The organism is Microbacter margulisiae (assembly GCF_014192515.1).
Lineage (GTDB): Bacteria > Bacteroidota > Bacteroidia > Bacteroidales > Paludibacteraceae > Microbacter > Microbacter margulisiae.
In genome coordinates this window covers 230,686-461,371 of sequence record NZ_JACHYB010000001.1, presented here as the reverse complement: position 1 = coordinate 461,371, position 230,686 = coordinate 230,686, and the positions used below count along the sequence as shown (strand labels likewise).

Genomic DNA, 230,686 nt, shown 5'->3' with positions numbered 1-230,686 from the left:
GCCAGGGAGTTACTACCCTTATGCAATTCCCTATAGCCTTACTCCTTTTGCACCCCGTAGGCGATATCGGCACCTCACTCCTCCCATCGTACAGGAAGTCCCTGCTCCATCCAGTCGCGGATGCCGCCTTTCATGTTAAAGACATTATTAAAGTTCTGGTTCATCAGAAAACGAGTCATGCTGAGGCTTCTGTTCCCGCTGTGGCACCCTACAATAATCTCCTTGTCAGTAGGCAGTTCCGAATGTCTCAGAGATAACTCACTCACAGGTATCACGATTTGATTTTCTACGTCGAAGGCAAGCATTTCAATTTCTTCCAATTCACGAATATCGAGCAATATAGCGCCATTTTTTATCTTTTCGTGGGCGGTTGCCACACTGACTTCCATTATTTCCTGATTCATTTTGTTTACATCTGGTGAATACGAGATTGTTCTGGCTAAGCATCAAAGTAAACAGCAAAATCTTTTTTTTTCATACATCTAAACAAGGTAATCTTCCTTTTTTGCCGGAACAAATCTCTATGCTGATTTTGGCTGCAAAGGTAGCTATTAACAAAACAGGTTGGTTATTCTATTTTGTTATCTGCAACAACTTTTGGTTGCGGGACAAATGGCCGCCAGCGATATGCTCAAATTGTGTACAGATTTTTTTGTCTTCCAGGGGTTGTAATCAGGTGACAGTATGGAGTATAGCGATTGGTAATCCATGCCTGCAAAACCGAGGCCCGGTTTACTCGTTTCCTGACACACCTGATTGAATAGGCTCTCGTTTCATACAGCTCCGTCACCGTTTAGTTTCAACCTATCATATGCAGTAGCGGGTATGCATCGTTCCTATTGCATTCCGAATATAAAGGGGAAGCCGAAGGTGACAAAGATTGCCCAAACCATGTATAGGGGTAAATATCTTGCAGTGGTCAACGCAACCGTCTGAATCCCTTTCCCTTTGAATCCAACTTTATACAAATCAAACATGATCAAAACAAGGTTTCCCAAAATCAGGAGATTTGAACCTAACACAGCCGTCCGGTTTGGCGTAAGGCCAAATTCTCCTAACCGGTACAGGATAGCAGATAAGGCAACCAAATCCACGATCAACGTTATGACTGACAGGGCAAACAGTGTCAGTTCGTTAAATCTTTGCTTTTTATGAACGGATGTCTCTGAAACGGAGAACACAATGATGGCCATTACGCCTAAGAGCATAAGGTTGAACACAATCAGGAAGTCCCGGTCGTTATATGGATCTTTCCCTGTTATGGCAATAGTGACCAGGTAGATGACCAGCGTAATCAGCACCAAGGGACTGAAAATGCCGGCAATGATGGGGGCAATCCTGTTGGTTACCGAAGGAAAGTTCTTTACGATATAGGTTGCCACAATCGGTGACACAACCAATCCGGAAATTACAATATAATTGAAATAGAAATGCTCAATATGCAGGTCAATGGCTGAGAACAACCGGATTGTTACGCCTGCTAAGATGCCTCCGGCAATGAAGATGATCGCAGTAAGGATAGCTATATCTCCGTTGTATTTGATGTACTCAATCCGTTTCAGTTTGTCTTTCGTGTCAAAGTCTATAAAAATCAGGCCGTACAAGCACCATAAAAAGATAGGCTGATGGATATAGGCCAAATTGATCACATCGCTGTTTCTCTCCGATGGCAATAAATTGATGTAAGTAGCAGAAAGAAGAAAGACGGCAAAGGAAATGACCAGGTGTTTATATTGCACCTGATTTTTAGTCAGGAAGGTATAGACCGACAATCCAAACAGGATTATGATGCCAACATTTCTTTCGTAGTAAGTGTAGTCGTGCTGGTTATGATCAAACAACTGAGGTATTTCAGCTAAAAACGCGGTTATCAAACAGATAATTATCAGGAAATAAACATCTGTTTTTTGAACTCCCGGTTTCGATTCGCCATGAGCATCCGGTTCAAGCCTGGCTTTCCAGAAACCAGCCATTTGGGAATCGGCAATCCCGGGATAAATCGCAAAGAATGCCTTTTCGAAATTCTTTTTATCTGCCCGGTACAATTTCTCAAGCTGTTCCGGATTGTCAATATTTGCTTTGATTTTTGTTTCCATCATGACAGGTTTGTTTGTAGGTTCACCACACTCCGGGTTTGCCGGTCCTGTTGCCTGAGCAACTGTCTGAATCCCAATTTACCCGGACTAAAGGATTCAGCAGCAAAGATAAGGTATCGTTTGGAATTCCGGTTTTTCTGATGCATCTGCTGAGTACGGGTGCAGTCATTGTGTCATGCCTTATACGGAAAGATTCGCGCGGTGGTGGCAGTGTGCAACTTTCACGCAGTTACAAAAGGCGCTACACAACATGATCCGTATTGTTTTAATTCATAAGTTTAATACGAATCATCTCCAATATGTTATCCAAATCAGCATCCGTTCTCGCTTCTATCCGGATAGTCTGTCCTTCAGCATATTTTTTTGCCTCAGATAGATCCTTTTTTATGGAATCAGGTAAGTTGCTATTAAAAATAAGAGCAGCCGCCTTGTCGCCAAAAGTAAATACTGTCTCGAAATAATTAGGGCAAGGAACAATAAATAAAACGTTTCGTGTTTTTGCTCCCATTTTTAAGATCCAACCTGATTTCTTATTATAGAAGTGCCACTCAGGGCTACAATCGCCATATTCCCTTTCAATGAAGGCTGCAATTTTATCAAGGTATGGTTTGGTTCCTGACAAATCATAAGCCAACATTGCATCATCCGGCTTAACTGATTTCTCTGTGTATATGCTTGCAGGCATCACTCTATGATTTGAAATTAGATGTATGAAAATGAATTACAGTCCATTTTTCATTTATGGTTGAATAGGCGGCATTGCCACTTTTACGGTGCAACCCTTTTCCTTCTCTGCTTAACCATAGTAGCTTTCGAGCTTTCTAATAAATGAAAGGTATCAGCATCGTGGCCTTTTTAGCATACTCATCATATTGCTTACCATATTTTTCCTTTAAATGCTTGTCCAGTTTCGGTGCATTATAAAACGCAAAAAAACAGAACAGAAAAACAGGAATGGTGATGGCCCAAACATTTTTCGTCACAAGGGCGTAAGCGCTTACCCACAGTATATCTCCGAAATAGTTGATATGGCGCGAATATTTAAAGAAGCCTTCCGTATATAGCTTCCCTTTATTTTCGGGGTTCTTTTTCCATTTATCCCGTAAAATTTCTCCTCCGCTGTTTAGTAGGCAACCTACCATGAACAGTGCTATTGCAAAATAATCCAGGTCACCGATAGGTTGGGAAAATGGCAAGACGAATAAGGAATATCCAATGAAGTAAAGTGCAAATGCGAAGGGCACGCTTATGCTCTCTTCCCACGGTATTTTTCGCTTGAGCAAAAAAATCATCATATAGGCAAGCCGCAAGAAGATCACGATGTTGAATATGAAAATAATCACTCTTCTTTCCCTGCCTCCGCCAGCATTATGTATATATAGATGGTTTTCAATCCAGTTTCCACCGCTTTGAAACAATATCCAATAAGAGAGCCATAGCAATAGAATCTCTGTCAAATGGATAACTACTTTTTGAGGAATGCTTTTACTTGCTTGTCCGTACAAATCCATCGTTTTACTGTTTTAGGGTTACTTCTTATTTAAGGTATGCCTGCTGCTTATCGGTTACAAAGTTATCCCATTGGGTGTCAAATTCTTCTCCTCGCACTCCGGGTCTGCATGTCACCAGAGCAACTGCCGGGACTACGGTTTAGCAGCATACGCAGAAATGCGATTCATAATGTCAATCGTTCATCACACCGGATGCTTTATATTTATCCCCATTCCACAAAAAAATAATTTGAATTCCAGGGCAGTTTAACAACATGGATGCTCCAGGGCAAAGATATTAATAAAATATCCAATGCCATTCTTTTCACGATTAACTTGTAGCCGGTATCATTTTTTGTAAGCATTGCATTTCGACGCAAAAACACCTCTCTCAAGCCTTCAATACTTACCTTTCCGGCTTGAAGCCAATGCGCCATTAACCGTTCCAGCATTTCTGTGGCCATGTGTTGCTCCTCTGCCGATAGCACCACTTCATTCTGAATAGGATGATCCATGGGCATTCCACAAAAGATTTTGGGAAAAGCCAACTCTGCGTCATTCCTTTCAGTGATCGCTCCTGTGGCAATAAACTGCATCAGCAAAACAGCGCGGAGTGTGGCATCAGCATCTTTAAACTGTCTGCTCTCATTCAAATAGTTGAGATTTGAAAACAACTGTGGCAAAAATGGATGGCATATCATTAAGCCGGCATTTTTACAAAGGTAATTCGAAACATCATTTTCCATCATCATAAATCATTTAGGCACATATAAATCAGGTTATTGTGGACGGTGTTTATTTGCTGTCCTCACCGATGCCCTATACAAATGTGGTGAGTAACTTTTCAAAGCAGTAATATAATTCAATTTGCGCACGTTTCCATTAACCCGGTTAAGTTTGGCTTTTGAGATTTAACCTTATTTTGGAAGTAACTAAACCTTAGTAGCAATAGATCGTATTAAGATCAGGCAAACCTTATTCCCTTATTACACGAAATGAGCCAGCAACCAGGAGTCAACAAAAGATCTAATGTCGAATGTCAATCTGTTATGGGAATGGAGATGGTTCCTATTGCTTTTTCACTTGAAATAAAAAAGCCGTTTATCCCTGTGACAGTATTACGGTAAATGAATCAGGACTACCACGGAATTTCTCCGGCATCTTCAAAATACCCGCCACTGCTGCCTGTCTCATCTAATAATGCAAGCCTGACAATAACCGTAGAAGCCTCCTGCACCGTTCTGTTCCCTTTACCCCCGTTCATGTCGGTAATGGTATAACCCGGTGCCGCAGCATTGATCTTTATGGGTGTCTCCCTTAATTCTTTTGCAAATTGAATGGTCAATGCATTAACCGCAGCTTTCGAACTGTTATATGCAAGTTGCAGCCTTGTGGCATCGGGACTGCTGCTTCTCGTAAGCGAACCTTGTCCGCTCGAAACATTGACGATTCTGCCTGCAGCAGATTTTTTCAGTAAAGGAAGCAGCGCGGTGGTCACGGCGAAAACACCGAAAAAATTCACTTCGAATGTTTCTCTTAACGTCGCCATGGTAAGTTGGCTTGGCAGCACTCCTTTTTCCAAAAAGATCCCGGCATTGTTAATGAGAATATCCAGGTATCCGTATTTGTCCTCAATGAATCTGACAGCATGATCAATCGTAGCCTGGTTTGTAACATCAAGCACCAATAACTGAGCATCAATACCTTCTTCCATTAAAGATTCCACCGCTTTGTTACCTCGCTCCCCATCCCTTGCTCCAAGAAGTACCCTATACCCTAATTTCCCGAATTGCCTTGCTGTTTCAAAGCCAATCCCTTTGTTTGCCCCTGTTATCAGGACTATTTTACCATGATCCATATGCATAAATTTTTTGTTTTGCTGAATTACCCACAACGGTTCGGCGTCGAGTAGGCAAGGGGAATTTCACTCTAAGCCTCTCACAGAACCGTACGTGATAGTCTCCCATCATACGGCTCTTGTTATACAAATCTATGCTCTATTTAAATAAAATCCAACGCGCCATTGGTAAAACAGATACGGAAATTGCTCCCGGATGCGTTTTAACCAGTCGTAAGCCTTGTTGATACTTGTTTTATAACGCTTATACCTTTTACGTGCCCACTGTACTAGATGTCTGCGTAGTAGCTGAAAGACGGGGTTCAACATCGAAATCCTGAATTTACCGTAGTACCTTATCCATCCCCGTATATACGGATCAAGATATTGCGCCACACCCATTATACTCTTGTGGGTCAGGTGTGGAATGTCTAATTCTCTCATCTTCTCTGCTATACGCTTCTTTGAAGCAATGCTGATTGCACAGTCATAGCCCAGAAAAAGCTGGCCTTTCCCGCCTGCGGCTGTACTCCGGGGCTGAAAACTGTAGCCCAGAAAATCGAATTTCACAACCTCGTGTGAACCTTGTCGCCTGTAATCCTTACAGTAAACAATTTTCGTCTTATCCGGGTGAAGTTCCAAACCTACCGATTGCATCCTTCTGTGCAGATTAGCGAAAACGTAATCTTCCTGTACTTTGCTATTACAGTGAAGAATAGCGTCATCGGCATAACACACATACTTTACTGTAGGATGGGTTTGTTCCAGCCATTTGTCCATGGTATAGTGGAGAAACAAGTTTGCCTGCAATGGGCTGATTACACCGCCTTGTGGTGTGCCTTTGCCGTGCTTTTCAATCAGTTCTCCCGATTTTGTCTGCACCGGTGCTTGCAACCACCGTTTGATATACATTGCGCACCATTGTTCGGGTACATGTTTCTCTATGGCTTTCAGCAACTTTTCATGGTCTATGTTGTCAAAGAACCCTTTGATGTCAAGGTCTATTACCCAATCGGCCGTCCTACAGTTTGTCCGAACCGCTGCTAATGCCTGATGGGCATTTTTGTCGGGTCGGTAACCGTAAGAGTGTGGACTGAATATCTTCTCGAACCTCGGCTCTAAATAATCTTTGACCACCATCTGCCCTACCCTGTCGCTAATAGTTGGTACACCAAGTTTGCGGACTTTCCCGTCTTTCTTGAGTATCTCTACTTCTTTTACAGGCAGGGAAAAATAGCTCCCTGATGCCATCCTGTTCCATAGCTTGTACAGGTGTTTTGACCGGTTTGCATCGTATTCGTCCATACTGACCTGGTCAATCCCTGCGCTTCCATGGTTGGAACGCACTTTCTTGTAAGCAAGCCATACTTGTTCCTTGCTCACCGGTACCGATTTTGTCTCATTCCATAAAGTCATCCTCTTGCGAGTTGTTAAATGTTATGATACTGTATAACTTGCCCCTTTGCTCCATTCCCATTACAGGAACTTCATCACTACTACGGGACAATCCGTCCCTGCACTTTACTTCGGTTTTAAACCTCTGGGGTGTTCCCATTGCGTTGCTCCCTTAACATTAAAGCGCAGGTTCCAGGGTTCCTTAAATAAGCCCGGATATAGTTCTTGCTGCCTGTATGACGCCTCTCGCATGGCCGGTAATCAGATTTCTGCCATACTTCTTCACTCCGTCTCATACTCCGTAGCTTGTGACAGGATGTTCCCACTTCTCGTCACCTCATAGACAATGTACTTGCGTTCAACTCCTATATCCATACCTGTTATACTCATGGTATAACTTTTCCAAATCGCTCAGCACCAAGGCTCTTTACCTTAGCACCATTTGGTGGTTTAATGCCTCCGCCTGAACAGCGACACTGGTGGTTCATCAGCCTGGGGCTATTTCCACCATCTTATTTACAGCATGCAGAACACTACTTCTACCGATGTTCTGCTTCCAGGCGCACCATGAAACGTGGCAGATTGCGTGGCACTTTCCTGTCAAACCGCTACGCAATTTGAGCGGGCTACAAACCTTGAAATTAAGCACTTTGCCTGCCATTACTTATACAAAATGTTGGGCACTGCTATTCATATTCCTGTTAACTCATGCTATTAATTATTTTTGTCTGATGAATTGTCAACAAGGATTCAAATCTGACGGAATCTAACTTGAATAAGCAATACCTGATTTTTGTATATGGATTAAGCCTCTGTTTTATCTTTTGTTCTATTTTATCAGCAAAAGAAAGATGTTTTTCTAATGCATCATTTAATTCTCCCTCAGTGAAATTTTGCTTTAATGAAAGAATCTCATCAACAAATCCATCAACCTTATACTCAATAAAATTATACTCTGGAAAATATTTTAGAACCACAAATAAAAACCTAAAGACATCTATGTTCTTTGTTTTTTCGATTCTACCGCCCTTTTTTATTCTATCATGGATTCTTATTTCTTCTTGGCTTATCTCTTTTTGAATATTAAAAAATTCATCATCTGCTATTTCAAACAATGCTGATAAGCGATTTATTCTTCGTTTTAAATTCTGGGGGATGCTTTTTTTATACTTTATTTTATGGTCAAGAATACTCCATGCATCTTGTATGATTGTCCTTATTTGAAGTTCGAATTGAAGTTTTCGGAATCTCTTATAATCAGGAACGTCATTGAGCCTATTCTTTAGCACTAATTGAAGATGAAGACTTTTATATCCAAATTTATCTTCTGTCTTTTCTAATTGACCTGATTTATCAGTAATATCTACCTCGTGAAAATATTTTTTTAAATCTCTTCTTATTTGATTGACATCATTTGAGTAAAGACAAATTGCTCTAATTCCAATCAAATCTGTAATATATGTCTTTATCTCATAATTGGTTTCTTTAGTATCTATTATTGGCATATATTTTCGTTTAAACTTACTGATACACTCATTTTTATCTTTTACTCTTCCTCTTACTGATTCAACTTTCTGAAAAGAACTAATTAGAGAAACGAAAAAACGAATAGCTTCATCATGAAATTCCGATTGCTTCAAATACCAATCAGTAAAGTCCTCTGTTTTTTTTTCAAAAATATCCATTTGTCTTATATTTATTTCTGTCAATAAAATCATTATGTAAACTTTAATTATGCGGTTGCTTTAGTTGTGCCTAACGAGAGTCTGCGCAAAAACGCCTCTAATTCCCGTTATTATCTGTTTTTATATCATTTCAGGCTTCGATAGCTTTCGTTTGCGGAAGCCAATTTGAAGCCGTTGATTTTCCAATTCATTTTTATTAAGTGCTCAAATAGTCTTTAAACAAGCCCGTTTCGGGTAAAGCAAAGCCATCATTTGCATAATGAATTCTTTCAGGGCATTTATCCCTCCTTCAATCTTCTCCAATCGGCTCAGGTTGTAGCCAATAAACACCAAACCAACCTCACCCAAAACTTTTTTCTTTCCCCGTGTCAACACATAATCAAATCCCCGTTGCCGTTTAAGCGTTCCCCATGGATGCTCGGCCAGGTTCTGTTTTACCCTGCGGTTGTTTTGTTCCATTTCGGCGGAAAACTCACTGCGGTCAATGTTCCGTCCGTTTGTTTTGCTTTTAGTACATTGACCATGCAACCCACATGTTCTGCATTGCCCCGGATTATTATATACGAGTGTTCGGAAGATTGATATATTGCTGTGATAAGCGTTCTTTGATATATATTTTTTTGATTGATACTGATTGCAGTCTTTTTTTAACGGAATACCAGCGATGGATCACCGCCACAAAAACGGACAATCAAGGCTATAATCAATTCATCCAGTTCAATGCCAAATCGTCTTTTGGCTGTTTTATAACCGACATTATTCAATCGCTTGTAAATCAACAACAACATGGATAGAATTAAAGTCATATAGAGAATAATCTTTATTCCGTTTTCATTGGTTGACATAAAGTGGCTGAAGTTCAATTCTTGTTTTATAAAACGGAAGAATACTTCAATATCCCAGCGTTTGCGGTATAAAGCAGTTATATTCTCAGCTGTTTCCCCTTTCAGATTGGTCAGAAACAAGAGGGTTTCTCCATCCTTGTTTTCGGTAGTTATCAGTCTGAAGGTTTCCCTGGTCAATTCTCTGGTTTTTCTATTATTGACCCGAGTATACAGATAAACGATTTCATCTTTAAGTAATTTCAAATCTCCGATTAATCTGTCGCCTTGTTCAAGAACTTCTACACTTTGATACGAAGCACCTGGATTCAAACGGGTAACAAAATCAATAGTATCACTTTGGAGTTCATCGAAAACACTTCGTTTATTGACTCCACGGTCAAATACATAAACCTGTTGCTTGTATTTGTGTGCATGATCTTTTATAACCTGTGGAATAGTAAGGCATTCATTGAGTTGACTTTGATCTAAAAACAGTTCCACATTACAGGGAAGTATGCCCTCAAATGCAACTGTAAACTTGGCTTGTTTTTTTGTAACTTTCTTGTTCCCGATTTTACCAACTCTCATTCCTTGTGACAGACGGGATGAAGTTTCAGCAACCATTGTTGAATCAACCCGGACAAGATTATATTTATCAAGTTCTTGCTGAGAATATAATTGACTAAGCTGATTATAAAAATGCTCGAACAGTTTTTCAAAGAAGCTAACGTCCATTATTGATAATCGCTCCGAGATAGAACTATAACGGACGGTTTTGCTTTGATCCAGATTGAATAAAAATTTAAATTTTACGCTATTAAAGATATCCTCCATTGTACGCAAACTGGTACGATCAGACTCTAATAAGGAATAGAGGATCATGTAAAACATGGAACGTCCATACAAAACCTTTGTGCAATAATCCACGTGGGTATTGGCGGCCAACGTACTTATTTTCTCATCAGGGATAACACTCAACAGTTCTTTTACTGTTATGTTTTTAATTGACTTATTTGGGTGCATCTAAACTCGTTTAATTTCGATGCAAAAATACCAAATAATTATATGTCAAAAACGATGTTATACATATTATTTATCAACAACTTACAGTGAATTATGTTGATAAATCAGGGTTATTTTCCGTTTTTGAAATTCCAGAGATAAAACAGTCTGTTTTTCCCCCTTTATTGCAACTGAAATTACTAATTTTGAATACTTAATAATCTTCCGAACACTCGTAATTATTATACCGCTGAAACTTGTAAGCCGATTTATAACCTTTGCTGCTATGCGCATGCCAGGTTCCGTTGCTTGTGAGCGTTATACCGGCCGGACAGGTGTAACAATCCTTTTCCAGGTCGTAGACAAAAGTAGTTACCGGAAAAATATCCGGATCGTTCGATGCCGGTTCTTTGGGCGATACATAAGTGGTGATATTGTTTTGTTCACATTGCTGTATCTGTTGTCCGGTATGATATCCTTTGTCAGCCAACACATCCATTTTATCTACTTTCAACAGCTCTTTGGCATCTATGACTACCAAGCTAATGCATTGGTATCTTTTACACTGCCGGTTTCAAAATTAGTAATCAACTTGTTTTTGGCATCCACCGATGCCTGTATATTGTACCCTACTACGGTTATTCCCCGTTGCAGCACCACCGACTGCGCATCTTCGCCCGTAGTACTGATCTGGTCTTTACCTGTTTCTTTCAGCTCCGTTTCTATGGCCTGGCATTTTTGCTTCCGGCCTTCCTGTACGGCTATTTTATCCTTCAACGCCGTTTTTTGTTCCTGCGAATCAGCCGCATCCAGTGCATTGGTAAACTCGGCAATGCGACCATCAATATATTCCAGTTGTCGCTCTATCTTTTTCTGGTTGTAATTGTTCTTAAGCGAGTTCTGCGCCCACACCTTAAACGAATCAATGGCAATGGTTTTTCCTTCCACCAATCCTAGTTGCTTGAGCAGGAATACAAACTTACGGAAGATTGCCTGAAACCCTTCAGCGTACTCTTTCCGGAATAAACAAATGGTACGTGCCGAAGGCGTTTGTTCACACAACAACCAGCGCACTTCCAGGTTGAGTTTGGCCTCCCGTTCGAGCTTTCGTGATGAACGTATCCCGTATCTGTAACCGTAAAGATATAATTTCATCAAAACGGCAGGATGATAGGGCGGACGTCCTTCTTCGCAAAGAACTACATGCCGGAACCCAAAACTGGACAGATCAATGCTGTCCACAAAGAAATCAATTACCGCTTTCGGCCTCCACCAGTTGCTTCAGACACATTATCTGTAACTGATTTTGTTCTTCTCCCTGTACGTGTTGCATAACGCTGTAATGTATTGGTTTACTCTGTAAATATACATATTATTTGTCAGATATACAACACTTTAAACCACTTGTTTTACAATAAGCCAAATTTTCTTTCTTCTTCTGTTACAAAACACATCCGCTGATGTTTTTGCGCAGTCTGACGGATGCGCTATGTTTGCGTTGCCGATTGCGGGCTGCTTTCCTGTCGTGCCGCACCACCAATGTCATTAAGTTAAGGCCATCAGAAAGTATTTTTATTGTTTTTCAGCAACTTCGGTTTACCTCTTTTTCTGTATTTGTCAGTATCTCTTTCAAATCTTCTATTTGGTCGTATTGGTATTGTGTGTTTTTTAAACAACGCTTTGAGTTCTGATACTATTTCGTCCATATCCTTTTCCGAGAAAAACAATAAAATTATCCTGTCTTTGAGAAAGCCGTATGATAAATTGCTATTGACTTTGTATTGATATTGATATTGATATTTGGTTGACTCTTTGGCTAATTCATCATTTATGTCTCCAACGATTAAACTCTGAACGTTTGACACAAATAAGGCTGCATAAAAATCCTGCAATATACAATGCTCTGAATAGCCTGAAAAATGTTCTATTTTTATCTTGTTCTTCAATTCATCATAAAATGTTTCTACTCCCCACCTTAAAAAATACAGTTCTTTAAATAAAGAGACTGGATATTTTTTTGAATCAAACAAAGAAGTTATTAGTATTTCTATTTCTCCATCAGGTAGTTCAACCCGAACCAACCGAACTTCTTTGAATGCATTCTTCGAATACGGTTTATCCGACAGTTTTATGTTCTTTCCAGGTTGCATTCGAGCAATAGCTGACTGTAGTCCACTCTGGTAAAATTCCCGGGTGAGGTTACTAAAATCAGCTTTAACCCGAATGAGAAAATCTACTCCTTTTTCAAAATGCTCATAAATCAAATTGAAAGAAGGATAACCTCTATCGTAAATAATCAAGTCGTTAGCTTTTGCAAAAACCAAATGATTCAACGCCAAAACACTCTCTCCAGTTGACAGTGGAGCTAAAACACCATCTATGGCAAACCGATTCAAAACATCGTACAATACCGATATTCTGGCCTGTACCACCCCGGTTTCAGATTGATTTCTGGTCTTACCATAAATGCTTTCTAACTCCTGTGTATCGGGCAAAACCAATCTTGACCCATCAATAGCCAACAACCTAAATCCATTCCAGAGCTTTATCGATGCATCATTGTCTGTATAAAACTCCTCAATCAAACTATCTGAAAGTGACTTAAATACTTCAGGTTTTATTTTTTTTCGATACTGTACAAAAGCACTTTTTGTAATACCATTTATCGAAGCACCAGGCATATTGTACTTTATGAAACTAATAAAGTTAGTTATCTCAACCGAAAGACTTTTAGTGAGAAAATTTATCATAAAGACAATAGCACTATGAAATGATTGCTTCCTGTTTCTTGTAAAATCTGTCTCTAACATTTTGAACTGTAAAACTATTTCTTGCGAAAATACTCTTTTCCTTATCAGTTCCAATATACTTTCCGGCGTTTTTTTTCATGATAATAACTATTTGATTCTGAAACAAATATACAAAAAATAACTCATATACACAAGCGTTTATTGTTGATAATCAGATAATTATATCGCTAACTTAATGACATTGCCCGCGCGGGAGCAGAGGTGTTGGGTGTAGTTGATTATTAATCTGCACTTTCACTTATATCCTTCCATTGATTATCTAAAGGTTCAAAACTCTGAATCAGCTTATACTTGTAAATTCTTCCGCCATTCAGAGAAGAGTAATTAATATAAATCATTCTAGTTAAGTTTCTTTTATCAGCATCTGAACGATTCATTATCTTCTGAAATTCTTCTTGGTCAATGGAGAAATTCCATTCGGAAGTTTCATCTGGGAATCGGACTATATTTTCAATGAGATAAGAGAATAACTTTTCAGTATTATATTTTATCTCAATGTCAACACGAATAATTCTTGCAGGATTATTTTTTACACGAAAAGCAAATCGAGAAGGAATCGCTATAATAGTCTTTCGTTCAGAATCAATAACTCTATAATTAGAAGCCCAGACATAAGGTCGACTACTCTTTATAAATTCTTTTCGAGTCCAATAAAGAGAGACTATTGAAGTTATCAGAGCTATAACTGCAATTAAGATTGGAATCCAATCTTTAAGCCAAGGACTATTTGGCCAATTTTCAATCAATACCTTAGTAGTTTCTGTGTTCATAATTTATATTAATTAAATTTGTCCGAAGTTTTTTTCAATTACCTCCAACATCTATATATCACTGATAAAATCATCCTTTAGCATCCTCTTTTGAGCACAAGTTACAAATCTGTGACAGCGAGGGAATCATTTCTCACAGCACACTCCGTGCAAGCGGAGAAGTTTCACTCTGTCATTGTATATAGCTTATGTTAGCAACAGGACATTTCTATATAGTTATAACTTGGATATACTCGTTATTTTCTTTATAGTTGTCATTCCAAATAAACCTGACTTTCAATGTTGGAGCGTGTCCTTCTGTAAGTAAGAAACTGGTTTCCGTTTTTTCTTGAGGATTCAACATTTCGTAAGGAGTAAATTCTAGACCAATTATGCCAATAGGTTCACTTAGTGTTTCTAATCTAATATTATGAGCAGTAGATTTGCCTGCATTAAAAATTCTTAGAGATCTATTGCCGGCTCCTATTTTAATAATATCTCCCTTAATTTGAGCTTTGTTATTTTCAATATCATCTAATTCAAATCTCTTTAATTGGTAATCATTTAGCCGCTTTTCTTGATTTTTAATTTTTCTATCATGATATAAATAGGTAAAAATAGAACCTATAATTGCAATAATTGAGACTATTAAGCTTGCAGTTTCCATACTATTCTATTCTAATGTTCTTGTTGTTTTTGAATACATCTTTTAAGTGTTCGATAATTTCCTTTTTAGCTGTTTGGCCAATTTGTTGTTTTACTTTTTCTATTGTTTCTTGGTTTAGGCTTAGTAATTCTTCATATCCACCTAAATATTCTCTATTACAGTTAATGCATTTTACATAAGATCTATCTTCATTGAATTCAAAATGAGAATCACTACCACATGTAGCACAAGTAAGTTTCTCTGTGTAATTCGTTTTCATAATAATATGTATTTTATTTTTTCGGATTGTTGCTGCTGGCACAGGTCTGTCACCTATTTCATTCTTTTATTGTTATGTTATTGGCACGAATTACAAATTCTCACTAGCGGGGAGGTCGTCAGGTATATAGCAAAGCCTTGTCGTTGCATAAAGTTTTTCAGTCAGTTTACCTGAGTGAGAAAGTTCCTTTAATTCAGATATATCACTATCAGAATAGTCCCAAATTGAGTTATCTTGTATTTTAAAATTTCTTTCTTCAAGTTTATTTAGAATTCTTTCTTTTGTCATGTCCATATTGAAATTTTCATAAGCTAAATCAAAAGCAAGTCTGGAAAATATATTTGATTTATTGATTTTTGCTGCTTTATCCGCAAAAATATCTTTGGGAAATAAGTCTTCGCCTCCATGAAACATTTTCCAAATTTGTTCAGAAATGATTTTGTCATGCATGAAACGAAACGCAAGAACGCCATCCATTTTATTAAAATCTTTATTATTTGACAGGCTTATACCAAAGGCTCTTTGTTCTCCCGGTCGTTTAAAAACCTGCCAACCAACAGGATGTATTTCAGGTTGATTATCAGTCAATCGTGGTATAAATTCCATTGCTGGGAGAACAAAATAAAGCACTCCTGGGTATTCTGATTTTTCAATCGGAAAATATTTGCCATTGATTTGTCGTGTTACAGCGAAAAAAGCTGCAACTGGTAAATTATTTGTAACATCAAGCATTTCTGTTTTAAATTCATAATGTTGAGCCAAAGCAATGTAATCATAATATATTCCATTATTTAGCTCTTCTTCTATTATTGGATGCTTGGCGGTTACAATCCTAAATTCTTCTATTCTCAATTTTTGAATAAATTGTGTAAGTTTATCTGGCTGTGATCTATAAAATGATGATATACAAGGTTCATGAAATTCATTTTGCCCTCTAAATAAAGGGGCTCCTATAGGCAGAGGATAATAGACAAGTCTTCCATTACCATAATCAATAACTTCAAATGGAGCATTTCCTATATATGTTTGAGTTAAAGTCCAGCCTTGGTTATTAAGATAGTCTACAACCTTATCTATATTTTCAAATATTGTATCGTGTATCATAAGTTATCTTTTTTACACTGCTCCCCGCTGCCACAGATTCGCCCCCTATCTCCACATATTATTTATTTTCAATGTTTCTATCCCCAGTACCATTTAATCACTACTATATTAACGCTCTTGCTTTTCAGGTCTGTGACCAGCCTCACCTCAACCGGAAAAAGATCCTACTTATTACATCCCTATCTCTTTTGTCACAAATTACAAATCCCCGCCAGTGAGCTAAATATCATTGTCAGAATCAGAATTTTCAGAATTCAATAATTCACAGAATCAACAGCCGGTAACTCCCAGTTCAATGCGAAGGAGCTGTTGGATGGAATATAAGTTTGTACTGTAAGCTTGTTGCTCCGAAATTTATCAATAAACCTTTTTCGAAGTTATATGCTACCACATAATTCTTTGCCTGAGCCAAATGGACATCTTCAAGTGTTGTCAGCGCTTTTAATTCCACTATGACTTTGTTTTCCACCACAAAATCGGCTCTGCGGGTACCTACATTTATTCCCTGGTAATAAATGGTCTGTTCCGCCTCCCTCTCAAACGCAATATTAGCCCGTTCCAATTCTATAGCCAGACAACGTTGGTAAATTACTTCCTGAAACCCATTCCCCAGCATATTATGCACTTTCATTGCACAACCAATTATATCGTATGTCAACTTGTCCTTTTCCATCCGCTACTGTTTCATTTGCTGTATCTGATTCTATCTCTCTGTATTCTATGATTCCGTAAATTCTGTAATTCTGTAAATTCTGATTCAGACATTATTTTCCTCCGCTCGCGCCGATTTGTAATCGATGTGTTGTTCGTCAAAACAAGAAAATGCTTGCTTTCCCAAAGCAACACACAAGTTGTAAGCTTGCGCGAGATGATCTGACAAAAATCAATGCTTTCAACAATGATGTCTTTATATTCATTTCTTGTAAAAACATCTACCCAGCCAAAAACAGCAAAACTTACAAAATATACTCCTTCAGGATTGTGGAACTTATCATTTCTATTCCTATTCTATATGTTTCTATTGCTCTTGCAGACCAAGCCACAAATTACAAATTTGCGCCAGCGGGAAGATGTTGGCAGCTGTTCTTCTTTGTCAATATGTGCTTGTTCCAATTGCTTCATCCGCAAAATCTATCAAATTGTCATAATGGAAAACTTGAAGTTTCCGTTGTTCTAGATTACGTCTTTGCAACCGATATGTTCTTTTATTATAATCAGTTCGTCTGCCTGCCACAACAACATAATGCATTCTTGTTTTATCAAATACGGTGAACTCTTTTGGAAGTTTTTCCGTTTTATTTACAGTTTGTTCAAAAACCAGTCGTAAATTAGAAAAATTCTGCTCTAACCAAATTTCCCAATCGTCAATTTGTTTTATTCCTTTTCTAATTGTCTCTCCATATGAACCGTCACTTATCGTTATTTGTCCATATGGATTTTCTAACTCAACAAAAACAAAGTGGTGACCGTCTGAATTTTCTCCAACAAGTAAATAGTCCACTTGAAAATTTGGTGGCAACTTAAACTCTGGAAAAATAAATAAAGAATGGTGCCCAAACCTATAATTACTTTTTAAGATTGAGCCAATTAGAAAAAAGGCTTTCTTTTCTTTGATGAAATTCAATATTTGTCTTTCTGTTGTTTGGAAATTGTCAAGTAAAATACTAAAATCTTGCAGTTTACTTTTTAAAGATACGCTCTCACTTTTCAACTCAACAGAATCCAAAAAATTATTTGGGAACAAACTAAGAAAGTGTCTAACAGCAACAGGATATTTTGCATAAAGCGATTTCCTGATATTGTCGCTTGGCCTGCCATTTATAACAACTTTTTCTTGCTCTTTCAATTGTTCCCAAAGCAAATTTTCCTCAATAGTAATAGTATTAAAATCTCTATCGTAAAGTGTCATACTGTGTCATTTTAGAATGGCTGCCAACGGTCACTTGCAAGTTGTCGTTGCGGATTTCGAAGAGCGTCAGTGTCCGATAGGACATGACGGTCAAGAAAGGAGCAGAGACAATGCACACCACTGCACCCGCAATGCAATTTGCAATTTGTTGTGCGTAGTTTTTTATTTGAATCCAGTCGGCAGTTTCCTGTTTATTTTCTTACTAATCTCATTTACAAAATTTTTCATATTAGCTGGTGCTGCGCCATTCATATAATTTTCTTCCTTGTATCCATAATTGGTTGTAATAACTTTTAATCCTTCTTCCGACCTCCAATTCCGTACAAATTTCCAGTTTTTATCATTTGCAGGATTTACTTTTTCAGGGAATGCTTCAATTACATCTTTTATTAAATCAAGATTCATAACAGGACAAAAGCGATATTGATAAATATTTTTTCCCAAATTATGACTAATCCTTTCTTTGTCAAATTTCCAATCCGCTTTATTGTTTAGCCATTCTCCGTAAGTAAATAATTCTGAATTTTCATTGAATCCCAATCTTGATTGAATACAGCCCCATAGGTTAAATTCATAATCATTCTCATATCCAAAGCAATAATATTCAGGTTTATAGCTTTTCTTTCTTTGGTCATAACACCATTTGTAACTAAATATGGAATCCCAAAGAACTTTTTCTCCGTTGTGATAAACACGTCGGTTTCTCCAACCTTTCATGTTTTCTACTAAGTCGTCTAATAATTCAATTTGGTCTTCAGCAATTGTAACTCGGTAGATAACTTTCTTTCCTTCACCAAATTCGACGAAAGAATCAAACTTTCTAGCTTCTGCAACTGCAAATTCAAATGTTTGAGACGATGAATAATTAAATTCTATAGTTATTCCAAAATCAGGGATTGGGTCAATTATTATTTCGACCTCTGGTTCCGTATTTTTTGCTTTTGGTTTAGTTTCTTTTTGGACACTTAAATTTGTTCCGCATTCTTGACAAAACTTAGAGTTTGGTTCATTGGGGTAGTTGCAATTTGGGCAAGCAATTTCAGACTGATTTGCACCACAATGGGGACAGAATTTAAAGTCATCCTGAATGTCTGAACTACATTTGTAACAAATTCTCATATCTATTCATTTAGTCGGTTTTGTTAAAATTACGCACAACATCTATATATACGCCCCTCAGTTGTATATACGCCATAATATGGCGCATATATTTGTCTTATAAGTTTGCTACATTTGTTGTAATTAAGCTCATTATATCTATCTGGTTATTTCTGTTTATGGCGTATATCCTTTTGTTGTAATATGCGCAATATATCTCAGTTGTCCTGCTACTCGAATGTCCAGGTAAACTTTCTATGCAACCTTTTCCATCGGCTACTGTTTCAATGCTGTATCTGATTCTATCTCTCTGTATTCTATTATTCCGTAAATTCTATAATTCTGTAAATTCTGATCCAGACACTATTCTGTAAATTCTGATCCAGATGTTATTTTGTGCCAGCGGAGGTTAACATGGCAAAGGTCAACATTCTTTTTTTAAAATCCAACTTTATATGTCACTTTTTTTATGTTGCTAAGCATTTTTTGAGCAAGAAAGTTCAAGAAAGGCAAAGAAAGGTTTGTGGCCAATCCACAAGGTTACCTGCGGTGAACAGGTAAATGGCATTACATATAAGCCTCAGTATCCTTAAACAATGAAAGGCCTGCGTCATATTTTTGGATTTTGTTCTGGACAAAATAGTCTGGTGGTGGCTGTGGACGGTTTTTTTGCTGATAAACAACTGCTCGGCAGCTATATGCGCCCCTTTCCCGTCAACTGTCATTTCCAACACCTTTATCTGTCGCCCGGAAACAAGATCGAATTCCTTGTTTTTGTGTATGTCTCCTTTCGCCAGCCTCATTTTCTTGTTCGTGGTATTAAAAATCCACGCCTGCGGCTTTTCCTGGCTTGCCACAAACTCCAACTGGTCGACGATGATGTGTATCAGCCACAATTTATCATCATTATCATACTCAAACGGTATCATACGCCGCAACACCCTTATGTATTTGCCCGAAGCACTGCGCATTCTGAAATTGCTCACCATCTCGAAATGGGCCTGTTCGCTAACCGGAAGTGACATAAAAAAATGATATGCCTGCTGGTCGGCTGTAAGCACGCAAGCAAGGTCGTCGGGATGAATCAGATCCATAAACAGGCATTTGGGCTTCTTGTCCGTATCATTCGCCATTGCCCGGCCCGAAAAAGGATAAAAACGGGGATCGACAAGGGCATAACTGCCTTTGTGCAAATCGAAACAGAAATTCAGCGAATGATTTCCCCTGGCTATTTTCAGTAAACGGGGAAGTTCCTGCTCCAACATGGCATATCTCTTTTTCCCTACTTTGCACAAATGATAATGAATTAAGTCAGCATGCTCTTTACAAACAGATGAGTTCATACACAGGCAATTTAATGATTAAATTCCACTTTCGTCAGTTGTTTTTGACTTGAAAATCAAGGATATAAAATTAGTTACACATAATCATCACACAGGTATGGCCAATTTCACCAACAGGGAGTCCAGCCTCCAAAGCCCCGGACTGCGCCAGTGGGCGCCTTCATCCTGCAAACAGGACGGTTGCTACGCCAACTTCCCTTATTATAATGATGCTTTCTGACAGAATGAGAAGACGAATACAAAGAGGATGACGCGATGGAACCAGACATATAAATGAGGCACAAATATAGAATATAATTTTTACTTATTTATCCTTTATCCTGTTTATGCGTTATTCTTTATCATTATAATCTAAAAGATAACTGTTAATAAAATGTGCTTTTTTGGGGTGTGTTTTTTCATAAATCACCATATATCTATGGTTTATACTTTTAGTCCTTGCTGATTTTGCCTCAAACTGGTCAAAAAAAAATAGTGAATATTACCTATATGTATTTTAATATTGACAAAGTACATTTGCAGTGCACAAACGATCATTGAAAAAGTAAAATCAGTTTTTTCACGATAATGATTATTGGCCATCGCGTAATTTTCTGCAGCGCTCTCTAATAAAATAGAATGTTGCAACATTTGAAAAATCAATTTTTCGGTCGGAATGGAGATAATCACGATACTGAACGGAACATTCAGGGTACTGAATGGAGCATTCAGGGTACTGAATGGAGCATTCAGGATACTGAACGGAGCATTCAGGATACTGAACGGAGCATTCAGGGTACTGAACGGAGCATTCAGGGTACTGAATGGAGCATTCAGGATACTGAACGGAGCATTCAGGGTACTGATTGGAGCATTCAGTGTACTGAACGGAGCATTCAGGATACTGATTGGAGCATTCAGGATACTGATTGGAGCCATTTATTGAAGGATGAAGAATGAATTTACTTCGTTAAAAAAACGGGAGTGACTTCAGTATGTATCTATATATCAACACAAAAAAAAGTTATTTATGAACACAACAAGAGTAGCAAAAGAGGTTTCACGTAACAAGTATTCGGATGAAGGCATCGTTACTTATGCGCAAAGTATTAAAAATGCTTTAACAGATAATGAGAATTTTCCGGGTCCGAATCCACAATTGACCGAACTTCAAAAGTGTATCGATGAGATGAAGGTAGCCATCGTGAACAGTAAAAATGGGAACAAAGAAGACACGGCAATTAAAAGGAATAAACGGGCTAACTTAGAGGCAATTATGAAAAAATTAGCCAATTATGTGCAGGACACAAGCAATGGCGACGAAGCCATCATCCTCAGTTCGGGCTTTGAAATTATCAGGAAAGCATCACCGGTAGGCCCGTTACCACGGGTAACCGGCATAGAAATAACTCCGGGGACAAGCCGTGGCAGCCTCAACCTGAAATGGGACGTGGTGGAAAGCGCCTATGCATACAATGTAGAATATATCGAAATGCCAGGCAGTGAAACCAGTAGCAAAACACGCTTATCGACAAGCAAAAGCAGCATTATTATTCCCAACCTCAAGCGTGGGCAGCAATATGCATTCCAGGTTGTAGCAGTAGGCAGCGACCCAACACAAAACTGGAGTGACGAAGTAAGCAGCTTCGTGATGTAAAAACCGGAAATAATTGTACGGGCACCCTGCAAAGCGATAGTCTCTTTGAGAAAGAGACTATCGCTTTATGTTGTGAGGGAGGCCGGAGAATAATGTTCAAGAGCTGTCCCCTTTGGTGAAAGGGGACGAGCGGAGCGGAGGGGTTGGAAGAATCACATAGCTGAATAAGTAACAAAACAGCCAGAAGTTAAAGAAGATGCAGGAAGATCTAACCCTACCCCCTTCGGGTACTTCCCTTCATCAGAAGGGCAGAACAATCTGACAATCAAGCAATGCTACCATGGTTACCAAAACATGATGTTCAAGAGCTGTCCCCTTTGGTGAAAGGGGACGAGCGGAGCGGAGGGGTTGGAAAATTAAACAACGGTAGCGTAAAATAAACTGTGTCAGTTTCAATTCTTATCAAATTTCAGATACTCAATTAATCCGATTTTTTATAATGGATAATGAAGATCCTGAGTTTTGTTGGGCAAAAACGGTTAGGGGTCGACCCCCTAATCGTTTTTTATTACAATGGCACAAAGTTTCACCATCGTTTTGTTGGGTGGAAGCAAAACTAAGAAAAATGCCTGGATATTTATTTGATGTTGTGATTTTATTCAAATAAATTAAACCTTTCAGGAAATTTAATCGCCAGTTGTTGTGCAGTTAACCCCCAGTTTGACAGAGGCATAGTCCATTTTTTCCGGATATTGCGATAGGCCAAATACACCAATTTTTCCAATGCTGTATCATTGGTAAAAACACCTTTGTTTTTGGTAACTTTCCTTATCTGACGGTGATAGCCTTCTACGGTATTGGTGGTATATATGATTCTTCGGATAGCATCAGAAAACTCAAAATAAGCGGTTAGTTTTTCCCAATTATCACGCCATGATTTAATGACAATTGGATAATCCTTTCCCCACTTTGAATCAAGATTATCGAGTTCGATTGCTGCCTGCTCTTTGCTTACTGCTTGATAAACAAGCTTCAAATCTTTCATGAACGTTTTCTGATTTTTACTTGCAACATATTTAATTGAATTGCGGATTTGATGCACCACACAAGTTTGAACTACTGTGTGTGGAAATACGCTTTTTATAGCATCTGAAAAGCCACTAAGATTGTCCGTAGAGGCTATTAGAATGTCATTTACTCCTCTTGATTGAAGATCGGTGAGCACCGATAACCAAAAGTTAGCTCCTTCGCTTTTGGAAATATACATGCCAAGCAAATCTTTGTAACCGTTACGGTCAACACCCAATACGTTGTATATGGCTCGTGTTACAGGGCGATTCTTTTCGTCCATCACTTTGTAGTGAATGGCATCCATCCAAACAATTGGATAAACACTATCCAATGACCTGCTACGCCAGGACTGAATCTCTGGCAGAACCCGGTTTGTTATGGAACTGATTGTGTCAGCAGAAACCCTGTTTCCAAGGTTTTCCTCCATCCAATCGCTTATTTCCCGAGTACTGTTCCCCAAGGCATAAAGACCAATTATACGGTCTGCAACACCTTCTGCAAGTATTGTTTCACGTTTCTTTATAAACTCAGGTTCAAAACTGGAATGGCGGTCACGGGGTGTATGAACGGTGACTTCACCCAATTGGGTTTGAACTTGTTTGGACATACGTCCATTGCGCCGATTGCCTAAACTACGCTCATCTTCATCTAAATGAGCATCCATTTCTCCCTCTAAAGCTGCATTTAGAATATTTTCTAACAAGGGCGCAAAGGCACCATCTTTGCCTAAAAGGGGTTTGCCAGATTTTATCTGTTCTAAAACTTTGGCTTGAAAAGCCTTGTAATCAAATTCTTCCATAAAAATAAACTGTATTGTAAAGTTATAAAATTATTTTATTCTTTACTGACACAGTTTAATTTACAGTCTCTAAACAACTGCATAACTGACAAAAAACAGTCAATTGAATACGTCTTCCCGTTCCTCTATCTTTAAACCATCGTTTCCGTTATGCTGCCATAACGATGATACTCAAACGCAATGCTTTGTTCCTTTACATAATGAAGCAACTCCACCCTGCCTTCCACCAGCGGTGCGGCCATGGCGACATATTTGCCCAAATCAGCCGCCTTTTTATAGAAAGCCTCAGAAAGATCACTGCTACAGGTACGAACCCTTTCATACCGGTCCATTTCTGCCAGGAATTGCTCTTCTGCCTGAGTAACAATGGAGAAATAATGACCTGCTATCCGCTGCAACACAGCCAGGTGAGGATGATCCTGATCGATGCTTATCAGCAATGGCGTCTTAACAGTCGTGGCAGCCACAACGATCATCAGGATGTTGGATAATGTATCGTTTTTCTGTACCCGTAGCGCCATACGTTTCAACGGCAGGTAACGAAAGGTATTCCGTTCCCCGACAATATGGTGAATATCTTTTTCCTGCGAAAATTCCTCCTCACGGTTTCTCCGGTAACTTTCGACAGCAACCCTGAACCGCGGCTTCTCCGCTTCGGTGATTTCGTCCAGAAACTGTTGAAACTCCCTGATATCCCCTTTTGCCGGTTGAAGCGTTTCCACCTCCCGGATGTTGACAAAGTTGGAGACATAGTTACGTCCCCCGGCTTTTAACCCGCCCCCAAAGGCAGACCGTTTCATACCTCCAAAAGGTTGCCGGTTGACAATAGCGCCTGTGATACCCCGGTTGATATACAAATTGCCGGCTTCGATATGTTCCTTCCAGAAGCTTTGTTCATTTTCATCCAGGCTTTGAAGGCCCGAAGTCAACCCATATTCGGATGAATTCACCAACGCAACGGCATGATGCAAATCGTCGGCACAAACCACAGCCAATAGAGGTCCGAACAATTCCGTCCTGAAGGTGTAACTATCCGGTTTCACACCCCATTTCACACAAGGTTTTACCATGTAATGCTTCTCATCGGCAAAAACAGGAGGAACCAGCCACGACTCCCCTTCTTCCAGATGCCCGATGGCATAAAGCAACTTCTCGTTTTTGTCGGTAATCACCGGCCCGACAATGTTACCGCCATCCCATACGCTGCCTGTGTGCAGACTGGTGACAGCATCTACCAGTTTTGCCTTAAATTCAGGATCGTCATACACCTGTTTTTCGAGCACAAGCAAGGAGCAGGCGGAACATTTCTGTCCGGCATTGCTGAACGCCGAAGTGACGATGTTTTGTATGGCATGATCCCTGTCGCCGCTGGCAGTCAGTATAATGGCATCTTTTCCGCCGGTCTCGGCAGAAAGCGGACAAGTGGGGTTATTTTCCAACAACCGGAAAGCGGTATCCGTTCCACCGGTCATGATGATATGTTTGATAGCCGGATGTGCAGTAAGATAGTTCACCGGTTCGCGCCCATCAGCACATACCAGTTGCAATGCATCCTTTGGAACACCCGCATCCCAGAAACATTTGGCAAACTCCCAGGCAACAGGAAATGCTACGGTGGCAGGTTTCAGAATGACGCTATTGCCGCCGGAAAGGGCAGCCACTACCCCACCCACTGGAATAGCCAAAGGAAAGTTCCAGGGCGGGATAACGAGGACAATGCCTTTCGGAGTCACTGAAATAGTCTCCAGTTCGGCAAAACGTTTCATTGAGATGGGATAGAAACGGCAAAAGTCGGTCGCCTCGGAAACTTCAACATCACCTTCCGTAAATGTCTTTCCGGTAATAGCAGCCATGCAGCCAATCAGGTTGCCCCTGCTGTCGCCAAGGTTCAACGCCACCTGGTGCAGGATGTTGTTGCGTTCATCCAGCGTAGTCTTACGCCAGCCGGAAGCATCTTTCTCAGCCACACCGATGATCTCTTTCACCTGGTCAAGATTCGACAAGCTGACCTCACATACCGTTACTTTCTCTGACTGGCTCCTGTCGTAATAGGGATATTTCTTTGCAGAAATCATAGTTTGCTCCCCTATCTGAACCGGGATTTGATAAGGCTCTGTGGTGGACGACTTCATCCAGGTCTCCCTGATCGACTCTGCCCAAAGGCGGTTGGAGCGTAAATAGAAATCCGTGTCGGGCTCATTGACAAAATGATCTAAATCGCCCACCGGCTTTGATGGCTGGCGCCTGTCCTGTGTGCGGAACGAAGCAGCCGCCATCTTATCTTTCAGGCTGAAAGCTTCCTGAAACTGTTGTTCAAGGAAATGCCATTGATCGCTTCCGTACTTCAGGTTGAATGAATAGCTCAGGAAATTATCTTTCCCTGTGTTTTCATCCAAACGGCGAACCAGATAGGAAACGGCATTCAGGAAATGTTCATTCTTCACCACGGGCGTGTACAAAATAATCTGTTTTTGCATGCTCCGCATGACGCGCGGAAGATGGTTGGCCATCCCCTCCAGCATTTCGAAAGTAACGAACTCCGATACATTGTTTTTCCTGCTCAACAAATCGGCATACCCCAAAGAAAAGAAATTATGGGAAGCCACGCCTATATGCAATGCCCGGGCATTGTCAGGTTCCAGCGCCCGATCCAGTATGTGCAAATAATTGGCATCCACTTCCACTTTCGATTTCAAAACCGGATTCTCCCACCCTCTCAAAGAAGAGATCACTGTTTCCATCTGCAGGTTTGCTCCTTTTACCAAACGCATTTTAAGCGGGGCACCTCCTTCGGCAACCCTTTTGCGGGCAAACTCCAGCAGTTCGGTCTGAAAATTCCACGCATCAGGCAAGTAAGCCTGAACCACAATACCCGCCGTATAATTTTTAAATTCCGGATAAGACAACACCGTCTTGAATACATCCAGCGTCAATTCCGTATCCTTGTATTCCTCCATATCCAGGTTCACAAACTTCGGGGACAGGTTACCATCCGCATCCCGATAGGGATAATCAACAGACTGACGGTAAATTGTAGCCAGACGTTCGCAAAGATCCGTTTTGTTCTTTTCGTAATTCAACGGATTGATTTGCGCGTAAATACCCGAAATCTTAATGGAGATATAATTTATTCCGGGATCTTTCAATGCTTCCAGATAACCTTTGTAGCGGTGGTCAGCTTCGCCATCACCCAACACCACTTCTCCCAGGAGGTTTACATTCTGACCTATTTTCTGCTGGTGACGCTCATCCAGATGGTGATTCAACACATTGGGTTGCGCGTCGATAATCACTTTCGAGGTATCCGACCGGAGTCTTTTCTTGAAAATCGGCACCGAAATAAAATCAAACCAGTAACCAAAGGCCGTAAACAACCGAATCAGAAAAGCATCCGACGAACTAAAAAACGCAGGCACGCCATATTGCTCGATCAACAACTTCATGCGGCGGGCCAGTTTCCTGTCGTCCCTGATCTGGGATGACTCATCCAATAACTTGGAAAGCAATATCTTATCGTTTGGATTCTGTATCAGGACAGCATACTTCTTCTGTTCCCGCACTTCGTCGGCAGTAAGCGCTTTCTCCGAATTCGAAAGAAACTCTTTTGCCCAATTGATAACTTCGGCTGATGTAATCTTTTCCATACGTATAGTTTTAAATGTAAATAATCTCAACGCTCCAGAATGGCACTAATAAAACATTCATATTCAATCACATGATTCACAACGAACACAGGTAAGGCATCCAAATGAATCCATGCGAAAGATAGAAATTTTTTGATGAAAAAATCAAGATTACCATAATTTCAGTGTAACTATACAGAAAAAATTCAGGACACGGGTAATGAAGCATGTAAAAAAAACAACTGCCACTCTGCAAACAGAATGGCAGTTGATGAAGTAAACTACACTAATCTTTTTATATTGCAGTCATCTTGGCTTTTACAAGATTTATCAGGTATAGATGAAAAAACTCTGCGGATACACAAATCGCAAAGCTTCTCCATAAAATATCATCTACGTTCTTTGTGTTTCTCTTTTTTTATTTGTTTTGAAAGATATACCATCAGAACATCATGGGAAGGAACTGTGCCTTTTAATGCTTTCTGGGTTGTTCCCATCGCTTTGTTGGTCCATAAATCCACAATAGCATACCGTTGTGTATTGGCATTTAGTTCCCGGTTGGATAACGTGTCTTTTACTACATTTGCTTTCCAGTCAAAATCGATAGCTTTGGGTTCAGCCGCCCGGTTCAGGAAACAGATAGCCCAGTCTCCACCTTCCAACGGTTTCATCCATGTTTCCACGCTGTCTTTAACTTCATAGCGCAATGCCTGTATCCCCAATGAATCCTGGTCGACGGCAATGACACCCCGGTTGGTTAAGATCTCACGGGTCTCTTCGCTCATGTGGCGCAGGTCATTTCCTGCGATAAGGGGAGCGGCAAGCATAGCCCACATGGAAAAATGGGCACGGTCTTCATTAACCGGCATACCATTGCCCACTTCGAGCATGTCCGGGTCATTCCAATGCCCCGGTCCTGCATATTGGCGCAAGTTGACTTCTTTGTCGATGATTTGAGTCACTCCAAGTGGAGTCCATCCATTGGGATTGGGCTTAATATACCATCCACAACCAATATCTCCGGTAGTACGCCATAGTTCGGCAATGGGAGCTCCCCATAGCCAGGGCTGGTTGGTTCCCCATTCACACATGCTGAATACAATCGGACGGTGTGTGGCAGCCAATGCTTTGCTCATCGTGGTGTAGGCTTCCCTGGCATTGATTCCTTCCGTGTTGCACCAGTCGTATTTTAAATAATCTACTCCCCATGAAGCATACGTAAGTGCATCCTGGTATTCATGCCCCCGGGTTCCAGGATATCCGGCACAGGTTTTTGTACCGGCACAGTTGTAAATACCAAACTTTAATCCTTTGGAGTGAATATAATCGCCGAGGGCTTTCATCCCATCGGGAAACTTTTTTGGATCTGCCTGTAAATTCTGGAGTGAATCACGTGTTGGAGAGAGCCAGCAATCATCAAGTACCAGATACTTGTATCCTGCATCGCGCATACCGGAAGAGACCATGGCATCGGCCATTTCCTTGATCATCTTTTCGTTGATGTTACAAGCAAATGTATTCCAACTGTTCCAACCCATGGGCGGCGTCAGGGCGAGCCCGGGATATTTCTGTGCCAAAGCTGCTGAGGTAACTGCTGCAAAAAATAAAAATGTAAATGTGAGTTTTTTCATAATTGATAACATTGCTGTCCCATTAAAATCCAAAAGAGGTCTTTGAAATATTTGAAATTTAGTTAGTTATATCTGTTTTTCGAGCGCGACGATTTCAATTTCTAATTTTGCAGTCTAATAAATAGGCTGCAATGAATAAAGAGAAATATGTGTTTGCCCAACTGATATCATTTCTGAACGAACATAAGTTTCGTCGTATCGTTGATAAGTACCAAGGTAATCGATATGTAAAGCATTTCACGTGCTGGAATCAATTACTTGCTCTGATGTTCGGACAACTTTCCAACCGAGAAAGTCTGAGAGATTTGATTGTCGCACTTGATGCTCATCACTCCAAATCTTATCATTTGGGTTTTGGCAAAAATGTTTCAAAATCATCTCTGGCAAGAGCCAATCAAGACAGAGATTATCACATTTTTGAAGAGTATGCTTACTACCTGATAACACAAGCCAGAGAGAAACGAGTTTCTGATATCTTCCAACTTGGTGGTAATGTCTACGCTTTCGATTCAACAACGATTGACTTATGTCTTTCAGCCTTCTGGTGGGTGAAGTTCCGTAAGAAGAAAGGTGGGATCAAAGTACATACATTATACGATGTAGAAACACAGATACCAGCATTTTTCCATATCACTGAAGCGTCAGTACATGACTCAAAGGCAATGAAAGAAATTCCGTATGAATCAGGATCATATTATATATTTGACAGAGAATACAACAGCTTCAAAATGCTGTATAAGATTCATCAGATAGAAGCTTTCTTTGTTGTTAGAGCCAAGAAGAACCTGCAATACAAATCCATCAAATGGAGACGCAGATTACCGAAAAATGTGCTTTCAGATGTGATGATTGAATTGACGGGATTTTATCCAAGTCAATACTATCCGGGAACTCTTCGTTTGGTCAGATACTGGAATGAAGAACAAGAACGTGAGTTTGTCTTCTTAACCAATGCGATGCATATTTCGGCACTTCAAGTTGCCGAACTTTACAAGAACCGCTGGCAAATCGAGCTGTTCTTCAAATGGTTGAAACAACATCTGAAAATAAAGACATTCTGGGGTACAACTGAAAACGCTGTTCGGATTCAAATCTACGTAGCTATATGCACATATTGTCTGGTGGCAATAATCCAAAAGGACATGCAGCTTGACAGAAGTACATATGAGATTTTGCAGATCCTGAGTATATCTTTAACTGATAAAACTCATCTTCGGGACCTCTTCGAGAGAACTAAATTTCAAAATGACAAAGATCGTTTTAGGCTTAATGAGCCAAGTTTATTTGATTTTTAAAATGATTATCCGCAAAGCGACCTGTTGAAAAAGAGGCTAAAATTACGGTTGAGTTTGTAATAAAAAGTTCTCAATATATTTGTATAATTCATTGAAATTCATTATATTTACAGCGTATTCGATAGTAAAAATACACACTATGAATCTCTTGAATTTCATTCTAAATTTTCCCGATGAGGAATCCTGTATTGTGCATTTTAAGGCGCAAGGGGATCAAATCGGTGTTTTTTGTCCAAAATGCGGCAGCACAAAACATATTTGGCTTAAAAACAAGGTACGTTACGAGTGTGCGCATTGTCATCATCGCCAGTCCATACGAAGGGATACAGTATTAGAATTTTCTAAACTCCCTTTTCGTTGCTGGTATGTTGCCATGCACCTTTTGACCAGTACAAAAAAATCTTTTTCAGCTTCCGAGTTGCAACAGCAACTGGGACATAAACGCTATCAACCCATTTGGGAAATGCACAAGAAATTGAGCGACATAATGGGTAAACGCGACAATGAATATCAGCTTTCGGGACAAATAGAACTTGACAATGCTTTTATTACCAATCTGATAAGTGATGACTGTAAGCACCAGGACTTAAAACATGGTGCAGGCAGTCAGAATAAGTCTAAAGTCATTGTAATGACAGAAAGCATTGTGGTTGAAAATCCCAAACCGGGTAAAAAGCCAAAAAAGATAAACCACATTAAAATGCAGGTAGTGCCTGATTTAAGAGCTGATACTGCCGTTGAAATTGTCAAAGAACAAATTGATTCAAAGGCGGAATTAACCACCGATGATTCAAAAACATTTTTTAAGCTACACAAGCTGTGGAGTCTCACAAGGCTCAGGTTATAGAACCAGAAGACCTTCAGAAGATACTTCCATGGGTTCATATCAGTATTGCAAACGTGAAACGTTTACTACTTGATATGCACCACCAGCTAAAAAAGAGTATTTACAATATTATCTCAATGAGTACTGCTATAAGTTCAACCGAAGATATTTCGGGGAAAAGATGTTCGATAGATTAGTGTTTGCCGCTGCAAATTACAATACCGATTTCAAATCCAGAATTTATAACAGGTCGCTTTTCGGATAATAATAATTTTTAATTTCGCCCAAATTTTAATGGGACACTAGTGTATTAAACTGTATTCTAAATCCAAGTACTTTCCATGCAGGGAGTACTGCCGGTTTGTCGATCACCAAGGCATCGTCTTGCTGATGCCATCCCAAATGTTCCTTGCTGCCTAGCATTGTAATGGAAGCAATGGCCTTCTTTTCGTATGGATTGTTTTTACGCAATGACACAATACGGATAGCCCCCGTTGGCTGGCCAAGACAAAAGGCATAGAGAGTCTTCCCCTTTGTGGTAAAGCGTATGTCCTGTGCGCTGTATTGCAGCTTGCTTTCGTTAAACATCGCACTTTTCACTTCTTTGGCGTTGGCCGGGTTTTCCCCATATATTTTCCAGGGACGTGATCCATAGATGCCTTCTCCGTTGGCCGCCGTCCATTGGGCAATGCCATGCAAAATGTGCAGCATATCCGGTTCCAGGTTCCCTTCGGGTGTCTGGACAACATTTATCAACAGGTTCCCGTTTTTACTGACGATATCCACCAGCATCTGGATAATCTCTGTTGCGCTTTTATATTGTTGGCCGGTCCGGTAAAACCAATCCCCTATGGAGGTGTCCGTTTGCCACGGATATTGGCTGATGGTGTCCATCACCCCGCGTTCCATGTCCTGGACAAAGCGCCCCTGCGAGGGTTCCTTGCAGGTATACACGGCTTCCAGTTGCCCATCGTGTTGTGCCATATTGTCATTATAAAAATGGGCAATGAGGCTTCGCCCGATATTGCCAAAAGGAAGGGCGCTGTCAGAGTACAAAAAATCGGGATGGTATTTATCGATTAACTCCCGTATGCTATAGTACCATTCATGCTGCCATTCCGGATTATTCGTCAGCCACCCGTTGTCTCCCGGGGCTGCCTTGCGATGGTATAAATCAAAATATTTCGGGTTATTGGCATCATAGGGCACGCCTTTCATCGGGCCTGTGGTATCCGCGCTGTGGGCTTTCTGGAACCAGGTGTAACTTGCCCCCAGGTGTTCCGATACACCGAAATGGAGGCCTTCTTTCCTGGCTTCTTTTTCCCAGATGCCTACTACGTCTTTGTGTGGCCCGTAGTTGACTGCGTTCCACTTGTGGAGTTTTGAGTTCCACAGAAAGAAATCGTCATGGTGGACTCCCATGCTGACAAAGTATTTGGCGCCTACTTTCTTGTAAAGGGCCATCAGTTTGGCCGGATCCCATTTCTGTGCTTTCCACAGGGGGATGATATCTTTGTAGCCAAACTTCGAGGGATGGCCATACCGTTTTAAATGGTCAATATATTCTGTACTTCCTTCCTGATACATTTTTCGTGCATACCAATCGCCTTGTTCTGGAACGGCCTGTGGTCCCCAATGCGCCCAAATGCCAAATTTGGCATCACGAAACCATTTTGGGTATTTGTACTGCATGAGCGACTGGTCGGTGGGTTTGAACTTTCCTTTTGGATAAGGAATGGTGTCAAAATGTGCCGGATAATGATCCAATTGAGCAAAAGCACCAAAGGAACAAAGCATCAGCAACAAAGTGACGATACTTAATCGAAATAATTGATTGCGTCTCATTTTTTAGTTGTTTTTAATAATGGATATTTAGAACTCATCGTATTTTTATTTGCTTATCTATTATCGGTGTGATTTAGAGTCACACCGATAATAAGTTGTATTCTATTGATTATGGAAAAATAAAATTATTACCTAATTTGATATATGCCTGTAATCAAGAATATTTCGTTCCTGTTTATGGGTCAAATCTTCGTGTCGTTCAAATTGACGCCGAGTACTTTTATAGCTATTTCATTCAACGATTCGAAACTGCCTTTAAAGTGCATGGTGGTATGGTTATGAACAATAGTTTCTCCAGCTTTCAAACGCGCTGCAGGCGAAGAGGTTTCAATTTCATAAAACGGTCCCATAATACTTCCGTCTTCAAGCGGGCCATCATTGTACGAATTGATCACGTCCCCTTTGAAGGGTTCATCCTGATGTTCCCACATGGAATTGACATACACATTGTCTTTTTTCTCAAAGTTAAAATGCACGATGGTCAACGTTTCATTTTCAGCATCATAAGCTCCTGCATAGGGTATGGTCATTTCAGGAGGAATGCCGATCTTTCCCCGTTTGTTTCCGTCGCCTTTGAAAAGAATGGCGTGATCGGTCACCTTCAACCGGTCAGCATCAATCTTTCCAAAATAGCGGTCGTTTATGGTTGCCTGATCCGATTTCTTATACGGAATGATGACGGTATTCTTTTCCGACGGAATAAATTGACCCAAGATCCAGATGGATAACATACCGGTTGATTCACTCCATTCAAACTCACCGGTGTTGGTGAGTTGGTTTTGAGAAGTAAATACGATAGAATCCACTCCTACGGGAATTGCCATTCCTAATTCATTGGAAACTGTTGCTTCATCGAGCAATGCAACGCTCCGGTCAAGACGACAAGATAAAGTTTTCCCTGTCCAGTTTTTTAAAACAGCCGATTTAGTAAACGTTGCTTTTTTTGCATCGGTATAAGTCAGGTTCCATTTGTCGGTATCAATCAACGATGGAGCTTGCCAGTCATCGAATCCAAAATTGCTTCCTTCTTCAAAGAAAATGGAGTATTGTCCGCCTTCCGGGCCGAGCCAGTAACGATCCTCACCACCGAAATTATTGCAATGAGGAAGACATTGCTCCGATGATATTAAATCGTAGTTAATCCATCCGAAGCTATATCCATCTTCTCCGTCGGAACTGCTTGTCAACACTCTGCCTTGAAGATCGGGTGTAAGCAGCAGCCGTTTATTGTCGCTTCGTAATTCTACCAATTGAAAATGATTCGATAGAAATTTTTTGTCGTTTCCGTAGGTTTTGTTTTCCATTAAATTCAACGTTATTTAATTTCCTCGTCAAACACCACAGCCACTTTACCACATTTACCTTCTGCCATCAGAGCAAAAGCGTCCGAAGCATTGTCGAGTGTGTATCGATTGGTCACCAAGTCTTCAGGATGAATTCCCCAACGGACAATGCGCTCCACTAACTCTTCCATACGCCAGATATTCGTTACCCATGAACCATAAATGGTTTTTTGATCGTGAATCAAATCGGGACTTGGATTCAGCTCCATGGTACCTCCTTCGCCGATAAGTACTATCTTTCCCCATTTTCGTGTTGCACGAACTGCTAATTGACGACCTATGGTATGCCCAGAACAATCCACCGATTTTTCAACTCCCATTCCTCCGGTTAACTCTAATATTTTTGCTGCGGCATTTGCATCCGAAAGGAAAGCATGATCGACCAATCCTTTTTCAATGGCAATATCCACGCGTTCCTGAACTGTATCTACCCCGATTACTTTGATTGCACCCATTGCTTTAACCAACATACAAGCGGCAAGTCCTACAGGGCCAAGACCAACTACCAATACAGCATCGTTACCACTGATCCCGATTTTCTCCAATCCTTCGTACACGGTGCCAAATCCACAGGCAACTTGTGCTCCATCGGTATAGGTCAACGAATCAGGAAGAGCAACCAAGTCTTTTTCTTCCGCTAAAAGATATTCGGCCATACCACCGTCACGTTGCCAACCGTAAGCACGACGATACTTGCTGGTGCAACTAATCATGTAACCACGACGGCAATCATTGCAAACACCACATCCTGAGATATGATAAACAATCACTCGGTCGCCTTCTTTGAAACGACGAAGTCCGGGACCGCATTGTACAATCTGTCCTGAAGGTTCGTGACCGCAAACTTTATTTTGATATCCTTCAGGCCCTTTGCCTAAGTGTTCTCTATAAATGGCGCGTATGTCGCTGCCACAAATGGTTGAAGACTTCATTTTGATTAAAACTTCTCCATGCCCTGGAACCGGAATCTCTACATCTTTCAGTACCACCGTACTATTTCCCGGCAAATATGCCGCTTGCATTTTCTTACTCATTGTGTCTATTCTTTTGATTGTTCTTATATAAGGTGAGTTTCAATTTGTTTTTATTTTGCCGTCCTCATCCCAAAGATCTTCCCATGTTGCTCCTTTCCATGTGAAAACCTGACCTTTGATAAATCGACAGTTTTTGTCAATGTTTTTAATGGCTGCCATTTCGGCATCCGTCAGCGGATCTTCGGTAACGCAACGCAAATTGCTCATGTACTTTTCTTGTTTGACGGAAAATGGAATGGGTATTTGTCCGTTTTGTACGCCCCATTTAATGCAAATCACTGCTGGATGAACACCATGTGCTTTTGCTATTTCAAGGATGACCGGATCTGCAATGGGTGTTGTGTCATCGGGTGTTTTATCACGTTCTGGACGATTGGGTGATCCTACAGGAGAAAAACCAATTGGCTGAATATCGTGTTGAAGCAAGTAACTGAACAGTGCCGGTTGTTGAAAATGCGGATGAAGTTCCATCTCATTGCATGCCGGTTTTATGTTGCAATCGCGCAACAGTAATTCCATTTTCGGAATGGTCATGTTGGATGTGCCGATGTTTTTCACCAAGCCCATTTCTACCAACTTTTCCATGTCGCGCCATGTTTTCATATAATCGGTATGGATATAAGGTCTGGCATTGGCATCGCGCGATTCGACGGAAACCCCTTTAGCATGTGAATTCGGGAATGGCCAATGCACCAAGTACAAATCTAAGTAGTCGAGTTGCAAATCAGCGAGCGATTTTTTACATGCCCCGATCACATCATGGTGCATATCGTTCCACACTTTGGAAGTAATCCACAACTCTTCCCGTTTCACTTTGCCTTCTGCAATGAGTTGAGCGATTACTTCGCCGATCTCTTTTTCATTTCCATAAACCGATGCACAGTCAATATGGCGATAGCCCAGACATATAGCATCACGAACCGCATTGGCAATGGTTTGATTGTCATAATTATCCGAACCAAACGTTCCGAGACCTACTACGGGCATCTCCGCTCCCGTGTTTAACTTCTTCTTTGGTACGCTGTTCGGATCAACAGCGTTTGAATTTAATTGATTTGTAAGCATGTTGTTTGTATTTAATTTTACGGCAATAGGGAACTTCATAGGTAATAGATAATAGGCAATAGAACAGAACTGCAAGGTTAATATCTTTGCATTTTAATAGTCAAAAAAAAATTACTACTCTTGTAACGCTTTGAGCGATTCGCGTACACCGCCCTGACGTGCATCAATCGTGGGACGAATGCCTACTTTTGGATGATTTGAGAGAGGGCTCATAGAAAATTATACATTTAGGATATTATGTTTGTGTAATTTGTAATTTTGCTAAATCTGAGAATGGTTTTTTTAATGAGACGCAATAACAGGCTCGTCCGTCTCGAACAATGGACCGGAGGGTTTGTACCCGATGTAAGCATAGTAGATTATATAGAGGTATGCTATTAACGGGACAATCATTGCCAATGCCATACTTCCCGTATTATCGGAGATAAGACCCATAACAGGTGTCCAAACCGCACCTCCGATAATACCCATAATAATGATCGAACCGCCAATCTTAGTATTCGGTCCCAATCCTTTTACGCCTAAAGCAAAAATGGTGGGAAACATCAGCGACATAAAGAAACTGGAGAGTACCAATGCACTAGCGCCTAAAAGACCAGGTTGCACAACAGCTAAAGTCATCAACAAAGTATTGAGTATGGCGTAAAGACCCATGAGTTTGTTGGGCGATACTTTACTCATCAAAGCGGCGGAGACAAACCTTCCAATGCCGAATGCCACCAAAGCGGCAAAAAGAAAAACGCCAGCTTCTTTATCCGTGCGTTGCAAATAATCTTTCACATATTGAATCATAAAACTCCAGGTACCGACTTGAGCGCCTATGTAAAAGAATTGTGCTACAACGCCTTTTATAAAATGAGGATATTGGTGTAATTTAGAAAAATGTCCGTGACTTTCTTTTTTACTCCCATTCAATTCATTATGCGTTGCCGTTTCAATCCCGGTCGGGAACTTGGTGCGAGCAATCAACACTACCCAAATCAAAATGATAGTTCCAATCACCATGTAAGGCGGAATTACACGTAAAATCTCATGATGCAAATATCCCTGATACGTTCCTGCAGCTTTCATGGCAGTAACTTGACTATCCGTATAATGTATGCCTGAAAAGATGAAAATATTACCGATAAGCACAGCTGTCATAGAGCCGAGAGGATTAAAAGCTTGAGAAAAATTCAATCGTTGTGCCGATGATGCAGGATCACCCAGTACCGCGATAAAGGAATTGGAACCCGTTTCGAGAAAAGCCAAACCGCTGGCGATTACAAATAATGCTCCCAAAAACAACCCATAGGTTCCTAATATTGCTGCCGGATAAAAAAGGAAAGCCCCTGTGGCAAAAAGTAAAAGTCCGATAATAAGGCCTGTCTTGTAGTTATATCGATCCATTACATACGCTGCAGGAAGAGCTAAAAGGAAATAACCCATGTAGAAAGCCGACTGCACCAAGCCTGCCTGTAATCGGTTTAACTGAAACGATTTCATAAACTGGGGAATAAGAATATCATTCAGGTTATTGGGAATAGCCCACAGGTAGAAAAGTGCGGTCACCAGAATAAATGGAACCAAATAGGCTTTGTCGATGATTTTGTGTCTTTGCATAATGTCGTTCTTAAAATAAAAGAGGCTTCTTGTAAAAATGATTTTTTTAATTTAAAACATAGATGATTGGGGTGCTATGATTATCTCCGCCTATTTCTTTATAACAACCTTAATAACTGAGGCAATGGAATCAGGAGCATTTGTAGGTACACTAATGACGAGTCCATTAACTGTGACTCTAGATTGTAATTTGATTCCATTTGCTAATAAGGAAGAAGAAACAACTTTATTTGTCAGATTCGGAACAATCAATTTTCCATCAGTAGGCCAATTGAATACAGTTAGATAAAGAATAGTGTTATTTTTCGATTCTTTTTTAGTGCAACGTCCCCACTGCAATTGCTCTTTAAAAGGGCTGGCCATGGTGCCATAAATAGCTTGTCCGTTGATTTTAAGCCATGCCCCCATCTCTTTGAGCCGTTGTACTTCGGGTTGAGGAATGACTCCGGTTGCATCCGGCCCAACATTGAGGAGATAATTGCCGCCTTTGCTGGCAATGTCAATCAGGTTACGTAGTAATACCTTCGTGGATTTCCAATTATGGTCATCTTGTTTGAACCCCCATGTATTATTAATCGTCATACACGTTTCCCAGTCATGACCGGGTAATCCATTAGGTGGAATTTGCTGTTCGGGAGTTTCATAATCGCCAGGAAACCCGCCGCCAAGTCGATTGTTAGTGATGATGTTGGGTTTAAGTTTCAACAACGCATTAATTTTAGCAGCACGTTCTTGATTCATGTCGCATGGAGTGTCCCACCACAATACTGCCGGAAACTCGCCATAATGAGTTAACAATTCCTTCACTTGTGGCACCGCAATGCTATCAATATAATCGTCCATGTTCCTCTTTTGTGCAGGATCCCAAGCCCCTTTACACTCAGATCCTCCATTGTTCCAATCCTGAGCTTGCGAATAATAAAACCCTAATTGAACACCATGTTTTCTACAAGCTGCTGCTAATGGTTTCAAAATATCTTTACCGTAAGGAGAAGCCTGTACAATGTTCCATTTGCTTACCTTAGTTTTAAACATAGCGAATCCATCATGATGTTTAGCTGTGATAACAATGTATTTCATACCCGCTTCTTTCGCCAGACGCACCCATTCGTCAGGATTATATTTCACCGGATTAAACTCTTTTGCATAGGCTTGATACTTAGCCATCGGAATTTTTGCGTTACACATTATCCATTCACCAAGACCAGGAATTTGTTTGCCATCATACATTCCTGCAGGAACAGAATACACACCCCAATGAATGAACATGCCAAATCGAGCTTCACGCCACCATGCCATTCGTGCATCCTTATTTTTCTGAAAGGCATCGGTATTCGTTTTGCCGACGGATTTGTTTACTTGTTGTGCTGCATTGACTGCAACCAACCCTATGGCGCTCAGTAATATTACGGTGAATAAAATCTGACCATAATAGGTCATCCTTGAATGAATTGAATTTGTTTGTTTCATAATTTGTTAAATAAAAGATTTATGTTTTATGCTTATTTATAATAGATACTATTTTTTGGATAGTAAAACCATAATAATACCATTAAAACTTATATTCGACAGGCTTTACAATAATCCGTCTCAACTTAAATAACTCCTTGCCTTCATTAACCGGTGATATTTTTATAGTCTGTAAACCAGCCTTCCGAACTGTAATCATTGCCACCGACTGTTGAATAAACATCAGGGGGCGAGAAACATCATAATTTCCTGTACTTAAAGTTTCAAAATAGAATTTTTGACCTCCTACCTGCAATAACCCTTCTTGTTTACTGTTTTCAATGGGACAGCTATATTCTAAAATAATTTTATAATCACCAGGTTCGGCAAATTCAACATTGTAGATAAGACTATCAGAAGGTGATTGCATCATTGTAGCACATGTGGTGTGTTTCCATACACCAAAATAGAAGCTATAGGTGATTGGTTCAATCTTTGTATTTCCAGTTGGTTTGGCTTTAATCACATCCAAATTACATTCATTAAACTGTGGGGAGATAACAGACGGAGCATCAATATATGAATCACTAATTTTGCCAGTATATTCAACCACAATCACTGAGTTGGCATCATCCGGTAGTACTAAAGGAAGCTTAACTTTCAACATTTGCTGATTTTGTTTCCAATTCAGGCTTTTCATATTGCTCAAGAACCAAACTTTCTTAACTTTTACATTGACTCCTGGTACAATCAAATCTCCATTTTTTGGTCTTAACATCACATGCAAAAAAAGTTTATCTGGTTTTAATGTTGTAACACCCCATGGTTGAGGAGCAATTGGCCCGTAAGTCGTACCATAAATTGCTTTCCCATTTATTTTTAGCCATTTACCTACAGACAATAAACATTTTATTGATTCTTCAGGTATTGTTCCGTCAGCCTTTGGCCCAACATTGAGCATCAGGTTACCACCTTTAGAAACTATATTTGTCAATAACCTAATGATTTCACTAGGGGTTTTGAAGTTAAAATCAAATTTCAAATAACCCCATGAATCGTTGTGCGTGAAAATAGCTTCCCAAGGTTCTTTTATCACAGTAGCAGGCACCTCGCTATCTCCAAAGTCAAGAAAATCGCCCAGCCCATGTCCAACACGGCTACTAAATAAACAGTTAGGTTGTAATCTTCTTGCTGTATCAATCAACGCTTGGGTTTCCTCTTTGGAAAGCCCCCCGGGCATATCGAACCAAATTAAACCAAGAGGGCCATAATTGGATAAAAGTTCTTTGATCTGTGGTATTGATTTACTTTGGTAATAGGATTTATAATCTTTGTTTTTCTCAACAAAGTCCCAATCATTTCCACCACCATTGGGTTCGTGCCAATCAAGGAACTGTGAATAATAAAATCCTAATTTTATGTTGTTTTTCTGGCAAGCTACCGACAGCTCTTTTAACGGATCGCGATGAAAAGGAGTATGCATAATATTAAAATCAGATACTTTTGAATCAAACATGGCAAACCCATCATGATGTTTAGCTGTGATAACAATGTATTTCATACCCGCTTCTTTCGCTATTTTTACCCATTCAGCAGCATTGAATTTAACAGGATTAAACTGCTGTGCCAGTTTGCTATATTCTACTACAGGTATTTTTGCTCGATTCATTATCCATTCGCTTGAACCATAATAGCGTTTCCCATTCCATTCTCCACCAAGAATGGAATATAATCCCCAGTGTATAAAAAGTCCAAATTTAGCATTTTGAAACCATTGTGTTTTGGGAGTTTCTTGTTGTTTTGAAGTGGTCTTATCAATTATTCCTTTAGCTTTATATTGGGCATTTATATATGTTCCAATAGGAAAAAGAATAGCTAGAATTAAAAATAGTTGTTTGAGATTTTTCATAACAATGTTGGTATTTATATTGAAGTCATCTTGACTTTTTCTGTTTAGTAATTTTCTTAAGTAGTATCACGATAAAAGCGATAAGGTTAAAGCTTTGCCAGCTGGAGCAAGTAACATCAAATCTGTTCAATAGAGATCTGAAACTATCCATCCATGCATTGGTTCTTTCTATTCAATAGCGTTGCCGATAGAGCAATTCATCGAAAAATATATCATCCGTATGTGCTGCGATATGCCATTTAATAGCGATGTTGGGTATTATTTCATGGGAAGAACAGAATTATCTGAACTCCGCAGAGTCAAAACCTGCATCGGCATTAAGAAAAAGGCCATCAACTCTTATATCGGAGTTATTCAGTGAATCAATAATGTCGGTAAAACGTTCTTTAATTTGATGTATATCATTGTGTTTCCCTTCTATCGGGTCTGATATGGCCAATGGGATACCTTGTCTGTCTGTAAGATAAAGAGCATTGGTAGTCTTCCTTTTCTTCCGACCCTGATAAGCAACCTGTTCTCCTCCACGTAAAGCGGGGGGTATGGCTGCCATCCAAATCAACACTGGACATATCCAATGAGGATCTGTATTTATTCAATAAACCAAACCAGATTTGTTGTAACACTCCTGATTTACACCATGTGCGAAAATAACCGAAAACAGTCTTATAATGCAATATGACATTAGAAAATAAACTTTTAATTGGCAACATATGCCATTGACAACCTGTTTTTAATTTGTACAATATGCGGTTATCAATCTCGGCGATATCACACTTTGTCCTGAACCCTCTCTTGGGTACAGGGATGAATGGCACTATTTCTTTATTTATTGTATCTTTGTCGAGTACTAAGTACATGGGGAAGAGAGGTGTTTTATGGTTTTGCTTTTCATAAAACGGCTCTTCCCTTTTTTTAGTATTTAAAGCTTGTAAAAGTCAAGACGAATTCATTATGTATTGAGTATGTTTATTTAAAAAAACTTTGTTTTACCAACTCAATCATTTCATCTTCTGTGGCAACTCTGGGATTTCCTTTATAATCAGGTAACACCATGCACTGCCTAGCCAATAGGTTTATCTCATTCTCGGGCATTCCTTTGTCTTTAAGGCTTATCCATAAGCCGATCTTTTTTAAGAACTTGTCCATTTCCTCCACAGACTTTTCAGCAGCTTGTTCGTCAGTTATCTTTTTCAATTCAGGGTTTAATATTCTGGCAAGTTTTGAGAACTGGGGAACAGCCCATTTCCATGTAAACTTAATAAAAGCAGGATATACAATAGCAAGCGATTCGCCGTGGGCAACATTCGGGTACATTCCTCCAATAGCCATACCCATTCCATGAGGGAGAGTTACTCCGGCATTAGCAATGCACAAACCTCCCAAGGTATCGGCCCAGGCCATATTCTCCCTGCAATTAATATCATCTAGGTTCACAAGTAGGGCAGAAAGATTTTCAACTACTAATGAAATAGCTTCCCAAGCCAGTAAATTGACATAAGCACCAGTGCCGGGATTGATGGTACTTTCAAAAGCATGGCAAAGCACATCAAACCCGGTTGTGGCAGTTACAAATTTAGGGACCGAGATCATCAATTCAGGATCGATAATAGTTACCTGGGGGTACAAAATATTGTTATACAAGGCTGATTTATCACGAACCTCCGGATTTGTGACAACAGCCACTTGTGTTACCTGTGAGCCGGTTCCCGATGTAGTAGAAATAGCAATTACTGGCAATAATTTCTTTGCGTCGGGTTGAGGTGTTTTATAAAATAAATAGTCCCAACTTGTGCCTGGATGAGTGGCTTCCACCGAGATAGCTTTGGCAGAATCCATGCTTGAACCGCCCCCGAGGCCAATAATCACTTCCGCCCCAAATTCACGTGCCATTTTTGCCCCTTTACTAATTGTTTCGACAGTTGGATTTGGAATAACTCCATCGAAATGAGCTACCAAAATTTCAGAAGCTTCCAATATCTGAATCACTTTTTTATATTGCTGAGCTAAGGCTGGAACAGCTGCCGGTGTAGTTACCAGTAAAACTTTTGTACCATATTGGGCGACGATTTGTCCTAATTCCTGAACTCTGCCAATGCCAAATTTAATTTCTGTAGTTTGATGAAAATTAAAGTTTTTCATAGGTGTTGTATTTTTTTGTTTTTAAAATTTCAATAAAGATTTAGGCAATTTCGGGGTTGCTCCTTTTTGCGTGCAAACGAAAGCTGCAATCTGCGTGGCTGTTTTATGTATTCTTTTCAATTCCTCGTTTCGAAGTAGTCCTGCAACTAAAATCGCGGTAAACGAATCGCCTGCACCGACAGTATCGGCAATTTTAACTTTTGGTACTTCCATAAATGATTTCTCTTTGCTGGTCATCAAAATACTTCCTTTGTCACCTTTAGTTACGGCAACCAGTTTCAGACTGAACTTTTGCATCAACTGCGACATCAGTTCATCATCTGTACCCTGAAGCCCCAGAAGACCTGCTACAACAAGAAGTTCATCGTCATTCAGCTTGAGAATATTCGCAAATTCAAGGGATCGGATGATGGTAACGCGATTGTAAAACGACTGGCGCAAATTGATGTCTAAAACCTTTAGGCAGTCGGGCCGTGTTGTCTCTAAAAATTTTAGAATTGTTTGTCGGGAAACTGAATTTCGTTGGGCCAGACTGCCAAAACATACCGCATCTACACTTTTAGCCAGTGCTTCGAGTGAATTATTCCAGATCATATTATCCCATGCTACGTTTTCTTGAATAATATAAGAAGGGATTCCATTAACGTCCAACGAGATAGTTACTGTTCCTGTAGAAAAACCTTGAGTAAGTTGCACAAAGCTTTTATCCAGTTCCAATTCATCAAAACGCGTCAATATTTCATCTCCTGAAGCATCGGGTCCAAGAGAACTGATTACAAATGGCTGGCATTCTGCCTGATAGACGTGATAAGCAAAATTGCATGGTGCACCCCCAAGCTGTTTCCCCTGTGGAAGAATATCCCAAAGTAATTCACCTATTCCAGCAACTTTAAATTGTTTTGTCATTTTTAGAATTGGTTTTTATAAATCAACCATCACTTTCATCACTTTATCACCACTTTCACCAATGTAATTGTATGCATCAAGATATTGATCAAACGGAAAGTGTTTCGAAATCAACGGCTCAAGAATAATCATGCCGTTCGAAATTAACGAAGTGGCTTCCTGATAATCCTCGTGGCGGTACATCATTGAGCCGAACAGGTTTAGTTCATGTTCGCCCACGAAATACATATTCACCGTTGGATTTTTAGCATAAACTCCAAGAATGATCACTTCTCCACCCTTTTCTACATTGGCAATTAATACATCGAGTGAAGCCTGAACTCCGGCAGATTCGAAACCAACCTGATAGCCCTCACTTTCAAAGGCATCCTTGATACCTTCAGCGAAAGGAGTTTTCAGAATATTCAAGGTGTTTTCAATGCCACATTCGTGGGCTTTGCTCAACTTGAAATCGCTTATATCAGTAATTAAAACCTTTTTTGCCCCGCGCGCTTTAGCAAACTGAGCAACCAGATTGCCAATGGTTCCGGCACCGGAAACCACCACATTTTTTCCGGCTAAGCCTCTTGATATGCTGGTAGAATGTGCCCCAACAGCAGCAGGTTCTATCATAGCGCCATGCTCAAAACTCATTGAATCCGGAAACACGATCAGACGATCTTCCGGAACAATGAAATATTCCTGTGCCACACCCGGTGCCTGAAATCCCTGCACTTTTAATTCCTCACAGGCATTGTATTGTCCGCGCAAGCATGGCCCACATTTTCCGCAAACTAACTGAGGACGCGCAGTTGCACGTTGTCCAACTTTGGCTGTTTTCACTGCTTCGCCAACCGCTTCGATTGTCGCTGAATACTCATGACCCTGAACTACAGGATAAGAAGTTGCAGGATGTTCACCATGAAATACATGGATGTCTGATCCGCAAATGCCGATTCGCTTAATTTTTAGCAATATTTCATTGGGTGCCAATTTACAGGGAGCTTCAACATCGCGAAATTCGATGCTGCCCGGCTTAATCATTATTGCTTGTTTCATCCGGATATTTACATTTTTAATTTATTATTTATTTAAATAAATTTGCTATTCAAAAATTATATATAGAATAACCATCACCAGCAGCAAATAACCTGCAAGCAAACGATTATCAAAAATGCCCGTAAGCTTACCTTTTGTAATCACTGCAAGCGGGCTTTCCCATGTACATTCTGCAATTGCTTTAGGATCGGGTTTTGGAGTCATATAACTGACAGTATAATATATGACACAGTTTACACAGAATAACCACCATGCTTGCATCATAAATGGTATTCCAAGGCCATCAGTTAAATACATATGACCGCTAATTGGTACGAAATCGAGACAGAACGAGATTACACCAAGCAAAAAACCAACCCAAAGCGTAACAATAGCAGCTTCTTTTGTTCCTCGTTTGCTAAATACTCCAAGCAGAAATACAGTTGTAATAGGTGGAGCCATAGCCGCTGCTATCTTGTTGATGGCTTCGAAAATACTGGTAAATTTCCCTCCCTGAGTAGACCAAAACATCGCTAAAATCATAATCACGACTGCAGCAATACGTCCATATAATACCTGTTGTTTATCGGTTGTTGATGGTTTCAGTCTTTTGACAATGTCCACAGACACGAGTGTAGCTGAACTATTCAAAGCAGCGGCAAGCACACTCATTAAAGCAGCCAGTAATGCAGCTGCAACGATACCTTTTAAACCTATTGGCAACAATTCTTTTATAAGTATAGGAAAAGTCTGGTTTGCATCTGTTCCAATGTTGTCTTTAAACAAAACATACCCAATAACACCTGGAAGAACCAGAATAAACACAGGAAGAATTTTTAATGCACCTGCAAACAAAGAACCTTTTTGAGCATCATCCAACGAACGGGCACCTAATACGCGCTGTACATGGGTCTGGTCGGTACACCAATACCAAATTCCCATAACAGGATAACCTAAAAGTACTGCATACCAGGTTAATCCTGTGCTTGCTGCAGTCGCACTAATTGCTTTTAAGGAACTTGAAGTATGCAACATACTTAGTTGTCCTTCTTTCGCTGCTGCTTTAAATGCCACGAATGTAGTAATACCATGCTCCGACAAGGCAAGAATACCAAAAACTGTAATCGATATGGCACCGATAATGAGAATTATTGTTTGTATCGACTCGGTTACCATTACTGCTTTTAGCCCACCAACAACAGTATAAATTGTTGTTATAACTGAAATTAAAATAATGGAATTTATCATACTAATGCCGAAAAAAGATTCGAACACCACAGCTCCGGCATAAAGGCTCATCCCCATATGTATAAATAATGCAGCAAGTATCCCCATAATTGCAACGAAAGTACGGGATGAGGGTCCATAGCGTTTTTCAAGGAATTCCGGCAGGGTTGAAATTCTAGTTTTAATATAAAATGGTGCAAAAATCAATCCTAACAAAATAAGTGTAAAAACTGCCATCCACTCAAAATTTCCCCAAACCAACCCATCGTTATAGCCCGAAGCTGCCAGACCTACCATATGAATGGTGGAAATGTTTGAAGCAAATAGCGCTGCCCCCACAACAACCCATTTTAAACCACGGCCTGCTAAAAAATAATTCTCGCTTGTCATTTTACTTTTCCGGACAGACCACAATCCGATAAAAAGAATTCCAATTATATATACAATAATTATGACAAGGTCAATTGTATCAATTTTTATATCATTCATAGTCAAGGACAAAGGATAAAAGCTCAATATTTATCTGTTTAGGTAGAAAGACGGATACTTATATAAAATAATATTCCTGATTGGATAAGAATAATTAAACTAATGGCAATTTATCATTTTTCATTGTATTTAAATTATGCAAAAGTAAGGACGACTTCAATACGAATCAACCAATGGTATCTTTTCCCTATTTGCAAATCCAGCAACAGCCTTGTTGAGATCAATTGCTTGTATATTCAACTTATCGAATCTGGATAAGTTATCTGGAATCCTTCGCACAATTGTATTAACCCAAATTAATTTTACATCTGGATTATTCTTCCCCAAAAGACTGTAAACAATTGGCAAAATCCGATCATACTGATTATCTAAGTAATTCTCACCGTTTAGTTCACTATTGAAACAAATTATGTTAAATTTAAAAGCATTTAAAAACGGCTTTTAATTGTTCAATCAAAACCGTGTCACTCAGACTTCGTGAAGTGGTAACCTTGCTGCAATAATCAATATCATTCAATTTCTCAGCAATTATCGGATAATAAGCTTCTACATGCGAATCGCCGATAAACAAAACTTTTGGTAAATCGTGTTTATTGGTTGATTTCACTTAAGTGTGGCTCAATTCAATATCTTCATTGATAGAAATGTTTTTTTTGATTCCTATTCTTGCCAATAGTATGATAACTGGATTTGCAAACAAAATACAAAACAATGATTAAAATTGCAGTCAAACACTTTTTTAAAGTTCCATTTTTTATAATAGTGTAAATCTATTTAATATCAAATTCAATGGTTTGCTCTGTACCCTGTCTTTCATTAATTTCAACTTTCCAAACATTAGGTGATATCTGAGTTATCTCCTTTACTTTTAAATTTCTAAAAGCACTTAAACTTAAGATTCTATGGCTATAGATTAAAATGCTTCCACATTTTGCACCGGATGAATTAAGAGATATTTTAATTACAGAGGAAGTTGCGACAATATTTTCAATTTCTGTATTACCACATGAAATATGGAGGTTAGATCCAATAACAACTGGAATACCTTCCTTTTCCTTGCTTATATCTGTAAATCTCAATAATTGAGAAGCTGATGGTCTCAAAATTTTTGAATTCCAATTTTTTCGGGCAATTCCATCGAATTTGTTATCCCAGAAGGAATAAACAGCATATTCTTTATTTGGATCCAACCCGATCTCATTGAAAGAAATGGAAATAGTTGAATCTTTTGTTGATGGATTCCATAGTAAATAGACTCCATTGTTAATTCCATTTTGAATATTGTTGAATCCAAATTTCGTAAAATTAATAGTAGTTCCAAATCCAATTGTTTTACTTTTTTCTTTGATTTGAGGCACAAGAATATCGAAATTTCTAAAATATGCACTTGCTCCCAGAGCATCAACCGGATCAGAAATAAAGGCTTGTCCACCACTTAGGCCCACTGCGGAAATCCATGTTTTAACTAAATCCATTCCTCCCTGAACTAGATCAGCACCTTTTATCGAATCGGCCAAATAAAACACATCAGGATCATTTGCAGACCAAACACCGTTAAATTGTTGTAAACGTAAAAGATAATCCATAGCCCGTCTCACTCCACCCCTATAAGCATCCGGACCAATACGGTTTGCATTTGCAAGTCCCGCTGTAGCTCTTTCAGGATTAACAGTACAACCCATAATATAAATGCTGTCACCAGCGGCTTGTCTGTATATCTTAAAAAGATTTCTGTAAGCTTGAAAACTGGTCATCTTTGGATTATAAAAAGGCGGAGTTATTAAATCACAAAAATCAAGTTTGAGATAACGAAATCCTTCATCAACCTTTTGCTTTATTATACCCGAAATAAAATCACGAGCTTTGGGACTTGTTGCATCTATGGTTAACTTCCCATCTGGGTGGAACATATTTGGCTCCTCAAGACTTAGGCTTCCATCATACTCATGCTTGAGAGAACTCAGGTTTGCTTTTGCCCATTGATTTGCCGGATTGATCTTTATAGGACTTAGCCATATTCCAGGTACAGAGCCCGATTCTTTTATAATCTTTACTAACGAAGTTAATCCACCATTAAACTTGGAATTCGGATTCCAATCGCCATCCATTACCTGATATCCGTCATCGATCTGAATTACTCTAAAAGGAAGTTGATCTCTGTTTTTGCGGAAACAATCAATAACGTCCTTGATACTCTCTTCTGTAATATTTGTCGTTTTATCATACCAACTGCACCAACCATTCATGGGTAATAAAGAGATTGACGATTGCAGTTTTTCAACTGCAGCATGAGCCCAATTATTTATTGCATTCTCTGGACGATCAAAAATAAATAGCACTTCCTGACTCAAACGTTCTTCATCCGGATCAAGCCTTATCCCGCTCATGTCGGATTCAATATCTAAAGACAATTGCCCATTTAAGGATGGCAACATTCGAATCGAAATATCAGCTAACCCATTACCTGAAGGACCAGCAACGAATCCATTTCCATCTTTATCAAATAATGAAATAGCTTCACCAAACTGTTTGACTGAATCTATATCACTAATATGCAAAATAGGGAAATAACCAGTTGCCAAAGGAGTTGCCACCCAATTATTCAGGTTATTTAATTTGTTTCTCTTTGCAGGCTTAAGAGCATTAATCAAATCGATTGAATACAGATTTATCGGTTTCAGACTATTATTTTTTAATTTTATCTGGACGGAAAAACCTTTCATTGCTTTGTAATTCCTAATGATTAAATCAAATTCTAAAGCATGAGTAGAGTCAACTCCTGAGTATATATCCATTGCAGATGTATCAGCCAATGAATTTCCAATTTGTATGTGTTTAATAAAGTCTTTTAATGATAAATCTTGAATTCCGTTTTTTCCTGCAAATTTAACCATAAAACAGCCGCTGGAGTGAATCATACTAGTTGAGAACTTAAGCACACCTGTTTTCTTATTGAAATCAGATTTATAAGGCAAGCTGTTTTTTGCTTTGAGACTTATAAATGAATTACTACAACACAAGATGCAATATATAACCAATATATGTATTTTATTCATAACTGTATTATTTATATTACTTTTAATTATATTTACTATATCATTCCAAATTAAAAGCAAGTGAGAATCGCAATGTTTGATCCAATGGATTACTTTGCGAAGTGGCAATCAGATAAGCAACATCTAAACGAAATACATTAAGCATAAAGCCGGCGCCCAAAGTAAAGTACTTCCGGTTGCCGTTAAATTGCGATTCGTAGAAATAGCCGCCACGCACAAAAAACTGTTTGTTGTAAGCATATTCTGCTCCTACAGAGGCTTGTATGCGTTGGATGAAGTTGGGGTCGCTGAATGATTTGAAAATACTGGATATAGGAGAGATTTGCGAGTATTCTTGTTGGGTCATGGTGTCCTGAGCTTGAACCAACAGTTTGTTTATGTCGGCGTTGATGGAGATGGTGTTGTAATCATCTAACGGATATTCATAAGAGACTCCAAGCCTTAAATTTGTTGGTAGAAAAAGGCTTGTGTTACCTTTGTCGTATGATATTTTTGATCCGATATTTGAAATGTCGGCGCCAAAGCCAAAGTGAGCGTCACCGTTTGCAGCTTGCATCGTTGTGTGGTAATATGTGGCTACATCGGCAGCAAATGCTGAACCGGGGTACATGTCCTGAATCTGTCCCCCGCTTAAATCGGAATAGATGAAACGTAACGCTACGGCGGCTGACCATTTTTCGGAGAGCTGGCGCGAATAGGCTGCATCAATGGAATATTCTGCAGGATTAATGCTATTCAGCGGATTGCCATTGGCATCCGTTAAATCGACTGATCCCAACGAAAAATAACGCAATGAAGCACTGATTGCTTGTTGATCGCCAATTTTGTAGTAACCGGCAAAATAAGATAAACTCATGTCACTTACTAATTTACGTAGCCAAGGTGTGTAAGATAATGATAATCCTGCACCGCTTTCCATAAAGGCATATTTTGCCGGATTCCAATATTGAGAGTTTACATCCGGCGAGGTGGCTGCTCCAAGATCACCCATACCACCTCCACGTGCATCCGGTGCAATGGATAGTGATGGAACGCCTGTAATCAAAGGATTTAAGGAATTATCGACTGTGCTTTGAGCCCATATAATGGACGTTGTAAAGAATATAAACAATAATGAACATTTAATTTTTTTCATTAGATAATTTTTTTTCTGTACAAATAAATAATTTATATTGTTATATATTTAGCTTGTTGAACTTCAAATTTAACGAATGAGCTACACAAGATATTTAATAAGCATAAATAATATAAAGGTGAGCATGTATGTATTATTGAGAATTGTTGAAAGCTAGTATGAGACAGTTCCAATTTCATCCTTGATGTTATTGGATATCTTCATGTTTACTTAAAATATGTTAATTTATAAATTGTTATTCCAACATCTTTGATACCTATATATATATATATTAAATCAATCACATATATTTATATAATATTATTATATTGTATAATTTACTTCAATAGAGTCTTTGCAATTGCAACTAAATAGGATGATTTATCCTGTCAGAAATTATTATTTTAAAATCATACTCTTTTTTTATTTTGTTTTTTATATTTTATTTATAGTTTAATTGTTATATTTAGTATATTAATTAATTATTTATTTTTATTTACATATTCTATTATCAATAAATATATTAATAATAGATTTCAAATGACTGTCTTTTTTCTGTAGATATTTTTAGCCAGATTAATTTTTTCACACTACCATCTATCGCGATTGTACAGCCCTGACGAAAATCTGGACCTTGTAACTGTTTTTTGCCATCTATTTTAAGTTTTGCCTCAATTTTATTATCATCCCAGTTTTTAATTACTAAACACAAATTGTCAATTGGGTGTTTAGCTGATGCATTAATAAAAAATGATATTTTTCGATTATTAGCTGAAAATATATATGCTCTTTGCTCCATATCATAACCAAAACTCATACACCCCTTTACTTCACTCACCATTGGGGCATATAACCACGATTTTGCTAACAAAGCCAAAGCACTATCTGATAATTTAGACATTCCTTCCATCAAAGAAGTCTCTCGATATTGAATATCTCCCTTCTTTACAAAAGTATTTTTCCAATACACATGGGAAAGAGATACTGAAACAGGTCTATCAGAAGCAATAGCATTTCTTCCACTTGAAATAATCTGAGAAATGGGCCAATGATTAAAAGTCGGAAAAATTGAATACCAATTTATTTCCCCATTATATATATTACCATCTTTAAATTTCTGTATTGTAAATGGATTATATCCACTGCAAAAATGAATTTTCTGAATAATATTCCCTTTATATTTTACATTTTTAGGGGGGTGTGAAACCCAATCATATGATGAAGTATGTCCAGAAGAATCAATTAAACACATAAAAGGTGATTTGCAAATGACATTTTCGGGATGAACGTTCTCCCCAAAAACAGGGATGGATTCCTGCCATTCAGGATTATCGGAGGAAGAAGTCCAAATCCGTAAACGCTTTGTCGATACCCCGTCTGGATAAATATAATATATCATTTCACTTACATCTCCCCAGCCTGTTTTAGAATCATAATTAGACCACTTCTGCCATGGCGTTATTAGTCTATATCTCCATTGAACCACAACTCTGGCATCTGTATTTTCAATGATTCTAACATGTGATGAAAAACATGGCTTATCGGACATAGGCTCATAATCAGCATCTGTATAAAATTCATTGAATTCATTCGTATACCAATGATTGTTATTATCAGAAATCATAGGGATATAACTCATCCCATGCCAAAATATATATCGAATAGGAGAATCATCAAAGCCGACAACAACATCAGCATATTTCCCAAACCGGAATAAATTATCCCAAGTATCAATATAATGTAGATTTGTATAGTCTGCCTTAAATTCGCCATGAGTATTAAATTTAGGAAGCTCTCTTTTCTCAAGATTTGGTGAACTTACAATTGCATTTCCAGGATTCATTGCTTGAAATGATTGAAAAATTTGATACTGCGATAATGCCTTATTGAAAATTGAAATTTCATCAATTAAACCATCAAAACCAAAATCAGATGGATAAGTGTCATGGAGAGCAGCTATAGGCATAAGCGGTTTATTAGACTTACCAATTAAAAGATCACTATGAGAGGCTTCCAGTCCCTGATTGCCAACATCTTTACGTGAAGCTACTTTTTGCCCATTAATATAAAGAGAAATTTCCCCTCTCTTTTTATTATACACTCCTGTTAAACAATACCATTTAAATATTTTTAATTTATTTTTAAATGGCATATCCCCTTTAAGATTAACTTCAGCCCATCCCTCTTTTGTTTTAATTTTAAATGCCGGATATCCATATCCATCAATACCCAAGAAAAAACCTGCATCATCGTCACACTGTTGTATAATTGGAACTTGGTTGAATGGATATGCCCCTATCGCGAACCATGTCTGAACAGTCAGACTTCTCCCATTAATTTTATTTAAAATATTTTTATCTAAATCAATTTGAGATTTATAACCATCAAATGCCAAAGCTGTTCCAGAAATTCCACTTCTCCAATACGCCTTCTCCCCTTTTATAAAAACCATTTTTTGACTTACAGATTCTTTTGTTGAATCACCTATCCCCTCATCAAAATGCCAACACAACAAAGGAGATAATATAGTATTATGAAGAACAGGGTTTCCAAGGCATTTATTATGTATTATTAGCTTATTTACATTATATGTTCTAATATATTTAACTTCATTTTTATTTAATTTAATATATTGAATTATTTTATTCCTAGAATCAATTCTTGTTGAATACTGATCAATTTCTCTCACAACATAGCCATTAGAGAAAATCGTGAAATATTCATCAACAAAATTATTACTTTTAACACCAATAAATGGATTGCCTGCTGAAAAAACCGGCAAATATCGCCAATGAATGATTATTTTTTTAGGAGTATTGATAATAATTTCTACATTTGAAAAGGTATTCGTACGATCGGGCATCAGAGCACTTCCATCTCCTTTACGGGGGACGATTTCTTCGAACGGCCATTTTCCATTTGATGTTTTCCAAACTGGCAAATAACTTGTTCCACGCCAAAAAACTAATTGCCCTTTTCTAAGATGAACCACCACATCTGCAAATTCGCTGGTTCGACTATATTTCTCCCATGTCTCGCCACAACCAAGTTTGGTATAATAAGCGTAAAATCTTTTATTGCTGCAATTTGCAAATGTGGTTCCTATAGCTGAAACAGCTATCAAACTAAGGATTATTTTCAGGAAATAATATTTAACATTCATATATTATTTAGTTAATTTGAAATTGGCAAATTCGATTTTAGAAAAATGTTTAGACGTTTCAGTTGTTCTAAGGTCTGATTACTAATGTAACCTTCCTGATAAATCCCAACATTGATTGTGAATGTACCCCCAACTTTCAGCACATTCAGCACGGCAGAAAATAACTCATCGTCAGTATATGAAGGGGGAGGCATTGGACCTGGTGTTTGATTTGACCACGATTTGTTACAGTCTATAGGCACCTGAACATGAAACTGACACTGTGTGCCAGGGATAAAACGACTGGTTGGGAGATAGAGCCATTCATTCGTACCAACACAAATTTCGCCATTTTCTAAATTCCAACATTCGCCTGAAAGGTAATCCTGATATGTGGTTACAGGAGTTGTATAACCACTATAGAATGAGCCATTATTAAAAGAAACTACGGCATTTGGATTTCCTGCACGAGCCGCATTGATCCATAAAGGCCAGTGATGGGATGCAATTGGGAACTGACTCCATTCGTATACTCCATCAAACCACCATCCATCAAGATTATTCCCGAATTTCTCTGAATAATCTTTGATAAAAGATGTATAACGATTTTCAAATTCTTCCTGATTGCCTCCAGGATTCCAGGCAAAAGGTATATGCAAATCAGTTGGAGCATTAACTTCTGCTGGTAGATAGGCAATAAATTTTTTCCCTAAATTATGAACACCAACAGCCAACTCTAATGCTAAATCACGATTAGAACAATGACCTGAGCCTGCAAGACTGTCCATAATATGATTTGGACTACAATACATGGATGAATTCTGTCCAATTGTAAACATTAAGTAGTCTGCACCACAAGAATCAAATTGAGCTAAGAATTTGTTTATTTCAAAGTTATTAACTGCTGTATTTAAATCACTAATCCAAGGGCCTTCTGCCGGAGCAGGACCAGGAGCAATCCAATGAATCATAATTCCCCATTTACCGACCATCCAATCGGTACTGGGATGCGTTACGACGTGAGTCGTTTCTATTGTATTATTTCTACATGAAAAACATGTAAAAATTAAAATGATCGCAATGATTTTGAAGGAATTTATTTGAAAAGTAGTTGTCATTATTTATATAAAGCATTTTTAATATATTTATTTAATCTCTTAAGCTGATCTAAAGTCTGGCTGCTAATATAACCTTCCTGATAAATGCCCACATTAAGCGTGACCGTTCCCCCAACTTTCAACACATTGAGCACGGCCGGAAAAAGCTCGTTGTCGGTATAGGATGGTGGTGGCATTTTGCCGGGAGTGTCGTGCATCCAGTCTTTGTTGCAATCAATTGGTAACATCACATGAAACTGGCATTGAGTCCCTTTCACAAATCGTGAAGATGGTAAAGTTGTGAAAGTAGGTTCTTCATGCCCAACAACAATTTTATTTTGCCAAAATTTCCAGCATTCTCCTGAAAGATAATCTTGATAAGGATATGGAGCAATTGGAAGTAATGACCCAACATAAAAACTACCATCATTGTATGCTACCACTGCATCTGTGTTACCTGCACGCGCTGCACTAGTCCAAAGCTTCCAATCTCGTGGAATATAATATGCTGCCCAGAGATTATAGCAACCGTCAAACCACCATCCATCAAGTAATTTGCCAAATTTAAGTGAATAGCATCTTATAAAATCAGTATATCGGTATTGGAATGTATTCTGATTTTCAGCATTCCATCCAAATCCTTTATGCAAGGATTTAGATTCCATAATTTCACCAGGCAAATAAGCAATAAAACGTTTCCTTTGATGGTGAATTCCTTCTGCGATTTCTAGTACTAAATCACGCTTGGAACAATGACCATATCCTACTAAACTATCAAGGGTAGCATTAGGACTTGTATAATATCCTGTATTTTGTCCGATCGTAAAAACTAAGTAGTCCGCCCCCGACTCTTTAACTTGAGATAGAAACCGATTAAGGTTGAAATTATTTACTGCTGTATTTAAATCTTTAATCCAAGGGCCTTTTGCTGGAGCAGGACCAGGAGCAATCCAATGAACCATAATTCCCCATTTACCGACCATCCAATTTGATCGTAGAGTATCTTTTTGAGCTTTCAGATGAAAACTAAAAGCTAAAAAAACAAATACAATTAAACAGTTTTCTATGATTTGCTTTTTCTTAATCATAATTAATTTTTCCATTTTATTACTTAACATATACTATTTGTAGTTTCAATTTTTGATATTAAGGATAGGCTTTTTTCAATTAAATTCAAATTCTATTTCCATTATCATTACGATGAAACTTATTTGCAACACTTTGAAAATATACATTACACAAGACATTCAAAAATTTAAACATAAGCTTCTGTTATTTTATTTCTCCACGAAAACCCTTGTCTGGATGAAACCGCACTGGAAAGCTAGAAGTTAGTCCTATCCCTTGCAACAATATTGGATTTATGCCCTCTTTGAAAATCGGACTATTATCTGAAATTGAAAAGTTCCAATTACTAGGGTCTTTAAAACCAGGATTCTCATAAATCGAATGCGTGTCTTTTCCAGCAGCGCGTAATAACTTGTTATATTCCTGATTTTTTAAATCTATTCCCTTCATATAATACACATTGTAATCCCAAAATACATACTTATATTCATCGCCAACTGTTTTAGAAGCATAAAACTTTCTATCGTATGTTGGAATATCAGAATAAAAAACATTATGACTCCAATTAGATTTGCCATAACCAAATGATTGGTGGGCATATGCTTCTACATTCCCAAAAACTCCGCCCCACGGTACAGTATATGCAGTAACAAGATTGATAAAATAATTATTTTTAAATATATTTTCACCCTTAACCACTGCCCCAGGAATTTTTGACCGAAAAACAATATTATCTTCAAATACTGAACCTTTTTGATAATCATCAGTACGTAAAGCTGCATCTGCAAAAGTGTTTTTAATATCATAAATCAAATTATGCCTTACAATATTTCTTAGCCCTGCCCCGGAAATATTAATTGCAGCACCATCACCCATCATAGTCAATACATTTCGGATTTCATTATTTTCTATAACGTTGTTTTTCGCATGTAGGAATGGAATATAATACTCATATTTTCGCCCAGTATATTTTACTTCATTCCATCTTATAGTTTTCCAGTATTGACGAGGATCTAATCCCGTTTTAGCAAAAAAATAGCTATAACGTACACCCGAAATCAAAATAGCCTGACGTGGTGCATCGTGAATAAAATTATTAGAAACGATATTATTCCCACTTTGCCACAATATAATCATAGGACTGTCCCAATATATTTGGCCACAATCATGAATATCATTATTAAAAATGAAATTATATTTGTTGACATCTTTCTTTCCAGGGCCATAACCTATACAAACGATAGCAGATTGACCTAGATTATTAAACTCATTATTTTCAATCTTTATATGTTCACAATAATAATCTAATCGTATTCCATCTCCCCCACTATTTATAAATTCGCAATTTAATACTTTACATTTTTCTGCTCCACGAAATCGAATCAATGCATCTCCCTTATCTTCCATTGCCCAATCGTGCTGTATTCCCTTGTCATTTATGTTCCATAAAACACGATCAGCATTCATAAAGCAGAGATTTTTGAACACAATTCCTTTTACTGGAATATCCGTTTTTTTTAGTTTATTAGTAATCCCTGCTACTTTGATTAATGTACTTAATTTTGGAATCCGAATATCATTATCCGGAATTCCAGATTTTGGCCAATACCATATTTTTTTTAGCTTGGTATTAACAACCCATTCACCAGGTTTACCTAAAAAATCAATTGCATTCTCCAACCAAGCATTTGGGTTGATTCTCCTATAATCAACAACACTCCTTAAAGGATACGTCGAAGGTAAAATTGTCGTAGCAGTATGCGTATTCATATCAACAGAAGCTAATTGCAAAATATTTAATGTCCAGGGGAAATTTGGCACAACAATTGCTTCTATATCACTAGGGTTATCCCAGTTTCTCAATAATCCTGGAGGACATACTAATTTATTAAACAAGGCTTTATCGCTTGGTTCATAACTTTCTAAGTGTGGCAAGGGGATTTCAAATCCTTTTGATCTAGCTCTTGGTACCATAATACCGTTATCATACATTGTAAAAATATTTTGAATATCATCTGGAATATCCGTTTCATAAACATGCCCTCTAGCTATTACAGGTAAATAAGGTAAATTTTTAACTAATTTCCAATGAGATAATTTAATACCCGACCCGATAATAGCTTCTTCTCCTGGATAACTGGCATAAGTTATAGTTGAATTCCCATTAGTCCCATCTTTCAAGCCCAGTGTAAATGTTTTGTCTAATTGATAATATCCTTTATGTAAATAAACAATGATGTTAGCACTTGGATGATTTGTTTTAATATGACGAACTTTAATCTTTGCCCCTTCTAATGAAGCTAAAGGGTTCTTCTCTGTCCCTACATTTGAATCATTCCCATTGGTAGAAACATAAATTACATATTCATTAGAATGTTTCTTTACCAATTCCGTTTGATTATAATGCCGTTTAATTGAATTATTGACAGAGTTTATATTTCTTGCTCCCAATTCTCCTATAATAGCAAGATAAATGCTAACTATTATTAATTTCCTATTTATTAAAAGCTTCGCCATAATTAAATTCTTTCTATTTTTTTAAATGAATAATTTTCTTCTTCCCATCATATGGTATCAATATTCCTTGTCCTTGTCCTAATTTCTTATTATTTTGCCCCATTAAATAAATATCAAAAGAGCGATTCAATAGCATCCCGTTGAACTTACCATCCCTTGCACCGAAAGTCAATGTTTTCGTTTTATCATCCCAATTTATTTTAATTGTTGAATAATCTCCTTTTTCATAATTATATGTATCTCCTTCATCCTCGTATAGAATAAACGATGCATCCGCCCCTGGATAAACTAATATTTTCAAAGGAGATGAATATGGTTGCATTGCATATTGCACTTTTGGACCAACAGGAATTATTGATCCTGATTTTATAAAGAGCGGAATTTGATTTAATGGAGCCAAAACATTTACGTTTCTTCCACCGCAAACCTTTTCTCCCGTCCAGAAATTGATCCAACTGCCTGCCGGTAGATATAAATTGCGACCTCTCGCTTTATATTTTATGATAGGGCTTACAAGAATAGATGACCCAAACAAGAACTGGTGCTTAATATTCCATGTGTTTTTATCTTGGGGATAATCATGCACCAATGGTTTCATGATTATTGCACCTTGAGAAGTAACCTGCCACGCTAATGAATAGATATAAGGCATTAATTGATATCGAAGGTCAATAAATTTTCGCGCAATATTTTCAAAAGTTGTTCCATAACGCCATACCTCAGTGTTTGACTTATATCCGTGAATTCTGAAAATGGGGCAGAAAGTACCAAATTCAAACCATCTTGTTAAAAGCTCTTTGTATTCTATATTTGTATATTGGTTATCATATTTCGGATTTAATGATGTACTATCTCGGAAAAAGCCACCAATATCTGTAGTCCAGTAAGGCAATCCTGCCATCGCGTAATTCATACCAGCAGATATTTGTTCAGCAAATTGTTCCCAGGTACCTTTAATATCCCCTGACCAACAAGCAGCAGCATAACGTTGTTGACCGACAAACGCTGATCGCGTAAGACTAAAAACCCGTTGATTAGGAAAATCTTTTCGGAATCCTTCATAAATAGAACGAGTGACAGGAAGCGAATATGTAAGAGCATAATTATCATAAGGACCAATTGCAGTTGTAGCATTTAGAGGATATACCTCAGGTTCTGTACCATCTAACCAAATACTATTTACACCTACTGAAAACATAGAATCTTTTACCATCTTATAAAAATTTTTACGGACTTCTTTATTGTAGAAATCGAGATTCCCGTTTACAGTATCATATTTATATTGAGCACCAAGATTATATTTTTCTTCTAGCTTATGATTTCTTAAACATGGCCAAACTGATACCATCAAATGAAAGTTTAGACCCTTTAATTTCTGGCACATAGTTTGAGGATCGGGATATAACTTTCTATTCCATTCCGGCCCCCAAGTTTTTTCAGGCCAATAATTCCAATCTTGTACTATATTATCCACTGGAATTTTCAACTTACGATATTCCATCGCATTTTCGAGTAATTCTGTCTGTGAATGGTAACGCTCACGACATTGCCAAAACCCATAAGCCCATTTTCCAAATAAAGGAGCCTGCCCTGTTAAATCTCGATAATTAGAAATAACACTTGCTATATCAGGCCCATAAACAAAATAATAATCGATCATGTTGCCCAATTGACTCCGAAAAATCGTTTTATTATAATCGGGCTCGTTGTATAAAACTTTCCCAAGGATTTTAGTATTTGCATTTTCGAAAACAACATTATATGTTTTACCGGCTATCAGTTCTTTTTTGCCACTAAAGAAATCTGGTACCCAAGGGGTGTTGTAATGAATCACGGTATCGCCGTTAATTGTTAACAATACCGGTCCTGAAAAACGATTCTCTTTTGGATTGATACTCTCAACGGCAAAACAATAAATACCTGTTTTTGACGGTATAAATGTTGTTCGCCTTTCGTTTTTCGTAGAATCTATTATATTAGTAAAAAACATCTCTTTCTCAGCCGGATTAAATTTCGTCACTGAGTAATTATCCCAGAGTAATCCATACCCTTTGGTGGAAACAAGGAAGGGTACCATGATTTCCTGATTATATTGCTTTAGTCTCAATGGCACATTTTTCCAATTCATTAACCCATCCTGAAATTGACCCATGCCATAAAGAGCCTCATCACCACAAATAAATCCTTGTTCTGGAGAAAATGATTTCTCCCCTAAAACTGTAGTTGGCGTGAGTTTTCTTCCTCCTGGCAATTCTGATAAAAGCAATTTTCCTTCCTTGTTAAAAAATTGAATTGTTCCTGCAGTATCAATAATTGCTTTAATGTCAATTGTATTAAGGATAATATCACTTTTTCCCGTAATGACATTCCATGATGTTTTCTCTGGCACTTTTACTACTGCCAGTTCCATTTTTGTAAGAATAGAATCTTTTCTTGAAAAAGTGACACGAATGATTTTGGATGAAAAAACAGTTAAGATGAGAGTGCCTGTTTTTTGAGGTATAATAAGCTGGTTTTCTTTCATTATGTATCGGCTGTCTGCATTACAAATAGCAATGTTAATGTATAAAGAAAGAATAAGAAGGAGTTTTATTTTCATAAGTATAGGTTTTTATTTAATAATAAATATGATTATAAATGATTAATAATAAATCTAAATGTTAGATTATGGTTGCTTTTATGTAATGAACCTAAATAAATCCCATTTTCAAGGCTTGTCGTTTGTATTTGACATTTGCCATTCGATATATTATAAGGTACCGTTAATGTTTCTCCTAATATTGAATAGACCATGAGTTGATAATCTGTACCGATGTTCGAGCTTGTAACTATTAAAATCGAGTTAGCCGGATTTGGGAAAACTTTTATATCAGTATTAGTCAAACTATCCGTTGGTTGCGCTTCCGTTCCAAAAGCCCTGAATTCTGCGAAATTCCAACTTCCAACAACTGGTTTCATTATTCGTAAATATCGATAAGCACCTTGATTGGTTGGAAAGGCATACCATATACCATTTTTTGGATAAGGGGTTGAACTCTGGATTCCTAACGCTACAGCGTTAGCCATATTTGGAGAATTCGAACCCCATACTTGAAAATAAATTCGGTTAAATGTAATAGTATCATTTTGCCGAGCGACTAATTGAATTTCAGAAATATTATAAGTTTTCTTTAAATCAACTTGCCACCAGCCCTTACCTGAAATAGAACTTGACCATATCGTTCCAATTTGACCATCATTCCCTTTTGATGAGGTGTAATAACTACTGTATTCTGATGATTCTGTAGAAGGTTTGTTTAATGCAAGATTAATTCCTGTGTTTTGGGCATGAATAATAAACGTCTGCACAGCGATATCAAATAAACCAATCTTATTGGTAACTTTCAATTGAATTCTATAAATTCCGGGGTTGTTAAATTGATATTGAAGTTGAGCACTCGTATCACGGTCTCCAGTTGGAAGAAGCCATTCATAAGTTAATGAATCTTTATGCGTGTCATATGAATTTGAACCATTTAAAATAACCGTTAATGGAGCTATTCCTTCATTTGCAGTTGAAGAAATTACAGCCGTGGGAATATCTTTTTGAAAAGCAATACTAGGACCAGAGGATTGCTTTATTTGAATAGAATAGTTATTGTCATGAACATTATTTGGATCTGTTGAGTTATAATTAAACGTCTGTTCAACGCTATCTATAACATTATTATAAACATTTAAATTCATACTTCCCTGATCTAAATAAATAGCTGCTGTTGGAAAACGTTCAGACCAAGGAGAATGAAATATATTATTAATATAATTCCCATAGATTGCAGTTCCATCCTGCCGCCCTAAAGTATAAATTCCGCCACTATCGTCATGAAGCTCCATAGTTTTGTAAATCCGATTATTCCTGACTGTATCATTGATGCAAGATGTTACACTATTATTCCATGACCATCCTAAACTAATGCCACCATACGGAGAATGAAATATGGTATTGTTTTCAATTACTAAATTAGCAGGCAATTGAGCCAGAATTCCAATTGAACCAGTGTAATCTCTCCCAGTTTGAAAAATGGTGTTTTGACCTATATAATCGCCATAGCTCCCTTGTCCACGAATAACAATTCCATTTGCAGCAATATCATAAATCAAATTTCCTAGTATTCTGTTTCCTGAAGTAAATCCCTGAATAATGATGCCTTGTCCACCGGTATGACAAATAACATTATCTTCAAATGTAATATTTTTTGTATCAGTAAGTGTTATAATACCAGGCATATAAGGCACATCCTGAACATCTATAACTCCAATAGAATCAGGTGCAGTATACCCTGAGTATTCAAATGTAATACCCTTAAAACACACATCATGTGTCCCTGATAATTCTAAAAGTGAATCAAGGCGTGGAGCTTCAATATTTAATTGATTGGGATTGACACCTTGTAAAGGCATATAATAAAGTATTTTTCCATTTCTATCATAAAACCACTCTTCTGGTTTATTAAGGAATGAATATGAATTTTCAAAATAATAGGGTTGATCTGGTTCACGTTGAGGCCATACAGTTGTAAACAAAGACCATTCATTTGGGTTTATCGAAATTTGTGCACTATCACCCATTGTCGTAATCCTAGCAATTTGCACACGTTGTTGATCCCAATGGGTATTAATCACCATTTCTGTAATTCCGTCAGCCGGAATGTTTGCAGCATCATCTTTACTGATATAAATTTTTTGATTTTTAATGTCCCACGATTTTATTCGAAAATAAGGTCCCATATCAGTATCATCTCCACGATCAGGTGTTCTGGAGCGAACTGCTCTTACTCCATTAACATAAAGTTGTCTGAAATTTGGACCCGCAACTGATGATTCCCAAATTCCATTCTCATGCATTGTCCAATTCATAATTTGTTCTCCACCACTTAATATGGGTGTTTCTCCTGAATACGCCTCCCATTTTACTGTATATCCATTTTTCCCCGAATCATCCTGATTAAATTGAAGTGGTGTCGATAATTTATAGACTCCTCCTCGAAGTACAACAATAACATCGTTATCCATATTTATAACCAATTCTTTTACTTTTTGTTTAGCATCAATAAGAGAACCAGGTTGTTGTTTTGTAAACGAAGTCCCTGTACCATCTGGCGATACATACAAATAGGTTTGAGCATTGAAATGCAATGAAAGTAGAAAAAACGCTCCAACTAAATATAATCTTATATCTTTATAACATTTCATCATAATAAAATTATCTCTCTCCTTGAAAGTGAATTTTCAAGGAGAGAAAAATAAATAATAATGCAATCTAATTATTATCAATAACCTGGATTTTCAACAAGTAAAGAGTCGTTTGCAATACGAGCTAAAGTAATAGGCCAATAATAATTACATTGATTAAATAATGGAGTATATGCTCCGTCAGCATCGTAAAATTGCAATTTATATTTCTTGGTTACAGGATCTAAATAATAATCCATACCTGTGTATGAGTGAGATAAAACACTTGTGGAGAGCCTCCATGTTCTCAAATCCCAATAGCGCTTAGCTTCACCATAAAACTCAACTTTCCGCTCATGTCTAATTAGATCCTGACTAATTGAAGTTAAATCGGGAATTCCGGCTCGTTCTCTAACTAAATTTACAGCTTGCAATGCATCACTTGGATCTCCTAATTGAAAGGCAGCTTCGGCATAATTTAGCAATATTTCTGCATATCTGAAAATTATCCAGTCTGTTTTTGATTGTCCAGCTCCTGGAGAAATGAGACTCTCATCGATATATTTTAATGTTCCAAACCCAGTAGCTGCATCTGAAGATGATTTTCCAGTACCTGGGGTTGTTCCAATTGCATTTGTTGTAATTGTTCCATCTGCTTGAACCAAACCTCTATACATGTGAATTGTATCTCCTTGATACGGAGTACCCTCTGTATAAATGGAAGCTGCAAATCGAGGGTCTTTCTTTCCAAAAAGATCATTAAGACTCCATTCTCCATGAGAATAAATGGTAGGATCCAATGTGTGAGGAGAACCGTCCACATTCTCAAATTCATTAACCATTTCCACATATGGAGCCGTATTATTGCCCACTCCCCAGGAATTATAGCCAGCCGGAGATTCAAAACAATCCCATCCATGGCCGACAGTTGACCCATTATATTCCTTTGCAAAAATCACTTCCGAATTACCTTTATCCAAAAAGATATTTTGAAAATTTTTAACTTTATCATTTGGATATTTGTTGTAAAGAGAATATACTCCTAAATTCATGACTGCTTTCGATGCATCAAGAGAAGCTTGCCAAAATTTATTAGCATCTTGCGCTGGAATTCCAACAAGGCCATTTAGTTGTACTGTACCCCACGTTGCAATTCTCGCAGCATAAAGAGATGATTCACTTTTTAAGGCAAGTGCTGCACCTTTAGAAGCACGCCCTGTTTCAGAAGGTACTAAAGGCAAATCAGGAACAATAGCATCCACTTCACTATTGACAAAATTATAAATTGCTTCTTCAGTGTTTCTTGGCATATACAAAGAATCAATAGGAGTCGTTATTGATTGTGCTTCTGTCAACAAAGGAACACCTCCATAACGTTTTACCATCTCAAAGTAGCTTAATGCACGTAAAAATCTAACTTCTGCAATCGCTGATTTAATAAAAGTTGGATCTAAAGTGGATGTTTTCATCTTCTCAATAAAAACATTCATTTTTCGTATGGAACTATATCCCCAAAAATCCATTAACCCCCCTGTTTGTCCTAATTGCTGATAACCGGGTTTCCACCGATAATATGTCCAAAGCCAAGGCATACCACACATGGCCTCATCTGATAGTTCCGTTGAAAGATTAATATCAAACCAATTGTCAGTAGAACTTCCACCACCCATTTGAGAACGGTTATCAGAGCCTTCTGTCATTTCCAAAAATGTCAATCCACTGTATATGTCCGTTATATATGCATTAACCAATGCCTGGTCATTCCATAATACATCATCAGAAATGATGTTTAATGGCTGTTTATTTAATAAGTCATTAACGCATGAATTCACTACTATGAGAAGAAATGCAAGCATTATATATAAAAATATTTTTTTCATAATCGTATTTTCAAAAGATTAGAATGTTAAATTTAATCCAAGAGTAAATGTTCGTTGTTGAGGATAGTACCATCCATTTGTACTTACTGTTTCAGGATCCACATTATATTTTGATAAAGCACTTATTGTAAATACATTCATCCCAGACACAAAAAAACGCAATTGACTTATATCTAAATTATTTAATATCTTTTTAGGAACAGTATACCCTAAACTGAAGGTCTTAATACGAAAATAATCTCCATTCTTCAGCCAATAAGTAGAACCTAACGAATTATTTGTTCCTGGATTCATGGTTTGTCTAGGAATAATGGCATTGGCATTATTGTTTTCCGGTGTCCAACGATTATTAAATATTACATCCGGAGGAGTACGATATGAATTGATTTGAAAAGATAAAGGAACGGAAATCATTAATGCCCCTTGACCCAACATTGAAAAGTCAAAATCATTATATTTGAGCTTTATATTTAAGCCATATATTTGATGGGGTAATGTGCCATAGCCAATTATTTCTTGATCTCTCCAGTCTATTTTGCCATCATGGTTTACATCCTTATATATGATGTCTCCCGGGTGTAAAGTTTTGTTTCCTTGTCCATCCTGATCATATCCTAAGTTATCAATCTGAGCTTGTGATGTAAATAATCCTTCAGCTATGTATCCAAAATAACGGTCAGTCCAATTCCCTGATTGCTTATATAAACGAATTTGATCGGGATCTGTATAGGTTGGTTCCTCGAAATGTTCCCATTTTGCTCTTGAAAAAGAAAAGTTAACACTTACATCCCAAATCAATTTTCCTATATTCCCTTTATTACCTAAAGCGATTTCATAACCGCGGTTATTTTGGCTATTTAAGTTTTCTAATGGCAAATTAGCTCCAAAAGTACTAGGTAATGATGTAAGTCGAGATGCAGGAATGCCCGTCAACTCTCTATAGAAAGCATCAATAGTGGAATATATCTTTCCATTCAAAACAGATAAATCAAGCCCTGCATCATACATAGTTATTTTTTCCCAAGTTAAATTAGGATTTGCTAAGCCTGTAACTCCAAGACCAGATTGAGCTATTTCATTAAAAACATACGGAGTTGTAAATTGATAACCTGACAAATATTGAAAGTTTCCAATATTATCCTCCCCCATTTGGCCATAACTACCACGTAATTTAAAATTATAAATCCAAGGTAATTTATTTTTCACAAAGGGTTCCTCTGAGGCTCTCCATGCTGCTGATAAGCTTGGGAATAATCCCCAACGATGACCAGGAGGAAATTTAGCAGATGCATCGTCACGCAAGGTAGCTTCGAACAAATATTTATCATTATAATCATAATTGATCCTGCCTACCAAACTGGCTCTTCCCATTTCATCAGCACTTCCATTTACACGCTGATTAATCGATCCGGCCCCAAATAAATAATCTATTGCCCCAGTCAGGAAATCCTCCCCATGAGCACTAAACCAATGATCATTTTGTGTTTCTGTTTCAAAAAGGAATAGTGCTTTTAAGTGATGAAGCTTAGCAAAAGTTCTATTGTAATTAAGTGACAACTGAGTAGTTATTAATTGATTTTGATAAAAAGATTGATCCAAGGTGGTAGGCATGTCAGATCCCATCAACGTGTATGCTTTAGTGTCATAATTATAAGTATAAACACTTGATTGTTTCCAAAAATCTTTTGTTTCGGAACTCAATTGATAGTAGTTAGCCATACCCTTCAACGACAAACCTGTAATTTTTGGTATTTCGTAAGTAAAAGATAGTGTTCCTGTCAGAGTTTGATTCGTTGCATCATTATACCCACCAAGTGCCCTACTTGTTTCTGCTAATGGTGTAAGCATATTTGTACCAACATAAGGAAGCTTGGTTGGATCAGGCAATGAAGATGGATAAATAGGTTGAGCATCATAGAAATCCATCCAAATATCGGTCAGATCACGACTTGGTTGATTTGTTATGGCATCAATTGCAGAAACATCAAAAGAAACAGATAAATGATCTGTTACTTTTGCATCGATGTTTGTCATTAAATTATAACGTGAGAATTTGTCATCACCCGTTTTGAACATTCCAACTTGATTAAGATATCCCAAAAATCCGTAATATTTAATTCTTTCATTACCACCTGACAGCGATAAATTATGTTGTTGTTGGGGTGACCAATTGTTCATAATCACGTTCCACCAATTTGTATTTGGATAATTTGGGTCATTCCCAGCATAATACTTTTGTATATCTGCAGATGTGAATCGTGTGTTCTGAGGAGCAATTCCACTGTTTAATTCTGCCTCTGTAATAAGTGTGGCATACTGACCAGCATTTACAGGCTTGGGGAATAATGTCACACCTTGTTCAGTAAACGAACTATTCAGTGTTATAACAGGTTTTCCTGTTTGGCCACGCTTCGTTGTGACCAAAATAACTCCATTCCCGGCACGCGATCCGTAAATAGCGGCTGATGCATCTTTCAAAACAGATATTGATGCAATTTCATTAGGATCAATATTATTAAAATCTTGTTCTACTCCATCCACGATAACTAACGGGCTATCGAACCCACGAATATTCAATTGCAATTCATCATTACCAGGAGCTCCAGTTGTTTGTTTTGTAACCAACCCTGGCATTAAACCAGGTAAAGTGGCAGTGGTGCTTGCAGCTGGAGATACAACAATATCTTGTGTTGTAACTGATGAAATAGCACCAGTAAGGTTTACCTTTTTCTCTGTTCCATAACCAACTACTACCACTTCGTTTAGACCTGTAGCCGTTTCAACCATCTTTACGTTAATCACCGAATGATCTCCTACTAACACACTACTTTTTTGCATTCCAATAAATGAAAATTCTAAAGTTTGTGATGAGCGTATGTTTTGCAAAGTATACATTCCGTTGGTATCTGTAATGGTGCCTTTAGAGGTCCCCTGAACCATGACAGTAACCCCTGGTAACACCTGCCCCTTTGAGTCAGTGACCTTACCAGACACTTTGGGTAAAGTACCAGAATCATCTTGAACTTCTCCCATACTTTTTGCAGAAGCTAACACAATCTGATGGTCTATAACGGTGGAGATTACGTCTGTCCCTTTAAAAATTCTCTTCAGGATGTCACTGATTTTCTCGTTAGTAGCATGAATGTCAACTTTGCGTGTAACGTCAATCAATTTATTATTATATGCAAAATGATAATCAGACTTAGTTTCTATCATTTTTAAAACTTCACGTACCGGCAAATGGTTTGCCTCAATCGATATACGGGTATCCTGGGCACTCACAGATGATGCCAAGATGTTCACCACAAAACCAAATAATAAGAGACTTACATATCTTACAATTTGTATGCGATTTAACGAGAAAGAATGTTGTTTTATCTTCTCTTTAATGGTATTTTTCTTCATAGTTTTTTTCATTAAATCATTATCAATAAACCTCTTTCAAAGTCCACTTCAAAACATATCAATGGCTTTTCATTGTGAAATCACAATAAATTCTGAAAAAATAGAGATAAAAACCTTTGCGATTTTTAGGAGCTACATTCGCATTAGCTTTGGAACAAGAACTAATAGATATCATTCGCTTACGCGCATCATGATTCTATGTAAAATGGAGAAATAAAAAATATTAAGTCGTAATATTCATAATAAAGCTAGTTTTAAGGTTAATAATTCATAGGATGCATGCAATTAACTATGTTGATTTTCATTCAGTCTCGTATCTTTTGTCAGGATCAATGTGCGTTGCCCATAAGTTCCTGTAGAATCAGGTATTCCGTTAATAATCTGAAAAGAAATAGGAGAAGACATCTTGATGATTTTAAGTGCCCGATCTAATGATTCATTGGTAAATGTTGCAGTAAAACGATATGACAATAATTGCTTATCACGAATTTCCACTCGAATGTTATATAGTTTTTCCAGCTTTTCAATCACTGTTTCGATAGGATCATTATCAAACACTAAACGACCCTGAGTCCAGGCAATATATTTAGTCAGATCATCTTTCATGGAGAGTGTAATTCGATGAGTAGTTTTATTTAAAACCGCGACTTCCATTGGCCGTAATGCACTACTCACTTCAAATACATTATGATTTGCCACCTGTTTCCCTAGCAATACAGATCCTTCGATCAATGCTACCGTAACATCGGGTTCATCTTTATAGGATCTCGCATTGAAAACTGTACCTGTAACCCGGATATCCATTCCATTCATCCTGACAATAAATGGGAACCGTTTATCTTTGTGAACTTTAAAGAAGCCTTCTCCGCTCAATGCAACTACACGGCATTTTTGATGGTCAAAAGTAACAGGATAAGTTAACTTGCTACCAGCATTTAGCCAAACATGGGTACCATCGGGAAGCTCAAACTGGCTCATCGCCCCAAGAGGTACACTAACCGTATTCTGAGCTACAGCAAATAAATGTTCGTCCTTATGCATCGCTATAAAAAAAGCGATCAATAACGGTATGATTAAAATGGCGGCAACACGCGATAATCCTGTGTATAACCGTTTAGCAAAAGAAGGCTTTGGAGCTCTTAAATTGATTATATGATGAATTTCATCCAATATTTGCTGAAATCGTTCTTCATCTCCGATAGGATCATTTTTACACTCATCCCAATGCAGATACATTGACACATCAATTGCATCTTCTTCACTTGACACCTGAAGCATATTCAGCAACTCATTCAATTCATTTTTTGAATAATTGCCAGAGCGAAATTTGTCTAATAACTGATTAATTCGTGTCATAATTACATCCATTGTTTGTTGTTAGGTGAGAAATCGCAAAGGATAGCTATCCTCATGTTTTCAATGGTTGTTACATACTATATAACGCATTGCTCATTCAATACCCCTGCTCTGTCTCAATTTTTTTTCAATAAATTTTCATACACTATATCCATCGTTGAAAACCAAACTCAATCAAGCATCGTCATTGTTAGATAAAAAAAAACGGACACCAAAACTGGCGCCCGTCATATACTCAAATATCTAATGTATCACATAAAGATACTTATACTTATGTTTGTTCTGTACAATGTAATAACAACAGTCTGAGCTTATCATTCCACAAAAAGAAAATAGAAAAGAGCTGTCCAAATACCAAAGCTTCCCAGATGTTGTTTAAAGAAAAACAAGGCTTTGGACAAATGATCCTCCACTGTCTTTTCAGTAATTCCCCTCATAGCTGCAATTTCTTTGTTCGATAATCCTTTTTCACGGCTTAATTTGAAAATTTCTTTTCGTTTTGGGGGAAGCTGTTCAATCAATTGTTCGTAACGTTCTTTTAAAAACGTATAATCTGTTTGTTCTTCAGTTCCTACCGTGTTGGAAGTTGCTGCCTGAGACAAATATTCCATATACTTTTGCTCAGTAACCCGCTTGCGAAATAACGAAAGGACACTGTTCTTGGCAACAGTAAAAAGATATGCATCAAAATTTGTATCTTTTCTCAAAACAAGACGATTTTCCCACATTGTCACAAAAACCTCCTGTACAATATCGTACGCATCTTCTTCATTTTTCAGATAAGCCATTGAAAAACGGAATATCCGGTGATGATACAATGCATAGATTTCATCTATTACAGTCCGATCATCTTGTCTTAAACGTTCGGCGAAAGTTTCCTGGTTATAAATCATAAAATTATAAATTGATGAACATACAACTCAACAAAGCTGGTAGAAATAATGACCGCCAATCGATCAATACAACAAAAAAAGTCACACCATAATGTTGTTAACAAAGATAGGCCTAATAGCTATAAACCTTACCTATCCATGATTATACAAGCTATTTCTAAATCAAAGCTGAATATTACTACGTCTGTTTGATAAAGAAGAACTTTTGATCCGCCAAATATAATTAGTTTTTTACAGTAAAACCATACCTTACAGAAAAGTTCAAAGAAATGTTTTTGCAAATTTACAGTAAAAAAGAGATTGACCATCAAGAACATGACAATCAATCTCTTATTTTCGATTGAACCTCTAAAAATTACTCGTCTTTAAAACCTATTTTAGCATGAGTACCATCACAAAAAGGTTTGTTATTGCTATGTCCGCAACGACAAAAAGCAACATTAGACTTGGTTTCTTCACGTCCATCTTTATGGATAATGTGCAATTCACCTGAAATTAAAATAGGTCCATTCGGAAGAATTTTTGCTGAAATTTTTGATTCTGCCATAATCGTAATATATTTAATAAATAAAGCACCTCTTTTTACGTCAGTAATCTGTAATTCAATAAGTAGCAATAAATAAATTGATCATTTTTCTTTCTTTTTGCATGTAGATATTCCCAAAAGCGTATAAAGAGCACAAAAGTTAGTGAAAGCTGTTACAAGCAGAATCAGCGCTATCACCAGGAAAATAATACCCAATGTACCATGTACAGCATTAGTCAAAAACAACACTACCAGCAAAGCTGCTAAAACAATGCGAATCACTTTATCTACTACACCAACATTTTTTTTCATAATCGTGTTCTTTTAATTGTTCAACATATATAAAACTATTTCTCTCTAAGTTATTCATTGGGTATCTGGTCATCAGGTGCAGATTCCGGTTTTTGTTTTGCTGCCTGCTCTTTTTGAATGCCTAAAGTCAGTGCAGCCATTCCAGCCAATCCTCCCAATTGCATAGAGTCCACTGCCGAACTGGGAACAATCACAATTGTAGAGTTTTCTTTCAATCCTTCGTATAACATGTTCATGGCCCTGAGATGCATAGCAACAGGATTATTAGTGTAAGCCATAGCTGCTTCTTCAAATTTTTGGGCAACCTGCTTTTCCGAATCTCCTAAAATAACACGGGCCTGACGTTCACGCTCAGCTTGTGCCTGCATTGACATGGCATCTTCTAAAGCAGAAGGAATCAAGACATCTTTTACCTCTACAGAGTTCACTTTAATACCCCATGGTTCCGTCCGTTCGTCAATAATCTGCTGTAAAATCGCACTGATTTTATCCCGTCCTTCCAACATTTCGGAAAGCACTGTTTTCCCGATCACGTCCCGTAATGCAGTCTGTGCAGCCCATTGTATTGCGCTTCGATATTCAGCCACTTCCAATGCAGCTTTCTTTGCATCAAGCACTTTCCAAAATAAAACAGCGTCCACATCGACCGGAACTGTATCTTTCGTCAATGTTTTTTCCGCTTTAAATGAGGTAGTAATAACACGCATATCAATCCAATATGGAATTGTGTCCACAATGGGAATGATGAAAAAAATTCCAGGCCCTTTCAGCGAATGAAAACTTCCCAGCCGAAGCACAACAGCTCTGTCCCATGGATTTGCCACTTTGATGCCGCTTGCCACAAACCATGCTAATAGAAAGGTTATAACCATCCACCATTCGATCGCAACAACATTTTCCATGCCAATAATGATATAAGCAAGGATGATGCCTATAATAAGAATGGCAAAGAAAACCAAGACAGAAAAAGAACTTTTATACCTCATCGCCTTTACGTTTTAATGTATGACAATCAAAAAAAATTATGAGCTTTGTTGACACAAATATAATGGTTTCAAATACGCTTTTCAGTGACTTTAGTCACCATTATGAGGTAAAATCTCAACAGCATCCGCATGTTGAATCACTTTATTTGCTTTTTGTAATTTGAGAAGTGTCCGGGTAATGACTTCGCGCACAGTGCCCATGTCAGAAGCAATTTCTTTATGGGTAATGGGAATATAATTTTTACCACTAATAGCAGCTCTTTGATGCAAATAGTTCAGCAATCGTATATCCAGGCGATCGAACAGCAGACTCCGGATCGTATCAAGCATCGCCCGTTCATAAGTTTCATATTGATGATAAAACCATTCATGCAAAACAGGATATTCTATAATCCACTTTAGAAGTTTTTCATTGGGAATAAAATAAAGCAACGTATCAGAACCGCTTATCGCACAAATTGAAGTACGTATGTTACGCGATATAGCAGCAAAGGGCATCACACAACACTCATACGGCTTGACATAATGAATCAGGAAACTTCTTCCGTCATGCTGGATAAGAATTTTCGCATACCCTTCAATCACAAAAGGAATGGAATCAACATATTGCCCTTCATGAACAATAATTGTATCTTTTGCAACCTGTTTTGAGACTAAACCCTTCTGGATTTTTTCTGTCAGCTCAACTCCAAACATGCCAATCAAAACCCGACTGATGCTATCATCGTCCATTACCTCTGTGTTTTAAGTATTTTGAATTTGCTTAAATACAAAGATAGTACACTTAAAAAAATATTGAAAATGCTTCAACACTTTTTATCAGAATAACATTCGTGTCAGAATGGAATTGCCTATAACATAAAAAAGCAGGAATTTAAATATCAAACCATTACCTGATCTGAATGATGCAGGTAAGTTTCTAGTTTAGCTCGAATATCGGGTGAAATCGGAATTGATTTTTGTTTCTTAAAATCAAAATGAACTAAAACAGTCTTTCCTTTTGTGCAACGCTGGTCATTTTGCCAGGCTTCCTGATACACTTCCAGCGATGAATTGCCAATATGGGATATATAAGTACGGATTTCAACTTCTTGATTAAAATAGAGTTGCTTAACAAAATCAACTTCAAAACGCGCTAATATTAAATTCCAGTCGGAGAAGTTCAGCTCCGGATTAAAACAACGATAAATCATATTTCGGGCTTGCTCAAACCATCCGGGCATCACTGTATTGTTGACATGTCCGAGTCCATCAATATCGCCAAATTTTGGCGTAATCAACATCGAAAAATACATAATTGCTTTGATTAAATACGCATAAATTTATGAAAGAAGAAAACATAACAAGTTGTTTGTTAGTTTCAAACAAGAACAAACAACCATTTTCTTTTTCTTTGCAAAGTTACTGTAAAACACACGAAGATATGCACAAAAAGCCGACCAAAACGTCAGCTTTTTGTTGATTTATCGATCAAAATAACAATATTTCAATCATTTAGAATTCACAAAAAAAGTATTTACTGCTTTCAATACCCAATCTTCTAAAGTCAATGACGCATCGTTCGTTAACATAAACTTATTTTCAGAATTGGTAAAAACTCCCTGAGAATCATCAAACTGGAGCGATCCCTCAGTAAAATCACGTTCATGGTTTTGATCTCCATTAACCATTGATCTGAAGGTCAATGAAACAAGTGTATGCGCATGCTTGTCTACGAAAAACCATTGGTACTTTTTTAATGAATCGATCGACTCTGGCAAATCCAATCGTTTTACTTCAAAAACAGTTACATCATCATTATTAAGCACGTATAACACATCAACAGAGATGTGAGGCGTGTGATTTCCAATATAAGCCAACAGTTTCTCTACAGCTTCTTCTTCTGGAATATTTTTCTCAACGCATTCATGGCGATGGTATAAGCTGATGCGACCTTTTCCTGCGCCAACGTATCCAAAATCAGAATCGGCCATTTCGCCCGGGCCATTAACCACACATCCCATCACGCCAATTTTCAAACCAACCAGATGTTGGGTGGCATACTTCACACGTGCCAATGTTGATTGCAAATCAAACATTGTACGGCCACAACCCGGACAGGCAATATATTCGGTTTTTGACACACGCACTCTCGAAGCTTGCAAAATTCCAAATGTAGTTTCAATAACTTGTGAAACAGGAAGAAGTGTGTTTTCTAAAAATAACCCATCACCGAATCCATCCAGGAAAAGCACGCCTAAATCTGCAGCAGCCTTAATTTGAAATGTTTCCAAATCACTTTCCTGATAATTTCTATGGATTACCACTGGAATTTTGCATTGATAGCGCAGCAACATATGAAAGAATGCCCGCATTTCTCCAATAGCATTGACATGATCGGAAGACAGCAAGATAACCGTATGTTGTGACGTTTTCAATTGTTCGATAAGTTCTGGTGTAAGTTCTGTATATTGTAATTTTAAGAAAGACAAATCGTCCGAATTCGATTTTTCAAGCCATTGAGATACGGCATAAACAGGAGCATCATTCAATAATAAATCTGGATGTAGAGCTCCTTCCCCTTGTTCTGTACCGATCACAACAGGAGGTTGGTTGTCACCCATCATCTGAATGCGGAACGTTTCACGACGACTATACTCATAAGAATTAAATGTCTCACAAGGTTCAGCCATAATCTTTTTATGGTCAATACGTTGCTCGATGTAATCAATCATTTTCCGTGCGACCAAGACTTCATTTTCCGGGGCTTCACTCAAAGAAACCCTGATTGTATCCCCTATACCATCACTCAATAAAGCACCAATACCAACGGCAGATTTCAGACGACCATCTTCACCATCACCAGCTTCTGTTACACCTAAATGAAGCGGATAATCCATGCCTTCCTGTTTCATTTTACTAACAAACAAACGCACTGCCTGCACCATCATCAAAGTGTTAGACGCTTTGATAGAAATAACCACATCATTAAAATCAACTTCACGACAAATTCTTAAGAATTCCATACATGATTCCACCATACCAGCTGCTGAGTTGCCGTACCGGCTCATAATGCGATCGGACAAAGAACCATGATTGACCCCCAATCGCAATACTGTATGATGTGAACGGCAAATAGATAACAGAGGGAGCAATCGATCCCGTATCTTCTGAATTTCCTGTTGATATTCTTCGTCCGTATATTCCAGCTTGCGGAAAGTGCGTGCGGCATCAACAAAATTTCCGGGATTAATCCGCACTTTTTCAACATATTGAGCAGCTAGCTCAGCTGCATTAGGGTTGAAATGAATATCGGCAGAAATAGGCTGCATATAACCCTTCTCAGACAACGCTTTTCGAATCAATTTCAAATTTTCAGCTTCCCGCACGCCCTGAGCAGTTAAGCGAACCAATTCGCCACCTGCATCAAAAATTCGGGATGCCTGTGCAACCGATGATTCGGTATCCATCGTCGAGGTATTAGTCATGGATTGAATCCGGATGGGCTGGTTGTCCCCCAGCCGTAAAGATCCAATTACAACTTGATGCGTGTGTAATCTATTATAATTAAACAGATTATCACAATATAAAAGATGATTTTCATTTTTCATTGTCAATTGTTTTTATGTTCTTGAAAAAACCGGCACCAGGGACTGATGCCACACTGATCACATTTTGGCTTACGTGCCACACAAACATAACGGCCATGCAGAATAAGCCAATGATGGGCTTTAGGAATTAATTCCGGCGGAAAAAGTTCAGTCAACACCTTTTCTGTTTCAAAAGGAGATTTTGAATTTTCAGTCAGGCCCAAACGTTCTGCTATTCGAAATACATGAGTATCAACTGCCATCACAGGTTGATTATAAATAATGGACGCAACAACGTTGGCTGTTTTTCTACCGACACCTTGCAATAGTTGCAACGTTTCGGCATTCGCAGGAATTTCTCCATGGAAATCTTCTATCACCTGGCGAGCCATAGCGACTAAATGTTTCGCCTTATTATTGGGATAGGAAATACTGCGAATTTCTTCCAACACTTCTTCTTGTGTTGTGTTTGCTAATTTTTCTATCGTTGGAAATTTCTCAAAAAAGGATTTGGTAACAATATTGACGCGCTTATCAGTGCATTGGGCAGAGAGCACAACGGCTACCAACAATTCATACGGAGAATGATAATGAAGCTCGCTTTGGGGGGCAGGCATATTTGCCTCAAACCATTTTATCAATAAATTACAACGTTCTTGTGTAGTCATTATTCAGGATTACGATATAAATCAATCAAATAATACATCCGGGAATCACATGTAAACGGTTCTGCGAAGTAAATCAACAACCTCATCAAAACGTTCCGGCAACAACTGATTCCCATATTCCATTAATTTCAACGAAACTGGTTTTTTCGTTCGATCATATGGCGGTTGAACATATTCTCTCTCACACAATGCAAATCCGGTTTTTTTATAAAATTCTACGCGACGCTGATTTAATAATGTATTAGGCAATTCAACCTCCAGAATGACAGGAGGGTTAACCTGATGCACATAATTGTATAAAATTTGCTGTCCTAATCCTTTGCCACGTAAAGAAGGTATAATGGCAAAATGCTCAATATACCTGAAAAGCAACAAATCCCATGTATTAAAAACGCCAACAGGCAAAGCATCTTTTAAAATTACATGATAAGATATCGGAGAATTGGATAATAATCGAATCATATCCAACGATGAACGACGTTCATCCTCTGGAAAAGCGTCTTCCAAACATGCAATCATAAACGACCAGTTGGAATCTTTAGTTGAAAAAATATGCTTTAAGCTTAAACTCATATAATGCACAAATGCTCGGCTCAATATCCATTTCGATGAATCTTAGATAGAAGTACTTCATCAACATGGCGAGGTTCAAGTTCCTGAGCTTTATAACCAATGGCAATAACATTCAAAATACGCATGTTGTCAGGAATATATAATATATTGCGAAGATAATCCTCCGCGGAGATTCTTTCATTATGCGGACGACGGGTTACCTGTACCCAGCAACTTCCTAAACCTAAAGCCTCTGCCTGCAATTCAATAAATGTTGACGCAATCGATCCATTTTCAATCCAGGCATCATTTTTTTCCGGATCTACAGCAACAATAATAGCTAGCGGTGCATTAGCAACAAAGCCGCTGTAATGTTCTCGACATAAGGAAACTTTTTGCAATAAATCCTGCTGATCGACCACAATAAATTCCCATGAACGACTATTTTTTGATGTTGGTGCCAACAACCCTGCCTGTAATAGCATCTCTACTTTTTCCGGCTCAACCGACCTATTTTCAAAACGGCGAATGCTTCTTCGCTGTTCCATCAAATATAATAAATCACTCATAATATAGCAATTAGAAAACTTCTTTCATTCTATAATGTCTTACTGCATAATTCGTGAATGGCAAAGTAAAACTTCAACAAATATACGTCAAAATAGCCGTTTATCGTACTGAAACGTAACAATGGCATCTCTCCTCATGGCACGCGTCACATTCTTAATTGAAAGAAAATTGACACAGAAGTTATCAACAATGATTGAAAACATGTGAACAACTTTCTGTTCACCTCAGTTCATTTATGATATTTTCTCTTTACTTTTGTGTCGTGGAAAAAATAATTGAACATATTGAAACTCTTCTGAGTGAGCATGATTGTGTAATTGTGCCCGGGCTTGGGGCTTTTATTGTTAACGTTGTTTCTGCATCATGGACAGAAAAAGGCAAGCAACTGGCACCACCATATAGCGTTATATACTTCAATCCATCCCTTCAATACGATGATGGATTATTGACAGAAACGCTACGGATAGCCCATAAAACTACTTATAGAAAAGCTGCCCGGAACATTTCCCAAACAGTTGCCATACTTCATGAACAATTACAGGAAGGCAAAGAAATTACCTTCGGAAGAATTGGTAAATTAATCATGAACAACCAACATAAAATTGAATTTCGACCGGCTGAATCATTCAATTTTTTACCTGAAAACATCGGCCTCTTTTCGGTAAGAGTTTCTTCAAATCACTTTGCAACAAAAGACGAAACGCAATTAGTAGTTCGGCTACCACACGTAAGTAAATATGCTACCACAGCTGCTGCTGTACTTTTACTCATTTTCCTTTTTCCAACACGACAATTCCATACCGAATCTGATTTTGCAAGGTTGAATCCCTTTGAGCTGCTTACAGAACAACCACTGCAACAATCCAATGCTGTTACGCAAGGCAAAGCACAAACAACAACAGTAAATCAACAGATTACCACATCATCCATTACACATAACACAACCATATCACTTAAGCAAACAACGACTAATCCGGTAATTGCAGAAAAAAACTGGCATCTGGTAGTGGCTACCTTCGAAACTGAATCTCAGGCTGAAAATTTTGTTAAATTACTGGCAAACAAAAAAAATATGTCGTTTAGCGTAATAAAATTGCGCAATTTATATCGCATTATAACCCAATCTTTTGCGAACAAAGACACTGCGTTAGCGGCTTTACAAACACTGAGAAAGCACACCGCTTTTGAGACAGCCTGGGTGATGTATGACCGTCAACAACAAGAATAATCATTGATTGTTACAACTCAACGACAGTAATTCCGGCACCTCCAAACTGAACATGTTCGTCGGCAAAATGCTTCACGCCATGAATCGTAGATAAATATTGTCGGATAAGCTGGCGGAGAATGCCGTTTCCAGTACCATGCAATATCCTGATGCGTTCTATTCCAAGCATCAATGCATCATCAACAAAATACTGCACTGCAATCAGCGCTTCCTCACCGCGCATCCCCCGAACATCAATATCAGGGCGAAAATTGAGTTTTCTTTGACGCATAGTTTCGTCAGCAGTAGTTCCTGCATTCAAAGAACTCTTTGTCCACTCTTTCACCTGACTTTTACTAATGCGTTCCAATCGATCCTTCTTAACAGTCGATTTCAAATTTCCAAAAGCAATCGTAATATTATCGCCTTGCACATCAATTATTTCTCCTGAAGAAGCATGCCCTGTTAAACGAACCCAATCTCCAATCTGGAGAGGTTTCTCTTTTGCCACTGACGGTTTTTTATGTTGCGTGACGCTTTTAGAATGACTTTTGTTGACGACTGGAGCTCTCCCCGCCTCTTCGGTTACCACCTTTTGACGAAATGATTCCAGCTCTTTCCTTGCTTCACGCGTTATCTCCTTATCGGCAGCCGATTCTTTAATACGCCGGATTGTATTTTCAATCATAGCATTGGTATCACTTAGAAGTTGGGTTGCTTCTTGTTTAGCCTTCGCTATAAAATCTTTGCGTTGGGCTTTCAGTTCATCCTGTGCCACCTCATGGCGAGCGACAAGTTCCTCAAGACGTTTTTCCTGTTGGTGAATCTTTTGACGTTTATTTTCCCAATAGCGTTTATCCCGCAAAATAGCTTGTACATAACGCTCCAAATCAACAGTTGCAGTGCCTGCTTTCCCTTTTGCTTCCTGAATCACATCCTCCGGCAATCCAATCTTATGTGAAATTTCCAGAGCAAAAGAACTTCCAGGGAAGCCAATTTGCAGTTGATAAAGAGGCTGCAAATGCTGTCGATCGAAAAGCATTGCCCCATTGACAAGGCCTTCGGTAGTATCGGCAAATTGCTTTAAATTCGTATAATGGGTTGTGACAACACCCAAAACACCATTTTTCACCAACCGATGCAATACAGCTTCGGCAATTGCGCCTCCTATTTGCGGTTCGGTACCAGCGCCTAACTCATCAATTAGCACTAGGGTCTGTCCATCACCTTTCCGCAAAAAATAGTTCATATGTTTCAAATGTGAACTATAGGTAGATAAGTCATCTTCAATAGATTGTTCATCTCCAATATCTAAAAAAAGATGATTAAAAAATCCGAACCGGCTGGATTCATGTACGGGTACAGGCAATCCACATTGAAGCATATATTGTAATAGTCCAACGGTTTTCAAACACACCGATTTACCTCCTGCATTAGGGCCTGAAATCAGGATAATTCTTTGTTTTTCATCTAATTTCATGTCCAGAGGCACAATCTGACGGTGCTGTTTCTGAAGCATTTCAGATAAAAGCGGATGAACGGCCAGATGCCATTCAACAATGCAAGCAGCTTCAACATGTGGCACAATAGCCTGTTGATGTAATGCCAACAACGCTTTTGCCCGGAGAAAATCAAAAATTCCCAATATCTGATAAGCCGTTTGTAAAGCAACTAATTGTGGCCTGATAAAATTGGCAAAAACGGTAAGAATACGAATTTTTTCACGTCGTTCTTCCGATTGCAATTCTCGTATCCGGTTGTTAGCTTCAACAACTTCTGCCGGTTCGATAAAAATAGTTTTGCCGGTTGCCGATTCGTCATGCACAATACCTCTCACTTTGCGTTTAAATGCAGGAGAAACCGGAATAACCAAGCGTCCATCCCGCATAGTTGGAGAAGCTTCCTTGTCAACAAAGCCTTCATCCTGAGCCTGCCGAAGAATGGTTGTCAGTTTTCGGGAAATACTATTCTGTACCTGAAACAATTCATGCCGGATACGGGCCAATTCGGTTGAAGCATTATCTTTCAATACTCCATTGATTGTAAGCAATCTATCGAGTTCTTTAAGTATAGCTGGGAAGTGTTCTATATTTACAAGCTCCTTAAGATGATGATAACGTGTCTCCCGATCCTGACGGGCACGAAAAAAACGAATAATTTCGTCAATGGTCTGCAAAGAACGTTGTAAGTCAAATAATTCATTTTCAGTTGGAAAAGTTCCCTCAACACGTATTCTTCCAAGCCAGTGCCTAACATCTATATAATAATTCACCGGCCATTGATCAGCTTCTTCAGACAGAATCACCATCATCTCTGACGTTTCTGTAAGCCGTTTCATCATACTGTCATAATCCACCAGAAAGGACATTGCATCTACCTCTTCTTTTCCAATAGGACAAAGACAGCGTTCCTGGAGTTGTTCCCGAAGAGTAACAAAACCAATCTTTTCTTCAAATGAAGCCGGATAAATCATTGTAAGGCTACTAAAATTTAGGAATGCAAAAATAGCAATTCTATCCGGAAGTTACAGTTTGAGGTGTAATTACCTTTTGCCGTTCAAAAAACAGAAAAAGGATGCAAAATACAAACCTTTACATCCTTTCAAATCTAACAAATCAGTGGCAAATTATTTCTTGGAGTGCACCGGAAATTTTTTGAACAATACTCGGGCAGCCTGTTCTAATTGGGTTGTATCTTTGAGCTGAGTATGCGAAGGATCCAAAACAGCGCTGACTGCGGCCGTGTACAAATGAGACTCATTTTTTGGATCAATCATTTCCATAACTAAAACTCCTTCTTTGTCAATTCTTGCTGTTGTATATGCTCGATATGTTCTGTGCCGCCAATAAGGTGCCCATCCATACCGAAAATATGCAGGAGAATAATATCGAATGCCTCCGTAAGCGGGATAAATATTCGTATTCACAGTTGCATTCCGTAACACTGTCAATCCGACAGCTATCAATAGAGATCCATTGGAAGTTTCGGTATAACCCCGTTTATTCATCTCTGTACGGATGGCATTAATAAACCCATTGTAATCTGATTCCGAAAATCTCAGTCGTCCCGGCTCAGCCATTTTGCCTTGTTGATAATAGGGCACAAAGGAATAAGTTTTGTACGAATTTAGTTGTGCATTATCCATTACTTGACTAGCCAACAAATGATAAGGAGTTGAGCATCCGGTTAATGCACCCATCAAAGTTCCTATGAATAATAAAAACACCGCCTTTTTCATACGATAATAGCTTTTAATTGTGAAGGTTGTGTGAAACTTGTATATCAATATTACATCCTCTTTTGGAAAGTAAAATTTACACGCTTTCATATCAACATTGAAATGAAAATACATTCAAAAATAAGCCATTCCAAAGTAAAATATTCTGCCTGAGTAGCAATTTGATACCATTTAATAATTGATTAATCTGCATTTAAAATAGCTTTTTGCAAGACAAATCAATATGAATGAATTATTTCACGGTCTCCCAGCTTATGTGCACCTGTTTACTGGGGGCAGACGGTGCATTTGTAATGATATTCAATGTTTCAAAACGATCTCCTAATGTAATGCCAGGGGTTAATTCAAAACGGACGGTCTCTTCTTTCTGAGGAGCAATAGCATGTTTTGGCAAAAATGTTTTAATGCAATCACAATCAGAAAACGCTTTTAAAAGTAATAATGGAGATGCTCCACTATTTTTTACGATAAAACTGCCCCGTTTCATTACATTTTGTTTCACATCCTGTAATCGCACCTCTCCAGGAATAATAGAAATAGCCGGAGCGTTTTTACGTTCCGCAGGTGTCAGATGAGTAAAATCTTCTAAACGATTAACGGTCAAAGTCAAAATATTATCATGTGATGCGGCCTTGTCGTGATTGACTATCAAGGGTATTTCGTCAGAATGAATACCCCAATCGTGAAGCATAGCACTATTCAATGAGAAAATAACGGCCGCTTCAGAATTAGGCTGCATAACCGATGGTACAACGATGCCTTTTAAGTATGGCGGCAATTTCTCCAAAGACACTTCAACGGGAGCTTTTGAAACATTCAAAATTAAAATTTGTTCCGTCTTTGTCCCTTGTGTAGTCATATTACCAAAAGAGATAAACCGGGATTTCATACGCAAAGGTCCCATTACCTGAGGATAAGCCTGTTCAATCGAAACCGGTTTTTGAATCACTTCTCCCGTGATATGCAACGAGACAGGATTCTTATTCGAATTATTATAAATCGTAATAGTCTTGTCGAACATACCAGGACGATCAATCGTTGAGTAGGTCACTCGGATTGAAGCATGACCTCCAGGCGGAATTGGCTCTTTTGGCCACACAGGAGTTGTGCAACCGCACGATGCAATAACCTGTTGAATTACCAATGGACCATCTCCCTGATTAGTAAACATAAACTCATGTGTCACCTTACCCGCCTCTTCAGGAATTCTCCCAAAGTTAAAAGACTGCTCGGAAAAGACAGGAACAGGTTTCCCACGTTCTTGTGCAAAACAAATCAATGAAATTAAAACCGAAAACGCTAACAAAGAAAGTTTTTTCATCTTGAGAAATATTTGAAATTACAGAACACACAGAAATTACCAATATAACCGTTGCAAAGCTAAACAAAAGTACTGCTAAATGCCATTAACAGCCTGAAAAATATATTATACAGCCCAAATCTCACAACATGATCATTTTGATTTCGGAAGATAATGAAGTATCTTAGCAAGGAAAATAAGTTCAAGAATTATCACAGAAAACTCATTATCAATTATTTCACAAAGAAAATCACATAAAACATATATCAAGTATGAACAGTCAGATCATTGTTATTTTCGGAGCTTCTGGTGATTTAACAAAAAGAAAATTGATGCCATCGCTTTATTGGCTTTACAAACATAACCGGCTCAATGCTTCATTTGCATTGCTTGGAATAGGGCGTACTCCTTATACAGACGAAACATATCGTGAATTTATTGAGAAACAGCTACCTCTGTTTGCTGCTCCAACAGAATTAGATGCAATCAGTGTCAGTAATTTTTTGCAACATATTTTCTATTACAGCATGGATCCAGCTGATAAAGAGGCATATGCTGAACTAAAAGCTCGACTGAAAATGTTGGATCAACAAATTAGCAATCCTGGAAATTACCTTTATTACCTGGCTACGCCACCATCACTTTACGGAGTGATCCCAAAATATTTGCAAAACGTTGGATTAAACATTGAAATCGGAGAACAAACCCGACGCATTATCGTGGAGAAGCCTTTTGGATATCATCTCTCTTCAGCGCAGGAACTCAATTACATTTACAATTCCGTATTCCGGGAAGATCAGATATACAGGATTGACCATTTTTTAGGGAAGGAAACCGTACAAAACATTTTAGCATTACGTTTTGCCAACGGAATCTTTGAACCATTATGGAACCGAAATTATATTGATCATGTCGAAGTCACCGCTGTCGAAAATCTTGGCATTGAAGAACGGGGAGGATTCTATGATAAATCGGGAGCTTTGCGGGATATGGTTCAAAACCATTTGATTCAACTGGTTGCATTAACAGCAATGGAACCTCCGGCATTATTTAATGCTGATAGCTTTCGGAACGAAGTGGTAAAAGTGTATCAGGCATTAAAACCTTTGACTAACGAGCAGATTAAAAGCCAAGTAATCCGGGGGCAATATACCACAGCACATAGCGAGGCACACATTATCAAAGGATACAGGGAAGAAAAAAATGTAGATCCACTCTCTCGTACCGAAACATTTGTCGCAACAAAATTATACATAGACAATTGGCGCTGGGGAGGCGTTCCATTCTTTATTCGTACAGGGAAACAAATGCCAACCAAAGTAACTGAAATCATTATCCATTTCAAACCGACTCCTCACAGCCTCTTTAAAGGGATGGCGGGAAACTCATCCCTCAACTCAATGATAATACGTATCCAACCAAATGAAGGAATTGTATTGAAATTTGGGTTAAAAGTTCCGGGATCCAATTTTGAGATCAAACAAGTGTCCATGGATTTCACTTATGATCGTTTAGGTGGATCCCCCGTTGGAGATGCCTATGCAAAACTTCTGGAAGATTGCATGTTAGGGGAATCAACACTTTTCACACGAAGTGATGCGGTCGAAGCCAGTTGGAAATATTTCGATCCAATTTTGGCTTTATGGGAAAATGATCCGTGTATGCCCCTCTACGGATATCCTGCTGGAACATGGGGACCATTGGAAGCGGATAATATTATGGGAACAGATTATGCCTGGACAAATCCTTGCAAAAACCTGACAAACACAGATCTTTACTGTGAACTATAAAATGTCATTTTATGATTACACCCTATATTTATCCTTCAGAAAAAGAAGTTGCAATTGCCATTACAGAACGATTAATTCATTCTCTGAAAACAACAGAGCGGCCTTTGTATATTGCTCTCTCCGGAGGTTCAACTCCAAATGTTCTTTTTGCACTATGGGGCAAAGAATATGCAAAAAAAATTCCATGGCAACGTATCCATTTGTTTTGGGTTGATGAGCGGTGTGTGCCGCCATCCGATCCTGAAAGCAATTTTGGCAATATGAAGATCCGATGTTTGGACTATGTCGATATACCAATAGAAAATATTCATCGCATACAGGGAGAAAATAACCCGACAGCGGAAGCAGAACGGTATATCAACGAAGTTCAACAAATTATTCCCGTGGCGAATGGCATTCCTCAATTTGATATTATTTTGGCCGGAATGGGCAACGATGGACATACTTCATCTATTTTTCCAGGACAAACGCACTTGTACACAAAAAAACAAGCTTATGTCGTATCCTTCCACCCTGTAACACATCAGGTACGTATCGCTATGACAGGTCCTGTTATGATGACCGCCAAAGAACTTATCTTTCATGTTATTGGAACAGAAAAGCAACATCTGATCCACGCTATGTTGCATCCTGATCCAGTTACCGAAAACCTACCCGCTATTTTTATTGCCCGCCACGCAAATTACACGTTACTTTTTACAGACAAAGAATAAGATACAATATATATATATCAGACAAGCTATTAAATATCAAAACAATGAAACCAACAGAAGAATTAATTCAGGAACATAACGCCATCAAACTCATGCTTGCTATTATGAATAAAATCGTCGAAAACCTTCGACACAATAAAGCGGTTGAGCTCAAAGACATTGAAGATATTGTCAACTTCTTGAAAACTTTTGCAGACAAATGTCATCACGGGAAGGAAGAAACTGTCTTATTCCCGGAACTGGTTGCAGTCGGAATTCCTTCAGAAAATGGGCCTGTCGGCGTCATGCTTTATGAACACACACAGGGCAGAGCCTATATTCAAGCCATACAAGACGGTACACATAACTGGGAAACAGATCATGACACATCTGCCGAAGCCATTGCCGGAGCCATGTCAAGTTATATTGCTTTAATGCAGAATCATATTCTGAAAGAAGAAAATATTCTCTTTGTCATGGCCAACCAACGGCTCTCACAACAAACACAAAAAGAAATAAGTGAAAAATTCGAACAAATTGAAGAAAATGTAGTGGGTCATGGAGTCCATGAACAATTTCATGAACTCCTTACTAAATTAAAGACCAAATACATGAACTAAGTCTTGTATAGTGATGGAAATAGGACATACGGATTGAAACCCTGTAGAGGCACAAGATAAATCTAATATAAAAAATAGATGGACTCAATGTTTTATCAAATGAATGCTGTCAACATGCAGAAAAGAGAAACCAGCATGGATGAATATAAGGGGAAGGTGGTTTTGGTGGTTAATACAGCCAGCAAGTGTGGATTTACACCGCAATATGAAGGACTTGAACAACTGTATAAAACATACAAAGATCAAGGGCTTGTGATCCTTGGATTTCCTTGCAATCAGTTTGCCAATCAGGAGCCTGGTACTTCAGAACAAATCAAGCAATTCTGTACGATGAAATATGACGTAACCTTTCCGATGTTTGAGAAGATTGAAGTAAATGGGAAAAATGCTCATCCTATATATAAATACCTAAAAAAAGAACTTAAAGGTACGTTGGGGAGTAGAATCAAATGGAATTTCACAAAATTTCTGATCGACAGGAATGGCATTCCATATAAAAGGTATTCACCTGCAACTTCTCCTGAAAGGTTAGTAGAAGACATAGAGTGGTTATTATCAAAATCGTAAATTTTAAAACAAAGAAACAATGAAGACAATGTATATAAAAACAATGATCCCTTTCATGCTGTTATTATCTGTAACTGTTATGAATGGGCAAACAAACCGGGTACAGAATATATACCGGTTTCAAATGAACAATATCAATGGGCAAAAAATTCCTTTAAGCGACTATAAGGGAAAAGTAGTATTAATCGTTAATACAGCCAGTAAGTGTGGATTTACTCCACAGTATGCAGGACTAGAACAACTGTATAAAACATATAAAAATAAAGGGTTTGTAGTGCTTGGATTTCCTTGTAATCAGTTTGCCAACCAGGAGCCAGGTACATCTGAACAAATCAAGCAGTTTTGTATGGTAAAATATGGCGTTACCTTCCCGATGTTTGAGAAAATTGAAGTAAACGGTATGGATACAAATCCGCTGTATGCTTACTTAAAATCAACCCTTCCTCTACAGGGTAAAAATGATATTCGCTGGAATTTTGAAAAATTTCTGATTAATAAAGACGGCGTTCCGGTAAAACGTTTTGCTCCGAACATCAAGCCCAAAGAACTTAATAATGACATAGAAGATCTTTTGAAATAACTGGTAATCAATGCATAAAAGGGATAATATAATCAAATATTTCTTCTCACTTGAGGTTGCATATCACTAGTGTCCACTAAAAAAACGGCACTGTATAAATATTAAAAAGCAAATAAACTTGGTTCACTTGAACCGCATCGTTCATTGAAATTGTTGAAGTTAGATTTGTTGAGCAAATCATTTATGTTGGCTTTGTCCGTTAGTGACATGCTGAGAATCTGAAGCATTTCGTAGATGGAGCATTCCATCTTCAAGTCATGATGCACAATAGCTACCAAGCAGTAGGCGGTAATAGCCGAGTAAATCTGGATCCTGACAGCATTCTCAGTTACGCCCCAAAACTTTTGGATATTGAGGTGTTGCTTCATTCACTTGAAAAACAGCTCGATCTGCCATCTGTTCTTGTAAAGCAGCACGACTTGCAAAGCATCAAGACTAAAAGCATTGGTTAGGAATGTAAACACTCGGTCTTGCTCTTCGTCGTAGAAGACAATTCTTCGTATGGGCTTCGGATAATGCCTTTCGCTCATGTAACCAGTGAATGTCACCACGGAATCTGAAAGGATATTTTTCGGCATCCTTCTCTTCCATCTGACTGCCTTGCACTGTAGATTGTTCTTGGCTCTGACCACAAATAATGACCTGATTTCGTTGATTCTAAACAATCGTTTGAAATCGTTGTACCCGCGGTCAAACACATAAAAAGATCCTGGTTCATAGGGAATCACATCCATCGCGTTTACGTCATTTACCGCAGCAGGAGTGATATGGAAGAACATTGGGATCTGAGTTTCCAGGTCAAACAGGGTATGGATTTTAACTCCACCTTTTGTCTTTCTGAAACGAGCCCATTGATAAATGTTCATACATAAGTCAATGGTCGTTGAATCAAAGGCATAGACTTTACCTCCAAGCTTGAAGATGTTGTCCATACGTTTTGATTGAGCTTTGCCAACCATGTAATAGGCAAACTCTTCAAAAATGCGATAGTCCCGATTGGTATTTGCCTTGGAAAGATTGCTTAGCTTGACATCACTGCCAAAACCCAGATGATATCCTTTACCCCTATGCGCACCGATAGCCATCGCCAAATCTCTCAGACTCCTTCTGTTGCAAAGTTGTCCGAACATGAGAACAAGCAGCTGATTCCAACAGGTAAAAGACTTGATATAGCGGTTTCCTTGGTGCTTGTCTACAATGTGCCTGAATTTATCGGCATTAAGAAACTCGACTAATTGGGCGAAAACGAACTTCTCTTTATGCATATCGTATTGAATATCAATACAAAGATAAATTGAAATCGTCGCACCCTTTAAAGCGCTGTAACTATCTAACTTTCAATATTTTAAAAGATCTTTTGCAATTTTTTAGTGGACACCAATGGTTGCATATAGCTTCTGCCATTCTGATGAAAGAAGAAGTCCACTATGTTTGTAATTAAAAGATGGAGCTAGGAGAGAAGCATAAGTTACAAGAGTATTATATTTTGAGATTCAAACTTAACCATATAAAATAAAGCAACTTATGCAAACACAAAGTAAAGCATCAAATCTTGAAGGACAAAACATTTATGTTGGTTTAGACGTTCACCTAAAGAGTTGGAATGTTTCTGTTTTTACACAAGAATTACATCACAAGACCTTTAATTAACCACCTCAGGCAGAGGTGTTATCCGAGTATCTTATACGTAACTTCCCCAAGGCTACTTATTATTCTGTTTATAAAGCAGGTTTTTGTGGATTATCGGTACACTTTCATTTGGAAAGACTGGGAATAAAAACATTGTGGTAAATCCGGCAGATGTACCTACAACACAAAAAACAAATGCACAAGAGCGATCCCATTGACAGCCATAACTTGGGACGTTCGCTTCGGGTTAACGAAGTCAAAGGAATTTATATTTCTGGGGATCAAACTTTAGGGATAGGACATTGATCAGGGACAAGAGTACTATTGTCAAAGATATAACCCATATACAGCAACGCATTATATCATTGCTTCATTTTTATGGGATTGCCTATCCAAAAGAATTTCAAGAGAGCCAGTCTCATTGGTCGAAACTCTTTATGAACTGGCTAAAATCGATTAAACTTACCTTTGGAAGTGGAACACAAGCCTCAAAGCTTTGGATTGATGAAGCCGAAAAAGAACGGGAGGTTTTATTGGAAGCAACTTGGCAAATAAAAGCCTTATCGCGCAATGAACGTTATGCCAAAAACATGGAATTGATACGGAGTGTCCCCGGTATTGAGCTAATCACAGGGATGTTATTTTTAACAGAAATAGAAGATCTCTATTGAAAGTAAAAAACAATCCATCAGAGCATATAGATTGTCGCATTGAACAACTTTAAATCATAAAGTACACTAAAAAAACACTAAATTACACTGAAAACAATTGAGTTCATTTGATTTTCAGTAAAAACGGCTTATATTTGCAGCGTATTAATATAGTAATACACTAAGACGATTTACTTATGATTCAATTAAACGACATTTCCTTTTGGTATCAACGCAATAAGATGGTGTTGAGCAAAATGACCATGCAACTAGAAGCTGGTAAAATCTATGGCTTATTAGGAGAAAACGGCGTTGGAAAAACTACATTTCTACGAATCGTAGCGGGACTTTTGTTCCCGAAATCCGGTGATATTGATGTAATGGGATTTAAACCCGAGAAACGGACTCCTTCATTCTTGTCGGATATCTTTTACTTGCCTGAAGAATTCGATTCGCCTCATGAAAAAGTTAACGAGTATGCAAAGCTGAATGGAGGATTTTATCCGGCATTTAATGCAGCACAATTTCAATCAAATTTGGAACTATTTGGGATCAGCGGAAATCAACGCTTCACTGAAATGTCCTATGGACAAAAAAAGAAAGCCCTTATTTCGTACGCATTAGCGACAAATACATCGCTGTTGCTGCTTGACGAGCCAACAAACGGACTTGACATTCCGTCTAAAGGAATTTTTCGCCGTTTAGTATCACAGGCTGCGGATGAATCTAAGTGTATTATCATATCAACGCATCAGGTAAGAGACCTCGAACTTATCATTGATCCGATTGTTATTCTGGAGCCCAACCAGGTATTATTGAATGATTCGGTAGAAGCCATCACCCGTAAATTAAAATTCAGTATTGAGCCAACGGTTCCTGAAGGTGCTCTTTATTATGAGCCAACAATGGGTGGTTACAACGTCGTTTCGATCAATACAGAGGGGGTGGAAAGCAAGCTGAATATTGAACTCTTGTTTAATGCAGTGATCTCCAACAGGGCTCACTTCAGAACCTTATATACACAAGCCAAATAAAAATTTATTATCGCCACATAGAATAAAGCACTATGAAACAGTTTTTCAACATGTCCCGATATTCACGTCTCGTGTACACGGAGACGTATACTTTTCGAAAACACTATCTCTTTTTTGCTGCTGCCGTTGTTTTAATTGCTTTGCTCAATCAACGCGTCAGCAGTGATAGCTTCGATTCGGTTCCCGCAGTGATCATGCTAATTGCGCCGTTTATTTTTTACAACAACCTTTATCATTCTATACGAGGCGTCAACTATACCATGTTACCTGCCTCTAATTTTGAAAAATGGCTTGCTTGTTGGACACAATGCGTTGTTATTCTACCGTTGTTTCTTGGCATTTTATGGATTATTCTCCGAATCATTACCAATTTAATTCATCCGGGAGAAGTTACAGAGTTTATCAACATAAAAGATAGTTTGTCAACCTATTGGGACACTATCGCAGGCCAATCTCTCTCCATTCTTGCCGTTATGATGTTTAAACGTCATAAATGGCAAAAATTAATTGGAATCCTTTTTATAATTGCTCTTGTTAGTGCGATTTTAGGAATTAGCTGGTTAAAAGCGATAGATCACATGAACGAAGATGTTGCACTTCAATCATGGTCTGCTGCACCTTGGGTAGTCCGGTATTTTGAAGTAATAAGTGGTTTGATTTTCCCCTTTGGCTTATGGCTGGTTTCATTCTTTAAATTAGAAGAACAGGAATTATGAACTTTTCCCCTCAACTAATACTATTGTCAACACAGAACATCAAAAAGAACATGACTCATGGAATTTAACAACAATAAACCGATTTATTTACAGATTGCCGACTATATATGCGACAAGATTGTGAATTCCGCTTGGAAAGAAGAGGAACGCATTCCTTCTGTTCGTGAATTGGGAGCCGATCTTCAAGTAAATCCGAACACGGCCATGCGTACTTATGAATATCTTCAAAACAAGCAGATTATTTACAACAAACGTGGAATTGGATATTTTGTAGCTGATAATGCTACTCAAAGCGTAGCGCAGTTACAACGTGAAGAGTTCTTTGACGAGCAACTTCCACGAATTTTTAAAAGTATGCACACATTGGATATTCCGTTTGAAGAATTACAAAACCGGTACAACATATTCGTGCAAAATCAAACAAAATAAATCAACGCATCTCACTTGACCATTAAAATATTAGACATATGAAAAAGAGAAGCAATATTACACTACTAATAATTGGCATTTTATTGTTAAGCATTCCGGTGGTTGGATATTGGTCGTTCAAACATCCGCAAAAAAACTATCCCAGCATGTGGGAATATTTCAACAGCATACGCCATCATCCAGATCATTCTTCATTAAAGTATAATATTAAAATCACTTATGATTCAGATACCGGATCATCAAGCCAAATCATTCAGGACTCTATTTCTCACGAATAACTATACTCTAAAACATTCTACACAAGTATTTACCAACTAATTATGAAACATCTTTTTTTAGTGCTGGTCTGTTCAATCATAGTAGCAGTATCTACACAAGCACAAACCACAAAATCAAAGTATCTTATTACAGGACAAGCTATTGACTCCGTATCTGGGCAAACCATTCCTTATGTAACGTGTTCTGTGGTAGAGGCAAAAAACCCCAAAGTAGTCATTGCAAGATTTGCAGGTGATGGAAACGGCGTGTTCACCGGGAACCTTAAAGCACCTGGGAAATACACCATCGTCATATCATTTGTCGGGGAAGCGCCTGCTCAACGCACATTCACTTTAACTCCTGCACATCCTGTCGTCGATTTTGGCAAAGTTGCGATGAGCGACAATAAACATTTGAAAGAAGTAGTTGTGGTGGCAACTAAACCACTTATTAAAGCAGATGTAGACAAAATATCCTACGATGTCCAACAGGATCCAGAGGCTAAAGCTTCAACTGCGCTCGATATGCTACGAAAGGTTCCTATGGTAACTGTTGACGGGCAAGATAACATCCAGTTACAAGGTTCATCCAACTTTAAAATTTATCTAAATGGGAAGCCGTCAAATCTTTTCTCCAACAATCCATCTCAGGTTTTGAAAAGTTTCCCAGCAAGCATGATCAAAAACATTGAAGTTATCACGCAACCGGGAGCAAAATATGACGCTGAAGGAGTAGGCGGAATCATTAATATCGTAACCTACCAGCATGCCAACACGAATGGTTATTCTGTAACTGTAAACGGACAAGTATCCTCTCGTAAATCCTATGGAGGTGGCGTCAATCTCGCATTCCAAAGCGGAAAATTTAGCTTTTCCGGTAACTACAACTATTCCTATTTCATGCAACCTCACGTAACCACTACCTCAACACGCGATGTATTGCCGATCAATGGAGTCATTGTTGGATATGCACATGCAGGGCAGGTAGCAACGGTAAATAATCAAACTCCGGCCCAGTTTGGCAGTGGTCAGTTAAGCTATTCCTTGGACTCATTGAACCTCTTCTCCTTATCATTCGACCGGCAATATGGCAGGCAACAAAGCTCCACCATAGCGCAGACAATCGATCAGGATGCAAACTATTCAACAGTATTCGGCTATGACCAAAATAGCCTTCAGCACTCCACATGGGGATCAACAGATTTTGGTCTGGACTATCAGCACACATTTCGTAAAAAAGGAGAGAATCTTACAGCTTCGTATAAATTCAGCAATACACCAAACAACAGCGATTACACAGCTACCAATGACAATTTGATGTCTCTGGTAATGCCTCAGGCAGGACTAGCCAAGACCAGCAGTAGTGTGAACAGTGCCTATACGCATGAAAATACTTTCCAGGTTGATTTTAGCGATCCACTCAATAAATTTCAAACATTAGATATGGGGGCAAAATTTATCCGGAGAAATAACACCAGTTATACTACCGATCACAATATTTTCTACGTGTATTCTTCCAATCCTCCTACCCTGACTCCAGATAGTATCGACCATACAAGTTTCAACCAAAACCAATCCATTTTGGCCGGATACATCAGCTACAGTGCAAATTGGAAAAAATTCGGGATGAAGATTGGTGCCCGTTATGAATATACATGGCAAAACGGATTCTTCAACAATATTGATACACTAAGTAATTTTGATACCAATTACGGAGTATTGGTTCCTTCCGGCGCTATCACCTACACACTTGCCCCAATGCAAACTTTACGGTTGGGATACAACATGCGGATTCAACGTCCGGGCATTTCATTTCTGAATCCTTATGTTAACCGACGCGACCCGAATTACATCAATTACGGTAATCCGAGCCTTGATCCAGAAAAAAGCAATAACATAACATTCGGATATTCTAACTTTTCTCCGACTTACAATATCAGTGCTGAATTGAGTTATACTTTTGTCAACAATGCTATCGAACAGTACTCAGGTCTACTGCCAAACAGCTCAGTACAATATTCCACCTATGGTAATATTGGCCACAATAACCAATTGTTCCTGAATTTGTTCGGGAGCTATCGGGGACTGCGCTGGCTAAATATTTATATGAATGGTAACATTGAGCATGTGAACATGAAGAGCAGTGATCAAAGCATGCAAAACAGCGGCTATACTGGACATGTATTTTTGGGTGGAACGTTCATGTTCCCTGCTGATTATCGTTTAAGTGTCGGCGGCGGTGCAAACCTTCCTCAGGTTAATCTCCAAGGAAGCCAGTCTTCATTCTTATTCTCATACATGGCATTATCGAAAGACTTGCTAAAAAAACGGCTTACTTTGTCGCTGGTAGGCATCGCATTGCCCAAACAACATATTTACCTAAACACCCATGCCACCTATTTCAACCAATATACAGACGTGCACATATATCCACCATGTGAATTGCGTTTTAATGTTTCCTACCGCATTGGGAGTTTGAATGCTCAGGTAAAAAAACCGAAGGTAACCATCAATAATAATGATTTGAAAAACCAGAATCAAAACCAACAACCGGGTTCTGGAGTTGATTCTACTCCTAGCATATAGTCTTTCCTTTACCTTGTAATGAAAAAAAGAGGCATGCATGTCGTAACTGACATAAATGCCTCTTTTTTTGTTTTCAGAAAATTTCCACGAAAAATAGATACTAAACAAAAGAGGATTGTTCTCCACAAATTATTGTTGACGAAAAATTTGTCAGCATCTTGGAGAACGATTCGCTGTCGGCGAAAGCTCCTCCATGACATTGGTGCAAGTTTTGCACACCGCGAAAGGATCGCCAAGGTTGTAGAGAGAGTTTCGCGCGCTGCGGAAAAGGCACCACAATCCTGGGAAAGAATGCGCAAATGGCGAAGACTTCTCCAAAACTAAGGAGACTTGTTCAACAAAGAAAGCATGAAACTTAAAGCTTATTTTGCAAGCATGGAAGTAATCCGGGTTTCAAGTTTCTGCAAATCTTCAGTAAACTTACGAATACCTTCGGCCAATTTCTCCGTAGCCATTGCATCCTCATTCATCTCCCAACGAAAGATTTTTTCATTAAGAATCACCCGTTCGATATCAGCCAATTTTACATGATTGGCATCCAGTTTTCGCACTAAAATTCCTTGTTTGTTTTGCAATTCATTCAGTAACGATGGCGAAATAGTAAGATAATCACAACCAGCCAGTTCAATAATTTCGCCTATATTTCGGAAACTGGCTCCCATTACTACTGTCGGATAATTAAACTTTTTGTAATAAGTAAAGATATTCGTCACTGACAAAACGCCCGGGTCTTCTGGGGCAGGGATATCACTTACTCCTAGCGATTTTTTGTGCCAATCGAGAATTCGCCCAACAAAAGGTGAAATCAAGGTGACTCCGGCATCAGCACACCGAATTGCCTGCGTCTTCGAAAATAACAGAGTCAGATTACAATGAATACCCTCTTTTTCCAATCGCTCAGCCGCATTGATACCCTCCCATGTAGAGGCAATTTTAATCAGTACGCGTTCCTTTGAAACACCAGCAACTCCATATAAATCAATAATTTTATGGGCTTTGTCAATGGTTCGTTCCGTATCGAAAGAGAGACGTGCATCTACTTCTGTAGAAACTCTTCCAGGAACAATCTCCAGAATTTTTAAGCCAAAGTTCACCGCTAATTTATCCAGAGCAAGTCCCACCTGCTCCTCTTTATCCTGAGTCAACCTTTTAGCATATTGCAAAGCATCATCAATCAACGATTGATACTTCGGGTCGGAGGATGCCGCATAAATCAACGAAGGATTGGTCGTTGCGTCAATAGGTTTATACTGTTCAATTGAAGCAAAATCACCAGTGTCGGCCACTACCTTAGTGAAGGATTTAAGTTGTTCCAATAAATTCATAATAATATATTTACAAATTAATGATACTTTGAAAAGACATGCTCACCTCAAGGATATTAAAACAGTCGAAAATGTTAGTAAATGAAATTGATAACCTGCCTTATACAAAGGTCGGAAGACTAAATATCCAATTGGTCGATAATATTCTTCAGTGCCTTTCCCGAATTTTGCAAAAGGGCAAGCTCCTCATTGTTAATAGGAATGTCAACAATACGTTTAATTCCGTCGCTATTCACAATCGTCGGAACACTTAAGCAAAGATCCCGAAGCCCATATTGGCCATCCAGATAACTGGAAACACTGAGAATGGAACTTTCGTTTCGTACAATGGCCTCCACAATACGTCTTACTGCCAGTGCAACCCCATAATAAGTTGCGCCTTTCTTTTGTATAATCTCGTAAGCAGCATTTTTCACCTGATTGAAAATGTCGTCTTTTGGCAATTCTTTACCTGAATCAGGATGATTTGCCTTAAAATATTCATCCAGCGGCACACCGGAAATATTGGTAACACTCCAGGTAGGAACTTCACTGTCACCATGTTCTCCAATAATATATCCATGAATATTACGGGTGTCGATACCAACATGTTCGCTAATAGCATAACGAAACCGCGCCGAATCAAGCACGGTGCCTGATCCAATGACTTTCTGTTTAGGAAATCCTGAAAGTTTATAGGCAAGATACGTCAAAATATCTACCGGATTTGCTACCACCAGCAAAATACAATGGTTATTGAATTGTGTAACATTTCCAATGATGTCTTTAAAAATCTTTGCGTTTCGGTTCACCAGGTCAAGGCGCGTCTCCCCCTGTTTTTGATTGGCTCCTGCGGTAATAATCACGATATCTGCTTCCTTGCAATCATTATATGTACCTGCATACACTTTTTCAGGCCTGATAAAAGGCATTCCATGATTAAGATCCATCACTTCGCCTTCGGATTTATCCTTATTGATATCAATAAGTACAATTTCAGGAATCAGACCACTCAACATAAGCGTATAAGCTGTGGTTGCCCCGACAAATCCGGCCCCGATAATTGCCACTTTATTAACTGATTTAGCTGTCATATCATCTAATTTTAGAATCTGTTTTTACAAATATAAAGCCTAATCAAGCAAATTCCTATCTAAATAATAAAAAATAAGTCAATTTTACAAACAGTCATCAGTAGGAAAACAACTAAATATATCATAGTTAATCCGTTCCGGAAATATAAAACTCACAAAATTGGCAGGAGGGAACAAAAAAAGCGACTGTCATCCCGAAGTCGCCTTTAATAAACAAAAAACCGAGCAATGTTTTGCTCGTAGATATAACGCAATTATTCTAACGTTTAAATATCATATCTACGCGTCCTATATATATGCCTGATTTGCCGTCCTGAATAATTTGTACCGAATCGCCTGCTGCGTTCGTTACTTTTGTATTGATCACCTGGTGGGAATGGCCACCAGTAATCAAATTGACATATCGGGAATGCTTAGCGACCGTCCAATCCGAAAACTCTGCATTCGGGTCAGTGCCCAAGTGTGAAACGCAAATCACAGCATTACATTTTTTCTCCAATTTCAGATATTTGGAAATTTCATTTGCCCGTTCAATAGGATTCAAAAACTGAATGCCTGTAAAGTTATTCGTTGTTATCAAATGACGAGGGTCGACTCCCATGCCAAATATTCCGATTTTGAGTCCGCCCTTTTTTATAATCACATAAGGCTTCACAATAGAAGCCAAAGGCGTTTTCGACACATCATAATCAGCATTAATAATAGGGAATGTGGCTTTTTTCAAGTGTTTAGCCAAACTATCAACGCCATTATCAAATTCGTGATTCCCCAAGGTACCAGCATCATAACAATCAAGATTCATCCCTGAAATTTCGACATCTCCCTTGAATAAATTGAAAAATACAGTTCCTTGTGAAAAATCACCAGCATCAAGCAAAATCACATTCTTATGGTGTGCCCGAACAGTATCAATAATACCTGCCAATCGTGCATAACCCCCTCTATTCATTTCATTAGGTAAAATCTGACTATGTGTATCATTAGTACACAGGACAATAAGTTCCTTTTGCGAAGCACAAGATGCAAGCAAAAACAATCCTGTTATCAAAATAGTAAATCTATTGATCTTCATAAATTCTTCCGTCTAAAGTTTGATGAATCGGGTGACCTTCAATGGTTTGCTGTTTTATATAATCAATCATTAAACGCCGCAAAGAAATTGGATAAGTGATTGATTTTGCTGCCTGCGTCAAAGCATCAAAATGGTCATTTCCTTTGGCTATGTAATCATTTGCAGCAACCGCATAAATTTTATCCGGATTCAGTGGCACACCCTGAACCATAATGTGGGTGGCACTCTTTTGTGAATTAATACCAAAGCGGATACCTGCAACAGCACCTCCATATTTTGCAATACTATCAGCAAGCTGCTGAACTATATTGCCTTTGAGATAAAGCACAACCAATTCATTCTGAAAAGGCATCAATTCATAAATCTTACCAACTGTAATCGGCCCTTTATAAATTGGATTCCGGAAACCGCCTATATTTGTAACTGCTATCGCCACCGAATCACCTGGATAATGCTGTCTTGAATACGACAGCATAACATCTGCAAAAAAATTGGAAAGTAACCCCTCAGGCCTTTCTACCCGCATTGTCTCATCGGAATAGCCAATAACGGCATTAGCAACTTTTGCCGCTGAATCCACATAAGGCTTAATCAAAGCAACCATGCGTTGATCTTGTATTCCATCTGCTCGTTGATCAACAGGGATATGCGTTGCAGTAATGCTGGCAACTTTATACGAACTACAAGACGTAGCCAGCAATAAAATCCATAAAAAAATAAAAGCCTGTCTCATAAAATATCATTTGTCTTACAACATACTTATTTTAAAGGATGATCTTCTTTAGCATGCATTGAATCCAACACCAAATAAACGACTAAAATAGTGTACATTACCAATGCCAGCCAGTCGGCGACATGTGTTCCTGCCCATTTACAAGTTAAATCAATTCCACCAAATCGTAATGCTGCACTTACAACACCCATTAAAGCTCCACCGGCAATGAAACCGGATGACAATAACGTACCTTTCTCAAAGCGCGCTTTATTGATAGATTCATTTTTAGAACGGGTGGAAACAAACCAGGCAATGACGCCTCCTACCAGCAAAGGAGCATTCAACTCCATGGGTATAAACATTCCCAAAGCAAATGCCAATGCCGAAACATTGAAAACAGACAATAAAATAGCAATCAATGCACCAACTCCATATAAAAACCAGGGTGCTCCGGTGCCTGACATCAAAGGCTCAATAACAGCAGCCATAGCATTAGCCTGCGGAGCCACTAAGGCATTAGGGCCTGTAAAGCCGTATGTTTTATTCAAAATCATCATTACCCCTCCAACAGTAGCCGCAGAAACTAACGTCCCCAGAAATTTCCAACTTTCCTGCTTAGCGGGAGTGCTTCCCAGCCAATAGCCAATTTTTAGATCTGTAATAAAACCACCAGCCATAGATAATGCAGTACATACAACACCACCCATCACCAGTGAAGCAACCATGCCTGCCGTGCCTTTTAAGCCGACTGCAACCAAAACTACTGAAGCCAGAATTAACGTCATTAAAGTCATCCCCGAAACCGGATTGGTACCAACTATAGCAATGGCATTTGCCGCTACGGTGGTAAAGAGAAAGGCTATCAAAGCAATCACAAACAATCCTACCAAAGCGTACAACAGATTATGTACCACGCCAAAAAAGAAAAATACAAATATGGTTATCAACGCAGCAATGACTCCAAAAGCCAGAATCTTCATTGAAAGATCACGCTGAGTACGTAAAATTTTCATTTTTTCTGCATTTCTATTCTTACTGCTAACCTCATTGGCAGCCAATCCTACAGCTCCGACAATAATTTTCCATGAACGAATAATTCCGATTACTCCCGCCATTGCAATACCTCCGATACCTATATGGCGAGCAAAAGTAGTAAAAATAGTTTCTGCACTCATAGACGATATTCCTCCAACCGGAGGAATATAGGTTGGAATTAGCATATGCAATGTGCCGTCTCCAAGCAGCGGTAATCCAGGTACAATAACAAACCATATCAAGGCAGAGCCGGCGCAAATAATCGCAGCATAACGTAATCCGACAATATATCCCAATCCTAACACAGCTGCTCCGACATCGATACTGAAAACAAGCTTTGTTTTTTCTGCAATAGTCTCGCCCAAAGGAATCACCTTCGTCGAAAACACTTCACTCCAAGCTCCGAAGGATGCAACAATAAAATCGTACAGCCCACCTATAATGCCAGCAAAAACTAAAGGTCTTGCCTGATTCCCGTCTTTCTCTCCCGAAACCAAAACCTGAGTAGTAGCGGTTGCTTCAGGAAAAGGAAACTCGCCATGCATCTCAGAAACAAAATATTTACGAAAAGGTATCAAAAACAAAATTCCTAAAATACCTCCCAAAGCAGAACTTAAAAAGATTTGTGTAAAAGAGGCAGTCATGGTAGGGTATTTAGCCTGTAAAATATACAAAGCCGGCAATGTAAAAATTGCTCCTGCAACAATAACTCCCGAATTAGCTCCAATCGACTGAATAATAACATTCTCGCCAAGTGCATTTTTACGCTTTGTCGCTGATGAAAGCCCAACGGCAATAATAGCAATCGGAATAGCTGCTTCAAAAACCTGACCAACTTTCAATCCCAAATAAGCGGCAGCAGCTGAGAAGAGTATTGCCATAAACAATCCCCACCCTACCGAATAAAAAGTAACCTCTTTATATTGCTTATGAGGACTCATCAACGGATGATATTTTTCACCAGACGTCAAAGGACGAAATGCATTTTCGGGTAACCCTGTTATGGGTTCTTGTTGTTGTTCCATAGATCAAAATAGACGAATTAAGTTTAAAAATAGACAAGCAATGCGATACACTCAAATAATTTTACACCATATAAAAACCTCATATTCAACAGTATTCAAACTGATAAATATAAAAAAACACATTGCAATATTGCCTCAAGCATGCACTACAAATATATCTAATTAAAATTATGTTATAGCAAATCATGTGATTCAAAAAGTATTTTTTTATTATCCATTTGGTTCACATAGAATTGTGCGTCATTTCTTTCATACCCAAAAATTAAAAAAGCCGGAACAAGTCCGACTTTTTTGAACATATTAAAGTACTCAGGAATATTATTCTTTGTCTTGCTGAGTTGCTTCGTATTCTTTGAGTAATTTTTCCTGTACATCCATTGGAACAAGTTCATAACTTGCAAATTTCATGGTAAAAGAAGCACGACCACCACTCAACGAACTTAACGCAGTAGAATAACTGGATAATTCCTTAAGAGGTATTTTAACAGACAACTTTTCAAATCCCTTTTCACTATGCATGCCCATAATGACTGCACGACGTCCCTGTAAATCACTCATTACATCTCCCATACGATCGGAAGGTACCAAGACAACTACATCATAAATAGGCTCCAACAGTTTCGGGTTAGCTTGTTTAAATGCCATACTAAAAGCATTCCGACCAGCCAGACGGAATGAAATCTCATTTGAATCAACCGGATGCATCTTCCCATCATAAACAATAACTTGTACATCACGGGCATACGATCCAGTCAAGGGACCTTGTTCCATTTTATCCATCACCCCTTTTAAAATGGCCGGTAAAAAACGGGCATCAATTGCACCTCCGACAATACTATTGATAAAAATCAGTTTTCCTCCCCATTCCAAAGGAATTTCCTGACGATCTCTCACTGAAATTTTGAATTCCTGACCATTAAACTTATAGATTTCCTGGGGTACCATGCCTTCAATGTATGGTTCAATAATAAGGTGAACTTCCCCAAATTGACCAGCACCTCCTGATTGTTTTTTATGACGATAATCTGCACGCATAGCCTTCGTAATGGTTTCCCGATAAGGAATCTTCGGTTCCAAAAAATCAATCATTACTTTTTCATTATTCTCTACACGCCATTTTAGAGTACGCAAGTGAAATTCGCCCTGACCAAAGACAATTGTTTGTTTTAATTCTTTCGACATTTCAATGGTCCAAGTAGGATCTTCATCATGCATCCGTGTCAAAATTTCACTCAGCTTTTCTTCTTCAGCCTCATTTTTAGCTTTAATGGCACGTCTGTATTTTGGATCAGGATATTGAATAGTTGGGAAAATATAGTCACATCCTTTTGCATTCAATGTGTTTCCGGTATGTGTTTCTTTTAATTTTACGGTGGCACCAATATCGCCTGCTACCAATTCATCTACCTTTTCTCTCACTTGGCCTGCTACAGAAAAAAGCTGATTAATCCGCTCTTTCGTTCCCCTGGAAGCATTCAATAAATCATCACCTTCATGCACTTTGCCAGACATCACTTTAAAATAAGACACTTCTCCAATATGAGGCTCTACAGTGGTTTTGAATACAAACAAGCTGGTAGGACCGGTGATATTGGGCTTTACCTCCTTGCCATCTGTGGTTACCGGAGTAGACATTTCATCGACAAAAGGAACTACATTGTTCAGAAATTCCATCAAACGCCGAACTCCCATATCACGGAATGCACTGACACAGAACAATGGGAATATATCGCGATTAACCAGCCCTTTATGAATTCCTAAACGCATTTCATCTTCATTTAAAGAACCTTGTTCAAAATATTTTTCCATCAAAGATTCATCATTTTCGGCTGCCGCTTCAACTAATGTGTTGTGCAATTCCTCTGCTTTATTTTTAAACTCATCGGGGATTTCCAATTCCTCGGGAGCTCCGCCTTCAGGTTTCCAACGATACATCTTCATTCGCAATACATCAATGATAGCATTAAAAGATGTTCCTTCATTGACTGGAAACTGAATCTGAATAACTTTATGCCCAAAGCTTTCCTTTAATTGTTCTACCAACTGGTCATATTCCGACTTTTCATGATCCAAGTGATTGGCCACAAAAATAACGGGTTTAGAAAAATTTTCCGTATACCTAAAGTGATTGTGTGTCTCTACTTCAACCCCATAATGTGTATTCAATAAAATCAATGCTGTATCGGTTACATTTAATGAAGTAATAACGCCCCCAATAAAATCATCAGATCCCGGACAATCTATTAGGTTTAACTTCTTATTGTTCCACTCTACATGCGTTACGGTTGAAAATACAGAATATCCATATTCATGTTCCACCGGGAAATAGTCTGAAACAGTATTTTTATTCTCAATAGTGCCACGCCGTTTAATAATACCACCCTCATAAAGCATGGCTTCTACGAGAGTGGTTTTCCCGCAGCCAGAACTGCCTAACAGTGAGATGTTCTTAATCTCGTTTGATTGGTAGACTTTCATAATCTTATTTTTTAAGATGAATAATTATAAATCAACACAAAAAAACCATGTATCAGAGGATTTTTTTGATCGCCCAATTTAATTACTATTCATTGAAATGTACACAGAAATGATATGTTGTATAACAATGTTATTTGGCATTTTTTTGACTTATTTTATGATTTTACAAAAGCAACAGAGAATAACAGCGGTCGGCCTCTATCAATACAAAAAAAATAAAAATATCACTTTCTTATTCTGCAAACTGGCAAATAGGATAAAAAAGAAGTACCTTTGTAACAATTTAATATTATATTAGTTGGAGACATGAACTTTCTCATTTTAAATGGCCCAAATCTAAATCTATTAGGGGCACGGGAACCAGGAGTGTATGGACACCGTACATTTGATGACTTTTACGCAGAATTGAGAAATCACTTCTCCAACCATTCTTTCCTGTATTTTCAATCCAATCACGAAGGTACATTAATTGACAAACTGCACGAATATGGATTTCAGATAGATGGAATCATTCTTAACGCAGGAGCATTTACACACACATCAATTGCGTTGGCTGATGCCATTCATGCAATTTCTACTCCTGTCATTGAAGTGCACATTTCAAATGTATTTAAACGGGAATCCTTCCGTCATCATTCTTATCTGTCGGAAGCTTGCCTTGGAAGCATTTCCGGATTTGGTCTCGATTCATATCGCTTAGCTGTCGAAGCGCTCATTCAGCACAAACAGAATGATTGAAAAAGCGTTGTAAATATCGTTGCCAGTATCTATTTCACTTTTCGACAAACGTTTTTAATTAGCATAGTATGTTCAAAAAGACAAAAATTGTAGCCACTATTTCAGATCAGCGTTGTGATGAAGATTTTATTCGTGCATTATTCCGTGAAGGTATGAATGTTGTCCGGATTAATACTGCACATTCATCGCCAGAAGGATTAAACAAAATCGTTACAAACGTTCGAAAAGTATCAAAATATATTCCTATTCTTATTGACACGAAAGGGCCAGAGATCCGCACAACCCGTTGTGAAAATGGCAATATTATGCTGAAAACCGGACAAGTAATCCAGATCGTAGGGAAACCGGATCAAATCACGACTGATTCATGTATCGCAGTTTCATATCCCAATTTTGTGCAGGAAATGCAAATTGGAGGAGGTATTTTAATTGACGATGGAGAAATTGAACTGAAAGTAATTAACAAAGAAAATGATGCGCTGATTTGCGAAGCTATGAACGATGGTATCTTAGGTAGCCGGAAAAGCATCAACGTCCCCGGAGTTAAAATCAAACTTCCATCCCTTACAGAACGCGACAGGGTTAATATATTGTATGCTATCGAGCATGATCTTGATTTTATAGCTCATTCTTTTGTTCGTAATAAACAGGATATCATTGATATTCAAAATATTTTGGATGAACATGACAGCCAGATCAAAATAATTGCCAAAATTGAAAATCAAGACGGAGTCGACAATGCAGATGAAATATTGGAACATGCTTATGGAATTATGGTAGCACGCGGTGATTTAGGTATCGAGGTTCCTTTAGAAAAAATTCCATCGATCCAACGTGCATTAATTCGGAAATGTGTTGTAGCAAAAAAACCGGTCATAGTTGCGACTCAAATGCTGAACTCTATGATCGAAAATCCACGCCCCACACGTGCTGAAGTGACAGATGTTGCAAACGCTATTTTTTCACGCGCCGATGCAATCATGTTAAGTGGCGAAACTGCTAATGGAAAATATCCGATAGAGGCTGTCCGAACAATGGCAAAAATTGCTGAAGAAGCCGAAAAAAACAAGTTACCTGAAAACGATATCCCCATTTCTTATTCAAAAGACGAAACTGATGTCACTGCGTTTTTAGCTCATCATGCTGCTGAGTCTGCTTCTGACTTAGGAGTAAAAGCCATTATAACAGATACATACACAGGAAGAACCGCTCGATTTCTAGCTGCTTATAGAAGTCAAAGCCCTGTTTTATCTATTTGTTACGATAAACACCCGATGCGCCAATTAGCTCTCTCTTATGGAGTAATTCCTATTTATCAGGCATATAAAGAAGACCGCAGGGAATATTTCTTTGCAGCACTACGCCTTTTGTTGCGTAGCAAATGGCTAAAAAGAGAAGATCTGGTATCATATCTGAGCGGCAGCTTCGGAATCGGAGGAGGAACTACCTTTCTGGAAATTAATCATGTAGGAAATATCCTTGCTTTTGATCAAACCTACATTCTTCCTAATCTGAGATAAAATTCATCTTTTTTTAAAACTTCATTTTAAACCTTCTAGTCAAAAAATAATCTGACTATATGAGTTTCGAAATAAATCGATGTATATAGTATTGACAAAAAGTTATATTAGATTATTTTATGTTTAGAAAAATGAAAAAAGCAAGTTTCTTAATTGCCATTATGTTGATGGTAGTTAGTTTTGTATCAGCACAGACAGGTGGAATAAAAGGGATTATCATTGATGGAAGCACAAATCAGCCTATGGAATATGTAAATGTAGTTCTAAAAAAAGGGAATCCGTTAACGCTATTCAAAGGCACTATTAGCGACTCCAAAGGAGGCTATGTTTTGGGCAAAATACCAGATGGAAACTATCAACTTGAACTTTCATTTATCGGCTATACTACGTATCAAAAAGCAATTACCATTCAAAACAAAATAGTTAATATAGGTAGCATCACTCTTCAGGTTAACTCAAAAACACTTCATGAAGTACAAGTGGAGGCACAAGCTCCACAAATGCAGCTGGATATTGATAAAAAAGTTTTTACTGTGAATCAGAGCATTGCTTCTGCAGGAGCTTCAGCAGCGGAAATGTTACAAAACATTCCTTCAGTCAGCGTTGATGTCAACGGGAATGTTTCCCTCCGTAACAATTCAAACGTGGAAATATGGATTAACGGCAAACCAGCTGGCATTACATCTGATAACGAAGGTGATATTTTGCAGGAAATGCCAGCAGGTAGCATAGAAAAAGTAGAAGTAATTACAAATCCATCTGCAAAATATAGCGCAGAAGGATCTGCCGGAATACTCAATCTAATTCTAAAAGACAGTGCTAAACCAGGTTACTACGGAAGCATTTCAGGAGGATTCTCTGTGCCCGATCGTGGTAAAGTGGGATATAATGGTGGCTTTAATTTCAATTACACTTCACCGAAAGTAGATGCATACGCCAGTATTGGTCGTCGGGATATGAAATTTTCAGGTGGAGGTTGGAGCAATCGTTACGTCTTAAATCCTGCAAATGGAGATACTTTATCTTCCTTGAAACAAACTTCAACTGCTGATCGCCACTTCTCAGGGACTTTCATGCGTGCAGGTCTTAATTATCACCTGAACAAAATGAACTCTATTGGCTTTTCCGGATTTATGATGTTTGGTAACGGCGTAATGTCGAACATAAACGATAATCAAACCTTTAGTGCAACGAATGATTTAATGGGTCAATACTTTCGAAATACTGCTACAGGAGGTAACCGAAAAATGTACCACATTGATTTGGATTACGAACACAAATTTGACAACAATGGTTCAAATTTAACCAGTTCGTTAAGTTTCTCGAGCCATCCATCAAGCATGGAAAATAACTACTCACAATGGATAACTCCCAACGCGATCACCTCAACGCAGCAAGAAACTACAAAAGGGAAAAGCCCTCAAGCTGAATTCAAATTAGACTATACCAAATTATTTACCCAAAATAGTAAACTACAGGCTGGGTTTGACGGAAACTATCAAGAGCAGTATTCTGATGTAAAAGGAGTTACAAATGGGGTTCCTGATCCTTCTATCACAAACTTATTTGACTATTTTGAACGTGATTATGCGGCTTATACAACATATGGAAACAAATGGGGAAAATTCAGTACACAGATAGGATTACGGGGAGAATACTCTTATATTAATTTTTCGACTGGTCAACAGGATTATACCATCCATTATCTACAACCATTCCCAAGCGTATTTCTTGATTATGCAATCGACCCAAATAATGAATTCCAATTGAATTACACTCGAAGATTAAACCGCCCACGAGGTAGATCAATTAACCCTTTCGTTAATATATCGGACTCAACAAACTGGTCTTTTGGTAATCCAAATCTTGCACCGGAATACATCAACTCATTTGAAATCAACTATTTGAAATCATGGACATCACATACTCTTTCGGCTTCGTTGTTTTACCATTACACAACTAATGGCATACAATCGGTACAGTGGCTACAAAATGGGATTATGATGAATACATACATGAACGGATCCAAAACATTAGCAGGTGGATTAGAAACAATTCTACGGGATAATTTCTTCAGGTTCTTTAATCTGACAACAACGGTCGACTTGTATTATAATAAATTATTTGCGTCTCAATTTGATCAGGATAATCAAATCATTAACATACCTGAACAGAGTAGTTTTACCTGGAATCTGAAATCCATTGCGAATGTCATGTTGCCAGCCAATTTGTCTGCTCAAATTACCGGTTCTTACACAGCGCCTTATTATATTTCACAAGGAAAAAATCTCGGCAGTTATGAAATCGATCTCGGCATCCGCCAAATGCTGTTTCGTAAAAAGCTCATTCTAAATTTAAATATTCGTGACCTCTTTAATTCAGACAGGAGCAAAATAGAGACATGGGGATCAAATTACAAACAGGAATCACTTAACTACTTCAATGGAAGAATGGTAATGTTCAATATTACATACAATTTTGGGAACTCACACCCCAGTCGTAATGGTAAAAAGCCAGAAACAAACAATACCAACAACACCAATAATATGGATAATATGATGGATGGAATGTAAAGATTAACCATCTGTAACTAAAACTTTCTTGCATCGTTGGAATGTCCATGATATATTTGCATCACAAAATGCAATATTAATATCATGGACATTCTTTTTTACATAACTTCTATTATTCTAACACATTAACCATGAATTCAAACTTTTTCGCACGACTCTTTATCCCAAGAGAAAAGAAGTTTTATGATCTTTTCGAACAGGATACCATTAACGTTTGTGCCATTGCCGATAGTCTGATGCTTTTGGTAAACGAAGCTGATGAAGAAAAAAGAAAAGAAATTAAAAATAAAATGCATGATGTTGAACATGCAAATGACCAGCTAACCCACATTGTGATGGAGGAATTAAGCCGTAATTTCATCACGCCATTCGATCGCGAAGACATTCATAGTTTGATCTCATCATTGGATGATGTTACAGATTTTATATATGTTTCCGCTAAAAGCATGTTACTATATAAAATCGATCCAACACAGGATATTGCCATTCAGTCATTAGCCGATCTGATCCGACAAGCTACAAAAGAATTAGATCTGGCTATTAAAGGACTTCGTGACTTTAAAGGAGTAAAACAAAGTTTACAAGCAGTTGTACAAGTAAATAGCATTGAAAATCAAGCAGATGACATACTATACACTGGCATTGAACATCTCTTTGAGCACGAACAAAATGCTATTGAAATTATAAAAAAAAGAGACTTGTATTATCAATTGGAGACTGTAACCGACAAATGTGAAGATGTCTGTGACATCATAGAAAACATTCTTATCAAATACTCCTAGCCAATGAGTTTTACATTATTGATCCTGATTGTTGTCTTCAGTATAATTTTTGACATGATAAATGGATTTCACGATGCTGCAAATTCAATTGCAACAGTGATCTCCACCAAAGTATTAAGTCCTTTTCAGGCAGTTGCCTGGGCAGCGTTTTTTAATTTTCTGGCATTCTGGGTTTTTAATCTCAAAGTAGCAGATACAGTTTCCAAGACCGTCAATAATGCCAGCATTGACTTGGTTGTAATCTTTGCCGGTGTAATAGCTGGAATTATTTGGAATTTGCTTACTTGGCGACTAGGAATTCCATCCAGTTCATCTCATACCCTGATGGGAGGTTTTGCCGGCGCAGGAATTGCTCATGCAATGAGTTTTTCAGTTGTAAATCAAAAAGTTATTTGGGAGACTTCGCTTTTTATTGTGTTAGCTCCGTTTATCGGAATGGTCATAGGCTTGGCAGTTGCTGCTTTAATTACCAATCTCGTAAAAAAAACAAACCCTCAAAAGACGGAAAAAGTATTTCGACGGCTTCAGTTAGTCACATCTGCATCATTAAGTCTTGGACACGGAGGTTCTGATTCTCAAAAAGTTATAGGTATTATCATTGCTACGCTTACTGTTTATAATAATTACTGTCATACTCATGGCATACCTATTCCAACTTGGATTCAACACACTGATTTGCACCATGTTCCACAATGGGTTCCTATCACATGTTATTCGGCTATAGGCATAGGAACATTAATGGGAGGAATGCGAATTATTAAAACTATGGGCACAAGAATCACTAAAGTAACTCCTTTTGAAGGTATTGCAGCCGAAACAGCAGGCTCGATAACTCTTTTTGGCGTCGCCGAAGGCTTAGGAATTCCCGTCAGTACAACACATACTATTGCTGGATCCATTATGGGGGTAGGTATGCTAAAACGCATTTCTGCAGTACGGTGGGGACTTACGCGTCAGCTCATTACAGCATGGATCGTCACCATTCCAGCAAGTGGTGTAATTGCAGCTATCGTATACTGGATATTCAAGTTTGTAGGGTTGCATTGAATCGATCTTTATTCTCAAGGCAGAAATAAATACACATTTGTGATGTTAGTTGATTTAGTGTTTATGCTTTAGTTCAGAGCAATATTTAGCATTCATATCGCTAATTTATTTATTACAATAGCATCTTGACGCCATTTTTTAATCATATATTACGTTTATTTTATTTTTATACTACATTGGTCAAGGCATAAATCATTTTATTCTAAAGCTTCTTCTCCCATGACAAAAAATCATTTTCACTACGGATTGTTTGCCATGATTGTCTTTGTAATTATGCTACAATCATGTGTTCAGAACGACATCTCTTTGAGCAATGTCGATGGTACAATAGGAACGAATGGAGCCTTAATCTTCCCCGTTGCTACTTCAACCGTAACTATCAAGCAATTTTTTGATTACATCCATTCGACTAATCTTTCGTATGACGGATCTGGAAATTTAATCGTAACTTATAATCCAGATACTCCTTACTCTTTCGATATGAATGCTTCCATTCAGGATGTTCCCATACCCCAATCGGTTAATTTTAAAGGACATACAGGATATGCTTCAACTGATCAGATCAATACTATTTTGGCCACTTCCGAAGATTTTTCATTTGATTTAAAATCGCTTTCTTCACAAAACATTACGCAACTCGATAGCATATCAGTTCAGAGCGCACAATTTGCATTTTCGGTAAACAGTAATATTAACTTTAACAACAATCAGTTTCAGCTTACCATTACACCTGACCCAAGTGTATTTACCGGAATACAACCAGCATCCTATAGTCAGACAGGAACACTGGCTTCATTGAACAATACGGCAGTTACCTTTTCAAACTTTATTGCAAAAGCGAATGCCAATGGAAAATTTCCTGTTCAGGTGCGTTTACAAGAATTATCCCCTTCAAATAATGTTTATGTGAACAGTAACAGCACATTTGAAATTACAATAACTCTAAAAAATATGAACTTCAACGCTATTTACGGACAGTTCTCATTTAGCGCAACACAAACAGGAACAATTGATTTGAGTTTCTTAAATAATTATTTATCATCCAGCAGTACCTTGCCATTTTCCAACCCTCAAATTAACCTGGAAATGAAAACTAATACGCGTTTACCTTGGGATTTTAAAGTAAACAGCATTCAAAGTTACGATTCCAGCCAACCGAATAAAAAACTGTCAGCAACATTTGATAATGAATCACCATCCAAGATATTTCCTTTATACCACATGGCTAAAAAAGTGGGAAACTGGGGAAGTAATACTCTGACTTTTAACAAAAGCAACGGCCATATTGATCAACTCTTTACATTGCCCGGTATTAATACCATCTCTTTCAATATTTCTGGGTTTACAAGAACAGATACGGTGGTTAACAATCAATTTATACTACCAAATGACACCTTCGAGGTATATCCTCAGATTACAATTCCACTGGCGTTCAATCCAGGAACTGATATTATTATCCATGATACGCTTGATATCCCATCGTCAATGCATGATTTTCTGAACAAAAACAGCGCACAGGAAACCGAGCTGCTTCTTGCGGCTACCAACAATACCTCTGCCCAAATTGAGGTGACGGCCACCCTGATGGATAATCAAAATCAACAGATTGGAAATGCATATAATGTGGTATTAAAAGTTACGTCGAATGTTGACTCAAACGGGAGGCCTACATCAAGCGACAACGCGGTGCAAAATTTTTCCATTCCTTTTTCATATAGCGATCTGAAAAATGCCAGCTATATCAAATTTACCTACACGATACTGGGAAAGGATATAACATCACCACTTACATTTAATACTGCTGACTTTATAAAAATCCAAGTCAGTGCGTATATCAAAAGATTATCGTTAAATAATTAGCCCGGGTTACATCATAAATATTTCATCACTATGAAATCACTTCTGTTCATAATAGCACTATTGATCATCCTTGGAGTAGGAAGTAACGCCGTGTCAGCGCAAGTAAATACATTGTATTTTATGGAAAACGCACCTTCGCGTACCCTGTTGAACCCGTCATTCATCCCTACTCAGAGTTTTTATATTGAGTTACCCGTTATATCAGGGCTTTCGGGTATGGCAGGGGACAATTCATTTACTTTAGATGATTTATTAATGCCATATAACGGGAAAACCATTACAGCTTTTCATCCGGATGCAAACCCTGATGCTTTTTTGAATTCACTCCATAGCACGACAAGTGCAACGTTTCAAAATCGCATTAATCTTTTGGGATTGGGATTTAGACTTAATCAGAATTATTTTACTTTTGGTTTGAGCGAACATGCTAATTTCAACCTCAATGTTCCGAAAGATTTGTTCAATCTTATTTTAAAAGGAACGCCAGACACCATAAACACCAATAGCTTCAATCTCAAATCACTTGGGAGCGATGAAACTGCCTATCTTGAAACTGCTTTCGGATATGCAAGGCAAGTGACCGACCAATTAAGCGTTGGAGGCAGGGTAAAGCTATTGTTTGGCCAGCTACATGCCGACGCATCATTCAGCCAGTTTGAACTAAATGTCAACAGGCAAATTATCCAGATGACCGGAAATGGGACAGCCCGCATCACAGCGCCTTTTGAAATAGCTCAGAACAGTGATGGAACACCTGATTTCAGTAACACAAATAAACACGGATGGGGGAAAATTGTTGGTTTTGGGATGGGCTTTGATCTTGGAATGAATTATGCTGTGATGGATAATTTCCATATTTCTGCGGCATTGACAGATATCGGATTTATTCATTGGAGAAGGAGTAGCTGGGAAGCGCAAATGATTAATAATGTCTCATTTTCGGGAATGAATGTTACCCTTAATAGCAATAATACTTCATTTGGGCAACAACTGGCAGACTCAGTGAAAAATGCGTTTATCTACACCAAAGATGGTACCGGTTACACTACTGCTCTCGAAGGGCGTTTCCGTCTTGGGGCAGAATATGGCCTCTTTGACAATAAGATGGCATTTGGCATGTTGTGGCAAAACTCTTTCGGAGGTCCGTTGTCATACGACGAACTAACGCTTTCTGCTAATTTCCGCCCGGTCTATTGGTTTAACGGAGCATTGAGTTATTCATTTCTGAATGGCGATATGGGAACCATTGGTTTAGGTCTAAATCTGATAGCCGGTCCACTAAATTTTATTTTAAGCAGTGATTATGTCCCGCTCTATTTTTCGAAAGATGGTTATCCAATCAAGTCGAAATATATGAACTTCCAGCTCGGCATAGCACTTACTTTTGGTCATAAAACCAAAGCCCAATTACATAAAATGAGCCAAAAACAACAGGAAGAGCAACAGAAGGAAGAGGAAAAAGATCAACCGTCAATCAATGCAAGTCCACTTTTAAATTAATTAGCATAGAATGGGGGGATAAAAAAAAGAGTAGCGGGAAACGACTACTCTTTTTTACGGGTGGTAGATGGGACTCGAACCCACGACCAATGGAACCACAATCCACTACTCTAACCAACTGAGCTACAACCACCATTTTTAACGGTGCAAAAGTACGATAAATATTGAAATGAAGCAAGCTTTTTCACAAAAAAATCCCGTACTTTCGTATGTTGAATCCAATCTTGTTTATATATGACATTTTTATCCAGCGTTTTTCCTGCAAATATCGACCATCAATTAGCTCACATTAAAAGAAGTATCTACCTTCATAAAAACGGAGTTGTTTCTGAAAGTATCGAAAGCAAAGGCATCCGTTATGCTAAAAACTACGGAGTTTCAATGCCTGATCTTAAGCAGATGAGTCAGATATTACCGCATGAGGCTGCACTGGCACAACGGTTATGGGAAGAAAAAATTCGCGAAACAATGCTACTGGCGACTATTCTTTACCCGTCGGAAATGATGGACCTGTCGAAAGCCAGGCTTTGGATGAAAGATATTAATAACATTGAGTTGGCGGAACAGGCAGCAAGGAATCTTTTTTCAAAGGCACCGGATGCAGAGGCTATGATTGCTGTATGGATTCAGTCTGATGATTCCTGGCAACAAAGTACTGCGCTTATCACTGCTGCCTATTGCATTGAACAACTCTCTTCTGATGCACTTTCCAGGATCGACGAACAGACTCTTGCAGTAAAAAAAGATACTGCTTACGAAATCTATTGGGCTGTGGCATTGTATTTGAAGAAAAGAGGAGGTATAGACAGGAAATCGGCACAGAGAATCCTTCGGCAAATCGGAAAATTCAAAGACTCCTCACATCTCTCCGAACGATATATCTTTGAAGAAGTCTCAACAATTTTATGTTATCAATTTGATTTGTAGTTGAGATATTTACCCCGGTATATTCAGAAAAACAAATGATACCAGTTCTTTATTCAAAAACACTAAAACTAACATGTATGAAAAAAAATGGATTTTCAGGAGTCATATTATTGACGTGCCTGTTGTTGTCGGGTCTGTCCATGCAGGCAGGAAATGTGGTTTATAAATTGACGCAACGCATTGCAGTTCCGGGATCCGGATGGTGGGATTATCTTGCGGTTGATACACAGCACAGCCGTTTGTTTGTGTCACATGCTGATCAGGTAAATGTTGTGGACTTAAAAACCAACAAAGCTATTGCCATCATTCCAAACACACCAGGTGTGCATGGTATCACGTTCGCCTATGATCTTAACAAAGGGTTTATTTCTGATGGTCAAGATTCATCTGTCACGGTATTTGATCTTTCTACATTAAAAACCATCGGAAAAATTCAGGTAACCGGGAAAAATCCGGATGCCATTCTATATGACCCGTTTTCACATTGTGTTTTGACATTCAACGGAAGAAGTTCAAATGCAACAGTTATCAATGGAAGGACAGGTGCCATCGTCACCACCATTACTTTGCCGGGAAATCCTGAATTTGCCCAAACCGATGCACATGGACATGTTTTTGTGAATATTGAATCCAAAAGCACCCTTGTTAGAATTAATGCAACCAAATGGAGTATCGAAAAAGAATGGTCTATTGCCCCTGGCGAAGAACCTTCCGGGTTGGCCATTGATGTAGCCCATGAAAGATTGTTCTCGGTATGCAGAAATAAAAAGATGATTGTTTCTGATGCTGTTGCCGGTAAAGTGATTGCAACACTTCCTATCGGATCACGCTGTGATGGAGTGGCCTATGATCCTTTGTATAAACGGATCATTTCTTCCAACGGAGAAGGAACAATTACTGTAGTGCAGGAAGAAACCCCAAATCTTTTCAGGGTGTTGAATAATTTTCCAACTCAAACAGGAGCGCGCACGATTGCTGTTAATCCGAAAACAGGACGACTCTACCTGTCTGTTGCTGAATTGGAACCAGGGCAGGGCAGACGACCAGTAAAGCCGGGTACATTTCATGTTTTAGTTGTAGCTCCGTAACACGAAAAAAAAATTAATTGCATCCATATTCATTGTTTATTTTATGCCCCGCAGACGTATTATTATGTCTTCGGGGTAATTTGTGATTATGCCATGCAATGACTGACCATTGCCAAGAACATATTAATATGGCTCCGCGTCATAACGTAAAACTCAGGACGTAATAAAAAGATAAAATCAGAGATAGCTTTATATTCACTACTTTTTTATATTTATACCCTCCACTTGATATACCAACGACTATAAAAGCAATAATAAAAATTAAAATCACCCATTAAAAAACACCCTATATAAAGTTTGTTTTTGTTTTTATGGAACCATTCTTAGCTAGTAATATTTTTCCACTTTCATATTGGTAGTTGTTTCAGAAGTCATGTTTTTATCGGGAACAATGAAAATCCAGTATAGTCTTTCGATAATTAGTGTTTTGATAAACAGTTAATTATATATGAGTGTATTCTTGTAACTGCACTCTTACGGCAACTGTTATGATGAATATTTAAGAAGACTTGCAGGCCTGCTGTGATATCAAATTTACTCTTGTCTATCCTTCAAAAGGCTCAGGAAGAATAATTGTCCATCCTTGCAGGAAATCGTAAAAACCATATTTATATTATAAAACCAACATGTGTTGTTTTGTGGGGCGTTTGCTTTCAAAATGGTATATTTTTCGTGTTGTACCCATAAATAAGTAATGTAAAAATGCAAGAATGATGCATTTTTGATTGTTTTACTGGAAAAATTTATACCTTTGCAGTGACAAAAATCTTTACTTGGACAAAAAGAAAAAAGGTATGTTTGACACAGGACTCACTACGTTTATGGTTTTAGCCACCAGTCTGGTGATGCTAATGACGCCAGGACTTGCATTTTTCTATGGAGGACTTGGCGACAAGAAAAGTATCCTCAATATTATGATGCAAAGTTTCGTTTCAATGGGGGTTACTTCGGTAATCTGGTTTGCGTTTGGCTATTCTTTGTGCTTTAGTGGAAATATGGCACAAGGGAATGATTTTTACGGGATCATAGGAAACTTCAACAAAGTTTTTTATCACGGAGTCACTCCTTCCACGCTTTTCTCTCCCGATAAACGTTTTCCTGAGTATTTGTTTATTGCCTATCAGATGATGTTTGCCATCATTACACCAGCACTGATTACCGGAGCATTCATCAATCGGGTTTCATTCAAGGCCTACATCTACTTTTTGATTTTTTGGCAGATTTTCGTTTATTATCCGTTTGTTCATATGGTTTGGGGCGGAGGACTTCTTGCTCATTGGGGAGTATTTGATTTTGCAGGGGGGATTACGGTACACGCCACGGCAGGATTTGCAGCGTTGGCATCGGTTTATTTTGTTGGGAAACGCCATCAGAAAACTGATCCTAATAATATACCACTGGTTGCTATCGGCACAGCTCTATTATGGTTTGGCTGGTATGGATTTAATGCCGGTAGCGAACTTGCCCTGAATGCGATAACTATATCGGCATTTGTGAATACTGATATGGCAGCTTCATTTGCTGCTGTTACCTGGCTTATCCTTGAATGGCATACAGGGAACAAAAAGCCGACTTTTATCGGATTGATGACTGGTTCAGTTGCTGGTTTGGCCACTATTACTCCGGCGGCAGGATATGTATCCATCTCGTCAGCAGCCATAATCGGTATTATTGCTGCATTCGGATGTTTTCTTGCTGTACGTTTTAAAGAATACAAAGGATGGGATGATGCTCTCGATGTATGGGGTATCCACGGCATGGGCGGTGTGATAGGTACACTTTGTCTTGGATTATTTGCTTCATCAACCATCAATCCGTCGATTCCAGACGGACTGTTGATGGGTGGTAATGGTATGTTGTTATTAAAAGAAGCTGTTGCAATTTTGCTCGCTGTTGGTTATGCGTTTTTCTTTACATTACTTATTTTCAAAGTAATCAATAAATTTATTCCGGTTAAAGTGCCTGTTACCACACAGGAGGTTGGCTTGGATATGTGCTTGCATGGTGAAACGGCCCGTAATTTGTAATGCTTTTACAACATATGTGGCATGATCCTTATTGATTTAATTGATTGATTTTCGATTGAAAAAAAGAGGGGAGTCGTCAGGCTCCCCTCTTTTCGTGTATAGTAAAAAAAATTACGGCATTATTTTTTATCTTTCTGGATTGCGTCGTTGTGTACCGAAATAACAGAGCGACCTGAAGGATCGGCATTGTTTTTGAAGCTTTCGTCCCACTCTAATGCTGCCGGTGTACTACAGGCAACTGAGGGTACGGAAGGAACCGTCGCTGCAGCAGAGTCAGAAGGGAAGTATTCGCTAAAAATGCTGCGGTAAAGATATTCTTCCTTAGTCATCGGTGGATTAATCGGGAAACGGTATTTGGCATTTTGTAATTCCTGATCGCTTACTTTTTCTTCAGCGCGTGCTTTCAATGTATCAATCCAGCTATATCCGACGCCATCCGAGAATTGTTCCTTTTGTCTCCATACAACGGATTCCGGGAGGTAATCTTCAAAGGCTTTACGCAGAACCCATTTCTCCATTTTGCCGTTACCTGCCATTTTATCTTTTGGGTTCAGGCGCATGGCAACATCCATAAATTCTTTGTCGAGAAAAGGCACGCGTCCTTCAACACCCCACGCAGCCAATGATTTGTTTGCCCGCAAACAATCATAAAGGTGAAGCTTGCTGATTTTCCGGACTGTTTCCTCATGAAATGCCTGAGCATTTGGCGCTTTATGGAAATAGAGATAGCCACCGAAAATTTCGTCAGCCCCTTCACCGGAGAGCACCATTTTTACTCCCATTGATTTGATAACACGGGCCATCAGGTACATTGGTGTAGAAGCTCGTACTGTTGTAACGTCATAGGTTTCCAGATGATAAATGACATCACTGACAGCGTCCAATCCTTCTTCGATGGTGAAATGGATTTCGTGGTGGATGGATCCGATGTGTTCGGCTACTTTCCGTGCAGCTACCAAATCGGGAGATCCTGCCAGGCCTACTGCGAATGAATGAAGTTGAGGCCACCATGCATCATCGTTTCTATCTTCGCTTTCAATACGTTTGGAGGCATATTTTTTAGCAACAGCCGAAATAATGGATGAATCTAAGCCTCCTGACAGTAATACCCCATACGGAACATCAGACATAAGCTGGCGATGAACTGCATCTTCTAATGCTTTACGTAATGCATCAATGTTCGTTGTGTTATCTTTCACAGCGTCATAATCCATCCAATCCCGCTTGTACCAGGCTTTAACTTCTCCGTCAGGACTGTAAAGATAATGCCCCGGAGGAAATAAATCAACTTTATTACAATAGTTCTCAAGGGCTTTCATTTCTGAGGCAACATAAAAATTACCTAGTTTGTCCCATCCCATATACAGGGGGATGATTCCAATATGGTCGCGTCCAACCATGTATACATCATTGGCTTTATCATACAGGCAAAACGCAAAAATACCGTTAAGCTCTTCCAGAAAATCAGGACCTTTATCGTCATACAATGCAAGGATAACCTCACAGTCCGATTTGGTCATAAATTCATATTTTCCTTCATAGCGCTTTCTAATATCAAGATGATTATAAATTTCTCCGTTAACGGCTAATATTAAATTACCATCCTTACTATAAAGAGGTTGTTTACCTGATTCCACATCAACGATGGACAGGCGTTCGTGTGACAAGATTGCTTCGTCACTGCAATAAATTCCAGACCAATCAGGACCGCGGTGACGAATCTTTTTAGACATCTTGAGCACTTGTGGTCGCAATGTTTGCGACGGCACTTTCAAATCAAATACTCCAACAAATCCACACATATTATTTAAATGCTAATTATAAACTTGCAAAGAGAATTGTCTCTAAGTCAATCAAAGATGCAAATGTAAACAAAATAGTCAATATTCGGACAAAAATGATTGAAAAAAAAGATTATAAATTACACTTTGCTCTATTGTTCTTCTTTTTAAATACATTTTGTTACTTTTAAAATCAAGAATAAGGTGTGCTTTATAAGCGGGTGTACAAGATAAAAATAACCATTCCAGATATTCCCCCTGATAAAAAACAGGGGGTGATGCATTTTATTGAAACATTTTTTTTCGGAACCCCTTGTGAAATAAAAAAAGCCCTACGTATTGCAGGGCTTATCAAAACAAAACTCTCTATGAAAACTATTTCATATTGGGGCTCTCTAATCCATATCCTTTTTTCTTGTCTTCGAGTTTCAGTAGGAAGCCAACAACAACAGATAAAAGACCTAACAAGACAAACAGGAGAATATCATTCTCATAATTGTATGTGATATTCAGTTTTTCATTTTTGATGATCGGATATGTTGCTTTCGAAAATGCATTACCCATAGCAAGCAGGGAATTTTTGCTTCCATTGTTCAACGAAAGTTGTTTTGCAGCGATAAGATTATTTGTAACGATATTATTTGCTAAAGCTGCGGTGTCAACCTCATTTTGAGGAGCAGGAGTATAAAAGGTAGTTTGTACAATAGAATCCACTACATTTTCGGTTGTTTTGTCAATGGCATCACTCAGGTCACTGGGTTTGTAAGTGATTTGATTTGTAGCCAAAACTTTATTAAAGCTTTGTTCAATGGAAGATTTTATCAGTGCTTTGTTGGGAGATACATTTGGATTGGATGCAGTCAAAACGACTCCTAGAAGCATTGGAATGACCACTAAGCCGATATTCTGAATATAGAAAATAACTGCGTATGCTGTTCCTAGTTTTTTTTCAGGAATAATTTTTGGTACAGATGGCCACATAGCAGAAGGAACCAACGAAAATGCAATTCCTAAAATGATAACCATAACGGCAGCAAACAACCAATAATTCAGGAATGGAACAGCGAGAAAGCTATGTACAATCAGCAATAAAATTGCTCCTACAATCATGATAGTAGCGCCTTTTCCTTTTTTGTCATAAATACCTCCGAATAATGGCGTTAAAAATATTGTTCCAAACGGAAGCAGCATTGGAATAAAACCTGCAAACTGAGAAGAAACATGATATTTATTAATCACAAAATCAGGAGCATAATATAAAAATGGGAACACAGCTCCATAGAACAATACACAAAGAATGGCAATGTACCAGAATGCTTTATTCGTAATGATCGATATTATATCTTTAATGCGGAATGGTTCTTCTTCCTCCACTACTAAATTCTTCTCAGAAGCATCCAGCTTCTTATCCAATACGATGTAAGTAATGAAAGCAATCAGGCCGATTAACATCAGGATGAAAGCTAACAAGATTGGAGTACTGTACGAGAATTTGATAGCAAGTGGTAAAGAAATAGCCAAAGCCAACGCAGTTCCCAAGCGGGCAATCGACATCTGTAAGCCCATAGCGAGCGCCATTTCTTTCCCTTTAAACCATTTTACAATGGCCTTGGAAAGCGTTATCCCTGTCGCTTCACTACCAACACCAAATATTGCAAAACCCAAGCATGAGATGATGACTTGTGTTTTTATATAACCAAATAAAGGGAGGGTAATCATAGCAGCCGATGATAACGAGGTCATTGCCCAATAATTGAGGGCAGTTCCGACTACCATGAAAGCCGTAGCCGCTAAGCCTGTCACTCTGATACCAAGTTTGTCAAGAATTATACCGCTGAATATCAACATTAAAAAGAAAACATTGAACCAGCCGTATGATCCCGTATATAAACCGATATCATTACTTGTCCATCCAAGAGCTGTTTCGAGAATAGGTTTCACTGAGGAACCTGCATAGTTGAAATAATAAGCTCCAAACATGGACATAGAAACGACAAACATAGCGGTCCAGCGTGCGATTGGAGATTCTCTGAGAGATTTCTGAATTGCTTCTGTCATAATAAATTTGTTTTTGAAGTACTAATTAAAAGAAAATAAAAGGGTTGGAAATGTATAATTTTATCTATGGGTTTTATTTCTTGCGGCCAAAAAGCACTTTAATTAATAGGAGCAAAATCAAAACTGATGAAAAATAGAGGGCAAAAAGGCCATATGGACGTTCCGGCGTATTGATTATCATAATGGAAGAGCCAACAAAAACACCGATAATCAACAATGCCGCTGTGACCCTCGATCCAATCAATCGCAATACTCTGGTGACTGGATTCTGATCGTCAATATGAACCTGATGGTGTACCGTTCCCTCTTTTAATTTATAAAGGATTTCATTGACGCTTCCCGGCAATGTATTTATTAACGTCACATAATCCATCAGCGTATCATAAATGCTTGACGCTATCTTTCTCGGGGTGTAGCGCTGCATTACCAGATTTTTGGCATAAGGCAATATTAATGGAGTGATTGATATGGTCGGATCAAGTTGTCCTGCAAATTTTTCCAGGGAAGCAACAGCCTTTGCCAGCATAAAGATGCCTGAAGGAATTTTCAATTTGAAAGAAATAACCACATTAAGGCAATCCTGTACCATCTTTGAAAAATCAATCTCTTCGATACTTAAATGACGGTATTGCTTAAGTAATTGGTCGAGGCTAAATTCTAAATCTTCTGTTCGGTCATAAAATTTTACATCACATAAAGTAAGCAGAGCCGATGCAATAGCACGGGCATCCTGACGCACCAATCCCACACTGAATTGGGCCAGAAAATTCATTTCGCGAGGGCGCAACACGCCAACCATTCCAAAATCTATCATTCCAATCACGTTCCCCGGAAGAATGAATAAATTGCCTGGATGGGGATCTGCATGGAAGAATCCTTCTTCCAGAATCATTTTAAGGAGGATATTTGCGCCATTAACCGCAATCTGGTGCATATCATATCCTCCCTCTTTGAGTTTATCCAAATGGTCGGGCGTAATGCCGGTGATTTTCTCCATCACCAGCAATCGATGTGTGGTATATTGTGTAAATACTTTCGGGATATGTACCGTTGAATCATTTTGAAACATAAATTCAAAACGGCGAATATTGGCTGCTTCCTGAGTATAATCCAATTCTCTGTGAATTTTATCTTCGAACTCATCAATAAAACCCACTACATTGATTGCTGCCAGTTCGGGATAGTTTTTGACAAACTGTTTGGCAATGTAATGCATCAGGTAGAGATCTAACCGGATCTTTTTCTCAATATGAGGGCGTTGAATCTTGACCACGACTTCTTCGCCTGTGACCAATCTGGCCTGATATACCTGACCAATAGATGCTGCTGCCAAACAATGGGTATCGAACTCAGCGAATACCGCCTCGAGGACAGCTCCCAATTCATCCTGAATCAGTTTGATAGCTGTACTATCATCAAAAGGATAGGCTGTAGATTGGAGTTTTTTTAATTCCAACCGGAAACGTTCGGAAATCATATCAGGCCGGTCAGCCAAAATTTGCCCAAATTTTATATATGTGGGACCAAGTTCTTCAATCGTAATCCTTACCCGTTCCGGGGTTGTATGTACCTGTAACTGTGCCTTCGGGTGACGACGCATCTGATGGCGTAAATAGCTGCGTCCTAAACGCGACCGGTAAAACCATTCGCGCATAGCATGTTTTAGCAAGATTTTGACAATTTGCATTGCCCTAAAAAATTGCAATAAATTGCTGTATAAACGAAATATTTTCATATCACACGAAGGTATAAACAGTAATCTTTAGTAATGCCTGCAAACAGCATCATATTGTGCAAAGATACTATTTTTCAGCGAACGCCACTCTTTATACTACAGAAATGGCTACGTATTAATTCTTGTCGTATTTTTTGAAAAACAAACACACAAAATTATCCGAAATCCAGAATTTTACTGGTTCATTTTTAGTTTTTAGAACCGATTGCGCATATATGCAGAAGTTTATTCAGGAATGACAGATGCCAACAATTATTCTTAAAAGTTATCGTGCTTCCATCCCTTTTTATGCTATCTTTGCGTTATATCATCAATGCAGGTATAGGTTTACTTACTAAATTCATAGCAACATGATTGATTACGATGCGCTTTTAAAAATTTCTTATGGAGTTTACGCCGTTTGCTCCGGTAACTCGAAAAAAGGGAATGGATTTATATCTAATTCCATTATGCAGATAACTTCTGATCCGGTTCAGGTTGCAGTGACATGCAATAAAAAAAACTATTCTGCCGAAATTATCGCAGATAGTGGTATGTTAGCTATTTCTGTTCTTCCGCAAAATGTTTCATCTGATGTGATCAGCATCTTTGGTTATAAAAGCGGTCGAGAAATAGATAAGCTCAAAAGATTCAATGTTCGTTACGGGATAAATGATGTCCCAGTGCTGTTATCCGATGCCATCGCAACGCTTGAATGTAAAGTGAAAGAAACGATTGATGCCGGTACTCATTTGATATTTCTTTGCGAAGTATTGGAGGCAAATCTACTTGATAGTGAATCAGATCCAATCACATATGATTATTACAGAAAAGTCAAAAAAGGCGTTTCTCCAGCCAATGCACCTACTTATATAAACCCTTTAAAAAAACAAAAAACAATGGAACCAACCAAATACCGTTGCCCAATTTGTGGGTATGAATATGACGACAGCGAACACGACATACCTTTTGAAGCATTGGATGACGATTGGGGATGCCCTGTTTGTGGCGCAACCAAAGATATGTTTGAAAAAATATAAGACCACGGCTACTTGGATTATTTTCAGAAGGCCCACTAAATAATTATGAATCAAATAGAAATAAAAAATATAGTCAAATCATTTAAAGACGTTAAAGCGGTAAAAGGAGTCTCCTTTACGATTCCGCAAGGAACGTTTTTGGCTTTATTGGGTCCAAACGGTGCAGGAAAAACAACCCTGGTGGAAATGATGGAAGGATTACGGAAACCTGATTCAGGAGAAATACTGATTAATGGCAAGTCGTGGCATAAGCATGAAAAGGAATTACGAAAGGTCATCGGACTTTCGCTTCAGGAAACCCGTTTTACAGATAAGCTTACCGTGTATGAGACATTGCGTCTCTTTGCTAGTTTTTTCGGATTGGGCCATCCGCGGGTGAATGAAGTATTGGCATTGACGAATCTGGAGGAGAAACAAAAAGCAATGGTCAATGCACTTTCAGGAGGACAACGCCAACGATTGGCGCTTGCAGTGGCATTGCTCAATCGTCCTGAAATCCTTTTTTTGGACGAACCGACAACCGGGCTTGATCCAAAGGCCAGGCTTGACCTGTGGAATATTTTACACGATCTTAAACAACAAGGAAATACAACGCTAATTTTAACTACGCATTATATGGAAGAGGCTGAAACCTTGTGTGACGATATTATCATTCTGGATCATGGAACTATTTTGCAGCAGGGTACTCTATCTCAATTACTTGACGGATCAGCAAAAAACCTGGACGAACTCTTTATTCACCTAACTGGAAGACACTTACATAATGAAGAAGTGGGACAATAATCAACTTTATCAACTGATTAAAACTCAGTTTCTGGAAACGATTCGGGAACCATCGGTACTGTTTTGGGGCATTGGGTTTCCTATTTTGATTTCCATCGGATTAGGATTGGCATTTACCCGGTCTTCAAATACCCAGTTTCATGTGAATGTTGTCACATCTGACACTCACTTTATCAATTCATTCATTGCCCCCTATAGCGTCAAAAATATCCATGATCAGGCTGTAACTTATTCATGGAGTGTCTCTGATTCAACCTTGGGAAACACAACATATATTTTCCGAGAAAGCTCTTGGAAGGATGCCATTGTTGCTTTGAAGCGTGGTGAAGCCAATCTTATTTTAACTGATTCTGCTGGAACTCCTTATTTTCATTTTGATCCACATGACACACAGGCTCAACTCCTGTATATGAAACTATCTGCACTTTTTCGTCATCCTGTCGTAAAAATAAATGATAAACAGTCCCACATTCAGCCCCTTACATTGAAAGGCGTTCGGTATATTGATTTTCTCATTCCAGGATTAATTGCTCTTGGCATCTTGAATGCATTGATGTGGGGTATCAGTTACAACATTATTGAGCGGCGTTCACAAAAACTATTACGCCGGATGGTGGCTACTCCAATGCGAAAATCAAATTTTCTAATGGCTATCATTTTCGTTCGGATTGTCATGAACATTATCGAAGCAGGTATTTTATTTTTGTTTGCGTGGCTATTTTTCGGTATAACTATTCAGGGGAATATCGGAGCACTGTTTTTGCTTTTCTTTGCTGGAAACATTGCTTTTGCCGGTATAGCGGTTCTTCTTTCGAGCCGTACAGAAAAAACCGAAATAGGCACTGGTTGGATTAATGCTATAACCATGCCGATGATGATTCTTTCGGGTATTTTCTTTAGCTATCATAATTTTCCTGATTGGAGTATCGGATTTATTAAATTATTACCTTTAACCGTGCTAACCGACGGTATCCGCAGTATTTTTAACGAAGGGGCAAGTTGGTTGCAAATTATTTTCCCATCGTTTTTATTGTCAGCGTTAGGGGTTATATGTTTCCTGCTGGGATTAAAACGATTTAAATGGTTCTAAACCTGTGAATATTTAACATTGATTATGGAAAAGAAGGTGGTGGAAACACCCTTAATGAAGCAATATTATCAAATTAAAGCTAAGCATCCAGATGCAATTTTACTTTTCCGAGTGGGCGATTTCTATGAAACGTTTTCGGATGATGCCATTCGAGCTTCCGAGATTTTGGGTATCACATTAACACGAAGAGCGAACGGTTCAGCTCAATTTGTTGAACTGGCTGGATTTCCACATCATGCCTTGGATACTTATCTTCCGAAATTAGTTCGTGCAGGAATGCGTGTCGCCGTCTGCGATCAACTTGAAGATCCGAAGATGACCAAAAACATCGTGAAACGTGGTATTACCGAAGTTGTTACTCCAGGCGTATCTATTAATGATAATGTGCTGAATCATAAGGAAAATAATTTTCTAGCCAGTGTTTATATTAATCATAAGATTGCTGGCGTGGCTTTTCTTGATATCTCAACAGGCGAATTTCTCACTGCGGAAGGAACTTTGGAGTATATAGATAAACTACTCAACAGCTTTTCACCTAAAGAAGTATTACACGAACGCAATCAGCGTCAAATTTTCACAGAGTCATTCGGATCAAAGTTTTTTACATACGAACAAGAAGATTGGATCTATACGCCGGATGCAGCACATGACAGATTATTAAAACATTTTGAAACAGTCAATCTTAAAGGATTTGGAGTTGAGAATCTGACCAATGGCATCATTGCTGCAGGAGCTATTCTCTATTATCTTGACCACACACAACATCTTCACAATGGGCATATAACCCATTTGGCACGAATAGAGGAAGAACGTTTTGTATGGCTTGACCGATTTACCGTGCGCAATTTGGAACTTTTTTCAGGACAACATGAAGGCGCTGCATCGCTGACCGATATTTTAGACAAAACAGTAACTCCCATGGGAGGTCGTCTGTTGAAACGATGGATTTCATTCCCGCTGAAACAAATCAAACCCATTGAAGAACGGCTTTCGGTAGTTGAACATTTGTTTAAGGACGAAGCGATCAAAATTCTTTTAGAAGAACAACTGCCCCTCGTAGGTGACTTAGAACGTATAGTCTCCAAAATTGCTGTCGGACGGATTACTCCGCGTGAAGTACGGCAATTGCATGTTGCTTTGTCGGTGGTGGAACCGATCAAAACGATGTGTTTGGAAACAGATAACGCAACATTGCATAGAATAGGAGAACAGCTTAATGCCTGCGCTATTATAAGAGAGCGCGTTGAACGTGAAATTAATGATGATCCCCCTAATGCAATTAACAGGGGAGGCATTATCAGAGCCGGAGTGAATGAAACGCTGGATGAACTAAGAACCATAGCTTATTCCGGAAAAGATTATTTGTTGCAGGTACAACAGCGGGAAAGCGAAGCAACAGGCATACCCAGCTTAAAAATCAGTTTCAACAACGTTTTCGGATACTATATCGAAGTGCGTAACACACACAAAGACAAAGTGCCTGAAACATGGATACGCAAGCAAACACTAGTCAATGCCGAACGTTACATAACACAGGAGTTAAAAGAATATGAAGAGAAAATTCTGGGAGCTGAAGATAAAATACTTGCTCTTGAGTCTCAACTGTACAATGAATTAATTCTTGCATTAACAGACTATATTGCTGCTTTTCAATTAAATGCCAATCTACTGGCACAACTTGACTGTCTCTTATCATTTCAAAAGGTTGCAGTTCAAAATCGATATATCCGACCACAATTGAATGATGGATTTACCATCGACATAAAACAAGGGAGACATCCTGTTATTGAGAAGCAACTACCAGCTGGCGAACCTTATATTGCCAATGATCTTCATCTGGATAAAGAAAATCAACAAATTATTGTGCTCACCGGGCCAAACATGGCGGGCAAATCTGCATTCCTTCGCCAAACCGCCCTCATCGTGCTCATGGCGCAAATTGGCAGTTTTGTTCCGGCAGATAGCGCTTCTATAGGCATTGTAGATAAAATTTTTACACGCGTCGGTGCCAGTGATAACATCTCTGTCGGGGAATCAACATTTATGGTTGAAATGAACGAAGCTGCAAGCATTCTCAATAACATATCCGATCGGAGCCTGATCTTGTTTGATGAACTAGGCCGTGGCACAAGTACATATGACGGGATTTCGATTGCTTGGGCAATTGTCGAATACATACACGAACATCCGGCGTCCAAAGCAAAAACACTTTTCGCTACCCACTATCATGAACTGAACGAAATGGAGAAATCGTTTCCCCGAATTAAAAATTTTAATGTTTCAGTTAAGGAAGTGGACAGAAAGGTCCTTTTTATGCGTAAATTAGTGCCTGGCGGAAGCGAACATAGCTTTGGAATTCATGTGGCAAAGATGGCTGGTATGCCTCAAAGTATAGTAAAAAGAGCCAATGAGATTCTTGTCCAGCTTGAAACGGACAATCGGAAAGCAGGAATAGCAAAACCCATTGGCGATATAGCCTCTTCTCGGGAAGGTATCCAAATGAGCTTTTTTCAATTGGACGATCCTGTATTGAAACAAGTACGCGATGAAATTAAAAACGCTGATATTAACAATCTAACGCCTGTTCAAGCACTGAATAAACTGAACGAAATAAAAAAGATTATTACGGGAAAGTGATATTCCCAGAAAGCATTGTAATTAAATGCTATTGTTATGTTAAAGTTGTTTCGTGCTTATTATCCCATTGTAAAATGGACAATTGTAATTCTTTCTTACGGTTTTTTGATTTATAAAATCGAAGAATTTATCCATACTCCCGCTTCAAATCAGGATTGGTTCAATATATCGCTCTATCGATGGGGGTGGTTGTTGATGACTCTAATCCTATTGCCGGGCAATTTACTGATTGAATCTATTAAATGGCGTTTTCTGGTTAGTAAAGTTGAGCCTATTTCTTTTGCAACGGCCTTTAAATCATTATTTAGCGGCTTGGCTACCGGGTTTTTTACCCCAAATCGCCTGGGAGAATACCCCGGTCGGGTTGTTTATCTGCAATCTGAAAACAGATGGAAGGGAATTACATTTGGCTTCATTGGTACCTTGGCACAAACAATCACTCTTTTGTCATTCGGATTATTATCATTCTGGCTACTCATGGTACATCATCCATTTGGCACTCACAAAAGTGATACATTGCGCACTATTATCTTCTCCATTGCGACTGTATTGTCTTTTACTATTTATTTGTCCTTGCCCCGATTGGTTCGATTGTTACGCTATTTCAAGATTCATACTAAAATGATGATCTGGCTACGTTGGTTCACGCTCTTTAGTACACGGGAATTGACTTTTATTTTATTGCTTGCCATGTCACGGTATCTTGTTTTTTGCTTGCAGTTGTATTTTATGTTGTTGTTTTGTGATATTAAAATTCCTTTTTTACATGGTATGATTGCTATTGCAGCTTACTATTTATTTGTCACTTTTACTCCTTCCATATCTTTTTCAGAGGCAGCTATCCGCGGGTCGTATGCGGTAATGTTTATCGGCTTATTTTCTGAAAATGCCATTGCTGCTGCCACAGCAGGTGTGTTAATCTGGTTCATTAACGCCGTTATTCCTATGATAATAGGTTCTATTTTCTTTTCAAGGACAAAAATATAAGTCATTGTAATTTAGTGTTTTGTGTAATTGAAAAGAAATAAAATCTTTTTTTCTGCATTTTTTTGCTCGACCTATATTATTTTGCAAAAAAACGCTATCTTTGCTCCGTTTCATAAAGAAACGCAAAATTTTTCTCCATCTATCCAGCCAATATGAAAAAACTAATAATCATATTTGTTTGCTTGTTTTTGCTGTATTCTTTGCGGTTATTAGCCGTTTCAGCATATCCGTGGCCCGTAATCATTACACAACCAGATGGCACCAAAATTACTGTAATTCAAAAGGGAGATGAATACATGCACTGGCTGGAAAGTATAGATGGTAAAATGTTGATTTGCAATAATAAAGGGTTTGTTACATACGCGATGACTGATCAGAGTGGCAATGTAGTCTCGTCACAAATAATAGCGCACAACGTTTCACAACGCACAACAGCAGAAACTCAGTTTCTGTCAACATTACCGCAAAAAGTCTTTTACAGTGCCTCCCTAATAAATGCCATCATGAAGGCTGCAAACATACAACGTGAGCAGGCTTTTCGTACGTCATCGGTACCTGCTGGAAATGTTAAAATTTTAGTAGTATTAATGGCTTTTCCTGACACAACGTTTACCATTACTTCTACTGCCTATAATAATTTGTTTAATCAACAGGGTTATAACACCAATAATTCAGAAGGATCTGTACATGATTATTTTACCGCAAATTCATACGGAAAAATCTCTATGAGTTTTGATGTTTATGGCCCATATACGAGCAAGCATCCCTATAGCTTTTATGGGACGGATACCGGCGCTTCAGGAACCGATCAATATCCAGATTCATTGGTTTATGAAGCTATGGTAGATGTACATAAGGCCAATCCGTCTCTGGATTTTTCACAATATACAGGTATTCATGTTGTTTTTGCGGGGCACGGACAGGAATTTTCAGGTGTAAAAAGCAGTGCCATCTGGTCGCATGAAGGCTATATCACACCTCCAAGCTATTCCACTATTACACGATATGCCATGACCTCAGAGCTTTATGGTAATTATGCTTATTCTCCGACCATCAATACTATTGGGGTTGTTTGTCATGAGTTAACACACATATTAGGAGCTCCTGATTTTTATGACACTGACTATAATAACAATGGAGATGGACAATATACCGGAACCGGAGAATGGGATTTAATGGGAGAAGGCAATTGGAATTACACTGGAACAAATAATTCAGGTACTTGTCCTGCTGATATCAATATGTATCAAAAGATTCAGTTTGGCTGGGTTACCCCAACGCGACTTGATTCAACACAACAGATTGCCAATATGCCAAATTCAGAACAAAATGCAGTCGCTTATGTTGTACGAACTGCAACCCAAAACGAACGGTATATTCTGGAAAATCGGCAACAACTCGGATTTGATGCAGGGGTTCCTGGGCATGGACTACTTATTTACCATGCAGCACAGGATGTTAACGATATTTTTTATGATATCAATATCACTCATCCACAAAAAATGTATCCTGTCTGCGCCTCATCTACGTCTGCTCAGCCGTCTGCGATCGTTAACTCCTACGGAAATATTAATTCTGCTGGTTGTCCTTTCCCGGGAATGTCAAATAAGACGTCATTTACAAATCTTTCTGTCCCGGCCATTTTATCGTGGAATGGAAATTATAACAATACCCCGATTACCAATATTACGGAAAATGCCACACAGCATACCGTTTCATTTGACTACATGACTGGAATTGATATCGCTCCTGCACCACCAGTGCTAACCGATACATTACAAAACCATCAATTGCTACTTACCTGGACAAAACCAACTGGCTGGCCCCTTATAGCAGATACTACCTCCGAACAACACTGGGATGGGACATGTTCATCCAGTTATTTATCTTACAATACGAAAGTAAATATCATCTGCGCACAACAATTCAGTTCGTCTGTTTTATCCTCATATGTCGGGAAAACATGGGCAGCTGTACGTTTTTTTCCGGCCGATAGTAGCGCCACAAGTTATAATTTACAACTGTATACTGTTTCTGGCACTACGGCAACGAATATAGCCAGCCAGCCAATCAGTGGCATTAAGCCAAATTCATGGAATACCTTCTTTTTCTCTCAACCGGATACAATTGCAGCAAATACAACTTATGCAATTGGAGTGTCATATACCTCTTCCAAAGGATATACACTGATGATGGATAATGGTCCGGCATATGAAAGCAATGGAAATTATGGCGATTTAATATTTCCTTATTCAACAACTACAGCTCCTCATAGTCTTACCTTTATCAAGGTAGGTAGCGATGCAAACTATGGATTTGATATTAATTTTAGCGTTCGGGGGTTGATCAATCTTGGTCCTCCACTCAGCTATAATGTGTACCATAACAATACACTGATTGGTAATATTACGAGTCTGAAAGATACAATAGCAATTCCTACAAATGGTACTTACTGCATAAAAACGGTTAATGCCGGTATAGAAGGGAAAAACGAAGCTTGTATAGATTATGTGGCAGCAAATATAGATACAACAGACACGAGCAAAATATATGTTTTTGTGGTAGATCATATTGTCACCGTGCATGGAATTGCTGCTGGTGATTTGATTCAGGTGTATTCGCCTCTCGGCATTTTATATAAAGCATTTACGGCAACATCAACACAAGAAATCTTCACACTTCCTGCAGGATTTTGGCTCGTCAAGATACAGAAAACTGTACGGAAAGTAGTTATTCCATAAATCGAGTAAATTATTCATTATCATTAATTTCTAATATTTCATGTTATGCTTAAAGATCATCCTAAGGGGTTGATACCTCTCGCGCTCGCTAACACAGGTGAACGATTTGGCTTTTATACAATGTTGGCCATTTTCGTTCTCTATTTGCAGGCAAAATTCGGATTTGATAAAGGCACTACCAGCACTATATACGGAGTTTTCATGGGAGCTGTTTATTTTATGCCTTTGATCGGAGGATTTGTTGCTGACAAATGGTTTGGTTATGGGAAAACCATTCTGGTAGGCATTATAATCATGTTTTTCGGGTATCTGTTATTGGCTATTCCAAATAACAATCTCCATTTTTCCTTAATCGCTATGATTGGCGCCTTAACCTTGATCACGATAGGAACGGGATTATTCAAAGGCAATTTGCAAGTACTTGTAGGAAATTTATATGACGACCCGCAATATAGCAGTAAACGCGATGTTGCCTTCAGTATTTTCTATATGTGTATTAATATTGGTGCATTTTTTGCTCCATCCACTGCAGAATGGATCACCAACTTTAGTTTGCAAAATCATCAGTTGACCTATCAGGCTCAGATACCTGCTTTGGCACATCAGTTTCTTTCAGGGAACATAACGCCGAGTGGATTGCAAGATCTCAAAAACTTAGCAGAAGCTCAACTTATTGGAGCAAGCAATCATCTGGTTGATTTTTCGCATCTTTATATCCAGCGGCTTAGCGATGCCTACAACTATGGGTTTGCTGTTGCATGTTTCTCTTTAATTTTGTCCATTGCTATTTTTCTCGTATTCAAAAAGACATACAAACATGCTGATTATAATGCAAATCAACCAAACACGATTAATAATCACATCGAAGAACTGACACCAAAACAAACAAAAGATCGTATTATGGCGTTATTGTTGGTTTTTGCCGTTGTTATTTTCTTCTGGATGTCTTTTCAACAAAACGGATTGACAATGACTTTTTTCGCACGTGATTACACCGTTTCTTCTGTTTCTGGATTTACGCGTATTGGATTTTCTTTAACTAGTCTTACGCTGATTATTGTTTTGTTTTATAGCATTTTAAATGCTGTTCAATCAAAAAATGGACGTACTAGAATTATTTCATCCGTTATGGGGCTTGGTGCCTTGGCGGGTACCATATTTGTGTATAAAGCTCTTCCTGCAGAAATGCATTTGACTCCTCAGATTTTTCAACAATTTAATCCATTCTTTATCATTATATTGACTCCTATTTTCGTTACTCTCTTTTCCACGCTAAACAAACGAGGAAAAGAACCTTCTTCTCCACGAAAAATTAGCATTGGAATGGTTATTGCAGCCATAGGCTTTACCATTTTAGTTATTGGATCATTCGGATTAATGTCTCCGGCGCAGCTTCAGGCCAGCGGAGGAGTCAGCCAGACCTTAGTATCTCCTGATTGGTTAATAGGTACGTATTTAACACTTACATTTGCTGAACTATTTTTGAGTCCAATGGGAATATCCTTTGTCTCCCGGGTAGCACCTCCAAAATATAAAGGATTGATGATGGGAGGCTGGTTTGTGGCAACAGCTGTTGGAAATGCTTTGACAGCCGTTATCGGTAACTTGTGGAGTACCCTGCCTGTCTGGGTGGTATGGAGTATTTTGGTTGCTTGTTGTGTAATTTCTGCACTTTTTATGTTTTCTATTTTGAAAAAATTGGAAATGGTAACGCAATAACCGGATGGAAATTTAAATACAGAAACAAAAAGGCTTGGCTCTTTGAAGTGAAGCCTTTTTGTGTTGTAAAAAGCCATAAGATAAATTCACAACTTGTTTACATTCAATGGTATATTAATGTATTTGCTTGCGTTTCATGCAATTTATAAAATCAATGCTATTATCAAATAAAATCACGATTCCTTATCCTTTTACCAATCCACTCTCCCACCAAAAAATATTATCTTTGCGACAACAACAAAAAAAATTATGGACGATAGTAAATTGAACGCACAATCAAATCAATACACAGACGAACACATTATCACCCTCGAAGGACTCGAGCATGTACGCCGTCGCCCGGGTATGTACATTGGAAAACTTGGTGATGGAACATATATTGACGATGGTATTTATGTCCTTTTCAAGGAAATTATAGATAATTCAATCGATGAATTCAGAATGGGAGCCGGAACCACAATCCAAGTGACATTAAAAAATAAGACTCTTGCTATTCGGGATTATGGGCGGGGAATTCCTTTGGGTAAAATGATTGATGCTGTCTCCATTCTTAACACAGGAGGAAAGTATGACTCCAAAGCCTTTAAAAAGTCAGTAGGTCTTAATGGTGTTGGGACAAAAGCTGTTAATGCATTATCCTCTTCTTTTATGGTCGAAAGCTATCGTGACGGATCAGTAAAAAAAGCTCTGTTTTCATGTGGGAAACTGACTTCAGAAGAACCATTGCAATCAACATCAGAATCAAACGGTACCCGCATCGAATTTACGCCTGATGAAACTATTTTCGGTCAATATGCATTTAAAGAAGAGCATATTGAAACCATGTTGCGTAACTATGCATATCTGAACACAGGACTGGCTATTTTTTTCAATTCTAAAAAATTTTTCGCCAAAAATGGATTACTCGATCTTTTGAATGAAAACATAACATCCGAAACACTCTATCCTATAGTCCATCTGAAAGGAGAAGATATTGAAATTGCTTTTAGTCATAGTTATCAATATGGAGAGGAATACTATTCGTTTGTCAATGGACAGCATACGACTCAGGGGGGGACTCATCAGAGTGCTTTTCGGGAAGCCATAGCCCGCACTATAAAAGAGTTTTACAATAAAAACATGGAGATGGCAGATATTCGAAACGGATTGGTGGCTGCAGTATCCATTAGTGTTGAAGAACCTATTTTTGAGTCACAAACCAAGATTCGTCTCGGGTCAAAAGACATGGGACCAAACGGTCCTTCTGTCAATAAATTCATAGGAGATTTTGTAAAAAAAGAAGTCGATAATTTTTTACACAAAAATGGAGAGACTGCGGATATTCTTTTACATAAGATCCAGGAATCAGAAAAAGAACGCAAAGCGATTGCGGGTGTAACAAAAATTGCCCGGGAAAGAGCAAAAAAAGTGAGCCTTCATAACAAAAAACTACGCGATTGCCGCCTGCATTACAACGACACAAAAGGATCCGATCTGGACACTTCCATGATTTTTATCACCGAGGGGGATTCTGCAAGTGGTTCAATCACGAAAAGCCGGGATGTTAATACCCAGGCAGTTTTCAGCCTTAAAGGTAAACCGTTAAATACCTTTGGTTTGACAAAAAAGATTGTTTATGAAAACGAAGAATTCAATCTTCTTCAAGCAGCTCTTAATATTGAAGACGGATTGGAAGGTCTTCGCTATAACAAAGTGATTATTGCAACGGATGCCGATAATGACGGCATGCATATCCGGTTGCTTTTGCTAACTTTCTTCCTTCAGTTTTTCCCAGACTTAATTAAAAAAGGACACGTCTATATTCTTCAAACACCTTTATTCAGAGTACGCAACAAGAAGGAAACTATTTATTGTTACAGTGATGAGGAACGCACTACTGCCATTAATAAGTTAAGCCCAAATCCAGAAATTACCCGTTTCAAAGGGTTAGGTGAAATTTCCCCTGATGAATTCCGTCATTTTATTGGTAAAGACATGCGCTTGGATCCTGTAACCTTAAAAAAGGAAGATTCTGTTGCCACTCTTTTGGAATTTTACATGGGCAATAATACACCGGAAAGGCAGGAATTTATTATAGAAAACCTGGTGGTGGAAGAAGATATAACTGATTGAAAATATATCACATGCACTCTATACTATCTCTACAAATATTTAATCATTCTACGTATGAAAAAATTCAATCTTTCTATCGGTGTATGGTTGATCTCAGCATCTCTATTTGCCCAGGTCAGCCAGACTTTGCCTCAACTGGGTAAAGACAGTATTAAAAAAGTAATTGCCGCCATGACGCTTCAGGAAAAAGTAGATATGGTCATGGGGTTAGGAGACCGCACATGGAAAAATCCAGACAAAGGCCCTAACACAGTATTGCTTGATGGAGCTGCAGGACGTACTTATGATATTCCCCGACTTGGCATTACGCCTGCCGTATTAACAGATGGCCCTGCAGGATTACGCATTGAACCTAAACAAGAAGGACAATCTCATCCTTTTTATTGTACTGCTTTTCCAACGGCAACTGTTATGGCTTCAACATGGAATACGGCTATGGAAGAGAAAGTAGGCGAAGCAATGGGAAATGAAGTTCTGGAATATGGATCGGATGTTTTGCTTGCCCCTGCTTTGAATATTCAACGCAATCCGCTTTGTGGCCGCAACTTCGAATATTTCTCAGAGGATCCGTTAATTGCCGGTAAAATGGCGGCTGCTTTGGTGCGCGGAATTCAGTCAAATGGTGTCGGTACGTCCATTAAACATTTTGATGCCAATAACATTGAAACAGATCGTACAACCGTGAATGCTGTAGTAAGTCAACGGGCTTTACATGAGATTTATCTTAAAGGTTTTGAAATTGCAGTGAAAGAAGGAAATCCATGGACAGTGATGTCGTCTTACAACCGTCTGAACGGTTTTTATACTTCTCAGAATCATGACTTATTAACCACTATTTTACGTAAAGAATGGGGTTATAAAGGCATGGTGATGTCCGACTGGTGGGGAGGTGACGATCCGGTAGCACAAATGAAAGCTGGTAATGATTTATTAGAACCTGGAGATACTCAGCGTTCTGTGTTAATGAAAGCTGTGGAAGATAAAACATTAAGCGAAAAAACACTTGACCGAAACATTGCTTCTATCTTGCAGTTGATTGAAAAAACGCCCCGATTCAAAGGATTTATGCCAACATATCAACCTGATTTGGCTGCACATGCTGCTATTGCACGTGAGGCAGCAACAGAAGGTATGGTTTTACTGAAAAATGACAACGACGCATTACCTTTTACAAAAAAAATTAAACACGTTGCTTTATTTGGAAAAACATCGTATCATTTTATGGTTGGTGGTACTGGGAGCGGAGAAGTCAATTATGATCATGCTGCTTCAGTTGACAACGCTCTTTTAGCTGATCATTATAAACTTGTACCTGCATTATCTGATCTATACAAACAATTTGTTGATTCTATCACAAATAACGCAAAGAAACAAGATCAAAAATTTGCAGTTGATTTTGCTCCGGAATTACCATTGTCGCCGTCTTTTATCGATGCACAGGTAAAAAATTCCGATATTGCTGTGATTACTATTGGAAGACAAGCCGGAGAAGGAGCTGACCGTACTGTAGAAAGCTTTTCGCTATCAACAAATGAAAAAGCATTGATTCATGATGTTTGTCAGGCTTATCATGCTGCTAAGAAAAAAGTAATTGTTGTACTCAATATTGGTGGCCCTATTGAAACAGCTGATTGGCGTAATGAACCTGATGCCATCATGCTTGCATGGCAACCTGGTCAACAAGGAGCATATGCCTTGACGGATTTGCTAAAGGGAATTGTCGATCCTTCTGGAAGGTTGGCGGTTAGCTTCCCGATGAAATATACAGATGTGCCTTCTGCTTCAACTTTCCCCGGTGAACCAAAGAATAAACCAGTCAACGCTTTTTACAACGAAGGAATCTACGTCGGGTACCGTTATTATGAAACATTTCATGTGCCAACTGCCTATCCTTTTGGATATGGACTTTCTTATACCAAATTCCGTTATTCGGATTTAGCGCTGAGTGATTCAGTTTTCAACAAAAACATTACAGTTACCGTAAAAGTGACCAATATAGGGAAGGTTGCTGGAAAAGAAGTGGTTGAACTATATCTTGATGCACCTAAAAAGCAAATTAATAAGCCATTGCAGGAACTGAAAGCATTTGCTAAAACCCATTTGCTAAAACCTAATGAAAGCCAGACATTAACATTTACACTGAATCCAATGGATTTAGCCTCCTTCTGGAGTGGGATCAGCTCATGGGTAGCTGACCAGGGAAGCTATCAGATTCGCGTTGGTGCATCGTCTGAAGATATCCGGACAAAGGCAACGTTTACGTTACCGCATCCATTGATTGTTGAAAAGGATCACGATGTACTTTATCCCAATTTTCTCCTCCACACATTAACTCCTAAAGAACAAGAGTAATACTTAGAAAATTTTTCCGGCATAGTATTGAGGCTATGCCGGAAAAATCTAAAAAAGTATCTAAATCTCCAAGATATTTCTTTGTAAGATAACAGATGGGTATGCAACATAAAGAGATAAAGATCCAAGCTTTTTCGGAGAGCGCATTTCATAGCCTGGGATTTGCTTTGCAGCGGATGGAAGATCACTACCGTAGTACGCACGGGAAACCGGATGTCCCGCACCGGCATGATTATTATACCATTCTTTTCATCGAACAGGGAGAAGGAAGTCATAGTATTGATTTCACGGAATATCAGATTGCAAACAACACGATCTATTTTATTCAACCCGGACAAATGCATCAGGTCGTGCTCATGCAGGAACCGAAAGGGTGGATCATCACCTTTACGGAAGAGTTTCTGATCGCAAATTCGATTCCTGATAAACTGATCCGTGACATTTATCTCTTTAATGATTATGGACAATCTCCGCCATTACCAGTTGCTGAAAGGGATATGCCGGTCTATCGCAACCTGATAGACCAAATGGAACACTTTACCTCATCCCTTGAGAATTATCCGATGGAAGCTGCCGGATCACTCATCAAGCTATTTCTGATTCAAAGCAATAATAATTGCTCGCTTCATAAAAACGATAATCCGCAGTTGACGGAGACGACAAACCACATCCTGCGTCATTTCAAACAATTGCTTGACAGGCAATATGCCGACACGCATAAAGTATCCGATTATGCCGATGCATTATCGGTAACAAGCGATTACCTCAATAAGACGGTTAAAAGTATTACAGGCAAATCAGCCAAGGATCATATTCAGAGCAAACTGATTATTGAAGCCAAGCGAGCACTGCTTTTCAGCGAGCTTAGTAATAAAGAGCTCGCCTATAGCCTTGGTTTTGAAGAATCGGCCCATTTCAACAATTTCTTCAAGAAAAGTACAGGACTGACACCTTCCGAGTTTCGTCTTATGGCTCATCACTCCTGATTTTTGCAACTCTTCGCCTGATTTTATTATTTCTTTGGGCATTTTGCTGCCGTACCTTTGTCGCAGACAATTGGAAGATTTTTCAATTTAAAACGACAAACAAGATGAAAACTATTATTCATACGGCAGAAAGCAGAGGCCATTTCAATCATGGATGGCTGGATACCTATCATACTTTCAGTTTCGCCAATTATTATGATCCGGCACGTATTCATTTCGGAACCCTGCGTGTACTCAATGATGATCTTATTGCTGCAGGAGAAGGCTTTGACCTGCATCCCCATGACAATATGGAAATCATTACCATCCCGCTCTATGGCGATTTGGAACATAAAGACAGCATGGGAAATCATGGTATTATCCATTCGGGAGAAATACAGGTGATGAGTGCAGGGACAGGTGTTTTTCACAGTGAGTTCAACAGTAACCACGATAAAGAGACACAATTGCTCCAAATTTGGGTATTCCCCAATAAAAAGAATGTCACGCCCCGTTATGATCAGATTTCATTATCTGAAATGGCTAAACCTAATGAGCTGTATCAAATTCTTTCTCCTTATCCAGATGACCCGGGAGTCTGGATTCATCAACAGGCCTGGTTTCATTTGGGAGACCTTGCCAGTGGATGGACAGGAATATATTCTTTGAAAGGACAAGGGAGCGGAGTTTATCTTTTTGTGATCGAAGGCTCTGTTATCATAGCAGGTGAGCCATTACAACGAAGGGATGGCATTGGCATCAGTGAAACAAATAGTGTAGAGATCACAGCCACAAGTCAAACAAAACTGTTGATAATGGAAATTCCCATGTAATCAGGCTGTCAGGAGTCTTTTGACTTCAGTACTATATATATGAACAACAATCAGTAAACTAATAAACAACAATCTTATGAAAGCAATCAAACAATTTTTCGCAACTGATCAGAAATCATGGTCATTACTTTTAGTTCGCCTCGCGTTAGGCATCGTCATTTTACCTCATGGAATGCAAAAAGCATTGGGAATGTTTGGGGGATATGGATTCAGTGGGACAGTCGGATTCTTTGAATCAATGGGCATACCACTTATTTTAGCCGTATTGGTTATTCTGGCTGAATTTGCAGGCAGCATTGGCATCCTACTTGGACTTGCCACCCGGTTTATGGCTGCTTCCTTATTTATTTCCATGACAGGTGCCATGTTTTTGGGAGGACATATCCACAATGGATTTTTTATGAACTGGTTTGGAATGCAAAAAGGTGAAGGCATCGAATATTTTATCCTGGTGCTCGGAATGGCTCTTGCATTGGTGGTAGGCGGTAGCGGAAGATATGCTGTTGACAACTGTATCTCCAAAAAGCTGAAATAAATCCGGAAATCACTATTGTCCCATTAAAATTGGGGCGAAATTAAAAATCAAATAAACTTGGCTCATTAAGCCTAAAACGATCTTTGTCATTTTGAAATTTAGTTTTCTCGAAGAGGTCCCGAAGATGAGTTTTATCGGTTAAAGATATACTCAGGATCTGCAAAATCTCATATGTACTTCTGTCAAGTTGCATGTCCTTTTGGATTATTGCCACCAGACAGTAAGTACATATAGCCACGTAGATTTGAATCCGAACTGCGTTTTCAGTTGTACCCCAAAATTTCTTTATTTTCAGATGTTGTTTCAACCATTTGAAGAACAGCTCGACTTGCCAGCGGTTCTTGTAAAGTTCGGCAACTTGAAGTGCCGAAATATGCACTGCATTGGTTAAGAAGACAAACTCACGTTCTTGTTCTTGATCCCAATATCTGACCAAACGAAGAGTTCTTGGATAGTATTGACTTGGATAAAATCCCGTCAATTCAATCATCACATCTGAAAGCACATTCTCAGGTAACCTGCGTCTCCATTTGATGGATTTGTATTGCAGGTTCTTCTTGGCTCTAACAACAAAGAAAGCTTCTATCTGATGAATCTTATACAGCATTTTGAAGCTGTTGTAGGCTCTGTCAAATATATAATAAGATCCTGGTTCATAAGGAATTTCTTTCATCGCTTTAGAGTCGTGTACCGACGCCTCGGTAATATGAAAGAAAGCCGGAACCTGTGTTTCTACATCATACAATGTATGTACTTTGATCCCACCTTTTTTCTTACGGAACTTCGCCCACCAGAATACGGAAAGGCACAAGTCAATCGTTGTTGAATCGAAAGCGTAGACATTACCACCAAGTTGGAAGATATCAGAAACTCGTTTCTCTCTGGCTTGTGTTATCAGGTAGTAAGCATACTCTTCAAAAATGTGATAATCTCTGTCTTGATTGGCTCTTGCCAGAGATGATTTTGAAACATTTTTGCCAAAACCCAAATGATAAGATTTGGAGTGATGAGCATCAAGTGCGACAATCAAATCTCTCAGACTTTCTCGGTTGGACAGTTGTCCGAACATCAGAGCAAGTAATTGATTCCAGCATTTAAAATGCGTTACATTTTTGTCACCATCGAACTTGTGAACAATGTAGTTGAACTTATTCCGATCCAAGAAAGAGGCTAACTGAGCGAAAACGTATTTTTCCTTATGCATTTGCAAATCTGTTTAAGTATTGCAAAAGTGCAAACTGAAATCCGTTTAATCGAAAAAACCCAGTAATGAACTAAATTTCAAATATTTCAAATGTTTCAAAGAGCTTCCTTAGATTTTAATGGGACAGCAATGAAATTATTACTATAATTGACTTTGTAATATATCGCTATTTACTAGTTTGACAACAACTTATTTACATTGTTCTTTATTGATACTTCTTAAAAATTGAGCTTGCGGTATGCCCTCCGAAACCAAAAGTATTATTAAGCACGTAATTGACCGGCTCATATCGAGAATGATGTAGAACCAAGTCGATACCTTCCGGAATTTCCTTGTCCGGATGAAGCGTATTGATTGTTGCCGGCATAATATTATCACGGACTGATAGTATTGAGATAATACTTTCTATTGCTCCAGCCGCACCAAGTAGATGCCCTGTCATTGATTTTGTCCCGGTAACCTTAATTATATTGTTATCAAAAACTCTTTTTATACCTTTCAATTCACTAATATCCCCCATAGAAGTTGATGTTGCATGTGCATTTACATAATCGATTTGAGATGCGTTAATTCCGGCTTCCTTTAAAGCTTTGTTCATACTTAACATTGCACCTAAACCGTCTGGATGAGTTCCGGTAAGATGATAAGCATCGGCAGCCATACCTCCACCAACCATTTCAGCATAAATAGTTGCATTACGGGCCAGGGCGTGTTCTAACTCTTCGAGTACCAACGCACCGGCACCTTCTCCAATAACAAAACCTTCACGGGTTTCATCAAAAGGGCGGGAAGCCCCCTGTGGATCATCGTTTCGTTTCGACAAGGCCTGTGAAGCATTAAATCCTCCTACCGAAGATTCGGTGATAGCTGCTTCGGAGCCTCCGCAAATTACGACAGAAGCTTTACCTAACCGGATAGTATCAAAAGCATTGATGATGGCTGTGTTTGAAGATGCACAAGCCGAAACAGTTGCGTAGTTTGGACCAAGCAATCCGTTACGAATGGAAATAACCCCTGCTGCAATATCAACAATCATTTTAGGAATCAAAAAAGGACTGAAGCGTGGTGTTCCATCTCCTGTATGATACTCTTTCAATTCTTTTTCGAACGTTCCAATACCACCATTCCCCGAAGCCCAAATTACTCCAATTTCAGATCGCTCTGCTTCACTCATTATTTTCAGGTTCAATCCTGAATCCTGAATAGCCTGATCCGATGCTGCGATAGCATATTGTGTAAAAAGATCGTACGAACGGAGTTCTTTTCTATCCAAAAATTCTTCGGGGTGAAAGTCTTTCACTTCACATCCAAACTGTGTTTTAAATTTTGAGGTATCAAATTTTGTAAGCGGAGCAGCTCCACTTTTACCTTCTACAATGCTTTCCCAAAATTCATTGATGTTATTTCCTATAGGGGTAATTGCCCCAAGACCTGTTATTACTACTCGTTTCATTTTTAAATAATATTTAAAATATACCAATCGGTATATTTTTGGGTAAAAAAAATTACAGTTGATTTATGTAATCACGCAATGATTCCATAATTAAACGGATATGGTTGTTATTATCCGTGAGTTTATTTATCATGATTGAACCTTCGATCAGAGCTAATATCGTAATGGCAACTTGTTCTGTATTTAAGTCCGATGAAAATTCACCAGCTTGAATACCTGCATTCAATATTTCAACAAAATCATTTTTCCAATTCAACAGTGCTTTTTTCGCAAACTCTTTAAGTACAGGATGTGTGTCATCAGACTCGATGGCTGTATTAAGTATTGGACACCCACCAATAGGTAACTTTGACCCGGAAGAATCACATAATACTTTCGTGTAAATTAAAAGTTTCCCTCTGTAGCTTTTTTCTTTTGCCTTTTCAGACATAAAAAGCTGGCTCATCAGTTGTAAATTATACTTAAACGCCTCTATTGCTACATCATCTTTATTCTTGAAATTGCCATAAATACTTCCTTTCGTCAAACCGGTTACTTCAGTCAAATCATTGAGAGAAGTACCTGCATAGCCCTTTGTATTGAAAATTGATGCTGTCTTTTCAATAATATACTCTTTTGTTTTATAGGCTTTTGACATGATTTGATATTAATTTGGATGCAAAGATAATAAAAACATACCGATTGGTATGTTTTTGTGAGATATATTTTTATTTACTTTCATACAACGACCTTCTACAAAACATTTTTCAGGCATCCTGTAACGTTTGGTGCTTAATTCGACTCGTTTACCATCGATTGCTATTCGTAAATAGATTGGGACTAACCCCCCAGTTGTTATTTTTGCTCTCTTTGTGTAAAAGAGAATTAAAAGTTTTGAATTCATTTTAGCACCTTTTGAATAGACGTTCGCAAATAATTGATTTTATGAACGTTTTATTATTTGTTGAGTATAACTTTGCATAAAGCAAGGATCTACTAATTTATAATTTTATGATAAAAAAAGATGTTGATTGCATATAAGTTTTGGTTAAGTAGTAATGTTTAACTTAGATTTGACCATTAAATTGGTGCAATATTGCTTATAGTTCGTATATAGAGGGGATGATCATAGTCCCTTGTGCTAAGGCATAGTTGATAAATATCATCACCTTGTTTACAAAAAAATATCATAAGGTCGTTTACATCTAATGGTGAAAACTGTATCATAAGCTCGTTTACAAGACAAGGGGCAATAAATATTTTATACGAATTCGAACGGTTAGGAATAAAGCCACCTTCAATAGCAACTATAAACAGGATCTTGAAGCGTCACAACCTGATTGAAGAGTCCAAAGTCAAGCGCCTGAAAAATACGGAATATCCCAATTATTTTCTCAATGTCCAACAAATGGATCTGATCGGGCCGAGATACCTTAAAGGTGGTTTTCGGTTCTATTTTTACAATGTCATCGATATTGAGAATCACTTTGCAGGGGTCCATCCCATATCGGATAAATCGGCAGAAAGCATCGTCCCATGCTGGGTTGATTATTGGCGTGCTTATCAAATGCCTGATTTTCTCCAAATGGACAACGAACTCTCTTTCAGAGGCAGTAATCGTCATCCACGGAGACTTGGCTTGTTGATGCGGGTGACTCTTTCCAATGGTGTGAGTCCAATTTTCATACCGCCTGCTGAACCTTGGCGTAATGGTATTATTGAGAAGTTTAATAACAATGTCCAAAAGTATTTTTATGATACACAGAGATTTACTTCTTTCAATGACTTAAAAGAAAGGGCAAAAGAGTTTTCTGCTTTTCATAATGAAAATCATCGCTACTCTTCACAAGGCAACTGCACACCCAATCAAATGGTCAAAGGAATTTTACAAAAAAGCACCTTGAATAAGGAAATGGATTGGACACAAAAAATCTTTATTGAAAACAGGCGGTTAATTTTCATCCGTTTTATACGCAGTGACTTGAAGTTACATCTTCTCAATGAGACGTTTGTACTTAAACCAGCTCTTAAATACTGTTATGTTGTAGCTGAAGTGGTCATAGAGAAATATCTACTGGTGGTGAGCCAAAATAACACGGTACATCATATTTTCCGCTTTGCTATGTCTTTGCCTTAAATGTCAATGACCTTCTGATATTTTCCTTGCCTTAGCGGGTGAAATCCCTTAAGGGATTTGTAAACAATGTTTTGATATAGGTACCCCTCCTTAGAATGTAAACGAGGTGGTGATATGTAACAAATAGTGACAAGTTAAAAAATACAGATAGATAAATTAAATCATAGATTATCAGTAAGACCCACTCAAAAAGGTTATTTGTCACCCTTTAATCAAGTAAATATCATTTATTATATAAATATATCTGTTTAATAATCTGACACATTGCTGTCCCATAAATATTTTAAATTTAGTTAGTTATATTTGTTTTTTGAGCGCGACGATTTCAATTTTTAATTTTGCAGTCTAATAAATAGGCTGCAATGAATAAAGAGAAATATGTGTTTGCCCAACTGATATCATTTCTGAATGAAAATAAGTTTCGTCGTATCGTTGATAAGTACCAAGGTAATCGATACATTAAGCATTTTAAATGCTGGAATCAATTACTTGCTCTGATGTTCGGACAACTGTCCAACCGAGAAAGTCTGAGAGATTTAATTGTCGCACTTGATGCTCATCACTCCAAATCTTACCATTGGGGTTTTGGCAAAAATGTTTCAAAATCATCTCTGGCAAGAGCCAATCAAGACAGAGATTATCACATTTTTGAAGAGTATGCTTGCTACCTGATAAACGACGAGAGAGAGAAACGAGTTTCTGACATTTTCAAACTTGGTGGTAATGTCTACGCTTTCGATTCAACAACGATTGACTTATGTCTTTCAGCCTTCTGGTGGGCAAAGTTTCGGGCGGAATCAAAGTGCATACATTGTATGATGTAGAAACACAGATACCAGCATTTTTCCATATCACTGAAGCGTCAGTACATGACTCAAAGGCAATGAAAGAAATTCCGTATGAATCAGGATCATATTATATATTTGACAGAGCCTACAACAGCTTCAAAATGCTGTATAAGATTCATCAGATAGAAGCTTTCTTTGTTGTTAGAGCCAAGAAGAACCTGCAATACAAATCCATCAAATGGAGACGCAGATTACCGAAAAATGTGCTTTCAGATGTGATGATTGAATTGACGGGATTTTATCCAAGTCAATACTATCCGGGAACTCTTTGTTTGGTCAGATACTGGGATGAAGAACAAGAACGTGAGTTCGTTTTCTTAACCAATGCGATGCATATTTCAGCTCTTCATGTTGCCGAACTTTACAAGAATCGCTGGCAAGTTGAGTTGTTTTTCAAGTGGTTGAAGCAACATCTGAAAATAAAGAAATTCTGGAGTACTACTGAGAACGCAGTTCGGATTCAAATCTACGTGGCTATATGTACTTACTGTCTGGTTGCAATTGTCCAAAAAGACATACAACTTGATAGAAGTACCTATGAGGTCTTGCAGATCCTGAGTATATCTTTAACTGATAAAACTCATCTTCGGGACCTCTTCGAGAAAACTAAATTTCAAAATGACAAAGATCGTTGTAGGCTTAATGAGCCAAGTTTGTTTGATTGTAATACGTTCCAAGTTTAATGGGACACTAATGGCCATAATAGTGAATTTTAATCCATATGTTTAACTTTGTACGCTCTGTTCAATATTGAACGATACAAATATAGCTTTTATTTGCGATTTACACAAATACACTTGAGATAATCTCACTTTTTCTTTAAATAAACACAAAACAGATTGACCTATAATTACTTAATTTTGGAGCCTATGGATATTTTACAAAAAATCAATTCTATACGAACTCAAAAAGGAATATCTCAGGAAATTATTGCAGAAGCGATAAATAGAGATATTTCTGCGGTAAGTAATATTCTGTCTGGGAAAAGAGAATTAAGGGTCAGCGAGCTTGCGAAAATTGCAAATGTTTTCAACATGTCAATTATTGATTTGTTTTTGTGGGAAGACCCTCAAGAAAAAGAACAAGTGAATTACGTATCAGAAGAATCGAGTATTTATATTAAAAAAGAAAATGATAGAATATTGCGTAATTATATCAAACTATTAGAAGAAAAGGTTGATGCCTTAGAAAAGGAACTTTCACAATGTAAATAGCTGAAATTTTTGCAGTATTCAGTCTGAATAGTCAATCTGACGCGTAGTTATACAAACAAAAGCCTTATGCCAATTTCTCATAAGGCTTTTGTTTTATACTTGCAAGCAACCCTGACAAATCATTGTTCCACCATTTCTTTAACCATAGCTAACGCTTCTATAGACGCCCTCGTTATATTTCGATCTCGAATATTACCAAACTGAAACACGCGGCTCATAACCTGATTTGCTGTCGCTACAGCAATCCACACCGTGCCTACCAGTTTTTCAGGAGTTCCTCCTGTAGGGCCTGCAATGCCGGAAGTAGCTACTGCAACATCCGTTTGCAGTAACTGTCTGACACCGGATGCCATTCGTTCAACGACTTGCCGGCTTACAGCTCCATATTCATTAATATCCTTTGAGCTTACGTTTAACACCTTGCATTTTACATCATTATCATAAGCCACAACACCTCCCTTGAAATACTCAGAACAACCCGGCTGTGAAGTAATTAAATGAGCAATATTACCACCGGTACAACTTTCGGCCACGGAAAGAGAAATTTTCTTTTGTTTCAGCAGGCGGTCAATAACCTCGGCAGGGGTTGTATCTTCCAAAGCCAACAGAGTATTACCTAATAAAGGCACAACCTTTTCTACCGCTTCGTCCAGTGTACGAGTCAATAAAGCCTCATCAGGCAGGCTTGCCGTCAATCGCAATCGCACCAATCCAACCTGAGGCAGATAAGCCAGCTTGACAAAAGAAGGCAATGCACTCTCCCACTCTTCCAATTGAATAGCTAACGAAGATTCACCAATGCCATGCACCAAGATATGCCGATGCTGAATAGAAGGCACATTAAAACGTTGCTTGAGTCTGGGTAAGATTTCATCACTCATCACCTGCTTCATCTCAACAGGTACGCCGGGCATCGATACCACTACCTTGCCTTCTTTTTCGAACCAGGTGATAGGAGCAGTTCCCACTTTGTTATGAATAACGGTAGCGTCAGCCGGCACAAGCGCCTGGTCGCGATTCAAAGTATTCATCATATCCTTCCTGCCTTCAAAGAATCTCTCAATATCGGCATAAACCGAAGCATCAAAAACCAAGGATGTATTAAAAAACTCTGCCAGAGTTTTCAGTGTTATATCATCGTTGGTTGGGCCAAGACCACCGGTAATCAATACAATATTGCTTTTAGCCATAAGGCGCGCCAGCGTCTCTTTTATTACAATGGCTTCGTCACCTATGGAAGTAATACCCTGGATGTGAAATCCTTCTTTGGTAAGCATAGCTCCCATCCATGCCGAATTGGTATCGACGACCTGCCCAATGAGCAACTCATCGCCTATTGTCATTATCTCTACGTTCATGCTATCTCCTTTGTTTATTATATCTGCAAAGGTACAGTATTTGCCATAAATCGGGCAAAAAAACCGGATTATTCTGAGAAACGATAGCCGATTCCCGATTCGGTGATGACGTAGGAAGGAGAAGATGGGTCATCTTCGATTTTTTTACGCAATTGAGCGACAAATACACGTAAATATTGCGTTTGCTCCAAGTAACTGTAGCCCCATATTTCTTTTAATATAAAACTATGGGTAAGCACTTTACCTGCATTTTTCGCCATAAGCGACAAAAGGGAAAATTCTGTAGAAGTAAGGTGTAAAAACTCACCGTTTTTCCTTACGGTATGATGAATCAAATCAACCTCGATTTTACCAACAACAATAACCTGTTGGTTAGCATTATTTTGAGAAGAAAGCCTGAGTGAAGATCTGACTCGTGCAGAAAGTTCTCCCGTGCGAAAAGGCTTTGTAAGATAATCGTTTGCCCCGTTATCCAGCGCGCGGATAATTTCTTCTTCCGAACTACGCACGGAAAGAATGATAACAGGAGACGTATACCATTCCCTCAATTTCTGTAAAACGATCTGGCCATCTTCGTCAGGAAGACCCAGATCCAAAAGAATCAATTTAGGGTTATGGCTGGCGGCAAAATACAATCCATCTTTCCCTGTTGCCGCCTCTATTGTGTTATAACCATTGGCTTTCAATGTAATTTCAAGCAATCGTCTTATCGCAATTTCATCATCAATGACAAGTATGGTATCTTCCATCTGAATACATAAAAAAGAAAACAAGTAATTTTATTCTTCTGTCAGGTTATATTTTTCCGTCGGAATCTTGATGGTGATTAATGCTCCTCCCCGCGCTCTGTTCTCAAAAAGAACGGTTCCCTGATGAGCATCCACAAAACCTTTTACAATAGATAGTCCCAGTCCGACACCGCCTGAAATACGGCTATCCGCACGATAAAATTTATTACAAAGATAAGGAATAGATTCAGGTGGAAATCCTGTTCCTCTATCCATAACCTGCAACACCAAATTGGGCTGATCATAATACATCTTGACACGTATTGTCGTATGAGGATTGGCATGTTGCGTAGCATTATACACCAGATTGTGCAACACCTGTTCCATCAGTCCGAAATCAAATCTTACCAGAGGCATATCTGCAGGAATCACTACTTCAACATTAAACGGAGCCAAATCGTCATGTAAATTTGCAAGTACTTTATTTACCAAATCATGCACATCATGCCAATCCATAAAGGGTTTAATGGTATCTGATTCCAAACGGGACATGTTAAGAAGATTTTCAATCAGCCTGTCTAATCTTTCGGCGGCATCAAAAATATTTTTTGCAAGCTGGTGCTGCAACGAAGGCTCTACGTCACTACGCAGCAAAGTTTCCGACGAACCCATTAAGGTAGAGACCGGAGTGCGCAATTCGTGTGAAATGGAATTAAACAACGTTTTATACAATTTCTCCGATTCATGAATCACAGAAGCGCGATGTGTTACTTCATTCAATAATTCACGTTCCAAAGCATTGGTAAACTGAACGCATAAGGTATCCCAGAATAAATCCATCTCACCGCTGAATTTTGTCCGGGATTTTATCAATAACACTCCCGTATTGAGTCTCCTTCCATTTAAAGGATAAAATGTAAAATCAGTTGCCGGAAGCGTGGTGGTAAACTTACCGGCACGTTGTGCATGTTTATAAACCCAGGCAGCAATGCTTTTTTCCGATGGCCTCAAGATCAAATTTTGAGAAACAGGATAACTGGTAGATTGTAACGTATTATCATCCTCGCGTAACAACACTGCGCTATCGATCTGAAAATACTTACGAATAAAAGAAGTTCCCTGTTCGATCACCTCCCATATCCCGGAAGCCGACGAAAGCACTTTTGATAATTCATACAATGCTCCTGCACGTTGTTCCCGGTCTTTCGCTAAACGTTGCTGGCTTTTAAGACGCGCTGTTAACACTCCATTAATGATAGATACAGAAAAGAATGTGCCCATCATCATCACATCCTCAGGTTTAGCAATATAAAACGTAAGAGGAGGATTGATAAAAAAGTAATCCCATAGCAATGCACTTAAAGTCGCGGCCAGAAGGATAGGCCCCATACTGTAAAAAAGAGCAACCAATGAAACGGCAAACAACAAGATGTAAGAAACAACATGATATTCAAGAAGCCCTTTGAAAAAGTAGCAAATCATGACCACGAACAGAATAAACAAGGAACTGATCAGATAGTTTTTGGGACCGGAACGAAAAGCGCCCGGATTTATCCATCTCTTTTTCACCGGATTCGATGCATTTTGGGCGCCCACTACATAAATATCGATATCTCCGCTGTCGTGGATTAATTTACTGACAAGGCTCCTTTTGAAATAAGAAACAAAATCCTCGTGTTGTGATTTTCCCACAATAATATGCGTAATATTCTCGCGCTGGGCGACCTCCAAGATAGCCTTCGGCAGATCTTCTCCCGACGTTGAGAAATAATGCGCGCCCATTTGTTTGGCAAGAGCTATATTTTTATTGAGTTGTTCCTGATCTGATTCCGATAATGGCTTGGCCTTTTGAACATACACTGCGGTTATCGTAGCATCCATCGTGTACGAAAGGCTTTTAGCCCATCGGATCAGCCATGCAGAATTAGGACTTGGACCAATAGCAACCATCAGTCTGATCCCTGACTTCCAAGGTCCCGGAATACGCCGGTTCTGCATATATTGCCGTAATTGCTTATCCACCCTGTCAGCGACAAGACGCAATGACATTTCACGCAAGGCCGTTATGTTCCCTTTCCTGAAAAAATTGCGAACAGCTTCCTGTGATCGATCCGGCGTGTATACTTTTCCTTCGGCAAAACGTTGCAGAAGTTCGTCAGCAGTAATATCGACCAATTCGATCTCATCCGTAGCTTCCAAAACTTCATCCGGCACAGTCTCCCGGACAGGTACTCCGGTTATTTGAGTGACCGTATCTGTACGGCTTTCGATATGTTGTACATTCAGCGTGGTATAAACGTTGATTCCATTATGCAATAACTCCTGCACATCCTGATAGCGTTTTGCATGGCGGCTTCCGGGAGCATTGGTATGCGCCAGTTCATCGATTAAAACCACCTCCGGTTTTCTGGCAATGATAGCGTCTATATCGACTTCTTTAAATTCCGTCTCCTTATATTCAATAATATAAGGAGGTATTACTTCCAAGCCTTCTACCAGTTTCTCGGTTTCGGCGCGCTTATGGGTTTCCACATATCCAACGACAATATCAACCTGCTTTTTCTTCTCCAAATGAGCAGACTGCAACATGGTATAAGTTTTCCCTACGCCGGCACACATGCCAAAAAAGATTTTCAGCTTTCCCTGGTTATTTTTCTCTTCCTGCTGTTTGATGGAAGCCAGCAGTTCGTCAGGATCAGGACGTTTTTCGTCGTACGTATTCATTGTAGATTATTTATTCCAACAAAATAAAACATCAAACGCCAGCACAAATATACTATCTCTTATTTCAATAAATCAAGGTCACGATTAAGTTCCAGCACATTAACCCGAGCTTCTCCCAACATATCAAAGGTAGGGCGTTCAATATGGTTTGCAATAAGCTTTTGAACCTGCTGTCGCTGTGCCGGGGAATAATTACGGGCATCGCAAACACGATCCATCTGTAAATAGGCGCTTTCAGGAGAAATATCAGGATCGAGCCCGCTCCCTGATGCTGTCAACATTTCAACAGGAACAAAGGCATTTGCAGGCAAGTGATTACCCGCAATAAACGTCTGCCGGCGTTTTTGAATCAATATTTTCAACGAATCGCTGGTCGGGCCAAGATTGGATGCCCCCGAAGGCACCGCATCATAATTGCAAGCTGAAGGACGAGACCAGAAATAACGCGGATTATTAAAAAGTTGACCTATCCGCTCAGAACCTCCCGGCATGCCGTTTGTCGTAATAATACTTCCATTTGCCTGATATGGAAAAACCACCTGAGAAATACCCGTGATGGCCAGCGGATAGATCACTCCCAAAAGGAACATAAAGGCCAGCAACATCTTAATAGCTGTAAATAATGGTTTCTTCATTGTGTCTATTTTTATGACTCTAAAAAACGAGTTGTGATCAAACTAAATTATCTGTTTTATTTTCCCCACGACGATCTGTAAGTGGCATATGCTTCATTATTCTTTTTGAGGATAAGAAGTCCTTTCTCGATTGTGTAACTGTCAACTACATTCAGCATGTTGAGTAATGCATTTTCCAAACCTGTTGTATCGGGACAAGACATTCTGGTTACAACAATATCGCCAAACTTTAAAGCAGTCCCCGTCACTGCTACATCACCAATGAATTTATTGCAGCCTGTCGTTCCACTGATTGTCCCGTTAGCAAAAACTCTAAGCATAGGAACATTGTATGAATTCGGAGTTAACATCTTGTCTCCGTTGTTTGCTCTTACCGACACAAGGCTCCATTCCGAAGCGGTAAGATTTTGCTTGGGCGAGGTACAACAGACAAGCGTCAGTAACGTGAAACAGCTAATTAAAAATTTCGTCTTCATCTGCTAAGATTTTATCAGGTAACCAATAATAGCAACGACAACATCAACGCCATTCTTTTTCTTTATGCAATCACATAACAGAATCTCCATTCTGTTCTCTCTTTACTAATAGCTGCCATTCGAAGATTTCTATTTCTTATCTATACTATGCCAGATGCAATGCCTGCAATAATATATCAATCAATTTAATACCTATAAAAGGAACAATAAGGCCTCCTAATCCATAGACCAATAAGTTTTTGGTCAATATTTTATTAGATGACAAAGGACGGTATTTTACTCCTTTTAAGGCTAATGGAATCAACAGGATAATGATGATAGCGTTGAAGATAACCGCGCTCAGGATTGCGCTTTGAGGCGTGGCAAGATGCATGATATTGAGTACCGATAACACCCCGCGCCCGTTCGAGCCGGCATAGAGACCGGTTGCAATAGCCGGAATAATGGCAAAATATTTTGACACGTCGTTGGCTATGCTGAATGTAGTAAGCGCCCCGCGAGTCATCAGGAGCTGTTTACCTGTTTCCACCACTTCAATCAGTTTGGTCGGGTTGCTATCCAGATCAACCATGTTGCCAGCTTCACGTGCAGCTTGCGTCCCGCTGTTCATTGCTATGCCTATATCTGCCTGAGCCAAAGCGGGAGCATCGTTTGTGCCGTCGCCAATCATGCCGACCAGATGTCCCTGCGCTTGCTCGGAACGAATGCGGGCTAGTTTGTCTTCCGGCTTTGCTTCTGCCATAAAATCATCAACCCCTGCTTCAGCAGCAATTGCGGCAGCCGTCAACGGGTTATCGCCTGTGATCATCACCGTTTTTATCCCCATTGTGCGCAATTGGGCAAAGCGTTGCTGAATGCCTCCTTTGACAATATCTTTGAGATGAATGATTCCCAAAACACGGTCGTTTTCAGCCACCACCAGGGGTGTAGCTCCCTGGCTGGCCAGTTCATGAACTTTTTCATTGACATTGTGCGGGAAAAATCCGTTGTTGGTTTGAACAAACTTCCGTATTGCTTCCGATGCGCCTTTACGGATAGAATGGATTTTCCCGTCCGGCATTTTAATATCGACGCCGCTCATTCTCGACTGGGCGGTAAAAGGGATAAACGTTATATCGTTTTCATGTATCTTGCGCTCCCTCAATTGAAAACGTTCCTTGGCCAGAATCACAATAGAGCGTCCTTCAGGCGTCTCATCCGATAGAGAAGAGAGTTGGGCGGCATTAGCCAGTTCTTCCTTGGAAACAGAGTCGGCAGGAATAAAATCGGTAGCCATACGATTTCCCAGCGTGATGGTACCCGTTTTGTCAAGCATTAATACATCGACATCACCGGCTGCTTCAATGGCTTTACCGCTCATGGCAATAACATTTTTCTGCAACAACCTGTCCATCCCGCTTATGCCGATCGCACTTAACAGGCCACCGATGGTGGTTGGAATCAAACAGACCAAAAGGGCTATAAGCACCGTCAGACTCAATGATGACTGAATTCCTGCAGTCAGCGCGTAATAATGAAATAAAGGAGGTAAAGTCACAACGGCAACCAGGAAAATAACCGTCAATCCCAACAATAAATTATTTAGTGCAATCTCATTAGGAGTCTTTTTCCGTTTGGCGCCTTCCACCAAGGCAATCATTCGGTCTAAAAAAGTGTCACCAGGTTCGGAAGTCACTTTAATCACAATGCGGTCACTCAACACTTTTGTACCACCGGTAACAGCGCAACGGTCGCCGCCGCTTTCGCGGATTACCGGGGCAGACTCTCCAGTGATAGCTGATTCGTCAACACTCGAAATTCCTTCGATGACATCGCCATCAGCAGGAATGACATCCCCTGTTTCGCACACCACCAGATCGCCACGCGTCAACTCGGTAGCCCAGACCATTTGCTCGCTTCCGTTAACCAGACGGCGCGCTTTGGTCTGTGTACGGCTTTTTTTCAGCGTTTCGGCCTGCGCTTTGCCACGCCCTTCGGCTATAGCTTCCGAAAAGTTGGCAAACAATACTGTAAACCACAGCCACAAGGTAATTTGAAAATCGAAAGAAGAAAACTGACCCGCAAACAACTCTTTGATCACAATCCCTGAAGTCAAAACAGCTCCGAGGGCCACAATAAAAATGATCGGATTTTTAATCAACTGAACCGGATTCAACTTGAGGATTGCTCCTTTCAAGGCCGGCGCCATCAGTTTCAACGTAAACAGTTGTTGTTGCTTTTTATCTCGAACACTCATAGAAATTTACTATTAAAATCAAAACATAATTATTATCGCAGTGTCACCTGTTTTTTGAAAGCGCAGGCAACAAGCCCTAAAACGTAACTCCTCCATGCATTAGTAATTGTTCCAGTATCGGCCCCAGCGAAAGCGCAGGGAAAAAGGTCAGGCCGCCTACAATCAGGATAACAGCCAACAACAATACCAGGAACATCCAGTTATCCGTATGGAACGTACCGGATGAGACGGGTGTTATTTTTTTCCCGGCCATACTCCCTGCGATAGTCAGCATGGGGATAATGACGCTAAACCGTCCGATGAACATGCAGAGCGCCATCAACACATTATAATAAGGAGTATTGGTATTTAGCCCCGCAAAGGCGCTGCCGTTATTGCCCGAAGCGGAAGAAAATGCATACATGATTTCGGACAAGCCGTGCGGGCCTTTATTATTCAGGGCAGCAAGCCCGCTTTGAGTACTAACGGATAATGCGGTAAAAATCAAGATGCACACTGCCGGCGCCAGCACCGCGATGAGTGACATCCGCACTTCGAAGGATTCTATTTTCTTCCCCAGGTATTCAGGTGTACGACCAACCATCAATCCGGCAATAAAAACGGTGAGGATGATAAAAGCAATCATGCCATACATACCTGATCCGACGCCTCCGAAAACGACCTCCCCCAGCATGATGTTGAACATGGCAACCATTCCGGCAACAGGAGAAAGACTGTCCATCATGGCATTCACCGAGCCATTGGAAGTAGCCGAGGTTGTTGTCGACCAGATAACACTGTTCACAACACCAAACCTCACCTCCTTCCCTTCCATCGAGCCGGCCACATGCAATGCCGGATTATTCGCATACTCGGCATAGAGGGAAAAACCCAGCCCGACACACAACAGGATAAGCATGACCCCGAAAATGATCCAACCCTGCCTTCTCGAACCAATGTATAGTCCGTAGGTATAAGTCAAAGCCGCAGGAAGTAACAAGAGCGCTACCATTTCGAGAAAATTACTCAATGGCGTGGGGTTTTCAAACGGATGCGCACTATTGGCTCCAAAGAAGCCACCTCCATTGGTACCCAGTTGTTTGATGGCAATTTGTGATGCTGCAGGACCAAGCGGAATCACCTGTTTGGCGCCTTCCAGCGTGGTTACGTCAACATATCGCGAGAAAGTTTGCACCACTCCCTGGCTGACAAGCACAACAGCAAAAACAATGGATAACGGCAGTAAGATGTAAACAACAGCCCGTGTCAGGTCGACCCAAAAGTTACCGATATATTTCGTTACGCCACGGGTCAATCCTTTCATCAAAGCAATCAGCACGGCAAATCCGGTGGCAGCGCTGAGAAAGTTTTGCACGCCCAACCCCGCCATCTGGGTAAGATAACTCATGGTCGATTCACCGCTGTATGACTGCCAGTTGGTATTGGTTGTGAAACTCATGGCGGTATTCAATGCCAAATGCCATGAAGTGTTCCCAACTTTAGCAGGATTAAACGGTAACCATTTTTGGGTCATTTGCAGTGCAAACACTACAAGAAACCCAAAAAGATTAAACCATAACAAACTGATAAGGTATTGCTTCCAGTTCATCTCCTCTTCCGGGTCAAGGCCGCAAACACGATAAACCGCTTTCTCAAGCCAACCAAAAACAGGCGTTAGAAAGTGGCGTTCGCCACTAAACACCTTTTTCATGTATTTTCCCAGAATGGGAGTGAAAACAACAATGAATCCAAAAAACAGGATCAATTGAATAAATGCACTCATCTTTGTATTTCTAATGGATAATTATTTCTTTTTCCCGGCTACAAAAATAGACCGGTATCCATAAAGAAAATATAAAGATATCTGCGGATATATAAAGATTTTATCAGGAAGAAAGGTGAAGAAGCAGAAATCAATTTTATGGTTTGGAGCCATATGAATGCATCCTTTTGCCACTTTTGTTTACCCATGAGTAAAGTGCCTTTTCCTCACTTACGACTGCCTGAGAGACACTATGGAGTGTCTTTCCCCGCTTTTGTCCGTTCTTAAGACACTTTATTGAATAGACCCGACCTTATTCGAAACATTGGAGAAAAATTAAACAATGCCTCTATCTCCCCTGCCATGAGGCTATCGTTGCCAGTCGGTGGTTTTAATCCAGTCAACCGTCCTACGGACATTATGGAAAAGATTATCCGGAGAAAGGCCATGCCCGGTATTGAAAATCCAGTTGAAGTTGTTCCGTCCGAATGCCTTGTATTTTTCCAGTTCGGAGATTAAGATATTCGGATTGTCGATGGAAAAGATTCGGGGATCGAAGTTTCCCTGTAGTCCAATCCTGGGGTCAACCGTTCTGCGGGCTTCCTCCATAGAGTCCTGCCAATCGACGCTGATGTAGTCGGCAACATCGTAATGGATCTGTTTCAAGCCTGCTCCAAGTCCCTTTGGGAAAAAGATGACAGGGCAACCGGCATCCCGCACTGCCGACGTGATACGTTTTACATAGGGCAAAACCAATTCGACATACAACTCATAGGGAAGCAATCCGGCATGCGTTTCAAAAAGCTGGAATGCATCAATACCATGTTTAACCTGATTCACGGCATATTCGATGGAAAGCTCGGTGATCAGTTCCAGCAAATGGCTCGTTTGTTGCCTGTGGCTATAAATCAATTTGATGGCATCCGGGAAGAAATGGTTGGCGCTGCTTCCCTGCACCATATAACAGAGTGTGGTAAAAGGAGAACCGCAAAAACCGATCAAGGCACAATCTTCTGGCTTCTGCACCTTAATGAGGTCGATGGCCTTATAGATATGGGACAATTTTGAAGTATCTCCTTGCAACCTACTGATATAAGCGCTCTGATTCTTAATCGGAGCATCAAAGACAGGCCCTTTATCGGTAAAGTTCAGTTCCATCCCAAGCGCTTCGGGAATCACCAGAATATCGGAAAACAGGATAGCGGCATCAACGCCCAGATCCTGCACCGGAAGCAAGGTAACCTTAGCCGTAAGTTCGGGATTATGCATCAAATCGCGAAACGAATATTTCTCCCGCAACGAGAGGTAGGAGGGCAATACCCTTCCGGCCTGGCGCATAAACCAAACGGGAGGACGCTCGCAGCGTTCTCCCCGGATGGTTCTTATGAAAACAGAATTGCTCATAATTTAATGATCGGCTAAATGTTGCAATGCCCGGTAACTGGCATCAATCGTCCGTTCAATCTCTTCGTCGGTATGCGCATGCGAAACAAATGCAGCTTCAAATTGCGAAGGCGCCAGGTAAATCCCTGCCTCCAGCGAGGATTGAAAATAAGCAGCATAGCGTTGCTTGTCCGACTGCATCACATCATCAAAGGATTTAACCCCGCTCAGGTTCGTAAAAAACAAGGTCATCAGCGAACCGGCACGATTAACAACGCCGGGAATACCTGTTTTCTGCAAATTATTCCTGATGCCCTGTGCCAGCTTGCCGGCTTTTCTGTCAAGCTCCGTATAGATGGAAGGATTGTTGTTCAACGTTTCCAGCATCACGATACCGGCAGCCATCGCCAAAGGATTGCCCGACAATGTTCCCGCCTGATAAACGGGCCCTACCGGAGCCAGTTGCTGCATGATCTCTTTTTTCCCTCCGTAAGCGCCTACCGGCAGACCGCCGCCAATGATTTTCCCCAGCGTAGTCAGGTCAGGCACAATGCCAAAGTATTCCTGAGCGCCTCCTTTGGCCAGACGGAATCCCGTAATGACCTCGTCAAAAATCAAAAGGGCATGGTATCTCGTAGTTAGTTCGCGCAATCCCTTCAGGAAGGAAAGTTCCGGCAACACAACGCCCATGTTGCCCGCAACAGGCTCAACAATGACAGCGGCAATCTCGCCTGGATAGGCGTCAAACAATGCCTCCACCGACTGAATATTGTTATACTCGGCGGTCAGGGTATCTTTTGCAATGCTTTCCGTCACTCCAGGACTGTCCGGCAAACCTAATGTGACGGCTCCGGAGCCGGCTTTAATCAGAAAGCTATCGCCATGCCCATGGTAGCAGCCTGCAAACTTGATGATTTTATTCCTTTCCGTATAACCTCTGGCCAGACGAATAGCGCTCATGGTAGCTTCTGTTCCAGAGTTTACCATCCGCACCATTTCGACAGAAGGAACCATAGAAACAATCAGTTCCGCCATCCTTGTCTCCAACAGGGTCGGAGCTCCGTAACTGGTGCCGTCAAGGGCTTGCCTGCGTATTGTTTCCACAATTGGCTCGTAAGCATGTCCCAGAATCATGGGCCCCCAGGAACCGACGTAATCAATATAGGCGTTTCCGTCAATGTCAAAAACCTTTGAACCTTTGGCTTTTTCAATAAAGACCGGTTTGCCGCCGACGCTTTTAAACGCCCTTACCGGAGAATTCACTCCACCTGGAATCAGTTCACACGCTTTTTCGTAGGCAGAGAGGCTTTTCTTTTTATTCATCTTATGATAGATCTTATTTTCTGTTCAATATTTTGGCAATATCCTTGGCAAAATAAGTGATGACGAGATCCGCTCCTGCCCGCTTAATGGATGTGACAACTTCCAGCATGATACGCTCTTCGTCAATCCATCCATTAGCTCCGGCAGCCTTCACCATCGAAAACTCCCCGCTAACGTTATAGGCAACCACCGGAATATTGAACGTCGTTTTGGCACGGTAGATGATATCCATGTAGCTCATTGCCGGTTTCACCATAATCATATCGGCTCCCTCTTCAATGTCAAGCGCTATTTCGCGCATGGCTTCGTTACTGTTGGCAGGATTCATCTGATAGCTTTTCCTGTCGCCAAACTTCGGGGCTGATTCAGCAGCTTCGCGGAACGGGCCATAAAACGCGGAAGCAAATTTAGCGGCATAAGAGATGATCGGAGTATTGAAAAATCCGTTATCATCCAGTTCTTTGCGGATACGTTGTATCCTGCCGTCCATCATATCACTCGGAGCAATGACATCCGCTCCGGCTTTGGCAAGCGACAGGGACTGCATGGCAAGCGTTTCCAGCGTCAGATCGTTATCGACCTCTCCATTCACAACGGTTCCGCAATGGCCGTGCGTGGTATATTCGCAATTGCAAACATCAACAATAATCAGGATATCCTTGCCGAAACGCGCTCTCAGCGCCCTGATGGCCTGCTGCACGATACCATTATGTTCGCAGGCAACCAAACCTGTTTCATCTTTATGATCGGGGATTCCAAACAAAAGAACTGCTTTGACCCCATTTTCCAGGAGATCCTTGCATTCTTCCACCAACAGATCGACCGACATTTGATAGTTTCCGGGCATGGAATTAATCGGATTTTTTACGTTTTCTCCCGGACACACGAATAACGGCATAATCAGATCCGAAACATTCAGAGTGGTTTCTGTTACCATGTTACGAATGATTGGATTCATACGAAGTCTTCTCAGACGAGTTTGTGGAAATGACATAATAACTATATTTTATAGGGTTGATAAATAAGAATAAATTTCTTTGGCAAAGACAGCCCCGTCGGGTTTTGACGATACAAGCAGCGGTTGAATTCCCATTTCCGTAGCTTTGCGTGCAGTGGTCTTGCCAATGCATGCCATACGAAAATCCCCCCTGATCCCTGCCTGTTGCATGAAATGCATAAAGCTCTCTATAGCCGAAGGGCTCGTAAAGATAATCAAATCATACCGGTTTCCCTCAATCCGGGCTATAATTTCAGGAGGAATGATTGAAACATATCTTGTCTCATAAACATTCAGGCGGGTCACCACGTTATAGGACGAAAGCGACTGTTCCAACGTGTCAGGCGCCAGCGTCCCCAACGGAAGCAATATCTCTTGTCCGGTAATGTTTTGTTGCAGCAGCTCCTGCACAAAATCTTCCGACGTATTTCCCCGGCTTACATAAGAAGCCTGAATGCCATATTTTTGTAATTCAGCGGCTGTCTTATTCCCAATCGCAGCATAACGGACCTCCTCCCGGATATCTTTCCGGGTATTGCTTCCGGCAGCATATTCGAAGAAATAGCTTACCCCGTTTTTACTGGTAAAAATAATATATGTATAAGAAGCAATTTGTGAAAAAACCGAATGTTTCTCCGGGGATTCACGCGTAGGCATAATCTCAATCAACGGATAACGAATTATTTCCGCTCCCACTTGCTCCAGATGCGATGACAAGGAGTCATCATCAGCAAGAGGCTGGGTCAATATGACTATTTTGCCTGAAAGTGGCCGCATCAATTCTGCAATATAATTCCCTGCTCTTTTGCAAGCTTCATAACGGCATGTGCGGATGCAATGCCTAAATGTTCTGCTTCTGTCACCGGCGCCAGGCCGGTATAATAAACAATTTTCCCGGTAATATGATCTCCCGTCATGGTTCGCAGGCGGATGTTGCTTCCCTCAATCGTGGCATAAGCCGCCAGTGGGAACTTGCATCCTCCGCCGACGGTCAGCATGAAACTCCTTTCGGCAATGACGCTTGTCTCCGTTTCCGCATCATTGATGGCACGCAATATGTCATATGTCTCCCGATCGTCTTTCCGGCATTCGATGGCTAGTGCTCCCTGTCCTATAGCCGGAATGCAAACCTCTACCGGCAGATAGCCATTCTCGGGAATCACTTTTCCAATGCGTTTCAAACCGGCAGCAGCTACCACGATAGCATCATATTGTCCTTCGTTCAGTTTCCTGAGCCGCGTATCAATATTTCCGCGCAAGTCGGCATAGAGCGCCTCTTTTTTCTGTTGTTTCAGTTGCAATATCCGCCGGGGGCTTCCCGTACCAATGATGCAATGTTCGTCGAGTTGCCTGAAATCGCTGATAGAGTCGTCCCTCATCAGGATTACATCCCTCGGATCCTCCCGTTTCGGGAAAGAGGCCAGCGTCAATCCCTCCGGTTGAATACTCGGGACATCTTTCAGGCTGTGAATGGCAAAATCGGCTTTTCCTTCCAGCAGCGCCGTCTCAAGTTCTTTTACAAATACACCGGTGCCCCCGAAAGATGTAAGTGGAGTATCCGTTTGACGATCGCCATGCGTTGTGAATTTGATAATTTCAAAAGCATACTGGGGAAACCGCTCCTGAAGTAAACGGACTGTTTGCTCCGTTTGGGAAAATGCCAGTAAACTCGGACGGGAGGCAACCCTGTATTTCTTCATTGTTCTCTCTTTTTGAAACTTTGAATCTCTTCATTGATGGCCGTATCTACGCTCAACGTGTTTTTCAGCGCTTCCACGATGGTAACCATATCGTCCTTTGAAGTAACCGTCTTGATATTTTTCATGATTACCCGGATGAGCTTCTCCGAATAGGCATCCATCATCTCCTGTATCAGTCCCTGCTGAGTGTCGGTCATTGCCCCGAAAGTACTTTTATAATTCGCAATAGTACTTGTTTTCAATATATCCAGTTTACTTTTTATCTCATGCATCGTCGGCATGATGATCTGGGCATAATACCAGTTGTAATAATCTTCGGATACTTCGGAAATAATCTTCTCGGCCTGTTCAATTTCCATCTGCCGCTTCGAAACGTTGAGGTCAATCATCTGATTGATATCGTCGATGGAATACACCATGCAATTTTCAATCCGGTTAATAGCCGGATCGATGTTACGCGGCAACGAAAGGTCGATAAACATCTTGGTGCGGGTCGGATGGAGCTGCATCAGCTTTGCCACCTCTTCAAACTGTACGGTGTAATTTTCGGAAGCGGTCGAGACAATAATGACATCGGCCTCCTGAATAGCCTCGTAGCGCTTGTCGTATGCCGTTACCTTCCCATTGAACCGGACAGCCAACTCCTCCGCTTTCGTTAACGACCGGTTAGCAATGATGATGGAGCATCCGTTGAATTCCTGCAGGTTAGCTGCAGTGAGTCCGGCCATCTTGCCCGCCCCGATCAGCAACACATGAAAACGCTTTCTTTCGCTGAAAACCTTTTTGATCAGTTCCGTGGCGAGCGTGGCAACAGAAACTGTTCCTTGTCCAATAGCCGTTTCGCTACGGATGCGTTTCCCGGTGTTTATGGCACTTTGAAAAACCTTGTTCAGGTAGCTGTCTGTCGCGTTATTACTTTGTGCAGCATAATAGGAATCTCTCACCTGTCCCTGAATCTGGTATTCGCCAATCACCATCGAATCAATCCCGGATATCACCTTGAACAGGTGGTTGACAGCATTTTGACAGTTCTTTTTGTAAAGGAAAGGCGTAAGCGTTTCCCGGGGAATGGAATGGTAGCAGGATATAAAGTCGGTGATATCGTCAAAGCCGGCTTTTACATTTACCACCGATGCATAAATCTCCACACGGTTGCAGGTGGAGAGGATCACCGCCCCGCTAAGAGATGGATAAGCTTTCAGTAAGTCAAAGGATTTTGGTAACGTTTCATTAGGGAAATAACATCTCTCACGAATCTCAACATCTGCTGTCTTATGGTTTAACCCAACTACAATCAAGTGCATAAATTATCTCTTTTTCGTTATCTTGAATGGTTTCAAGATGCTATCCATCACAGCTTCGTATGCAGGATGAATGGACTACCTGTTGCTTTTATTCCCTTTCTTCCCAACGGTGAATCGTTATTGCATTGCCAAAACCATCATCTTTCTCCTGAACTTCCCTGGAGGGGAATTATGGCATGAGCGAATAAATGCAAGGTAATAAACCAATTACATCGCTATAGAAGAAAATAAAAGAAAGTTCAAAGTTAGCAAATATTTCCCAGAACATGGGAAAGTCCCGAGCCATATTTCCTTAATATATGCTTTGGCATCCCGCGCCGAAAAACAAATTCACCTCATGGAATATCTAACCCTACCTCCTCGGGTACTTCCCTTCATCAGGAGGGCAGAACAATCTGCCAAAGCAAGCAATGCTACCGTGGTTACCAAAACATTATGCTCAAGTGCTGTCCCCTTTGGTGAAAGGGGACGAGCAAAGCGGAGGGGTTGAAAAATCAATTGACAATGAAAATTTGAAGTCAGGAAACTATGAAATCACTGTTAAATTGCTGTCAACAGATTTCCTGGTTTTACACCTTCACTTTCAATCGCTGCTTTTTGGCTTCGGATTTTCAACTCTTGACTCTTTTCTTCAATCCCTGTCCAAAGAGGCTGTTGCACTAAGCAATTGGGTTTTGAAGAAGGATAAAAATGACTCTATTTTCGGTAAATCCATATCGGCACAATATTGGTTAATCGAAATAGTCAACTCACTTTCGTATGTACTGAATGCAATCTGAAAATAAGGCGGATATTTTATCGACCCATTAATAAAAGCATTTCTTATACGGACACCGTTAAACAATAACTCCTTGCTATCCAGAATGCCAGTGTTTGTAATTCCGATCAGAGGATTCGGAAAACTGGTTTTTATTCGTTTCTCAAAAGCTGCATAAGGATACCACCGCATAAGTGCATTCAAAAAATAAAAATTCTTCAATCCGGGATAATTCTTTTTTATCCGTCCCATGGCATCCCTTACCTTTTGTGTCGTTTCGATCATGTCATTCCCCAAATCCAAACCAATATTACACCATACAGAAGAAGAGAGATTGCAAAGGCCAATATGTTGTTTATCCTTAATATATCGACGTAAATCTATCGGACAGGAAAGAATGACAGGAAGAGAACCCGAAATTTCCAGTTCATGATCGATAGTCCTGTATACGGCTGCCATAAACAAGTCATTCAGGGTACAGCAGTTTGTTTTAGCAAAGGCTACCAGATGCTTCAACTCTTCTTCCGAAACCGTACGAATAAGAATATGGGGATGCATTGGCTGGCATTCATTGCCGAAAGGGATGCGAATCATTGGAGATTGTTTTTCCAAATAAAAAGGCGCTGTAATAACTTTCCGGTAATCCTTAATGGTCAAATCTGCATAAACCTGTCGATCTGATCTCTGAAGAAGGTAAGCGTAGTCCTTTGTATCTTTTTCTCCACTCATTGCCAGATTGTATTGATGGCATAATAAGTAGAGGAATTGTTTGAACCCCGCGCCATCGCAAACCATGTGGTTGAGCATAACACTAAGCGTATCATCACCATGACCGTTGTTACGCAAAAGTGTAACAGACAGTTGGGGGCCGGTAGTCTCATCAATCTTTTGCGTCATGATGGATTCGATACGTTTCTCAGCTTCTAATCCGGAAAGATGAACTTCTATAATGGAAAATAAATCATCTGTCGTACATTGATCCATCTCTTCCCACCGGGCATGCTTCTCATCGGTTACAAACCGGCAACGAATGATCGGGACAAGAATGCTTGTCTGCCAAATCGCTTTGCGTAATGCCTCCATATCCAGGAATCCTTCAAAGCGAATAACCCCGTGCAAGCAATGATCATTAAATGCTTCAAAGCCTTTTTGTATCTTATCCCATATTTCCGCTTTATAATGCTTCATCCGTTTTATTCGTCCATCATTTATTTTTTAATCCGCCACACTTGCAACAGCCCATTCTCCTCAGTCAATCCGTTTTCCCAGAATGATCAATCCTCTTTCCTGACCGTCAAGGTTGGCAATGTTGGGCAGGAGAGCCCACTCTTCAAATCCGAAATGCCGGAACAATTGCAAACTGGGTTCGTTATGGGAGAATATAAACGCGAGCAATGTCCTGACGCCAAAGTCCGGCGCTTTTTCAATGCAGTAACGGAGGATTTCCTTTCCCAGTCCTTTTCCCCGGTGAACTGCGTCCAGATAGATGCTGATTTCGACGGTTGCATCGTAGGCAGGCCGTCCATAAAAGGATTGAAAACTCACCCACCCGATCGTTTGCCGCTGTTCATCCTCCACCATCCAAAGAGGTCTTTTGTCCGGTTGATGTTCATCAAACCATTTTTGTCTGCTTTCCACAGTCACCGGTTCCGTGTCAGCAGTGACCATGCGTGAAGCAATGGTAGAGTTGTAAATCTCAACAATGATTGTCAAATCGGCATACGTTGCATCCCTGAATTGTAAGTCTGCCATAGGCTTTATGCTTTGAAGTTCTGCTCCGCGTTCCCGTTTATTTTTGGGAGGTTCAAATGTAGGCATTAAGCATAACCTGTGCAAATTCATCCTTTGTGTAAATATCGGGAAGAGGCGGCATTTCCAACATGAGGTTATTTTATTTTTATCCTTATGTCTATTAGTTTCAGAATCTCATTTATCCCGGTATTATCATCAATCTTTACATAGATCCATTTACCTTCATATATTGACTCAGTATCCTCAATGATTTGGATAATTCGTGTATCCAGGCCAGACACTAAAGCAAACGCTACCTGGTGTTTATTAAGGATTATCTGAACAGTTATGCCATTCTTGTCGGGATAGATGGCAACAACCGATTTGCCTGATTTGTTGAACCGCAATGCCCAACCATAATTCACTCCATAGAATTTCCAATCCCTTTTCAGATGCAATTCATGAGTCAGATACTGAAGTATCAGGAACCATACTTCCTGGGCTTTGCCAACCGTATCTTCAATTTCTGCATCGGTTGGCTGTGCATTCTTATTGATAAAAAATCCCTTACTCATTTTCTGCCATTAAATTAATTTATAGGTATTTCCATTCCTGTTCAATCATTCATTGGGTTCCCATTCAATGATCGCATTGATCTTAGCCAATACTTTGTTCCAATCCTTTTCATGAAGATTAAAATCATGATTTGTATCGACAAAAAACAATTCCACACTTGGACTAAGCCTGTATTTATCTCTTACTTCAAGCCCGCCATACTCATCTTTGTCTCCCTGAACAATCAGCATGGGTGTTTGTAAATTTGCCAGGTGCAGATAACGTTCCGGTTCATTGCCCTTGTCAGGATGTTTAAACGGATAACTCAGGCATATAATATGCTTAATATGCAGTTCATCGGCAATCAGGGATGAACATCGTCCTCCGGCAGATCGGGAGAGAATGACGATTTCGTTGTTGCCACTGATTTTCAAAAGCCTTTCTTTCAGTTTGCCGGCGCGAAGCTCAATGGATAAATTTCTTCTGGTCGATAAATACGCAAAATAGTTCCAATGGAAAAGACCATACAATAGCTGCGTCACGCGCAAGTTGATATTCCTGACAAAGCGGGGCAATCCATCGAACTTGTTTTCAAAGCTTCGGAGACGATACAATAGTTCGCCGGCCGGATCTTCCCATTGAATCTCGTAGGGTGTCTTTTTCAAATGATTGATAAGAATGTTATTCAGGGCATTATCCTTTTGCCAGTTATCTCTTTCAGTCAAATAGATGATTTTATTACCCATATCGCCTTATTGTTTTACGTTCGTTGTTAGTCTTGCCCTGTTCCCTGTTTTTCTGCTTCATCTGCTGAATTTCGGTTCAGACAATATGTACGGCATAACAATTCCGGTTCATAACATTATGATGTTTTGGCATAGACTATAAATTCGTGTCAACGTGGAGTTGAACCGATCACGGGAAACTTAATAATTGATATTCCCATATCCAATTTTTTTGTATTCTTTGGGTAGTTGCATGATAATTACTCCCTTTTCTTTTTCATCTTCATGTTTCTTTCTGATAAAATGATGATCATTGGTATTATTAGGCAAATAAATATATTCAATAGTGTCCACTTTGTAGCCATCCCAGCGGTATTTGTAAAGTGGTGCTCCATAACCATAACAAAGTCCTCTTATGATTTTTTCTTTAGATGAAAAGTTTGGATTGATAAACTCTATTTGTTTTGTAAAGTCCCCATTTGGTTTTTGTAGATAAACATCATAAATATCTCTCAAACAGCATCCTGAAATGGGATACCAGTGAAACAAAAAATCAAGCTTCCCATCTCCATTTACATCTTCAATAGTATCATTGACGTATGCGAGTGGATTCATGTCTTTTGAACAAACTTTCACAAAGTTATTGTCATGTAATTTGTAAATTTGGACACTGACCATATACGGCAACTTGATTTTAACAATTAAATATTCAAAAGACGGAGAGAAGATATGACCACACCGAATATCTAATGTATCTGAGTGCAAAACAAAGCTATCTTTATCTTTTTCATTATCAGCAATTTTTAGTGCTGATTGCAATGTCTTAATAAAATTGATACTGCCCTGATTGCATTGATGTTGTTCTTTAAGACTTTTTTCTGATAGTTTTTGATCAGGCTCACTTCTATAAATCTTATTTCCACTATTGCTTTGACTTTTCGATACTATTTTGGTATGTATAGAGACAAGGGATTTCCCAGCTACCAAATTATTGGTTGCCAATATAATTAGAAATAATATTGTGAATGTTTTTAATACTGTCATAACATTGATAGCTAACGTCTGATGGTATAATAAGCAAGGAATTGCGGGTGATTTCTTATCAAGGTATACGAAAAGCTGAAACGGGTTACAAACCTACGCTGCCGCACGAATCCTTTCGTGTGGCAAACCAATCTATTCTACTTATAATCTTATCCCTTTTTCTACTTCCCACGCGATGGGAATCGCGCGGGCAATGTCATTAAGTTAAGGCCATCAGAAAGTATTTTTATTGTTTTTCAGCAACTTCGGTTTACCTCTTTTTCTGTATTTGTCAGTATCTCTCTCAAATCTTCTATTTGGTCGTATTGGTATCGTGTGTTTTTTAAACAACGATTTGAGTTCTGATACTATTTCAGTCATGTCTTTGTCCGAGAAAAACAATAAAATTATCCTGTCTTTGAGAAAGCCGTATGATAAATTGCTATTGACTTTGTATTGATATTGATATTTGGTTGATTCTTTGGCTAATTCATCGTTTATTTCTCCAACGATTAAACTCTGAACGTTTGATACAAATAAGGCTGCATAAAAATCCTGCAATATACAATGCTCTGAATAGCCTGAAAAATGCTCAATTTTTATTTTGTTCTTCAATTCATCGTAAAACGTTTCGATTCCCCATCTTAAAAAATACAGTTCTTTAAATAGAAAGTTTGGATATTTTTGTGTGTCAAACAAAGAGGTTATCAGTATTTCTGCTTCTCCATCAGGTAGTTCAACCCGAACCAGCCGGACATCTTTGAATGTATTTTTCGAATACGGCTTATCTGAAAGTTTTATGTTCTTTCCAGGTTGCATTCGAGCAATAGCTGACGGTAGTCCACTCTGGTAAAATTCACGAGTAAGGTTACTGAAATCAGCTTTAACCCGAATGAGAAAATCTACTCCTTTTTCAAAATGCTCATAAATCAAATTGAAAGAAGGATAACCTCTATCGTAAATAATCAAGTCGTTAGCTTTTGCAAAAACCAAATGATTCAACGCCAAAACACTCTCCCCAGTTGACAGTGGAGCTAAAACACCATCCAGGACAAACCGATTCAAAACATCGTACAATACCGATATTCTGGCCTGTACCACCCCGGTTTCAGATTGATTTCTGGTCTTACCATAAATGCTTTCCAACTCCTGAGTATCGGGCAAAACCAATCTTGACCCATCAATAGCCAACAACCTAAATCCATTCCAGAGCTTTATAGATGCATCATTGTCTGTATAAAACTCCTCAATCAAACTATCTGAAAGTGACTTAAATACTTCGGGCTTTATCTTTTTACGATACTGTACAAAAGCACTTTTTGTAATACCATTTATCGAAGCACCAGGCATATTGTACTTTATGAAACTAATAAAGTTAGCTATCTCAACCGAAAGACTTTTCGTGAGAAAATTTATCATAAAGACAATGGTGCTGTGAAATGATTGCTTCCTGTTTCTTGTAAAATCTGTCTCTAACATTCTGAACTTTAAAACTATTTCCTGCGAAAATACTCTTTTCCTTATCAGTTCCAATATACTTTCCGGCGTTTTTTTTCATGATAATAACTATTTGATTATGAAACAAATATACGAAAAATAACTCATATACACAAGCGTTTATTGTTGATAATCAGATAATTATATCGCTAACTTAATGACATTGATCGCGCGGGAGCAGAGGCCATTCTTTTTCTGTAATGTTATTGGCTCGGATTACAAATTTGCGTCAACGTAATTGTTATTCATTTTCGAAATTATACAAATCTCCGCTTTTACCATTGCATCTGATAAAAATCTGTTTAGGAATTCCATGTTTCAAATCAATTCTTGTTTTAATCGACTTATCACACTCTGCCTTGTTCTTAAATATCAAAATTCCATTTTCAAGTCTAGTAGGTAATTCATCAATATCATATACATAGTAGTTTCCTAAATATTGATTTTTAGCATTATAAATTAGAATTCTATTTGTGGCATGCTTTGCGGGTCCCCAAAGCAATACAGAAGTTGTCCATGCCTGAAATAAGTTGACCACTTTAGAGTAACAAAAACAACTAAAAAGTGAAACAACATGGCACGACCAGATCAATTAAAAATGAGTACAGCCGAACGTCGTCGGCGTAAATTCAGTGACAATTTCAAGATTCAAAAAGTTCGGGAAATTGAAACGGGACAAACCAAAGTATCAGAGATTTGTTCTCAGTATCAGGTTGCTTATAAAAATGTCTATCTTTGGATAGATAAATTTGGCAGCATGAAAAAGGACAAAGGAGAACGTATGATTGTCGAAACCCAGAGTGACACCCGTCAACTTATTGAACTCAAGAAACGGATATCTGAACTTGAACGCATCATTGGTCAAAAGCAAATACTCATTGATTTTCAGGATAAGATGATAGAGTTAGCAGAAGAAACCTATGGAGTGGATATTAAAAAAAAATTCTTTTCCACACCATCCAGTACTTCTGGGCAAACCGGAAAGTGATGGCTTACAGCTTAAACAAACTCTATCAAAGTATCGGAGTAAGCAAACAGGCTTTTCATCAGCGCATGGACAGATACCTGCAAGAACGCTCTATTGAAGAACAAATTCTAATGTTAGTATATCGTGTCCGTGAGGATCATCCTACGATGGGATTACGCGATATGTATTTCAAAATAGCTCCCATTGATATGGGCAGGGATCGTTTTGAAATACTTTGTAAGGAATCCGGCTTAATGGTGGAGCGCACACATAACTTGCGAAAAACCACCGATAGTTCGGGTGTAATCCGGTTTGATAATCTGCTGATCGGATTGGTTATTAATAAACCCAATCAGGTTTGGCAAAGTGATATTACTTACTTTGATCTCAACGGAAAGTTTTATTACATAACCTTTATCATGGACGCTTTCTCCAGAGTAATTGTGGGTCATGCCATTTCACAACGATTAAAGACCGAACAAACTACTTTGCCTGCTTTACAAAAAGCAATCAAATCCCGCATGGATTTGAATATATGTATTCATGCGCTTATTTTTCATTCTGACGGAGGTGGGCAGTATTATGATAAAGATTTCCTGAAACTGACTGAAAAATACAAAATCAGAAACAGTATGTGTCAATATCCCTGGGAGAATGGAAAAGCTGAACGCATTAACGGCATTATTAAAAACAACTATCTAATTCATAGAGTTATCAATTCTTTCGAACAATTACAGATAGAGGTTGACCGAAGTGTGTTTCTTTACAATACCCAAAAACCGCATAGTAAGTTACAACGAAAAAGTCCAAAGCAGTTCGAAAATGAATATTTTTGTATGGCTAATTATACTGAACATGTAAACACTGACTCTAAGGAGTCAAATTGTTGATAACGAGAATAACTTTCTTGACGCTTCGCTAAAAGTTATTGCCCATTATCAACAATAGTTGCATTATCATCATTTTGTTCTGAAAGTATAGATGAAAAAAATAGGTAACAAAACGGTCAACGATATTCAGGCATGGACAAGTCATAACCTTATACTTTTCACCATTGTCTGCAAGAACTTGTCCCAGATATTTAATATGAGCTTCATCTCCTTTTTTTTCAGTCCATTTTCCAAATACAAAAACACTATCAACAATGTTACTTTCTAATACTTTTTTCCTAATTAAGGGTTCATCAACTTGTCCAAAAGCCAAATTGCAATAAAATATTCCTAATATGACGATTATATGTCGCATAAGTGTTTTTGTAAACTTGCCCCCAACATCTTTATTCCGCTGATAAAATCATCCTTTAGCATCCTCTTTTGACTCAAATTACAAATTTGCGCCAGCGGGGGATGTCTTTATATTCATTTCTTGTAAAAACATCTACCCATGCAAGAACAGCTCAACTTACAAAATATACTCCTTCCGGATTGAGAAACTTATAATTTCTACTCATATTATATATGTTTCTATTGCTCTTGCAGACCAAACCACAGATTATAAATCTGCGGCAGCAGGAGCTCAGGTAATATTCTTGCTTAAATCATCTGTCTTCATCCGCCTGTTTATCCTATCTGCTTTGTGATACCCCACTAAAACGGGTCGCTTTCTCTATAAATGCTTTTCTTCTCCACCCTCGTTGAACAAACTTTCCTTATCGGGAATACGGTTCAACCCTACGCTTCCTTGCTGGGTCGTCCCGACCGCAGGAAGCCTAAGTATTGTGCGCAGAAATTTTTATATCTTGATACCTGTCAAATTTATAATTAGTCAACTTTTTAATTCTCTTTCCGATATATTTAGACGTTAATATATGGCAAATCCTGTGATTTGATGGTCCCCCAAAATACATTCCTATTATTTGGCTATTTGAGTTTATCACTGGACAACCGCTTGAACCATGATGCGCAGTATTTCTTAAAGTTAAAACATTGTTGTATTTCTTTTTATTTTCAATCGATAATTCTTCTTTCTGATAATCGTTTAAATCATTAGAAATCACCGCAAAACGATTGACAATCACGGTCTCAAGTGTATCTGGTTGAATTTGTATTAAATTTAATGTCCCGTTGGCATTCATTTGAAATCTATTTTCAGTTCCAACAAAAACATATCCGGTTATTTTTTGAATAGTATTTATCAAAGGCCTTTTTCGTTTTAAAATATAGTAATTATCAGAATTGTAATCCATTTTCCCTATTGCCAAATCCTTATAAACTGACCCTTTTTGTTGTTCGGTATTTTTATATTCAAAGTTCAAAGATATAATTGAAATCAAATTAGCATTATCAGAGGGAAATGCACAGAAGAATCTTTCACACGGGTTTTCAATCCCATTAAATACATGACATGCACTGATAAATAATCCATCAGAACTAATCAAAAAACCAGTTCCTTTATGACTATATGAACTGTCTTCATTTTTAATCAATATGGAAAATAATTTATCCACGAAGCGTTTTTTTTATTTTGCACATAACGGAAAATTGTATGAGTAGTGACTGATTGCGTGGCGCTTTCCTGTCAAACCGCTACGCAGTTTGAACGGGCTACAAACCTTGATATTTACCACATCGCCTGCCTTTACTTATACAAAATGTTGCCAGTAGTACTTTATCTATATTTTCTAATTCCTTCATCGGTTAATCCTATCTCAAATGCTAATGAAAACACATCTCGGTCTGCTTCTAACTCATTCCAAGCATCTTGCATTAAGCTCATTTCAACACGGTCAAGGTCGAATAATTCATCATACTTGGTTGCTTGGTTAATAATTTTCTTTTGATTATCACAGTTAAGCAATGTCGATAAAATCTTTTGCTTAATCCCATCTATTATCTCTCTGTCTTGCTCAGAATGGTCTTTTGGTGAATAAACTAACTCAAGATTTGCAAGAATGCCATTAATTACTTCTTGTTCTCTGATGTTTTTTTCTGTAGCAATTTGTTTAATCTTTTTTTCAAGTTCGTTGATGTCCATAGGTTTTATAGTTTAATTTATTATTTCTGTGTCTTCTCCATCTGTCGCCAAAATGAATATTACAATTTCAGAAACTGTACCCACAATCAATTTAGCATATTTTGATTCCAACATTTGAAAATCAGATTCTTTACCATGTCCTGAACCATAAGCATTTCTTAATTCTGCTACTCCATTTATTAAAGTAGTTATTCCTTTTAAAATCTGTTTTACAGATGTGTCAGCCTTATCTGGATTTGTTGCTTTCTTGGGTTTAAAGTCTAATATGTCAGAAGTCTCTTTAAAAAGTTTACCTAAATTCCAGTTAGGGTCACTTTCTTTTCCATGTTTTTTAAGAATCGATTTGCATGCAGTTTCAATTAATTCTTTAGCTGTCCCAATTGCTAAATCAGTATCACTTGACACAGCTTCATTCATTAGATTAATTTTATTGTTTACATATTCTGTATTCAAATATTTTTTAATCTCCGCTTTCTTTGCCACCAAATGTGATTTGCCTATAATCTTTTGCCGCCCCTCAAATACAGGTTTACCAGAAATCTCGCTGACTTGAATTATTTCAAAACCATCATTTTCAAGATGCTTATTATATATTTCTTGTATTTGAAGAACTTGATTGTCATCTCCCCTTACAGCAGGATGTATAGTTTCTACCAAAAACTTTAAATATTCCTCATCAGATGAGTGCATTAGATTAAATCTTGTATCAGTAAATACCCAATCAGATTCCCAATCATTATTCATTACCATATGTTGATAAATATCATCGTAAGCATTGGTATATCGGTAATCTCTTGATGGCATCTTCTTTAAATCATAAATGCGACTTAAGAAATCAGGTTCACCTAATCTGCCGTTATACCAAATTTTTGCTGCTATAAGCTCATCAGCAATGTTTCTGCGAGTAATATTAGTAATTAGGTTCATGAATGATATATAATGTACTGATATTTAAGACTAAATTATTTTCATTTGAAATAAACAGACTTATCCAACTGTCGATACAAAAATGAAATAAGACTTAGTATGTCCAAACAATCCTGCTTATCTATAGGCCATGAAATTGCTGGCTCATGTGCAGTTGGATTTCTTATTGCGCTCATTAAACCCCCTGAAAGAAATTTTATTCCATCTTGATAATCCTTGTCTGTTTGGGATTCGCATTTGGTAATTTTCAAAACTCCATTTTCACAGCCCCAAACATTTAACATCAAAGGCTGACCATCCTTATCACAACGTGATTTTTCTTTAACATCTTTGTTAAATGCCTTTGCAGCTTCAAACACAGCATGAAAGTAATTTCCTTGAATAAAAAGTTTCTGTGAATGTTTTATTACATTTGAGTGAAAATTCCTTTTCAAGAATTCGTCTAAGTTATCTTTGTGCAATAGACTATATGGACAATTATTTTTCTCTAAGAAATCAATGGTGCTTCTTTTAAATTCATCAGGAGTGAGTTCGAGACAAAAGTTTATTAGCCTTTTTGTTCTCTCAGAATTTTCTAAAGGAGTCTTGGCTAATGTCATAATCCAGTTGTACAAAGACTGAGCTCTTACAGATGTAATAGAAGAATTAGGGAAGTTTTCTTTGTTAACTCTCAATATAGATTGACCAATTCTATCAATTTCATTTACAGAGGTGGAATATTTCAAAGAATCACCAATCTGAGTCGCAATGTGTCTATAGTTTATCTCGCTCATATATTTTGAGTTATGTCTTTTTTTGCATTGATGCTAACGGTAAATTGTATGAGTAGTGGCAGATTGCGTGGTAATTCCCTGTCAAGCCGTTATACAGTTTGAGTGGATTACAAACCATGATATTTAGCACTTTACCTGCCATTCCTTATACAAAATGTTAGCGGCTGGGTTTTATAGATTTAAAAATACTACATCAAAGTTTATCGCAAATGCAATATTATATGAAGTACATTCAGTTAATATGTCATGGCTAAAATTTGTCGTCCCTGCTTGGTAATAATCATTAACATTACTTGAAAAGAAAATCACATTTTCAAGTTCAGATGCTGCATCAATTTTATCTGCTAAAGATATACAGGTTGACCATATTGCCGCATCTTTATATTCTCCTTTTCTACGCAATGGCGTTTTCTTCTGTACAATCCTATCAAGCCATACAGTTGCAATCTCATCTTTCTGTATAAAAACTGTTTTTTGAATGATTTCATCAACTATGTTTATCAGATACCTTTCAATGTTATATGAGACAGTATTAATATGACTATAACCAGTTTGTGAGCTAGTAAAGAAGTTTACTATTTCCATTATAGATTCATATTGTTCGGAGTTTTTTTTAATAATCTCTTTTGATTCCGTTATTGTTGAAGATTCATGGTCATTAAACTCTTTAATAGTTATTTCAGATGCAACAGAATAGACTCTATCATTTACAATTTCTTTATGTATTTTTATCAGACTGGCTAATGATGCAGAATTATTATCACGTGGAAATCTAATAATATCCAATAAAGCACATGTATCCCAAAAGATTATCTTTTTTCTGTCTCCAATTACGGTTAGACTGAAGTCATCTATTAATTCAATCGTTGATGCTAAAATTTGAGTCATAATAGTTAAGTAAATCCATTGAATATTCATAATCGAGACCCAAATCCCATGCTTTGTCATCGCTCCAACCTTCATCATCTTTTAGCCATCTAACTAACTCCTCAACACCTAATTCTGATTTAAGCTTGTGTGCTAAACAAATGAATTCTTTCCATTTCTCAGAGTCCATTTGGCGAGAATGTCCTGTTGATTTATTTGCAGCTAATGAAAACTTTTTTAAAGCTCTAGCAACTTCTTCTCCTGCAAGTTTTTCAATTGATTTCTCTGATTCTGTATAAACAATCTCAAATTCTAATTTTTCAATTTCTTGTTCAATGAAAAGTTTGTAAAACTGCTGTAAGATATAATTATACTCTGAAAAGGATAAGCTACCTGTTTTTATAGGTACAATATTAAATACATCCAGAGTACTTTTCCATTGACCAAGCCATACATATGCTTGAATTTCTTTATCTGATATCTTTATTTTAGGAGACATCAAACAAATTACTTTCTTTTCATTTTCTCCTAAATTCTTCCTGTAGTTTTCAACAAAATCATTCTTAACAGTCCAATCACTGTTATTTGCTTTCTCCCTTATCCGAGAAATTAGTAAATCAATACTCTCTGGATTTTTGGGTTTGAGTTTTAAATCTTGGAATACTTCCATAATTATTTTTTTATCAAATCTACTATTATTCTAGTTACGATGTACTCTCAACCTAACATCTTAGTGTTTTATTCATCATTTTCGTGCACCATAGTTATGGAAAAGAAATTAAGTTTCAAATTTTTACGACCATTATTTAATGTGCAAAAGAAAATAGTGAATCAAACATTCCTCTATGCGCCTGAGTTGTGTATATATCCGCCTTATTTGTAATTTGAATACAAACAACGCTCAAATTAATCTTCTTTCCCCTCTCCGTTTGCCCAACATTAGGCATATAAATCGTAATGATAACTTATTTTCCTCTTTTTCCAATGTCCGCTTCAAATGTAAACAATTATTTTTAATCTAACAGCAAAAAATATCAATCAGTTATCAACATTTGATATAATGGGAGCAGATGGGTATAAGGGAGTACAATAAGAGGAGCCGGGGTGTTGTGCTGTAAAGAGCATGAAAAGAGGGATGTTTGCCCTGTGCAGGTGTCCGCTGCCTGCACGCAGGCAACAAAAAGTAAAATACAAAATAGCTTCATATTGTTCTTATTTGCATATATAATCTTCGTCAATCTTTACACTAAATGATTATTCTGTGAAATATTTGATACAAAATGTTGGCAACACCAATTTCTTTACTTAGTTTTGTGTCGAAATATTTAACAGGCTTAATTTATGATGAAGAATTTGCATTCTCAACCCCGCCCGCTTCGCTCGTCCCCTTTCACCAAAAGGGACAACACGTGAGCATGATGTTTTGGCAACTATGGCAGCTTTTTCCTGATCGTCATATTGTTTTGCCCTTCTGATGAAGGGAAGTACCCCTGGGTGGTAGGGTTAGGCATGAAAAGGATTGAAGGAAAGAAGCAGCAACAGGTCGAATGTCAATCTGCTATTCCGTCGTTCTGTTATTTGATTTCTGTCTGCCAGCTACAAAACTACCTGGGTTCTCTTCAAATTTTCATTGTCCATTACTCATTTATTCATGTTCACCGCCTTCTCCCTTTTGTCCGGATTCCTGCTGGTTCTCTTTGCCCTGCTGCTGTGGGCGAGGCCATCATCTATCCGGAGGGCAAACCGGATGCTGGCAGGGATCTTCCTGCTGTTGGCGGCACTCAGCCTGTGGATGCTACTCCTTTATTATATATACGGCCGGAAGATGGACTTCCTGCTGCCGTGGTATCTTCCCCTCGACCAGGTGCTGGTGATGTTCATCGGGCCGTTGCTCTATTTTTATGTGTTGCTGTTGTTCGATCCTTCACGCCGCATCACGGCCCGGCAGTTTGCCAGGCATGCCCTCCCGGCTCTGCCTGCGCTGGCCTATGTGGGCTATTTCATCTCGCTGCCGTTGAAGCAACGCACGGGCGTGTTGCTCGATGCTTCCGACCCGCGGCGCTGGATGGAAAACCTGCTCGACTATCTTTTCTACCTCCAGTTGATGCCCTACCTGATGGTCTCTTTCCTGAAAGTGTACCAGCAGCGGGAGTCCGGTTACCTGCTTGAGTCCAAGGGGTGCCGGGCGAATATCCGCTGGCTCTGCTATGCCCTCCTCATCGCGATGGCAGGTGTCCTGCTCCACCTGCCGCTTTGCATGGCAGACGACTGCAACGGGATGGAGCTTGTGGTGGGTACCTCTGTCATTGGCCTGCTGGCAGGATACATCTTCCTGCAATCCATCTTTAGCACCGGACTTTCAATGCAGGCCGCGGTAGAGATCCTGTCCGAACCCGAACGGCAAATAAAACTGGAAGAGCAACTGGTGGACGACTACATACAGCGGCTGCATGAAATCCTGTCTGACACCAGGATATACCTGAACCCCGAATGCACGCTGGAAGCCGCCGCCATTCAAACGAACATCCCGCAACATCATCTCTCCCACGTGGTCAATGTGCACTGTGGCAAAAACTTTTCCGATTTCATCAACGAATACCGCTGCCTGCATGCCTGCCAGCTGCTTGAGAGCGACCAAGCCGACAGGATGACCATCGAAGCCATCGGATTGCAAAGCGGATTCCGTAGCAAATCGGTTTTTTACAGCGCCTTTAAGAAAAGTTACGGCCAAACGCCTTTCGAATACAAAGCAAGTTTGCGGCAGCAATGAAAGCCGGACATTTATCTCAAAAGAGACATTCCCGAACTTCCCTTCCCTGACACACTTTATTGAATAGACCCTTCGCAGTAAGATTTCTATGCATCGAAAAAGAATTGCGATGCTTTGCAGTGAGATTTCTATGCATCGAAAAAAGATTGCAATGCTTTGCAGTGAGATTTCTATGCATCGAAAAAAGATTGCAATGCTTTGCAGTGAGATTTCTATGCATCGAAAAAAAATTGCAATGCTTTGCAGTGAGATTTCTATGCATTGAAAAAAGATTGCAATGCTTCGCAGTAAGATTTCTATGCATTGAAAAAAGATTGCAATGCTTCGCAGTAAGATTTCTATGCATCGAAAAAAGATTGCAATGCTTCGCAGTGAGATTTCTATGCATTGAAAAAGGATTGCAATGCTTCGCAGTGAGATTTCTATGCATTGAAAAAGGATTGCAATGCTTTGCAGTGAGATTTCTATGCATTGAAAAAGGATTGCAATGCTTTGCAGTGAGATTTCTATGCATCGAAAAAATTATTTTGATACATCACTGTAAAAAATGATACAAAGAAAGGAGTCCGGAAAAGGGTTAAATGTTAAAATTGACCTTCAAACCCCCTTTTTTGATACAACTTTGTTTGATATTATAATATCGAACAAAGTTGTCCCTAAAAAACTTGCATTAGGCCATTGAATTAAATAGTTTTGCCGGACAAAAATTCTAAAAATAAAACACATGAAAACAAACAATGCCGTTTTGCACATTACAAGCAAGAAACCTATGGCAGTAGCAGAATTGAGTGAAAGAGTAGCCGCCAGCATGGCTGCCAACAAAACCGTATTTCCTACTCCCGACCCCACACTGGAAGAGTTTAACACGGAACGGGGAAAGCTTAACACAAACATAGCCGAAAAAGACGGGAGTAAAATTAAAAACCAGATCATACTGGATCAGACCAATGTGGTATTTGCCATGCTGAAGTTGCTGCTCAATTATACCAATAAAGTAGCCAATGGGGATAAAACCATTATCCTGCTTTCGGGCTTCGACTGCAGTAACGAGCCTGTTGCGCATGGTATTCCGGGCAAAGCCCTGATTAAACGGGTGGAAGACGGCGAGGTGGCTTGCAGCGCTAAGATATATATGGAGCCATTGAACGATGCCGACCGTTACAGGGTGGAAACCACTACGACCTCTAATGATCCCAAGAGTTGGACAACCACCCTTGATTATGTCTCGTTGAACAATTTAGAAATCGCGAATCTTACCAGGGGAGAGGAAATCTACATCCGGGTAACGGGAGGTAACAGGCATGGCTGGGGAATGGTCAGCGAACCGGTATCATTTATGCCGAGATAAGGCTGGGAAACTGCCAGCATTGTGATGGAGATGATTGCATGATGGAGATGATGATTTGTAAGGATGTGATGAAAAACAATGAAATCATACGAATCACAGTGCTGGCACTATTCTCTTCATCCCTTTTTTTGATCCATTTCAGGAGGATTATCAAAAATTATTCATTGCCGATACAAAATCGAAAAACTATGCTTATTATTGTATTAACGTTAGGCAACTAATATTGAAAAGAAGTATAAAACAACCGGTTGGTATAACCCGTTGTCATTTAAACAACTATAAAACATGAGAATTGCAGTCTTGTATGCGTCCAAACACGGAACAACAGAAAAAATAGCCAAACAGATAGTAGCAGGCCTGTCGCCACAAGATGGAAATGCTATTAATATCAAGAAAGAACATCCCGATATTAAGTCATTTGATTACATCATCCTGGGGAGTTCTATCTATGCCGGTAAGATTCAACCCGTGATGGATGCCTTCTGTCGCAATAACTCGTCTGCACTGAAAGAAAAAGTGATAGGTCTTTTCATCTGTGGTATGGAAACGGATGAAATCAAACAGAAAGCCGAACTGGCAAATGCTTTTCCCACTGAATTGCAGGAGGACAGTGTAACCAAAAGCTTTATGGGAGGAGAGTTTATCTTTGAGAAAATGAACATTGTGGAACGCTGGCTTGTGAAGCGCATTGCCAAAGTCAGCAATTCGGTCTCCATGATCAATGACCATACGGTAAAAAGGTTTGTCTCCCAATTGCGTTCCCATCTTTTCCTTCCCGATATCGATATCAATGACGAAGTTACAGAAACAAAGAAATCCCAAACGGTTGAAACGGAAGATGATGATGTGGCCGTGGAAGTGTACAGCGGTTCGATGTGGGATTGCGGAATGGTCAAAAGCCTTTTAAATGATGCAGGAATAGAAGCCTTCCTGAATAACGAGAACCTGGGAACAGTAGCACCCTGGATTGCCGCTCCCGGTGGAGCAGGAGCCATTGGCGTCATTGTGGCCAGACATGATGTAAAAGATGCCTCAAAAATAGTGGACGAATTTAACCAGAGCACTGAAGACACCTAATTATGCAGGAAAAACCAAAGCCAACACTGATACTGGCAGGAGGAACCGGATTCATTGGAAAGCATGCAACTGAATATTTTGCACAAATCGGTTATCATATCATTGTACTCACCCGCGGAGAAAGCCGTTATGAACATGCCGTCCGCTATGTCCACTGGGATGCAAAGAATGTTGACGGATGGCATCATCTGCTGGACGGTGCAGTCGGTATATTCAACTTCACAGGACACAATATACAGGCGCCTCCTACCGAAACAAACCGGAAAGAGATCATGCAAAGCCGGATAGCGTCAGTAAAAGCATTGACAAAGGCCATGTCTCGTTGTACAAATCCTCCTCCGCTGTTCGTACAGATGAGTGCAGTTGGATTTTATGGTAACACAGTGAATACATGTACCGAACAATCGCCCGTTGGCAAAGGATTTATGGCCGATGTATGCAATCAATGGGAACAAACTTTCATGCAGGCCGATCTGCCACAAACACGGAAAATCATTTTACGACTGGGAGTAGTGCTTGCTAAAGATGGCGGTGCCCTACCCTTGCTGGTAAAGCTGACAAGATCTTTTTTAGGAACCACTGTCGGTTCGGGCAAACAGGGAATTAGCTGGATACATATCAATGACCTGATGCAAATACTCCGGTGTACACTCTATAAGTCCCAAATGCAGGGAATATACAATGCAACCTCACCCAATCCCACATCAAATAAACTATTTATGAAAACATTGCGCAAGCTGTTCCACCGGCCATGGCTACCACCTGTACCTTCTTTTATCGCTTCAGGCGTGGCGCGTACATGTATGAAACGTAATCCGGAAGTGTTGCTGACAGGTTGCTATGCCATTCCCAAACGACTGGAGGCGGAAAACTGTTTCCTTCAGTTTAAAACACTCGACACCGCACTACCGGACCTGTTTCGCCGTTAACTTATATGCTACCGTAACTTTTCAAAAAAGTTTTCATTTCTTTTCTGTTTCAGCAAAAACATTTTTTACCGGAAGACGATACCAACATGGAAGTTTTTTGTATTTTTGTGGCGTTTACCATCGCAAACAATACATAATAAGCTTTGCATGCATCTGTTATTGACACTATTTTTTTAACCATAAAAACTGACTACAAACAATTAAGCAATGGACAAGCAGGGTATCATCATATACAATGCAAAAATATTTACTGAGAAAAGCACATTTAGAGGTTCCTTACGCATTGAAGGAGAATTTATTGCAGAAATTTTCAAAGGAGAAGTCCCCCCCACAGTTTTAGAAAAAAATCAGGTAATCGACGCTTCCGATCTATGGCTTTTGCCTGGAGTTATCGATTCCCATGTCCACTTCCGTGATCCCGGTTTAACCCATAAAGGAGACATTGAGTCTGAATCGAAAGCCGCTTTAGCAGGCGGAGTTACTTCGTTTATCGACATGCCAAACACGATTCCTCCTACCACAAGCATAGCCGCTCTGGAAGAAAAACGGAAAACAGCATCTGAAAAGGCATGGACCAACTTTGGCTTCTTTCTGGGAGCTACCCCCGACAACCTGAATGAGTTAATACAAGCCGACAATCAACGTTTTGCGGGAATCAAGATCTATTACGGTTCCACGACAGGCAATATGATGGTTAATAAGGAAGTAGTGCAAAAACTGATGACCTCATCCAACCATTTGCTCGTAGTACACGCCGAAGATGATGCAGTGATTCAACGCAACATGGCTTCTTACCGGGAACAATTCGGGGAAGAACTGCCCTTTAGCTATCATCCGATGATTCGTTCGGTCGAAGCATGCTACAAAGCAACATCTGCATTGGTCGAAATGGCCATGCGCCACCGGTCGCGGCTGCACATAGCGCATGTCAGCACAGCAAATGAACTGGCGCTTTTCGACGGATCGAAACCATTGGCAGAAAAACAGATCACTGCCGAAACCTGTGTCCCTTATTTATGGTTTGACCAACGCGATTACGATCGTTTGGGAGCACGACTCAAATCGAATCCGGCCATTAAATCTGAAAACGACAGGAAAGCATTGCTTCAGGCGTTAGCCAGTAACAAGATAGACACGATCGCCACCGATCATGCCCCGCATCTGTTGGATGAAAAACAAGGAAGCTATTTCAATGTCCCTTCGGGCATCCCTTCTGTGCAGTATGCCCTTCCGGTAATGCTGGAACTGGTACGCAACGGCCAGGTGAGCATTGAAAAAGTACTTGAAAAGATGTGCTATGCGCCGGCAACTTTGTTCCGGATTCATCGCCGCGGATATATCCGCAAAGGTTTCTATGCCGATATGGTGCTGGTTGATCCAAATAATCCCTGGACCATCAGTGACGAAACCACCCTCTCGAAATGCAGATGGTCGCCTTTTGCCGGCACACAGCTTCATGCACGGATAACCCATACCTTTGTCAATGGAAAAATAAAATTTGAAAACGGCGCCGTCCATGACCAACGAAACGGACAGGCGTTGTTATTTAACGTAAAATAAATGACAACCAGATGTTTTTGTTCTCCAGTCGGATGGATTGTAGTCCGGGGAGAAGCCAACGAAATTGTATCAATCTCTTTTTCTGAAGAAAAAGTACCGGCCAGAGGCGCCAAAGATGCAGCCGTCAATGAAGCCATTAAACAACTTATAGCCTATTTTCTCGGCAAACGTAAAACCTTCTCACTGCCTTTGCGCAAAACAGGAACCGCTTTTCAACAAAAAGTGTGGGAGGCATTGCAAACCATACCTTACGGGGAAACGTCCACTTATAAAAAGATTGCAGAACAAATCGGGCATCCGAAAGCCTTCCGTGCAGTGGGCAATGCCAACCGCCATAACCCCTTCCCTATTGTCGTTCCGTGTCATCGGGTGATCGAAACATCGGGATTCTTTGGGGGCTATAGTGGAGGCTTCGAGATAAAACACGGTTTGCTGTTTCAAGAAGGATGCCTTTAAAGAACCAGGAATCTAAAGGCTAAGGCCAAAAGAGAACTACGGTTGAAAGTTGAAGGTGTAAAGACGAGAACCAAGAATCAAGAGCCAAGAATCAAGAAGAAATCTGTTGGTTCTTCCCGTAACTTCATATATTTACCCCTAAATCCCCTAAAGGGGACTTTAAATCTGCTACATGAAGAGTAGGCATACTTTAAAGAGATTGAAGGCTTGAAAGCTTGAGGTTTATAACTTCCTGTATCTTCTTTAACTTCACATCTTCACATCTTCAGATTTTCATTGACAATTGACAATTGTCAACTGTCAATTGTCAATTGAATTGGTTATTCAATTATTTAGTTGTCTGCACGGCGCGTTTTTGAAAGGCCACTATCATGCAAAGACACAATATTCCCCTTGCCATACAGCGTAAGACCACCCACGCCGGAATTTGAGATATAAAACGCTTTTTCTGCAGTAACTTTGGTGTTTCCAACAGCACTATTGGTAAGATGCATCGTCTGACAGATAAACTGCCGCGCATCAAAATTTCCCACACTATGATTTTGAAGAACAGCATCATTGCATATTCCTGTTAACTCCGTCTCACCAACAGCATGATCTTCCAACAACAATGAATCAGCCATTATAGCAAGTTGCGTGTTCCCGACAGAATGGTTTTTTATAATAACCGACTTGGCATCGATATTCAGCGTAGTCTTGCCTACAGCGTGATTCTCAAGCTTAAACGAAGGAACATGCAGAGTGTCCAACATGGTTATGTTACCAACGGAATGATTGTACAATGCGGTCAACGAATCCACATAGACAAACACCTGACCTTTGACTCTCCAGGAAAAGTTAACGTGTTTCGTCATTGAAATATCCAGCAATGAACCTTCGTTAGCCACTGCGATATACGGCTGCAGATTATCATCAATCTCTACCACAACGCGATACTGATTAGAAGGAATCAGAACAATATTGAGGGGAATAGATGTTTTCAACTGATGAAAGGAAGCTACCTGACGATCTTGCTTCACAACATTCCCCGAACCGGCAATAGTATGTCCATTGATAAAACTACACGAAAGCAGCATCAGTCCTATGGACATGATGAAAAAAAGGCGAACCAACTGGCTTGCACGAATTAAAGATTTCATAAGCATCTGTTTTAGAAAGTGAATGGATAAAGGTTTCTTATTAGACGTATCCGGCATCTGCTTTGGATGACAAACACGCAAAAAAAATCGGCAAATACAAAAAGATTATTTGGAATGCTCTCTGATATATTGATCTACATCGAATTTCGCAAAGCATCCCGACAGACTCATATATCGAATCTTACCAAAAACAGGCCTTGGAAACCAGGCTCTGTCATGCACACCGCCAATACTCCATGCGATACCAGCATAACCATTCGGATCGCGTCCATCAAGGGAATACTTATCATTCAGATAAATGGCATGTTGCAATGCCTCTTCCGGCGAAGCCGTCCATTCTAACAGCTTTTTTGCCCAATACATGCGCAGGTAACCATGCATCTTGCCTCTTACCGTAAGTTCCCGCTGAGCTGCATTCCATAGCGGGTCATGTGTCTCTCCGTTTTCAAGCTCTTCGCGGGTATACAAATAAAGCCGCACATCATTCCGGTGAAGCTCCATATCTTTTTTGGCCCATTCCGGAAATCCACCAGTCTGATCATATAAAGGATTATAATAACAGAAGTTATCTGCCAGTTCGCGTCGAACAATCAACTCTTCTAAAAAAGCTTCCTGTCCACCGGGCGGTGCATTCCTGATAATCTCCAATGCTACCCTTTGCGCAGCGATCTGTCCAAAATGAAGATATGGAGAAAGATGAGACTGCCCATCAGCTTCAGGATGATTCCGTTGTTCATCATAATGGGATAACTTTGTTGCAATAAACTGATCCAAGACCGTTTTGGCTGCTTCTTCGCCTGATTGCAACCAATTAACCGGCTCCACGTTTTCGGAATGGGATAGCATTGTTTTAATCCCCACCCAATCTATCGGATGAGCCTTCATTTGAACTGTCTGGGGATGAAGTTCGGGGAACTCAGTCAGGAAATCAGGCAAAAGACGTTTAATTTTCGGGCGCAACGTATAAGCGCCAAACTCAACCTTCCGGGAAACAAAATGACAGGGCACGATATTATGCGCATCCACTTCATAATGGGCAATGGCATCAATAGTGTCAATCATTTTATTCCAGGCCTGTTTATGCCGCAACGGATCAAAGTCGGAAACCACAGCAGAAACATCATATTCCCTGATAAAATCAGCAAAAGCGCTCATCGGCTGTTCATCCATCAACAGGAAAAAAGGAATATTTTTCGCCGCAAGATGCTTTTCCACCTGCTTCAAGCCTCTGATCATAAAGTCAAAATGGCGTCTGTTGGCGTTTGGATAATGGGGTACGAGGGTAAAAACCACAGCAAGGCCTTCATTCTTCACGTCAGCAAGCTGTTGTGCAAACAACAATGCCCAGTTGTCATCGACGCGCTGATCACGGCTCATTCGATAAACAACCAGCCCTTTTCTCCCGGGATAATCCTTTCGCACTATGACACGTCTGACATCAACTTCCATATCGTTAAACAGGTGATTTTCAGTTCATGCTGAATACAATTGAATACAAAGATAAGAAATTCAAAGCATCTCTTGACTTTTTACCTTATAAATTGTAATATTGCAAAAAACAAAACGATACTTCCATGAATTTTTTCAAAATAAACGACTGGAGAAAACAGTCACATCATCCTTCAAAAAAAGCTTTCGAGATTTTCAAATATATCGGGCCGGGGCTACTGGTTACAGTTGGCTTTATTGATCCCGGCAACTGGGCAACAAACTTTGCAGGTGGGGCAGAATATGGATACACCCTTTTATGGGTCATCACGTTAAGTACCTTTATGTTGATTGTGTTACAACACAACGTAGCCCACCTGGGCATTGTCACAGGGCTTTGCCTTTCTGAAGCGGTAAATTATTACCTGCCGGCAAAAGTTTCAAAACCGGTCATCATTTCTGCTGTCATAGCTTCTGTGTCGACCTCTTTAGCCGAACTGTTAGGAGCCGCCATTGCGTTGCAGATGTTATTTGGCATTCCAATCATGCTGGGTGCAATCCTGTCGGCAGCCATCGTCATCTTTTTTATTTTTACTAACTCATACCGAAAAATCGAAAGATGGATCATTGCTTTTGTATCCATCATCGGTATATCTTTTGTGTATGAATTATCGTTAGTACATATCGAATGGGTCAAAGTGGCCGTCAATACTTTTGTTCCTCAGGTTCCCACTGGTTCGCTGGTGATGATCATGAGTGTGTTGGGAGCCGTAGTCATGCCTCACAATCTGTTTCTCCACTCCGAAATCATCCAGAGCCGCCAATTACATAAACAAACGGATTCTTCCATTCGGAAACTACTCAAATATGAGTTTTTCGATACTTTGTTTTCGATGGTTGCAGGATGGGGCATCAATCTTGCCATGTTCATCATGGCAGCCGCTATCTTCTTCACCCATCATGAACAAATCAGCGAACTGCAACAGGCACACCAGTTGCTCTCACCCCTTCTGGGAAAAAGCGCCTCTAATATCTTTGCCATAGCCCTGCTCTTCTCAGGCATTGCCTCCTCTGTTACCTCAGGTATGGCGGGAGGATCAATCTTTACAGGACTTTTTGCAGAACCGTTTGATATTAAAGATAACCATTCAAGGTTAGGCGTATTGATTTCCATTGTGGGGGCCGTACTGCTGCTGACATTAGTAACTAATCCGTTGAATGCGCTCATCTTATCGCAAATGATTCTGAGCATCCAGCTCCCCATTACTATACTGGCCCAATTCTACCTCACATCTTCTTCGAAAGTGATGGGGAAATATGCCAATAAAAAACAAACGATGATTCTTATCGGAATCATCGCTGCTATTGTGATAGGATTGAATGTTTGGTTACTGATTACCTCGATTTGAAGCAAAGTGCCAATCTAACGGGGTATTTGCGGATATTTGCGGAAGAAGCTCATTAATTTCAGCTTAACAACGCCAAAGAAAGCCTCACCGAAAATGCTTCCATTCATTTTGGAGACACCCAGCACACGATTGGCAAACACAATAGGCACTTCTTTAATGGTGAATCCGCATTTGTATGCTGTGAATTTCATTTCAATCTGGAAAGCATATCCCTTAAAGTGAATCTTATCCAGCTCAATAGTTTCCAGCACTTTGCGCCGATAGCATTTAAAACCGGCTGTCGTGTCAAAAATCTTTAGCCCCGTGACAATGCGGACATAGCTGGAAGCAAAATAAGACATAATCACCCGCCCGATAGGCCAGTTGATAACATTGACCACATTGTTCACATAACGGGAACCGATTGCCACATCCGCCCCGTCTTCAGTGCACGCTTCATACAAGCGTAACAGGTCATTGGGATTGTGCGAAAAGTCGGCATCCATTTCGAAAATATAATCGTACTTATGTTCAATAGCCCAACGGAAACCGGCAATATAAGCAGTGCCAAGCCCCTGCTTACCTTTCCTTTCCAGCATGAATAACGAATTAGCAAAAGATTTCTGTAACGACTTGACAATGTTGGCCGTTCCATCAGGTGAACCATCGTCGATAATCAGAATATCAAAAGGCCGTGACAACGCATAAACAGCTCGGATAATGGCCTCTATGTTTTCTTTCTCGTTATAAGTCGGTATAATGACAACGCTATCAGACACAATGATAAATTTTTAAGTGAGTAATGTTAAACAATAAGGATGCGAATATAAGAAGAAAAAATCAATTCCTGCATATTGATTCATAAAATGTCAGCTTTCAGGCAAAAAACAAAAAAGCGTTTTCATGCACCACGCACAAAAACGCTCCTTTATGAGAAAAACAAAAAGAATTACCTACAATGATTTAGCTACGGATAAAGCAGCTTCGTAATTGGGTTCGGTTGTCACTTCATGAACGTACTCAACATAACGAACCACATTATCTTTATCGACTACTACCGTACCACGCGCCAAAAGACGTAAGGGTTCAATCAAAAAACCATATTTCAAACCAAAATCAGCCAAACGATGATCAGATAGCGTAATCACTTTCTCAAGACCTTCTGCTGCACAAAAACGACCTTGTGCAAAAGGTAAATCCATCGAAATGGACAAAATCACAACATCATCTTTCAAGGATGAAGCTGCTTCATTAAACTTTCTGTTTTGGGTAGCGCATACTGAAGTATCGATACTGGGATAAATAGAAAGTATTTTTATTTTACCATCAAAATCGCTCAAATGTTTCTCACTTAAATCTTTTGCCACTACTGAAAAATCAGGCGCTTTGTCACCTACTTTTACTTCTTTCCCGGCAAGTGGGGTGGGATTACCTCCGAATAATACTGTTGCCATACGTTGTTATTAAAATCATTAATTATTTCTTGTGTCGCATACAAATATACAAAATCGCGAAGGCAAAAACAATAGCTGTGGAAAAATAGTTCTCGGAGGAAGAGTTTCTGGCTCACCTATTGGGAGAACCCAAAAAAAGTATTACTTTTGCGCTGCAAAAAAACGGGGTGTAGCTCAGTCCGGTTTAGAGTACGCGTCTGGGGGGCGTGTGGTCGCTGGTTCGAATCCAGTCACCCCGACTGATTAAATAACCGTCTCTTACATGAGGCGGTATTTTGTCTTCTGTAAGAGGTATTAGCTCAGCTGGTTTAGAGCGTTTGCTTGACAGGCAAGAGGTCACTGGTTCGAATCCAGTATGCCTCACATTAAGCGCCATGCACAAAGTAATTGGTTCATGGCGCTTTTTTATGTTCCTTTCCTTTCCACGATCCTTTCTCCCATTTCACAACCTGCAAATACATCATGAAAAAGCGCAATAATCATTGCAAAATTTGGAATCTGCTGCACAATAAACCTATCTTTATACGGAAATCATAATTGACTCTTTCATAAAACCGTAATACGCAAGTAATAGCAGCTCATTATATGGATGTCTATATAAAAAACATGGTGTGTCACAGATGTAAAATCGTCGTCTCACAAATATTTAAAGATGCCGGGATTGCCGATGCAGTAGTAAAAATGGGAATAGTGCAGGTAGAAACACCTCTGGATGACAACGCTTTGGATCACATTCAAAAACAACTCAACGAAGTCGGGTTTGAAATCATAAATGATGCTAAAAGCCGCCTCATCGAACAGATAAAAAAGCGCTCCATCGATTATGTTTACAACGCACATGAAGAGCAAAAAGAAAGTTTTTCCGACTATTTATCCAATCACCTCAACCATAGCTACAACTATCTTAGCTCCCTCTATTCTTCCGTCGAAGGAACAACGATTGAAAAACATCTGATCAATCTCAAAATCGAACGCGTCAAAGAACTCCTGGTCTATGATGAAAAATCATTGAGCGAGATTGCTTTCGAAATGGGTTACAGTAGCGTAGCTCACCTTTCGGGGCAGTTTAAAAAAGTCACCGGCTTTACTCCTTCCTACTTTAAGCAGCTTGGTGAACACAGACGCAAACCCCTCGATGAAATATGATGATTATGTAAAACAATTCAGAAATTGTGTAATGCTTTCGCTTCTACAGCCGTATATCTTTGTATCATCAAACAACAGATGACAGAACATCGCTAACATTCAATGTTAAATGTTTACTGTAAGATAAAAAAGGAGGTATATTATGTACGGATTGCATGGAATGGGAATGGGATTTGGCTTCGGTTGGATCATCGGGATTGCCGTTTTGGTATTAATAGTGTGGGCTATTATGAAAGTAGTGAATAATTGTCACCAGCCCCGAAAGGATGACGACAGATCAGGCCTTGACATATTAAAACAGCGTTATGCAAACGGCGAAATCAGTAAAGAAGAATACGAAGAAATGAAGCGTGTTATTTCGTAATCGCTTACCTGCTCACGAACTTCCATACTGAATATCTCCCTCAGTTATGCACACAATCCCCATGTTCCCATCGTAGGGGAACATATCCAAAAGGGAGAAAAAATTCCATTTGTCCATTAAACTCAAATTTATTTACGAATGAATACGGTAGAACAGTTTTATTGTCCAATGTATTGCGAAGGAGATAAAACATATGACCAGCCCGGAAATTGTCCGGTATGCGGAATGCATTTAGTGTCATCTGCAAATCAAAACCAGACGAAAACAGGTATAAACCCTTCTGTGGAACATAAATCATCGCATAAAGCCTTTCAGGTAAAAATGATTTTAGGAAAATATTATTGCCCGATGCATTGCGAAGGAGACAAAACATATGACCAACCCGGAAATTGTCCCGTTTGTGGAATGCATTTGGTATCGGAAGAAAAAGGTGCGTCCGCAAAACATATGATACAACCGACACAGGCAGTACATCAACACCGGCATACTGCTGCAGCAATGCATCATCCACTCCAGACAGGCAAATACTATTGTCCGATGTATTGCGAAGGGGATAAAACATATGATCAGCCCGGAAACTGCCCCGTTTGCGGAATGCATTTAGTGACCTGTGAACCAGCGACTTCAATGCATCATCAAATGCAGAAGGAATCAATGGGACACCAGCATCAACACATTGCTGCTACATCACAGGGAAATGCATACAGCGATAAATACTATTGTCCAATGCACTGTGAAGGAGATAAGACGTATGATCATTCGGGCGACTGTCCCGTTTGTGGAATGCACCTGCTAAAGGAAGAAAGCATGACATCTTCCGGGCTTATATACAGTTGTCCCATGCACCCTGATATCAAACAGGATCATCCCGGCACCTGCCCCACTTGTGGAATGCAGTTAGTAGCCGGAAAAAAAGCCCCGGTAAGTGAAGAAGAAAAAGCCTATCGGCGCATGGCAGCCAAATTCTGGATAGCGCTTGCCTTTAGTGTTCCGGTAATGGTAATCTCCATGTCCGGCTCAATCCCCGCCCTGCATCTGCATCAATTAGCATCAGAAAAAGTATGGAACTGGATATCCTTCCTGCTGACAACGCCGGTGGTATTCTATGCCGGACGGGAATTCTTCAAAAGGGGTTGGAGCTCCGTCAGAAGAAAATCACCAAATATGTGGACGCTTATTTCAATCGGTGTAGGTGCAGCCTATTTATTCAGCATTGCAGGGTTATTGTTTCCTGGCATCTTCCCGGCTCAGTTCAGAGATCAGAACGGCGATGTCCATCTCTATTTCGAAGCTTCATCGTTTATATTAACGCTGGTCTTATTGGGACAAATGCTCGAATTACGGGCACACAGCAAGACCAGTTCTGCTATCAGATCATTGCTGAATCTGGTACCACCGGTGGCCAGAATCATTCATAATGGAGCCGAAGAAGAGATTCCTCTTGAAAATGTTCAGGTCGGCGATCTTTTGAAAGTAAGGCCGGGAGAAAAAATCCCTGTAGACGGTGCCATCACCGAAGGCACAGCTATCATTGACGAAAGTATGATTACGGGGGAACCGATTCCTGCGGAAAAATCAGTAAAGGATAAGGTCACAGGAGGCACCATCAATGGCAAGACTGCCTTTGAGATGAGAGCCGAAAAAGTGGGACGTGATACATTGCTGGCTCATATTGTGGATATGGTCAACGAAGCAAGTCTGACACGCGCGCCTATCCAACGGCTGGCGGATGTGGCGGCAAAATATTTCGTCCAGATTGTCATTAGTATTTCTGTCCTGACATTCATTGCATGGACATTATGGGGCCCTGAACCGGCTCTTGTGTATGCCTTTGTCAATGCAGTAGCTGTCCTGATTATAGCCTGCCCCTGTGCATTGGGATTGGCAACTCCCATGTCCATCATGGTTGGTACCGGACGGGGAGCTCAATCAGGTGTATTGGTAAAAGACGCCCGTGCCATGGAGGAAATGAGTAAAGTGGATACCTTGCTTGTGGACAAAACCGGCACCTTAACCGAAGGAAAGCCAAGCTTGCAAAAATACCTCTCATTTGGCGAATTAAGCAATGACGCCATCCTACAACTGGCCGCTTCCATTGACGCAGACAGTGAACATCCGCTAGCGGAAGCCATTGTCAGGGGGGCAAAAACCAACAATATCAAACTGCTTAAACTCGATAAATTTGAATCCGTAACCGGACAGGGAGTACAGGCGCACTATAAGCATAAAAAAATCGGACTCGGCAATCACCGGTTAATGATGAATTTCGGAGCTGCAATCACTGACGCACAAAAAGAAGAAGTAGATAAATTGCAGGCATCCGGACATACTGTTATGTATCTTATCATTGACCAGCAAGTAGAAGGCATTGTTAGCGTCTCCGACAGAATAAAAGAGACTTCCGCCAAAGCCATCCGGTCATTGCAAAAAATGGGAATAAAGGTCCATATGCTGACTGGCGACAATGAAGCCACTGCCCGGGCTGTTGCGCAGGAACTTCATCTGGATGGTTACAAAGCGGACTGCTTACCTGATGACAAATACAATAAGATAAAAGAATTGCAGGGACAAGGACATATCGTGGCAATGGCTGGCGATGGCATCAATGATGCCCCTGCCCTGGCTCAGGCAAATATTGGAATTGCAATGGGGACGGGTACGGACATTGCCATGCAAAGCGCTGAAATTACGCTGGTAAAAGGTGACCTGAATGGCATTGTAAGGGCACGCGATCTAAGCAACAAGGTGATGAAAAATATTAAACAAAATCTCTTCTTTGCATTCGTTTACAACGCGCTGGGAATACCGGTCGCCGCAGGCATTCTCTTCCCTTTCTTCGGCATCTTGCTAAGTCCCATACTGGCTGCCACAGCCATGAGTTTTAGTTCGGTATCCGTAATTTCAAACGCATTGCGCGTGAGAAGGAAATAGCAATCACGAGCATGTTCGTTAGAAAAATGATATGGAATGAATAAGACATGCCTGTTCATTCATCACATACTAAAACAATTTGATATGAAAAAGAAACTTTTAATTGCCGCATTGGTATTGGCTACCGGAGGATTACTATCATTAACGGCCTCCAATAGAAGTGTTCAAAATCACCAACAAACAACCAAAACCGTTAAACACGAAAAAGTCATTTACACATGTCCCATGCATCCTAAAGTGGTCAGTGATAAACCGGGAAGCTGTCCGATATGTGGAATGACACTGGTAAAGAAAATCGTTCCAGTCTCGGCTAAGAAAACGGTAAAGCACTGATCCAACAAATTCGTTTTGCACTCGCAACCACGGCTCACAACTCTCATTCTTCCCACAGAAGTCTCTGAAAGTAGTTGTGAGCGTGGATAATAATCTCCCTGAACTTCTAATGGAATTACAATAAAGACAGTTGCATAGCAATCGTCTCTCAATAATATACATCCTTCCGGCATCATTGGTCCCCGGAATAGTTACTCGGCATATATGTTACGCAAAATAATTAAGTTTTTTCTCGAAAACAGAGTGGTAACCATAATACTGCTTATCACATTCATCTTATTGGGCATCGTCTACGCTCCTTTCGACTGGAATACAGGAGTATTGCCGCACGATCCGATTCCTGTCGATGCCATACCGGATATTGGGGAAAACCAGCAAATCGTCTCTACCGAATGGCCTGGAAGGTCTCCAAAAGATATTGATGACCAGATTACCTATCCGCTTACCACGGCTTTATTAGGAATACCGGGGGTAAAAACCATCCGCAGTACATCCATGTTTGGCATGTCTTTTATTTACATCATCTTCAAAGACAACATCGATTTCTACTGGAGTCGTTCCCGCATTCTGGAAAAACTTAATTCGTTACCGGCAGGAACATTACCGGCAGGAGTGCAACCCAAACTGGGACCCGATGCTACGGCACTGGGACAGGTATTTTGGTACACGCTCGAAGGGAGGGACGTCAAAACAGGAAAACCTACCGGAGGATGGGATCCGCAGGAACTGAGAACGATCCAGGATTTCTATGTAAAATATGCCCTTTCTTCTGCCGACGGCGTATCCGAGGTTGCATCCGTCGGAGGATACGTAAAAGAATATCAGGTCGATCTCGATCCGGAGGCCATGAAAGCCTACGGGGTTACGGTGACTGACGTGATGAACGCCGTCCGCAAATCGAATCTGGATATCGGCGCGGAAACCATTGAACTGAACAGGGTTGAATACATTATCCGGGGTTTAGGCTACATCAAAAACCTTCAGGACCTGAAAGATGCGGTCATTACAACCAAAAACAATATTCCTGTCAGAGTCGGAGACGTGGCTCATATATCATATGGGCCTGCAACTCGCCGCGGAGGATTAGATAAAGACGGAGTCGAAGCCACGGGTGGTGTCGTAGTAGCACGCTATGGCTCAAATCCAATGCAGGTAATCAATAATGTAAAAGAGAAAATTAAAGAGATATCACCGGGATTACCTTCTAAAAAACTGGCAAACGGAACAGTCTCCAGGGTAACGATTGTCCCGTTTTATGACCGTTCGGGATTGATTCGCGAAACTATCGGAACCCTTCAATCGGCGCTAACGCATGAAATCCTCATCAGTATACTGGTTATCATTGTACTGTTGGTGAACCTCAGAGCTTCTATCCTTGTCTCCGGACTACTCCCGATTGGCGTATTAATGACATTTATTGTCATGAAATGGCTCAATATCGAAGCCAACATTGTGGCGTTATCTGGGATTGCCATTGCCATTGGAGTCATGGTTGATGTAGGAATTGTCTTTGTAGAAAACATCATCCGGCACTTGGAGATGCCTGCTAATAGCAACATTTCCAAGAACCAGATCAACGATGTTATCCTGGTGGCTATGGATGAAGTCTCACCGGCTATCGTCACTGCACTGGCCACAACCGTGATCAGCTTCCTGCCGGTATTCTCCATGCAGGCTGCCGAAGGAAAACTATTCCATCCGTTGGCATTCACCAAAACTTTTGCGCTGATTGCTTCTTTCGTACTTGGCATCGTGGTGCTGCCTACGTTGGCTCAGATGCTATTTTCCATCCGTTTTAACAAACAAAAGGTCAAACGTATCTGGAACATGATCTTAATCGGAGCGGGCATCTTTTTTGTTATTGTCTGGGGAACATGGCTTGCGCTGGCCCTCTCGCTCATTGGATTAAATAACCTGCTTGAAAACCGTTGGCCTGCCGACCGGAAGAAATTTCCGGGATACATCAACATTGGTATTGTCTTATTTGTTATTCTCTATTACCTAACGATAGAATGGCTTCCATTGGGAGCAGCCAACTCCACATTCGTCAATTTCCTTTTCGTCGGTGGAACCATTGCTTTGATTCTCACACTATTTACCTTAATGGTGAAAAATTACGAATTCATTTTGAGATGGTGCCTGCAGCACAAATGGAAATTCATGATCATTCCATTCTCCACCCTGCTGTTTGGAATCCTCATTTGGTTGGGATTTAATTCTATTTTCGGATTTATAGCCAAAGGAGTAGACAAAATAGGCTGGAAACTTGAACAAACTTCCGGCTGGAAGGCCATTGTAAAAACCTTCCCTGGAATCGGGCAGGAATTTATGCCATCACTGGACGAAGGTTCTTTCCTGCTCATGCCGACCAGTATGCCTAATGCCGGCGTTGAGCAAAGCATCGCCTATGACAGGCAACTGGACAGGCGGATTTCGGCCATCCCCGAAGTAAGTGTGGCGGTTGGGAAATGGGGACGCGTCAATTCTGCACTCGATCCGGCTCCGATTCAGATGTTTGAAAATACGATTAACTACAAATCAGAGTATGTTTTAGGAAAGGACGGCACCCGGCTCCGGTTCAAAACCGACAACAAAGGCAATTTCATTTTGAAAGACGGAACTCACTATAATCCCAAAGATATTGGATATCTGCCAATCAACACCAGGATGCTGGTTCCTGACAGTCATGGACAATATTTCAGACAATGGCGTCCTCAAATTAAAAACCCAAATGACATATGGAATGAAATTGTAAAAGCAGCCAATTTACCCGGGCTTACCTCTGCTCCAAAATTACAACCGATTCAAACCCGGCTGATTATGCTTTCGACAGGGATGCGGGCACCGATGGGATTGAAAATCTATGGCCCGGATTTGCAATCAATAGAAAAAGCAGGATTACAGTTTGAAAAAATATTAAAAGAAGTACCTTCCATTCAAGCTTCATCTGTCTTTTACGACCGTTCAGTAGCTGCTCCGTACATTGAGATTAAACTGAACAGGGAAGCAATGGCACGTTACGGTATGAAAGTGAGCGATGTCCAAAATGTTTTGCAGGTTGCATTGGGAGGAATGACGTTAACAACCACGGTTGAAGGGAGGGAACGGTTCCCTGTCAGGGTCAGGTATGCCCGTGAGTTGCGGTCTACACCGGAGCAACTGAAGCACATCCTTATTCCGGCCTCTAACGGGACCCAGATTCCTCTTGGACAAATCGCCGATATCGTTTATACCAAAGGCCCTCAAATGATCCGTAGTGAAAATACCTTCCTGACAGGATATGTCATCTTTGACAAGAAAGAAGGCAAAGCAGAAGTGAATGTTGTGGAAGATGCACAGAAGTTTATTGCAGCAAAAATAAAATCGGGAGAACTTGTATTACCACCAAATGTTACCTACAAATTTGCAGGAAATTATGAACAGGATATCCGGGCAACAAAACGGTTGGCATTGGTGATTCCAATCAGTTTGATCCTCATCTTCCTCCTGCTCTATTTCCAGTTCAAGACATTCACGGCCTCTTCGATCCATTTTTCAGGAGTGTTTGTGGCCTTTGCCGGAGGATTCATCATGCTTTGGTTGTACGCACAACCGTGGTTCATGGATTTCTCGGTTGCAGGCATCAACATACGGGACATGTTTCAGATGCACACCATAAACCTGAGTGTGGCGGTCTGGGTTGGGTTTATTGCCTTATTTGGCATCGCTACCAATGATGGCGTTATCATGGGAACATACATTCATCAGGTATTCGAAAGAGAAAAACCGGACACCATCCAGTCGGTACGCGAAGCCGTGGTAATTGCCGGCAAGCAACGTGTACGCCCGGCAATGATGACTGCTGCAGTCGCTATTATAGCCTTGCTTCCTGTGCTCACCTCTACCGGAAAAGGGGCGGATATCATGGTGCCAATGGCAATCCCAATGTTTGGAGGCATGGTGATTCAGATTATGACCATGTTTGTCGTCCCCATCCTGCAATGTGTCTGGCGGGAAGGCGAAGTCAGGAAAGCCCTGAAGCATGCTTCTGCAAATGAAGAGGTAGAAATACAATAATTTGATTTGACATAAACAGATAGATAATGAAGAAGATTCTTTTAATACTCTCCGGGATATTTGCTGTTTGGGCCGTAAATGCACAGGCAAACGAAGACTCATTGTCCAGTTACATTCATAAGGCAGCCATCCTGAATCCACAGGTGCAGTCGGCTTACGATAGCTACAGGGCGGCGCTGGCAAAAGTTCCCCAAATGGACGCTTTGCCTGATCCGCAAATGACAATTGGTTACTTTTTCTCACCCATGCAGCTGCTCGGTGGAAATGAACGCGCAGACGTCAGGCTAATGCAAATGTTCCCATGGTTCGGGACACTAAAAGCTGCTAAAGATGAAGCATCGAAAATGGCTGTGGCTCGTTATGAAGCATTCAGGCAGATAGGACTGCAAAAGGTTTATCAGGTCAAAAAATCGTGGTACAATTTATACAAAATCAATGAGGAAATAACACTAACAGAAGATAATATCAAACTAATGAACTCCTTGGAGCAACTGGCTTTAACCGGATTCCAGGCACCGGATGGTAAAACGGCAACATCCATGTCATCCCAAAAAGGAAACGGTTCACAGATGAACACATCGGGTATGGGCAATACCAATACGAATGATCTGGTGGATGTTCTTCGCGTAAAAATGGTCATTCGCGATCTGACAACCAAACTTGCGCTGTTGCAGGACGAACAGACTACAGAAAGAATTCAGTTTAATAGTCTCCTGAACAGAAACGCTAAATCTTTCGTTTATCTCCCCGACACATTGACCCGCGCATCGATTCCACTGCAATTTGCCAATGGATTGGACAATATCTATCAGAACAATCCAACGTTGAAAATGTTGACAGCTGAACAAAATGCATATGCCGCCCAACAGCGCAAAGTGACAAAAATGGGCTATCCAATACTTGGATTAGGACTCGATTATATGATTATCGATAAAAGGGCAGGAAACACATCCATGATGAACGGACAGGACATGGTTATGCCTATGTTCAGCATCACTTTGCCAATCTACAGAAGCAAATACAAACACATGGTCAAAGAAGCTAAATTCAATCAGTTATCAGCACAGGAAGCAGAAACAAATGCCCGGAATCAACTTCAGGTGCAATATGCGCAGGCTACAACTGCATTAAATGACGCGGAAAGACGTATCACTCTCAATCAGGGGCAAATCGATCTGGCACAACGAACAGCAGACCTGTTGACAACAAGCTTTGCCTCTTCAAATGCTACAGCCGATTACGACGAGTTGCTCCGGGTGGAACAGCAATTACTCGACTACAGGCTGAAACTCGTAGAAGCAGTAACCGATCAAAACACAGCAGTAGCCATGCTCGACAACCTGATGGCAATCGGGCAATAACGGGAATAAAGTAAATACATGAATTAAATAACATCCTAAACAGAAACGCATAATGAAAAAACTACTGGCAAAATCATATATTAGGACCTCGCTTTTTGTCATAGCAGGCATAGTGCTGGGATGGTTGCTGTTTCACCATTCGGCACCTTCTCCGGTCAAAACGGAACAAACACAAAGTCATCCCCAAAAAACAATCTGGACATGTGCCATGCACCCCCAGATAAGGATGGATCATCCGGGTAAATGTCCTATTTGCGGGATGACACTAATACCGCTCAGTCAGGTAACAAATGTGGTGGATTCAAATGCCGTCGTTATGACACCGGATGCTGTTCAGTTGGCAAACATCCAGACATCGGTAGTGATGCGCGGAAATGCAGTTAAAGAATTACACTTGTATGGGAAAATCGTCCCCGACGAACAATTGGTACAAACATTACCGGCTTTTGTATCGGGGAGAATCGAAAGGTTAAACCTCAATTTCACAGGCGAATCAGTGGCGAAAGGCGAACCCATAGCATCCATTTATTCCCCTGATCTGGTTACCGCCCAGAAAGAACTACTGGAAGCCGCTAAAATGCAAAAAAATTACCCCAATCTTTTACCGGCAGCAAAAGAAAAACTGAAAGAGTGGAAGCTGACGGATAATCAAATTGCCCGCATCGAATCCTCCGGGCAAATCAAAAACAATATTGAAGTTATATCTCCCATCTCAGGAGTCGTGCTCGATAAAAAAGTCAATGTGGGGGATTATGTATCTACAGGAGAACCACTTTACGAAATAGCAAATCTATCCAGAGTCTGGGTCTTGTTTGATGCCTACGAAAATGATCTGCCATGGTTAAAGGTTGGGGATATCATCTCGTTTACCACAGAGTCCATGCCGGGAGAAACATTCCGGGGAAGAATCTCATTTATCGATCCGGTGGTCAATCCCGACACCCGCACTGCCAGCGTCAGGGTCGAAGTAGAAAATCCAGGGGATAATCTTAAACCGGGAATGTTTGTTACCGGAGATTCACGCTCTGTCTTGTCAGGAAACAATGAGCTGATTATTCCTCAGTCGGCAGTCCTTTGGACGGGGACACGCTCTCTGGTCTACATCAAAACTCCTGACGCCGCTGACCCGGCATTCGTGATGCGCGAAATAACACTTGGCCCTTCTGTCAATAATGGATACGTGGTGTTAGCCGGTCTAAACGAAGGAGATACAATTGTCACCAACGGAACGTTCAGTGTTGATGCCGCCGCCCAACTGGCAGGCAAGCCCAACATGATGAGTTCAGACATAAAATCAACGAAGAAATCCCCTGGGATGGCAGCAATGCCCGGTATGTAATGCTATAAAGGCATTACATACTGCAACACAAAATATAAAACAGGTGTAGATAAAATTAAATATTCGGGGAAGGAAGAAAATAGTCCTGATTTAGAATAAAAGCGCTGTAAAGTATGCTGAAAAGAAAAGAATTGATGAAGGAAATGCAAGCAAGACGAAACAGCGCTTTTTAGATCGGACACTATGACAGAGTAACCCACAAACAGCCAGGTAAACTCAGATTACTCTTTCTCCCACCCCACCAGATTGTTCAGGGGCTTATCAAAATAAAATTTATACGTCAGGATTTGCTCGGCTCCCTGAGCATCTTGTACTGAAAAGGTGTGACTCATTTGCCAACCGGCAAACGACTTTCTGAATCCTTGAGCATACTGATTAGCCTGAGTAGTAGCCATTTTTGCGGAATCAGCATAAGCATCAACCAACGTCTTAATAGCCTTGGTTGCCTTCACGGTCTTAGCCATGATGGCATTTTGAGTTTGCTGGTTCTCTAAGGCGGTGTAAGTATCTGCTTTACGCATCAATTGAACATAGGTAGAATCCTTTTGATAGGTGGTATACAGGGAATCCAACCCTCCGAAACTAATTGATTTATAATTCGTATAATTCGATACTATATTTTTCATTTGTTCCTTGATCAGCTTTTGGGCTGAGTGTTCATTGCTGCCACATGCCGTGACCAAAAAAGCAGCCATAACGAAATACATCAGATTTTTCATAGCAGTGCATTTTTTAAATGTTCAAATGTTAAACACAGAGAATAATTTGTCGCAAAGATACAACATTTTAATGTCTTTTTGTTCGCTATCTCATAAAAAAGAAGATAAAAAGACAGAAATCAGCTTTTCATCGCAACATTTTAATCATTACTATCATAACCGTTGCATGGTTTGTTTCACCATCCTGGCTTTCCAGTTTGCAAAATCCCCTTCCATAATATGTTGTCGAGCTTCCTTCACCAAATTCAGATAAAAAGCCAGGTTGTGGATCGAAGCAATCTGCATTGCCAAAAATTCCTGACTCACAAACAGATGCCGCACATACGCTTTGCTATAAAAAGAATCTACATAAGATGTTCCTGCTGCATCCAACGGGGAAAAATCTGACTTCCACTTCTCATTTTTCATGTTCATAATACCGTTTGAAGTAAAAATCATGCCATTACGTCCATTCCGGGTAGGCATGACACAATCGAACATGTCAACCCCCCGCTCTATGGCTTCCAGAATATTGGCCGGAGTCCCTACCCCCATCAGGTAACGCGGACGGTCTTTAGGCAAAATCTCATTCACCACCTCAATCATCTCATACATTTTTTCAGTTGGCTCACCCACTGCCAATCCCCCGATGGCATTCCCTGCCTGATTTTGTTTAGCAATAAATTCAGCCGACTGTCTCCTCAAATCCGGATAAACACATCCTTGTACTATAGGGAAGAAAGCTTGCAAATAGCCATATTTAGGATCAGAATCCGAAAACCGGCGGAGGCCTCTTTCCAGCCAGCGATGAGTCAACTCCATCGACTTCTTGGCATAATCATAGTCAGCTGTTCCGGGCGTACATTCGTCAAATGCCATCATAATATCTGCTCCTATAATGCGCTGTATATCAACCACATTTTCGGGAGTAAACAGATGTTTAGACCCATCAATATGTGATCGGAAATGGGCTCCTTCCTCTTTTAGTTTCCGGTTCTCCGACAATGAAAAGACCTGAAATCCACCGCTATCGGTCAAAATAGGCCTCGTCCAGCCATTGAAACGATGCAAACCTCCTGCCTGTTCCAAAATATTCAAGCCGGGACGAAGATACAAATGGTAGGTATTCCCCAGAATGATTTGGGCTTTAATATCCTCTGCCAGTTCTCGTTGATGCACCGCTTTCACCGATCCTGCCGTTCCTACAGGCATAAAAATAGGAGTTTCTATCGTCCCATGATCGGTAGTGATAACACCGGCACGGGCATTCGTCTTAGTGTCAATATGCTGTAGCTCAAATTTCATTAGTCTCGTCTTTTATAATTGTATTGGCTTATTGGATGCCATAATTTCTGTCATAAATCTGGCAATCGGATTATTAACGGGTAACCTGAAATCCAATCCACCCATTCGCCGTTAATGATTCGGTGAAATCAGACAGAATCACCTGCTCTAATGTATTTATTCTAGACCGGTCATAAGGAGCGGCAATATGCAAATAATTCTCAGTGAACCCGGTCATCATCTCCCCTTTGTGATTGGCTTCCCATAACACAACTGCTTGGGATCCTATATTCTCCTTGTAAAATATGTTCAGTTTCTCGTCAGAAAGGGCATGCATTCGGTCGCTACGTTGTTTGCGGACAGCCTGTGGAAGAGTATCTGCTATTTCCAAAGCCTTCGTATTCAATCGTTCTGAATAAGTAAAAACATGGAGCTGCGAAACAGGTAATCGCCGGATAAATTCCATAGCATCCTCAAAATCGGCTTCGGTCTCTCCATTCATACCCACTATCACATCCACGCCTATAAAGGCATTGGGTAGCAATCGCTTGATCTCTTGAACTTTCTCTTCAAAAAGTTCCCGCTGATACCTTCGTCGCATCAACCCCAACACATGGTTGCTCCCCGATTGCAGCGGAATATGAAAATGCGGAGCAAATCGTTTGGATGTTGCCACAAACGCAATGATTTCATGCGTCAAAAGATTCGGTTCTACACTGCCAATCCGGTACCTGACAATCCCTTCCACTTCATCCAGCGCACGAATCAAATCAAAAAACGATTCGGATGTCGATCTGCCGAAATCTCCAATATTCACGCCTGTAAGTACAATTTCCTGCGCCCCTTCCTCCGCAGCCTTCCGGGCAAGAGCCACCGTGTCGGCAATCGTCCCGTTACGACTATGGCCTCGTGCCTTCGGAATCGTACAATAACTGCATTGATAATCGCATCCATCCTGCACCTTCAGGAAAAAACGCGTACGGTCATCGTGAGAAAGAGAAGGGAAAAAAGATTGCAGTTGATCACTGTCGATATGCTGTATTTCAGCTGTTGATCTTTTTTCAAGCGAATCAACATAATGTAAAATATCAAATTTCTCATTTGCCCCCAGCACCAGGTCAACCCCTTCCAGCGAGCTGACCTCTTCGGGTTTAAGCTGTGCATAACATCCTGTCACCACAATAAAAGCTGACGGATGTTGTCGGATAAGGCGATGAATTGCCTGCCTCGACTTTTTATCTGCCAGGTCCGTCACCGTACATGTGTTAATCACACAAATGTCAGCCTTCTCTCCTGCTTTCACCTTTCGAAAACCCGCTTCGGCCAGTTGCCTGCCGATAGTCGACGTTTCTGCAAAATTCAACCGGCATCCTAACGTGAAGAATGCCATCTTCTTATCATAAAACTGTGATTGGTCAATCATATACAATAAAACTCGGAATTGTTATAAAACACCTGTTTATAACGCATCATCAATACAAACATCAACAAAAATAATCATTAAGAAGCCGACCCGAACACAGCCTCCATATTGCGGTCATTCGTAGCAATTTTCCCTTCAGGCGTATACAAAAAATCGAATGTTTCCTTATAAACCGATTCCACTTCGCCACGCGCCACTTTCATGGTACTGTTAATCATCCGGTTCTGTTCTGTGAACGGTTCAGCAAGAATAGCAAACGTAGCAGGAAGCCATCGCTCAGGAAACATTCCGGCATGCACGCCCCCCGCCCTGAACTTATTTATATCCTGCAAAATCAGTTGAATTGCTTCCTGCTTTCCCTCAATGCTTGCTGCATTGTGTCTCACCTGTCGCTTAAGCGCCTCCCGGTTCGCCACAATCAATGCAACAGTGTACGCATATTGATTGTTATACAAAAACACCTGATCAATTAGATGTGAATTAGAAACCAGAGCCTCCTCTATGCCTTCGGGACTATATTTTTCTCCGTCATTACCAATTAAAAGGCTTTTAAATCGTCCTAAAACGTACAAAAAACCCTCAGAGCTCATATATCCCATATCACCTGTCTTCAACCATCCGTCTTGCAACACCTCCCGTGTTGATTCAATATTTTTCCAATAGCCGGCCATCACATTCTCTCCACGGATAACAATTTCGCCAACTTCGCCATCATGTAATTCTTTGTTTTGAGTATCAATAATTTTCAAATCCAAAGGTTTCACTACTTTCCCTGATGAGCCCAAAAGATGACTGTCAGGACCATTCGATGAGATGACAGGAGTGGCTTCCGAAAGTCCATACCCTTGAAACATAGGAATTCCAAGAGCATAGTAGAACTGCTGTAATTCAATATCCAACAAAGCTCCACCACCGATAAAAAACTGCAAATTACCACCAAAAGCTTCACGAAGTTTGGAAAAAAGTAGTTTGTCAAATAGCTTCACGAAAGGATATAACATCTTATGCCACAACTTTTTTGTGGAGGCTCCACGTTGATGATAAAGGTAGGCAACCTTGAGTGCACAATGAAATAAAGTATCAATAGTTCTTCCCTGAGCCCGGACCCCATTCTCTATGTTTTTGCGAAAATTCTTTGCCAAAGCGGGAACACTTAAAATCAGATGCGGTCTTATCTCTTTAATGTTAATCGGGATGTTTTTCAATGTTTCCAGAGGTGTTTTGCCAACCTGAACAGTCGCTACACCAGCGCCAGAAGTCATAAATATATAAAAACCAACGACATGAGCAAAACAATGATCCAGCGGTAAAATAATGAATGTTCTCCAAGTCTCAGGAATATCCAATAACGTCAACGATTGCTCAACATTTGCCGTATAATTTCTGTGGGTCAACATCACGCCCTTCGGTTCAGCCGTTGTTCCAGATGTGTAGGTTATCGTAGCAATATCATCATTGGTTATTGACTGACCAATAGCCAGAAAATTATTTATATCGGTATTCTTCAAATGATGGGTACCCATTTCAAACAATTGTTTAACAGAAAGTTCTTTGTCTTCATAGGTTGGAAGTTCATCCAGCACAACAATGTGTTTTAGCAAAGGCAATTGATTCTTTATAGCGCGGATTTTTGGCAACTGATTCCCGGAAACAAACAAATAACGAACCTCAGCATGCTGTATTCTGAAAATCAAATCATTACTTTCTTCAAGTTTGACTGATAATGGAATGTTAGCAGCTCCAGCATAAAACATAGCCAATTCAGTGATAATCCATAAATTACGGCCTTCAGACAATAATGCAGCATGATCGCCTTTGGTTACGCCAAAAGCAACCAACCCGGCTCCAAGCTGATACACCAAATCACGGGTTTCAAGATAGGTGGTTTCCTGAAAAACAGTATCTTTTTTTTCAAACAAAAAGGAATTCAAGGGATATTTCTCGACGGCTTCTTCGAAAAGATCTATAATAGTTTTTTTCATAAACAATTCATTAAAAGCTATTTGATTTACCCACTATTGTTCATCCCCAATTGTATCTTTCAAAACAGGAGTTGTAACTTTTGGTTTCTGAGTGGCGTATTTTAATAGGTCAGGATGATCGGCAATAAACCGTTTTCCAATGTTATACCCAGCAAAATAAATATTCTTATAGTTCTTGAAACTAAACATATCCAAGCGTGGATCAATATTCACATATATCACATAATCAGACATTTTTATACCTGGTGCGGAATTATTTTTGGACATTACTTTCAGTACATCATGTAAAACATCAGAAATATTTTTAATCTTAGAATTGGGAGTAAATGGGCTCACTACAACAGAAATCAAAACTTTACACAAAGGGCGAATCGGTTGTGCCGGTAAGTTATTCAACACACCACCATCAACATAATAGCAAGAATCAATCTTTACAGCCTCAAAAATACCAGGAATAGATGAAGAAGCAGCAACACGTTCGCGCAAATTGTCTCCATGCGAGGTATATTCAATATTACCTGTAGTTAAATTGGTGGCACAGGAATAAAACGGCATTGATAAACTATCGTAATTATCGTAAGGAATATATTTCTTCAACACATTGAGCAACGGGACGTGGTCAGAAAAGCCAGTTGCATTTTTGCCAATATGAAAACGAATAATGTTACTTGTCCTGTACATTTTTTCATGCTGGACTATTTCTAAAATATTTTGAGGAGAATATCCTGCTGCATAAAAAACACCAACCACAGCCCCCATACTCGTTCCTGAAATAACCTGCGGATAAATGCCACTCTCACGCAAAGCTTCCAAAACACCAATATGCGCAAAACCAAGAGCTCCACCTCCGCTCAAACACACTCCGACTTGGTAAGGTTGAGCATTAACCCATGGCGTTACAAACAACCACAATGCAACTACAAAACCAATAATTCGTTTCATATCTATATTATTTTCATTCAATACTATCTAATTTTCAACTTGTTATACACAAGAACAAAGATATTAACAATCCGACACCTGTCAATGCTTTGTCAATCCGTTTACAATCATATATTCTGTAATAATTTCCAGTAATTCGTCTCCAAATTGGCGGATTCGTTTTGCTCCGATACCTTTAATGGTACTTAATTCTTTTTTAGAAGAAGGGAGCATTGTAGTGATTTCTTCCATTGAAACTTGCCGTAAAACCGCATGAGGTTCTATACCAAGATCAATTGCTTTTGCATTCCGCCAAGCTCTTAATTGCAAATAAAGTTCTTGATGCGGAACAGCAATAGAATATTTTTGATTTTTCAGATGTTCCTTCCGTTGTTCTTTTTCAAAAGCATAAGCTGCATTTGACCTGCTTTTCAAATAGTCCTGAATATCAAATCCTTCAATACAACTTTCTAAACAATATTTTTTCTCCCATGCTTCTTCAAACAGTTGCAAGATTTGTTCATCCCATGTTTTTTGAACAGTCTGATTATCAGTTTCAATATGAATTTTTTGCAAAACTGATAACACTATGGATTCTATTTTATCGACATAATAAGAGATGGCTTTTTGAATGCGGGCTTGCAACGGAGAATTAGCTGCAAGCGGTTCGTTAGATTGCAAAAGCAATGTCAATCGATCGCTAAAGCGCATATTTACATCCATTACATCCCGATCAAAATTGGTCTTCATAACCACAAGCTCTTCTACATTTAAGCCTGTGATAACCGTTTTATATTTCTCAAGCAAAGAATATAACTTATTGATATTTTGAGCTATAATTTTAAAGTCAAACAATTCGGTCAATAATTGAACAATATATTCTTTGCTTGCCATTTCTAACATTTTTGCAGTTGGGCGCTCCTGTTCGCATTTTGCAGTAAATGTTGTTATTTCCCAGTCAATAGGCATTGCATCTTCAGCAAACAAAGAAGATAAAACTAGTCCATCCAACGACCGACAACGGCTTAATGCCACATAAACCTGACCATGAGCAAAAGCAGCTTTCGCATCAATAGCCACGCGATCAAACGTTAATCCCTGACTCTTATGAATGGTAATTGCCCAGGCAAGCTTCAGAGGAATTTGAGTAAATGATCCGATGGGTGTTTCTTCGATCTCTTTAGTTTCTTCATTAAAAATATATTGCATATTTTGCCATTCCATCGGAGTAATGGTCAGCGAATCTGACTCTCCATCACACAACACAGACACAGAATCATCATTAAGAGCGGTGATTACGCCGATTTTCCCATTATAAAATGCTTTAGCCTCTGAGGAGTCATTTCGCAAAAACATAACGCGAGCCCCCTTTTTCAACTCTAAGGAACTGTCTGTAGGAAACATAGATATCGAGAATTCCCCGGTAACAACTGCTTCAAAACGATGAGACTTTGCAGGCAACCTTTCCAAATAATCAGCATTAACACGCTGTGCCTGATTATTGTGCGTCGTTAAAATAATATGATCTTCCGAATGAAAATTAGAGACATAACGGCTTTTTAAAAGATTATAGACGGCTTTCTCCAGTCGATTTTCACGCACAGAATTCAACAAATGAAGAAATTGCTCGTCACGCTGGCGATATATATGCTCCAATTCAATGGTAATAAAATTCGTTTTCTGCAGTGCATAACTCCCAAAAAAATAATATGTATGATAGTAATCATTTAATAAAATCCGATCGGTATCCGTCACTACAGGCGGTAATTGTTGCAAATCGCCTATCATTAAAAGCTGTACGCCGCCAAAGGGAGTAGCATTTTTGCGAAAACGACGCAAAGCCGCATCTATTGCATCCAATAAATCAGCACGCACCATGCTGATTTCGTCAATGATCAACAAATCGAGATTGCGAATAATTTCAATTTTGATCTTTGATAAAGATTTCTCGTTTGTAGCACTATGTTCAACAGGAATAAACGGAGAGAGAGGTAATGAAAAAAAAGAATGAATAGTTACTCCTCCTGCATTTAAGGCTGCCACACCCGTTGGAGCAACCACAACCATCCGTTTTGGAATAAGCTCCTTGATTTGTTTTAGTAAAGTTGTTTTCCCTGTCCCAGCCTTTCCTGTCAAAAAAAGATTACGATTCGTATTCCGAATATAACCCAACGCTAAATTGGCTTTTTCATTTTCAGCAAATGTAAAGGTTTCCATTGACATTGATTTTTTCAGCATTAGGATAGTTTGGACAGACACAAAAGATTGAACTACATCAAAGCACCTTATTTTTCGGTACAGTAGCGATAAAATCCTTCAAATAGAAAGGTTCAAAGTAGGCCGTATCAACAAAATTACCAATTTGAAAAGCATTCTCGGCTAAGGCAACCATATCACTTGCTTGGGGAACAATATAGTCTGCAAAATGTGCATGAGGGTGCGTTAGATGCGGTTTACATTTTTCTGCGCCATTTCCGAAAAACAACACCGGATATTGTTCTAACCATTGAAGGTAAATATTCTCATCCACAATATCAGCCGTAGTAGGCCGAACAACATTTAATTGATAATCAAAAATAGCAGAAAAGACTTCCATCCGGCGGGCATCCAGCATGGGACATAGCAACATGGCTTCATTCGACGAATTAGATTGTGTAGCACTAAAAGCAAGTAGTTGAAGCGTATCAATCGAAATCAAAGGCACATGCCAACCAAAGCATAATCCTTTAGCCATTGAAACACCAATACGTAAACCAGTATAAGAACCCGGTCCACAACTAACAGCTACTGCATCTGGACGCACTGATTGTAAACGCATTTCGTTCAAAATTTCATCAACAAATCTGGCTAAAAGCACTGCATGGGAAGGACCTTCAAAAGAGATACGGTTAGCTACGAGTTTCCCATTTACGGACAAAGCAACAGAACAAACAGAGGTTGAAGTCTCAAGATGAAGAATAACAGGCATAAAATATTTGCGTACTTACATTAACTTACTCGTGTAAGCCAATCGATTGGACAAAATTAATTTGCAAATGTACACTTTTTAACCCAAAACCCGTACATTTGCATTCTAATTTTAATCAGCTCAATCATGCTTCAATCTATGACGGGGTTCGGTAAAGCAACCCGTGAAATTGCAAACGAACAAATTACTGTTGAAATCAAAACATTGAATAGCAAACAAATTGACATATCTCTCCGTATGTCTTCCATATTCAGGGAAAAAGAGCTTGATTTGAGAAAACTGATTACCCAACATCTGGAAAGAGGTAAAGTCGATGTATCCATCGCCATCACCAATTCAAACGAAAAATCAACTCAAAAAATCAATGCAACTGTATTTCAAAACTATTACGAGCAAATTCTGCAATTAGCAGAAGAAAATCAGTTACCTGTTCCTCAAAATTGGTTTGATATCATTTTACGGATGCCACAGGTTTTTGCAAACGAAGAACAAATACTGGATGATTTTGAATGGCAAACCATTTTAGACGTTACGCTTGAAGCATTACAGCAAGTGAAAGAATTTCGGCTGCAAGAAGGGCAAACATTAGAAAAGCTTTTCAATGAAAAACTGGATCACATTCAGAAATTGCTTGACTTGGTTTCTCCATTTGAGGCAGAACGCATTGAACATATTAAAACACGACTACATGAAGGCATTCAAAATGTAGGCGAAACGTACAATGCAGACCGATTTGAACAAGAATTGATTTATTATATTGAGAAACTTGACGTCAATGAAGAAAAATCACGGCTTCAAAATCATCTTGACTATTTTCGCTCTACGATGGCTACCGAATCAAGCTCGGGAAAAAAGCTGGGCTTCATAGCACAAGAAATGGGGAGGGAAATCAACACATTAGGTTCTAAGGCCAATCATAGTGAAATGCAAAAGATCGTCGTATTGATGAAGGATGACTTGGAACAAATTAAAGAACAAGTACTCAATATCTTATAAAAATATTGCATATATATTACCTATCAACATATTTTTGAATGAAAGAAGGAAAAGCCATCATTTTTTCAGCCCCCTCTGGAGCCGGTAAAAGCACTCTTATCAATTATCTAATGCAGGAAGTGCCTTCGTTCCAATTCTCCATTTCCGCTACCAATCGTTTACCGAGAGGCAATGAGCAAAACGGTGTAGAATATTATTTTCTTTCGACAAAAGATTTTCTTCAAAAAATTGAAGACGGAGAATTCATTGAGTATGAGGAAGTTTATGCCAATAAGTATTACGGCACACTCAAAAACGAAGTAGAAAACAAACTTGCTCTTGGAACAAATCTTTTCTTTGATGTAGATGTAAAAGGAGGATTAAGGCTCAAAGAATATTTTGGAGAACGGGCTTTATCAGTCTTTGTCAAACCGCCATCCATTGAAGAATTAAAAAATCGGCTCATTCATCGTGGAACAGAACCGATCGAAGTAATTGAAGAACGACTAAAACGCTCTGCCTTGGAATTGGAATTTGCTCCAAAATTTGATATTGTCGTAGTAAACGATAACATTTTTGAAACAGTACCAAAAGTCAAAGGGTTGATTGGTGACTTTTTATCCAAATAAGAAACTATTCAAAATTAAAACTCAGCACAACAGCTCTTGAGGTCATTTTTGATAGTTCGTTGGTATATAACGGATTTGCTCCGGAAGGAGGGGTTGAATTCAATAGATTATTCAAGCCAAATGTAAATTTCAGCTCAGGAGCTAAACGGAAATACTTAAAATAAAAATCACATCCAACTCCGGCCGCAATATAAAAATCAAACGGTTTTAGTGCAACCTGAGTATTTCCGTCTCCATCAACGCCGTCATGAGATAAACTATAGGTCATCCCGCCTCCCAACAACACATAAGGACGTGAGTGCCCATACCAAACAGCTCTATACTTCACAAATACAGGAATATCTATCAAAGACGATTTAAAATCAATTGTAGCAGGAACTGACTTATTGACTCTTAAAGAAGAATCCTGATAGGTCACTACACGATCAAGTAAATTCAATGTGGGGACAGTACGAAGATCGAAATATTTGGACAACCGCTTATCCAAGATCAAACCTACAGTAAAGCCAGGCGTTACAGAAGAAACCTGCGCACCTTGAAACTGTTTTATATTGGTCGGAGTTACACTAAAATTGAAAACATTAAAACCCAGCACAAATCCATAGTGCCACGGACGGTCATCTATTTCCCGGAAACTGTTATCTTGAGCAACTAACGCTTCAGTCCAAAATGCCACAAAAAACAATGCCACCAGTCCGATTTTTTTCATATGCTGCCTTTTATAATGTTTCTTTGTATAACGGCAATTTTTAAGAAATAGTATTTCGCTATGCTTAGTTTTTAGAAAAAAGCGAATTCATCGCCCTTTTCTGCAAAACATATTATTTTCAACGAATCAAATTCTTACCAGTCATTTCCTTGGGTTGCTCAATACCCAATAATGTACAAATAGATGGAGCCACATCAGCTAAAATTCCATTTTCAACATGAGCTGCTTGATTCTTTGAAATATACACAAACGGAACCGGATTAAGTGAATGAGCAGTATTCGGGGTACCATCCGCATTGAGTGCATTGTCTGCATTGCCATGATCTGCAATGATAATCACGTCATAATCATTTTGCTTAGCAGCTTCCACCACTTGTTCCAAACAATGATCAACAGCAACCACTGCTTCTTCAATTGCTTCATATACGCCGGTATGTCCTACCATATCGCCATTAGCAAAATTCACTGTAATATATTGGTATTTTTGTAATTGAATGGCTTCAGTCAATTTATTAGCAACTTCATGAGCACTCATTTCGGGCTTTAAATCGTAAGTTGCTACTTTCGGTGATGGCACCAAAATACGGTCTTCATTGACAAAAGGTTCCTCGCGTCCACCCGAGAAGAAAAATGTAACGTGGGCATATTTTTCAGTTTCTGCGATGCGTAATTGGTGCATGCCGGCTTTCGCAACAATTTCTCCCAATGTATTCTGAACATTATCTTTATCAAACAAAATATGCAGTCCTTTAAATGACGCATCATAAGGCGTCATGGTGCAGAAATACAAAGGCATTGTATGCATTCCCTGCTCCGGCATATCATGTTGGGTCAAAACAATCGACAATTCTTTTGCGCGATCATTTCTGAAATTAAAGAAAATAATCACATCATCCGGTTGAATGGTAGCCAGTGGAGCGCCATCAGTATCTACATGAACAATAGGTTTGATAAATTCATCCGTAACACCTGCATCATAGGATTGTTGAACAGCCTCTGCCATATTTGTTGAAGGAGTACCTTGCCCTTGTACCAGCAAATCATATGCTTCTTTGACCCTATCCCAACGTTTATCCCTATCCATGGCATAGTACCGGCCAATAACAGAAGCAATTTTTCCAGTTGATTTGGACAAATGGTTTTCCAATGCTTCAATGAAGCCTTTTCCACTGCGAGGATCGGTATCTCGTCCATCCATAAAGCAATGTACAAATGTTTTATCAATGCCGTATGACTTGGCAATATCGGTCAGGGTAAAAACATGATCCAATGAGCTGTGAACTCCGCCATCTGAAACCAAACCCAACAGGTGAATTTGTTTATTTTGTTCTTGAGCATAACGAAACGCTTTTACAATTTCAGGGTTTTCATAAATAGAATGATCACGACAAGCAATGTTGATTTTCACCAAATCCTGATACACCACACGTCCGGCGCCAATGTTTAAATGACCCACTTCCGAATTTCCCATTTGCCCATCAGGTAACCCCACCTTTTCGCCTGATGCATCAAGTTGTGCATGAGGATAGTTCTGCAACAATGTATCCCAATATGGGGTAGGCGTTTGTGCAATAACATTTGCTTTCGTCTGACCACCGAGTCCCCAACCATCGAGGATCATCAATAATACTTTCTTTGTCATACAAATCATTTTAACGGCTTTGCTCCATCACGAGCATGTTCAAACCATAAGTTACACAAAATTATTTCCAGTTCTTTTTAAAGTTGAATTCTCAATACATAGAAGCTCTATGACTGATCACCAAATTCCATCAGATAGGCTTTTATAAATTCATCAATATACCCATCCATAACAGCCTGTACGTTGGATGTCTGATAGTTAGTCCGGTGATCTTTCACCCGGCGATCATCAAAGACATAGCTTCGTATCTGCGATCCCCATTCGATTTTCTTCTTGCCGGCTTCCACTTTCTGTTGTGCTTCACGTCTTTTTTCCAGTTCCATTTCATAGAGTTGAGATTTCAAAAGTCTCAAAGCGTTTTCTTTATTACCAAACTGGGAACGGCTTTCTGTATTTTCAATCACAATACCGGTAGGCAGGTGATGCAATCGCACGCCTGTCTCAACCTTATTGACATTTTGCCCACCAGCCCCGGAGGATCTGAATGTATCCCATTCAATATCTGCCGGATTAATAACAATCTCAATGCTGTCATCTACCAAAGGGACGACAAATATCGACGCAAAGGAGGTCATTCGCTTACCTTGCGCATTATACGGAGAAACCCTGACTAGGCGATGAACCCCATTTTCACTTTTCAAATAACCGTACGCATATTCACCTTCAATTTGCATGGTGACCGTCTTAATGCCAGCCTCATCACCATCCAACCAGTTGGTAACGGTAACTTTATATCCTTTCGATTCGCACCAGCGTTGGTAAAGACGGAATAACATCGACGCCCAATCCTGGCTTTCTGTGCCTCCGGCGCCAGCATTAATCTTAAGAACAGCACCTAATTTATCTTCTTCGTGGCGCAACATATTACGAAGTTCCAAAGCTTCTATCAGATTCATAGCATGCTGATATGCAGCCTCAACCTCTTGTTCTTCTGCAGCACCTTCCTTCAGAAAATCAAATGCTAATTCCAACTCTTGCACAGCAGCAACAACCTCATTGTAGCCATCTATCCACATCTTAATGCTGCGTACTTTTTTCATTTGTTCTTCTGCTGCTTTTTGGTCTTCCCAAAAATTCTCCACATGCGTACGCCGCTCTTCTTCTTCAAGTTGTATTAATTTCTCATCGACGTCAAAGATACCTCCTCAACGCATCTTCGCGTTCTGACACTGCTTTCAGTTGTTCAGTCGTAATCATTTATAGTAAAGGGATTTAAAAATATAAGTTGTCGGATTTTTCGAATACAAAGATAGCTTATTTTGCCCAATGCCACAACATTACATAATGACAAAATCATCAATATAATTGAATGTAGCACCTGGTTTTGTGATAGCTTTTCTTTAAAAACTGATTTTATCGTAACCGTTTTGTAACAAAAAGCAACTATCTTTGTGATGTAAGCTTTGTCTTGAACATGAATCTTAGTTGTCATCCCATGCCTATCGAATTTATACAATACGTTCATGAATATGGTCTCATTGTTATTTTTGGATTTCTCTTCTTACAAGAAGTCGGAGCTCCTACACCTTTACCCAATGAGATGGTACTTATTGTTTCTGGTTACCTGGCATACTCCAATTTGTTTATTCTTCCTGAAATAATTGTTACGGCATTTGCAGCCGATATTCTTGCAGCCGCGATTTTATATATTCTTTTTGGATTGATTGGAAAATTCATTATAACCCAAAAGCCAAAATGGTTTCCAATCTCATATGTACGACTTCAAAAAATGAGTGAAACAGTTGATAAACGTGGTTGGAAAGGTATTTTTATCGGTCGACTGACGCCTTTTATACGAGGATATGCTGCTGTAGCATGCGGCTTTTTGCATGTTAAGCGTTCTCATTATTTTTCGGCAGTAGCATTCAGCTCTGCAATATGGGCAATTTTTTATATTACAATTGGTTATATGGCTGGTCCTCACTGGGATAAATTTTCTCAAGAAATTGTTTATCTTCCCTATTTCTTATTAGCCGTACCAGCAACAGTAGTTATCATATTCATTATCAATCTAATAAAATCAACTCACAAGGCCAATGAATAACTTATCTTCTATTCATGTTACAACAAAAACCGACAATCAACAATTCAGCCATAGTTTAACCGTATAAATGTAATATCGATGAACATACACATCATCTATGAAACATCAGTTAAAGGGAATGGCGTTTATACTTCTTTTATTGAGCATATTGACTTGATGAAATCGAAGAACGATGTCGGAATCATTATAAACGAAGAAAAAGGACATGGAGATATTTTGCACAGTCATACTTACGGCCCGTATTATTTTTGGAAGGGTATAAAATACAAACACAGGCGTGTGTTGACGGTTCACGTTATTCCTGATTCCATCAAAGGTTCTTTGCCGATGTGGAAATTGATGCTGCCTCTCTTTAAACTCTATTTTAAACATGTCTATTCATATGCAGATGTCTGTATTGCCATATCGCCTCACGTACATGACACGATTAAATCATTGGGATCCAAAACAAATATCATTAATATCTACAATCCTATTTCTATTGAAAAATGGCAACGGACAGACGAGATGCGCCAACAAGGACGTGCTTTATTAGGATTAAAAGATGACGTATTTGTTGTTCTTGGAGTAGGCCAATTACAAGCAAGAAAAGGAGTTGAAGATTTTATCGATATTTCGGAGCAAATACCTGAGGCTCAATTTGTCTGGGTGGGTGGCCGTCCTTTCAAAACCATTACAGAAGGCATTGCTCGTATCGACAACCGGATTCAACATGCCAAATCAAATATTCATTTTACCGGCATGCTTGATTTGGAAAAGATGCCTTTGGTTTATGCCGCAGCGGATGTAATGCTCTTTCCTTCCTATCAGGAAAATTGTCCCCTTGCTCCAATAGAAGCCGCTTGCAGCGGAATTCCCGTTATATTCAGGGATTTGCCTGAATATGTATCGTTGTACGAAAATCCTTATTTAAAAGCAACCACCACGCAGAATTTCATTGAGATGACGAAAAGGCTGATGACTTCCCCGGCAGAGTATCAAGCTGGTCTGAATATATCAAAACAGTTGATTACCCAATTTGACAAAAACATAGTCCGCCAAAAATTGCTGAATGTCTATACGGAACTTTGTCAAAAAAATCATCCTTCGTACATCTCATGATCGGATGTAAATCTTCATCATATTTTGATTTTGATCTATTGTTCATTATATTTGCAGGCAATAGAAATCAAAGGAAATGCCACGTCCGAAACGCTGGAGAAAAGTAAGTAATCCTCCTATTATATCAGGTTTTAAGCCATATGGGTCATCCATTGACAATGACTCAGCCGAAAGCATATTTCTTCGTTTCGAAGAGTATGAAGCAATCCGTTTATGCGATTACGAAGGCATGAATCATCATGAGGCTTCCATGGAAATGCAGGTCTCCCGGCCTACACTAACGCGTATTTATGCCATAGCAAGGCAGAAAATTGCAGAAGCTTTTGTGATGGGGAAGCAAATCATCATCGAGGGGGGAAAAATTTATTTTGACAGCGATTGGTATAATTGTCATCAATGCGGAAGCTATTTCAACCGCCTCAACAAACAGGAACCGATAATCCGTTGTCCTTTATGCAACAGCGACCAGATTGCTTCTGCAGATCAATCCGCCGAATATCCCGAAACGTTTTCAAATAACGGACGATGTACATGCCCAATTTGTGGATTTTCCAAACCACATGTTCACGGAATGCCTTGTAAACATGAAATTTGCCCTCATTGCCACGGCCATTTAAGGCACTCATGACATTCAATACATCATCAAATGAAAATTGCTATCACTGCTTTAAAAAACTCACTGGACAGTCCCGTTGACACTCATTTCGGAAGAGCTGCCTACTTTGTCATTTACGATAAGGAGCTCAAAAGTATTGAATTCCTGCCCAATCAGTTTCTGTCAATGGATGAAGGAGCAGGCGCAGCAGCCATGCAATTTCTCGCTGAGCATGGTGTTTCCCAGGTCATTTCAGGAGAGATAGGCCAAAAAATTAAAGCATTGATTGACAGTCTGCGCATTCAAATGATTATTTTGAAAGACAACACAAAAACTATTCATGAAATCATTGATTTGCTTGATAATAACCATGAAAAGGCAGCAGAAGTCAACGTAACAGAATACAATCAAACAGCTAACTTCAATAAAAATAAAACAATGAAAAAACGTATCGCTATTCCATTGGAAAATGGCAGATTATGTCAACATTTCGGACATTGCCAGCAATTCTCCATCATCGATATTGATGAAAACAGTCAAGTAGGGAACGAAGAACGCATCACTCCGCCGGAGCATCAACCGGGTTTATATCCTGCCTGGGTGGCACAGCATGGCGTAACCGATGTCATCGCCGGTGGAATGGGACAAAAAGCAATCGATTTATTCCATCAGCAAAAAATAAATGTCTTTGTCGGCGCCGAAATGAAAGAACCCAAAGCGTTGGCAGCAGATTTTGCGACCAACACCCTACACGCCGGAGCCAATTATTGTGATCACTAAAAATTTCTTATATGCTTTTTGACGAACGCTGTAAGGGCTGTTTTAAACGGACGTATGAAACGCTTTTACAAAAGCACGCTGCTAATAATGCACAAAAGGAAGAACTCTTCACCTACATGGAGCAGGTCATCTCCGGGGATGAAGAGCTGTCAACGCCGGAATTGCAGCGGGTTTTACAACATAAAGTGCAGACAATTTTAGCCATAGACGATTTCTATCAAAAAGAGAAATGGCAAAACAATGAAGTTGCTTTAGCGCTCTATCCGCTATGGAAAAGTCGCGTCGGGAATGCTGCCGATCCGTTTACTTTAGCCATGCGATTAGCCATTGCCGGCAATATTATGGATTACGGGGCAAATCATACCTTTGATATAGAAGAGACGATTCATCATGTTATCGATAAACCGTTATCGATTGACCATTCATCTTTTCTGAAAAAGAAGATTGCCGAAGCCAAATCTATCCTCTATTTAGGCGACAATGCCGGAGAAATTGTATTTGACCGTCTGTTTCTTGAAACCATAGAGCATCCCAATGTGACTTTCGTAGTACGTGGAGGAGCAACGATTAATGATGCGACGCTGGAAGATGTCCAGGCTACAGGAATGCAACATGTGGCCAACGTCATTACCAATGGATTTGATGCTCCTTCGACAATACTCGAACGTTCAAGCGAACAGTTCCGTCAACATTTTGAAGCAGCCGATCTTATCATCTCCAAAGGACAGGGAAACCTGGAAGGACTTTATGCTCTTCATGATCCGCGCATTTTCTTTATGCTAATGGCCAAATGTGATGTCATTGCCGGCTTTATAGGTGCCGAAAAAGGAAATTGTGTCGTATATAATGAAGCATTCCACCATGCGTTAAAGTCAAATTCATTAAAGGACAACCCATGAATGCGCATGCTAAGACGGCTCCCTTTGAAGCACACCTTGATGTATATGAACAATGGTTTGAAGAGAACCGGTTTGCCTATTTATCCGAAATAGAAGCGATCAGGAAAGTATGGCCATCGCAGGGAAGAACAATTGAGATTGGCATTGGAAGCGGACTATTCGCTTTACCTCTTGGCATAGCCGAAGGAATAGATCCGTCGCCTGCCATGCGAGCAAAAGCAATCCAACGGGGACTTAACGTGACAGAGGCTGTTGCCGAGAAGCTTCCCTATCGTGACTCGTCGATTGATGCCGCATTAATGGTAACCACCATTTGTTTTGTCAACGATCCTTTGGAAACATTTCATGAAACAGCCCGTGTATTAAAACCTGGCGGAGTATTGGTTGTTGCCTTTGTCGATCGAAACAGTCCAATCGGGCAATCCTATCTTCAACATCAGGATAAAAGCCTGTTTTACAAAGAAGCGACATTTTTTTGTACGCAAGAAATAACATCATTGCTCCATCAAACCGGTTTTTTTATATCAGCCATCTACCAAACTATCTTTACCGATATCAAAATCTTGCAAACTGTCGAAATTCCCCGAACGGGATCTGGAGAAGGCAGCTTTATTGTAATCCGCGCAGAAAAACAATGAATTATTGTCCCCATCATATAGCAACATCATAAACAGTGCGACACTCCCCTATGCCTTTTAATATTATCAAATACGGCGATGACAGATTACGGCAATCTTCAAAATCGATTACCAAAAATGATCAGCCTGCAGAATTGATTCAAATGCTTTTTGAAACATTGGCACAGCAGGGAGGTATTGGATTGGCAGCACCTCAAGTCGGAATCAACCAGTCTGTTTTTGTGATTGATACCACCCTGCAAACAAATTCAGATGATGCTTGCAAACCGTTCAAAGCCGCTTACATTAATCCGGAAATAACCTGGTTTAGCGAAAAGAGCTGCCGGTTTAACGAAGGATGTTTAAGTGTTCCATCCATTTACAAAGATATAGAACGCCCCTCTTCCATCCGTGTTCGTTATCTCGATACAACATTCAACAAAGTGGAAGAAACATTGCATGGCATCAAAGCGCGTATTTTTCAGCATGAATACGATCATCTGGAAGGCGTTTTATTCATCGATCATTTACATCCAATCCGGAAATTATTCATCTGCCATAAGCTACTTTACTTTCGAGGAAAGTTTCTCCATTCTCAAAAAAAAGAGTTGAAAATGGGAGTCTGACAAGGAAAACAAAACTGGAATAATCCCCCCAGTAACACAAAAACAGCCCGAAGCATATTATCTTTGTTTTTTTCAACGCTATAAAAATGAAACCACTTTGCAAAGCCGACGATACCTTTTGGGAATTAATTGTAGCCGAACCTGAAATCCTGCTTGTGATGAATCGTTTCGGACTTTCCCTTGGCGTAGGCGATAAAACCATACATGAAGTTTGCCAGGAGAAGCATATTGACGAAAATACTTTTCTTGCCATCAGCAATCTTACCATCCATGACGATGAAGATTACACGATTTCGCCCGAACATATTTCTCTAAAAACGCTCACTGACTATTTAATAAATGCACACGATTATTTTTTCAATTTCCGGTATCCGGCCATCAGGCAAAAATTAATTGCAGCAATCGATCGTTCCGATGAACAATTCTATGCACTGATGCTTCGCTATTTTGACGAGTATGTTCATGAACTCCAAATGCATACCGATTTTGAGGAAAAGACCATCTTCTCCCATATCATTCCTGCACAGGATGTGGCAGACGCATCCCATATGCCAATCGGGAACCTCCATCGTTGGCACGAACAAATCAACTTGAAAATGAATGAAATAAAGAATATTATCATCAAATATTTTCCACCTAACGAGGATGCGTCGGCCCTCAACCTGGCAGTTTACGATCTCTTTGCCTGCGAAGAGGAATTCAATATCCATTGCCGTATCGAAGACCTGCTTTTGACGCCTGCCATCCTTGCCAACGAATCAAAAGCGAAGAAAAAAAGATGATGAACGAGATGCTCAAAATAGTTATCGCCGAGCCTTCCGAGCTGATCCGGAAAGGATTGGTAGCTCTGTTGAAACAAATTCCTAAATTAAAACTCCAGATTATTGAGTCGAGCAATATAGAGGAACTCCCATTCATGTTAAAAAACCATTCTGTTGATTTGCTGTTTATAAATCCGGCTTATTATGGTTTTGATGCCGGGAAAAAACTTAGAAACGGGACACAATCGAGTCATATCAAGATGATTGCACTTGTTTATCATCCGGTTGACGACACATTAACAGGACTATATGACGATTCGTTCTCACTATATGATACAACGCAGAAACTGGAAAGACTGATAACGGCGTTTCAAAAAACGGAAGAACCCGCTGCTGCCACGCATCAACCGCTCAGTACACGTGAACAGGAAGTTATCGCCTGCATTGTAAAAGGAATGACCAACAAAGAGATGGCAGAAAAGCTTTTCGTCTCAAGTCATACAATCATCACACACCGTCGTAATATTGCAAAAAAACTTCAAATTCACAGTACAGCCGGATTAACGATTTATGCCATAGTCAATAAGCTGGTACGGCTTGAAGACATCAGCACCGAGCAAAACAGTGCCGAATTCAAATGATTTATTTACCTGAGATTGCCGTAAAAAAAGGAATATCTGGCAGAAAAGATACGTGTTGGCGTTCGTAGTCGACCTGACAGCAAAAATGTTTCAATCCATTGCTTATCAATAAATAGGATACTTTAAGCATGATATTGTATCGTGCTATTTGATCGAATGTTTGTTGTGTGATTTCGATTTCGGGAGCCTTAAACTCAGCAATCAGCAAAGGGTTTCCCTCCCGATTATAAACTATTGTATCACAACGCTTTTTTACCCCGTTTTGCTGTAACGAAATCTCATTAGCCATCAAAGCCGATGGATAGCTTTTTTCCGAAATTAAATATTCCACCACATTCTGACGCACCCATTCTTCAGGAGTCAATGCGACAAAACGCTTCCTCAACCGATCAAAAATAACCGGTTTGCCCTGTCGATTTTTGATTTGAAACGAATAAACCGGTAAATTAAGCTCAATCATAATACATTGACAACGTAAAGATAATAATCAATAATAATTTTTCTACAACCTAAATGAATTAGAATTCAAAGATACGATCTTTCAAACATACTCGGACAAAATGACACTCCGCTTAATTTCAGTACAAAATCAATTGGAATTCACCATCTGAGATATAGATAATCAGAACAAAGAAGAAAACGCAAAATTTATGTAACTTTGAACGCAAAATCGAATAAACGCATAATCTGGCGTCTGTATTCCAACATAAAAATGTTTTCAATGAAGACAAAAAAAGAAATTGTAGAAAACTGGCTGGTACGTTACACAAAACGACCTCTGGAAGCATTTGATTCTCATATTCTTTTGACAAACTTCAATAATTACGTTGAGCTTTTTGCCAATCGCTTCGGCGTACCTGTATTTACGGAAGGAACCATGACCAATGCTTCTGCGGCAGGCATTACGATCATAAACTTTGGGATGGGGAGTCCAAATGCAGCTTTAATCATGGATCTGCTTTCCGCCATTCAACCGAAGGCCGTTCTTTTTTTAGGAAAATGCGGAGGATTAAAAAGCAAAAATCATCTGGGTGATTACATTCTACCCATAGCAGCTATTCGGGGAGAAGGGACTTCCAACGATTTTTTCCCTCCCGAAGTGCCTGCTCTGCCTGCATTTAGTTTACAACGTGCCGTTTCGTCAAATATTCGTGATTTTGGGAAAGATTATTGGACAGGTACGGTCTATACCACAAACCGCCGAGTGTGGGAACACGACCAGACATTCAAACAATATTTACAAAAAACCAGGGCGCTGGCCATTGACATGGAATCAGCCACATTATTTTCGGTGGGTTTCTACAATGGGATACCGACCGGGGCATTATTGCTCGTTTCGGACATGCCTATGACTCCTGAAGGAATTAAAACAGAAGCCAGCGACAAAAACGTGACCCATAATTTTGTGGAAGAACATCTTGAAATAGGTATCAAATCGCTATCGTCAATAATTCATAACAGTAGCACTATAAAACACCTGCGATTCGAATAATGGCCAAAAGCAATACGATAACATACCAAGCGATACTCAACAAACTACGGGCTAAAGAGTTTGCTCCAATCTACTATTTGATGGGAGAAGAAGCCTATTATATTGACAAGATAAGCGATTACATCGAATCCCATATCCTGACGGAAGAAGAAAAAGCATTCAACCAAACGATATTCTATGGCAAGGACAGTAGCATCGGGGCAATCATAAATGCGGCAAAACAATTCCCGATGGGAGCCCCGTATCAGGTCATCATCGTAAAAGAAGCGCAACAGCTTAAAGCAATTGATGATCTTCGGTTTTATCTCGAAAAACCGCTTCCTACTACCCTGTTGGTTTTTTGTCATAAAAATGGCAAGCTGGATCGCCGTAGCAAACTCGTGCAGGAAATTGAAAAAAAAGGGATTTTATACACTGCGGACAAAATATATGACGATCAGGTTCCAAAATGGATTACCGAATATTTAGCCGAAAGAAAGATCACGATCACCACGAAAGCAGCAGAAATGTTGTCGGAATTTCTGGGAAATGATTTAAGTAAAATTGCTAATGAGTTAGAAAAACTGATTATTACCAAACCAACGAACATGCCGGGAATTACACCGGAATTAGTAGAGAAAAACATCGGCATCAGTAAAGATTTCAATAATTTTGAGCTCCTCAAAGCACTAATTTCTAATGATATACTAAAATCGAACCGTATCATTCGTTATTTTGCCACCAATGAACGTGCAAACCCCATTTCGGTAACTTTAGTTGTGCTATTCAACTTTTTCAGCAATTTATTGGTTTATCACTCACTACCGGAAAAAAATGATGCAATTGCAGCTAAAGCCTTGGGAGTCAATCCCTATTTTGTAAAAGATTATGCCGCAGCATCACGAAGATTCCCGGTTACCAAAACAGAGCAGATTATCTCTATGCTCCGCAATTACGATGCCCAGTCAAAAGGGATAAGCAATAGTTCGGCAGACGCAGGTGAGTTATTGAAAGAGCTCATTTATAAAATACTACATTAACATGAAAAAAATTATCCGCCTTTTACTCAATCATATCCCGCGTAAATATCTGCAATTATTCAGTCATTTTGTCCTTAGAATCAGTTCAATATTTTATCGGGGACACAAAATTGAATGCCCTGTTTGTCATCATCATTTTCGAAAGCTATTACCTTACGGATATGTATCGTCGCGGGAAAATGCCCTGTGTCCTTCGTGCCTTTCCCTGGAACGGCATCGGCAGATCTGGCTGTTCCTGGATCGGAAAACCGGGTTTTTCCACCAACAAGGGAAGATGCTTCACATTGCACCCGAATATTGTTTCATCAAACGGTTTCAACAGCTCACGCAACTTGACTATTATTCGGCAGACTTGGAATCGCCCCTTGCAAGGGTGAAAATGGATATTCAAAACATCCCGTTTGAAGACAATACATTTGATATGGTCATGTCAAATCATATTCTTGAGCATGTGGACGACGACCGTCTGGCGATGCAGGAATTATATCGCGTCATGAAACCCGGCGGCTGGGGTATTATCCAGTCACCTGTCAACCTGAATCGTACTACAACCTACGAAGATAAATCGATAACAACTCCTGAAGAGAGGCTGCGCCATTTTGGACAAAAAGATCATCAACGCGAATATGGGCGCGATTATGCCGACCGCTTGCGAACTGCCGGGTTTGAGGTCAGTGAAATTCCTTTGGCAAGCTTCATCAATGAAAACGAAGCCCTGCTTTATGCCTTAACTCCCAATGCAGAAGCTGCAAAAGATACGATTATCTATTTCGTACAAAAAAACATGTAACCCATTCCGCTGTCATTTACAAAATAAAAATAGTAGACATGAACCGTTTTTTATTGCACCTGTTTATCATAAGCTTATTTGTTGTTGAAATACTACAGTCAGTACAAGCTGAGAATTTTCCCAAACGTGAATTCCGGGGTGTATGGATTCCGACAGTTGGCAACACACGATTCCAGCATATGACCCCACAAGCCATTCAACAAGAATGGAGTGCAATGCTGGATACTTTTCAACGAGCCGGCATCAATGCCGTTATGTTTCAGGTACGTCCTGAAGCTGATGCATTTTATCCTTCAAAGATAGAACCCTGGAGCCGTTTCCTGACGGGAGAACAAGGCAAAGCACCAAATCCGGTGTGGGATCCGCTGGCTTTTATGATCAAAGCATGTCATGAACGCAATATGCAACTGCACGCCTGGTTAAATCCCTACCGCGTCACCCTGAACGACAAGGAAAAGCTTTCGAAAATGAATAAAAAACACCATAGAATATTTATCAAATACGGGAAACAACTTTATTTCGATCCGGGCAATCCCGAATCATGGAAAATCGTAACAAAAGTTGTTGCCGACATTGTTACCCGTTATGATGTTGACGGAATTCATTTCGATGATTACTTTTATCCCTACCCCATCAGAGGAGAACGATTTAATGACAATGCTTCGTTCAGGAAATGGGGCAAAAAAGAAGGCTTCACAAAAAATGAACGGGACATGTGGAGACGCAACAATGTAGATGAATTGATCAAGGAAGTATCGGAAACAGTCCATCGTATCAAGCCATGGGTTGTGTTCGGCGTGAGTCCTTTCGGTATATTTCGTAACGCCAGCGATACGCCTGACGGCTCCGGAAGCAACACCCACGGACTAAGCAATTACAGTGACCTAAATGCCAATGTCTTGCTTTGGGAAAAATATCACTGGATCGATTACGTTGCACCCCAGCTTTATTGGACGATTGGCAACCCGGCTGCAGATTATGCAACGCTTATTCGTTGGTGGAGCCAAAACACGTATGGCACAAATCTCTATATTGGACAAAGTATTATGACTTTTCAGGCAAAAGATCTAAAGGATAACACTAAGACACAATTTGCTGCAAAAATGAGGCTGGAACGCGAAACTCCTAATATACAAGGTAATATTTGGTGGTCCGGATATCAACTGGCTCAAAATCCTTTTGGAGCAGTGGACACGTTAGCAACCCACTATCAACGATATCCTGCCCTTATTCCTCTGTATCCTTCGTTAAGCAGGGAAGCTCCGCAACCTATTCATGATGTGAGGGTGACACTTGAGAACTGTCATTTGCAAATACGATGGACTCCGGTGCCGGCAAAAGATGAAATGGGGAAAAGTTCTTCCTTCTGCATCTATCGTTTTGGATTGAATGAACCGATTGATTTGCGTAGTGGAAGTCATATTGTTTCTATTCAACGTGACACAATATATACCATCCCCAATGCGCAACAACGGTCAAAATATGTAATCACCGCATTGAACCGATTGGATAATGAAAGCGATCCATCAACGCCAATCTTGATTGGAGAATAAAGGAAAATCAGCGTTCTGTGACTTTCGTGGTAATGACGCCATCGAAAAAGCCAACTTTCATGATGTCGCCTTCTTGTACAGATGATTTGGAGACAACTCGCTTCCCTGCAACGGATGCTAAACAATAGCCTTTCTCTAAAATAGCAACCGGATTGACATACTTTAATTTATTCTCCAGAAGCCCGAGGGCATGATGGTGATCTGTGATTTTCTGTTTCATATCCGAGCGGAGCAAATTGTTCAAACGGGTTACATTTTGTTGACAAACAGAAATCTGCTGCGTAGAAATGCGATGCAAAACAGATAATTTACGGATAAGATCTTCTTTTTGTGAAGTGGTTCTTCCCATAAGCAGCGAAGGTAATGACCGGGTAATACGCTGCAACTGCTCTACCTGGCCCTGATATAAAATGGCTACCTTTCCTTTTAAGATGTCGATATCTTGTAACAACAGATCATGGGCGTATTGAAATTTATCAATCAAAAATTCCGCTACAGCAGTAGGCGTTTTCAAGCTGGCAAATGCAACATGATCAATTAAAGTATCATCGCGAAAATGACCGATGCCGGTCAACACCGGAATAGGAAACTGAGCGCAATGTGCAGCCAAAAGATAACGGTCAAAACTACTCAAATCCGCTACAGCGCCTCCACCCCGTAAAATAACTACTACATCAAAATGTTGTACATGATCAAATATAGCATCTAAAGCTGTAATGACAGATTGTTCTGTCAAGTCTCCCTGCATGACAGCAGGAAA

Annotated in this window: 182 protein-coding genes, 3 tRNA genes and 6 pseudogenes (1 of these 191 cut by a window edge); 73 read left to right on the top strand and 118 right to left on the bottom strand. The window is 39.5% G+C overall.

Features of this window, described 5'->3' with window-relative positions; all coding sequences use genetic code 11:
- Positions 1–74 precede the first annotated feature (74 nt).
- The 22 genes from FHX64_RS01960 to FHX64_RS01855 all read right to left on the bottom strand — a co-directional run bounded on the left by FHX64_RS01960 (position 75) and on the right by FHX64_RS01855 (position 21,186).
- The gene (locus FHX64_RS01960) at positions 75–404 is read right to left on the bottom strand and encodes a rhodanese-like domain-containing protein (protein ID WP_183412168.1); all 330 of its coding nucleotides are present in this window, start codon (positions 402–404) and stop codon (positions 75–77) included.
- Positions 405–836: 432 nt separating this feature from the next.
- On the bottom strand, positions 837–2,099 hold the full coding sequence (locus FHX64_RS01955; protein ID WP_221202119.1) for a DUF4153 domain-containing protein: 1,263 nt from the start codon (positions 2,097–2,099) through the stop codon (positions 837–839).
- Positions 2,100–2,361: 262 nt separating this feature from the next.
- On the bottom strand, positions 2,362–2,781 hold the full coding sequence (locus tag FHX64_RS01950) for a DUF3788 family protein (RefSeq protein ID WP_183412167.1): 420 nt from the start codon (positions 2,779–2,781) through the stop codon (positions 2,362–2,364).
- 136 nt (positions 2,782–2,917) lie between these two features.
- A complete protein-coding gene (locus tag FHX64_RS01945) occupies positions 2,918–3,607 on the bottom strand; it encodes a DUF1295 domain-containing protein (protein ID WP_183412166.1) in 690 nt (229 codons plus the stop codon).
- Between the two features lie 203 nt (positions 3,608–3,810).
- Entirely contained in the window at positions 3,811–4,332 is a 522-nt protein-coding gene (locus FHX64_RS01940) for a contractile injection system tape measure protein (RefSeq protein WP_281370792.1), read from the bottom strand.
- Positions 4,333–4,724: 392 nt separating this feature from the next.
- Complete coding sequence (locus FHX64_RS01935; RefSeq protein ID WP_221202117.1) at positions 4,725–5,450, bottom strand: SDR family oxidoreductase; 726 nt, start codon at positions 5,448–5,450, stop codon at positions 4,725–4,727.
- Positions 5,451–5,576: 126 nt separating this feature from the next.
- Positions 5,577–6,839 carry a group II intron reverse transcriptase/maturase gene (ltrA, locus tag FHX64_RS01930; RefSeq protein WP_183412164.1) on the bottom strand — a complete coding sequence of 421 codons (1,263 nt, stop codon included), beginning with the start codon at positions 6,837–6,839 and terminating at the stop codon, positions 5,577–5,579.
- Between the two features lie 680 nt (positions 6,840–7,519).
- Entirely contained in the window at positions 7,520–8,503 is a 984-nt protein-coding gene (locus FHX64_RS01925; protein WP_183412163.1) for a GTP pyrophosphokinase, read from the bottom strand.
- Positions 8,504–8,707: 204 nt separating this feature from the next.
- Complete coding sequence (locus FHX64_RS01920) at positions 8,708–9,082, bottom strand: transposase (protein WP_484502634.1); 375 nt, start codon at positions 9,080–9,082, stop codon at positions 8,708–8,710.
- Positions 9,083–9,150: 68 nt separating this feature from the next.
- Entirely contained in the window at positions 9,151–10,350 is a 1,200-nt protein-coding gene (locus tag FHX64_RS01915; RefSeq protein ID WP_183411863.1) for an IS4 family transposase, read from the bottom strand.
- A gap of 193 nt (positions 10,351–10,543) precedes the next feature.
- Entirely contained in the window at positions 10,544–10,870 is a 327-nt protein-coding gene (locus FHX64_RS01910) for a hypothetical protein (protein ID WP_183412161.1), read from the bottom strand.
- On the bottom strand, positions 10,864–11,571 hold the full coding sequence (locus tag FHX64_RS01905; RefSeq protein ID WP_183412160.1) for a transposase: 708 nt from the start codon (positions 11,569–11,571) through the stop codon (positions 10,864–10,866). Before FHX64_RS01905 ends, FHX64_RS01910 begins: the two co-directional genes overlap by 7 nt.
- A 317-nt stretch (positions 11,572–11,888) precedes the next feature.
- Positions 11,889–13,139, bottom strand: a complete 1,251-nt coding sequence (locus tag FHX64_RS01900) for an IS4 family transposase (protein WP_183412159.1) — start codon at positions 13,137–13,139, stop codon at positions 11,889–11,891.
- A 221-nt stretch (positions 13,140–13,360) separates the two neighbouring features.
- Positions 13,361–13,909, bottom strand: a complete 549-nt coding sequence (locus FHX64_RS01895) for a hypothetical protein (protein WP_183412158.1) — start codon at positions 13,907–13,909, stop codon at positions 13,361–13,363.
- Between the two features lie 208 nt (positions 13,910–14,117).
- Positions 14,118–14,555: a hypothetical protein gene (locus FHX64_RS01890; RefSeq protein ID WP_183412157.1), complete on the bottom strand. Its 438-nt coding sequence runs from the start codon at positions 14,553–14,555 to the stop codon at positions 14,118–14,120.
- A 1-nt stretch (position 14,556) separates the two neighbouring features.
- Positions 14,557–14,814 carry a hypothetical protein gene (locus FHX64_RS01885; RefSeq protein ID WP_183412156.1) on the bottom strand — a complete coding sequence of 86 codons (258 nt, stop codon included), beginning with the start codon at positions 14,812–14,814 and terminating at the stop codon, positions 14,557–14,559.
- 90 nt (positions 14,815–14,904) lie between these two features.
- Positions 14,905–15,918 (bottom strand): FRG domain-containing protein, encoded by a 1,014-nt coding sequence (locus tag FHX64_RS01880; protein WP_183412155.1) that lies wholly within the window; start codon positions 15,916–15,918, stop codon positions 14,905–14,907.
- 292 nt (positions 15,919–16,210) lie between these two features.
- Positions 16,211–16,591, bottom strand: coding sequence for a GxxExxY protein (locus tag FHX64_RS01875; RefSeq protein WP_183412154.1), 381 nt, complete (start codon positions 16,589–16,591; stop codon positions 16,211–16,213).
- Positions 16,592–17,011: 420 nt separating this feature from the next.
- Positions 17,012–17,827 carry a Shedu anti-phage system protein SduA domain-containing protein gene (locus tag FHX64_RS01870; RefSeq protein WP_183412153.1) on the bottom strand — a complete coding sequence of 272 codons (816 nt, stop codon included), beginning with the start codon at positions 17,825–17,827 and terminating at the stop codon, positions 17,012–17,014.
- A gap of 162 nt (positions 17,828–17,989) precedes the next feature.
- Entirely contained in the window at positions 17,990–18,946 is a 957-nt protein-coding gene (locus FHX64_RS01865) for a zinc ribbon domain-containing protein (RefSeq protein WP_183412152.1), read from the bottom strand.
- Between the two features lie 479 nt (positions 18,947–19,425).
- Positions 19,426–20,268: a helix-turn-helix transcriptional regulator gene (locus FHX64_RS01860; protein ID WP_183412151.1), complete on the bottom strand. Its 843-nt coding sequence runs from the start codon at positions 20,266–20,268 to the stop codon at positions 19,426–19,428.
- A gap of 423 nt (positions 20,269–20,691) precedes the next feature.
- Entirely contained in the window at positions 20,692–21,186 is a 495-nt protein-coding gene (locus FHX64_RS01855) for a hypothetical protein (protein ID WP_183412150.1), read from the bottom strand.
- A 91-nt stretch (positions 21,187–21,277) separates the two neighbouring features.
- Between FHX64_RS01855 and FHX64_RS01850 the strand changes: the two genes are divergently transcribed.
- Entirely contained in the window at positions 21,278–21,904 is a 627-nt protein-coding gene (locus FHX64_RS01850) for a fibronectin type III domain-containing protein (RefSeq protein WP_183412149.1), read from the top strand.
- Positions 21,905–22,499: 595 nt separating this feature from the next.
- Here FHX64_RS01850 and FHX64_RS01845 read toward each other — a convergent pair.
- The 3 genes from FHX64_RS01845 to FHX64_RS01835 all read right to left on the bottom strand — a co-directional run bounded on the left by FHX64_RS01845 (position 22,500) and on the right by FHX64_RS01835 (position 28,968).
- On the bottom strand, positions 22,500–23,714 hold the full coding sequence (locus tag FHX64_RS01845; protein ID WP_183411945.1) for an IS256 family transposase: 1,215 nt from the start codon (positions 23,712–23,714) through the stop codon (positions 22,500–22,502).
- 131 nt (positions 23,715–23,845) lie between these two features.
- Positions 23,846–27,358 (bottom strand): proline dehydrogenase family protein, encoded by a 3,513-nt coding sequence (locus tag FHX64_RS01840; RefSeq protein ID WP_183412148.1) that lies wholly within the window; start codon positions 27,356–27,358, stop codon positions 23,846–23,848.
- 368 nt (positions 27,359–27,726) lie between these two features.
- Positions 27,727–28,968, bottom strand: a complete 1,242-nt coding sequence (locus FHX64_RS01835; protein ID WP_183412147.1) for a glycoside hydrolase family 27 protein — start codon at positions 28,966–28,968, stop codon at positions 27,727–27,729.
- A 131-nt stretch (positions 28,969–29,099) separates the two neighbouring features.
- Between FHX64_RS01835 and FHX64_RS01830 the strand changes: the two genes are divergently transcribed.
- Together FHX64_RS01830 and FHX64_RS01825 are read left to right on the top strand one after the other, a co-directional pair.
- Complete coding sequence (locus tag FHX64_RS01830; RefSeq protein WP_183412146.1) at positions 29,100–30,263, top strand: IS4 family transposase; 1,164 nt, start codon at positions 29,100–29,102, stop codon at positions 30,261–30,263.
- A gap of 139 nt (positions 30,264–30,402) precedes the next feature.
- A pseudogene (locus FHX64_RS01825) lies at positions 30,403–31,354 on the top strand (IS1595 family transposase).
- Positions 31,355–31,380: 26 nt separating this feature from the next.
- Here the strand turns inward: FHX64_RS01825 and FHX64_RS01820 are convergent.
- The 33 genes and pseudogenes from FHX64_RS01820 to FHX64_RS01660 form a co-directional block, all read right to left on the bottom strand.
- On the bottom strand, positions 31,381–32,934 hold the full coding sequence (locus FHX64_RS01820) for an alpha-L-fucosidase (protein ID WP_246392274.1): 1,554 nt from the start codon (positions 32,932–32,934) through the stop codon (positions 31,381–31,383).
- 182 nt (positions 32,935–33,116) lie between these two features.
- Complete coding sequence (locus FHX64_RS01815; protein WP_183412145.1) at positions 33,117–34,238, bottom strand: DUF6786 family protein; 1,122 nt, start codon at positions 34,236–34,238, stop codon at positions 33,117–33,119.
- 11 nt (positions 34,239–34,249) lie between these two features.
- On the bottom strand, positions 34,250–35,311 hold the full coding sequence (locus FHX64_RS01810) for a zinc-dependent alcohol dehydrogenase family protein (protein WP_183412144.1): 1,062 nt from the start codon (positions 35,309–35,311) through the stop codon (positions 34,250–34,252).
- 39 nt (positions 35,312–35,350) lie between these two features.
- Positions 35,351–36,376 carry an aldo/keto reductase gene (locus FHX64_RS01805; RefSeq protein ID WP_221202116.1) on the bottom strand — a complete coding sequence of 342 codons (1,026 nt, stop codon included), beginning with the start codon at positions 36,374–36,376 and terminating at the stop codon, positions 35,351–35,353.
- A gap of 282 nt (positions 36,377–36,658) precedes the next feature.
- The gene (gene fucP, locus FHX64_RS01800; RefSeq protein WP_183412143.1) at positions 36,659–37,978 is read right to left on the bottom strand and encodes an L-fucose:H+ symporter permease; all 1,320 of its coding nucleotides are present in this window, start codon (positions 37,976–37,978) and stop codon (positions 36,659–36,661) included.
- Between the two features lie 90 nt (positions 37,979–38,068).
- Positions 38,069–39,448 (bottom strand): alpha-L-fucosidase, encoded by a 1,380-nt coding sequence (locus FHX64_RS01795; RefSeq protein ID WP_246392272.1) that lies wholly within the window; start codon positions 39,446–39,448, stop codon positions 38,069–38,071.
- An 82-nt stretch (positions 39,449–39,530) separates the two neighbouring features.
- Positions 39,531–41,336: an alpha-L-fucosidase gene (locus FHX64_RS01790; RefSeq protein ID WP_183412142.1), complete on the bottom strand. Its 1,806-nt coding sequence runs from the start codon at positions 41,334–41,336 to the stop codon at positions 39,531–39,533.
- 25 nt (positions 41,337–41,361) lie between these two features.
- Positions 41,362–42,193: pseudogene (locus FHX64_RS01785) on the bottom strand (IS5 family transposase).
- Positions 42,194–42,302: 109 nt separating this feature from the next.
- The gene (locus FHX64_RS01780) at positions 42,303–43,475 is read right to left on the bottom strand and encodes an iron-containing alcohol dehydrogenase (protein WP_183412141.1); all 1,173 of its coding nucleotides are present in this window, start codon (positions 43,473–43,475) and stop codon (positions 42,303–42,305) included.
- A gap of 21 nt (positions 43,476–43,496) precedes the next feature.
- A complete protein-coding gene (locus tag FHX64_RS01775) occupies positions 43,497–44,381 on the bottom strand; it encodes a carbohydrate kinase family protein (protein ID WP_183412140.1) in 885 nt (294 codons plus the stop codon).
- A 15-nt stretch (positions 44,382–44,396) separates the two neighbouring features.
- On the bottom strand, positions 44,397–45,419 hold the full coding sequence (locus FHX64_RS01770; protein ID WP_183412139.1) for a zinc-dependent alcohol dehydrogenase: 1,023 nt from the start codon (positions 45,417–45,419) through the stop codon (positions 44,397–44,399).
- 45 nt (positions 45,420–45,464) lie between these two features.
- The gene (locus FHX64_RS01765) at positions 45,465–47,114 is read right to left on the bottom strand and encodes a sodium:solute symporter family transporter (protein ID WP_183412138.1); all 1,650 of its coding nucleotides are present in this window, start codon (positions 47,112–47,114) and stop codon (positions 45,465–45,467) included.
- 770 nt (positions 47,115–47,884) lie between these two features.
- Complete coding sequence (locus FHX64_RS01760; RefSeq protein WP_183412137.1) at positions 47,885–50,170, bottom strand: glycoside hydrolase family 36 protein; 2,286 nt, start codon at positions 50,168–50,170, stop codon at positions 47,885–47,887.
- Positions 50,171–50,210: 40 nt separating this feature from the next.
- The gene (porV, locus tag FHX64_RS01755; RefSeq protein WP_183412136.1) at positions 50,211–51,305 is read right to left on the bottom strand and encodes a type IX secretion system outer membrane channel protein PorV; all 1,095 of its coding nucleotides are present in this window, start codon (positions 51,303–51,305) and stop codon (positions 50,211–50,213) included.
- A gap of 502 nt (positions 51,306–51,807) precedes the next feature.
- Positions 51,808–54,447: a LamG domain-containing protein gene (locus tag FHX64_RS01750; RefSeq protein ID WP_183412135.1), complete on the bottom strand. Its 2,640-nt coding sequence runs from the start codon at positions 54,445–54,447 to the stop codon at positions 51,808–51,810.
- Between the two features lie 11 nt (positions 54,448–54,458).
- Entirely contained in the window at positions 54,459–55,544 is a 1,086-nt protein-coding gene (locus FHX64_RS01745) for an alpha-L-fucosidase (RefSeq protein ID WP_183412134.1), read from the bottom strand.
- Entirely contained in the window at positions 55,544–56,641 is a 1,098-nt protein-coding gene (locus FHX64_RS01740; protein ID WP_183412133.1) for a hypothetical protein, read from the bottom strand. Before FHX64_RS01740 ends, FHX64_RS01745 begins: the two co-directional genes overlap by 1 nt.
- 154 nt (positions 56,642–56,795) lie before the next feature.
- Positions 56,796–59,108 carry a right-handed parallel beta-helix repeat-containing protein gene (locus FHX64_RS01735; protein WP_183412132.1) on the bottom strand — a complete coding sequence of 771 codons (2,313 nt, stop codon included), beginning with the start codon at positions 59,106–59,108 and terminating at the stop codon, positions 56,796–56,798.
- A 13-nt stretch (positions 59,109–59,121) separates the two neighbouring features.
- Entirely contained in the window at positions 59,122–61,707 is a 2,586-nt protein-coding gene (locus FHX64_RS01730; protein WP_183412131.1) for a glycoside hydrolase family 31 protein, read from the bottom strand.
- Between the two features lie 32 nt (positions 61,708–61,739).
- On the bottom strand, positions 61,740–64,343 hold the full coding sequence (locus FHX64_RS01725) for a galactose-binding domain-containing protein (RefSeq protein WP_183412130.1): 2,604 nt from the start codon (positions 64,341–64,343) through the stop codon (positions 61,740–61,742).
- Between the two features lie 74 nt (positions 64,344–64,417).
- Complete coding sequence (locus FHX64_RS01720) at positions 64,418–66,199, bottom strand: RagB/SusD family nutrient uptake outer membrane protein (RefSeq protein WP_183412129.1); 1,782 nt, start codon at positions 66,197–66,199, stop codon at positions 64,418–64,420.
- Positions 66,200–66,217: 18 nt separating this feature from the next.
- Positions 66,218–69,604, bottom strand: coding sequence for a TonB-dependent receptor (locus tag FHX64_RS01715; protein WP_183412128.1), 3,387 nt, complete (start codon positions 69,602–69,604; stop codon positions 66,218–66,220).
- Between the two features lie 285 nt (positions 69,605–69,889).
- Positions 69,890–70,960, bottom strand: coding sequence for a FecR family protein (locus FHX64_RS01710; protein WP_183412127.1), 1,071 nt, complete (start codon positions 70,958–70,960; stop codon positions 69,890–69,892).
- 314 nt (positions 70,961–71,274) lie between these two features.
- Positions 71,275–71,853 carry an RNA polymerase sigma-70 factor gene (locus FHX64_RS01705; RefSeq protein WP_183412126.1) on the bottom strand — a complete coding sequence of 193 codons (579 nt, stop codon included), beginning with the start codon at positions 71,851–71,853 and terminating at the stop codon, positions 71,275–71,277.
- 355 nt (positions 71,854–72,208) lie between these two features.
- Positions 72,209–72,400, bottom strand: a complete 192-nt coding sequence (locus FHX64_RS01700; RefSeq protein ID WP_183412125.1) for a CDGSH iron-sulfur domain-containing protein — start codon at positions 72,398–72,400, stop codon at positions 72,209–72,211.
- An 81-nt stretch (positions 72,401–72,481) separates the two neighbouring features.
- Positions 72,482–72,691 (bottom strand): YgaP family membrane protein, encoded by a 210-nt coding sequence (locus FHX64_RS01695; protein ID WP_183412124.1) that lies wholly within the window; start codon positions 72,689–72,691, stop codon positions 72,482–72,484.
- 50 nt (positions 72,692–72,741) lie between these two features.
- Positions 72,742–73,677, bottom strand: coding sequence for a slipin family protein (locus FHX64_RS01690; protein WP_183412123.1), 936 nt, complete (start codon positions 73,675–73,677; stop codon positions 72,742–72,744).
- Between the two features lie 90 nt (positions 73,678–73,767).
- Positions 73,768–74,409, bottom strand: a complete 642-nt coding sequence (locus FHX64_RS01685; protein WP_183412122.1) for a Crp/Fnr family transcriptional regulator — start codon at positions 74,407–74,409, stop codon at positions 73,768–73,770.
- A 149-nt stretch (positions 74,410–74,558) separates the two neighbouring features.
- Complete coding sequence (locus FHX64_RS01680; protein ID WP_183412121.1) at positions 74,559–74,972, bottom strand: acyl-CoA thioesterase; 414 nt, start codon at positions 74,970–74,972, stop codon at positions 74,559–74,561.
- Positions 74,973–75,503: 531 nt separating this feature from the next.
- Positions 75,504–77,267, bottom strand: a pseudogene (gene ispG, locus FHX64_RS01675) ((E)-4-hydroxy-3-methylbut-2-enyl-diphosphate synthase); the annotation flags it as partial.
- A gap of 2 nt (positions 77,268–77,269) precedes the next feature.
- Positions 77,270–77,914: an endonuclease III gene (gene nth, locus FHX64_RS01670; RefSeq protein WP_183412119.1), complete on the bottom strand. Its 645-nt coding sequence runs from the start codon at positions 77,912–77,914 to the stop codon at positions 77,270–77,272.
- 45 nt (positions 77,915–77,959) lie between these two features.
- The gene (locus tag FHX64_RS01665) at positions 77,960–78,487 is read right to left on the bottom strand and encodes a GNAT family N-acetyltransferase (RefSeq protein WP_183412118.1); all 528 of its coding nucleotides are present in this window, start codon (positions 78,485–78,487) and stop codon (positions 77,960–77,962) included.
- A gap of 20 nt (positions 78,488–78,507) precedes the next feature.
- Positions 78,508–79,035 (bottom strand): nitroreductase family protein, encoded by a 528-nt coding sequence (locus FHX64_RS01660; RefSeq protein WP_183412117.1) that lies wholly within the window; start codon positions 79,033–79,035, stop codon positions 78,508–78,510.
- A gap of 263 nt (positions 79,036–79,298) precedes the next feature.
- On the opposite strand from FHX64_RS01660, the gene FHX64_RS01655 reads away from it, so the two are divergent.
- A complete protein-coding gene (locus FHX64_RS01655; protein ID WP_183412116.1) occupies positions 79,299–80,264 on the top strand; it encodes an HU domain-containing protein in 966 nt (321 codons plus the stop codon).
- A gap of 10 nt (positions 80,265–80,274) precedes the next feature.
- Here the strand turns inward: FHX64_RS01655 and FHX64_RS01650 are convergent, their stop codons facing one another.
- The 3 genes from FHX64_RS01650 to FHX64_RS01640 form a co-directional block, all read right to left on the bottom strand.
- On the bottom strand, positions 80,275–82,716 hold the full coding sequence (locus FHX64_RS01650) for an endonuclease MutS2 (RefSeq protein WP_183412115.1): 2,442 nt from the start codon (positions 82,714–82,716) through the stop codon (positions 80,275–80,277).
- 153 nt (positions 82,717–82,869) lie between these two features.
- On the bottom strand, positions 82,870–83,481 hold the full coding sequence (locus FHX64_RS01645; RefSeq protein ID WP_183412114.1) for a DUF4136 domain-containing protein: 612 nt from the start codon (positions 83,479–83,481) through the stop codon (positions 82,870–82,872).
- A 232-nt stretch (positions 83,482–83,713) separates the two neighbouring features.
- On the bottom strand, positions 83,714–84,802 hold the full coding sequence (locus tag FHX64_RS01640) for a DUF1573 domain-containing protein (protein WP_183412113.1): 1,089 nt from the start codon (positions 84,800–84,802) through the stop codon (positions 83,714–83,716).
- A gap of 251 nt (positions 84,803–85,053) precedes the next feature.
- On the opposite strand from FHX64_RS01640, the gene zwf reads away from it, so the two are divergent.
- The 5 genes from zwf to FHX64_RS01615 all read left to right on the top strand — a co-directional run bounded on the left by zwf (position 85,054) and on the right by FHX64_RS01615 (position 89,030).
- A complete protein-coding gene (zwf, locus tag FHX64_RS01635) occupies positions 85,054–86,571 on the top strand; it encodes a glucose-6-phosphate dehydrogenase (RefSeq protein WP_183412112.1) in 1,518 nt (505 codons plus the stop codon).
- Between the two features lie 11 nt (positions 86,572–86,582).
- Entirely contained in the window at positions 86,583–87,284 is a 702-nt protein-coding gene (gene pgl / locus FHX64_RS01630; protein ID WP_183412111.1) for a 6-phosphogluconolactonase, read from the top strand.
- A gap of 44 nt (positions 87,285–87,328) precedes the next feature.
- Positions 87,329–87,883 (top strand): hemerythrin domain-containing protein, encoded by a 555-nt coding sequence (locus FHX64_RS01625; protein ID WP_183412110.1) that lies wholly within the window; start codon positions 87,329–87,331, stop codon positions 87,881–87,883.
- A gap of 87 nt (positions 87,884–87,970) precedes the next feature.
- Positions 87,971–88,450: a glutathione peroxidase gene (locus FHX64_RS01620; protein WP_246392373.1), complete on the top strand. Its 480-nt coding sequence runs from the start codon at positions 87,971–87,973 to the stop codon at positions 88,448–88,450.
- A 79-nt stretch (positions 88,451–88,529) separates the two neighbouring features.
- Entirely contained in the window at positions 88,530–89,030 is a 501-nt protein-coding gene (locus FHX64_RS01615; protein ID WP_281370790.1) for a glutathione peroxidase, read from the top strand.
- A gap of 101 nt (positions 89,031–89,131) precedes the next feature.
- Here the strand turns inward: FHX64_RS01615 and FHX64_RS01610 are convergent.
- Positions 89,132–90,295 (bottom strand): annotated as a pseudogene (locus tag FHX64_RS01610) (IS4 family transposase).
- Between the two features lie 801 nt (positions 90,296–91,096).
- On the opposite strand from FHX64_RS01610, the gene FHX64_RS01605 reads away from it, so the two are divergent.
- The 6 genes from FHX64_RS01605 (at position 91,097) to FHX64_RS01580 (ending at position 96,331) form a co-directional block, all read left to right on the top strand.
- Positions 91,097–91,330, top strand: a complete 234-nt coding sequence (locus FHX64_RS01605) for a hypothetical protein (RefSeq protein ID WP_183412108.1) — start codon at positions 91,097–91,099, stop codon at positions 91,328–91,330.
- 176 nt (positions 91,331–91,506) lie between these two features.
- Positions 91,507–92,343 (top strand): ABC transporter ATP-binding protein, encoded by an 837-nt coding sequence (locus FHX64_RS01600; protein ID WP_183412107.1) that lies wholly within the window; start codon positions 91,507–91,509, stop codon positions 92,341–92,343.
- A gap of 32 nt (positions 92,344–92,375) precedes the next feature.
- Positions 92,376–93,059: a hypothetical protein gene (locus FHX64_RS01595; protein WP_221202115.1), complete on the top strand. Its 684-nt coding sequence runs from the start codon at positions 92,376–92,378 to the stop codon at positions 93,057–93,059.
- A 57-nt stretch (positions 93,060–93,116) separates the two neighbouring features.
- On the top strand, positions 93,117–93,488 hold the full coding sequence (locus tag FHX64_RS01590) for a GntR family transcriptional regulator (RefSeq protein WP_183412105.1): 372 nt from the start codon (positions 93,117–93,119) through the stop codon (positions 93,486–93,488).
- A gap of 38 nt (positions 93,489–93,526) precedes the next feature.
- Complete coding sequence (locus FHX64_RS01585; RefSeq protein WP_183412104.1) at positions 93,527–93,766, top strand: hypothetical protein; 240 nt, start codon at positions 93,527–93,529, stop codon at positions 93,764–93,766.
- Positions 93,767–93,808: 42 nt separating this feature from the next.
- Entirely contained in the window at positions 93,809–96,331 is a 2,523-nt protein-coding gene (locus FHX64_RS01580) for a TonB-dependent receptor domain-containing protein (RefSeq protein WP_183412103.1), read from the top strand.
- A 362-nt stretch (positions 96,332–96,693) separates the two neighbouring features.
- On the opposite strand, the gene tal is transcribed toward FHX64_RS01580, so the two are convergent.
- The 6 genes from tal to FHX64_RS01550 all read right to left on the bottom strand — a co-directional run bounded on the left by tal (position 96,694) and on the right by FHX64_RS01550 (position 105,054).
- The gene (gene tal, locus FHX64_RS01575) at positions 96,694–97,656 is read right to left on the bottom strand and encodes a transaldolase (RefSeq protein ID WP_183412102.1); all 963 of its coding nucleotides are present in this window, start codon (positions 97,654–97,656) and stop codon (positions 96,694–96,696) included.
- A 119-nt stretch (positions 97,657–97,775) separates the two neighbouring features.
- Complete coding sequence (locus tag FHX64_RS01570) at positions 97,776–98,729, bottom strand: L-lactate dehydrogenase (protein WP_183412101.1); 954 nt, start codon at positions 98,727–98,729, stop codon at positions 97,776–97,778.
- Between the two features lie 259 nt (positions 98,730–98,988).
- A complete protein-coding gene (locus tag FHX64_RS01565; RefSeq protein WP_183412100.1) occupies positions 98,989–99,801 on the bottom strand; it encodes a bifunctional metallophosphatase/5'-nucleotidase in 813 nt (270 codons plus the stop codon).
- On the bottom strand, positions 99,788–100,534 hold the full coding sequence (locus FHX64_RS01560) for a 5'-nucleotidase C-terminal domain-containing protein (protein WP_183412099.1): 747 nt from the start codon (positions 100,532–100,534) through the stop codon (positions 99,788–99,790). The genes FHX64_RS01565 and FHX64_RS01560 overlap by 14 nt, the downstream gene beginning before the upstream one ends.
- Before the next feature lie 26 nt (positions 100,535–100,560).
- Positions 100,561–102,576 carry an OPT family oligopeptide transporter gene (locus FHX64_RS01555; protein ID WP_183412098.1) on the bottom strand — a complete coding sequence of 672 codons (2,016 nt, stop codon included), beginning with the start codon at positions 102,574–102,576 and terminating at the stop codon, positions 100,561–100,563.
- A 318-nt stretch (positions 102,577–102,894) separates the two neighbouring features.
- Complete coding sequence (locus FHX64_RS01550) at positions 102,895–105,054, bottom strand: elongation factor G (protein ID WP_183412097.1); 2,160 nt, start codon at positions 105,052–105,054, stop codon at positions 102,895–102,897.
- 306 nt (positions 105,055–105,360) lie between these two features.
- Between FHX64_RS01550 and aroQ the strand changes: the two genes are divergently transcribed.
- From aroQ to FHX64_RS01515, 7 genes are all read left to right on the top strand, one after another.
- Complete coding sequence (gene aroQ, locus FHX64_RS01545; protein ID WP_183412096.1) at positions 105,361–105,792, top strand: type II 3-dehydroquinate dehydratase; 432 nt, start codon at positions 105,361–105,363, stop codon at positions 105,790–105,792.
- Between the two features lie 68 nt (positions 105,793–105,860).
- Positions 105,861–107,312: a pyruvate kinase gene (pyk, locus tag FHX64_RS01540; protein ID WP_183412095.1), complete on the top strand. Its 1,452-nt coding sequence runs from the start codon at positions 105,861–105,863 to the stop codon at positions 107,310–107,312.
- Positions 107,313–107,443: 131 nt separating this feature from the next.
- Complete coding sequence (locus FHX64_RS01535; RefSeq protein ID WP_183412094.1) at positions 107,444–109,885, top strand: TonB-dependent receptor; 2,442 nt, start codon at positions 107,444–107,446, stop codon at positions 109,883–109,885.
- 131 nt (positions 109,886–110,016) lie between these two features.
- Positions 110,017–110,667 carry a DUF47 domain-containing protein gene (locus tag FHX64_RS01530; RefSeq protein ID WP_183412093.1) on the top strand — a complete coding sequence of 217 codons (651 nt, stop codon included), beginning with the start codon at positions 110,017–110,019 and terminating at the stop codon, positions 110,665–110,667.
- A gap of 3 nt (positions 110,668–110,670) precedes the next feature.
- Positions 110,671–111,714: an inorganic phosphate transporter gene (locus tag FHX64_RS01525; protein ID WP_183412092.1), complete on the top strand. Its 1,044-nt coding sequence runs from the start codon at positions 110,671–110,673 to the stop codon at positions 111,712–111,714.
- Between the two features lie 219 nt (positions 111,715–111,933).
- Complete coding sequence (locus FHX64_RS01520) at positions 111,934–113,574, top strand: hypothetical protein (protein ID WP_183412091.1); 1,641 nt, start codon at positions 111,934–111,936, stop codon at positions 113,572–113,574.
- A 30-nt stretch (positions 113,575–113,604) separates the two neighbouring features.
- Complete coding sequence (locus FHX64_RS01515; protein WP_183412090.1) at positions 113,605–115,074, top strand: DUF5723 family protein; 1,470 nt, start codon at positions 113,605–113,607, stop codon at positions 115,072–115,074.
- 58 nt (positions 115,075–115,132) lie between these two features.
- On the opposite strand, the gene FHX64_RS01510 is transcribed toward FHX64_RS01515, so the two are convergent.
- Positions 115,133–115,208 (bottom strand) — tRNA-His (locus FHX64_RS01510).
- A gap of 100 nt (positions 115,209–115,308) precedes the next feature.
- Between FHX64_RS01510 and FHX64_RS01505 the strand changes: the two genes are divergently transcribed.
- The 3 genes from FHX64_RS01505 (at position 115,309) to FHX64_RS01495 (ending at position 119,116) form a co-directional block, all read left to right on the top strand.
- A complete protein-coding gene (locus FHX64_RS01505) occupies positions 115,309–116,001 on the top strand; it encodes a DNA alkylation repair protein (protein ID WP_183412089.1) in 693 nt (230 codons plus the stop codon).
- A 77-nt stretch (positions 116,002–116,078) separates the two neighbouring features.
- On the top strand, positions 116,079–117,089 hold the full coding sequence (locus tag FHX64_RS01500; RefSeq protein ID WP_183412088.1) for a YncE family protein: 1,011 nt from the start codon (positions 116,079–116,081) through the stop codon (positions 117,087–117,089).
- A 773-nt stretch (positions 117,090–117,862) separates the two neighbouring features.
- On the top strand, positions 117,863–119,116 hold the full coding sequence (locus FHX64_RS01495) for an ammonium transporter (protein WP_246392268.1): 1,254 nt from the start codon (positions 117,863–117,865) through the stop codon (positions 119,114–119,116).
- A 119-nt stretch (positions 119,117–119,235) separates the two neighbouring features.
- Here FHX64_RS01495 and asnB read toward each other — a convergent pair whose 3' ends face one another.
- The 3 genes and pseudogenes from asnB to FHX64_RS01480 form a co-directional block, all read right to left on the bottom strand.
- Positions 119,236–120,918 carry an asparagine synthase B gene (gene asnB / locus FHX64_RS01490; protein ID WP_183412087.1) on the bottom strand — a complete coding sequence of 561 codons (1,683 nt, stop codon included), beginning with the start codon at positions 120,916–120,918 and terminating at the stop codon, positions 119,236–119,238.
- An 840-nt stretch (positions 120,919–121,758) separates the two neighbouring features.
- A pseudogene (locus FHX64_RS01485) lies at positions 121,759–122,877 on the bottom strand (MFS transporter); the annotation flags it as partial.
- Between the two features lie 151 nt (positions 122,878–123,028).
- On the bottom strand, positions 123,029–124,642 hold the full coding sequence (locus tag FHX64_RS01480; RefSeq protein WP_246392266.1) for an ABC1 kinase family protein: 1,614 nt from the start codon (positions 124,640–124,642) through the stop codon (positions 123,029–123,031).
- Positions 124,643–125,040: 398 nt separating this feature from the next.
- On the opposite strand from FHX64_RS01480, the gene FHX64_RS01475 reads away from it, so the two are divergent.
- From FHX64_RS01475 to FHX64_RS01420, 12 genes are all read left to right on the top strand, one after another.
- Positions 125,041–125,709, top strand: a complete 669-nt coding sequence (locus FHX64_RS01475; RefSeq protein ID WP_183412084.1) for a flavin reductase — start codon at positions 125,041–125,043, stop codon at positions 125,707–125,709.
- Between the two features lie 45 nt (positions 125,710–125,754).
- On the top strand, positions 125,755–126,492 hold the full coding sequence (locus FHX64_RS01470; protein WP_183412083.1) for an ABC transporter ATP-binding protein: 738 nt from the start codon (positions 125,755–125,757) through the stop codon (positions 126,490–126,492).
- Positions 126,473–127,582: an ABC transporter permease gene (locus FHX64_RS01465; RefSeq protein ID WP_183412082.1), complete on the top strand. Its 1,110-nt coding sequence runs from the start codon at positions 126,473–126,475 to the stop codon at positions 127,580–127,582. Before FHX64_RS01470 ends, FHX64_RS01465 begins: the two co-directional genes overlap by 20 nt.
- Before the next feature lie 24 nt (positions 127,583–127,606).
- Positions 127,607–130,219, top strand: coding sequence for a DNA mismatch repair protein MutS (mutS, locus tag FHX64_RS01460; RefSeq protein WP_183412081.1), 2,613 nt, complete (start codon positions 127,607–127,609; stop codon positions 130,217–130,219).
- Between the two features lie 36 nt (positions 130,220–130,255).
- The gene (locus FHX64_RS01455; RefSeq protein WP_183412080.1) at positions 130,256–131,206 is read left to right on the top strand and encodes a lysylphosphatidylglycerol synthase transmembrane domain-containing protein; all 951 of its coding nucleotides are present in this window, start codon (positions 130,256–130,258) and stop codon (positions 131,204–131,206) included.
- 152 nt (positions 131,207–131,358) lie between these two features.
- Positions 131,359–133,947, top strand: a complete 2,589-nt coding sequence (locus FHX64_RS01450) for a M6 family metalloprotease domain-containing protein (RefSeq protein WP_183412079.1) — start codon at positions 131,359–131,361, stop codon at positions 133,945–133,947.
- 45 nt (positions 133,948–133,992) lie between these two features.
- The gene (locus FHX64_RS01445; protein WP_183412078.1) at positions 133,993–135,666 is read left to right on the top strand and encodes a peptide MFS transporter; all 1,674 of its coding nucleotides are present in this window, start codon (positions 133,993–133,995) and stop codon (positions 135,664–135,666) included.
- Positions 135,667–135,915: 249 nt separating this feature from the next.
- Positions 135,916–137,778 (top strand): DNA topoisomerase IV subunit B, encoded by a 1,863-nt coding sequence (locus FHX64_RS01440; RefSeq protein ID WP_183412077.1) that lies wholly within the window; start codon positions 135,916–135,918, stop codon positions 137,776–137,778.
- Between the two features lie 54 nt (positions 137,779–137,832).
- Complete coding sequence (locus FHX64_RS01435; RefSeq protein WP_183412076.1) at positions 137,833–140,130, top strand: beta-glucosidase; 2,298 nt, start codon at positions 137,833–137,835, stop codon at positions 140,128–140,130.
- Between the two features lie 101 nt (positions 140,131–140,231).
- Positions 140,232–141,116, top strand: coding sequence for a helix-turn-helix domain-containing protein (locus FHX64_RS01430; protein ID WP_183412075.1), 885 nt, complete (start codon positions 140,232–140,234; stop codon positions 141,114–141,116).
- 104 nt (positions 141,117–141,220) lie between these two features.
- Positions 141,221–141,928, top strand: coding sequence for a pirin family protein (locus tag FHX64_RS01425; RefSeq protein ID WP_183412074.1), 708 nt, complete (start codon positions 141,221–141,223; stop codon positions 141,926–141,928).
- Positions 141,929–142,004: 76 nt separating this feature from the next.
- On the top strand, positions 142,005–142,463 hold the full coding sequence (locus tag FHX64_RS01420; protein ID WP_183412073.1) for a DoxX family protein: 459 nt from the start codon (positions 142,005–142,007) through the stop codon (positions 142,461–142,463).
- Positions 142,464–142,503: 40 nt separating this feature from the next.
- Here FHX64_RS01420 and FHX64_RS01415 read toward each other — a convergent pair whose 3' ends face one another.
- The 4 genes from FHX64_RS01415 to FHX64_RS01400 all read right to left on the bottom strand — a co-directional run bounded on the left by FHX64_RS01415 (position 142,504) and on the right by FHX64_RS01400 (position 146,003).
- Positions 142,504–143,667 (bottom strand): IS4 family transposase, encoded by a 1,164-nt coding sequence (locus tag FHX64_RS01415; RefSeq protein ID WP_183412072.1) that lies wholly within the window; start codon positions 143,665–143,667, stop codon positions 142,504–142,506.
- Positions 143,668–143,872: 205 nt separating this feature from the next.
- A complete protein-coding gene (gene fabF, locus FHX64_RS01410; RefSeq protein WP_183412071.1) occupies positions 143,873–145,120 on the bottom strand; it encodes a beta-ketoacyl-ACP synthase II in 1,248 nt (415 codons plus the stop codon).
- A 52-nt stretch (positions 145,121–145,172) separates the two neighbouring features.
- Entirely contained in the window at positions 145,173–145,757 is a 585-nt protein-coding gene (locus tag FHX64_RS01405) for a TetR/AcrR family transcriptional regulator (protein ID WP_183412070.1), read from the bottom strand.
- 9 nt (positions 145,758–145,766) lie between these two features.
- On the bottom strand, positions 145,767–146,003 hold the full coding sequence (locus tag FHX64_RS01400) for an Arm DNA-binding domain-containing protein (RefSeq protein ID WP_183412069.1): 237 nt from the start codon (positions 146,001–146,003) through the stop codon (positions 145,767–145,769).
- A 417-nt stretch (positions 146,004–146,420) separates the two neighbouring features.
- Here FHX64_RS01400 and FHX64_RS01395 point away from each other — a divergent pair, with 417 nt between their 5' ends.
- From FHX64_RS01395 to FHX64_RS01385, 3 genes and pseudogenes are all read left to right on the top strand, one after another.
- Complete coding sequence (locus FHX64_RS01395; protein ID WP_183412068.1) at positions 146,421–147,236, top strand: integrase core domain-containing protein; 816 nt, start codon at positions 146,421–146,423, stop codon at positions 147,234–147,236.
- A 362-nt stretch (positions 147,237–147,598) separates the two neighbouring features.
- Positions 147,599–148,767, top strand: a pseudogene (locus FHX64_RS01390) (IS4 family transposase).
- Between the two features lie 186 nt (positions 148,768–148,953).
- Complete coding sequence (locus tag FHX64_RS01385; protein WP_183412067.1) at positions 148,954–149,298, top strand: helix-turn-helix domain-containing protein; 345 nt, start codon at positions 148,954–148,956, stop codon at positions 149,296–149,298.
- Between the two features lie 119 nt (positions 149,299–149,417).
- On the opposite strand, the gene FHX64_RS01380 is transcribed toward FHX64_RS01385, so the two are convergent.
- The 19 genes from FHX64_RS01380 to FHX64_RS01290 form a co-directional block, all read right to left on the bottom strand.
- Positions 149,418–150,656, bottom strand: a complete 1,239-nt coding sequence (locus tag FHX64_RS01380; RefSeq protein ID WP_183412066.1) for a CinA family nicotinamide mononucleotide deamidase-related protein — start codon at positions 150,654–150,656, stop codon at positions 149,418–149,420.
- A 68-nt stretch (positions 150,657–150,724) separates the two neighbouring features.
- The gene (locus FHX64_RS01375; protein WP_183412065.1) at positions 150,725–151,405 is read right to left on the bottom strand and encodes a response regulator; all 681 of its coding nucleotides are present in this window, start codon (positions 151,403–151,405) and stop codon (positions 150,725–150,727) included.
- 30 nt (positions 151,406–151,435) lie between these two features.
- The gene (locus tag FHX64_RS01370; RefSeq protein ID WP_183412064.1) at positions 151,436–154,108 is read right to left on the bottom strand and encodes a sensor histidine kinase; all 2,673 of its coding nucleotides are present in this window, start codon (positions 154,106–154,108) and stop codon (positions 151,436–151,438) included.
- Between the two features lie 59 nt (positions 154,109–154,167).
- The gene (gene kdpC, locus FHX64_RS01365) at positions 154,168–154,743 is read right to left on the bottom strand and encodes a potassium-transporting ATPase subunit KdpC (RefSeq protein ID WP_183412063.1); all 576 of its coding nucleotides are present in this window, start codon (positions 154,741–154,743) and stop codon (positions 154,168–154,170) included.
- A 56-nt stretch (positions 154,744–154,799) separates the two neighbouring features.
- On the bottom strand, positions 154,800–155,219 hold the full coding sequence (locus FHX64_RS01360; protein WP_183412062.1) for an META domain-containing protein: 420 nt from the start codon (positions 155,217–155,219) through the stop codon (positions 154,800–154,802).
- Between the two features lie 145 nt (positions 155,220–155,364).
- The gene (gene kdpB, locus FHX64_RS01355; RefSeq protein ID WP_183412061.1) at positions 155,365–157,455 is read right to left on the bottom strand and encodes a potassium-transporting ATPase subunit KdpB; all 2,091 of its coding nucleotides are present in this window, start codon (positions 157,453–157,455) and stop codon (positions 155,365–155,367) included.
- 76 nt (positions 157,456–157,531) lie between these two features.
- Entirely contained in the window at positions 157,532–159,217 is a 1,686-nt protein-coding gene (gene kdpA / locus FHX64_RS01350; protein ID WP_183412060.1) for a potassium-transporting ATPase subunit KdpA, read from the bottom strand.
- 348 nt (positions 159,218–159,565) lie between these two features.
- On the bottom strand, positions 159,566–160,600 hold the full coding sequence (gene hemE, locus FHX64_RS01345; protein ID WP_183412059.1) for a uroporphyrinogen decarboxylase: 1,035 nt from the start codon (positions 160,598–160,600) through the stop codon (positions 159,566–159,568).
- Positions 160,601–160,603: 3 nt separating this feature from the next.
- The gene (gene hemL, locus FHX64_RS01340; protein WP_183412058.1) at positions 160,604–161,902 is read right to left on the bottom strand and encodes a glutamate-1-semialdehyde 2,1-aminomutase; all 1,299 of its coding nucleotides are present in this window, start codon (positions 161,900–161,902) and stop codon (positions 160,604–160,606) included.
- Between the two features lie 13 nt (positions 161,903–161,915).
- On the bottom strand, positions 161,916–162,896 hold the full coding sequence (hemB, locus tag FHX64_RS01335) for a porphobilinogen synthase (RefSeq protein WP_183412057.1): 981 nt from the start codon (positions 162,894–162,896) through the stop codon (positions 161,916–161,918).
- Positions 162,897–162,908: 12 nt separating this feature from the next.
- A complete protein-coding gene (locus FHX64_RS01330) occupies positions 162,909–163,676 on the bottom strand; it encodes a uroporphyrinogen-III synthase (RefSeq protein WP_183412056.1) in 768 nt (255 codons plus the stop codon).
- Positions 163,676–164,599: a hydroxymethylbilane synthase gene (hemC, locus tag FHX64_RS01325; RefSeq protein ID WP_183412055.1), complete on the bottom strand. Its 924-nt coding sequence runs from the start codon at positions 164,597–164,599 to the stop codon at positions 163,676–163,678. Before hemC ends, FHX64_RS01330 begins: the two co-directional genes overlap by 1 nt.
- Positions 164,596–165,903, bottom strand: a complete 1,308-nt coding sequence (gene hemA, locus FHX64_RS01320; RefSeq protein WP_183412054.1) for a glutamyl-tRNA reductase — start codon at positions 165,901–165,903, stop codon at positions 164,596–164,598. The genes hemC and hemA overlap by 4 nt, the downstream gene beginning before the upstream one ends.
- A gap of 631 nt (positions 165,904–166,534) precedes the next feature.
- A complete protein-coding gene (locus FHX64_RS01315; protein WP_183412053.1) occupies positions 166,535–167,848 on the bottom strand; it encodes a hypothetical protein in 1,314 nt (437 codons plus the stop codon).
- 60 nt (positions 167,849–167,908) lie between these two features.
- Complete coding sequence (locus tag FHX64_RS01310; RefSeq protein ID WP_183412052.1) at positions 167,909–168,412, bottom strand: GNAT family N-acetyltransferase; 504 nt, start codon at positions 168,410–168,412, stop codon at positions 167,909–167,911.
- Positions 168,413–168,546: 134 nt separating this feature from the next.
- Complete coding sequence (locus FHX64_RS01305) at positions 168,547–168,966, bottom strand: DUF3788 family protein (protein ID WP_183412051.1); 420 nt, start codon at positions 168,964–168,966, stop codon at positions 168,547–168,549.
- 45 nt (positions 168,967–169,011) lie between these two features.
- Complete coding sequence (locus FHX64_RS01300) at positions 169,012–169,692, bottom strand: alpha/beta family hydrolase (RefSeq protein ID WP_183412050.1); 681 nt, start codon at positions 169,690–169,692, stop codon at positions 169,012–169,014.
- Positions 169,693–169,872: 180 nt separating this feature from the next.
- On the bottom strand, positions 169,873–170,715 hold the full coding sequence (locus FHX64_RS01295) for a hypothetical protein (RefSeq protein WP_183412049.1): 843 nt from the start codon (positions 170,713–170,715) through the stop codon (positions 169,873–169,875).
- A 213-nt stretch (positions 170,716–170,928) separates the two neighbouring features.
- Positions 170,929–172,173 carry an IS4 family transposase gene (locus tag FHX64_RS01290; RefSeq protein ID WP_183412048.1) on the bottom strand — a complete coding sequence of 415 codons (1,245 nt, stop codon included), beginning with the start codon at positions 172,171–172,173 and terminating at the stop codon, positions 170,929–170,931.
- 592 nt (positions 172,174–172,765) lie between these two features.
- Here FHX64_RS01290 and FHX64_RS01285 point away from each other — a divergent pair.
- Complete coding sequence (locus FHX64_RS01285) at positions 172,766–173,179, top strand: transposase (RefSeq protein WP_183412047.1); 414 nt, start codon at positions 172,766–172,768, stop codon at positions 173,177–173,179.
- The gene (locus tag FHX64_RS01280) at positions 173,179–174,048 is read left to right on the top strand and encodes an IS3 family transposase (RefSeq protein WP_183412046.1); all 870 of its coding nucleotides are present in this window, start codon (positions 173,179–173,181) and stop codon (positions 174,046–174,048) included. Before FHX64_RS01285 ends, FHX64_RS01280 begins: the two co-directional genes overlap by 1 nt.
- Before the next feature lie 28 nt (positions 174,049–174,076).
- On the opposite strand, the gene FHX64_RS01275 is transcribed toward FHX64_RS01280, so the two are convergent.
- The 7 genes from FHX64_RS01275 to FHX64_RS01245 form a co-directional block, all read right to left on the bottom strand.
- Positions 174,077–174,403: a hypothetical protein gene (locus tag FHX64_RS01275; protein WP_183412045.1), complete on the bottom strand. Its 327-nt coding sequence runs from the start codon at positions 174,401–174,403 to the stop codon at positions 174,077–174,079.
- Positions 174,404–174,866: 463 nt separating this feature from the next.
- Entirely contained in the window at positions 174,867–175,604 is a 738-nt protein-coding gene (locus FHX64_RS01270; protein ID WP_183412044.1) for a trypsin-like peptidase domain-containing protein, read from the bottom strand.
- Positions 175,605–175,765: 161 nt separating this feature from the next.
- Complete coding sequence (locus FHX64_RS01265; RefSeq protein ID WP_183412043.1) at positions 175,766–176,131, bottom strand: hypothetical protein; 366 nt, start codon at positions 176,129–176,131, stop codon at positions 175,766–175,768.
- Between the two features lie 12 nt (positions 176,132–176,143).
- Positions 176,144–177,058, bottom strand: a complete 915-nt coding sequence (locus FHX64_RS01260) for an abortive infection family protein (protein ID WP_183412042.1) — start codon at positions 177,056–177,058, stop codon at positions 176,144–176,146.
- A gap of 41 nt (positions 177,059–177,099) precedes the next feature.
- The gene (locus tag FHX64_RS01255) at positions 177,100–177,831 is read right to left on the bottom strand and encodes a TIGR02391 family protein (protein ID WP_221202114.1); all 732 of its coding nucleotides are present in this window, start codon (positions 177,829–177,831) and stop codon (positions 177,100–177,102) included.
- A 171-nt stretch (positions 177,832–178,002) separates the two neighbouring features.
- On the bottom strand, positions 178,003–178,719 hold the full coding sequence (locus FHX64_RS01250) for a PIN domain-containing protein (protein ID WP_183412041.1): 717 nt from the start codon (positions 178,717–178,719) through the stop codon (positions 178,003–178,005).
- A complete protein-coding gene (locus tag FHX64_RS01245; protein ID WP_183412040.1) occupies positions 178,691–179,368 on the bottom strand; it encodes a hypothetical protein in 678 nt (225 codons plus the stop codon). Before FHX64_RS01245 ends, FHX64_RS01250 begins: the two co-directional genes overlap by 29 nt.
- Before the next feature lie 981 nt (positions 179,369–180,349).
- Between FHX64_RS01245 and FHX64_RS01240 the strand changes: the two genes are divergently transcribed.
- The 6 genes from FHX64_RS01240 (at position 180,350) to FHX64_RS01215 (ending at position 186,838) form a co-directional block, all read left to right on the top strand.
- Complete coding sequence (locus FHX64_RS01240; RefSeq protein ID WP_183412039.1) at positions 180,350–181,468, top strand: helix-turn-helix domain-containing protein; 1,119 nt, start codon at positions 180,350–180,352, stop codon at positions 181,466–181,468.
- Positions 181,469–182,192: 724 nt separating this feature from the next.
- Positions 182,193–182,816 carry a hypothetical protein gene (locus FHX64_RS01235; RefSeq protein ID WP_183412038.1) on the top strand — a complete coding sequence of 208 codons (624 nt, stop codon included), beginning with the start codon at positions 182,193–182,195 and terminating at the stop codon, positions 182,814–182,816.
- A 285-nt stretch (positions 182,817–183,101) separates the two neighbouring features.
- Positions 183,102–183,893, top strand: coding sequence for a flavodoxin domain-containing protein (locus FHX64_RS01230; RefSeq protein WP_183412037.1), 792 nt, complete (start codon positions 183,102–183,104; stop codon positions 183,891–183,893).
- A 2-nt stretch (positions 183,894–183,895) separates the two neighbouring features.
- Positions 183,896–184,822 (top strand): TIGR01777 family oxidoreductase, encoded by a 927-nt coding sequence (locus tag FHX64_RS01225; RefSeq protein ID WP_183412036.1) that lies wholly within the window; start codon positions 183,896–183,898, stop codon positions 184,820–184,822.
- Positions 184,823–185,029: 207 nt separating this feature from the next.
- Complete coding sequence (locus tag FHX64_RS01220; RefSeq protein ID WP_183412035.1) at positions 185,030–186,382, top strand: dihydroorotase; 1,353 nt, start codon at positions 185,030–185,032, stop codon at positions 186,380–186,382.
- Positions 186,383–186,838 carry a methylated-DNA--[protein]-cysteine S-methyltransferase gene (locus FHX64_RS01215; protein ID WP_183412034.1) on the top strand — a complete coding sequence of 152 codons (456 nt, stop codon included), beginning with the start codon at positions 186,383–186,385 and terminating at the stop codon, positions 186,836–186,838.
- A gap of 332 nt (positions 186,839–187,170) precedes the next feature.
- On the opposite strand, the gene FHX64_RS01210 is transcribed toward FHX64_RS01215, so the two are convergent.
- Together FHX64_RS01210 and FHX64_RS01205 are read right to left on the bottom strand one after the other, a co-directional pair.
- Entirely contained in the window at positions 187,171–187,977 is an 807-nt protein-coding gene (locus tag FHX64_RS01210; protein WP_183412033.1) for a GIN domain-containing protein, read from the bottom strand.
- A 105-nt stretch (positions 187,978–188,082) separates the two neighbouring features.
- The gene (locus FHX64_RS01205; protein WP_183412032.1) at positions 188,083–189,426 is read right to left on the bottom strand and encodes a deoxyribodipyrimidine photo-lyase; all 1,344 of its coding nucleotides are present in this window, start codon (positions 189,424–189,426) and stop codon (positions 188,083–188,085) included.
- A gap of 125 nt (positions 189,427–189,551) precedes the next feature.
- Here FHX64_RS01205 and FHX64_RS01200 point away from each other — a divergent pair, with 125 nt between their 5' ends.
- Positions 189,552–190,814: an Nramp family divalent metal transporter gene (locus tag FHX64_RS01200; protein ID WP_183412031.1), complete on the top strand. Its 1,263-nt coding sequence runs from the start codon at positions 189,552–189,554 to the stop codon at positions 190,812–190,814.
- A 14-nt stretch (positions 190,815–190,828) separates the two neighbouring features.
- Here the strand turns inward: FHX64_RS01200 and FHX64_RS01195 are convergent, their stop codons facing one another.
- Entirely contained in the window at positions 190,829–191,572 is a 744-nt protein-coding gene (locus tag FHX64_RS01195) for a glycosyltransferase (RefSeq protein ID WP_183412030.1), read from the bottom strand.
- 174 nt (positions 191,573–191,746) lie between these two features.
- Positions 191,747–192,247, bottom strand: coding sequence for a thiol peroxidase (gene tpx, locus FHX64_RS01190; protein ID WP_183412029.1), 501 nt, complete (start codon positions 192,245–192,247; stop codon positions 191,747–191,749).
- Between the two features lie 163 nt (positions 192,248–192,410).
- Here tpx and FHX64_RS01185 point away from each other — a divergent pair.
- The 9 genes from FHX64_RS01185 to FHX64_RS01145 all read left to right on the top strand — a co-directional run bounded on the left by FHX64_RS01185 (position 192,411) and on the right by FHX64_RS01145 (position 203,777).
- Positions 192,411–192,486 (top strand) — tRNA-Pro (locus FHX64_RS01185).
- Between the two features lie 49 nt (positions 192,487–192,535).
- Positions 192,536–192,610, top strand: a tRNA-Val gene (locus tag FHX64_RS01180).
- Between the two features lie 222 nt (positions 192,611–192,832).
- Positions 192,833–193,393 carry a helix-turn-helix domain-containing protein gene (locus FHX64_RS01175; protein WP_183412028.1) on the top strand — a complete coding sequence of 187 codons (561 nt, stop codon included), beginning with the start codon at positions 192,833–192,835 and terminating at the stop codon, positions 193,391–193,393.
- Between the two features lie 142 nt (positions 193,394–193,535).
- Complete coding sequence (locus tag FHX64_RS01170; RefSeq protein ID WP_183412027.1) at positions 193,536–193,757, top strand: SHOCT domain-containing protein; 222 nt, start codon at positions 193,536–193,538, stop codon at positions 193,755–193,757.
- A gap of 138 nt (positions 193,758–193,895) precedes the next feature.
- A complete protein-coding gene (locus tag FHX64_RS01165) occupies positions 193,896–196,688 on the top strand; it encodes a copper-transporting P-type ATPase (protein WP_221202113.1) in 2,793 nt (930 codons plus the stop codon).
- A gap of 84 nt (positions 196,689–196,772) precedes the next feature.
- Positions 196,773–197,021 (top strand): heavy metal-binding domain-containing protein, encoded by a 249-nt coding sequence (locus FHX64_RS01160; protein ID WP_183413583.1) that lies wholly within the window; start codon positions 196,773–196,775, stop codon positions 197,019–197,021.
- A 204-nt stretch (positions 197,022–197,225) separates the two neighbouring features.
- Positions 197,226–201,077: an efflux RND transporter permease subunit gene (locus tag FHX64_RS01155; RefSeq protein ID WP_183412025.1), complete on the top strand. Its 3,852-nt coding sequence runs from the start codon at positions 197,226–197,228 to the stop codon at positions 201,075–201,077.
- Between the two features lie 26 nt (positions 201,078–201,103).
- Entirely contained in the window at positions 201,104–202,438 is a 1,335-nt protein-coding gene (locus FHX64_RS01150; protein WP_183412023.1) for a TolC family protein, read from the top strand.
- A 52-nt stretch (positions 202,439–202,490) separates the two neighbouring features.
- On the top strand, positions 202,491–203,777 hold the full coding sequence (locus FHX64_RS01145; protein WP_183412021.1) for an efflux RND transporter periplasmic adaptor subunit: 1,287 nt from the start codon (positions 202,491–202,493) through the stop codon (positions 203,775–203,777).
- Positions 203,778–203,998: 221 nt separating this feature from the next.
- Here the strand turns inward: FHX64_RS01145 and FHX64_RS01140 are convergent, their stop codons facing one another.
- From FHX64_RS01140 to tsaB, 7 genes are all read right to left on the bottom strand, one after another.
- A complete protein-coding gene (locus FHX64_RS01140; RefSeq protein ID WP_183412019.1) occupies positions 203,999–204,496 on the bottom strand; it encodes a hypothetical protein in 498 nt (165 codons plus the stop codon).
- A 153-nt stretch (positions 204,497–204,649) separates the two neighbouring features.
- Entirely contained in the window at positions 204,650–205,780 is a 1,131-nt protein-coding gene (tgt, locus tag FHX64_RS01135) for a tRNA guanosine(34) transglycosylase Tgt (protein WP_183412017.1), read from the bottom strand.
- Between the two features lie 73 nt (positions 205,781–205,853).
- Positions 205,854–207,182, bottom strand: coding sequence for a tRNA (N(6)-L-threonylcarbamoyladenosine(37)-C(2))-methylthiotransferase MtaB (gene mtaB / locus FHX64_RS01130; protein ID WP_183412015.1), 1,329 nt, complete (start codon positions 207,180–207,182; stop codon positions 205,854–205,856).
- A gap of 77 nt (positions 207,183–207,259) precedes the next feature.
- On the bottom strand, positions 207,260–209,164 hold the full coding sequence (locus tag FHX64_RS01125) for an AMP-dependent synthetase/ligase (RefSeq protein WP_183412013.1): 1,905 nt from the start codon (positions 209,162–209,164) through the stop codon (positions 207,260–207,262).
- A 33-nt stretch (positions 209,165–209,197) separates the two neighbouring features.
- Complete coding sequence (locus tag FHX64_RS01120; RefSeq protein WP_183412011.1) at positions 209,198–210,106, bottom strand: patatin-like phospholipase family protein; 909 nt, start codon at positions 210,104–210,106, stop codon at positions 209,198–209,200.
- A gap of 81 nt (positions 210,107–210,187) precedes the next feature.
- Positions 210,188–212,302 carry an AAA family ATPase gene (locus FHX64_RS01115; protein WP_183412009.1) on the bottom strand — a complete coding sequence of 705 codons (2,115 nt, stop codon included), beginning with the start codon at positions 212,300–212,302 and terminating at the stop codon, positions 210,188–210,190.
- A gap of 58 nt (positions 212,303–212,360) precedes the next feature.
- On the bottom strand, positions 212,361–213,053 hold the full coding sequence (gene tsaB / locus FHX64_RS01110) for a tRNA (adenosine(37)-N6)-threonylcarbamoyltransferase complex dimerization subunit type 1 TsaB (protein WP_183412007.1): 693 nt from the start codon (positions 213,051–213,053) through the stop codon (positions 212,361–212,363).
- Between the two features lie 126 nt (positions 213,054–213,179).
- On the opposite strand from tsaB, the gene FHX64_RS01105 reads away from it, so the two are divergent.
- Positions 213,180–214,049, top strand: coding sequence for a YicC/YloC family endoribonuclease (locus FHX64_RS01105; protein WP_183412005.1), 870 nt, complete (start codon positions 213,180–213,182; stop codon positions 214,047–214,049).
- A gap of 38 nt (positions 214,050–214,087) precedes the next feature.
- Entirely contained in the window at positions 214,088–214,657 is a 570-nt protein-coding gene (gene gmk, locus FHX64_RS01100; RefSeq protein WP_183412003.1) for a guanylate kinase, read from the top strand.
- 4 nt (positions 214,658–214,661) lie between these two features.
- On the opposite strand, the gene porT is transcribed toward gmk, so the two are convergent.
- The 3 genes from porT to prfB all read right to left on the bottom strand — a co-directional run bounded on the left by porT (position 214,662) and on the right by prfB (position 218,205).
- Positions 214,662–215,366 (bottom strand): type IX secretion/gliding motility protein PorT/SprT, encoded by a 705-nt coding sequence (gene porT, locus FHX64_RS01095; RefSeq protein WP_183412001.1) that lies wholly within the window; start codon positions 215,364–215,366, stop codon positions 214,662–214,664.
- Between the two features lie 118 nt (positions 215,367–215,484).
- Positions 215,485–217,008, bottom strand: coding sequence for a 2,3-bisphosphoglycerate-independent phosphoglycerate mutase (gene gpmI / locus FHX64_RS01090; protein WP_183412000.1), 1,524 nt, complete (start codon positions 217,006–217,008; stop codon positions 215,485–215,487).
- Positions 217,009–217,115: 107 nt separating this feature from the next.
- Positions 217,116–218,205, bottom strand: a protein-coding gene (gene prfB / locus FHX64_RS01085) for a peptide chain release factor 2 (RefSeq protein WP_183411998.1) whose coding sequence is annotated in 2 segments (ribosomal slippage) — positions 217,116–218,141 and positions 218,143–218,205 — 1,089 coding nt in all. Because the reading frame shifts where the segments join, the coding sequence is not laid out codon by codon here.
- 238 nt (positions 218,206–218,443) lie between these two features.
- Here prfB and FHX64_RS01080 point away from each other — a divergent pair.
- The 9 genes from FHX64_RS01080 to FHX64_RS01040 all read left to right on the top strand — a co-directional run bounded on the left by FHX64_RS01080 (position 218,444) and on the right by FHX64_RS01040 (position 225,072).
- Entirely contained in the window at positions 218,444–219,052 is a 609-nt protein-coding gene (locus FHX64_RS01080; RefSeq protein ID WP_221202112.1) for a DedA family protein, read from the top strand.
- 78 nt (positions 219,053–219,130) lie between these two features.
- The gene (locus FHX64_RS01075; RefSeq protein WP_183411994.1) at positions 219,131–220,153 is read left to right on the top strand and encodes a glycosyltransferase family 4 protein; all 1,023 of its coding nucleotides are present in this window, start codon (positions 219,131–219,133) and stop codon (positions 220,151–220,153) included.
- Between the two features lie 76 nt (positions 220,154–220,229).
- A complete protein-coding gene (locus FHX64_RS01070) occupies positions 220,230–220,781 on the top strand; it encodes a DUF134 domain-containing protein (RefSeq protein WP_183411993.1) in 552 nt (183 codons plus the stop codon).
- Between the two features lie 18 nt (positions 220,782–220,799).
- Positions 220,800–221,528 carry a NifB/NifX family molybdenum-iron cluster-binding protein gene (locus FHX64_RS01065; protein WP_183411992.1) on the top strand — a complete coding sequence of 243 codons (729 nt, stop codon included), beginning with the start codon at positions 220,800–220,802 and terminating at the stop codon, positions 221,526–221,528.
- An 11-nt stretch (positions 221,529–221,539) separates the two neighbouring features.
- Positions 221,540–222,427 (top strand): damage-control phosphatase ARMT1 family protein, encoded by an 888-nt coding sequence (locus FHX64_RS01060; RefSeq protein WP_183411990.1) that lies wholly within the window; start codon positions 221,540–221,542, stop codon positions 222,425–222,427.
- On the top strand, positions 222,424–223,065 hold the full coding sequence (locus FHX64_RS01055) for a class I SAM-dependent methyltransferase (protein WP_183411988.1): 642 nt from the start codon (positions 222,424–222,426) through the stop codon (positions 223,063–223,065). Before FHX64_RS01060 ends, FHX64_RS01055 begins: the two co-directional genes overlap by 4 nt.
- A 50-nt stretch (positions 223,066–223,115) precedes the next feature.
- On the top strand, positions 223,116–223,670 hold the full coding sequence (gene def / locus FHX64_RS01050) for a peptide deformylase (RefSeq protein ID WP_183411986.1): 555 nt from the start codon (positions 223,116–223,118) through the stop codon (positions 223,668–223,670).
- An 86-nt stretch (positions 223,671–223,756) separates the two neighbouring features.
- On the top strand, positions 223,757–224,452 hold the full coding sequence (locus FHX64_RS01045; RefSeq protein ID WP_183411984.1) for a hemerythrin domain-containing protein: 696 nt from the start codon (positions 223,757–223,759) through the stop codon (positions 224,450–224,452).
- Positions 224,449–225,072 (top strand): response regulator transcription factor, encoded by a 624-nt coding sequence (locus FHX64_RS01040; RefSeq protein WP_246392259.1) that lies wholly within the window; start codon positions 224,449–224,451, stop codon positions 225,070–225,072. The genes FHX64_RS01045 and FHX64_RS01040 overlap by 4 nt, the downstream gene beginning before the upstream one ends.
- Position 225,073: 1 nt before the next feature.
- Here FHX64_RS01040 and FHX64_RS01035 read toward each other — a convergent pair whose 3' ends face one another.
- Positions 225,074–225,532, bottom strand: coding sequence for a type I restriction enzyme HsdR N-terminal domain-containing protein (locus FHX64_RS01035; RefSeq protein WP_183411983.1), 459 nt, complete (start codon positions 225,530–225,532; stop codon positions 225,074–225,076).
- 261 nt (positions 225,533–225,793) lie between these two features.
- Here FHX64_RS01035 and FHX64_RS01030 point away from each other — a divergent pair, with 261 nt between their 5' ends.
- The 4 genes from FHX64_RS01030 to FHX64_RS01015 are packed head-to-tail and all read left to right on the top strand — an operon-like array spanning position 225,794 to position 229,926.
- Entirely contained in the window at positions 225,794–226,564 is a 771-nt protein-coding gene (locus FHX64_RS01030) for an AMP nucleosidase (RefSeq protein WP_183411982.1), read from the top strand.
- Positions 226,564–227,583 carry a DNA polymerase III subunit delta gene (holA, locus tag FHX64_RS01025; RefSeq protein ID WP_183411981.1) on the top strand — a complete coding sequence of 340 codons (1,020 nt, stop codon included), beginning with the start codon at positions 226,564–226,566 and terminating at the stop codon, positions 227,581–227,583. The genes FHX64_RS01030 and holA overlap by 1 nt, the downstream gene beginning before the upstream one ends.
- A 1-nt stretch (position 227,584) precedes the next feature.
- Positions 227,585–228,373 (top strand): class I SAM-dependent methyltransferase, encoded by a 789-nt coding sequence (locus FHX64_RS01020; protein ID WP_183411980.1) that lies wholly within the window; start codon positions 227,585–227,587, stop codon positions 228,371–228,373.
- 38 nt (positions 228,374–228,411) lie between these two features.
- Positions 228,412–229,926 (top strand): glycoside hydrolase family 10-like protein, encoded by a 1,515-nt coding sequence (locus tag FHX64_RS01015; protein ID WP_183411979.1) that lies wholly within the window; start codon positions 228,412–228,414, stop codon positions 229,924–229,926.
- A gap of 7 nt (positions 229,927–229,933) precedes the next feature.
- On the opposite strand, the gene xseA is transcribed toward FHX64_RS01015, so the two are convergent.
- Positions 229,934–230,686 carry the 3' portion of an exodeoxyribonuclease VII large subunit gene (xseA, locus tag FHX64_RS01010; protein WP_246392257.1) on the bottom strand. The gene runs 567 nt beyond the window's last position, so only the last 753 of its 1,320 coding nucleotides appear in the window; its start codon lies beyond the right edge, outside the window — the gene reads right to left on this strand; the stop codon is at positions 229,934–229,936.

What these genes read in the sequence shown, in the direction of transcription:
- FHX64_RS01960 (WP_183412168.1), bottom strand. Translation starts at nt 404, where the DNA reads ATGAATCAGGAAATAATGGAAGTCAGTGTGGCAACCGCCCACGAAAAG.
- FHX64_RS01955 (WP_221202119.1), bottom strand. Translation starts at nt 2,099, where the DNA reads ATGATGGAAACAAAAATCAAAGCAAATATTGACAATCCGGAACAGCTT.
- FHX64_RS01950 (WP_183412167.1), bottom strand. Translation starts at nt 2,781, where the DNA reads ATGCCTGCAAGCATATACACAGAGAAATCAGTTAAGCCGGATGATGCA.
- FHX64_RS01945 (WP_183412166.1), bottom strand. Translation starts at nt 3,607, where the DNA reads ATGGATTTGTACGGACAAGCAAGTAAAAGCATTCCTCAAAAAGTAGTT.
- FHX64_RS01940 (WP_281370792.1), bottom strand. Translation starts at nt 4,332, where the DNA reads ATGGAAAATGATGTTTCGAATTACCTTTGTAAAAATGCCGGCTTAATG.
- FHX64_RS01935 (WP_221202117.1), bottom strand. Translation starts at nt 5,450, where the DNA reads ATGCATATGGATCATGGTAAAATAGTCCTGATAACAGGGGCAAACAAA.
- ltrA (WP_183412164.1), bottom strand. Translation starts at nt 6,839, where the DNA reads ATGACTTTATGGAATGAGACAAAATCGGTACCGGTGAGCAAGGAACAA.
- FHX64_RS01925 (WP_183412163.1), bottom strand. Translation starts at nt 8,503, where the DNA reads ATGGATATTTTTGAAAAAAAAACAGAGGACTTTACTGATTGGTATTTG.
- FHX64_RS01915 (WP_183411863.1), bottom strand. Translation starts at nt 10,350, where the DNA reads ATGCACCCAAATAAGTCAATTAAAAACATAACAGTAAAAGAACTGTTG.
- FHX64_RS01900 (WP_183412159.1), bottom strand. Translation starts at nt 13,139, where the DNA reads ATGTTAGAGACAGATTTTACAAGAAACAGGAAGCAATCATTTCATAGT.
- FHX64_RS01895 (WP_183412158.1), bottom strand. Translation starts at nt 13,909, where the DNA reads ATGAACACAGAAACTACTAAGGTATTGATTGAAAATTGGCCAAATAGT.
- FHX64_RS01890 (WP_183412157.1), bottom strand. Translation starts at nt 14,555, where the DNA reads ATGGAAACTGCAAGCTTAATAGTCTCAATTATTGCAATTATAGGTTCT.
- FHX64_RS01885 (WP_183412156.1), bottom strand. Translation starts at nt 14,814, where the DNA reads ATGAAAACGAATTACACAGAGAAACTTACTTGTGCTACATGTGGTAGT.
- FHX64_RS01880 (WP_183412155.1), bottom strand. Translation starts at nt 15,918, where the DNA reads ATGATACACGATACAATATTTGAAAATATAGATAAGGTTGTAGACTAT.
- FHX64_RS01875 (WP_183412154.1), bottom strand. Translation starts at nt 16,591, where the DNA reads ATGGAAAAGGACAAGTTGACATACGATATAATTGGTTGTGCAATGAAA.
- FHX64_RS01870 (WP_183412153.1), bottom strand. Translation starts at nt 17,827, where the DNA reads ATGACACTTTACGATAGAGATTTTAATACTATTACTATTGAGGAAAAT.
- FHX64_RS01865 (WP_183412152.1), bottom strand. Translation starts at nt 18,946, where the DNA reads ATGAGAATTTGTTACAAATGTAGTTCAGACATTCAGGATGACTTTAAA.
- FHX64_RS01860 (WP_183412151.1), bottom strand. Translation starts at nt 20,268, where the DNA reads ATGAACTCATCTGTTTGTAAAGAGCATGCTGACTTAATTCATTATCAT.
- FHX64_RS01855 (WP_183412150.1), bottom strand. Translation starts at nt 21,186, where the DNA reads ATGGCTCCAATCAGTATCCTGAATGCTCCAATCAGTATCCTGAATGCT.
- FHX64_RS01850 (WP_183412149.1), top strand. Translation starts at nt 21,278, where the DNA reads ATGAACACAACAAGAGTAGCAAAAGAGGTTTCACGTAACAAGTATTCG.
- FHX64_RS01845 (WP_183411945.1), bottom strand. Translation starts at nt 23,714, where the DNA reads ATGGAAGAATTTGATTACAAGGCTTTTCAAGCCAAAGTTTTAGAACAG.
- FHX64_RS01840 (WP_183412148.1), bottom strand. Translation starts at nt 27,358, where the DNA reads ATGGAAAAGATTACATCAGCCGAAGTTATCAATTGGGCAAAAGAGTTT.
- FHX64_RS01835 (WP_183412147.1), bottom strand. Translation starts at nt 28,968, where the DNA reads ATGAAAAAACTCACATTTACATTTTTATTTTTTGCAGCAGTTACCTCA.
- FHX64_RS01830 (WP_183412146.1), top strand. Translation starts at nt 29,100, where the DNA reads ATGAATAAAGAGAAATATGTGTTTGCCCAACTGATATCATTTCTGAAC.
- FHX64_RS01820 (WP_246392274.1), bottom strand. Translation starts at nt 32,934, where the DNA reads ATGAGACGCAATCAATTATTTCGATTAAGTATCGTCACTTTGTTGCTG.
- FHX64_RS01815 (WP_183412145.1), bottom strand. Translation starts at nt 34,238, where the DNA reads ATGGAAAACAAAACCTACGGAAACGACAAAAAATTTCTATCGAATCAT.
- FHX64_RS01810 (WP_183412144.1), bottom strand. Translation starts at nt 35,311, where the DNA reads ATGAGTAAGAAAATGCAAGCGGCATATTTGCCGGGAAATAGTACGGTG.
- FHX64_RS01805 (WP_221202116.1), bottom strand. Translation starts at nt 36,376, where the DNA reads ATGCTTACAAATCAATTAAATTCAAACGCTGTTGATCCGAACAGCGTA.
- fucP (WP_183412143.1), bottom strand. Translation starts at nt 37,978, where the DNA reads ATGCAAAGACACAAAATCATCGACAAAGCCTATTTGGTTCCATTTATT.
- FHX64_RS01795 (WP_246392272.1), bottom strand. Translation starts at nt 39,448, where the DNA reads ATGAAACAAACAAATTCAATTCATTCAAGGATGACCTATTATGGTCAG.
- FHX64_RS01790 (WP_183412142.1), bottom strand. Translation starts at nt 41,336, where the DNA reads ATGAAAAATCTCAAACAACTATTTTTAATTCTAGCTATTCTTTTTCCT.
- FHX64_RS01780 (WP_183412141.1), bottom strand. Translation starts at nt 43,475, where the DNA reads ATGAAAAACTTTAATTTTCATCAAACTACAGAAATTAAATTTGGCATT.
- FHX64_RS01775 (WP_183412140.1), bottom strand. Translation starts at nt 44,381, where the DNA reads ATGACAAAACAATTTAAAGTTGCTGGAATAGGTGAATTACTTTGGGAT.
- FHX64_RS01770 (WP_183412139.1), bottom strand. Translation starts at nt 45,419, where the DNA reads ATGAAACAAGCAATAATGATTAAGCCGGGCAGCATCGAATTTCGCGAT.
- FHX64_RS01765 (WP_183412138.1), bottom strand. Translation starts at nt 47,114, where the DNA reads ATGAATGATATAAAAATTGATACAATTGACCTTGTCATAATTATTGTA.
- FHX64_RS01760 (WP_183412137.1), bottom strand. Translation starts at nt 50,170, where the DNA reads ATGAATAAAATACATATATTGGTTATATATTGCATCTTGTGTTGTAGT.
- porV (WP_183412136.1), bottom strand. Translation starts at nt 51,305, where the DNA reads ATGAAAAAAATTAAATGTTCATTATTGTTTATATTCTTTACAACGTCC.
- FHX64_RS01750 (WP_183412135.1), bottom strand. Translation starts at nt 54,447, where the DNA reads ATGAATGTTAAATATTATTTCCTGAAAATAATCCTTAGTTTGATAGCT.
- FHX64_RS01745 (WP_183412134.1), bottom strand. Translation starts at nt 55,544, where the DNA reads ATGACAACTACTTTTCAAATAAATTCCTTCAAAATCATTGCGATCATT.
- FHX64_RS01740 (WP_183412133.1), bottom strand. Translation starts at nt 56,641, where the DNA reads ATGTTAAGTAATAAAATGGAAAAATTAATTATGATTAAGAAAAAGCAA.
- FHX64_RS01735 (WP_183412132.1), bottom strand. Translation starts at nt 59,108, where the DNA reads ATGGCGAAGCTTTTAATAAATAGGAAATTAATAATAGTTAGCATTTAT.
- FHX64_RS01730 (WP_183412131.1), bottom strand. Translation starts at nt 61,707, where the DNA reads ATGAAAATAAAACTCCTTCTTATTCTTTCTTTATACATTAACATTGCT.
- FHX64_RS01725 (WP_183412130.1), bottom strand. Translation starts at nt 64,343, where the DNA reads ATGATGAAATGTTATAAAGATATAAGATTATATTTAGTTGGAGCGTTT.
- FHX64_RS01720 (WP_183412129.1), bottom strand. Translation starts at nt 66,199, where the DNA reads ATGAAAAAAATATTTTTATATATAATGCTTGCATTTCTTCTCATAGTA.
- FHX64_RS01715 (WP_183412128.1), bottom strand. Translation starts at nt 69,604, where the DNA reads ATGAAGAAAAATACCATTAAAGAGAAGATAAAACAACATTCTTTCTCG.
- FHX64_RS01710 (WP_183412127.1), bottom strand. Translation starts at nt 70,960, where the DNA reads ATGACACGAATTAATCAGTTATTAGACAAATTTCGCTCTGGCAATTAT.
- FHX64_RS01705 (WP_183412126.1), bottom strand. Translation starts at nt 71,853, where the DNA reads ATGATTTATAACCAGGAAACTTTCGCCGAACGTTTAAGACAAGATGAT.
- FHX64_RS01700 (WP_183412125.1), bottom strand. Translation starts at nt 72,400, where the DNA reads ATGGCAGAATCAAAAATTTCAGCAAAAATTCTTCCGAATGGACCTATT.
- FHX64_RS01695 (WP_183412124.1), bottom strand. Translation starts at nt 72,691, where the DNA reads ATGAAAAAAAATGTTGGTGTAGTAGATAAAGTGATTCGCATTGTTTTA.
- FHX64_RS01690 (WP_183412123.1), bottom strand. Translation starts at nt 73,677, where the DNA reads ATGAGGTATAAAAGTTCTTTTTCTGTCTTGGTTTTCTTTGCCATTCTT.
- FHX64_RS01685 (WP_183412122.1), bottom strand. Translation starts at nt 74,409, where the DNA reads ATGGACGATGATAGCATCAGTCGGGTTTTGATTGGCATGTTTGGAGTT.
- FHX64_RS01680 (WP_183412121.1), bottom strand. Translation starts at nt 74,972, where the DNA reads ATGTATTTTTCGATGTTGATTACGCCAAAATTTGGCGATATTGATGGA.
- nth (WP_183412119.1), bottom strand. Translation starts at nt 77,914, where the DNA reads ATGACTACACAAGAACGTTGTAATTTATTGATAAAATGGTTTGAGGCA.
- FHX64_RS01665 (WP_183412118.1), bottom strand. Translation starts at nt 78,487, where the DNA reads ATGAGTTTAAGCTTAAAGCATATTTTTTCAACTAAAGATTCCAACTGG.
- FHX64_RS01660 (WP_183412117.1), bottom strand. Translation starts at nt 79,035, where the DNA reads ATGAGTGATTTATTATATTTGATGGAACAGCGAAGAAGCATTCGCCGT.
- FHX64_RS01650 (WP_183412115.1), bottom strand. Translation starts at nt 82,716, where the DNA reads ATGATTTATCCGGCTTCATTTGAAGAAAAGATTGGTTTTGTTACTCTT.
- FHX64_RS01645 (WP_183412114.1), bottom strand. Translation starts at nt 83,481, where the DNA reads ATGAAAAAGGCGGTGTTTTTATTATTCATAGGAACTTTGATGGGTGCA.
- FHX64_RS01640 (WP_183412113.1), bottom strand. Translation starts at nt 84,802, where the DNA reads ATGAAAAAACTTTCTTTGTTAGCGTTTTCGGTTTTAATTTCATTGATT.
- zwf (WP_183412112.1), top strand. Translation starts at nt 85,054, where the DNA reads ATGAACAGTCAGATCATTGTTATTTTCGGAGCTTCTGGTGATTTAACA.
- pgl (WP_183412111.1), top strand. Translation starts at nt 86,583, where the DNA reads ATGATTACACCCTATATTTATCCTTCAGAAAAAGAAGTTGCAATTGCC.
- FHX64_RS01625 (WP_183412110.1), top strand. Translation starts at nt 87,329, where the DNA reads ATGAAACCAACAGAAGAATTAATTCAGGAACATAACGCCATCAAACTC.
- FHX64_RS01620 (WP_246392373.1), top strand. Translation starts at nt 87,971, where the DNA reads ATGTTTTATCAAATGAATGCTGTCAACATGCAGAAAAGAGAAACCAGC.
- FHX64_RS01615 (WP_281370790.1), top strand. Translation starts at nt 88,530, where the DNA reads ATGAATGGGCAAACAAACCGGGTACAGAATATATACCGGTTTCAAATG.
- FHX64_RS01605 (WP_183412108.1), top strand. Translation starts at nt 91,097, where the DNA reads ATGAACTGGCTAAAATCGATTAAACTTACCTTTGGAAGTGGAACACAA.
- FHX64_RS01600 (WP_183412107.1), top strand. Translation starts at nt 91,507, where the DNA reads ATGATTCAATTAAACGACATTTCCTTTTGGTATCAACGCAATAAGATG.
- FHX64_RS01595 (WP_221202115.1), top strand. Translation starts at nt 92,376, where the DNA reads ATGAAACAGTTTTTCAACATGTCCCGATATTCACGTCTCGTGTACACG.
- FHX64_RS01590 (WP_183412105.1), top strand. Translation starts at nt 93,117, where the DNA reads ATGGAATTTAACAACAATAAACCGATTTATTTACAGATTGCCGACTAT.
- FHX64_RS01585 (WP_183412104.1), top strand. Translation starts at nt 93,527, where the DNA reads ATGAAAAAGAGAAGCAATATTACACTACTAATAATTGGCATTTTATTG.
- FHX64_RS01580 (WP_183412103.1), top strand. Translation starts at nt 93,809, where the DNA reads ATGAAACATCTTTTTTTAGTGCTGGTCTGTTCAATCATAGTAGCAGTA.
- tal (WP_183412102.1), bottom strand. Translation starts at nt 97,656, where the DNA reads ATGAATTTATTGGAACAACTTAAATCCTTCACTAAGGTAGTGGCCGAC.
- FHX64_RS01570 (WP_183412101.1), bottom strand. Translation starts at nt 98,729, where the DNA reads ATGACAGCTAAATCAGTTAATAAAGTGGCAATTATCGGGGCCGGATTT.
- FHX64_RS01565 (WP_183412100.1), bottom strand. Translation starts at nt 99,801, where the DNA reads ATGAAGATCAATAGATTTACTATTTTGATAACAGGATTGTTTTTGCTT.
- FHX64_RS01560 (WP_183412099.1), bottom strand. Translation starts at nt 100,534, where the DNA reads ATGAGACAGGCTTTTATTTTTTTATGGATTTTATTGCTGGCTACGTCT.
- FHX64_RS01555 (WP_183412098.1), bottom strand. Translation starts at nt 102,576, where the DNA reads ATGGAACAACAACAAGAACCCATAACAGGGTTACCCGAAAATGCATTT.
- FHX64_RS01550 (WP_183412097.1), bottom strand. Translation starts at nt 105,054, where the DNA reads ATGAAAGTCTACCAATCAAACGAGATTAAGAACATCTCACTGTTAGGC.
- aroQ (WP_183412096.1), top strand. Translation starts at nt 105,361, where the DNA reads ATGAACTTTCTCATTTTAAATGGCCCAAATCTAAATCTATTAGGGGCA.
- pyk (WP_183412095.1), top strand. Translation starts at nt 105,861, where the DNA reads ATGTTCAAAAAGACAAAAATTGTAGCCACTATTTCAGATCAGCGTTGT.
- FHX64_RS01535 (WP_183412094.1), top strand. Translation starts at nt 107,444, where the DNA reads ATGAAAAAAGCAAGTTTCTTAATTGCCATTATGTTGATGGTAGTTAGT.
- FHX64_RS01530 (WP_183412093.1), top strand. Translation starts at nt 110,017, where the DNA reads ATGAATTCAAACTTTTTCGCACGACTCTTTATCCCAAGAGAAAAGAAG.
- FHX64_RS01525 (WP_183412092.1), top strand. Translation starts at nt 110,671, where the DNA reads ATGAGTTTTACATTATTGATCCTGATTGTTGTCTTCAGTATAATTTTT.
- FHX64_RS01520 (WP_183412091.1), top strand. Translation starts at nt 111,934, where the DNA reads ATGACAAAAAATCATTTTCACTACGGATTGTTTGCCATGATTGTCTTT.
- FHX64_RS01515 (WP_183412090.1), top strand. Translation starts at nt 113,605, where the DNA reads ATGAAATCACTTCTGTTCATAATAGCACTATTGATCATCCTTGGAGTA.
- FHX64_RS01505 (WP_183412089.1), top strand. Translation starts at nt 115,309, where the DNA reads ATGACATTTTTATCCAGCGTTTTTCCTGCAAATATCGACCATCAATTA.
- FHX64_RS01500 (WP_183412088.1), top strand. Translation starts at nt 116,079, where the DNA reads ATGAAAAAAAATGGATTTTCAGGAGTCATATTATTGACGTGCCTGTTG.
- asnB (WP_183412087.1), bottom strand. Translation starts at nt 120,918, where the DNA reads ATGTGTGGATTTGTTGGAGTATTTGATTTGAAAGTGCCGTCGCAAACA.
- FHX64_RS01480 (WP_246392266.1), bottom strand. Translation starts at nt 124,642, where the DNA reads ATGCAAATTGTCAAAATCTTGCTAAAACATGCTATGCGCGAATGGTTT.
- FHX64_RS01475 (WP_183412084.1), top strand. Translation starts at nt 125,041, where the DNA reads ATGATTGATTACGATGCGCTTTTAAAAATTTCTTATGGAGTTTACGCC.
- FHX64_RS01470 (WP_183412083.1), top strand. Translation starts at nt 125,755, where the DNA reads ATGAATCAAATAGAAATAAAAAATATAGTCAAATCATTTAAAGACGTT.
- FHX64_RS01465 (WP_183412082.1), top strand. Translation starts at nt 126,473, where the DNA reads ATGAAGAAGTGGGACAATAATCAACTTTATCAACTGATTAAAACTCAG.
- mutS (WP_183412081.1), top strand. Translation starts at nt 127,607, where the DNA reads ATGGAAAAGAAGGTGGTGGAAACACCCTTAATGAAGCAATATTATCAA.
- FHX64_RS01455 (WP_183412080.1), top strand. Translation starts at nt 130,256, where the DNA reads ATGTTAAAGTTGTTTCGTGCTTATTATCCCATTGTAAAATGGACAATT.
- FHX64_RS01450 (WP_183412079.1), top strand. Translation starts at nt 131,359, where the DNA reads ATGAAAAAACTAATAATCATATTTGTTTGCTTGTTTTTGCTGTATTCT.
- FHX64_RS01445 (WP_183412078.1), top strand. Translation starts at nt 133,993, where the DNA reads ATGCTTAAAGATCATCCTAAGGGGTTGATACCTCTCGCGCTCGCTAAC.
- FHX64_RS01440 (WP_183412077.1), top strand. Translation starts at nt 135,916, where the DNA reads ATGGACGATAGTAAATTGAACGCACAATCAAATCAATACACAGACGAA.
- FHX64_RS01435 (WP_183412076.1), top strand. Translation starts at nt 137,833, where the DNA reads ATGAAAAAATTCAATCTTTCTATCGGTGTATGGTTGATCTCAGCATCT.
- FHX64_RS01430 (WP_183412075.1), top strand. Translation starts at nt 140,232, where the DNA reads ATGCAACATAAAGAGATAAAGATCCAAGCTTTTTCGGAGAGCGCATTT.
- FHX64_RS01425 (WP_183412074.1), top strand. Translation starts at nt 141,221, where the DNA reads ATGAAAACTATTATTCATACGGCAGAAAGCAGAGGCCATTTCAATCAT.
- FHX64_RS01420 (WP_183412073.1), top strand. Translation starts at nt 142,005, where the DNA reads ATGAAAGCAATCAAACAATTTTTCGCAACTGATCAGAAATCATGGTCA.
- FHX64_RS01415 (WP_183412072.1), bottom strand. Translation starts at nt 143,667, where the DNA reads ATGCATAAGGAAAAATACGTTTTCGCTCAGTTAGCCTCTTTCTTGGAT.
- fabF (WP_183412071.1), bottom strand. Translation starts at nt 145,120, where the DNA reads ATGAAACGAGTAGTAATAACAGGTCTTGGGGCAATTACCCCTATAGGA.
- FHX64_RS01405 (WP_183412070.1), bottom strand. Translation starts at nt 145,757, where the DNA reads ATGTCAAAAGCCTATAAAACAAAAGAGTATATTATTGAAAAGACAGCA.
- FHX64_RS01400 (WP_183412069.1), bottom strand. Translation starts at nt 146,003, where the DNA reads ATGAATTCAAAACTTTTAATTCTCTTTTACACAAAGAGAGCAAAAATA.
- FHX64_RS01385 (WP_183412067.1), top strand. Translation starts at nt 148,954, where the DNA reads ATGGATATTTTACAAAAAATCAATTCTATACGAACTCAAAAAGGAATA.
- FHX64_RS01380 (WP_183412066.1), bottom strand. Translation starts at nt 150,656, where the DNA reads ATGAACGTAGAGATAATGACAATAGGCGATGAGTTGCTCATTGGGCAG.
- FHX64_RS01375 (WP_183412065.1), bottom strand. Translation starts at nt 151,405, where the DNA reads ATGGAAGATACCATACTTGTCATTGATGATGAAATTGCGATAAGACGA.
- FHX64_RS01370 (WP_183412064.1), bottom strand. Translation starts at nt 154,108, where the DNA reads ATGAATACGTACGACGAAAAACGTCCTGATCCTGACGAACTGCTGGCT.
- kdpC (WP_183412063.1), bottom strand. Translation starts at nt 154,743, where the DNA reads ATGAAGAAACCATTATTTACAGCTATTAAGATGTTGCTGGCCTTTATG.
- FHX64_RS01360 (WP_183412062.1), bottom strand. Translation starts at nt 155,219, where the DNA reads ATGAAGACGAAATTTTTAATTAGCTGTTTCACGTTACTGACGCTTGTC.
- kdpB (WP_183412061.1), bottom strand. Translation starts at nt 157,455, where the DNA reads ATGAGTGTTCGAGATAAAAAGCAACAACAACTGTTTACGTTGAAACTG.
- kdpA (WP_183412060.1), bottom strand. Translation starts at nt 159,217, where the DNA reads ATGAGTGCATTTATTCAATTGATCCTGTTTTTTGGATTCATTGTTGTT.
- hemE (WP_183412059.1), bottom strand. Translation starts at nt 160,600, where the DNA reads ATGAGCAATTCTGTTTTCATAAGAACCATCCGGGGAGAACGCTGCGAG.
- hemL (WP_183412058.1), bottom strand. Translation starts at nt 161,902, where the DNA reads ATGAATAAAAAGAAAAGCCTCTCTGCCTACGAAAAAGCGTGTGAACTG.
- hemB (WP_183412057.1), bottom strand. Translation starts at nt 162,896, where the DNA reads ATGTCATTTCCACAAACTCGTCTGAGAAGACTTCGTATGAATCCAATC.
- FHX64_RS01330 (WP_183412056.1), bottom strand. Translation starts at nt 163,676, where the DNA reads ATGCGGCCACTTTCAGGCAAAATAGTCATATTGACCCAGCCTCTTGCT.
- hemC (WP_183412055.1), bottom strand. Translation starts at nt 164,599, where the DNA reads ATGAAGAAATACAGGGTTGCCTCCCGTCCGAGTTTACTGGCATTTTCC.
- hemA (WP_183412054.1), bottom strand. Translation starts at nt 165,903, where the DNA reads ATGCACTTGATTGTAGTTGGGTTAAACCATAAGACAGCAGATGTTGAG.
- FHX64_RS01315 (WP_183412053.1), bottom strand. Translation starts at nt 167,848, where the DNA reads ATGAAGCATTATAAAGCGGAAATATGGGATAAGATACAAAAAGGCTTT.
- FHX64_RS01310 (WP_183412052.1), bottom strand. Translation starts at nt 168,412, where the DNA reads ATGGCAGACTTACAATTCAGGGATGCAACGTATGCCGATTTGACAATC.
- FHX64_RS01305 (WP_183412051.1), bottom strand. Translation starts at nt 168,966, where the DNA reads ATGAGTAAGGGATTTTTTATCAATAAGAATGCACAGCCAACCGATGCA.
- FHX64_RS01300 (WP_183412050.1), bottom strand. Translation starts at nt 169,692, where the DNA reads ATGGGTAATAAAATCATCTATTTGACTGAAAGAGATAACTGGCAAAAG.
- FHX64_RS01295 (WP_183412049.1), bottom strand. Translation starts at nt 170,715, where the DNA reads ATGACAGTATTAAAAACATTCACAATATTATTTCTAATTATATTGGCA.
- FHX64_RS01290 (WP_183412048.1), bottom strand. Translation starts at nt 172,173, where the DNA reads ATGTTAGAGACAGATTTTACAAGAAACAGGAAGCAATCATTTCACAGC.
- FHX64_RS01285 (WP_183412047.1), top strand. Translation starts at nt 172,766, where the DNA reads ATGGCACGACCAGATCAATTAAAAATGAGTACAGCCGAACGTCGTCGG.
- FHX64_RS01280 (WP_183412046.1), top strand. Translation starts at nt 173,179, where the DNA reads ATGGCTTACAGCTTAAACAAACTCTATCAAAGTATCGGAGTAAGCAAA.
- FHX64_RS01275 (WP_183412045.1), bottom strand. Translation starts at nt 174,403, where the DNA reads ATGCGACATATAATCGTCATATTAGGAATATTTTATTGCAATTTGGCT.
- FHX64_RS01265 (WP_183412043.1), bottom strand. Translation starts at nt 176,131, where the DNA reads ATGGACATCAACGAACTTGAAAAAAAGATTAAACAAATTGCTACAGAA.
- FHX64_RS01260 (WP_183412042.1), bottom strand. Translation starts at nt 177,058, where the DNA reads ATGAACCTAATTACTAATATTACTCGCAGAAACATTGCTGATGAGCTT.
- FHX64_RS01255 (WP_221202114.1), bottom strand. Translation starts at nt 177,831, where the DNA reads ATGAGCGAGATAAACTATAGACACATTGCGACTCAGATTGGTGATTCT.
- FHX64_RS01250 (WP_183412041.1), bottom strand. Translation starts at nt 178,719, where the DNA reads ATGACTCAAATTTTAGCATCAACGATTGAATTAATAGATGACTTCAGT.
- FHX64_RS01245 (WP_183412040.1), bottom strand. Translation starts at nt 179,368, where the DNA reads ATGGAAGTATTCCAAGATTTAAAACTCAAACCCAAAAATCCAGAGAGT.
- FHX64_RS01240 (WP_183412039.1), top strand. Translation starts at nt 180,350, where the DNA reads ATGTTCACCGCCTTCTCCCTTTTGTCCGGATTCCTGCTGGTTCTCTTT.
- FHX64_RS01235 (WP_183412038.1), top strand. Translation starts at nt 182,193, where the DNA reads ATGAAAACAAACAATGCCGTTTTGCACATTACAAGCAAGAAACCTATG.
- FHX64_RS01230 (WP_183412037.1), top strand. Translation starts at nt 183,102, where the DNA reads ATGAGAATTGCAGTCTTGTATGCGTCCAAACACGGAACAACAGAAAAA.
- FHX64_RS01225 (WP_183412036.1), top strand. Translation starts at nt 183,896, where the DNA reads ATGCAGGAAAAACCAAAGCCAACACTGATACTGGCAGGAGGAACCGGA.
- FHX64_RS01220 (WP_183412035.1), top strand. Translation starts at nt 185,030, where the DNA reads ATGGACAAGCAGGGTATCATCATATACAATGCAAAAATATTTACTGAG.
- FHX64_RS01215 (WP_183412034.1), top strand. Translation starts at nt 186,383, where the DNA reads ATGACAACCAGATGTTTTTGTTCTCCAGTCGGATGGATTGTAGTCCGG.
- FHX64_RS01210 (WP_183412033.1), bottom strand. Translation starts at nt 187,977, where the DNA reads ATGAAATCTTTAATTCGTGCAAGCCAGTTGGTTCGCCTTTTTTTCATC.
- FHX64_RS01205 (WP_183412032.1), bottom strand. Translation starts at nt 189,426, where the DNA reads ATGGAAGTTGATGTCAGACGTGTCATAGTGCGAAAGGATTATCCCGGG.
- FHX64_RS01200 (WP_183412031.1), top strand. Translation starts at nt 189,552, where the DNA reads ATGAATTTTTTCAAAATAAACGACTGGAGAAAACAGTCACATCATCCT.
- tpx (WP_183412029.1), bottom strand. Translation starts at nt 192,247, where the DNA reads ATGGCAACAGTATTATTCGGAGGTAATCCCACCCCACTTGCCGGGAAA.
- FHX64_RS01175 (WP_183412028.1), top strand. Translation starts at nt 192,833, where the DNA reads ATGGATGTCTATATAAAAAACATGGTGTGTCACAGATGTAAAATCGTC.
- FHX64_RS01170 (WP_183412027.1), top strand. Translation starts at nt 193,536, where the DNA reads ATGTACGGATTGCATGGAATGGGAATGGGATTTGGCTTCGGTTGGATC.
- FHX64_RS01165 (WP_221202113.1), top strand. Translation starts at nt 193,896, where the DNA reads ATGAATACGGTAGAACAGTTTTATTGTCCAATGTATTGCGAAGGAGAT.
- FHX64_RS01160 (WP_183413583.1), top strand. Translation starts at nt 196,773, where the DNA reads ATGAAAAAGAAACTTTTAATTGCCGCATTGGTATTGGCTACCGGAGGA.
- FHX64_RS01155 (WP_183412025.1), top strand. Translation starts at nt 197,226, where the DNA reads ATGTTACGCAAAATAATTAAGTTTTTTCTCGAAAACAGAGTGGTAACC.
- FHX64_RS01150 (WP_183412023.1), top strand. Translation starts at nt 201,104, where the DNA reads ATGAAGAAGATTCTTTTAATACTCTCCGGGATATTTGCTGTTTGGGCC.
- FHX64_RS01145 (WP_183412021.1), top strand. Translation starts at nt 202,491, where the DNA reads ATGAAAAAACTACTGGCAAAATCATATATTAGGACCTCGCTTTTTGTC.
- FHX64_RS01140 (WP_183412019.1), bottom strand. Translation starts at nt 204,496, where the DNA reads ATGAAAAATCTGATGTATTTCGTTATGGCTGCTTTTTTGGTCACGGCA.
- tgt (WP_183412017.1), bottom strand. Translation starts at nt 205,780, where the DNA reads ATGAAATTTGAGCTACAGCATATTGACACTAAGACGAATGCCCGTGCC.
- mtaB (WP_183412015.1), bottom strand. Translation starts at nt 207,182, where the DNA reads ATGATTGACCAATCACAGTTTTATGATAAGAAGATGGCATTCTTCACG.
- FHX64_RS01125 (WP_183412013.1), bottom strand. Translation starts at nt 209,164, where the DNA reads ATGAAAAAAACTATTATAGATCTTTTCGAAGAAGCCGTCGAGAAATAT.
- FHX64_RS01120 (WP_183412011.1), bottom strand. Translation starts at nt 210,106, where the DNA reads ATGAAACGAATTATTGGTTTTGTAGTTGCATTGTGGTTGTTTGTAACG.
- FHX64_RS01115 (WP_183412009.1), bottom strand. Translation starts at nt 212,302, where the DNA reads ATGGAAACCTTTACATTTGCTGAAAATGAAAAAGCCAATTTAGCGTTG.
- tsaB (WP_183412007.1), bottom strand. Translation starts at nt 213,053, where the DNA reads ATGCCTGTTATTCTTCATCTTGAGACTTCAACCTCTGTTTGTTCTGTT.
- FHX64_RS01105 (WP_183412005.1), top strand. Translation starts at nt 213,180, where the DNA reads ATGCTTCAATCTATGACGGGGTTCGGTAAAGCAACCCGTGAAATTGCA.
- gmk (WP_183412003.1), top strand. Translation starts at nt 214,088, where the DNA reads ATGAAAGAAGGAAAAGCCATCATTTTTTCAGCCCCCTCTGGAGCCGGT.
- porT (WP_183412001.1), bottom strand. Translation starts at nt 215,366, where the DNA reads ATGAAAAAAATCGGACTGGTGGCATTGTTTTTTGTGGCATTTTGGACT.
- gpmI (WP_183412000.1), bottom strand. Translation starts at nt 217,008, where the DNA reads ATGACAAAGAAAGTATTATTGATGATCCTCGATGGTTGGGGACTCGGT.
- FHX64_RS01080 (WP_221202112.1), top strand. Translation starts at nt 218,444, where the DNA reads ATGCCTATCGAATTTATACAATACGTTCATGAATATGGTCTCATTGTT.
- FHX64_RS01075 (WP_183411994.1), top strand. Translation starts at nt 219,131, where the DNA reads ATGAACATACACATCATCTATGAAACATCAGTTAAAGGGAATGGCGTT.
- FHX64_RS01070 (WP_183411993.1), top strand. Translation starts at nt 220,230, where the DNA reads ATGCCACGTCCGAAACGCTGGAGAAAAGTAAGTAATCCTCCTATTATA.
- FHX64_RS01065 (WP_183411992.1), top strand. Translation starts at nt 220,800, where the DNA reads ATGAAAATTGCTATCACTGCTTTAAAAAACTCACTGGACAGTCCCGTT.
- FHX64_RS01060 (WP_183411990.1), top strand. Translation starts at nt 221,540, where the DNA reads ATGCTTTTTGACGAACGCTGTAAGGGCTGTTTTAAACGGACGTATGAA.
- FHX64_RS01055 (WP_183411988.1), top strand. Translation starts at nt 222,424, where the DNA reads ATGAATGCGCATGCTAAGACGGCTCCCTTTGAAGCACACCTTGATGTA.
- def (WP_183411986.1), top strand. Translation starts at nt 223,116, where the DNA reads ATGCCTTTTAATATTATCAAATACGGCGATGACAGATTACGGCAATCT.
- FHX64_RS01045 (WP_183411984.1), top strand. Translation starts at nt 223,757, where the DNA reads ATGAAACCACTTTGCAAAGCCGACGATACCTTTTGGGAATTAATTGTA.
- FHX64_RS01040 (WP_246392259.1), top strand. Translation starts at nt 224,449, where the DNA reads ATGATGAACGAGATGCTCAAAATAGTTATCGCCGAGCCTTCCGAGCTG.
- FHX64_RS01035 (WP_183411983.1), bottom strand. Translation starts at nt 225,532, where the DNA reads ATGATTGAGCTTAATTTACCGGTTTATTCGTTTCAAATCAAAAATCGA.
- FHX64_RS01030 (WP_183411982.1), top strand. Translation starts at nt 225,794, where the DNA reads ATGAAGACAAAAAAAGAAATTGTAGAAAACTGGCTGGTACGTTACACA.
- holA (WP_183411981.1), top strand. Translation starts at nt 226,564, where the DNA reads ATGGCCAAAAGCAATACGATAACATACCAAGCGATACTCAACAAACTA.
- FHX64_RS01020 (WP_183411980.1), top strand. Translation starts at nt 227,585, where the DNA reads ATGAAAAAAATTATCCGCCTTTTACTCAATCATATCCCGCGTAAATAT.
- FHX64_RS01015 (WP_183411979.1), top strand. Translation starts at nt 228,412, where the DNA reads ATGAACCGTTTTTTATTGCACCTGTTTATCATAAGCTTATTTGTTGTT.